Genomic DNA, 230,686 nt, shown 5'->3' on the forward strand with positions numbered 1-230,686 from the left:
TCGTTCGGCGAATTGAAGCGCTTGCCGCGATAGCGGTCGGCGAGCACGGTGATCGAACCGTCGTATTCGGTGCGCGTGACGCGGCGCGTCAGATGCTCGCAGCTGACGAGACGGCCCTGACGGTCGCGCGTATGGCCGTTGGCATTGTTCGACGACTGGCGAAAGGTCGACACCGTGCCGCTTGGTTCATCCCAGCGCAGGATGCGGTCGTTCGGAATGTCGCTCCACAGCAGATAGCGGCCGTCGCCGAACCAGACCGGGCCCTCGGACCAGCGCGCGCCCTGATACAGGCACTCGACGGACGCGGAAGCCAGGATCAACGGCTTGAAGCGCGGATCGAGCACGCGGATGGAGGGATCGGGATAGCGTCGGCTGTTGTCGGTCATGCTGGCGGTTCAAGGCTCGAGGTAGGGTTAGCTTGCGCGGAACTCATGCTCTAACGCGAGCAGCACCCGCGCGGCGTGCTCGATCTTCGCACGATGCTCGGGTGGCGTCGAACTGAGCAACGGCAAAATCGGCCCGACGTCGGCGATCCTGGAAACGTCACGGCGCTGTGGAGCACGGGAATCAGTGAGATCTCGTCGCGCAAGTTTTGAGGGGCAAGAAGCCTCGTAAAGACGTTGCGCCCCCTCGCGACCACCCTTTTGACCGCTCGCGGTTGGGCTGCGAATGTTGTCAAACAACCTGATGACAAGCACGGTCCGGCGAATCTTCGCGCGAGGTGCGGACGTTGCAAACTACGCCATGTCGCTTTTGTATGACAATATAGCTTATGGCAGTGGCGTTTATCTCGCAGCAGCCGTCCCACCTGCGGACATACAAGATGGGCAATCAGTGCGATTTTGACCGGAATTTTGGCAGCGACCGCTAATTGGAATGCTTCCAATAATGTTGCCAATGAATGGCATCAAAACGGCTACTACGAGAGAATTACCCACATAAAGGATCGGTGAATGTTAATTCGATCAAAGAAATCAGTTACAAAGAGCGGTTCATTCGCATTCTCACCAGAGCGCCGCGCCTGGCATTGTTTAGAATTCACTTCTCGCTTTGCGAAATAAATTTTGGTGATAGATTGTGCAGATAAAAACCACCGGACGGAATGCCGTACCGCAATTAACCGCAACGGGATGTTTGCGAGCCTGAGAGAGTGAAAATTGTCGCTACATTTTATCGAGCAGATGGCACCGCTACTGAACGCCGCCGACGAAACGGAATGGTTCGGTGCAATCGCGGGCCTCGCCGAGACGTGGGGCTTCGACAAGCTTTTGATCGCCATGCTGCCGCGTCCGACCATTCGCCTGGAAGACGCCTATGTGCGCAGCACGTACGCGTCCACGTGGCGCCGTACTTATGACGAGCAGGGACTGGTTCACATCGACCCGACCGTCGCGCATTGCGCGACACGCGCCACGCCGCTGATCTGGTCACCGGACATTTTCACGACCGCGGCGCAGCTTTCCATGTACGAGGAAGCCCGTTCGCACGGATTGCGTTCCGGCGTGACATTGCCGATTCACGGGCCGAACCAGGAAGCCGGCATGATGTGCTTCGTCAACGACAACAATCCCAACGATGAATTCTGGCGCCATATCAACGTGGCATTGCCGAATCTGGTGTTATTGCGCGACCTGGTAATCGACACGAGTCAGCGGCATTTGAATACGCACGCTCAGTCTTTAATGCCCAAACTGACGCCGCGCGAACGCGAATGCCTGAAATGGACCGCACGCGGCAAATCCACCTGGGAAATCTCCCACATCCTGAACTGTTCGGAAGCCGTGGTGAACTTCCACATGAAGAACATCAGAACGAAATTCGGTGTGAATTCGCGGCGTGCGGCGGCCGTGATCGCAGCGCAACTCGGGCTTATTGACCCGGGTTGAGCAAGGCGGCGGCGTCGCGGCTGTACAGCACGCGCTCGGCACGGCCCAGATCGGCGTCGGAAACGGTTTTGGTGAAATACAGACCCAGCAGGATCGAGACCGGCGCCGGGATTTCAGCACCCGATTCGAACCGGCTGCCGCGCGACTGCGTTACGCCGAAGCGGGCCCAGAAGCGGCGTTGGCTTTCTTTTTTCTTTTTGCGGTAAGCAATGATCAGAACCCGGTCCACCGCCGTGGACGGCTCCGCCGGGCGGGTTTGAAGGCCGGTTTGCGGTTGCCAATGATTTTCGAGGAGTTCCATTTTCGGTCCTGTCGGTTGAGTGCAGTGCTTGTCTCGAATTTTGCGTTACCCGATAAGCATGCACACCTATCCAGGTAGGTAGGTGGCAGAAACATTCAAAATGCATAAGTTTTCTTGCGTATTGGGTACCCCAACACGTTCAGGAGAACGTCATGCAAACAGCAATCCGGATTGGAATGCGTCAGGAATTCGACAACGCGGATATCAACGAGATGTACCGCCTGCGGGCGCGGGTGTTTCATGGGCGGCTCGGATGGGAAATCCCGACCATCGCGGGCATGGAGATCGACGGCTATGACGCGCTCGGTCCGCACTACATGCTGATCCAGGCCGACGACGGGCAAGTGCGCGGCTGTTGGCGCCTGATGCCGACCGAGGGGCCCAATATGCTGAAAGACACCTTCCCGCAGTTGCTGCATGGCGCGGCGGCGCCGGTAGGGCGGCACATCTGGGAATTGAGCCGGTTCGCGATCGAAACCATCGGCGAGGAGCAATCGTTCGGCTTTGCGGATTTGACCATGCAGGCCATCCACGAACTGGTGACGTTCGCCGACCAGATGGGCATCACGCGGTATGTCACGGTGACCACGACGCCGATCGAGCGGCTGCTGCGCAAGACCGGCATCGACGTCAGCCGGCTCGGGTCGCCATTGCAGATCGGCGTGGAACGAGCGGTGGCGCTTGATATCGCGGTTAGTCCGAAGACTCGTACCGCGCTGTTCGGACCGATGGCCGTTGCGGCGTAGCGCTCGCCTGGTTGCCCTTTAGTTGCTGCCTGCCTGCTGCCTGCCTGCTGCCTGCCTGCTGCCTGGCTGTTATCGCGCGGCCGGTTCGCCGCCGCGTAATGGCGGTTAGACGCCGCGCCAGGGCGCCATGGAATCGCATTGGGCAAGTAGCTTGGCAACTCGCCGCCGCCCTGGCGCGCGGCGAGAGCGGGCGGCAGATCAGGAACCGAACATGCGCTCGAGCGCGTTCTCGAGATGCGCCCGCATGGCGTGCGCAGCGCCTCGCGCATCTTTGCGGCGGATCGCGTCGAGCACAGCCCTATGCTCGTCCTGCACGAGCCGCTGCCGCGCCACCGTTTTCACCAGCGAAAGATTGCGCGACAGGTTCATGCTGAACAGGATCTGCTCCTCGATGAACGACATGACCGTGATGAAAAACGGGTTCTTCGACGCACGCGCCACCGCGAGGTGGAACATGAAGTCGTCTTTCGCGCCGATCCCTTGCGTCTCGACGATCCGTTCCAATTGGTCCCAAGCGTGCTGGATGGCGGCAATGTCGTCGGCGTCGGCTTTGAGCGCCGCATGCTCCGCGGCGCCCGCTTCTGTCACGATGCGAAACTCATAGCAGCGACGGATATCGGACAGCGTTTCGAGCGGGGCGAAGCGGCGCACGTCCGGGTCCGGCCGGCGCGCCACCGTCGTGCCCGAACCGTGCCGGGTCATGATGATGCCGTCGGCCCGCAAGCGCGCCAGGGCTTCGCGCACCGTCGGCCTGGACGTCGCAAAACGCTCGGCCAGCGCATGCTCGGTCGGCAAGCGCTCACCTTCCTTGTACTCGCCTTCGACAATGCGATTGAGAATGTCGCCGTAGATCTTGTCGGGTAAGCCCGTCGTTTTGCGCTCGTTCATCAGCGGACTGAAGCAACTTGTCTGAGTAGACTGTAATTGTAAGGCAAACCTTGCTCCGCCTTGGACGCGGATATGCGCTGCGAATGGGAGCAAAGTCCCGTCGACGCTTGCCCTCCGGCGCTTGCTGAACCAGCCGACGCAATCGAAAAATTTGATAAGAGTTTGACTTACATCCAGGTGGAGGGCATGTTCTTCGGCGATCATGAAGGCTTGCATCAGCAATGATCGTCATTGCGCCCAGCGTTTGAAAACAGCTGCGGCATCCGGATCCTTCAGACGCGGAGTCGAAATGTACACACGCATTCTTGTAGCGGTCGACGGCAGCAACACCTCCCGCCGTGCATTCGAAGCAGCGCTCGCGCTCGCCAAATCCAGCGGCGCGGTCCTGCAGCCGCTCTACGTGGTCGAGAACACACCCATGTATTTCGAAGCGCCCGGTTACGACCCGTCCGTCTTGCGCAATCGCCTTGTCGAGGAAGGCAAGGAACTCGGCGCCGAGTTCGCCAAGGCCATGACCGAGCAAGGCGTGAAAGGCGACCTGGTGGTAAGCGAGGCGTCCACGATCGACGACGTTTCCGTGGTCGTGCTCAAAGCCGCCGCCGACTTCAACGCCGACTTGCTGGTCATGGGCACGCACGGGCGACGCGGCTTTCAGCGCCTGATTCTCGGCAGCGTCGCCGAGCGCTGCGTGCGGCAGGCGAGCCTGCCCGTGCTGCTCATTCCGTCCGCGGCGGGCAAGTCCGGCGCCACGGATTGATTCGCGCCGCGCTGGTGCGCCATGCGATTGCCTCTCGTATCGACCGCGCGCGCTCAATCAGCAAAGCAATCTCCTTCTGCCAGGGTATGAGCCGGGCTTGCCTGCTCACCCTTCATCGCAGTCCATCAACAAATTCACGAACGCCGGTGTGACATTGCTCAACACGCCTGACTGCCCGAACGTGTCATTTTGACGCGAAGCGGGCGACGCGGCAGATGGGACAATCTGTCGGTACCCCACCACTGGCTGCAGAACATGCTCACTCCTATCGCTGTTACGCACTTCGCCGGCACTGCCGAACCCGCGGCCTCCGCCGCAAGTTCGTTGCCGGTGCGCGGCAGCCGTCGCGCGGCGCCATCAAGGGCAAGCGCGCGTTCCGCCGCTCGCTGTTCGAGTTGCGCCATGCGGCAGCTCTGCATGCCCCAAGGTTTGTCGCCCGACGAACTGATGAAACTCGAAACGCTCATCTGTTCCGCGCGCTCCGTTCAGCGCGGCGAAGCGCTGTATCGCAGCGGCGACCGCTTCGACAATATCTACGCCGTGCGCTCCGGTTCAATGAAAACCGTCATGGCGCACCGCGACGGCCGCGAACAGGTCACCGGTCTGCGGCTCGCGGGCGAAGCGCTCGGCCTCGACGGCATCAGCGACGACGTGCACGCCTGCAGCGCGCTCGCGCTCGAAGACAGCACGGTCTGCATCGTCCCGTACACTGCGCTCAAGTCGCTGTGCCGCGAAATCAGTTCGATGCAGGAACGCATGCACAAGCTGCTGGGCGAACAGATCGTCCGCGAAGCCGCGCAGATGATGGTGCTCGGTTCGCTCTCGGCGGACGAACGGGTCGCGGCATTCCTGCTCGACGTCTCCGAACGGAACGCGCGGCGAGGTTATTCGTCGGCGGAATTCAATCTGCGCATGACACGCGAGGACATGGGCAGCTACCTCGGCATGACGCTCGAAACCGTAAGCCGCACCCTGTCAAGATTTCAAAAGCGCGGCCTGATCGACACACAGGGCAAGCACATCCGGATCGTCGATCTGGATGGTCTGCAGCAAGTCTAGGCTTGCGGCGGGAGACGGCCCGCGCCGCCGCCGTCCCTCGCGCACTCCTTTTTTCACGCGCTTTCGTCTTGGCATGGCTCCTGCGAGCGGGTACAGTCTTTAGTCCGTCCCCCGCAAGGAGACCCGGCGAAATGAATCGCGACCCCGCCCCGCATCACCCGCTCGTGCAGCGGCTGATCGAAGCGCGTCAAGTGACTGACGCACTGTTTTCCATCGTGAAACCTGAGTTTCTGTATGAACGGCCGATCCGCGAGCGTCACCGGATTGTGTTTTATATCGGCCATCTGGAAGCTTTCGATCGTAATCTGTTCGATCAGCGCCTGTGCGATCTGCCGGCGTTCGATCCGCATCTCGACCAGCTTTTTGCCTTCGGCATCGATCCCGTCGACGGCGGCTTTCCGACCGATCAACCGAGTGACTGGCCGTCGCTCGACGTCGTTCGCGGCTACGGCTCGCGTGCGCGCGAGCAGATCGACCGTGAGCTCGACGCGCTGACACACGCCGCGCAACTCGACCGCACCGGTGCCCAGGCCGACGCCTCGGAGCAATTGTTGAACGTGGCGATCGAGCATCGGTTAATGCATGCTGAAACGCTGGCGTACATGCTCCATCAGTTACCGCTTGCGCAGAAGGTCACGGAATTGCGCGAGCCTGTCGTGACGCGTGGGGAACCACGGGACGCGTTGTCTTCGATGGTCAGCGTACCGGCCGGCACAACTGTACTCGGCATGCCACGCGACGGTGGACGGTTCGGTTGGGACAACGAGTTCGGCGAAATGCAGGCCGAGGTGCCCGCCTTTGAAATCGACCGCCATATGGTTACGAACGGCGCATTCCGCGAGTTCATCGAGGCAGGCGGCTATCGCGAACCGAAGTGGTGGTCGGAGAAGGATTGGGCGTGGAAAGAAGCCGAGCACATCGAGCATCCTGCGTGCTGGTCCCGGCACGATGCAGGCGGCGAGGCTAGCGCTTGGACATTTCGCACCATGTTCGATGAGGTGCCGCTGCCGCTCGACTGGCCCGCGTATGTGAGCCACGCCGAAGCCAGTGCGTACGCACGCTGGGCAGGCAAAGCATTGCCAACCGAAGCGCAATGGCAACGTGCGGCACAAGGCGCGCCGCACGCCGCGTCGGGAAATTTCGATTTTCGCAGCTGGGATCCGCAACCGGTAGACGAGTATCCGGACAACGTCAGCGCGTTCGGTGTGGAAGGACAATTCGGCAACGGCTGGGAGTGGACCTCGACGGTGTTCGATGCGTTGCCTGGCTTCGAAGCTTTTCCATTTTATCTGGGCTATTCGGCCAACTTTTTCGATGGCCAGCACTATGTGATCAAAGGCGGTTCGGCACGCACCGCGCAGTGCATGCTACGGCCGGCTTTCCGGAATTGGTTCCAGCCGCACTATCAGTATGTGTATGCGGGATTTCGGTGTGTGAGGTGATTGACAAATAAAGGGCGGTTTCAAGGGTGAAGCGCAACAGCGGGATTAATGTTTAGAGCTTTGAGGTTGACTTGCTGATGCGAGGGTCGCGGTGAAGACCTCGAATGGCGAATGGAAGTTGTGAGTTGCACGAGGCCGGCTATTCAGACTGTCGGCGATGGCGTCGAGTTCGTCTTGACTGTAGACCGAAAGGTCGGTGCCTTTGGGCAGATACTGTCACAGCAGCCCGTTGGTGTTTTCGCAAGTGCCGCGCTGCCAGGGACTGTGCGGGTCGCAAAAGTACACGTTCACGCCGGTTGCGGCCGTGAGCTCCTTGTTACGCGACATTTCTTTGCCCTGGTCATAAGTGAAGCTCTGCCGCAGTGGCGCGACAATCGAGTTGAGTTTGGCGGAGAACGCCGCCAGCGCTGAAGCTGCGGTGGCGTCTTCCATCTTTGCGAGCAGCACCAGGCGGCTGGTCCGTTCAACCAGAACGCCGACCGAGGACTGGTTGCCCGCGCCCTTGATGAAGTCGTCTTCCCAGTGTCTGGGCAGCAGTCGGTCCTCGATTTCGGGCGGGCCGCCCATGAATACTGACCATGTCGGGAATCTGTCCGCGTCGGTCTGTGCCGCGTGTGCGCGGCATGCGCGTGCTGTGACCATGGCGCAGGCAGGCAATGAGCTGACGGCGCAGTTCGCCGCGCGGCTGGGCGTAGATGGCCGTGTAGATGGTTTCGTGCGAAACCTGCTGGGTCGGGTCGGTTGGATACATACGTTTCAGTGTGCCCGATATCTGCTGGGGTGACCATTTCCACTCAAGCAGTGGTGAGAACGATACGCCAGCAGACGCTTTGCAGGCAAAGCTTTGTGGGGCGGCGTGAGGCGCTGAGCGCTTCAGCCGCTACCGATGCGTAGCCTGCTGGCGAGCCGTTTCGCGTCAGTTCACGGCTAACGGTGGCCGGCGAGCGCCCGAGTATCCGGGCCATGGCCCGGATACTCGAACCCTGCAGATGCAGGCTTGCAATGGTCAGGCACTCTTCAGGTTGTAGTTGCTGGTACTGCGTTCTTTCGTGCATCGCAACACCTGATACGAAACGGTGTTGCACTTCAGATTTGAGGCCGCCATGTGTATGAATCACACAGGTTATTTCACATGGGTGGCGCTACCGGATCACGTAGACTCGATACAGCTCTTCCAGGCTGCCCTCAATAGTGGCATCAGCGTCGCACCGGGAGCTATCTTCTCTGCGGATGGCGCCTTCCGACACCGTGTGCGTCTGAACTATGGATACCCGTGGTCGGCACGGCTCGATAAAGCGGTCGCGACACTAGGCGCCCTGTGCGCCGATGAATCGCGATGCGGCGCAAAGCTGGCCGGTCCGGTTCAGCACGCATGAGACGGGCGTTGATCTCAACCCGGCACGCCGATCCGTGAATCGTGAAGCTCATGCACGACTATACGCGCCTTGCCCGCGACCTTCGCACGATACATTGCGGCATCCGCCGCGCGTAACAAGGCTTCCCCGCTCAATGAAGCTGCCTGGCCGCGCAGCAGCATGCCAATACTGGCCGATAACTGGATGACCTCCGCCCCAATCGTTACGGGCTGGCTCAGTGTCAGCAGGATTGCACGTGCAATTCTCTCCAGTGCAGCACGATCGATTGCAGGGCCGGTCAGCAGCACCGTGAACTCATCCCCGGCATGCCGCGCGACCAGATCCCCGCCACGCACGCAACGGCTGATCCGGCGCGCGGTTTCAACCAGTACTTCGTCGCCGCACTGATGCCCGTATGTATCATTCACGGCCTTGAAGCCGTCCAGGTCGATAAACATGATGGCAGCCACACCGTCGCCACCTGCTGCGCACGCCTCATCCAGCCTCTCGAGGAACGAGCGTCTGTTAGGCAGGCCGGTCAGCGCGTCGTGGAACGCCTGATGCCGCAGGCGATCGAGCAACGCCGTTCGCTCGGTCACATCGTGCACCAGCAGGTAGTACCCATCGGCAGACTGATCGTGCACGCGACGCGGCACCAGCACACCACGCAGGACACGTCGACTCCCGTTAAGCGTCGCTCCAACCTCGTATTCGACCCTTTCGCCGTTGAGCACGCGCTGGACGTACGGCTCGATGGCAGCAAAAAAGTCAGCGTCGAGAACCTCACGGGTGAGCCGTCCCACGATCTCCTCCGGGTCCACCCCCAGCCACTCGCGATAGGTTGAGTTGGCGAACCGATAACGTCGCTCACCGTCGACGTAAGCGACCAGCACCGGCAGATTGTCAGCGATGGCGCGCAAATCTACCCGCGTGGCTCCCAATTGTCGCTCGGCGGTCGTCAGTTGCTCATGCGCCCTGCGCAGAACTTCCGAAGCCTCATGTGCTCCCCGATGCAGTTCAGCCTCCCGCGCATCGCGCGCGGCCTTTTCTCGTTGCTCCGCCTCGGTATCGTGAATGACAAACAGCCAGCCTCCGTCGCGCATCGACGTCGTCTGCTCCAGTGCCACTTGCACTCGCGCTGGCTTACTTTGCTTGTTGCGTAGCCGGAACGTTACATCGAGCGTCAGGACCTCGACTCCACGTCCACGCTCAAGTGCCTGTACAGCCTCTTGAAGGTTGGTCCGGTCGCTCGCATGCAGCAGATCGAGTATGTTCGTTTTCGTCAGCGGAGCGCGCGAGTGCGCGAAGAATTTCACGCAGGCATCATTCATGTGCCGCCACTCCCAGTCCCTTCCGATATGCGCGATAGCGACCGGTGTCCGATGGAACGTCTCGACGTACAGTGCGTGCTGCGCCTGAAGCCGGTCAATGGCCTGAAGCACCTGCAAACGATCGGAGCTGTCCAGCTTGCGCAGGCCAACTTCGTGCTCGATCATTTGCCCCAGGTCTACCAGCATCTGACGCTGTTGGCGTGAGAAGCGCCGCGGCATCGAGTGCATCACACATAGCATACCGATGGGTTTGCCGCACGGTAGACGCAGCGCAATGCCGGCGAAAAAACGGATCCCCCATTCGCTGGTTGCCAGTGACCCCTGCGCAAGCTCCGCATCAGACAACGTATCCCTGACAACGAACGGTTCCTCGCATTGGAGCGTCCGGCTATAGTACTTCGCCACTTGGGCTACGACGTCTCGATCGCAGTTGTTGGCGCCTATGACTTGTGGCTGGCCCAAACTGTCGAGACATATAACGGATAATGGTAAATTCAGCGCGCGTGCGGCAATCCGGGTCACGCGTTCAAAGTACTGATCGTAGTCGTTTTCTGGTGGCATGGTGGCGCTGGTTGGTTATCGTTGCTGCTGCTGCGAATCCATGATGCATTCGTCTTTCACGCTCCATGCTCCGTTCCGGACAGATTGTGTAACGCGCTTATCGACGTCTTCGCCGACGCAAACGCGCGAAGTTGATCGATTGCCATCGGCTTCCCATACCAGTATCCCTGCGCGAGGTCGATTCCCGAGCGCTGGACCACATCGTGTTCTGCAGCGCTCTCCACGCCTTCCACGACAACTTTCGCACCAAGTGAATGCACCAGCGCAGCGATTGACTTCAGAAAATGGATGCGCGCTTCGCCGCGCATGGCCAAAAATCTCCGGTCTACTTTCACGTGGTCGAACCGGAAGTCCGCGAGTAAGTCCAGATTGCTGAAACCGGTGCCGAAATCGTCGAGTGAGAGGCGTACATGGCGTTGCCTCAAATGGCCAAGCGCCCTGACAACGCGCGGCGTACGCTCGACGCAACTGCGCTCGGTGAGTTCCAGAACGAGACGCTCCATTATCGGACCGGCGGACTCACAGATGTCCTTGACAAAGCAGTCTTCCATCAGATGCCGGGCGCAGATATTTACCGATATATGCCAGTGCTGAGCAAACGGCAGTTGGGCCAGTGCGCTATTCGCCTCGCGCAGCACGAAACGGGTCAACGCGCAGAGCAGACGCGTGCCTTCAAGTTCTCCAATGAACTGCCCAGGGCCCCCAGCTCCGAACGTTGGATGGTCCCACCGGAGCAGGGCTTCCATGCCGACGCAATCTCGCGTGCGGATGTCCACAATGGGCTGATAGACAACATGGAACTCCCCGCGGCGAAGACCGATGCGCGCCGCACGCCGCAATCTTGTTTTTGGGCGAACCAGGTGACCGACGTACAGAGCCGCGAGGCAAGCCGGTAGAGCGACAAACAGCACCACGGCTTCTCGAGATGCGATCAGGCTGGCCCCGAGGAAGCCGGCCGCGCCCAACGCAGCGGCAACAATCACCCTCACTTCAAGATGCCCTTCGAATACAGGTCGCAGCCGGCGCATTCGTGCTCTGCAGCGTGGGAAAAATCGCATGGCGTTGCTTTCGCACCGTTATCTGTTTTGCGTACTATGACCTGACTGCGTTTGGAAAACGAGTAACAGCTACGTATCAAAACTTGCGTATCAGGATCATCGTCACACGCGGTGAGTCGCCCGGTCACGTTCGGTGAGTACGGCGTGACCTTCCGCTGGAAGGACTGCCGCGCAAAAGGACGCATCCGCTACGAGACTATGGCGCTCCAGACCGGCTACTTCATGCTCCGTTTCGCGCGCGCAACGAGACTGTCGGCTCGCCGGCAACGCGGCCCCAAAAAATGGATCAAGCGGCTGTGGATGCGCGAGTTTCCGACGTATTCGCCGCACTTACATCGCGACCGTACTGATCGTCGAAACGAACGATGTCGTCCTCGCCGAGGTAGCTGCCACACTGAACCTCGATCATCTCGAGTGGAACCCGTCCGACGTTTTCCAGCCGGTGTTTGACGCCCAACGGTACATAGGTCGATTCATTTTCCGCGAGCAGGAATGTCTCTTCACCACGAGTCACGCGCGCAGTACCGCTGACCACGATCCAATGCTCGGCACGGTGATGGTGAAGCTGCAGGGAGAGGGCTGCGCCCGGCCTGACCACAATACGCTTGACCTGGAAGCGCGGACCATGTTCGATCGATTCGTAATGGCCCCATGGCCGGTGAACCTTGCGGTGATGCTTCGCTTCACTGCTGCCGCGATCGTTAAGCTGCCGGACGACCGCCTTGACGTCCTGGGCATGATGCCTGTCCGCAACGAGCACCGCATCCGCCGTTTCCACGACAATCAGGTCCCTGGCACCGATGCAGGCCACGAGCCGACCTTCCGAGTGGACATAGGTGCCGAAAGAGTCTGTGAGCACTACATCACCCCGCGCGACATTGCCGGCTTCGTCCTGAGGCAAGGCGCTCCACACCGCATCCCAGGACCCCACATCTGACCAGCCCGCGTTCAGCGGCACGACCGCGGCGGTGAGACCGATTTCCTCGAGGCGCTCCATGACCGCATAGTCGATGGACTCCGACGGACAGGTCGCAAATTCATCCCGCCCTATCCGCATTGCCTTCAGATCGCCGTCCTCGCGCTGGAATGCGGCGGCGCACGCTTGTGCAATGTCGGGCCGCAACGCGTCGATTGCGCGCAACCACACCGATGCGCGCATCACGAAAATGCCGCTGTTCCACCAGTGCCGCTTACCTTCCACAAACGCGACCGCCACATCCTGATCGGGTTTTTCGACGAAGCGCTGAAGGGCGCGCGCGCCGCTTGCCGGTTCGGTGCTGATGGGATCGCCCAATTCAATATAACCGTAGCCGCATTCCGCACGGTCTGGCACGACGCCTAGCGTCACGATCTGGCCAGTCTGGGCAATTCGCGCGGCTGCACGGACAGCCTGTTCGAACGCGGGCACGTCTGCAATCGCATGATCGGCAGGCGTCACGACCAGCACCGGATCGTCACCGCCACAGCGGGCCGCAAGCGCGGCGAGCGTGAGCGCGGGCGCGGTGTTGCGACTAGCCGGTTCGACTATCATCTGCCAGTCTCGCGAACTCGCCTTCAACTCGTCGGCAGCAAGAAAGCGATGTTCCTCAGCGCAGATCAGCAGTCCCCGGTGGCCTGCATCGGTTGCCAGACAATCGAGCCGCGTTACTGACTGAGCCAGTAGTGAAACGTCGCCCAGCACCCCGATCATCTGCTTCGGGTGTCCCTCACGGGAGAGCGGCCATAGCCGCGTGCCGGAACCACCTGCCAGGACTACCGGGAGGATCTGCGGCGTGGGGCGGGGCGCTGCAGCGGGACCATCTTCCACTGACCGCTGTTGTGACTCGCCGAAACGTGGGAGCGTCATATCCATTATTGCTTCTCCAATACCGCACGGGGATTTGCAGACAAAGGGGCTTCCGCAAGTGGCCCGTTGTGCGGCGGCTTCATGGGCATCACTGTGCGCCTGCCTGAATTGCGTTCGTCAATCACTTTCTGATAAATCGCGCAGTATGCAGCCGCGGTGCGATGGGCGGTAAAGAGGTTTTCAAAGCGCAGTGCCGCGCGCCGACCCATGCGTTCGCACAGCAGCGAGTCTTCCCACAGTTCGTGCATCGCTTGCGCCAATTCACCGGGATTATCCGGAGCGACTACCAGTCCGGTTTCTCCGTCGGCGTTCACGAAGCTGGTGCCCGTGCCGATCTCGCACGTGATCATCGGCTTGCCCATCATCGCGGCTTCGAGCAGCGAGATGCCAAATGCTTCCGCGCGATCGGGTGAGGGCATGACTAACGCACGACTGAGCCGGATGAGGGCTACCTTGTCGACTTCAGACACGCGGCCAGCGAAATGAACATTGCTTGCGCCGCACTGGGCTACCAGCGCACGGATTTCATCTGTAAGAGGACCGTCGCCTACCAGCACGAGCGGATAACCGGTTTGCCGGATCGCTTCAATCAGGACTGGCAGTCCCTTGTAGTAGCGGAAGACGCCGACAAACAGGAAGAACGGGCCGCCGATGCGCTCGCTCCAGCTACGCATCAGCGCATCATCGGGCACGGGGTAGTAGGCCGAGGTGAGACCCAGTGGCACCACTTCGACTTTTTTCGGAAAGAGCTTCAGCACCTCACTGGTCGCCGCGTATTGCGGTGACGTCGCTACAATGCGATCAACGCCACCGAGGAAGCGATGCATGAGCGGCCGATACATGGCAAGCAGCCGCGGTTGCCGCCGAATGTCCGCGTGATAGGTAACCACCGTCGGTTTGCGCGCGTGCGCAGCGAGATACGCGATATCTGCCATCGGCCAGGGAAAATGCAGATGCAGGATATCCGCCTCTTCGCTCAGCTCACGAAAGCGCCGCACCGCGCGCCACGACAATTCGACCGACGCGACCTTGAAGCGGCTCCTGACGCGCTCGACTTCATGACCTGGCATGCTGAGAAAGCGCTCCCCTCCCCGCTGGGTTGTCAAGGTCAACACGGTGTTCCTGATTCCCAAGTCCGCGCCAGCGCGGCACAAATGGTAGATCGACTGCTCTGCCCCGCCAATCGTGTCCGGCAGATAGGTCCTGTAAAAGTGTAAAACGCGCATCAGTCTGCCTTTGAGGTGCCTGTCGGACGCCGGAATTTTTCGAGGCGGTTGCTGCTGTCTACAACAGCAGCCGCGTTTCCGTGCAGAGGCGGCTGCTCGGCGCCGGTGCATTCGCTTATCGCTTTGGCACGCAGTTGCAGTTCAGCCTCCCCTCTTGCAAGCTTCGTGAGCAAGGCCGCATTGCGGACGATCAGGCGCCGATAGTCACGCTCGATGACCTGTCCGTCGATAAGCGTGCGGATGGCTCGCGACACCGTTTCCCGGCTCACGTTGGCCATGATCGCTATGGCCTGCTGATTTGGCAGGTTCTCGATCGTCAGCAGGTCCCCGGCGCTCTTTCGCATCGACGATTCCAGCACCGAATACACCCTCGAATACGCACGGGTGAGGCCTAGCATCGACCGGTAATTAGAGGCCTGGCGGATGGTGCGGCACAACCGTTGCAATAACGCCTCGACAACTGCAGGATTCCGAAAAAAAAGTGCTTGGGCTTCGGCTTTTGGCAGAAACCCCACGACCGATTCGGCCGTCGCGATGATTGATGCGGACCGGGGACCGCCGTCGATAATGGACAGTTCGCCAAAGTAGTCGCCTGGCTCAACAAAGTTCAGCCCGACCTCCCTGCCGTCTTCCGACAGCGCGATGACCTGCAGGCGGCCAGACATCAGCATCAGCAGGGACGAACCCGCATCGCCCTTATGGACAACGAACTCCCTTTTGCTGAAGCGGCGATAGCGGATATGGCGGCTCGTCTCTTCAATGACTTCATCTGCCACGTTACGTAGCAGTTTCTGCTGTTTCAGTAGATCGATAGCCTTCGGCGGGCCCGTGTTAGTAGTTACATGTTCTGTCGACATCTCTCGAAATCTTTCCCCGGCTGTGACACGCAGAGAAGATAGGCGCACTTTGCACGGATATCTGTGACGACCGTCACATCATCCAGCCAAAAAATGTCTGATCATTGCGGCAACAATGGACCACATTGCCTCGCCGCTTTCGGGGAAAAAAAGTAGATGCAAAAATGCATGACGATGGGGCCAGTCGCCGCACTACGATTCGTTGTGGGCGCGACTTTCTTCTTGTACGGGGCTGCCAATGCACAGCCTGTGACGCTCGGCAACGCAGTTGTCGTGATTGGCAAGGCGTGTGCGCAGCACGCTCAGGCAGACTGTGTGCCTCTTTCCCGCGGCGCCGCCATCGCACAGGGTGATACGGTCGAGACCGGAGTCGACGGCTACGTGTACATAACAACGGTCGATCACGGCTTCATCAGTGTGCGGCCCGATTCGTCGCTAACGTTCGAGCGGTACGAATACGATCCTGCAGAACCCCAAAAGACAGTGATCAAACTGTCGCTGCATAAGGGCGTGGTGAGGGAAATATCCGGCACCGGCGCCCAGGCAGCCCGCGACCACTACCGCATGAATACGCCCGTTGCTGCACTGGGCGTTCGAGGCACCGATTTCACGGTGTTTACCGACGCCAACGTGACACGCGCCGACGTGCGCAGCGGTGGCATCGTGATGACCCCGCTGGGTGCCGGTTGCGCGGCTACGGGCACCGGTCCGTGCGAAGGGCCGACTGCGGCACAACTGTTCGCCGGCCAGCCCAACGCGGTGTTGCAGGTTTACCGTGGCAACGCCCACCCGGTTGTGGTCGACTCGGCACTCCCGAGCTTGATCCCTGAGCAGGCGGCCGCAGCACTGAAGAACGAGGAAAACAGCGCACGGGCGGCAATCATGCAGCCGGTCAACCCCGGTGTTGCGCCGGCAGAACTGAGTTTCCCGCTGACAGTGCCTGCCGCCCCATCGGGACCGGCAACCACACCGGCACCCCCGCTCGCGCCCCCTGGCCTGCCCCCGGCACAGCCGCCCGAATCACAACAAATCTTCTGGGGGCGCTTTGCGCCGCTCGCGGCGGCACCGAGCGATACGACATTGGCTGCGCTGCTCCAGCAAGGCAGCGACCAGTTGGGACTGCTCACCCCGTTCGCCATGACACGTACCCCGCAGACGGACATGGTGATGCCCACGTTCGGCACCTTTACATTTGAACTCCAGGCTTCTAGCGCCTACGTGATGAACACTGCAACCGGGACAGCTACGCAGGCGCAGATCAGCAAGCCGTTCCTGTCAGTCAACTTCGGCGCCAGTACCTTTCAGACGAGCCTTAGCCTCAGTGCGAACGGCACGAACTACGCCGTGTCGGCACAAGGTGGCGTCGGCCCCGACGGCAAGCTGCACAGTAACTATGGCTCGCAGGCCACCGTTCTGGGCGGACTCGCCGGCAAGAATGCGACGCAGGCCGGCTATCTGTTCCTGCAGTCTCTTGACGGTAAAAATACGGCGGTTGGAGCCACCCAGTGGTCCCGATAGCAGGCTTGGTTACGCTCGACCGCATCCGCCTCACAATATTCGGACTGGTTTCATTGACCGCGTGCCTGCTGGCGTGCGACATCTGGTTGCCTCAGCCTTACCGCCGGCTCGGATACGCGATCGACGACTGGCAGCAGGTGCAATTGCTGAGCGCCCGACCGGATTCGCGCATCGCGCTAGTCGACATCGACGAGCACTCGCTGGAAGTCATCGGCCCGTGGCCATGGCCGCGTGCTGTCATCGCACGGCTGGCAGAGAATCTGTTCGCGCAGTATCACGCGAGAGCCGTTGGCCTCGACGTGATGTTCCCTGAGGCCGGATCGCCCGAGGGCGATCACGCGCTACTTGCCGTCGCGCGCCGGTTTCCGCTCGTATTTGCCCAGGCATTCGCACTGTCCAGCAGCGCGAATGTGCCTCATGCGGGTCACCTGGGGGGCGCGCTCGCCGCGGGCACGGGCACGCCGCACGCGCCCGCGGCCGCAGGCTATGTAGGCAACTTCTTCGACACCGCCGACCTGTGTGTGGGACACGTTACGCCGCACGCCAGTCTGGACGGCGTTGTGCGGTCCATCGCCCCGCTCATCGAATATGCGAATGCGGCCTATCCCATGCTTGCGTGGCAACTGATGCATTGCCGTGCCGACGGCCGGTCGCCAGCATTGCCAATCCACAGCCTGCCCGTTGACTCGGACGGATTGATGCACGTGCAGTACAGACATTCAGTCCAGTCATTCGACGTGGTATCCGCTTACGATGTGCTCGCCGAGACGGCGCCCTCCGCGCTGCTCGCAAATCGTTACGTGCTGGTCGGCTCGTCGGCGCTGGGACTGACAGACCACGTCGCGTCCCCCATCGATCCCTGGTTGCCTGCGGTCGTCGTGCACGCGGAACTGCTCGGCGAAATGCTGGATCTCGAATCTGGCAAAGGGACCACGCTGTCATTTTCATGGCTTCCGATGGTGTGGACCGCCTGCTCGATCATTGCATTTTCCGTCATGTTCCGCACGCAACGCGCGAGCATCGCGCTGGTTGCCCTGGTCGCGGTGACATCGCTATGGCTTGTGCTGCTCGTTTCGACGCGCTGCGTGCCTGCAAGCCTCGCGGCACTGCCGCTGGTTCCGGCCACAGCATTCATGTTTGTTCAGGCGCCCATCGAATGGATCTTTTCGCAGGCGGCAATACGTTCGTTTGAACGTCGCTTCAGTCATTACCTGCCGCCGACAGTGCTGCGTGAAATTATCCGGCAGCGAGGGCTCGCCACGTTCAAGCCGGAGCGCCGGCAGATCTCAGTCCTCTTTGTCGACATTGAAGGGTTCACGCGCTTGGCCGAGCAAATGCCGCCTGAAGAGCTGGCGGCGATGACCGATGTCATCCTCAGCACGCTGACGGATTGTGTACTCAAGTCGCAAGGCACGCTGGACAAATACATGGGCGACGCGTTAATGGCGTTCTGGGGCGCGCCCCTTGCTCAACCGGACCATGCCGATCGTGCACTCGATTGCGCACTGGCGATGCTGCGCGGACTGGACGTGCTCAACCGCAGCGCACTGCCCATTCTGGAAGGCAGGACGATCCGCGTACGCATAGGGGTGAATAGCGGGTCCGCTGTGGTCGGCGAAATCGGCTCGACATTTCGCAAGTCCTATACCGCGATCGGCGATACGGTCAACGTAGCGTCGCGACTTCAGGAGTACGCCCGGACTCTGGAAACCAGTTTGCTGATCGGGCAGGAAACGGCACGGCAGGCCACACGTCATGGTCTGCGGGCATGTGTTCAGGCAACACTGCGCGGGCGCGATGCGGCTGAGCAACTCTATACGCTGAACGAAGGGAAGCCTCATGCAGTTTGTTAGGCAGCGTTGTGCTGCACTGCTGTCGGGCCGCGTAAGGAGCGCAATCTGCAGGCTGGCATTGAGCGCCATTCACCTGACTGCCCTGTTGATCCTTCCGATGTATGCGGTAGCACAAACGCCGCAGAATGCTTTTGAGCAGATCATCAACGACGACCTGCAGGCCCAGGCGCAGGCTGCGATCGGCGAGGGCGACCGAAAGCGCGCACTCGCGTTACTTACCGAACTCGCACAGCGCGATCCCCGCCAGGCAGGCGCCCTACTCGATATCGCCATTCTGTACTGTGAGTTGGGGGAACGAGACCAGTCCCTCCGGACGCTCGCCCGCCTCGAAGCACACTATGAGCTGCCGCCCGCGATCGGGAAACTCATCCTTTACTACAGGGCGAACACCTGCATATCGGTCGAATCGCGGCCGCAGCTCGCTGTGAGCGTGGGGGCCGGCGTGACGTCGAATGCGAACTTCGGCCCTTCCGATCCGATCGTGATCTTCGCACCTGGCGCTCCACTAAACTCCCTGACCCTGGCACCCGAAAACCTGCCGCGCCATGACGAGTACATCGAATCGGCCATTCAGGGCGAGTACCCGATTGCAGCTGTGCCCGGCCTCGAACTGATAGGCGGAATTTCCGACCGCCAATACCGCAGTCTGCACAACTTCGACCAGCGCGCGGTGACCATTGGCGTAACCGACAGAACGAGCTTCATGCATGGTGAGCTGGATAACCAGATCACGACGAACGTGCTGTGGCTCGGCACGCATATCTATCAGCGTGATCTGGCATGGCACGGAGGCTTCTGGCTGCCGCCGGCCACATGGCAGCCTTTGCTCATGCGTGGCGGACTCGACCTGACGGTCGTGGACTCCGCCTATCCTGGCAATTCGCTCTACGACGCCATGTACTTCGCCGTGCGTGCCGCCTTCCAGGCACACGTGGGCAAGCGTACATCGATGCAGTTCTTTTTCGGTCCTGCGTGGGACTGGCCACGTAACGGTCGCCCGGGTGGCATGCAACGCGGTTATTCAGCATGGCTTTCACTGGACTACGACATGGACCGCCATGGTCAGTTCGAAGCCATCCTGCAGCAACGGACATTGAACGACGCCACCGCCTACGACCCCGTGTTCTTCGGTAGTCTCAACCAGCAGCAGACAATCCGCGTAGCGGCGCTACGTTACACGTTCCCCGTGACGGCCGGCTGGTCCCTTTATGCGCTGATGTCCGCTCAGCGTGTTTCCAGTTCCATCTCACTGTTCGCGTATACCGTGTACAGCGGCTCGCTAGGTCTTTCCTGGAAGTACTGAGGACAATCGCTGCGTGAATCGCTAGAATAGCGGCAACCCTATCATCACTTCCGCCGTTACATCCTTTCCATGAAAAACTCGATCAGTGTTTCGCAAACGCCAGCAGCCGCCGAAGACCGGTCGGTCTGCCTGGAATGGCAAGGTTTGCTGCATCACTCGTACGACTCGGTCGACAGCCTGCTGCACGAGGTCACGCACGCAGCGCCGGCGCAGTCCGCAGTTCCCGCACCTACGGTGGAACTCACGGTAATCGGCCAGCCGGACGCGCTGCTGCCGCTCAGCCATTATCTGCTGTAAGAAGCAGTGCTCTAAGCCGAACGGGTGACGGCCGTCCCGACCGGCCCCGTTCTTAGTGCTTACCCGAGAAGCTGCGTGAGCGCCTGCGAGTAGGTGGCGGCAATCGCCGCCCAGTCGCCGTGCGTTTCAACGCGCCGTCGCGCGTTGTGCACCATGCGATCGCGTTCTGTCTGCGTCAGCTCCAGCATCGCATTGATGCCTTGTGCGAAAGCGTGCGGTTCCGCCAACACGTAATCCTGTCCCGCACGGTAACCCAACCCGCGAGCACCAAACACCGTACTTACTACGGGCAGCCCGACTGCCGCATATTCGAATAGCTTCAGATTGGTCCCGGATCCTGAAATGACCGGGTTCAAACCCAGGTCGCAAATCGCAAGCCAGGTGGCCTTCTCCACATCGCTCACGACACCCAGAAGGCCAACGTTCGCGGGTCGTTCCCATGCTCCCATGACGTGGCAGATGGAACCCAGCAGCAGAAAATGGACCGAAGGCAGCTGCGCGGCAGCCTCCACGACGAGGCGGGCGGCATCGATATTCGGCCCGTGAGCGCTGCCCATGAAGAGTGCGAGGGGGTGCGCCACGCGCAGCGCCGCGCGGCGGTCCTGTATATGTGCGGCCGCACGCAAAGGCGTCGCGGCAACATCGATCCCGTTGGGCACGACAATCAGCTTTGCGTCGTCTGCCACGCCGTATAGTTCAGCCATGCGTTCGCGGTCCTGGACCGAGCAGGCGGTGACGAGAGACGCCTCCCGCACGGCGCGGCGTTCGAGCGCCGACACCTGGTCAATCGCCCATCGGTGCGGGCCGTAAATATCTGCCTTGAGATCGGCCTCGACGTTGTGCGCCTCATATACGAAAGCCCGCGACGAAACTTTACGCAACGCCGGCACGGTATAGGGATGCGAGCACACAATCAAATCCGCACGCCGTACCAGTGCATCAATGGCGTCGAGCCACTGAGGCGCGGTGTCCGGATGCAGTGCCGCTGCCAGATCTTCAACCGAAGCACCCAGCGTGTGCTCCAGCTGCTGCTCGGCCTCGGCGAACGCCCGGGACTTTGGCACCAGTTCCTCGCTGAAATCAGGGGCAAGCTTGCGCACGCCGTGAAGATGTGAGGGTGCCAGGTTGACGAACTGCACCTGGAACTGGTCGGCAACACGCGAATAAAGCCCCTGCAGGCGGAGTTTCCCACCACTGATTACCGGCGCGATGGGAAAGGTATTCATGACGCCGAGAACGGGCTTTGCCTGGCGGGTCACGACGCTGGGTGCAGCCAGCCTCACGGCACCCGCTGCATTAAAGGCATCGGATGCTGTTGTGGTTTGCCGCCCGGCCGCGAGCAACGCGTCGCACAGGCTACCCCAGTCGAGGCGGGCCGCACGCGCATGGCCCACCAGACCCATATCGCGGGCCTTGGGCAAATCAGTGCAGATGCGTCGCATTGCGCCCGCCAGCGCGGCCACCTCTGGCTCGACGACCAGTCCCGAACGCTTATGCTCGATCAGTTCGAGCGGACCGCCGGAATCCGTCGTAGTCAGAACCGGTTTTGCCGACAGCATTGCTTCCAGCGTGATCAGGCCGTAGTCTTCGTCGCGTGGCACGAACGGCACGCAAACGGCCCGCGCGTACTCCTGCGCCAGCACGGTATCAGGAACGCGGCCGAGAAAGTGTATGCCGCTGTGTCCCGCCGCCACCTCACGCAGCCGCGCTTCATCGGGGCCGCTGCCAGCTATGCGGAATGGCACGTCGACTCCGCTCTGCCTATACGCGTTGATGAGGAGATCGATCCGCTTGGCCGGGTCGAGACGGCTTGCGCTGAAAAGAGTCTCCTGCGGTCCGGATTCAAGACCTTTGAGACCCGTGGGATGGTGATGAACCGCCACCTTTATACCGGGCGGGAAATAGCCCTCACGCGCCGCGACAACCCTGGAAATCGCGGCGTAGTGCACGATCTTGTCCGGCCGCATCGCAACTGCGTCGAGCAGACGGATAACGGCGCGTGTCACGGGCCCGGGAAAGGCCCAGCACGGTGCCTGCGGCGAGCGCTGCCAGGCGGCGTCGAGTGCATCGAGGAGATCCTTGAATTCGAGATCGGCTGCGCGGTAGTTCGCGAGCGCGCTCACGATCCGCGCCGGAATGCCGAGCGCGAGCAGGTCGCCCTCATCGAAGTGCGTGGGCATGCCCGGCGGGTAACAGTCGTAGAGTCCGCGCAGCGTATGCTGAAGATACACGACGTGATTACGGTGCCGGATTGCCCATGCCGGATACTTGGTGCTGATGACCAGATCGAAATGATCGAGGTCGAGCTGCGAAAAGTGGCGATAGCTGGCCAGCAGCTCGCCCATGTTGCGCTCGGGGCTCGGCACCTTGAGCAGGTCCGCCTGGATCCCCGGACGCGCGTTGAACGCCTCGAGCAGCCCCCACCACAGGTTCTCGGCGCCGCCGATCACAAACGGCACCGGGCTCGGTGCAACAATGGCAATTCTCATGTAAAACCGGTTAAAGAGGTTGGGTAAGCGCGTCGACCACGTGATGCCAAGAAATATCCGCTGCCTGGTAAGCTTCGCGGCCACGAAGCCCCGCTTCGGCGGCTTCGCGTGGATGCTCCGCGAGCCAGTCCAGGCGTCTGGCCAGTGCGTCGGCGTCTGGTTGTTCCACCCAGCCTGTTTCACCGTGGCGAACGAACTCGAGCGGCCCGCCCGAGTCGGTGCACGTGATGACAGGCTTTGAGGACAGCATCGCTTCCAGCGTGATGTATCCGTAGTCTTCGTCGAAAGCGGGAAACGCAACGGCCAGCGCGCGCGAGTAAAAGGCGCGCTTCTCCGCTTCGGTCACATGGCCGATCAGCGCTACGCGATCGCCGACACCATGCCGCTCGATCAGCGCGCGAAGCGCATCGCGCTGGCCGCCGTCGCCAGCAAGCACGATCTTCAGCGACGAGCGCATGCGCGTCGCCGCTTCGATCAGTAGCGACTGACGCTTGAGCGTTTCCAGACGACTGGGAAAGAACACGTAGGGCAAAGCGGCTTCGCGCCGGAATGACTCGGCGTGCGCCGGCGGATGATAGAGCGGCGTCGCGGTAATCCGGTTGAAATCGGACAGCCGTGCAGCGACGCGCCGGGAATTGGCGAACACGCGATTTGCACGTGAGAGTGCTGCATTGTCGAACGCGGTCACCTGTGCGCGCAGCCGGGTAAGTTCCGCAGAGGCCTTCGCTGCGTCGTACAGTTCGTAGACAGCGCGGTGCTGGTGCATCACCCAAATCCGGTGATCGGGATGAACGACTCCATAGCCGGGGAACTGCAAACTGATGACCTGATCGATCGTCACGCCGTTGGGGCGCACGAAATCAAGTGACGCAGCGTGTTCCATGGCGCGCACAATATCCTGTTCGGGCGAGAACCGAAACGGCAGGCGTAACAGCTCGACATCGTGCCCAGCCCGCTGTAACGCTCGCACCACACCCGCGATATGGTAGGAAGCGCCCCCGTGCATGAACGGCACAAGGTTGGCCGTCACGAGAATCTTCACGCTTCGCCCCCATCTGCCGCTCTCTTGCGTCCCAGTACCGCGAAGTCCTGCGGACCGCACAAATGCCCGTTGACGCGCTCGGTAAGGGGATCGTTGCCCGGCACCTTCGCCTCTTCCGGGTAAGGGCTGCTGCGAATGATGTCAATTTCCTCGAAGCGGTGATACTTGAGCAGGAACGAGATCGCGCTTGGCGTGATCGGATTGCGGTGCGTGAAGTCGTGATAGAAGGTGTGGCTGCCTACCAGTACGTTCTCCGGATTGGGTGTCTCGAACAGGACCGAGCCGCCCTCCACCAGCACACGATAGCTCTCCTGCACGAGCGCGAACAGATAGTCAAACGGCAGATGCTCGATGATATGAAAGCCGGTAACGGCGGCGACCGAGCCTGTGGGCAGGCTACGCAGGAAGGTAAGTGAGTCCGTGCACCGCACGTTCAGTCCCTGTGCGAGGCAGGCATCGACCATTACGCGGTTGACATCAATGCCAATCGCGTCGCGGCCGTTTTGCCTGACATAAACCAGCCATTCACCGCGACCACAGCCCACATCCACGATCTCGTGGGTCAGGCCATCTGCTCGCGGCACGCACGTCGCAAGCCAGTCTTTATAGATGGCAAGCTTTGCAAGCACACTTTCGCGGGTGCCACGATTGGCATCCTCGAACGCAAGGTAATAGGCGTCGATGGTTTCCGGCGACACTGCGGGCGTCGGAACGAGGTCCTCGCGCAACTCGACGAAGCGCTGCGATAACTGTTCGATCTGCCGGCCTTGTCGCAGCACGACCCCAACGGTGTTTTCAAAGCGGGCCCGCCATGCGGGCAGCGAGCGCCGCAGCACATAGCGTGCATAGAGGCCATCGGCAGTTCGCCCTGCACGCCGGGCCAGCCCTCCCAGGCCCACGCGTCGCAGCAACTGGTCTGCCGCCGCGGCAGCAATAAGGGCGCTTAACCTCGACACCGGCACTGCAACACGACGCCCCTCCGCAGACATGCGCAGCTTGGCCAGCACGACGAGCCGGCTAACTCCGCGCGCAATCTGCTCCATATAAGTGGCGCGACCCGTTGCATCAGCTTCACGCGCCAGCAGGAGCCGGTATGCACCGTCCACGAACTCCTCGTTGTCAGTAACGAGCAGGTGTTCAATGGCATTCCGCCCTGCAAGGTCGGCGGCACCTGGCACCGGCTCGAAGGCGGAGACCGGACGATCCGGGGCGAGCGTATTGCCCGTGTCATCAGGGGAGGCATGCGCGGCCGCCTCGGCCTTGACACGCGCAATCAGATCTTGGAGTACCGCGTTGGTCATAGTTCTTAAAACGTGGGTTCTACGAAGTTTCGTACCGGGGATTGCTCAAAACGGACTGGCACATAGCACAGTCCGGAAAAAGGAACGTTGCTGAAGCCGGCGATCTCGAACGCCGCAGCAGCATCCCACCAGTGCTGGCAATCATGAATATGGGTATCGTCGGAATGCAGTGCGACGGTCACCGTATATTTGCCAGGGGCGAAATTCAACGGCAGCGAGAAGCGGCAACTTACCCGGCCGTCGGCCGAAAAGTGTGCCGCCTCGCGAAGCAGGGCGGTGTTGGTGCCGAAGACGTCCTGACCAAAGCGGTCGCGAATGAGAATCCCGACGGATAGCTCGGCAGTCTGTTTTGACTCGCATTCGAGTGCGATAGTGATTTCTTCGCCGGACGCAAAGCGCGTTGCGGGGCCAAGCCGGTTTGACAGCACCACGTTGCGGATGCGCGTGCTCAACGCGCCGTACGACTCGGGCGTGGACTCATCCTTCTGCGGCGCGTCGTCATCGATCCCGGCAATCAGTCTGTAGTAGATCTGCGCGGCCTCGTCGGGCAACCCGTCGTACGCGATGGTGCCCTCCGAAAGCAGAATCGCCCGATCGCAGAGCAGCTTTACCGAATTGATGTCGTGAGACACGTATAGGATAGAGCCACCCTTATCGCGGAATTCGCGAATGCGCTTCAGGCATTTCTGCTGAAAGCGCGCATCGCCCACTGCCAGTGCCTCGTCGACAATAAAGCAGACGGGGTCCGCGTGAATGGCCACGGCAAACCCGAGCCGCATGACCATTCCGGACGAATAGGTCCGCAACGGCGCGTCAATGAAGCCGGCCAACTCGGAAAAAGCAACGATCGCGTCGAATCGTTCCTCGATCTCCGCGCTGGTCATCCCAATCAGTCTTGCGTTCACGGCAATGTTTTCGCGACCCGACAGACTGCCGTCGAAACCGGTGCCCAACTCCAGCAGGCCGGCGATGCGTCCACGGCGTTCGATCGTTCCAGCATCGGGCATCAGCACACCGCTCACCAGTTTGAGTAGCGTGGACTTGCCCGCACCGTTTTGTCCCAGCACGCCAATCGCCTCGCCCTGACCGAGCGAAAACGAAATGTCATCGAGGGCAACATGCACGCGATGCCGCGTCTTTCCGAAAAGGCCTTCTAGAAGGCGGTCAGCGGTCCGGTTGTAGATCTTGAAGCGCTTCGATAGCCGTTGGACCTCCAGCACCGGCGAACCTCTCTGCACACGACCTGTCACAGCGTATCCCTCAAATCCGATTGCAGCCGGTCCAGCAGCAGGCGGCTCGCGAGCAGACTGACGCACGCGGCCAGAGCGAGTCCGATTAGCTCCTTTGCTGGCGGATACTGATGCCACACGACGATGCCGTGCACGGCATCGATGGCCCAGAAGATCGGACTCAGGTGCATCGCCTTTGCGGCCCAAGCCGGCAGGATCGATGCGAGATAGACCACCGGTGTCAGCCAGAACCCGAACTGCAGGAGTATGTTAAGGACGTTCTTGATGTCAGGAATAAAAACGTCGAGAGTACCGAGGATGATGCCAACCCCGTACGCAAACGCGCTTAGCAACAGCGCGATGACGGGCAGTACCAGCCATTGCACACCGATTGGGTGACCGATAATTATCAGGAAGACGGCGAAAAAACCCATGGTAATGCCGTAGACAGCCCACTCGGCGAGCACGATATGAAGCGGCATGATCCATAGGTCGACGCTGATTTTACGGATCAGGTGCGCCTTTGAGCCGTAAACAGGCGTCAGCCGGTTCAGCAGGTTAGCGAAGAGATTCCATGTGAGAAGCCCGCCAATCAGATAAACCGTATACAGATAGGGATCCGCGTCCGCGCCAATCCGTGTGCGCATGAAGCGGGAAAACACAGTACTGAACAGCACGACAAACGTCAAAGGCTGGATCAGCAGCCACGCGGCACCGAGCGCGTTTTCGCGGTGCCGGTCAATGAGATCCTGGCGCGAGAGGAGCAGCACATGCGCAAGACTGGTTCTTAATGTATGCATGAACAGATTGAAGGTGGGCATACGCCTGTCCCGTCTGAAGCTCTCAGGCGACGATCTGGCGATAGACGGCAAGGGTTTCGTCGGCAGTACGCTGCCAACTGAAGCTGCGGGCACGAACGCTTCCGGCTGTGATCAGCCGTTCGCGCAGCGCGCTGTCGTCGATGAGAGCCTGCATGGCTTCAGTAAAGCCTTCGACATCGGCTGCGTCGCGCATGACCGCGGCATCGCCCGCCACTTCCTGCAAAGCGCGGGCCGTCGAACACAGCACCGGGACGCCGGATGCCATTGCTTCTAATACCGGCAGTCCAAAGCCCTCATAGACCGACGGATATACCATCGCAAGTGCGCCCGCAGTCAGGACCGGAATGTCATCGTCGGATACATAGCCCAGTCTGCGCACGGAACCCTCGCGCAGGCCATGCTCCAGCGCGAGGTGAAGTGAGTCGGTCAGCCACCCCTCCACACCAATGAGAGTCAGCGGGAAATTGCAACGCACCGCGACCGGCAGGCGCGCATGTGCTGCGAGCACGGTATGAAGGTTCTTGCGCGGCTCGAGCGTGCCCACTGCAGCGAAATAGTGGCCGTGCACGAGGCCGTACCGTGCCAGTACCTCAGAGGTCGCATCGGAAGAATGCGGCCGGAAGCGCGTCGAGACGCCGTTATAGACGACTCTGATCTTATCGCGCTGCACTGGAAAACAGGCCTGCAATTCATCGCGCACAAAATCCGATACCACGATGATCCTGTCGGACTGCTCGAGAGCGCGCGGAAAGTTGGCACGCAGAAGCGCGAGGCGATGTGCCGGATGGTACTCGGGATAGCGTACCCAGGATACGTCATGTGCAGTAATCACCGTGGGGCCGCGAAACCGGAACGGAATGAAGTTCGGATCGTGATAGACCTGCGGGACACGCTGCCGCCGTATTCCCGAATCAAAGCGGTACTGTTCGACATGCGGCATGAAACGGTAAATGCCGGGCACGAACCGGCGCGCAAAGCGCTTGGCACTCCCCGCCGCCGCCGTACGCAATGACCTTTCCCCTCCCCCCCCGGCGGAGGATGTGACGGCACCCTTCTCACGCGATGTAGACCAGTGCGTTCCATAGAAAAACCGCACCTGATGTCCCCGTTGCACAAATTCTCGGGCGAGATGTGACGCGTATTGCCCAATACCGGTTAGAGGCGTAAGCAACGCACGCCCTCCCATTGCGATATTGAGCTGCGCGTCGGAATTATGATTTGTGAGCATCGGCTGCCTGCAAAGAGGGGATTCTGGAAGCAGCGCAAGTATCGGGCTTGTTTTCCTGAATTGATGTGACAGCCGTCACATTTTTGCCGGGCTCGATGGATCAGAATGAGCGCCTTCGCAAGGGGCCGACGCTGCGGTGTCGAATAACCAACAGATCAAAATTGCAGACCAGTCGGGAGGTGTCGCGATCAGCTAGCGCGGCAACAGCAAATGACCAAGAAAGTCCGGGTACCGTCGAACGAAATCATTCAGGCGCTGCTGGGTTACCGTCGTGTGTTCCGCACGGTGGGGATCTTCAGCATGCTCATCAACGTGCTGATGCTCGTGCCGTCGCTCTACATGCTGCAGGTCTACGATCGTGTTCTGCCCAGCCGTAATGGCGTCACACTCGCGATGCTCACGCTGATGATGCTGGGCATGTATGCGTTCTCGAGCGTGCTTGAGTACGTACGCAGCTTCATCGTGATACGGGTGGGCGGCAAGCTCGACATGCATCTGAACAGTCGCGTGTACACGGCGGCGTTTGAGACGAACCTCAAGCAGCAGGGCGTCAATGCAGGTCAGTCGCTCAACGATTTGACCACGATCCGCCAGTTCGTGACGGGCAACGCACTGTTCGCGTTCTTTGACGCGCCGTGGTTTCCCATCTACCTGGCAGTCATTTTCCTGTTCAACGTCTGGCTCGGCGTGTTTTCGCTGGCGGGATCCGTCGTTCTCATCGCGCTCGCTATTGCCAACGAACGGGTCTCGCGTCGTCCACTGGCCGAAGCAACCGCGCTGTCGATCCGCTCGAGTTCGCTTGCGACCGCGAACCTGCGAAACGCCGAAGTCATCGAAGCCATGGGCATGCTGCCCAACCTGATGTCGCGCTGGTCGATACTGAACGCCGGCTTTCTGGCCCGGCAGGCGGAAGCCAGCGAGAAAGCCGCGATGGTCGGCAATGTCACCAAATTTTTCCGCCTGTCGCTGCAGTCGCTGATCCTGGGACTGGGCGCCCTGCTCGCGATTGAAGGCAAGGTGTCCCCGGGCATGATGATCGCCGGCTCGATCCTGATGGGCAAGGTTCTGGGCCCGCTGGAAATGGTGATCTCGGTCTGGCGTCAGTGGAGTGGCGCGAGAAGTGCATATGACCGCCTCGTCGATCTGCTCGAGACCAACCCGGTGCGCCGTATCGGCATGAGTCTGCCGCCCCCGACAGGTCGCCTGACGCTCGAGGCGGTGAGTGCCGCGGCACCGGGCTCGCGTCTGCCTGTGGTGCACGGCCTGTCGTTCAACATCGACGCGGGCGACATCGTGGGCGTTATCGGGCCGAGCGCCTCCGGCAAGTCCACACTCGCTCGGCTCATGGTGGGCGTATGGCCCGCCGCTGTCGGAACGGTGCGACTTGACGGAGCCGACATCTACCAGTGGGACAAGGATCAGTTGGGCCCGCATATCGGTTACCTGCCACAGGACATCGAACTGTTTGGCGGCTCAATCGCCGAAAACATTGCGCGCTTTGGCCAGATTGAATCTGACAAGGTCATCGAAGCGGCAAAGCTCGCGGGCGTTCACGAGATGATCCTGCGTTTGCCGCAGGGCTATGACACGCTAGTGGGTGACAGGGGAGCCGGCCTGTCCGGCGGCCAGAAACAGCGTATCGGACTGGCCCGCGCGTTATACGGCGACCCGTCTTTTATCGTACTCGATGAGCCGAACTCGAATCTCGACGAGACGGGCGAGGCAGCACTGAAGCAGGCGATCGAGCGCCTGCAGGCCGCGGGCAAGACCGTTGTCCTGATCACCCATCGCACGAGCATCATTGCGGCGACCACCAAGCTGCTGCTCCTGGTGGAGGGTCAGCTCAGGATGTACGGCCCGACTGCACACGTGCTGGCCGCGTTGCAGAACGCTCCGGCCCAGACGGCAACTGCACAACCTGCCGCCGCGGGCCCGACCCAGCCCGAACATCCCCAACCGTCCGCCGCTGACACGGCGGAGGCGACCGTCTGATCTGCAGGGTTTCCATGTTCAATTTTCAAAGCAGGAAGGCGGCGGTGCCCGCCGTCGAGGTGCTCGGCACTGCATTGCCGCCCGTGGTTGATGTCGACGAATCGCGATACGTGAAACTCGGCTGGACGGTCGTGCTGGTGGGCATCGTAGGTTCGCTGCTATGGGCGTCCTTCGCTCCCCTCAGCAAGGGAACTGCAGTTCAGGGTACGGTGGTCGTGACCGGCAATCGCAAGACAATCCAACATCCGACGGGTGGCATCATCCGCGAGATTCTCGTGCAGGACGGTGATGAAGTGAAGGCAGGCCAGGTGCTCGTCAGGATGAACGACGTTCAGACGAGGTCCCAGGCCGCCACCGTCCGTTCGCAATACCTGACAGAGCTCGCAATGAAGGCACGCCTCGTCGCGGAAGCGACTAACGCGAAAGAAATAGCGTTTCCGCCCGAGCTGATGGATCGTGTCGCAGCGCATGACGAAGAGGCCGAAGATGACGTCAGGCTGCAACAGCAACTGCTGATCACACGCCGGCTGGCACTGAAAGCGTCGGTCGGCGCGCTGGCGGAAAACATTGCGGGCTATCGCGCCCAGCTGGCAGGCCAGAGCGACTCCCAGGTACAGCAACTGGCAGAACGCAAGACGCTGCAGGACCAGCTGGCCGGCGTGCGGCAGCTCACGAGCGAGGGGTATGTGCCGCGCAGCAAGCTTCAGGACCTTGAACGTCAGGAGGCCGCCCTCAATAGCGACATCTCCAGACAGACTGGCACCACTGGACAGCTGGCAAGCCAGATGGCCGAAGCACGCCTGCACATCGCGCAGATGCAGGAAGACTACATGAAAGATGTCCGCACCCAACTTAGCGAGGTGCAGCGCGACACCGGGGCCCTGAAAAGCCGTCTCGCTGAAAGCGAGTTCCAACTCGCCAACACAGAGGTCCGCTCTCCGGTCGACGGAACGGTTGTGGGCGTAAACGTGTTCACCGACGGCGGCACGGTCGCAGCAGGCGCGAAGCTGATGGAGGTGGTGCCCAGCGGCGAGCCGCTCGAAGTGGAAGGCCAGTTGCAGGTCAACCTGATCGACAAGGTTCACAAGGGTCTGCCGGTCGACATGATGTTTACCGCCTTCAACCAGAACAGTACGCCGAAGATACCGGGCGTCCTCACCTTTGTATCGGCAGACCGTCTGGTGGATGACCATACGGGCGCACCGTACTACCGGGTTCGCGCCAAGGTGACGCCGCAGGGCATGAAACTGCTGCGGAATCTGAACGTGAGGCCCGGGATGCCGGTTGAGATGTTCGTCAATGCCGGCCAGCGCTCCATGCTCAGCTACCTGCTCAAGCCGCTCATCGATCGCTCGCACACCGCGTTGACGGAGGACTGACGTGCAACGTGTGCTTATAACCTTGAGGGGACGCAGGTCGATCTCCACCTGTTCACGCCGGCTTATCCGTACGGCGCCCCAACTGCATGCTATCGCGCTTGCAATATCGTTTAGTGCAGCGCTGATCGCACCGTGCGCGGCGCACGCACTCAGTCTGGCAGAGGTCTATGACGCTGCGCTAGGTCACGATCCGGTGTTCGCAGCAGCGGCAAAACAGAAAGAGGCCGATGATGCCAACGTGGCAATTGGCCGCTCATACCTGCTGCCGAACGTGTCGGCGAACTACGCCAAGTACCGCGATGTGACCGGTACGACGTATTTTGGACAGCCACAGGGCGACGTTTCAGTTCACCAGGTCTATGGAGCGTATTCCGAGGGTCTTTCACTGCGCCAATCCCTGATCAACTTTGAAGGCATAGCGCGTTACCGTTACGGCAAAGCAACAGCTCTCGCTGGCGATGCGACCTTCGACGACCGCAAGCAGGAACTGCTCGTGCGCGTGCTGGGCGCCTATACGGATACCGTCTTTGCTCAGGAGCAGCTATCACTCGCAACGGCCCAGAAAAAGGCGTTTGACGAACAGTTCGCCGGCAACCAGGCGATGTTCCGGAACGGCGAAGGCACGCGCACGGACATCCTGGAGACCAAGTCGAAGTCGGAACTCGCACAGGCAGACGTAGTCGACGCGCGCGACGCTGTCGACAATGCAGCGCATACACTCGAGGCAATGACGGGCCTGCCGGCTTCGCTCGACGTCGCCGGTCTTGACCGGCTGAATGATAACTATCGGCCGACGCTGCCCTCGCCCGTTGGCTTCGACGAATGGCGGGATATTGCTCTTGAGGACAACGCCCAGCTGATCGCCGGACGGCACTCTCTGGAGGCCGCGCAGCAGCAGGTGAAAATTGTGAAGGCGGGCTTTTATCCGCGCGTCGATCTGGTCGCCAGTATCGGCAAGAACCAGTCTAATACGGTGGAGACCATCGGCCAGCGCTATCTGACCAAGGCGATCGGCGTGGAGGTGACGATACCGCTGTATTCAGGCGGCCTTGTGCAGGCCTCGTCGCAACAGGCTCAGGCTAACTATGAGCGGGCGGAGCTCGAGTTGCAGGACAAAACCGACAAGGTGTTACTCGACTTACGCAAACAGTACAACGTGTGCGTCAGCAGCCTGACACGCATCAGTGCGCTCGAGAGTGCAGTGGAGTCCGCCACCGTGCAGATTACGGCGACGAAAAAAAGCGTGCAGGCCGGCATGCGCACGAATCTGGACGTACTGACAGCGACACAGCAGCTATATCAGGCCAAGCGGGATCTGGCGCGCGCGCGCTATCAGTACCTGCTGGCCGAGCTGCAACTCAAACGTGCGGCAGGGACGCTGACGCCACAGGATCTGTATGAAATCGCGCAGTGGTTCGTTCCATCTGCCCAGATGGCGAACGTTACAAGGTCGATGCCGCTCGTACACTGAACATCGACACCCTGCCCGCTCGGTTTTCCGCGGTTGGGCGGGATTCTGGCACCGCCTCGCCGGTGCGGCATGCCTCGACGGCACCGCATGACAGTCGCTGCTGAGTCGGCGCACTCAGCAGCGGCAGGTGTACTGAATCTGCGGCGATGTGGTCTCCCCGGCCGCCCATCGTTTCATCTGCTCAGACGGGGTCTTCTACCGACCCCAGTCCGATGCAAGCGCCCTCCTCCGCAACGAACCTTGCATTGCCGCATTAATGAGCGGACAACCGTTGCCATTTAACTTCAAATTGTGCCCGTCCGCACAATCTTCCGTCGACACCTGCTCTAAATTAGGGGACCTTTTGCGCATCAGCTAAGCGGTTGGTCAGCTTGCTGCTGCGCACACTCCTTGAAATAGACCTATGGCATCTCATTCGAACACCAAGGAAAGAGCGTCACGCAAGCGATGCGGTCCGCAATGCTGCATTGTCGGCTGGACCATTGAGCCGGCCTCAGTGCCGGGCCATGTGCATCTGTCGTTCTCCGTGGCTGGCCAGTCAGGTGACCGCGTCCGCTCATCAAGCACGCGACATTACCTGTTGCAATGCGAGCGGATAGTGGATCTCATCCGGGAACTCAACGGTACACTGGAACACTCCAACGCCAGTTGGGTGCTAGAGGAGCAGGCATCTGAAGCCGGATCACAGGTTCTGGCAGATCCGACGTCTGAGCCAGACGCTCGGGAGCAAGACTCATCCGGACTGCCTAGCCACTTTCTCCTCGGCGCCTATGGCCTCGTCGGTAACTAGTCGCGCAGGTGAATGTATTAAGCGGCCGCTCTTTGCGTTACGCAGCATTCATTGGCTTCCAGCTTTCCCCGTAAATCCCTTTGCGACGACCACATCGCGTTCCCGGAACGTCTTCTGGACGCATGTAAGTGGCGCGTTTTTCACGCTTTGCATAGCGGCTAAATTCGCCGCTGGTGAGAGCCTTTTCGATTACGTCGACAGCAAATTTTTCGATCTGTGATATCCGTCACAAGAAATAACGGGTCATTGAATTACCATGGACACTGAACGTGGGCTTTTTAGCTTTAGCCCGCGTTCACCCCGGTCGGTCAACCGGAAGGTCTCGGATTACCTCAATGGCGGCTGACCGTAGTGATGGTCGCCCGTCCGCACTCTCGGCAGGACGGAGGTTTTGCGCCCACGTACAACACGTGGGCTGCTTTTTCATTTCCGGCTCCATGAAATCGGTGCGCTGTCCGTCGGCGTAGAACCGCTTTACCATAAAGAATACTGCGCCGGATGCTCCCGACGTGCACATCTGAAGCGGAGTGCCGGCACCAACGCGCTTTTCTGTCTCTTAGCCTCCTCATTTCCCTAGGCTGCTGGTATCTGGAGCGAGGCGACGGATTGTTTCTCTTCATCGGCGACCGAAGCACTGTGAAGGCGCCCGCCGATCCGGGGTAATGCCCTGCCAACTCTATCTCTTCAGGCGTGCGACCCCTCTGGAAGTCTGCATTTCCTCGTCTGACTCGTTCGCTTATCTCTTTCATGCGCTGCGTCCGAAACTTTCATTAGCTATTTGCGAATTTGTGAGCCACATCACACATTGCCTGCGCCGGACATGGAAAATCCGCAATGCGTTGTCGGTGTCGTGGGCTAGGGACTTATTGCCAGTAATAGGCAAGTCGGCTCCTGCCACAGCATGGAATTGCCGACGCGTCACACGTGTGATTCAGATAAACCTTTATTGGGAATGTTCAAATGGCCGCATTGTCCTACGCCGAACAAGTACAACAAGCATATCTGGCCTATTACGGCCGCCCCGCTGACCCGGCAGGTCAGCAATACTGGGTTAACCAGCTGACCGCTGCGAACGGCAACCTGAATTCGATCATCAACGCATTCGGTAACTCGGCTGAGTCGACCGCTCTCTATGGCGGTTCGAGCACGGCTGCGCAAGTCAACGCGATCTATCAAACGCTGTTTGGTCGTCCTGCTGACGTGACCGGTCTGAACTACTACGTGAGCGGCATCGTCAACGGACAATTCACGCTCGCTTCGGTCGCTCTGAACATCTACAACGGCGCAACTGGTACGGACGCAGCAGAACTGACTGCAAAGCTGGGCTACGCTGACTCGTTCACCGCAGCGCTGACCCAGTCGGCTGCTGGTCAAGTCGCTTACTCGGGCAACGCAGCAGCGAACAACGCTCGCGCAGCGGTCGCATCGGTTGTCGACTCGACTTCGCAAGCTACGGCAACCGCAGCTCTGTCGACGACGGTCGCAAACATCGGTACGGGTGCGGTAGCACAGACGTTCACGCTCACTACGGGTGTGGATACGCTGACGGGCACGAGCGGCAACGATGTGTTCGTCGCTGACAACACTGCAGGTGCTGGCAAATACGTTTCGGGCGTCGCCGACAGCATCAATGGTGGCTCTGGCAACGACACGCTGAAGATTTACAGCGATGGCGCGGCTGCAGGCCAAGTGCTGCCGACACTGAATAGCGTCGAAAGCGTCTGGATTAACAACGCTGGCGCGAGCGTGGATGTGTCGAAGGTCGTTGGCGTGACGTCCTTGACCTTGGACGCCGCAGCAGCATCAATCACCGCTACTGTCGCTAATCAGAGCGTGACGCTGTCGAACGACACGACGAACGGCCGCACCTACACCATCGCGTCGACGACGGACACGGCGGAATCGGTGACGCTGAGCAAGGTCGCGAATGCCACGGCAAACACGCTGGACCTGAACGGTTCGAAGGTCGCAACGTTGAACCTGACGGCAACGGGCGCCGCTGACGCCATCACGCTGACCAACACTGGCGGTGCTCTGACGACCCTTAACATCTCGGGTGACCAGAAGCTGACGTTGACGGAAGGCCTTGCTGGTTTGAAGACCATCAACGCTTCGACGGATACCGCTGGTGTTTCGATTATTGACACTGCTACGGTAGCTTCGTCGTTTGCCTTCACGGGTGGCTCGGGCAATGATTCGTTGAGCATCACGACGGCAAGCCTGGATGCCCTGACGTCTGGTTCGCAGCTCAACGGCGGTGCTGGCACCGATACGCTGGTCATCAGCGATGCTGGCACACTGGCAACGGCCGACTACACCGCGCTGAACGCAGCGACTGGCTTTGAAGTCTTGGGTCTGGGCGGCTCTGGCGCAGCTGCTGTTGATGCTTCGAAAATCACGGCAACCTTCGCTAACCACTACGCAGTCTCGGATACCGGCGGCGTGACCATCAGCAACCTGGCCGATGGCGCCACCGTTGACATCACCGCTGCCGTCGGCGCTGATTCGTTCGGTGCGGCAGTTGGCGCACAAACGTTGAACCTGAATATCGGTACGACTACATTGGCAGGTTTCGCTAACATCGGTACGCAGACTGTGACCGGTTTCTCGACCGTCAACCTGTCGTCGAACGGCACGTCTGCTAACGGTGCATCCCTTACTCCGGTGACCTTTGCTAACAGCGACAACACCAAGTTTGTGGTGACGGGTGGCGACGACCTGTTCATGAAAGTGGCTGCTGCGACGGCAACGGGCGACAAGATTGACGCCTCGGCCTTCACGGGCGCGTTCACGCTGACGGCTGACTCCGGGAAGGGTGACGTAATCCTCACGGGTTCCGGCACGACGACCATCACCGAAACCAGCACGACGAAGGCAGATACCATCACGCTCCTGGCTGGTCACACGAAGGTCAATACGCTGGTCCTGTCCGCGCAGTATGCACAAACCGACGTGGTCAACAACTTCGTCCTCAACCAGGACGTCATCAAGGCGGGTACAGCTCTGACGGCCGGCACCGAGTTGGGCGCTGTCAAGGGCATGGTCGCTTCCGCTTCGTATGCAAATGCTGCTGCCTTTATCACAGCTGCAGAAGCACTGTCTAGCGGCGTTGCAGGTCATACGGTCGCGTGGTATGACGCCGCGAACAACAACACGTATGTGGCTGAATTCGGCGCTACCGCTGCTAACTCCGCTCATATCGTAGAACTGGTCGGCGTGCACGCGACTGCGGTTGGCACGGCAGCTGCAACCGGCACCGTTCTCGTCGCCTAACTGTCTTCCGGTATGTGCGCCGCCCACGCAAGTGAGCGGCCTCCGTGAAAACAGAGCGAACCCCGTCTCTCACAAGGAGGCGGGGTTTTTCGCTTTAATGAGAAGGTCCTTTTCCGAGTAATTCCATGTCCCTACCCGAATACATCACCCTCAACGGCACGAACTACACCACCGCCAAGCTGTCCGCAGAAGCCCACGCGCAGGTCCAGAACATCCAGGTCGTCGATGCCGAAATCGCCCGCCTGCAGCAGCAACTGGCCATTGCGCAGACGGCCCGCAATGCCTACAGCAACGCGCTGGTGACTGCCGTCAAGGGTGGTGCATCCGAGGTGCGAGCCCCCGAGAAAAAGCCACGTTCGCCACGCAAGCCCAAGGCGAAGGCCAAGTCCGAAAAAGGCGGGCCAGGCTGACGGACCTTCGAAGCGCTGCGGCACGAGGAGTGACAGGCCAACCTGGATAACCCAAGCAAAGTTCTCCCCAACAACCACTAGCGCCTCTAACCATTCCACCTCATGCACGATATGCACAGCATCAATCGGAGCCAGTCGCTTGACTACGAGGCACACATGCTAGCGCTATGGAAGACGAACTGGATCCTCATCGGCACCCTGAAAACCATTCAGGGGAGTCTATCCCTGGACGATCCGCAGCAGCGTGCCATCTTCGACCGCATTGAGGAGGCGCTCGGACGAATATGAATCAGACGCTACAGGCACCAGTCCACGGCATGCGGGAGAACGCATGATGCCGCCATTACTTATCCCCGTAGGGCGCTGGAAGGTTCACGCCGAATCAACGAGCGAACAGGCCTCCGTTCATCTTTCCGGCCGGGCGCTTTCAGGTTCTCTCATAAGCGACCTCAGACAGCACGAAGTTCAGCTGACGCCAGACCAGGCCCACGAGCTGATTTCCGGACTGAATCTGGCACTGCTGGAACTCGAGCTGCAGCGCACTGCCGATCTGGCCCGGCGTGCCGAGGGCGCCGAATAGCCGCCGTCATCGCTCCCGGACAAACATGTCAGACGCAACGAACCTCACGCCGGTGGCGGAAGACGCCCACGCTTCTTCGCACGTACCGGTCCACGACTGGCAGATTGACTCGACGAGCGCGCATATCGCAATGCGCCTGTCCGCAGAAGGGGTATCGGACGGTTCTATCGCCGCTGGCGAACACGGCTTCCGGCTGGCGCCGGAGCAGGCACGCCAGATGATGCGCGACCTGAGCGCAGCGGTGTTCGCTTCGGACGTAAAACGGCTCGCTGAGACTGGCAACGAAGGTGTCCATCAAGACCGGCCGCACCTTGGCACGCGAGTGCATGATCGACTCCAAAGCAAATCGACCGTATCCAGGGAGTAGTCAGTGAAGAAAACGACGCTACGGACGCTGATCAGAATACTCGGCGTTATTTCTCTACCGGAGCTTTTACTGAAAGGCGCGGAACTTCTTGGTTGGCCGATTTCCCCGATCCAGGGAGCGCCGCTGTTCTGGTCACTCGTCGGGTGCGCAATCTGGGCCTGGTCGGAACTCGATTGGAGACGCGAGGCGAGGATCGAAGACAGCCAGCGCAATTCTCAGTCGTAGCTTGATCAGGTTATGCCGCCATGTCACGACGCCGACTCGGGCAACGGCAACTGTGCTTGCATGTGTAGAAGTCTGGACTTGATTCGACAGCCGCTGTCAGTCGTCGGTCTCAGTTCGGCCATAATCGGTCACTCTAGTGTGTCTCGTGAAGCGTCGACAATCTTCAAAAAACACATCCAGTTTGAGAGGTTTTCGATGCGTTGAGCCTTCGTGCAAATTAAAGAATTGTGAAACTTGGCCGATAACTACGACGTTGACGCAAGATTTTCGTTTCGTTGGAAAATGGTTGCGTACGCACACATAACCACATAACAACTCATCGGCGAAGTCAAGAATGGATGATCGGCTTACAGCTACGCACTTTTCATGTCGATAGGGCGCTTGTTGCGCTTCCGCCCAGCGGAACTTGCCCTCGACGTAGGAACGGCAAACACGCGAATTCATATCTCCGGGGCCGGCCTGGTCCTGAGTCAAGCATCTGTGCTGTGTACTCATGGACGCGACTCGTTAAGAGCGGGCGGGCGTCCGACAGTGTCCGTGGGTGACGAAGCCAGGAGAATGCTCGGCAGGCTGCCGCAGAACATCGAAGCCATCACGCCAATCCGGGGCGGCGTCATCTCGAACTTCCCGGCAAGCGAGCAGATGATCCGGCAATTCGTGCGTCACGCCCGCAAAGGCCGACGGCTGACGAACGCGGCACGAATCACCGTCACCGTCCCGGGCGGCGCGACCCAGGTGGAGCGCCGCGCCTTTAAGGAAGCGGTGCACGGTGCCGGTGCGTCCCACGTTGCGTTGTTCGCGAGGCCGCTGGCCGCAGCCCTCGGCGCCGGACTCGCCATCTCCGAAGCGACGGGTTGCATGGTCGTCGACGTTGGCGCCGGCACGACTGAGATCGGCGTCATTGCGCTCGGCAGCGTCGTGCGCGGGGCATCCGCCCGCGTGGGAGGTGACACGCTTGACCAGGCCATCGTCAACTACGTTCGCCGCACGCACGGTTTGCTGATCGGCGAGCACACCGCGCAACGAGTCAAGCTGGAGATCGGCAGCGCACTTCCACCCAAGGACGATCTTTTTACGGGCGTGATCGGCCGCAGCCTGGCCGAAGGCGTCCCGCGCTCCATGACACTATCGAGCCAAGAGGTATATGAAGCGTTCATCGAGCCGCTCGATCAAATCGTGTCACTGCTAAGACGCGTTCTGGAGAGCACCCCGCCGGAGCTTGCAGCCGACATCGCCGATCGCGGGTTCATGCTGACCGGCGGGAGCGCCATGCTGAGAGGCCTCGATCAACGCCTGCGCGAGGAAACGGGACTGCCCGTGGCGGTCGCTGAACAACCGATGACGTGCGTTATTCGCGGCACCGGGCTCGCGATCGATACGCTCGATTCTCACTTCTTTGCGTAGCGGACGCACCAACACACATCGCCTCGAATTTTCTTTAGCGTATTTCTCTGAATCAATACACGGCCATGCGACACACACGAACCAAATCGCTCCGCTTCACCGCATTGACATTGGCGTTAACCGCAGTCCAGATGCTGTCCGGCGCCCATGCTAACGAGGCCGCAGCTGTTTCGGGCGCTTCCGATGCGACTGTACAGGTGCCGTTAGGGCAGTCAGTCGGCTCAGCTCCCGCAAATCTGTCCGCGACGGCCGCATCGGCTAGCGAGCAAACGGGCGGTGACATTTCGACACTCACCCAACTTGTCCAACAGGGACGAGTGACGCCGCTTCGCTCGACGGTGGCTGGCAACTACAGCGCGACGCTGTCATTTTTCGGTCGCGATCTAGCCTACTATGTCGCGATTTCGCAGCAAAATACTTACTGGCGGGTAATCACAACGCAGAACAAGAAACGGGCTGATGCAATATACGCCGACTTTGTGGCGCAGGCCGAACGCCTGGCCGCCGCGCAAGAGAGGAGCGCTGAGCTGGCAGCGCAGGAAGTAGCGACCCAGCGGTTGATCCAGCAGGCGCAAATCAAGGCACAACAGCTACAGGCGGACGCCCAGATCGCTCAGACGCAGCGAGACGAAATCGCCACACAGCAAGCGCAGGCCGCAGAGCAGGTCAAGAACCTGAAGGCCGAAGATCAGGACGCGCGCAAGAAGCTCTCGCAAATCAGGCGTCAGGTTGTTGGGCTGCAGATCGCGTCCAATTTGGGGCTCCCGCCGGAACATCCGGCACGATTGCACAAGACCAGAAAACACGCTCAACACACCAAAAGCGACACGTTGGCGACGGCGCAGTGAACCATGCGGATTCGAGGGTGCGTGAAGAGCCGCCTCATGGCGTCAGAACCCCGTGGCTGCTGCGCAGCAACCTGGCCTATTTGCGCGATGCACAGGCGGACGCGGAAACGGAATTCACCTGAAACAAAGAATGTCCGATCCCTTTGCGCACCGCGACGGATATGGTCACGACGCCTTCTTTGTCAACGACGCAAAGTCGAAACGCCAGCGCCTGATCGTGCGGTGTCGGTATGCTCGTGGCTGCTCCCGAAATACATGGAGCGTCACCCTGGCGAGCTGGATGCCATTCTGCCCATTGCATGAGGCGGCACGACGACCAGAAACGGGCCTTCGACATCTCCGCCCGGATTGTCGACAATCCGAAGTGTACGAGTTCATCGGCAAGCAAATGGACACTCTGCCGAGCACGTTGGCGATCTGAGGGAGCGCCTTGTATGATCCATCCTTGGCCCGATTACGCTGAGCTGTAGCGGATCCGTCGTTTTACCAGAAATGGGGAGCCTGTCCGCATTTTTGTGTGCGAGGCGGTTAGCGGAGTTACCCGCGTGCGTTGGTAAAACGCTCTCCAAACAGAATAGCGAACTGGTTCATGGCGGAGGACCAGTCGAATGCCGCCCGTACAGACTTCGCCAGCACGTTGCGCAATGCCAGCCACAATAGCTTGATGGCGGCCTCGTCGTTGGGGAAGTGGCCGCGGGTCTTGATGATCTTGCGTAGTTGCATGTTCAGGCTCTCAATGGCATTCGTGGTGTAGACGACACGGCGTATGTCGGGCGGAAACACGAAGAACGGTGTGACGTTCTCCCACGCCCGTCGCCACGACTGCACGATGGTCGGATACTTCGCGCCCCATGGCCCTTCGGCAAAGGCCTCCAGGGCCTGCTGCGCGGCCTGTTCGTTCGCGGCGGCATAGACCGGACGCAGCGCTGCGGCGACGCCTTTGCGGTCCTTGTAACTGGCGTATTCCAGGCTGTTGCGGATCAGGTGCACGATGCAGGTCTGCACGGCCGTGCGCGGGTACGCCGTGCCGATCGCCTCGGCCAGCCCCTTCAGGCCGTCGACCACCGCGATCAGGATGTCCTGGCAGCCCCGGGTCTTCAGTTCATTGAACACCTTCAGCCAGAACTTCGCACCTTCGGTCTGCTCGATCCACAGGCCGAGCACGTCGCGCTGGCCGTCGGCCTGAATGCCCAGCGCCAGATACACCGCCTTATTGCTCACCATACCGTCACCACGGATCTTCACGCGCAGCGCGTCGAAGAACACCACCGGGTACATCGGCTCAAGTGGACGGCTTTGCCAGGCAAGCGTTTCGGCCATCACCTCATCGGTGACCGAACTGATGAAGTCGGGCGAGACCTCGGTGCCATAGCTTTCGGCCAGAAACGCCTGGATCTCGCGCACGCTCATGCCGCGTGCGTACATGGCAATGATGCGTTCGTCGAAGCCCGTGAAACGGCGCTCGTGTTTGGGAATCAGGATCGGCTCGAAGCTGCCTTCACGGTCGCGCGGCAGATCGACCCGCACCGGGCCACGCTCGGTGATGACTGTCTTGCCGCTGGCGCCGTTGCGTTCATTGGTCTGCTCCGCAGGCTTGGGCTGGCCGGGCCGGTAGCCCAGATGCATGTTCATTTCGGCGCCCATCGCGCGCTCGATGAGCGCCTTGTTGAACGCCAGCATCAGGTCCTGAACCTCGGCGGGCGTCATCGGACCCTTCACCAGTTCATCCAGCAGCGCTTCAGGCAGTTCAGGCAGCGGCCCGCGGGCCGCTGCCTGAGACGCGACGGTGCGTTTCTTTTTCATCGGCATATCCATGACCTTGATCCCTCATGATATGCCCCGCCCACGAAATTACGGATAGGTCCGAAATGGGTGGGACTTTTTCATGTCAATGTCGATGTTCACAGATGTCGACAAAGCCCCCCATACCCGACTCACTCCTATAAAAACTATCCGCGTGACCTTAGCCTCACCCAACCTGCACCCAAAGTCCCGTTATTCGCCGCTGCTGCCGATCGACTGTCTCGCCGCGGCGATCCTCATAACGCTGGTATGGTCAGTCCTGTCGAACAAACCGTTCTCTGCCGATGGCGCATCGTTCTTCATTGAAATCCTGCGCTCACGCGATGTGAGCCATATCGCGTGGTCGCGACAGTTTTCGTACGACCTAGGCCAATGGCCGATAGTGCTTGCGCTTCACTGCGGCCTGGAGAATGCCACACTGCTGCGCTTCATTTTCGGCCTCGGCTATCTGTTGCCGTTCATATTCGCCTATCTGATTGTGCGCATGCAGGTAAAAAAAGGTGCGCCCGTCGCGCTGCTACCTGCCTTTCTGTTCGGCATGCTGTCAATTACACTTCCGAACGACTTTCTGTTGATCGGCGAAAGTCAGTTTCTGTTACCGCTCGCGTGGCCCATGCTCGCGTACTTGTTGCAGCCGGGCCGGTTTTCAGCGACCGCGTGGCTGCTGCCAGTCGCACTATCTGTGCTGCTCACGCGCATGTACGAAACCCAAGCGGTCACACTTGCGCTCTTCGGATTGATCCTGCTAACCCGTTCACGCGCGCACCTGACTGCTCTTGTTCGGCAGCAACGTTACGTGACACTCAGTCTGCTAGGCCTGTGTATTGCGCTATGGGCGCTTGGTGCTGCAATCGCTGCGTACTGGATCATTTATCCACGTGATCTGGCCAACCGGGGTGCCTTCCTGCATGGGATCCAGCACACGGGGCAGAACCCGGTACTCGGCGCGAGCATGCTCGCAGCGTTGTGCTTTGTTATCGGGCTGCGAAAACCCAAAGCACGTGCAGCGCTGGGTACGGTGCTGGTCGCGATCAGTTATCTATGCTGGCGCGAACGGTTCGATCTCTTTAATGCCCACATCAGCTTCGACTCGCGCGTGCTGACGCTGCTATGGTTGCCACCGCTCATTGCCCTCAGTGTATGGGGGGGCGAAGCGCGCAAAGTCACGTTCGGCGCAGCACTGTGGTTCGCTGTGGTGTCCATTGCACCATTAGCCGTCGATCTGGCCGGCACCGACGTGTGGCGCGATTATGCAGGCCAGGTCACGGACTGGGCAGCCAGACGCGACGACGGACTGGTACCGGCCAGCGTGCATCGGCTGGACCAGCACCCAGCCAGTTGGAACTGGACATTTCCGTCTTTGAGCATCGCGCTGGGTGCACCACACGTTGGTTCAGTGCTCGAAAATGCCCCCGACGTTGCATGGCAGCCGTTCAACCCAGCGACCGAATTGCCTCTTGCTGCGTTTGCTGGCTATCGCGGGACGCTGGCACGCCGATAGGTGCGTAATCTTTGTGCGGGGTTGATTCTCCAGTGACCAGTTTCTCGAATATCCTTGACCGGTTCATTGCTCGATGGATGACCGCTTACGGTCCGTTTAAATGGCCGTTCGGGGTGGGGTGCCGTCTTTCGCCACTTGCATGGTTGAGCAGCCTTCGCAGGATCTGACGGTGCCTGTCCGATGACGTCCCGACTTGTACATTGCATGACAGGCAACAAGCCGCCATAAAACGCCTTGTACCGCGGATCGGCCATAGTAACCGTGTGCTGATAAGGTGCCCAGTCGGTCGGCGGCGGACGGGACATCGCACGCCAGTGATCCATGCGACAAGTTGCTTCACGGCACGCTTCGGCTAGCGGTTATACAAACCGATCGCCTATCGATGCCGTTCGTCTATTAAGCGGCATGGGGAGCCATAGGCATTGCCGGCGCGTCCACGCGCGCCGGCCCTGATCAACCCCCGTTGTCGCCGCGATGGCCGGATCAAGGCCATCGCCGGGAAACCTCGACTATCGCTCAGGCAGTCGCAGGGCCATCGAGCCGTACGTCCAGCGCGTGCTCAACGGCGAAAGGGTCGAGTACGAGGTTGGAGCGACGCTTAACGGGAGTCGACGTGTCCTGCGTGGTGTGCTGGTGCCGCGTCGCGTGCACGATCAGTCTGCCGACGGGTACTACCTGCTGGTGCAGGATGTGACCGAACGAACGGCGTTGCTCGATCGCCTGCGGCATCAGGCGTTCCACGACGCGCTGACCGGCCTGCCTAACAGACGCTCGTTCCTCGAGAGGCTGGATGAGGCGTGCGCAGCAGGTGGCGACGGTGTGGCTGCCATCATGTTTATCGATCTGGACGGCTTCAAGGCCGTGAACGATACATACGGGCATCAGTGCGGCGACGAAGTACTGGTTGAAACCGCGCGCCGGATCAGCCGTTGCGTGCGTGGCGGGGATCTGGTCGCGCGGCATGCCGGGGATGAGTTCACGGTGCTGCTGACCGGCCCTGCAATCGATCGTGCTGCACTGGAGAGAATTGCACGTGCAATCCTGCTGACACTGAGCCAGCCCGTAACGATTGGGGCGGAGGTCATCCAGTTATCGGCCAGTATTGGCATGCTGCTGCGCGGCCAGGCAGCGTCATTGAGCGGGGAAGCCTTGTTACGCGCGGCGGATGCCGCAATGTATCGTGCGAAGGTCGCGGGCAAGGCGCGTATAGTCGTGCATGAGCTTCACGATTCACGGATCGGCGTGCCGGGTTGAGATCAACGCCCGTCTCATGCGTGCTGAACCGGACCGGCCAGCTTTGCGCCGCATCGCGATTCATCGGCGCACAGGGCGCCTAGTGTCGCGACCGCCTTATCGAGCCGTGCCGACCACGGGTATCCATAGTTCAGACGCACACGGTGTCGGAAGGCGCCATCCGCAGAGAAGATAGCTCCCGGTGCGACGCTGATGCCACTATTGAGGGCAGCCTGGAAGAGCTGTATCGAGTCTACGTGATCCGGTAGCGCCACCCATGTGAAATAGCCGCCGTCAGACCTTGTCGCCATCGTATTGGCCGGGAAATACCGGCTGATCGCGTCGAGCATCTGCGACTGCTGAAGGGCCAACTCGCGACGCAGTTTGTGCAGGAAACGTTCATAGCCGCCATGCTCCAGATAGTCGGCGATCGCGCGCTGCGCCGGCATGCTGGCCGATAGACTGGTCATCCATTTGGCACGTTCCAGCCCACCCGCGAACCTTCCGGCTGCCGCCCAGCCGATACGATATCCGGGCGCAAGGCATTTCGCGAACGATCCACAATGGATGACAAGACCTTTCCGGTCGAAGAATTTGGCCGGACGCACCGGGTCCGGGCCAAAGTGCAGCTCGTTGTAGACGTCATCCTCGATGAGCGGTATGTCGTGTCTGGCGAGCAGATCAACCAGCGCCTGCTTCCTGGAATCGTCCAGTGTCACCCCGGTCGGATTGTGGAACGAGGTCATGAACCAGCAGGCGCGAACCGGATGTTGCTGCAGCGCACGCGCGAGCGCATCCAGATCATGCCCCTCCACCGGGTCAACGGGAATCTCCACTACGTTAAGTCTCAGACGCTCGATAGCTTGCAGCGCCGCATAGAACGTCGGCTTTTCGATCACGATCACATCGCCTGGAGCGGCGAGCAACTGGGCGCTTAGCGTCAGGGCTTCGAGTGCACCGCTCGTAATGATGATCTCGTCGACTGGCACCGTCATCCCTGCAATCAGGTAACGCGACGAAATCTGCTGGCGCAATCCTTCGTACCCCGGCGGCAGTCCGTCAACCATGCTGGCCAGGTGCGTTGAGCGATTGACAGTCGCGCACGACTTTCCGACGCGCGCCATTGGAAACAGCGCAGGGCTCAGGAACGCTGAACCAAATGGGACAGTGTCGGGCTGCCTGATCGTCTTGAGGACCTCGAAGACGAGGTCGGCGATATTGACGGTCTTCGGGTCGGTACCCAGCGAGGTTTCGGCGCTTTGACTCGGTGATTCTCTGGAAATCGACGACACGAAATAGCCGGAACGCGGGCGCGCCTTGACCATGCCCCTATTTTCGAGCAGGTAGTAGGCGCGAAATACCGTCGCGGGGCTCACGCCCCATGCCTTGCACGCGGCGCGAACCGAAGGAATACGCGCGCCGGGTGGCAGATCACCGCGCTTGATGAGCTCGCTGAGTTGGTCGGCTAACCGCTCGTACCGTTTCAACTTGTGCTCCTCACAGAAAACACCACCGCGGACATCGGACCCGCCCCGCTAGCACATACACCCACAGTTAAAAGATAGCTACTTTTCGATCTGATACGGCCTTTCTTTCGCAATCTGCTTCTATTGCGGACGCACACACGCTGGCAAAGTGCGCGCAGACCGGTTCCACTTGCTTCGATGTTTCGCGTACGCGTAGCGGTCCGATCGACAACGGTTTTCAAGCCTAATTCTCTTAGCGATAAATCAATGGCATTGGGGTTCCCGGCATCAACTATCAGGCGCAGCGCCTTCATCGCGCTCCGTCGTGCCTCAAGACAAGGGTTGGCAGCCGTCCTGGTCATCTGCGCAGGCACCTCGCTCGCTCTTGCAGGTCCGGCCAGCACCGGTTCCAGTCGCATTCTTACGTTTGAAAACGACGTCTGGAAACAATTGACGGACTGGCTGGCTGGTCCACCAGCGCCCCCGGTTCGCTTCGGCTCAGCCTGCGCGTTCATTGCGCAGTTGCCCGTTGCTCCCGCAGCCCTTGCGGGACCGGACGCAGGCCCGATGCCCTTGCTGACTAACACTTGCGATTCCCTGGACGACATGCGTGCCGATGCCATCGGCACCGCTGCTGCAAGCACCAGATCGGCACCGAACGTTATGGCGCTGCTTAGAGACCTGCCGTGGCAAACCCGCGACCACGCTGCGGCAGTGCGAGGCGGCTTTCTGGCCTCTAACGCGGTGGCCGGTATCGCTTCGCGGGCCGACCGGTCGGAGCAGTCGCCGGAAGGACTAACGATGTCGCCCCCGGATTGCTCATCGGGTACGGGTTGTGAAACGCGAGCGATCTCGCCTTCGAGCAGCACCGACACACTCGACTCGGTGCAGCCTTTGGCGAGCCCTGCTACGCAGCATATTTCAGTATCGACCATATTGGACTTTGCATTGTGGCCGCTCCTGGTGGCCGTCCTGGTCGTTGTTGTCGGTTGGGCCCTCAAAAGGTGGTTTCGCCACGACAAGTCGCTGCTGCGTGCTGCGCGTGCAGGCCTGCGTCGCGGCGAGTTCCATGTTGAGTACCAACCCGTCGTTGGCGTGAGGCGCGCCAGGTGCGTCGGCGTCGAAGCGTTGTTGCGATGGGACAACCAGAAGTACGGCGCGTTGGGCCCGGCTCACTATATGGAGTTCATTGATAACAGTAGTTTGATCGGACCGATGACGCGATTCGTCCTGTCGCGTGCCGCTCAGGAGCTGCGGGAAATCGGCGCTCCGAAATCGCTCTACCTCGGCGTTACCGCTCCCGCTTCTTACCTGGTAAGTTCCGCCTTCATTGCAGACCTGGGCGACATTGGCTCCCTCGGTCTTCCACCGCTAATACTAAAGATCGGAGCAGGCAGCGCGAGGAAGTTCAAAAAACGTCTCATCCCTATGATGGCGCAGGCGCGTGATAAAGGAATACGTTTTGCCCTGTCGGCCGTGCGTCCCACTGACGTCGGACTTGAACTGCCGGCAGACATGACCTTTGAGATGGTGAAGATTGACAGGGACGTGCTGGGAATGGATCCCGATGAGCGCTCCAGACAGCTCAATGCGTTGACGAGCATGGGCCATGAGATCGGCGCCGTGGTCGTGGTCGAAGGCATTGAAAACTCGGCGCATCACAACGTCGCGCGGGCGAGCCGTGCCGAGTTTGGTCAAGGGTTCTTCTATAGCCGTGCACTCGGCGCCAGCCGGCTGAAGGTATTTCTGGAGGCCGCCAACGCTCCGTCCTCAAAGCCGGCGGGAGCCGCAACCGTGCTCGGCTGGCGGGTTCGAAATTTCTAAATGAGGCGTTCACCTGCAACCGGAGCAAGCTGGAACAGCTCTATTTAATTAGCGTGACATAATAATGAAGCGCTATCTCCAACTGGCGACGGAGTTCGAAAACCTGATTGCGAACGGTACGCTTGAACCCGGTGTGCGGCTCCCGTCGGTGCGCCAGGCGAGCACTTCGTACCGGGTGAGCCCTTCAACCGTTTTCCAGGCTTACTACACTCTCGAACGACGAGGCCTGATCGTCGCAAGACCTCGGTCGGGTTATTTCGTCGCAAGTCGGCCTGCGGCGATGAAATCTCAAGCGATTGTTTCAAAGCGCAGTATTGATAAGGCTGATGGCGACAGCCTGATTGTCCGCTTCATTAAGGCTCAACGTCGATGCGCGCATCCCGGCCTTGGCTCTTCGGAGCCAAGTGCCCAACTGTTCCCGCTTGGCCGGATCTCGCGCTCGTTAACTGCGGCAACCCAGAGGATGGCGAGTTCCCGGAATACCTTGTCGGCGGGAAAGGCGGAAGCAGATCTGCGTCGCCAGATCGCCCTGCGCTACGTTGTCACAGGTGTTACCGTTCCAATCGACGAGGTGGTTGTGACGAGTGGCGCGCTCGATGCACTGGTACTCTGTCTGCAGGTACTGACGCGGCCTGGCGACACCATCGCAATAGAACGGCCCGCTTTCCATGGTGTACAAGATGCGGTTCAGCGCCTGCATCTGAAGGCCGTGGAAATCCCTGTCGATCCACATTATGGACTCGACCTCGGCGTATTAGCGGAGGCGTTGCGGCAGTATCCGGTGCGGGCTTGCTGGTTTATGACGACGCTGCATCAGCCTACCGGCGCGACGCTCTCCGATGAACGGAAGGAGGCGCTCGTAAGGTTGCTGGCAAAACATGGCGTGCCGCTCATTGAGGACGACGTATTTCGCGAACTGCATTTTGGCTTGGCGCCAGCCTATCCGGCAAAGCGCTTCGATTCTAACGGTCTCGTGCTGCACTGCGGTTCGTTTTCGAAGAGCCTTGCGCCTGGACTGCGCCTCGGTTGGGTAGCGGCGGGAAGATACGCGGCGAGAGTTGAGCACGCGCGTTGGCTGACGATGGCCCCGGCATCCGTGCCCGCACAATGCGCAATTGCCGACTACCTCGAGCATGCGGACTACGACCGGCTTCTACGCAAACTGCGCCGCGAATTGGCGTCCCTTCAGAGCCGGATGGCGGACGCGGTCGTCAGGTACTTCCCCAAAGGGACATTAGTGGTCCGGCCGCCGGGCGGATTCTTTCTATGGGTGGAACTTCCAGAAGGAGTCGAGGCATTGCAGTTGTTCGAGATGGCGGAAGCGCACGAAATCGCGATAGCGCCCGGTGCAATCTTTTCATGCGGCCACGAATTTCGCCGTCACATCCGGCTTAACTATGGCCGTCCGTGGACCCCCGACGTTGAAAAGGAGATCCACACGTTGGGCATGCTGGCGAGGCGAGCAATGGCTGAGCAACGGACAGCACGGCATACCAAGCGCGAAGGAGCGGAATAAATAGCAGACGAGGAGCCATGATTGAAGGCGATGCCAGATGGAGCGGAGAGGATCCGAGGCCGCCTGTGACCTGCGTCTGGCGGCAGTCGGCCGAGGGACTGTGGAAACGGTTCTCCTGTCGCCGGAACCGGACTCCCCAGCGCGATCCATCGAGGTCGCCAGGCCGGACTCACGCTAACGTAGGCGGTGGGCCAGTGCACCCGCAGATTCATGTCATGCTCAACGGCGCACCAGACGGGGAGGCGGGGATGTCCGTTGAACCCAGATGCTGTTGAAAAAGCCGCTATACGGCGTGTGCGATCCGCTAGCGAAAAAATCGACCTCTCAGATCGGCCTACAAACCGCGCGCGAAGATCGGTCGAGGGTAAGAAGACCCCCGGAAACCGCGCGAGAAACACGGGCAGCGACTTTTCCAACAACATCTCCAGAAAGCTGCCATTGACGAGTCGCGGGTCGCAAGGTCCGCTCCGGGTGTACGCCGTGAAAAGGTGGCGCTTTCCAGTGGGTGTAAGCCCCGCCCGGCAACCGCTCCAGCCGCAAGCAACCGGAGCAGTCATGGAGGTAACGAAGTGGCTGAAGCCTTCGGGTATCAGTTCCGGCGCAGCGCGTCGTGATCCAACTCACGCGTGCCTTGCCCCATTACCCTTTATCACCTTGATCCGGTTTTCAATTCAGCCTGGTCTCAACCGTTTGCAATCCTGACGACATGCCGAAACCCCGTCATGGCCGATCACATCAAAACCTGCAACTAGTAGCTGGTCGTTTTCGGCGCCGGGTGGCAGCGAGCGAGGGGACCGTCGAGTCGCTGAGGCGGGTTGAATGAACGCCTCGTCGGCCGTTTAATCGCGGATCGGGCCTAGGAGCGGCGCTTAGGGACGACGGCATGGCCTGTCCGATGGCGGGCGCAGTCTACGCCTGCGGCGCAGGGCTGAAGCGAATGTTATGTGCTCGGAGAGCGTGGAAATTCGGCCATTGCTTGACACCGCATGAGTAGTTCGCTATTGTCTGACAACCTGATCAAACGAGATCCTGTTAATGCTTGAGCTTGAACGTCCCGATTCGCTTGTGCAGCGTGTGGTAAGCGCACTTCGCGCGGAAATTGATACTGGTCATTTTCCTGCCGAGTCGCGCCTGCCAACGGAGCAGCAACTGTCGGAACGGCTCAACGTGAGCCGCTCAGTCGTGCGCGAGGCAATCGCGCAGTTGAAGTCGGACGGCGTACTGGTTGCCCGGCGCGGCGCAGGGTCGTTCATTTCGCAGACGCCGTCGGGTACGGTTTTCCGGTTGCCGAGCGGCGGCAACCGGAAGCTGGATCTTGCGCAACTGTTCGAAATGCGTCTGTGGATCGAAACCCAGGCGGCGATGACCGCGGCGCGTCGACGTACCCCGGAAGATCTGAAGCGTATGAGCGATGCGATCCGCGAGATGGAAAAGAAACGCCTTGATTTCGACGCGGCTTCCGCGGCCGATGTCGCGTTTCACCGGGCCATCGCCGCAGCCACCAAGAACGAGTATTTCGTCGCGTTCCACGATTTCCTGCGCGGCCAACTGGTGGCGGTGCGTCGCGCACAATGGGCCAACACGGCGAGCCACGCGGGTGACTATGCGCGCCAGGAGCACGGCGAACTGTATGAGGCGATCGAGCGCGGCGACCATCGGGGCGCCGCCGAATCGGCTGAGCGGCATCTGCGTGCCGCAGCCAAACGCCAGAAAATCGAGTTACCCCCTAGCGATTGACGATAGCAGGCAAGCAGCGCGGACCTTCGCGGCCCTGCGCTCAAGCCCGCGAGACGATGCTCTTTTTTTGGCTAGTTAGTCAGACAACCTGATAAGCGGACGAGAAAGCGTTCAGCTAGCTGAATCCGCAAAGTAGAAGCGAACAAGAAAAACATGACATATGACTTTTGCATCATCGGTGGCGGCATTGTCGGTCTCGCGACGGCGATGGAGTTGCTGCAACGGGAGCCTACGGCTTCGCTGCTGCTGCTCGAGAAGGAGACCACGCTCGCAAAACACCAGACCGGGCACAACAGCGGCGTGATTCACGCGGGCATCTACTACCAGCCGGGCAGTCTGAAGGCGGAGTTGTGCAAGCGCGGCGCCGAGGCAACCAAGCAGTTTTGCACAGAGCATGCCATTGCGTTCGATGTGTGCGGCAAGCTGCTGGTCGCGTCGAATCCGCTCGAGTTGTCGCGCATGGAAGCGCTGTACGCGCGCTCGCAACAGAACGGTTTGCGCGTCGAGCGGCTCGACGCCGCCGAGTTGCAGCGCCATGAGCCGAACATCGTCGGTCTGGGTGCCCTGTTCCTCGATGCGACAGGGATTGTCGATTACCGTCAGGTATGCGAAGCGATGGCCCGCGTTATCAGGAAAGCAGGCGGCGAAATTCGCCTCGGCACGCAGGTCACGTCGATTGCCGAGTTGGGCGATTACGTCACCGTCGGCGGCTCGGCGGAACAGCAATGGCGGGCGAAGAAGCTGGTGGTCTGCGGCGGCCTGCAATCGGACCGGCTAGCCAGGCTCGCGGGCGTGAAAATCGATCACCAGATCGTGCCGTTTCGCGGAGAGTACTACCGCTTGCCGGCCTCGAAGAACGACGTGGTGCGTCATTTGATCTATCCGATTCCCGACCCGGACCTGCCGTTTCTCGGCGTGCATCTGACGCGAATGATCGACGGTAGCGTGACAGTCGGACCGAATGCGGTTCTCGGTTTCGGCCGCGAAAACTATCCGAAGCTTTCCGTGAATCTGCGCGACGTCGCCGAATACGCCGCTTTCCCCGGCTTCTGGAAAACCATCTGGCGCAACCTGGGCTCGGGCATGGGCGAGATGAAGAACTCGCTGTTCAAGCGCGGCTATCTCGAGCAGTGCCGCAAATACTGCCCGTCGCTGACCGTTGACGATCTGCTGCCTTACGAAGCCGGCATTCGCGCGCAAGCCGTGATGCGCGACGGCACGCTGGTACACGACTTCCTGTTCGCCGACACACCGCGCATGGTGCACGTGTGCAATGCGCCTTCGCCAGCCGCGACCTCCGCCATGCCGATCGGCTCGATGATCGCCGATCGCATTCTGAAGGCCGCGTAACTGACCCGCACCCATCGGCACGCTGTTTGGACAACACCTTTTCCGCCGACGAGGCCGTTCATCGCCTCGTTGGATTTTCTGTTGTGTGCGCCGCGCATCGGCGAAGCACAACGTCTCGCTACATTGAAAAAAGTGACTGGAGACCTCGCAGTGCATAAGTTCCTCGCAACCTCCTCGAAACCTCTCGCCGCACACGTGGCATTCGCATTCGCCGCGCTTGCCGTTGCGGGAGCGCCGGCAGCAGTTCACGCGCAAAGCAGCGTGACGCTATACGGCATCATTGACGAGGGCGTCAACTACACGAGCAACGTACAAACGAGCCCGGGGCATGGCCACAGCCTGTACAGCCTCTCGAGCGGCATTCTAAGCGGCAGCCGTTGGGGCCTGCGCGGCAATGAGGATCTGGGTGGCGGCATGAAGGCGATCTTCGTGCTCGAAAGCGGGTTCGACGTGAACAACGGCAAGATGGGCCAGGGTTCGCTGCTGTTTGGCCGCCAGGCGTATGTAGGGGTTTCGAGCCCGTACGGCACGGTCACGCTCGGCCGTCAGTACGATCCGGTGGTCGATTACATCCATCCGCTGATGCCGAGCGCGATGTTCTCAGGCAGCATCGGCGCGCATCCGGGCGACCTCGACAACCTCAACAATACCAATCGCGTGAACAACGCGGTCAAGTACCGTACGGCCAGCTATGGAGGCTTCACCGCGGAAGGCATGTATAGCTTCGGCGGCGTGCCGGGCAGCATGGCCGGCAACCAGATCTACTCGCTCGGCGCCGGTTACGCTGGCGGGCCGCTCACGGTCGGCGTCGGCTACCTGAATGCGCGGAATCCGAATGCGTCTTTCTTCGGCACGGCAGTCGGCGCGACGGCGGCCACCAACAACTTCGGCAGCTCGCCGGTGATCAACGGCTATGCGTCGGCGCAAAGCGAAGAGATCATCAGCGCCGGCGCCACCTACGTGATCGGCTCGGCGACCCTCGGCGGGATTTACTCCAACACGAAATTCAAGCATTTGAGCGGCGCGGTGTCGGCGCTCAATCCGGCGGGCGTCGGCGGCACTGCGAGCTTCAACAGCGCGGAAGTCAATCTCCAGTATCGGCTGACGCCGGCGCTCTCGTTCGGCGCAGCCTACAACTACACCGACGGCGGCGGCGCGAATCACGCGAAGTACCAACAAGGCTCGCTGAGTGCCGACTACATCGTCTCCAGGCGGACCGACTTCTATCTGATCGGCGTTTTGCAGCACGCGTCGGGCACTGATTCGACCGGGCGTGCAGCGCGCGCCTCGCTCAATGGCCTGACGCCTGCGTCGGGTAACCAGCAGGCGACGGTCCGTTTCGCGATTCGCCACAAGTTCTGACGCCCGGCCGGCCACCATTTCACCGAAACCAGGAGTAAATCTGTGACCTCAGCGACCGCAGTGACTATCCCGAGCCCGCTCACTGACGAGAACCGCGCCCGCTTGCGCAATGTCAGCACGGCGACCCTGACCACTGCGCTTTTCAAGCGCGGTCTTCACAACGTTTGCGTGCAAGGCGTGCTGCCGGTCAACCCGTCGGCCGCGCGCATGGTTGGCGAAGCGTATACGCTGCGCTACATTCCGGCCCGCGAGGATCTCGATCACATTGGCGTGTTCTCGGACCGCAGCCATCCGCAACGCCGCGGCGTCGAGGAGATTCCATCTGGTCACGTGATGGTGGTCGATTCGCGCAAGGACGCGCGCGCGGCCTCGGCTGGCGGCATTCTGATCACGCGGATGATGCTGCGCGGCGTGGCCGGCGTCGTCACCGACGGCGGCTTTCGCGATACGCCGGATTTGCAGAAGCTCGACTTTCCATGCTATCAAGCGCGGCCGTCGGCGCCGACCAACCTGATTCATCACCATGCGGTCGATCTGAACGTGCCGATCGCGTGTGGCGACGTGGCGGTGTATCCGGGTGACATCATCGTCGGCGATGCGGAAGCCGTCGTGGTGATTCCGGCGCATCTGGCCAACGAGATCGCTGAAGAAGCTGCCGCGATGACGGTATTCGAAGATTGGGTCGACGCACAGGTGCGCGCCGGCCGCTCGACCCTCGGACTGTACCCGCCGGACGAGGCGACGCGCGCCGACTTCGAGGCATGGAAAAAGAGCCCGTCTGCAAACGGGGCTGGACTATAAGCAAGGAAGCGGTTACCTGTGCCGCGCAATGATGCAATCGCGCGAGCGCCGGTGGCCGCTCTAACAAATGATTCCGTGCGGCGAGGCCGTACGAAACCACTCGCATCAGCATTTACAACGGACCGCGCATAAGCGGTCCGGCATGGAGACGACAGTGACCGATCGAAGCAGTGAAGACCAACTTTTTACGCACATAGCGTGGCGGCTCGTGCCGCTGCTGATTGCCATTTTCCTGGTCGCGTATATCGACCGCGCCAATATCGGCTTCGCCAAGCTGCAGATGCTCAGCAGCCTGAGGATGAGCGAGGCGTCGTACGGCTTTGCGTCGTCGCTGTTCTTCATCGGTTATCTGGTCTGCGAGGTGCCGAGCAATCTGCTGATGCATCGCTTTGGCGCGCGCCGCTGGATCTCGCGGATCATGTTGACGTGGGGCGTCGCGACGCTGTTGCTCGCGTGGACACCTTCTGCATTGGCCTTCCAGATCCTGCGCTTCTTGCTCGGCGCCGCGGAAGCCGGTCTTTATCCGGGGATCATCCTCTATCTCGGCATGTGGTTTCCTGAACGGCAGCGCACCGGCATCGTCGGCTTGCTGACACTCGGCAGCAGCATGGGCAACATGCTCGGCTCGCTAATCGGCGGTTTCTCACTGGAACTGCATGGCGTCGCGGGTCTTGCCGGCTGGCAGTGGGTGTTTCTGACCACCGGCACGCCTGCCTTACTGCTGACCTTCGTCACGCTGTACTGCCTGCCCGATGGCCCGAGCTCCGCCAACTTTCTGACGGCTCGCGAGAAAGATGTCGTCGAAAGCCGGCTGCGTGCGGATCCACCCGCGGCGCGCCTCGCCGGCGGCGACGGCTGGTCATTGGCCGCGCTTGTGACGGTGGCGCTCTTTAGCGTTGGCTACGGAACCATCTCCATCGCGATCTACGGCATCGCCTACTGGCTGCCGACCCTCGTCAAAGGCTTCGGCGTGACGAGCAGCGTCAACGGCATGCTCAACATGATTCCGTGGTTCATCACATCGCTGATGCTGCTGTGGTTGCCGCGCCGTCTGAAAACGCCGCGCCGCGTGCTGACCGCCGCGTTCTGCGCAGCACTGCTCGGCATTCTGTGCTTCGTCGCCAGCGTCGGGCCGTTCAGCAATGCGGTGCGTTTCGCCGCGCTCTCGCTCGGCGCGCCGTGTCTGTATCTGATGATCCCGTGTTTCTGGGCATTGCCGCCGCGCTTGCTGCCGGCCTCATTCATGAAGGGTGCAGGTGGCGCGGCGGCGCTCGCGGTGATCGCGGCGGGCTCGAGCGTCGGTGGTTTTCTTGCACAAAACATCATGCCTTGGGTCGGCAAGGTAACGGGCAGCACGTCCGCGCCGATGCTCGTGCCCGCCGTTAGCCTGCTGTTGCTCGGCACTGGCGCGCTGGTGGTCTGGGTGCGGCTTGGTCTTGCCGGCCGCGACGGGCCAGAAGCCATGTCCACCGCGCAATAACATTTAACGCTTAACTCAACGCAACGCGCCGGCCCATTTTTTTTCGATTTAATTCTTTCGTTTAGCAGGTCAGTCATGGCAGACACTATGCCCCGCGTCGGGGCGGCAATCGCACGGCAGCAAATCGAGGTCATCCTTGAAGCCTGGGGCATGTCGCCCGGGCAGGTCGCGGCTTCGGCCGATATCCTGATCGATTCCGATCTGAAGGGCATCGACTCGCACGGCATCTCGATGCTGATGTTCTATGACCAGTTGTATCGCGCCGGTCAGATCGACATGAAGGCGAGCCCGCGTATCGTACGCGAGACCGCGACCACCGCGCTGATCGACGGCAATGCGGCGATGGGACACCCCACGTCGCGTATGGCGATGGAACTGGCCATCGAGAAAGCGCTGGCGTGCGATATGGGCGCGGTCTCCGTGTTCAACTCGCAGCATTTCGGCGCGGCGGGCTACTACGCGGAAATGGCGGCCGAACGCGGACTGATCGCGATGGTGTCGTGCTCGACCCGGCTTGCAACGGTGGTGCCCACTTTCGGGGCCGAGCCGATGCTCGGCACCAATCCGTTCGCCTTTGCTACGCCGGCGGGCCGGCATCCGCCTGTGATTCTCGACATGTCGACCAGCGTGGTCGCGTCGAACAAGGTCAAGGTGTACGCGTTGCAGGGCAAGCCGTTGCCGCCGGGCTGGGCGCTCGACGCGAACGGCAACCCGCTGACCGATTCGGCCGAAGCCTACCGGCTGCTGTTCGAGCGCCTCGGTGGCGGCCTCGCGCCGTTAGGAGGCGACGGCAACACACTCGGCGGTCACAAGGGCTACGGGCTCGGTCTGTTCGCGCAGATTCTCGGCAGCACGCTGGGCGGCGGTTCGTTCTCGCCCGTGCGTAACCGCACGCAAAGGAGCGATGAGCCGGACAACATCGGCCATTTCTTCCTTGCGATGAATCCGGCGGCGTTCCGTCCGATCGAGGAATACCACGCCGATCTCGACTCGGTGATCACCGCGCTGCGCGAAAGCCAGCCCGCCGACCCGTCGCAGCCTGTATTGATCCCAGGGGACCCTGAGCGTCTCACGCGCGCCGCGCGCAGCGTGGAGGGCATTCCGATGCCCGATTCGTTGCGCGAGAAGATCCGCGAAGTCGCAAAGGCCGCGGGCGCGCCTTTCCTGCTGACTGTTTGAGTCTGAGCCCAGGGCACCGGCTGAGCCTCGCCACCTTGACTCTAGCGGCGCGCGCAACGCAACGCTCTGCGAGCGCTGCACACCACGCCATTTGCAACGAGCACAAAACCAGATGACAGCAACCATTCTCGGCCACAACTACATCGGCGGCCAGCGCAGCGCGCGTGGCGATATCTCGCTGCACAGTCTCTCGGCATGGACCAGCGAAACTTATCCGGTGGTTTTTTCGCAGGCGACCGACGCTGAAATCGACGCAGCCGTCGAGGCCGCGGCGGCGGCCTTCCCGCACTATCGGGCGCTGCCGTCGAGCGTTCGTGCGGATTTCCTTGAGGCAATTGCAGCGGAGATCGATGCTCTCGATGACGATTTCATTGCCGACGTGATGCGCGAAACCGCGTTGCCGAACGCGCGCATCGCCGGAGAACGGGCGCGCACCAGCAACCAGATGCGACTCTTCGCGAAGGTTTTGCGCCGGGGTGATTTCTACGGCGCGCGCATCGACCAGGCGTTGCCTGAGCGGCAACCATTGCCGCGTCCCGATCTGCGGCAATACCGGATTGGCGTCGGCCCGGTTGCGGTCTTCGGCGCGAGCAATTTTCCGTTGGCGTTCTCCGTTGCTGGCGGCGATACTGCCTCCGCACTGGCAGCCGGCTGCCCGGTCGTGGTCAAGGCGCACTCCGGCCATCTGGTGACGTCTGAGCGCATGGCGGATGCAATCGAGCGCGCGGTGCGACAGACCGGCATGCCGGCGGGGACCTTCAACATGATCTATGGCGAACGCGTTGGCGCGCGCCTCGTGCAGGCACCTGGCATTCAGGCAGTCGGCTTTACCGGTTCACTGAGCGGCGGGCGGGCGCTATGCGATCTTGCGGCAGCGCGTGAACAACCGATTCCGGTGTTCGCGGAGATGTCGAGCGTGAATCCGGTGTTTGTGCTGGAGGGCGCCTTGCGCGAGCGCGGTGCGGCGCTTGCCAATGAACTGGCGGCCTCGGTCGCGACGGGTTGCGGCCAACTGTGCACAAGTCCCGGCCTCGTGGTCGGCGTGCGTTCGCCGCAATTCAGCGCATTTATCGACAGCCTCGGCAAGGCGATCGAGCGGCAGGCGCCGCAGACCATGCTGAATCCGGGCATCTTCGCCAACTTCCGCGCGGGCCTCGAACGCACGTCGAATCACGCAGGCATTACCTTGCTCGCAGCCGCGCAAGGTGAAACCCAGCAAGCCGCCGCACAACTGTTTGTCGCCGATGCCGCGTTGCTGTTCGATCCGAGCCGGCCGCTCGAAGAAGAAATCTTCGGACCGGTTACGATCGTGGTCGAACTCGACAGTGCGGAACACCTGCTGCGTTTCGCGTCGACGATGCGCGGCCAGTTGACGGCCACACTGCTCGCGTCGCGCGGCGATCTGCAGTCGCATCGCAAGCTGATCGAACGGCTCGAGGAAAAGGCTGGCCGCCTGTTAGTGAATGCTTATCCGACTGGCGTCGAGGTGTCGGACGCGATCGTTCACGGCGGCCCATGGCCCGCGACCTCGGATGCGCGCGGCAGCTCGGTCGGCACGCTTGCGATCAACCGGTTCCTGCGGCCGGTGTGCTATCAGAACTATCCGGACGAGTTGCTGCCCGACGCGCTGAAGAATGCCAACCCGCTCAATCTGATGCGGCTCGTCGATGGAGAGATGACCCAGCGTTCTCTTGATTGTGCACCCGCTCGCTAAGGACGTTCGCGTCATGTCAAAACTGTCGATACGAGCGCGTCTAGGCGCCGCGATACTTTTCCTGTGTGTGCTGCTGACGGCGATCGGCGCGCTCGGCGTAGCGGGTATGGCGAGCAGCAACGACTCCAACCGCGAGACCAACACGAACCGGCTCGCCAGCACGCGGCTGATCGGCGACGCGGAACTCGCGATCAGCCGCGAGCGCACGACCGTCGACCGCATCGCTTTCGATCCGGCCGCCCCGACGGTCGAGAAAGACGTTGCCACTTACCGCATGCTCAGAGGGCAGGGTATGGATGCGTGGACGAAGTATCTGGCCTTGCCTGCCACATCAGACGAAAACCGTCTGGCCGCCGCGGTCAGTGCCAGGCGCAGCCAGGTGCAAAACCAACTGGACGCTTTTGCGGATTCGGTCAAGGGCATGGACGATGCGGCGGTCAAAGTCGCGTTGAAGAAAATCGCGCTGGCCAATACGGACTATGTCACGGTGAGCGCTGATCTCAAGCAGTTTCAACGCGATCAGGCAAAGGCACAGTACGATGACTCGGAAGCGAGGTTCCAGCGCTTTCGTGTAGTAACTATCGCCTCCGTCGTATTTGGGCTGCTCGCCGGTGTCTTCACCTTCGTGTCGCTGCGCCGCGCGATCGGCCGTCCGCTTGGTGAAGCGCTGGAACACTTCAACCGGATCGCGACGGGCGATCTGTCGCAGCGGATCGAAGCGCGTTCGCATGACGAAATGGGCATGCTCCTGCACGGTCTTTCGCAAATGCGCGACGGCCTCGTAAGCACGGTCACAACGGTGCGTCACGCAAGCGATGCGATCGTCACGGCGGCCCAGCAGATCGCCTCAGGCAATCTCCATCTGTCCGCACGTACTGAACAGCAGGCTACGTCGTTACAGGAAACCGCCGCTAGCATGGAAGAGCTGACCGGCACGGTGAGGCATAACGCCGAGAATGCACGTCAGGCGCAGGCTCTCGCTGCCAATGCGGCCAACACGGCGGATCACGGCAACACCGTGGTGGGCGAGGTGGTGACGACGATGAAAGAAATCGATCAGAGTTCGGGCCGTATCGGCGACATCATCGCGATTATCGATGCCATCGCGTTTCAGACCAATATTCTGGCGCTCAATGCAGCAGTCGAAGCTGCGCGCGCCGGAGGACAGGGACGCGGTTTCGCGGTGGTGGCGGCCGAGGTGCGCATGCTGGCGCAGCGCTCGTCGGCTGCCGCAAAAGAGATCAAGGAACTGATCGAGACGTCGAGCGAAAAAGTACAGGCGGGCGGCACGCTGGTCACCGAGGCAGGCGGCCGCATGCAGGCGATCCTCACCGGCGTGCGGCGCGTGGCGGACATTATGGACGAGATCTCGGCCGCTTCGTCGGAGCAAAGCACGGGAATCGAGCAGGTCGCCCGCGCCGTCGCGGAAATGGATCTGGTCACGCAGAACAACGCCGCGTTGGTCGAGGAGGCTGCAGCAGCGGCCCAGTCGCTCGAGGAACAGGCGCGAATGTTGAAAGAGACGGTGGCGGTGTTCAGGATTTAGGGTATTGTCAAATTGGCGCCGGGGTCGACGAATATAACGAGGCATGAAGAAAGCTTCCGTCTGCGTTTGGCCGTCGCCGAGGCGCCGATTTCGTTCAAGGGCTATCGATTTCCGCCGGATATCATCAGCTACGTGGTTTGGCTGTACTACCGATTCCCGCTCAGCCTGCGCATGGTTGAGGAGATGCTGGCCGCATAGGGAATCGAGCTTACGTACGAAACGGTGCGGTGCTGGGCAACGAAGTTCGGTCTGGTGATCGCGAAGCGTATCCGCTCGACAGCAGCGGGGCGCGGCGACAAGTGGCACCTGTATGAGGTGGTCGTGACGATCAACGGCAGGAAGCATTGGCCGTGGCGGGCCATCGATCAGCGAGGCGCAGTGCTCGATGTGCTGGTGCAGAGCCGCTGCGACAAGGTGGTGGCCAACCGGCTGATGCGCAAGCTGCTCAGGCGCCACGGCTGCCCACGCGTGATCGTAACGGACAAACTGCGCAGCTACGCGGCGGCGAGCACGAACTGGGCTTGAACGCCGAGCATCGGCAGCACATAGGACTGAACAACCGGGTGGAGAATTCGCACCAGCCCGCACGCGTGCGCGAGAAGGTGATGCGGCGCTTCAAGCCGGCGCGCCATCTGCAACGATTCACGTCGGTCCATGCTCAGGTGAGCAACCTGTTCATGCACTGCCGCTACAACGAGAACGCGCAACAGAAACGGCGGGCCCGCAAGCAGGCGTTCGAGGTGTGGGAAACCGTAACGGACAATCCGATGCTGGATCGCATTGCCGCATAAATTTGTTGTCCTTATGTTATACATCTTGCCTGCGCGCCCTTCAACAAGTTGACAATACCGTGCGAGTTGATGGGTTTCCTTGAAGTGTGGGCGTTCGATCGCGCACACGCAGACTAAGACCTCGGGCAGGGCATCCCCCTCGTTGCGCCGCCCAGCGCCAGCACAGACTTTGACTTTGCGGTCGCCGCCATTTTTTGCGGCGCGCCGCAGAAGAGACTTCATCGGCCGATGAATTGTAGGACCGAGTGTCGAGCCGAACGGCCGTTGCGATCCGGAAGCTGTCGGTGATTTGCGCGGGCCTGAACGGCGGTTGAGGGTCGGGTGCCGTCTTTCGCACTTGCATGGTTGAGCAGCCTTCGCAGGATCTGACGGTGCCTGTTCGATGACGTCCCGACTTGTACATTGCATGACAGGCAACAACCCGTCATAAAAGCCCTCGTGCCGCAGATCGGCCACAGTAACCGTGTCCTGATAAGGTGCCCAGTCGGTCGGCTGCGGACAGTCATACAGACCGGCTATGGAGGAACGGGTATCGGGCGGTTCGGACACGGCAGGCGAACACGGCTTCCTCATGACACCGGCGATAATCTGGCACGGGCCTCCATGTCACCAAGGTCTCCAGTCGCCCGCCCCCCAGCGCGGTGAATTCGGCGCAGAGAACAGTTCTATCGCGGTTCCATCAGCACAACTAATACTGTATGATCCTGCTCCGGCCGGTAAGGCCCTGAGCCTCGTCTCCCGCTCCAGTATCAGGCGGAAATAGCAAGCCCATGTGGCTCAGTGGTAGAGCACTCCCTTGGTAAGGGAGAGGTCGGCAGTTCGATCCTGTCCATGGGCCCCAACAATGAAGTTTTCGCCCCCTTAGCTCATTTGGTAGAGCACTTGACTTGTAATCATGAGGTGGTCTGTTCGAATCAGACAGGGGGCACCACATTTCAGGCGACGGGCCACGCGAGGTTTGCGCGGCCTTTCGCTATCCAGCAGTGCCGTATGGCTGTTGCATCGCTTCCCCGCGAGCCCGGGTCGATAGCCCCGGTTCCGAACCTAGTCTGTCCTGTCCCGACTGCAAACTGCAACTGACCGGCGACAAGCCAAGCGACCCCATTCGCTCGGTAAATTCCACTGCGCAGCTCAGAATGCAAGATGTCGAAAGAAGATGTAGACTCGCGTCCGCTTTTATGAAGACAAGATATGCACTCAAGTCCGTCGACATCGCTGCTACGAGAGCAATGGCTTTTTCAGAACGCCAGTGAAGACGTCCTCGCTCGCGTCCGGCGGTGTGCTCGTTATCGTAAGGTCAAGGCGCGCGACATCGTCGTACATCACGGCGACTCAGATTCGCCCCTTTTTCTCGTGATTTCGGGGCAATTGCACGCCTCAAGCGTATCGGAAGCCGGGCATGAGACCGGTTATAGTTATATAAAGGCTGGCGAGTCGTTCGGCGAAAGCGCGATCATTCTGGACACGCCCGTGCTCGCGTCAGTGACTGCCTTGACGAGCGGCGTCGTCGGCGTGATAAGCAGGGCGCAGGCACGCGAGCTGTTTTGCGACGCGAGCGTCGCAGTTGCTCTACTGTCAATTCTTTCTGGCAAGTTTCATCGAGCCGTCCGCGGTCAGTCGACGCTGTCGATGCCGCGCGCGTTTTCGCGCGTCTACGCCATCATAAACGCGGCCCTAGATGAATCTCCTGACGGCACGCAGCCGTTGATCGAGCTTCCGAACCAGACGGCCATAGCCACCTCTGCGAACGTCAGTCGCGAAACCGTTTCGCGTGCAATGAAATCGCTTATGCAGCGTGGAGCGGTTATTAAAGAAGGACAGCGGCTTCGGGTTCTCGACCGCAGCATATTCAGCGGGCTCGCCTTAGCCGACGAAACCTTGGACGACAGCGTTTCCTGACGACGGCAAATCTCACACGTTGGCGACACGGCGACAATCCGGTATGCGTCTCCATGTCGCCGAAGGTCGCGCGCTCGATAACCCCCCTGCTCTTTCAGCGCCCGCACATATGCTTGTAACGCCTTGAAAAAGAGCCGGGCGGCGACGCCCGACCTAAATGACGCGCGACTTTCCGAGAGCCACGTCGCGCACCTGAGAGAACTCAATTCTCGACGGATTCTGACCAGCTTTCAGTGACGGCGCTCACTATCGTGAACTAGTTCTCACGCCCACTTCGCTCGCGCGATGAACCCCAACATCACCCGCGGTGGTCACTCGTCACGCGCGCGTCGCTCTGCATCTTCCCGCGGACGAAGCTCGCCACGCCGAGCACGCCACCGATTGCAATCCACGCCTCGGGCGGGATGCTCGGCTGAGCAATGTTCGGTCACCAGCCGCGCAGTAGCGGGATGATGAAGTACGCTCCAATCCATGCGAGTCCGAAACAGAATCCGACGAACGGCCGCCATGCATAGGTCGGCCAGTGGTCCGCCTTCGCCTCGACCTGCATCGTCTGGTTGACCACCGCGGTATTGGCCTGATCGGCGACGAGTTCAGCCTTCTCGACATCGGCGGCGATCTGCGCGAACTGCGCCTGCTGGTCGAGCACCGCCTTCTGGAATTGCATCGGCAGGTTCGGATCAGCCTGGATCGCGGCGAGCATTCTTTCTCTACCTGAGCTATTACTGAAATGCGCGGAACTTCTTGGTTGGACAATTTACCCGATCCAGGGAGCGCCGCTGTTCTGGTCACTCGTCGGGTGCGCAATCTGGGCCTGGTCGGAACTCGATTGGAGACGCGAGGCGAGGAACGAAGAACGCCAGCGCAATTCTCAGTCGTAGCTTGATCAGGTTATGCCGCCATGTCACGACGCCGAGTCGGGCGTCGGCAACTGTTCTTGCATGACAGGCAACAATTCATCAGTCAACGCTTTGTACCGCGGATCGGCCACAGCAATCGTGTCCTTATAAGGTGTCCAGTCGGTCGAAATGCCAATTGGCCTGTGGCTGATACGGTTTTGTCGTATCGATCTGAGTCTATTTTTTATGATCTTTTACCGCGAGACTGCGAACCGCGCGGGCTTGTGCCGAGTCGATCGACCAGCCGTGGGCGCCGGAAACATCAGATGTGAAAACGAGAATGACACGTGTCCGGTGTCAAACTCCTGATATTCGGTAACTTTCGGCAGTTACCAAGAATGAAATGAAGAAAATAATAGAATTGAAGGCCAGTCTGGCACAACAGACGTTGTTCGCTACAACGGATGCAAAAACAATTGAGCTTCTTGCGAACGCTGCACGGGTAATGGACTTCAAAAGCGGTGCCTATGTGACGTTTCAAGGGGAGGTCGAATCACCGCTGTTGCTCGTTCTATTGGGGCAGCTAAGAGTGTCGAGTCTATCGGCGAAAGGCGACGAAGCACCCATCCGCACTGTCTCCGCGGGTGGATCCACGGGAGCGGTTCCAATCATTTCGAACCGACCAAGTAACGTCAATGTGATAGCCAATCGTGAGAGCACGGTAGCAATAATAGGCCGGACGCTCGCTCGCCAAATACTTAGCGAGCCTCGAGTGTCAGTCGCGCTGAACGGCCTTCTCGCGTCCGTGGTTGGACGCCTGGTCGATTGCCACGGCAGGCGTGAATTTCCGCGCGCCGCTGCGCGTGTTGCTGCGGTGATCGTTGACGAGCTGGATTTCCCTGCTGATTTGGATGCAGCGCCGGCTAAACCGCCAAGTCAGGCGACAATCGCTGCGATGGCGAAGGTGAGTCGAGAGACAGTTTCACGGGTGCTTTCGTCGCTGGAACTTCGAGGTCTCATTGCCAAGGAGGGTCGCCGTATCCGCATTCTCGACCCAGATGCATTGCGCGCGCTGGGCAATGGATAGGTTGGCTGTTTCAATTTTTTGATCAAGCCGCAGGTCAGCAGTGATCGTCGAAAATGGCCCATTTCGTTACCCGAAAGGTACTTGCTACTACGCGGGAAATGCCGGACATGACGAACGATATCGCGGAGCGCTGCTCCCGGAGTTTCCGCGACTGGACATTGGAGTTATGCGAGGCCGAAACACGTCCGCCATCTACACCTTGGGGCATGCCGTTTCGGTGGCGCTTCCGTCTCGTGCAGTGGACACACGGAGTTTGAAGCGCGCCAGACTGTGGCCGGCAGCGCGCCACCCGTTTCAGCCAGTCACCATCCCGCGCCCTGTGCGGCGCATTTCAGAGGGCAGCGGGCATTCGCGCAATGAGGAAACTCATTTCGTGCTCTGCGCCTCTCACGACGCATCCGGTTCAGAAACCGACGAGCAGGTCTTCGGTGACGGTTCGTCAATCCGCCGCTCTGCACCTTTGGCGACAATCTGGACCGCAACACCCGTCGCCGGAAACAAAACCTTCGTTCCGAATGAGGTGTTTGTCACTGCCGGTGTCCTCTAACGTCGTACCATTCGCTGTACCCGGTCCGTACACTTGCGGCGTACCGTTTCTGTGGTGCTCGGTTAGCAGTCGCACATAGGCCGACGATGGCAGCGAAAAAGGCCGGCGAGCGTCATGTATTCGGGCGCATTGCCGTGGTGTCGACCACGTCTTTCGCCGGTGGCGATTTTCCAGACACTGTCTGGAAAATCTGCTCTCCGGGACGCGCAAGCTAGAAAGCGCGCATGCTTGCCAGATTGGCTTTGCCCTCTTTCTGCTGGCGGCCGTTTTTGGCGGACGAATAGCGCGCTAGCGGCAGATGGTCCCCACGTTCCAACGATTCCGGTTTCAGCGAAGTCGATCGTCCGGTCCGATCGCTGAGAATCTGTGGAATCCCGCGCCACGCAGCTTCCTGCTCGTCGTGACGCTTGATTTCCAAGTTCAACGTGCAGCAGGATTTTTCGACGCCATGATCCGAGCATTCTCGTTCAAGGCGTGGGCTGACAACCCCAAGAGAAGCTTCCGCAACTCTGCAGTCTTCTTGTCCAAACCAGCCACTCGCGATCTTCTGCTCTATTTCCGCAAATGATTGCAGACTTTTGGTTTATTCAGCGTCTGATGCACCGGACCGCGAGCCCGATCTGATGTTCAACTTTTGGTTTATTTTTTGTCTGCTTATGCTTTATTTATCAGTGATCGACAAATAAAGCAGGGTCGATCGAAAAACTCAGTTTCTGCTTTATTGCGCAACGCCCCGTGTGAGCTAAATGCATTCGGACGGGCCACAGTACGTTGCCGATGACCCGACCTGTCCCTGCCTCGGCGCCCGCTCACGCGTCGTATGTACCGTCAACGCTTTTGGATCGTTTGATACGCCTTCCACGGCCTCTATTTATGCAAGGCATGCCGCACCGCGGTCACGTCATGGGCCGCGACGGGCTCGGCGGCATTCCCCCACGTATTACGGATGAAAGTCAGAACGTGCGCTAGTTCGCTATCGGTCAGTTTGTCCGCAAACGCTGGCATCTTGCGCGGTTCAGGGCCGCCGTCCGTGCTCGGACTGCCGCCACCCTCCACGAGCAGACGAACCAGCGAGGTCGTTTGTGGAGCGAGCACGGCCGGATTGCCCGCAAGGCGCGGATATTTTTGCGGCACGCCCGCGCCATTCGACTGATGGCAGCGCGCGCAATAGGTTGCGTAGATGCCGGCGCCGGGCCGCTCGACATCGCCCGTCTTCAGCGCCTGCGCGCTCAGTCGCGCGCCGCGTGAACTTGCATTGAAGTGTCCGCTCCGAGCGCGCGCTGGCAGGCTCTTCAGATAAGTGGCAATGGCCGCGAGGTCGGCATCGTCGAGATACTGCGTGCTGTCTTCCACCACTTGAACCATGCTGCCGAATGTCACCAGGCCGCCGCCATGGCCGTGCTTCAGGAAAGCGGCAATATCCTTCGCGGAGCTTCGGCCCAAGCCCGAACCGGGGTCGGCCGTGAGGTTCGGTGCGAACCAGTGATCGTTGGTTCCGCCCGTCAGATACAGCGGACTCGCCTCGGTGTAGCCGCGTTCCTCGTAAGCCGGCCCGCGTGGCGTGTGGCACGCGCCACAGTGACCCAACGATTGCACGAGATACGCACCGCGATTCCATTGCGCGTCGCGCCCTGCTTCCGGCTTGAAGCGCTCGTTCGGCAGAAACGCCCAGTCCCAGAACACGAGCGCCCAGCGCTGATTGAACGGGAACGGCAATCGGGTTGGCGGAGCGGGTGTGGCCACCGGCTGCACGCCATGCATGAAATACGCGTAGAGCGCGTGCATGTCGTCATCGTCGATCTTCGCGAACGATGGGTACGGCATCGCCGGATAGAGCCGCTTGCCGCCTCGCGCAACGCCGTCGCGCAACGCGCGTGCGAAGTCGTCATAGGTATAGAGACCGATACCTGCCTGCGGGTCCGGCGTGATGTTCGACGAATTGATCGTGCCGAACGGCGAGGCCATGCCGAGACCGCCGGCGAACGGCGTCGCCGGAGTCGGCGCGGCGCCGGGCCGCATGACGCGTGGCGCGGCCGTATGACAGCCTGCGCAGTCTGCGGCCTTCGCGAGATACGCACCGCGTGCGATCTGCGCGGCGTCGGCCGGCGTCGCATTGGCGGGTGCGGAGTCGGCTGTGTAGCCGCAAGCAAGCGCGCCGAGCGTCATGGCGAGCATCGCAACGGCAACGCGCGGGCCATGCCGAAACCATCGCCCGTGCGGCCCTTTGCGGCTTGGTGAAACAAACGGATTAGAAGCGCGCATCGTCACCACCACTTGCACGGCGACACAAGCGCCAATGCGATATCAGTTGCAATCAACGCGAACAGAAACAGCGCACTGCACATCACCGCGATACGTGTCAGAAAAGCGTCGAGTCCGCTTCGCCTCTGGCCTATGCCGCCCGGGGCGCCCTCCTTCGCCGCTTCGAGACGACGAACGTTTCGCCAGGCCGTCAGCGCGCCGAACGCGCCGGCCGCAAGACATAACGCGCTGATGACAACGAGCGCCGAACGCATCCACGGCAATGCCGGGGACGACAGCGGCTGATCGAGTGGATAGCAGCTTTGCGCGGCCAGCGTCTCGGCGATAACCATCTGCGCGAGCCATGCGCACGGCGCGACCAGCAGGCCGACCAGCACGCGCCGCATGGGCGGGGTCGGCACGGCAGATGGTCCGGCGCGCAACGTCGGTTTCATGTTCCCGGCCATGACAGATTCCGAAACAGATACGGCGTCAGATAGAGCGTGCTGAAGATGAACAACCACACGACATCCACGAAATGCCAGTACAGGCCGCCGATGGTCAGCGCCGCGCAGCGTTTTTCGTCGAAATAGCCCAGCGCGGTCCACAGCAGCAAGAACAGCAACACGATGATGCCGACCACGACGTGTGCCATATGGAACCCTGTGATCGTGAAATACAGCGAGCCATACAGATGCGTCGTCAGGCCGTATGGATGATCGTGCCATTCGAGCAGTTGAATGCCCACGAATACGATTCCGAGCAGGACGCCCACCGTCATCGAGGCCATGGCCCATCTCAAGCGCTTGCGCCTCACGCAGCGCTCGCACAACCAGACGAACACGCTGCTCGACAGCAGAATGATCGTGTTTGCAATGCCGAGACCGAGCTTCGGCAAGCCTTCTGGCGGCCATCGCTGCGTACTCTGCGAGGCCAGATAGAGATACGAAAAGATCAGATAGCCAAACAACGCGCCTTCAGTCGCAATCAACGTGAGGCAGCCCCACCAGCCGCCCGAGCGCTCGCCCGCACTGCCGATCGGCAAGGGTTCAGCCGGCTGGGCGGCGGTCTGACTCAAGTCCACGGCATCGCTCACGTTAGCCTCCCGCGTCTTGAACGCTGGCCGGTTCGCGCTGGATCAACACACGTTCCGGCCACAGCCACACGACAATCGACACCGCGCACCCCAGCAGCATCGCGCCGGCAAATGTCCATGCGCTCATCGCGAGTCCCGCGAATACCAGCGTCGCGAACACCGCAAGCCAGAACGGCGCGTATGAATCGCCCGGCATCTTCAGGATCACGTCGGGATTCGCTTCGAGCGCGGTCGTGCCGAGCGCCTCGCGGCCCTGCGCAAGCAGATAGCCTTCATGCAGTCGCGAGCGCGTGTGAAGCGTGACACCCGGCTCTTCGATGCGGCCTTCCCATAACGGATGACGGCTCGCCAGCGTCGGCACCACGGCGAAGTTGTAAGGCGGTGGCGGCGAACTCACCGACCATTCGAGCGTCGGCGCGTCCCACGGGTTGTCGCCGGCCGGCTTGCCGCGCTTCAGGCTCACGAGCAGATCGATCATGAAAATGAGCACGCCCGCGGCGAACAGAAACGACCCCAGCGACGTAACGAGATTCACGGTGTTCCAGCCCATATCGGCGGGATACGTATAGATACGCCTGGGCATACCGAGTAGACCTGCGATATGCATTGGGAAGAAAGCGATATTGAAGCCGGCGAACAACACCCAGAAGCCGAACTTGCCGAGCCGTTCGCTCATCATCCGGCCGGTGAATTTCGGAAACCAGAAATAGATGCCGCCGATCACGGGAAACACGTTGATGCCGAGCAGCACGTAATGCAAATGCGCGACCACGAAGTACGTGTCGGTGAGCTGCCAGTCGAACGGGACGGCAGCGGTCATCACGCCAGACACGCCGCCCACCACGAACAGAAACACGAAGCCCGCGAAAAACATAAACGGTACGCGAAACACCGGCCGCCCCGTCCAGATCGTCGCGATCCACGCAAAGGTAGCGACCGCACTTGGAATCGCAATCACCATGCTGGCAGCGCCGAAAAACGATAGCGCGAGCGCCGGAATTCCGGTTGCGAACATATGGTGAATCCACACGACGAAACCGATCACCATCGTCGCGACGGTCGATAGCGCGACGGGCCCGTAGCCGACCAGAGGACGCCGGCAAAACACCGGCAACGCATCGGAGACGATACCCATGGCCGGCAGCACGACCGCATAGACCCAGGGATGCGCGAAGATCCAGAACAGGTGTTGCCACAGCAGCGGACGTCCGCCATTCAGCACGTCGAAGAAGTGCGTGCCGATGCGCCGGTCGAGCCACAACAGAAAGAACGCCAGGCTCACCGACGGCACCGCCAACAGATTCCCGCCGGACGCCGTGAGCGTGCCCCACACCAGTACCGGCATGCGATCCAGCGACATGCCTGGCGCGCGCATGCGTAGCAACGTGACCACGAAGTTCATCGAGCCGACCGTTGTCGAGATGCCGAGCAGCACCATGCCGAGCGCGTAGACGTCGATGTTCGGTCCGGTGCTGTACTCGAGACCGGAGAGCGGCGCGTAGTTAAACCAGCCGGCATCCGGCGCCTGTCCGGTCGGAAAGCTCGCATACAAAAAAATGCCGGCAAACAGGAACACCCAGTACGAAAGCGCATTCAGGCGCGGAAACGCCATGTCGCGCGAACCGAGCACCAGCGGCCACAAATAGTTCGAGAAACCGGATAGCACCGGCAATGCGTACAGGAAGATCATCGTCACGCCGTGCATCGTAAAGAGCTGGTTGTATTGCTCGGGCGTGAGAACCGTCGCATTGGGCCGCGCCAGTTGAATGCGCATGATGAGCGCTTCGATGCCGCCCATCAGCAGGAAAATGAAAGCGGTGACCAGATAGCGCAGACCGATGGTTTTGTGATCGACCGTGGAGAGCCAGCCGCGCCATCCCGGCGGCGCTTCCCATATCTCGTGCAGACGTTTTTCTCCGGCACTGCCGGGCATGACGCGGCCGTACTGCGGCGTGCGCTCGAGCGGCAGCGCTTCGCACGCGGCCTGCCGTGTGGGTGCCATTAGAGCGGGCCTCGCGTTATCGGACATTAAAGGACGCTCCTCTGATTGCGGGCCAAGGGTTTAATGCAGTGTGGCCAGATAGGCCGACAGCGCCGCGGCTTCGCCCGCGTTGAGCGCGATGCTCGGCATCAACGACTCGGGTTTGATCGACTGCGCGTGTTGAATCCAGTCGAGCAGATGATCCGGCGTGTTAGTCAGCACACCCGCCGCGATCAGACGACGCGAGTTCAGATGCGTGAGATCGGGCGCTTGCCGACCGCCCGCGTCCGTGCCGCGAATCGTGTGGCAACCGGCGCAGCGCTCGGCGAATAGATGACGGCCCGCCGTGACGCTGCTGTCAGCCGCGGATACCGCCGTTTTTCCCTGCGCGTCGCGCCATGCGTTGAAATCCGCCGGACTCTGTGCGACGACTTCAAAAGCCATGTGCGCATGCTGTGCGCCGCAGAACTGCGAGCATTGCCCGCGATAAATGCCCGCTCGATCGGCCTGGATCCATTGCTCGTTCGTCTGACCGGGGATCGTCTGCGTTTTGCCTGCCAGTCGCGGCACCCAGAAAGCGTGCACGACGTCCGCGCTTTTCAACGCTATCTTTACAGGTTCGCCGACGGGAATGTGGATCTCGTTGGCCGTGCTGAAGTTGCGCGCAGGATTGGGATCGTCGGCGTAGTCGACCTTCCACCACCAGTCGTAAGCAGTCACGCTGATGGTCAACTGAGGATGCGTGGCAGGCGTTGCGACCGCCTGCAGTGTGATGAGGATATAGACCAGCATCGCCAGCAAGGCCACCGACGAAACGCCCGTGCCGATATAAATCCAGCGCATGCCGCCGGATTCGGCGTTAAGCGAATCGCTGGCGGCGGTGGGACGTTTGCGAGCGATCGCGGCGATCAGCAAGCCTGCAATGACCACTGTCACCGTCACTGAAACACCTGCCATGAGCCAGCCTAAATGCATGGTCGGCGCGGCGGCGGGTCCCGCGGTGTGGAGGAAATAGTTGAGTGGCGCGCTCGGACGGGCTTGAGCGCTCGTAGCCGACAGAGTCAAAGCAACGAAACGAATGCCGACAAAAACGCGTTGGGCAACAGCCGTCGTCAATCGCATGCATGTCTCCTCGTGGCCCCCGCCGACAGATCCGCAGTCGAACTACCGCGCGCAAAAACGCTGCGCTGGTGTAAGGACGCAGCAGCAAATATCGGGCCGCGCCGCGACGACGAGGTCTTCGATTGCCGATGCCAACTATCTCCAAGCCGATGTGAATGCGCCGTCTGCCATTTGCAAGGAACATGCGTCGCGGTCCAGGCGACGCGCACGAAAGCTCCCCTGCTTGCTTGCTCGCTCGCGCCAATCAGCCGATCGAAGCAACGCCTGCCCGGAGTAATTCCTATGACGGCTTCACCGGCTCAGATAATCGGCGCCCCGCCCGTCACCGCGATCGTTGCGCCCGAGATATAGCTGGCTTCATCGGAGGCGAGCATCACATAGGCGGCGGCCAGTTCGGCCGGCTGACCCGGACGTTTCATCGGCACCTGTTCGCCGAACTTCTGCACTTTCTCGGCCGGCATGGTCGACGGAATCAAAGGCGTCCAGATCGGACCCGGCGCGACACAGTTCGCCCGTATGCCCCGCTCCGCCAGCAATTGAGCCAGGCCGCCAGTGAAATTCTGAATCGCGCCCTTGGTAGTCGCGTAGGCGATCAACCCGGGATTCGGATGATCCGCGTTAATCGACGACGTATTCACGATCGAGGCGCCAGGCTTCATATACTTCAACGCCGCCCGCGTAATTCTGAACATCGCGCCGATGTTGGTATCGAAGGTCTTGTCCCATTCTTCGTCGCTAATATCTTCGAGCGATGGATAGCTCATCTGATAGGCCGCATTGTTGACCAGCACGTCGAGCCGCCCGAATGCCTCGACCGCCCGTTCGACGATCTCCTTGCAATGCGCCGGGTTGGTGATGTCACCGCGCAGCAGCAACGCCTTGCGGCCAGCCTCCTCCACCCAGCGCGCGGTTTCACGCGCATCGTCGTCTTCATTGAGGTAGCTGATCAACACGTCCGCGCCCTCGCGCGCGAACGCGATCGCGACGGCACGGCCAATGCCGCTGTCGCCACCGGTAATGATGGCCGCCTTGCCCGCAAGGCGGCCCGAACCCTTGTACGACTTCTCGCCGTGATCCGGTTGCGGCTTCATCGGCGCGGTTTGTCCGGGTGTCTGATCCTGCTGCTGATCGGGAAAAGGTGGCGTAGGACGATGCGTGTCGGTCATGACAGTCTCCAGAAGCAGTAATGACGTAAGCGGTGTGCCTTAGCAGGTCGCAGCTAGCTTGCTCACAGCAACGTTCGGGCCCGCGTGGGGCGCCGAGCCGAACCACCGTCAGACACGCGGCTATACGCACTCCGGACGCGATACGCCAGATGTGAATGCAGAGGCCTACGACCTACCGCAAGGAGAAATCGGCATTTTCATTTCGCGGTGCGGCGGCGCCCCCCGCTCACGGCACAGGAATTGCGCGAATGGAGACGCGGCCGTTGTGCCGATCCCGGCAACTGCTAAATGTTTGAGGAGACTCTTATGAAAGTCACAAAAGGTATTTTCATTTCCGCACTATTTGTAGCCATCTCAGGAAGCGCCTATGCACAAGGCGCGGGCGGAGGGGCAGCTGCGGGTCAAGGCGGAACTGGCATGAGTAAGCCCAATGCAAACAGTTCAACTGACACGGTTTCGGGCGCCACCGGGACAAACAGCATGGCGACTTCCGGAGCCACCTCGAACAAGAAGATGATGCATAAGAAGCCCAGCGCCGCCACGCCGGCGTCGGCTACAAACCCTGGTTCCGGCGGAAACTGATTAACGTACCGATTGACATCGCCCGTGGTCGGCTCGTTTGATTCGCGCTAGTTTGATGCCGCCGCGATTTGGACGTAAGAGGGGCTCAGTCGAGGAGCCCCATTTGCCAGAATTTACCTTTGCTTGTACCGCAGGAATTGTTTTGCCCGCGGTACGCGCCCGCAAATTCATCCAACTTCAAACACTCGTCGTTTTCCCATCTGCAGCATCCGTGAATACACTAAACCCCCTACGTTTGGTCGACACACAGACCGCCGCTATCACGCAGCTATTCGCGTTCTCGAGCAACGCGTTCGATGGCATCGAAAAGCTGACCGCATTGAATCTGCAGGTGATCAAAGCAACGCTCGCTGAAAACCAGGCGTTGATGGCCAAGGCGTTGTCCTCGAGACCTGAAGAACTGGTTGCGTTATCGGCAAGCCTCGCGAAACCCACGGCGGAGAAAATCGCGGCATATAACCGTCACGTCTACGAAATCATGTCAGGCGTTCAGACTGCGTTGTCTGCAACCGCGCCGTCCCAGCACCAGCGGTATCAGCGTGACGCACAGGAATTCGCCGAGAACATCGCGAAGAACGCTTCGCTCGGCACGAGCGTTGTAGAAGCGGAATAGATGCAGAGCGGGGAAGATAAAGGGGCGGCGCGTCGCGTCAATGCGTTCGCAGCCGCTGAAAATCTCGCTCTATTGCAGTATCGGCAATTGATAGCGCAGCGCCCGTTGCGCCATGGGCATCGTCCCAAAGCGTGGCTCGCATGCGCCGGTTATCGCGCATCCGGAGTTAGGCAGTAAGTGACCTGTCGCCGACCAGCCTGCTACCTGCCGCATCCAGCTTGCTCTGCAATTCCGCCTTACGCCTGGCCATTTTTTCACCCAGTGCGCGGAGATTGCAGCTAGTTTTGCGCAGCTCCGGAAAGAGTTCCTCCTCTTCTTCCTCGACATGATGGCCCACCATCTCGCTCATCACTTTAAAGGTCGCATCAAAGCCCTTGTCGCCAGCCTTCATGGTTTCAAATTTGGCGATCAAGGTCTTGACGAGGAAATGTTCGACATAGGCTTCCTCAACGTCTATCGCGTCGCTGTCAGGTAACGCTTCCTGTGCGGCCGGATAAAGCAGTTCCTCTTCGAGCATCGTGTGAATGGAAAGCTCTTCGCAGGCACGCTGCGCGAGCGCCGACTTTGCTTCAAGATCGTCGTCGGCCGCTTTCTCGAATGCCTTGAAGAGTTTTTCCACGGCGCGATGTTCGGCCTCGAGGAAAGCGAGTGCGTCGAGCGCGCCCGAGCCCGTTTCTGTTTTGTCCTGTTTCGTGGTTTCCATGTCGATCTCCTCGGCTATAGGGTTGACTGCAACGCGGCTGCTTGCAGCGGTTCAGCACGATCTTTCGCAACCCGCGTGCCTACTCAGCGTGGGACTTAACGCGACGTGGGAGGCGACACGAAGTTCAAGATTCGGTCAGGCGCCAGGCGACCGACGCGTGGCGCCTGAAACGCTTCGGCCGGCTCTCGCCCGATCAATTCATAAGATCAGGTTTTCGAGCCGACCTAATTCCGTAGGCTTCTCACAGACTGCCTCGAATCTCACTTTTATCATTTCCTGAAGACTTGAACGAATGCGCCCGCAACGACCATTCCCGCTCCCTGCTCGTTGAAACCACCAGCCAATCGATGACGACGCGCCTTCATCTTTTGATTATCGGCCGGGACATAAACCGTCGGCGACGATACCGGCAACGACCGCTCAGCGCTCATCCATCTGGCTCGCAAACGACCATAAATCGGGTAAGCGACGTCGGTCCGAACGTATTGCTGATCGCGACATCGGCGGCATCCCTGCCGCGTGCCATCAGGATGCGCCCCGTGCGCGGCGCATTGTTCCGCGGATCGAAGGTTTCCCAGCTGTTTCCCAGATACGCCTCAAACCAGGCGCAGAAGTCCATCGGTGGGTAGGGAGGCGGAAGACCCACATCGCTGATGTAGCCGGTGCAATAGCGCGCAGGAATGTTCATCGCACGGCACAGCGCGACCGCGAGATGCGCGTAGTCGCGGCAGACGCCGACACCATCCTGCCACGTTTGCCATGCTGTTTTGGTGGGCCGCGCGCAGTTGTAGTCGAAGCGGATATGGCTGTGCACGAAGTCGCAAATCGCCTGGACGCGAGCTCCGCCGAGCGGCGTGTGGCCGAACATTTGCCACGCAACCTCCGAAAGCAAATCAGTCTCACAGTAGCGGCTGCCGAGCAGAAACATCAAGCATTCGTCGGGTAACTCTTCAACTGCGTTCTGATAGTTGTTGGACCCGATTAGCTCGTGATGCGGCGGCACCTCGAATACGCCGCGCGCCGATAGCGTGAGCACCCCGGGCGGGGCGGTAAGACGTGTGCAAAGGTTGCCGAACGAGTCGTGATACTGCCGAAGCGAAACCCAGGGATGCGTAATGACGTGATCAGGAACGACCATGTCTGGAGCGCGGGAGCTGTGCGTATTCAGCATCAGAAGCATCGGCGTCGATTGCGCACACTCGTACACCAACTCATAACCCACGCGAAGTTTCATTCGATTACCTTTTTCGGCGGCACTGTGAACAAGGCGGTAACCATGGGGAAGAGCAACGCTCGTTCCCAGCGCACGGTCGATCCTGCGGGAGACTGTCCTCATACGCGCGGAAAAGCGCTCGGACACAACCAATTGGCGCTCCCTCGCCGGAGGAATACCGGCACGGCACGGCAACAAGTCCGGCACAAAAAGTGCGTCGAAGCAAAATGCTGCTGGCGTCGCAGCAGTAGAGACTCGATAACAGGCGAGGCGTATGGCGCGACTGGCGCAATCACCTGACTTAACGAACAGTACGAATGTGGCCGCCTGAATGGCATCCCGGCAACAATCGAAGATAAGCGTCAGCGAAGGTAAGCCAGTCGCGCGAGACAGCCGGGTTTTGCCAGCGGCGGCGCAAGGAGAACCATGTCTGCAGTGGGCGAACATGAACGAAGTGTGAATGCGCGCGACGAGTTGCCGGCGCATTCGTGGGCCACCCATGTCGGCCCCGGACTGGTTTCAACCGCCACAGACAACGACCCTAGCGGTGTGGTGACATATTCGCTAGCCGGGGCGCAATTCGGTTACGACATGCTGTGGATGTGTGCCCTGTCGTATCCATCGATGGTGGCGTTCCAGCTTGTCGCGGCACGAATCGCCGCGCAGACGGGTAAAGGGCTGACGCTGAACATGCGCGAGCATTATTCGCGGCTCCTGTTCTATCTCGCCGTGACGCGCTTTCTCGTTGCCAACATTCTCAATATCGCGGCTGACGTCGTCGCGATGGGGGTCGGCGCGCAACTCCTATGGCACGGTTCAGTACCGCTGTTCGCCGCGGTCTTCGGCATGCTGTCGATTGCGCTCCAGTGGTTTGTGCCCTACGCGCGCTATGCGCGGATTCTCAAGTGGCTCGCAGCGTGCCTGTTTGCATACGTCGGCGTTACGCTGACAAGCCATCCGTCATGGACAACGCTCGCTCTACACGCGGTCGTGCCGCGAATCACATGGAGCGTCGACTACTTCAAAATGCTGTTGGCGGTGCTGGGTACGACAATCAGCCCGTATCTGCTGTTCGCCCAAGCCGAACAGCAGATCGAAGAACACTCGCCTCAAGCGGCCGTCCCGGACCGCGCACGGGGCGACCTTCAGTTGAAGAAATTGCGCGGCGACACGCTCGTCAGAACGATCCTCTCGAACGCCATTGGCTTATTCATCATGGCAGCGGCCGCGTTGACACTTCACGTGAGCGGCCATGGTCTTGTCGACGTCCAGGATGCCGCGAGCGTACTGCGGCCACTAGCCGGTGGATATGCGACGCACGTGCTCGGGCTGGCGTTCATCGGTACGGGGCTGCTCGCGCTGCCACCCCTCGCCGGGTCCGCGGCCAACGCCGCGGTGAGTGCGCGGGACCGGCGCGCCGGCAGGCAACGCAACCGGCCGGTTGCGCGGGCGCTGCTTGTCGTGATGGCGCTTGGCGTCATGATTGGCGTGGCACTGACGCTCGTGCCGATCGAGCCTGTGCGGGTGCTTTACTGGAGCGCTGTGCTCAACGGCTCTACAGCTACGCCTGTCATGGTGATGCTTGTGCTGCTGAGCATGAAACGCTCGGCAGTGGGCGATCTCAGCGCGCATTGGACCTTGCGCGCGTTGTGCTGGCTTGCCACGGTATTTGCAGGCGCGGCACTGGTCGCTGAATTCGCATGCAAGTGGCTAGGCTGAGCGCGCCAATCGAATTCAGCCGAGCGAGGCAGGTGTCGTTTGATCGCATGCAGCCAAGGACAAGATCAGGCGTGACCGGCCGGCTATCGCCCGTCACCTGGAGCCGTCGAGATGGCCCAACAGGAAAAGGACCGACTAACCGCGGACATTCTTGCCGAGATACGCAGTGACCGCCTTCGTCAGCGCGATGCCGTGCAATTCCTCTGGCGATGCCAGATGCGCGGCGACAATCTCACGGTTATCAAGCCGCAACTCCGGCATGCGATCGAGGTGCAGTTCAAAGAAATGCACCTGGTCTTTTCGCCCATCCCAAACGCCGCAGGCACTGCCCGCGGCGACTAGTGTCCCAGACGACAGGCCAATTTCCTCTTCCATTTCGCGCCGCGCTGCCGCATCAGGAGCCTCACCGGGCCGCACGCTTCCGCCGGGAAAATTCCACTCGGCCCGGTACGACGATTTCACGAGCAACAGCGAGCGCCCGACGTAGATTGCTACTAGCGCGCCTTCGTGACGAGGCCGCCGAACGTGCCACCAGACGCGAGCGAGCTGGAATCCGAGGCGAAGCACCATGCGCCAGATAGAGTCGATAAGCGTAGCTGGTCGTGCTCGTTCAACGCTCGGCATGCATTCTCTCCTTTTGTTTTTCATATCAAGAGGGTGTCCCGGGGCGATGCGTGAGTGCGGCCTCAATGATTCGGCGTCCGTCACAGCACTGCCGGGAAACCGTAGTTTAGCCACCCGAGCACTCATCGTCGCGGTCCGTCGAGCTTGGACCGTGACCTCTGTCCAGACAGCGTAGCGGCGAATTGATTCAACGGAGCCTGCGTCATCAGGCCCGGCTGGCGTCGTCTTGCGAGAGGTGCACTGGCAGCCGCAAAGAAATTCTTCGACCACACGACGAAACCGATTGACATCCCAATATTCCCCCGTACAATGGGTTTTGTTGCAGCGCAGCAATTTACGTTTCCCCTCTTGGCGCGCGGTTTTGTTTTTATTCAGAGCCCCTCGCACTCTTGCCGCCTTACCTTTACGGAGCAGTGATGAGCACGCTTATTCCCCAACAATTGGTTGCCGCCCAACAGTCCAGCCTCGAGGCGCTTTTCGGCCTGACGAACAAAGCATTTGCAGGTTTCGAGCAGCTGGTCGCGTTGAATTTGCAAGTTGGCAAAGCGGTCCTCGCCGAAAACCAGGAAATCGTCACCAAAGCACTTTCAGCGGGCAACCCGGGCGCACTGTTCGCGCTGCAAGCAAGCCTCTCCCAGCCTGTGGCGGAAAAGGTGGTGGCATACGGCCGCCAGGTTCATGAAATCGTGTCCGGCGTTCAGAGCGAAATCTCCGCCGCAGCGACCGCGCAAGGCCAGCAGTTCCAACGGGACGCGCAAGGTTTCGCGGAAAGCCTTCAGAAGAACACGCCGGCAGGAAGCGAATCCGCGATTGCCGCGTGGAACTCGGTTCTCTCGGCAGCGAATGCAACGTATGAATCGGCTAACAAGGCCGCCAAGCAGTTCGTGACGAGCGTGTCCGCCGTTCACTAAGACCCTGCGTCTTTCCAGACTTTTTGTGTCTACCAATGCGAACTTCGGTTCGCATTTCTTTTTCCTGAACCGGATGTATCGAGAAGCGACTAACGCTGCGTAGGGTTGCTTCAGAACAGCACCACGAGACAGCGCACTTCAGCCAAGGACGAAATGACCGGACACTCTGCGATGGACGATCGATTTGATCGACGAGAACTGCTGCTTCACCTGGGCGACATTCTCGCCGCGTTGAACTGTTTAAACGACGCGAACGAACCGGGCGCCGCAGTGGCCCATCTCGTGCAGAAACATGCTTCACTGCAGGACTTCGCGTTCCTCAAAGCCTTGGCACCGACAATGACGGTGGCCGAATTCAGCACACACGTCGGCCGCTCATTTTTCTTATGGCCGAGTGAGTTGCTCGCGGCGGAACTCAACCGTGACGCTCTGGCATCGGCCGTTCAGCGGAACCTGTTCGACGGAAATCCCGAGGGCTGGAATGCGTATGCCGGCTACCTCCGGAAGAAAGTAAATTGGTTCGGCACCGGACTGTCGAATCATAGTAAAGACGCTCCGGCTGAACCATTGCGCGATGTCCCTAATGAGGTGGGTCCGGTCGACGCACCGGCTAAGGTCGTGCCGGCCGCGGAAGTCAATGCGCGCGATGAGAAAAGAGGCTGGCCTTGGCCCGGACCACGGTCGACGTCCTGACGCGTGCCGCTGCTGGCCCATACCTCGAGATCAAGATTCCCGAGCACTCAAACTCGGAGCGCAAAGCGTTTTCCGCCGGCTCCTGAAGCCGGCGGACGCTTCGCCTATCCAAACACCTGTCATACCAGAACGCGCGCGAACCTCAATGGATGAAAAGCGGAGCCGGCCAGCCCGCCCAGCGGTGCCGGTCCCTTTTCCGACGCGAGCAGACAGGACCGTCTGCTGCCGACTCGCGCGCCGCCGGCTGGTTTTAGCTGCCCCCGAAAAAAACGTTGCATTGCGGGTCCACCCTGCACGACCTGGCATGTCTCGCGCCGCTTTGCATACGGGTATCCGGCGTGCCGCCGTAGGCCTCCATCCCCCTACTGGGCGAAGAATCAGCCTGAGTTGCGGCGCTTTGCTGGGGGGCGGGTTGTGCAGCATCGGGCATGCTTTGCGCATACGCCAACCCCGCCACAATAAACAATCCGAAAGCAGAAGCACCCATCGATCGTAATTTCATGTCGGCTCCTTAAGCTAGATTGAGTTCCATCCATGTGATTGGTTATTCGCGTGTCGCGCGGTTCAAATCTATACAGGATGTACGGATGCGAAGCCGTCTTCGAATCCGTGGGCCAATCGCCCGAGGCCAAAGTTTCAGGCAATTGGGAAGAAGCGAAGCGCAGTGCGCCAAGCGAAGGTCTGTGGACGCGGGATGGCGTGCGAACAGGCAATGTCGATGGATTTCATGGACCCACCGACACGCAATAGTCGCCCCTGCAAATACGTTATAGGGCGCAGAAAGTCGAAACGAAAGCGAATGTTTTTTGACCCGATACCTCCACACAACACGGCAGCGATTTTCGTGGCGCGTCGAGATCGGAGCTGTCATCAAGGGTCGCGAAAGTTTTTGCACTCTGCCTGCAACAGTGTTTTCAGAAATCGCACATCGACACCGACTTTCGTCGACACGATACTTCCCACATCCGAATTGTGTGGTGACGGGACGTGTCGGCAAGGCAAGACAACACGAGCCCGCTACAAGGCTGGAACTTCGAAGGGGAACGACATGGACGAGCAGAAACGCCTCAGCATGATCGCTTATCTGCGCCGCAAGATGACCACCGTGGGCATCAAGGTGGGCGACCTCAAGGCGGCAATCGCCGAAGACAGGGCGCGTCAAAAGTCGGCGCGATATCGCAGTGCTTTCGGCGACACCTGGGACGGCAAGGGCGACATGCCGCAGTGGCTTAAGCAAGCCACGAGCGCTGGGCAATCACTGGCGCACTTTGCGATCGACAAACCGTCGACATCGGCTAGCCGTCAACGGCCTGTCATCGACTGGAGTCGTGACCCGTTCGCGGGCACACGCCTCGCGACAGTTCGGGCGTCCTGATCTGACAGGGTGCGTCGCTCCGGGCGTTCAATGCGAACGCCCGTGGCCTCCGCCACCGCCATAGTAGTGGCCGCCGCCCATACCGTGCCCTGGATATCCGCCGCCACCCCAGCCGCCATGACCGCCCCAACCGCCCGGATATCCGTGCCCCCAGTAGCCGTGGTGACCCCAGTAGCCGTATCGGCCGCCTCCATAACAGCAGCCGCCCCAATAGCCGAAACTCAGTGACACTGAGGGGCCCCACCACGCGGGCGAGCCGTAATAGGGATACGCAACCGGGTAATACGCGGGCGCGACGTAGACGGGCACGGCTGGGGCGATATAGGTGTTCGTGGCCACCGTCGCATCTGACGCAACCGCACCATCTGCCGCTGTGCCGGCCGTCGAGAAAGGATATTGCTGCCCGGCGACCGTCGGCACACCGCCATAGGGAACGTAGCCGTACGGCACGTAGTAGTAGCAACCGGACAAAGCGGCGGACGAGACCACCAACGCAACGACGCGGCCCGTGCGCGATGTTGCGTCGAGCGTTTTCATGACGTGCTCCACAGTCTGACACGGCGCGGCATGGCGCGCCTCTAATACAGTCAGCTTACTCCAACGGCGACCTCGCAGCGGCACGTCGATGTGGCTTGAAAACGGCGTTCATCGTGCGCCGGGTCGAACACGGCCCAGGCCAACAGAGGGACCTGCATGCTGAACAGAGTTGAGATTTCCCCGGCTGCCCGACATAGCGGCTCGGCTTACACGCACCGGCATTTTGTCGTACAAATTGCTTCCAGCGGCAATCGAATTCTCGTCATCGAGCCTTCACATATTGACGGGACAATCGCGCCACTGAGAGAGCGCGGGGTGTCGCTACCCCAAAAAATCAAATGCAAATTCTGCCGAACACACCGGCCACCAGAATCAGCTTTCATCGCGGGTATGGTCTCCGCGCAAGTACGACGCCGACTGGCGATGGTCTGCATTCCGCCGACCTCGTTATCGAACAGCCAGGACGGCCGCCGCAAGCTTTCGCCTCGTTGGACCTGTTCTACGACCATGAACAGGCAATCCATTACGCCACTGTCTGGGGCCGCATTTGGGTCGACTCAAAGACCTGACACCAACCTGCTCCACTCAGGAACGCCGCTTGCGCGCCACTGGATTACCTTTTTCGAAGGAGGTAAATCATGGGCTCAATCAACCCGCAAGGTGACACCGGCCGCGGAGCGGAAATAGTCGGTGGTGGTATCGGCGAAGGGCCGGGACCGGACATCATGGCCGCGGCAACGCTCGACGGGAACAAGGTCATGTCCTCTGACGGCGAACACGTCGGGAAAATTTCGGACATCATGCTGGACGTCAGGAACGGACGTATCGCCTACGCGGTACTTTCCGAGGGCGGCTTTCTCGGAATGGGTTCCACCCTGCACGCCATTCCATGGAGTGCGTTGACGCTCGACACGGACCAGAAGTGCTTCTTCGTCGACATTACCGCACAGCGTCTGAAAGACGATCCGGGTTTCGACAAAGATCACTGGCCGACCATGGCAGACGCGAAGTGGGGAGAGTCGACTTACAGCTACTACAATCGCCAGCCGTACTGGGCAGCGACCCATGACGTGGTGGAAAGCGACCCTGCCATCAGACCGAGCGAACACTGAATAACACCAACAGGTAAGCCGTGCCAGGCGGACGGCTAGTCTGTCGCTCCAGCGCTTGCGCCCACCGCGCCTCATTGCGGTGGGCGCAAGCGCACCGAACAATCCATAAGCCGTATTCGAATGGAGCGGGCCCGACAGGTATTCGAGGCAGCGAACGTCAGACCGGATTCAAGGCAGGCCGCTCATCCAGCACGGCGGCAACATTGTCCAGCGCCGTGAAACCCATCTGATCCCGAGTCTCCATCGTGGCGCTCGCCATGTGAGGCGTCAGGAACACATTGTCGAGTCCGGCGAACCGCTTATCGACCGTGGGCTCATTCCGGTACACGTCCAGCCCTGCGCCGAATAGATGTCCCGAAGTCAGCGCTTCGTAGAGCGCGTCTTCGTCCACCAGTGCACCACGCGCCGCGTTGACAAAAACCGCGCCGGTCGGCAGGAGCCCAAATTCCTTTTTCGTCATCAACGGGGCGCCCCCGCCCGGCACGTGTAGCGTCAGCACGTTGCAGTGCGGCAGCATGTCGTCGAGACTGCTGTAGAACGTCGCGCCATTTTCCAGCGACGCAGCCGCACGGTTGATGTCCGTATAGATCACGCGCATGCCGAACCCCTGTGCACGCTTCGCGACCGCGCGTCCGATACGCCCGAATCCGACAATGCCGAGCGTCTTGCCATTCACGCGCATACCCAGCATCTCGGTCATCCCGAATGATTTGCCCCAGCCGTTGCGCATGATCCGTTCATATTCGGACGCGCGTCGGCAGGCCGCCAACACGAGCAGCAGGGAAAAATCGGCCGTGCATTCGGTCAACGCATCGGGTGCGTTCGTGACGACGATTCCCCTCTCGCGGGCGGCCACCACGTCCATGTGATCGAAACCGGCGCTGGCGTTGGCAATGATCTTCACGGTCGAAGGCAGCGCGGCAATGTGCTCTGCCTGCAAACCGGACTTCTTCCCGATCAATACGGCCGGCATTTCGTGCTTTTTGCAAAAGTCGACGACAGACCACGCGTCCATATCGGACTCGGTCACGAAGGCATGGAATTCGGTCTTCGCGCGATTCGCCACGGCTGTGGGCACCTTTCGCGCAATCAACAGCCTGGTGCGGTTATTTTCCGACATGATGTTTCCTTGGGGTAGGCAGACGTCGAGAGACTACGAAACCGCGAGCGGGACCGTCAATGTTGATTCGATGAATCAACTATCGAAAACGATTCACCCGTTTATTCGTTCGCAGCGCACCCTGCACGTTGCGATTCGTTTTCTTCCCAGCCCGAACCCGCGCGCTGCCGGCAACACGCGCATCAGGAAAACCCTGGTGCGCGCCCCATCGGCAAGGCGCCCAGATGTTGATTCAATGAATCAAGATTGCTCGACGGATAGTGCGAATGCAACTCTGCTTCCCGTGTTCAACCGAACTGTCGAGAGGAAGTGAAATGCCTGCATCGAAGAAATTTGCCGCTGTGACCGGCGCCGGCTCCGGCATCGGCCGCGCCGCCGCCGTGGCGCTCGCCAATGCGGGATTCGCCGTCGCGCTGATCGGGCGCAGAGCCGAGCCGCTGCTGGAAACGAAGGAAACCATCGGCATGGGCGGTGGAGAAGCGCATGTATTTCAAGCCGACGTTGCCGACGCGGCATCGGTCGAGCACGCGTTTTCGCGCATAGCCGAGGCATTCGGACGGCTCGACGTGCTCTTCAACAACGCAGGCCGCAACGCGGGAGCCGTGCCGCTCGAAGACTACGACGCCGATTTCTGGAACGATGTCGTGGCCACCAATCTGACCGGCGTCTTTCTGTGCGCTCGGGCCGCTTATCGCTTGATGAAAGCGCAGTCTCCTCAAGGCGGACGAATCATCAACAACGGATCGATCTCCGCTCACTCGCCGAGGCCGCATACCATCGCCTATACGGCGACAAAACACGCCGTCACCGGAATCACCCGCTCGATCGCGCTGGACGGACGTGCGTTCAACATCGCCTGCGGCCAGATCGATATCGGTAACGCGGCCACATCGCTCACGGAACGCATGAACCGCGGCGTACTGCAAGCGGACGGACGCATGGCGCCTGAAGCAAGAATGGATGTGACGCACGTCGCGAACGCCGTCGTGCATATGGCCAGTCTTCCGCTCGAAGCCAATGTTCTCAACATGACGATCATGGCGAGCGCGATGCCGTTCGTCGGCCGCGGATAAACCGCCCTCACGCCACTATAAAAAGAACAACCGGCCAATGCACTGGAGACAGCTATGAAAGTCGTAGACGAACAAACATTGTCGGCGCGAAACCCGGCTTACGCGGATACCACGAAGCGCTCCAGAGTGCGATACGTCGTGCTCTCGATGCTGCTCGCGGCAACCATCCTCAACTACGTGGACAGGTCGGCGCTCGGCATCGTCGCGCCGGGCCTCGCGAAAGGCCTGGCGCTGGACAAGATGCAGATGGGCGAGCTGTTTGCCGCATTCGGCCTCGCCTACTCTATCGGGCTGGTGCCCGGCGGCATACTGACCGACATTCTCGGCTCGCGTGTTGCTTATGCGCTGTCCCTCGTCGGCTGGTCGTTCGCCACGCTAACGCAAGGTCTCGCGAGCGGCTATCACATGCTGCTCGGCTCGCGGCTCGCCATCGGCGCGCTGGAAGCGCCGGCTTTCCCTTCCAACGCGCGCGCCGTGACGTTGTGGTTTCCCGCCCGCGAGCGCGGCTTCGCGACCAGCGTCTATGTCATGGGGCAATACATCGGCACGCCGTTGTTCACCGGCTTGTTGCTGTGGATTTCCGCAGCGTATGGGTGGCGCATGGTCTTCTACGTCACGGGCGGCGTCGGCATTCTGTTCAGTCTTGTCTGGTACCGGGTCTATCGCGACCCGCATCAGCACGCCGGTGTGAATGCCGCCGAACTTCAATACATCAGCGACGGCTCGACGGCCGCGCGCAAGCCGCGCGAGAAGTTCGATTGGCGTATGGCGCTCAAGCTGCTCGGTTACCGGCAGATTCTCGCCATCTGCATGGGCAAGTTCTGCAACAACACGTTGCTTGTCTTCTTCACCACGTGGTTCATGACCTATCTGATCGAAGCGCGGCATATGTCGATGATCAAGGTCGGCATTTTCCAGGCACTCCCCTTTATCGGCGCGACGGCCGGCATTCTCCTTGCGGGGTCCCTCTCGGATTTTTTCATTCGACGCGGAGTATCGATTTCCACGGCACGCAAGACGCCGCTCATTATCGGCACGCTGCTGGGAGCATCGATCATGCTCGTCAATTTTGTCGAGTCGAACGAGGCGGTGATCGCCATCCTGACTATCGCGTTCTTCGCGCAGGGTGTCGGGTCGATGTCGTGGGCCGCCGTTTCCGAAATCGCGCCGCGCCAATACGTGGGGCTCACGAGCAGCATCACCAGCCTCGCGGCCAATATTGCGGGCGTGACGACACCGCTCATGATCGGCTATATCACTCACCACACCGGCCATTTCTACTGGGCTCTCAACCTGATGGGCGCGATATGCCTGCTCGGCGCGTTCTCGTACTCCGTGCTGCTGGGGAAACTCTCCCGCATCGAACTATGATGCCTCTGACCATCGGTGAAATCGTATGATTGAATTCAAGTGGGATCATCTGCAACTGTGCTCGGCCGACGCCGAAGCCACCGCCGCATGGTTTGCGCGCTGTCTGAACGCCGAGATCGTGCGTCGTCCGGGGCGGGTGGATTTGCGCATCGGCAGCATCAACCTTTTCATCACGGCGTTGGCGAGCGCGCAAACCGGCCGCGCCGATGGCGAGCGGAAACAGGGCATCGATCATTTCGGTGTGGTCGTGGACGATCTCGATGCCGCGTTCGAGCATCTGACGCGCTGCGACGCGGAAATCGTCGAGCCGATCAAGCAGGTTCGCCCCGGCGTGAGAGCCTGCTTCGTGCGATCGCCAGGGGACATTCTGGTCGAGATCCTTGAGCGGCGACCCGCCGAGATGACTTTTACCTGAAAAGCCGTCAATATTGACGCTCGACCGGTTGCGCTCGAAGGTACGGCGCGATCCGCCTGGCAACGGCTCTGCTGCCCGTTCCGCTGCATCACCTTGCTTGCCATCCCATGCGAAACTGGATCACGCTGACTGAAGCGGCTCGACAACTCGGCGTGCAAGCGCAAACTATCTATGCGTACGTCAGTCGAGGCAACATCGCGGTCATGCCGGATCCGAATGACCCGCGCAAGAGCCTTTATCGTGCGGAAGACGTGGCCGGTCTGTGCCGCAAAAAACAGGTTGGACGCAAGCGCGAGGCGCTCGCCGCCGGAACCATATTCGGCACCGAGCCGTGCATTTACAGCGGCATCACCACCTTCTCGAAAGGGCGGGCGTATTACCGCGGACGGGATAGCATCCGGCTTTCGGACACGGCGACGCTCGAAGACGTGGCGGCCATACTCTGGAACGCGCGCGGGCCCGTCTCCTTCGAACCCGGTGACCTGCCGCTACAGGGCGGCGAGCGCGGCCGGCAATGCGCGTTCACGTCGCTGGCGGCGCTCGCGGCCTGCGGTCATTCCACCCTCGGACGCACCGACAGTGCACTGCATGTCGAGGCAGGCCGGCTCGTGGCGCTGATCGCGCAGGCGTTTGGCGCGCGCCGCGATGCGAATGCACAACCCACGCATGAACGGCTCGCGCTGGGTTGGGGCCAGGACCGTGCAGGCGCCGAACTCATCCGCCGCGCCATGGTCCTCGTGGCCGACCACGAGACGACGAGTTCGGCGTTCGCCGCCAGAATTACCGCCTCCACCGGCGCATCCTTGCCGGGATGCCTGCTCACGGGGCTCGCGACGCTCTCAGGCCCGCTGCATGGCGATGCGTCAGGCCGCGTGAGAGCCGTGTTCGACGACGTCGGGAGACTCGGCGCGGAGCATGTCGTGGTGCATCATTTGCAGTCGGCCACGCCCATTCCAGGATTCGGGCATCACCTCTACCCGGACGGCGATGCGCGGGCGGCCGCATTGCTCGAGGTGCTCGATCCGCCTAGAGAACTCACGTCGTTCATCAACAAGGTGGTTGAACTGACCGGCCTCAGGCCGAACATCGACATTGCGCTTGCCGCACTGGCGGCACAGTTGGCGTTGCCGCGCGACGCGTCGTTCGCGCTATTCGCAACGGCGCGGAGCGTGGGCTTGCTGGCGCATTGCATCGAGCAACTCCGGGTCGGCAAGGTCATTCGGCCACGGGGCCGCTACACAGGCCGCGCATTGGAAGACGTCAGCCCCGCGCTGCCCGCTGAAGGCGGCGAGAAGGCGCTCGACCCAGCTACGCTCGACAAGAATCGGGTATTCAAGGTGGTCGAGCGCTGAGAAGCGCGTCCGCCCGGTCTCGGCTAAAACACAAAACTTTCGATCGACTGTCGATTTCGCGCGCGTTCGTTCGTCGTGGTATTGAAGGCACCGGACATCTTCCACATAATCCGGGGCCCAACTTTAGACAGGAGAATCCCAATGCGCGTCATGGTCATGGTCAAGGCGACCGCCGAATCCGAAGCCGGTGAAATGCCCAGCACGGAACTTATCGAGGCGATGGGCCGATATAACGAGGAACTGGTCAAGGCCGGCATCATGCTCGGCGGCGACGGACTGAAGCCGAGCTCGAAAGGCGCGCGCGTCAGATTCTCCGGCCAGGACCGAACCGTCGTCGACGGTCCGTTTGCCGAAACCAAGGAATTGATCGCGGGCTATTGGATCTGGCAAGTGCAATCAATGGACGAAGCGATTGAATGGGTGCGCCGCTGCCCGAACCCGATGGCAAGCGACTCTGAAATCGAAATTCGTCCGTTCTTCGAAGCTGCGGATTTTGGCGAGGCGTTCACGCCCGAGCTTCAGGAAAACGAAGAGCGGCTTCGGCAGCAGATTGAATCGAGGCAAAGTAAAGAGTAAAAAAACGCCACACGCGCGATCGTTACCGCCTTTCGTCACACGCCTTCGACGAGAACCGCGCGGTAACGCGCGCCCTTGAACCGGTGCTGAGCGACTTCCTGATACGCCGGGCTGTCGTACCACGCACGCGCGGCTTCTGTTGACGGAAACTGCACGATCACCACACCCTCAGGCGCGTCGCCCTCAAGAACCTGCTAGGGCCTCAAATGACTTTCCGCGGCGGCGCACCTGGGCATCAGATTTGCTGCACCATCATCTGGCGTGCGCGACGCGTGTTGCGACGCACGCTACCCGAATGCCCGATACCCGGCGAATCGTTCGCCAATGGGTCCAAATCCCGCTTCAGCCCGCCGCCCGGCCGCGCCCATTGTCGCCGGATCGTGGCCTCTCTCGCCATGAGGAGAACGCATGATGCAACAGACCGCCTCCAAGACCCCGCAACAGAGCGCCGATCCCGACGCCGCCCGAACCAGCCGCCAGCCTTCCGCGAACGCGACGATGCCTGTCGAGTTGACCGTCAACGGCAATCTCTACACGCTGTCGCTCGATCCGCGCACCACGCTGCTGGATGCGCTGCGCGAGCACTTGCACCTCACCGGCACCAAAAAGGGTTGCGACCACGGCCAATGCGGCGCCTGCACCGTGCACGTGAACGGACGGCGTGTGAACGCATGCCTGTCGCTCGCCGGCACGCACGCCGGCGACGAAATCACCACCATCGAAGGCATCGGTCAGCCCGAAGCACTGCACCCGATGCAGGCCGCGTTTGTAGAATGCGACGGCTATCAATGCGGCTACTGCACGTCGGGCCAGATCATGTCCGCGGTCGCGCTGCTCGATGAAGCAGTCGGGCCCGCCGACGCGGAAGTGCGCGAAGCGATGAGCGGCAATCTGTGCCGCTGCGGCGCCTATCAGAATATCGTCGCGGCGATCCAGCGCGTGCGCGGCCAGTCCTGAGGAGCGCCATCATGGAAATCTTCCAGTTGTCGCGCGCCAACGGCGTGCGTGACGCGATCGCGGCGGGCGCAACTTCGGCAACGGCCCAGCAAGGCGCACAAGTACGCTTTCTGGCGGGCGGCACGACCTTGCTCGACCTCATGAAGCTGAACGTGGAGCGGCCGACGCGGGTTATCGACATCAGCCGGCTGCCGCTAGACACTATCGAAGCGCTGCCCGACGGCGGCGTGAAGATCGGCGCGACGGCGCGCAACGCCGACCTCGCATTGCATCCGCTGATCCGTACGCCGTACGCCGTGCTGTCGCAGGCGCTGCTCGCCGGAGCCTCAGCCCAATTGCGAAACATGGCGACGACCGGCGGCAATCTGCTGCAACGCACGCGCTGCGTCTACTTTCGCGATACTGCGATGCCATGCAACAAGCGCGAGCAGGGCTCGGGCTGTCCGGCCATCCAGGGATTCAATCGCACGCTGGCGATTCTCGGCGCCAGCGACGCCTGCATCGCAGCCAACCCGTCGGATATGAACGTCGCCTTGACCGCGCTCGACGCCACCATTCACATCGAAGGGACGAACGGCGCGCGCAGCATCGCGATCGACGACTTCTTCGTGTTGCCGGGCGCAACGCCACAGCGTGAGAACGTGCTCGACGCAGGCGACCTCATCACGCACGTGACACTACCGCCTCTTCCCGCGGGTGCCCGTTCCGTTTATCTGAAACTGCGCGATCGCGCGTCGTACGAGTTCGCGCTGGCGTCGGCCGCCGTGGTCTTGACGCTCGACGGCGGACGCATCGGGCATGTGCGCGTCGCGCTCGGCGGTGTCGGCACGCGGCCTTGGCACGCGCTCGAAGCGGAAGCCGTGCTGCGCGGCGCAACGCCCGACGCCGCAACCTTCCGCAAGGCCGCGGATGCCGCACTTGCAAATGCGAAGCCGCAAAGCCAGAACGGCTTCAAAGTCGAACTCGCGCGCCGCTGCATCGTCCATGCACTGACGCAGGCTACGGCCGCGACGCCCTGAACCGTCCATCGAAAGGAACGCACCATGTCCACCATGCCCGACTCCGTGCTGTCCGTGATCGGACAGCCCCAAGCGCGCGTCGACGGACCGCTGAAGGTCAGCGGCGGCGCTATCTATACCTCCGACGTGGATCTGCCCGATCTGCTGATAGCCGTGCCCGTGTGCAGCACGATCGCCAGCGGCCGGCTCGTGTCGCTCGATATCGCTGAGGCCGAGGCGATGCCCGGCGTGCACGCGGTGCTGCATCGAGACAATATCGGCCGCTTCTACCGGATCTCCGGCAACTCGATGGAGACCGGCTATGTCGACGAAGCGCGGCCGCCCTTCGAGGACGACATCATCCGCTATTACGGCCAGTACATCGCTGTCGTGATCGCCGATACCTTCGAAGCGGCGAGCGCGGCATCGGCGGCGATCGCCGCCCGCTACGAAGTCACGCCGCACGACGTGCGCGACGAACTCCAGGCCGACGACAAGCCCAAGGTTGAGAGCGAGCGCGGCGACCCGGACGGTGCGTTCGACGCTGCGCCGGCGACGCTCGACGCAACCTACGTAACGCCGACGGAAACGCACAACCCGATCGAACTGCACGCGTCGATCGCGGACTGGGATGGAGAGAACTACACGTTTTACGAGACCACACAGGCCATCACGGTTCACCTGGGCACGCTCTCGCAGATGCTCGGCGTGCCGAAGGAAAAGATCCGCGTGATCTCCCGCTATCTTGGATCAGGCTTTGGCGGCAAGCTCTGGATGTGGCCGCACACACTGCTCGCGGCGGCGGCGACGCGTCAGATGGGCCGTCCGGTGAAGCTGGTCGTGAGCCGCAAGATGATGTTTCAGAACGTCGGCCATCGCCCCGTCACGCAACAGCGTGTGCGGATGTCCGCCGACCGCGACGGCAAACTCACGTCATTGCAGCACGACTATGTCAACCACACCGCGATCGCCGACGAGTACCAGGAAAGCTGTGGCGAAGTCACGCCGCTCATCTACAGCACGCCGAATCTGCGTGTGACCTCGGGCCTTGCGCGCCGCAACGTCGGCTCGCCGACGTCGATGCGCGGCCCGGGTGCCGTGCCCGGCCTGTACGCAATCGAATCGGCGATGAACGAACTGGCGCATGTGCTGAACCTCGACCCCGTCGAGTTGAGGCTGCGCAATGAACCGCGCGTGGACGAGAGCACGGGTTTGCCCTTCTCTTCAAGGCATCTGGTCGAATGTTTGCGCACCGGCGCCGAGCGCTTCGGATGGTCGCAGCGGACGCCGGGTGTCGGCTCGATGCAGCGCGACGGTCTGACCTTGGGCTGGGGTGTCGGCGCGTGTGTCTGGCCAGGCTTGCGCTTCTCCGCTGCGGCGGACGTCGATCTGCGAGCGGACGGCAGCGCCCGGGTCGTATGCGGCACGCAGGACATCGGTACCGGCACGTACACGGTGCTCGCACAACTGGTCGCCGAAGAAACCGGCATTCCGCTCGCGCGCATCGAGGTCGGTCTCGGCGATTCCGTGTTGCCGCTGGGACCGATTTCGGGTGGCAGTGCGGCGACGGCATCGGTGATTCCCGCCGTGCTCGATGCGGTGCGCGCGGCCAGCAAGATTTTGCTGTCGCGTGCGGCGACCGTCGACGGTTCGCCGTTCAAAGGCGCACGTGAGGACGAACTCGCGTTCAGCGCGGGACACGTGCATCGCAAGGGCGAAGCGCCGCAGCGCGGCGTGCCGTTCGGCCAGATTCTCGAAGCAGCGAAGATGCGCGCCGCGTCGGGCAGCGGCAGCGCCAAGGGCGGCTTCGACGATCCGCTGAAGAAACGCTTCTCCATCTATTCGTACGGCGCACACTTCGTCGAAGTCACGTGGCAACCGGAGATCGCGCGGTTGCGCGTGAGCCGCGTCGTCACGGTGATCGATGGAGGACGCATCGTCAACCCGCGCGCCGCGCGCAACCAGATCGAAGGCGCAGTCGTGATGGGCGTCGGCATGGCGCTGTTCGAGCACACCACGTACGACAAACAGACGGGCGCACCGATCAATAGCAACCTGGCCGATTACGTCGTTGCGACGAACGCGGACACGCCCGAACTCGACGTGACCTTTCTCGATCATCCGGATACCGTGTTCAACGAACTCGGCGCCCGCGGGATTGCGGAGATCGGGCTTGCGGGCATCGCGGCGGCGATCACCGACGCAACCTGTCATGCGACCGGCGTGCGCGTGCGCAAGCTGCCGATCATGATCGAAGATCTGCTGGCGGCGGAAATGACTTGAGGACCGATGTTCATTGGAAGTCGTGGCCGGGAAAGCTATGCTATTAGCTTGTCTTGCGATGATCGAAGACGAACCAGGCATCGCACGCCGATAGTCGAAGAGAATGGTTCCGCCCTCGCGCGTGCCGGAGAACGCCATGACTCCTTTGCTGCAAACCCTGAGGGCCGCCGCGCTGGTGGCCCTCGCACTATGTCTCGCTGTGCCAAAGACTTTTGCTCAGGCGGCGCCTGGCGTGGCGGGTTCATGGTCTCTGGTCTCGTTGACCGTCTCGAGAAGTGGCAGCGAAGTCGAAGTGCTCGGTCCGCATCCGTACGGGCAACTCATCTTCGGCAGCGACGGCCGCTATGTTCTGCTTGGCGTTCGCGGGGACTTGCCGAAGTTCGCATCGGGTAACCGCTTGTCGGGTACCTCCGAAGAGAACGAGCGCATCGTCCAGGGCAACTTCGCGCACTTTGGCACCTATACCGTCGATCCGGCCGGACAGGTGATCGTTTTCCACATTCAGAAAAGTACCTTTCCGAACTGGGACGGCGATGTGCAACGGCGCCCATTCACCCTCGATGGGGACCGGCTGACCTACGTCACGCCCGGGAGTTTCGGATATGGTGCATCGAAAGTCGTGTGGCAACGAATGAAGTAAGCAGCAGCACAACTTGCGGTGCATAACCTCCATCGCCAGCGCCCAGTCCCGAATGCGGCGCACGTCGATTCGTCGATCAGGAACCACAAGGCGAATCTAAAGACCTTTCTTGTAAGCGAATTGTCGTCCATCATATTTAAGCCAGAACGATCATGCACCGTCCTCGAAGTGTGATGGACACGGTGGCGGCTTAACACGTCCCTCCGCCGCGGCCTCCGCTTAAAACAATAGTTATGCCTGGCGATATCAGGGATTTCCATGCTCGACGATTCGCCCCTACTCGGACAAGGCTCGATGACAGCGCACCAACGCTGGACCATCCTGGTCGCCAGCACGGGGGGAGCGCTCGAAGTGTTCGATTTCGTCATCTTCGGATTCTTTGCGAGAAGCATCGGCAGCGAGTTCTTTCCGACAGTAACCGGCGTACCGGTGGAGACGTTGTCGTTCACGGTGCTGGCCATCGGCTATCTCTCCCGACCGGTCGGCGGCATCCTCCTCGGGCGATTCGGCGACACGCACGGGCGGCGCCTCGTCTTCGTCTCGTCGGCAATGATCGCCTCCGTTTCGACGCTTCTCATCGGAATACTTCCTTCATACGCGGCATGGGGCGCGGCCGCCCCGGCGCTCCTTCTCGTGCTGCGGCTCATACAGGGCCTCTGCGTCGGCGGTGAATTGCCGGGCGCGGTCGTCTACGCGGTCGAAACCGCGCGCGGCAGGCCGGGGCTTTTGTGCGGCATCGTGTTCGTCGCGGTCAATCTTGCGTTGCTTCTGGCGACGAGCATGAATCTTGCCATGCAATGGGTGCTCACACCTGGGCAAGTCAACGCGTTCGGATGGCGGATCGGCTTCCTGCTGGGTGGAATGGTCGGGCTGTTGAGCTTTGCTTTGCGGCGTACGCTTGCGGAGACCGACGAGTATGCGCAGGCCATCGGCGCCCGCCATCGCGAGCCTCTTGCTGTCCTGCTTCGCAACCATTTCGCTCCCCTGATGACAGGCGCTGCCGCATCGCTGCTGGCAGGCGCGTCGGGCGGCATCTTTATCGGCTTCGCGCCGGGTCATCTGCAAAAGCTTCAATACGACACGCAACAGATCGCGAGTGCCCAGACGTGCTATCTGATCGCCGTAGCTGCCTGCATTCTCGTGACGGCGCACGCTGGCGACCTGTTGCCGCGTCGCTACGTGTTCAGGTTGGGAACCGTCCTGTCCGCGCTTTTCGCGCCCTTCTTCTTCATCGCGGCCGCCCGGCACTATGCGAGCCTGCCCGCGCTGTTCCTGATGGCCGGCGTCGTCAGTTCGATCGCCAACGGAACCTTCGCGTGCGCGATTGCAGAAATGTTTCCCGTCGACGTCCGCTTCAGCGGCGTTGCGACGGCCATGAATCTCGGTCTGTCCGCGTCGCTGGGACTGACGCCGCTCGCGGCAAATTTCCTCGTTTCCGGTCTGCACTGGATGCCCGCACCCGCGCTCGTCATGGTGTTGTGCTCGGCGATTGCATTCGCGGCTTCATTCGGAATGAAGCGCGAGCGGCGGCGCCCCGACATAGTCGCTGTGAGCAGGAACTCGCGATGGCAGGAGCGCAGATGAACACGCCAGAATCCATCCGGATTGCCGATGTCGAGTTGAACATTCAGCGCTACGAATTGCGCCGCGCGGGTGAGAAGGTCAGCCTCGAGCGTCTGCCGATGGAACTGCTGATCCTGATGGCATCCCGCAACGGGCAACTCGTCACGCGCGCGGATATTGTAAGAGCACTGTGGGGCGCGAATGCGTATCGGGAAACGGACAACTGCATCAATACGGCAATCCGGAAAATCCGCGTGGCGCTGCACGACGACCCGGTCAATCCGCAGCACATCATCACGGTGAAGGGCAAAGGCTATCGACTGAATAACGTGCGGCCGATGCCGGAGGAGCCGGTACCCGCTCCACAGGAAGCCGCGCGAATACTGGTTCTGCCGTTCGAAAACCAGACCGGCGATTCCGGCCAGAACAGCTTCTGCGATGCACTGGCTGACGAAACTTCCGCCAGCATCGGCATGCTCGATCCAGAGCGCATCCTCGTCATTTCGAGGACGACTGCCGCCCACTGCAGACGGGTCAGCATGAGCATTGCGGAGATCGCGCGCGAGTTGTCGATCGACTATGTCCTGGAAGGCGCACTCAAGCGCGACGGCGTGAGGATCCGCATTCTGGCGCAATTGATCCGCTGCTTCGATCAGGTGCAGATCTGGAGCCGCGCGTATGAACCGATGTCGCGTGGCGCGCTGGAAATCCAGAAAGAGGTGGGAGCGGCGCTCGCCCGGGAGGTGTCACCCGCGCTCGCGGCACAGCGGCGGCACATGCTGACGAGACGTTTGCCGGTCGATCCGGCGGCACACGATGCGTATCTGCGCGGCCGTTACTACTGGACGCGCCGCGTGCACTTCGATGCGGGGTTTGCCGCGCATCACGCGCTGAGCGACGAGGACTTCGTGCGCGCGCGCGGCTACTTCGAGCGCGCGATAGAACGGGACCCGACTTACGCGCTCGGATATGTGGGGATGTCGAACGTTTTAGGTGCCACGGCAACGCATGGAGTCTGTGCGCCGTCGGAGGGCCATCCGCTAGCGCGGCAGGCGGCGTTGCAAGCACTGGAACTGGACGCCAGTCTTCCTGAAGCCCACCAGGCGCTAGCGGGCGTGCACTATTTCTATGACTGGGACTGGCGGCGTGCCGAAGAAGAGTTCCTCGAAGCGTTGCGGCTGAACCCAAGCCACGCTGAAACGTGCCGCCTATATGCACGCCTGCTGCTGGTGCTTGGGCGAGAAGCGGAAGGCAGAGCACAGTTCGAGCGAGCCGAAAAGGTCGACCCGCTAGGGTTCGAAGGATCGCGCGTATTCGGACTCGTACAGGCAGGCAAATACGACGAAGTGATTCGCGAGTGCCTGCACGCCGGGCGTGGCAATCGCTCCCCGCTCGTCTATCAACTGCTGGCGACCGCGTATGAAGAGCAGGGTCAATACGAGGAGGCAGTCGACGCGACCATCGACGCGCTAACACGGTGCGGCGAATTCGCTCGCGCAGAGACTATTCGCACGATCTGGGAGGCCGGCGGCTATCAAAAAGTCCTTCAATGGTATTTGCAGGATTTGACGGCGAGGCGTCAAAGGCGCTATACGTCGCCGTTTCTGTTTGCGGAAATTTACGCACGGCTCGACCAGCCGGACGAGATGTTTCATTGGCTCGACCTGGCGCTTGCGGAGCATTCGCCGCGCCTGTGCGAGCTTCGTACCAACGCATGGTTTCATCGCTATCGGTCGATGGGGCGATTCCGCAACGTCGAAAAGCGTATCGGCTACTGATCCCGGAGCCCGGCCCCGTCAAGCCGGACGGTCCCGCTCCGAATCGGAGCGTGCCACCGTTACGCGCGACGAGTGTATTCACAGGCACTCACCGTGCGTAACGCGCGGTCGCGCAAAGCTGTTGCGCTGCAGTCAATGGTGGCGGAACGGATTGGCCGCCACACGGCTTTGCTCCGGGGATTGCAGGGTGTTGAGGTCCGGATAGGACTGCCGCGCCGGATTCATTGCCATTCCCGTCTCACCCCTCGACGCGTCGCTGACGCCGCCGACATCCTGAGCAGACGGCGCGGTTCCCGATGGTACGGGTTTGTCTTGCGCCCACGCTTGTCCCACGAACATGCCGATCGCGCAGAGCGCCACGATTCGAAGCGTTTTCATGTCAATTTCTCCTTCCCAAAAGTGCGAGAACGGTCAGTGCATGACCGGCCGTAAGGCGATCCCGGACGGTCCCCGCGAAGATGCGGCGTCGCGTTGCTATCGCTTTGTCAATCCTGCGATCAGATCGTCTTTTGCACCATCGACTGAGTCTAAAGAAATTGTTAACGCGGACCCGATTGCGGATCGGCGGAACGTTGTCGCGCAGCCTGCTCGTTCAAGGCGAGCGTGAATCGGGCCGAATCCCAATCCTCGTCGAGTGCGCGATGCATGAGTTCCTGCTGGCTTTCCGGCGCCAACCCGCCGACCGGCGGGTCGCGGTCGAGGTCGGTGGGGAACGGATATCCCTCTGCGCAGGATGCGATTGCCGCGGTAATTTCCGTGTCGGTTATGCGCCCCGAAGCGCGGCGCTCGCGCAGTACCGGATACAACGCTTCGCACATTCGCGTGCGGTCAAGCACTTCCATCGCCCGGCCATAAGCCGATGAGACCTGCAAGAGGTTCGCCATGCGCTGTACGTCCGTGGTGCGATTTTCGCCGGCCGCATGGAATAACGCGGGACTGAAGAACACGGCATCGCCCTTGGAGAGGGGCAACTGGACGAAATGGTCCTCGAAATACTCGCGAAACTCGGCCCGGCGCCACGCCAGATATCCCTCGTCATAGCGCTGCGAATACGGCAGGAGCTTCGTCGGGCCGCTCTCGACCGGCATGTCGCTATGCGCCACCGCGCCCTGCAAGGTGAGGAAGGGAGACATCCGATGGACGTGCGCGGGATAGCGTTCGGCCTTTTCAGCCGTCTGGAAACCGAGGTGGTAATCGCGATGCGCTTGCTGAGCAGCGCCGCCCGGTCGAACTACGTTGACCTGGGACGTCATCTGGTAGCACGGTCCGAGCCACGCTTGCGACACAATCATCAGCATTGGATTTGAAAAGTATTGCGCGAATACTTCGGGCGCTCGCAGGCAGAGCTTCTCCTGGGCGTTCCAGATCCGGTCATTCGCGCCTGCCTTTGCGAAATGGTCTGCCGCACTGGAGCCTTGCTCGCGCTCACTCTGAATAATGGATTCGAAGACGGCCGTGGCATCGTCGACCGGTCCGGTATCGACAAATGCGCGCCGCAGCACCAGCACCCCCGCGCCATCGTGAAGGACGCGAGCCCATTCCGCCTGCAACTGCGCTCTGTGCGATGCATCGCGTGTCACGCCATCGAGTTGTGGACAGTCGTAAATGGGAATCCGCTGCATGACTTCCGACGCATAGTGGGTCGGGCCGGGGTCATCGCCCTCCAACAGCGCGACAAATTCATCTAAAGCGCAATCGCGCTCGCGGTACCAACTCTGCTCGCGCTTTTCGATGCGATCCTGGCTGTGGCCCATGTCTCTCTCTCCTCTGTACGTCAAGGATAGCGCCACGTCGATGCACTCGCCAGGTGCATGACGGATCGACGCATGAGCCGACCGCTGTCATTGCGCGGGCGCGGTCTGCCCCATCTGCTCGCCAAACTGCAACGCAGCAAGCTGAGCATAGAGCGGCGAGCTCAGGAGGAGTTCAGCGTGACGACCCTGCGCGACGATCCGCCCTTGTTCCAGCACGACAATGCGGTCGGCCTGCTGGACGGTCGCGAGGCGGTGTGCGATGACCAGCGTGGTGCGGTTCTGCGCGGCATTGTCCAGCGCCTTTTGCACCAGCCGTTCGCTGGCGGCATCGAGCGCACTGGTCGCTTCGTCCAGCAGCAGGATGGGCGGATTCTTCAGGATCGCGCGAGCGATCGCGATGCGCTGACGCTGCCCGCCGGACAGCCGCACACCGCGCTCGCCGAGAAAGGTGTCGTAGCCCTGCGGGAGTTCTTCGATAAAGCCGGCCGCGGCCGCCATGTCGGCGGCCCGTTGCACTTGCGCGAGCGTGGCTCCCGGCGCGCCATAGCGGATATTGTCGAGCACGCTCCCAGAAAAAATCACCGATTCCTGCAGCACCACGCCGATCTCCTTGCGCAATTCGACGAGCGGCACGTCACGCGTGGGGACGCCGTTGATCAGAATGCGACCGGCTTGCGGATCGTAAAAGCGCAGCAGCAACTGGAACAGCGTGGTCTTGCCCGCGCCGGACGGACCGACCAGTGCCACGTGTTCACCGGGGCGGACCTCGAGCGAGAGTGCGGAAAGCGCCGCAATGCCGGGGCGCGATGGATACGAGAAGCTGACATCCTCGAAGCGGATGCCCTCGCCTCGCGCCGGCAGCGCGACCGTCGTCTCGGCCTCGACCACCGGCGAGCGCGCCGCCAGCAATTGCAGTAAACGTTCGGTGGCGCCGGCAGCGCGCTGCAAATCGCCCCATACTTCGGCAACGGCGCCCACGGCGCCGGCAGTGAACACTGCGTAGAGAATGAACTGGGACAATTGGCCCGCCGTCATGCGCCCGGCCAGCACCGCCTGCGCCCCGAGCCACAGCACGAATACGATGGCGGTGAACACCAGCACGATCACCACGGCGGTCAACCAGGCGCGCGCGCGAATGCGTGTGAGCGCGGTCTCGAAGGCCGCCTCCACCGCGCCCGCAAAGCGCCGCGTTTCAAAAGGCTCCTGCGTGTACGACTGCACGGTCGGCATGGCATTGAGCACCTCGCCCGCCAGCGCGCTCGTGTTCGCGATCTTGTCCTGGCTTGCGCGCGAGAGCCGTCGCACGCGGCGGCCGAAGATCACGATAGGCGCGACCACCACGACCAGCGTCGCGAGGATGTAGCCGCACAGCACCGGGCTCGTCACCGCCAGCATCGCCACGCCGCCGGTCAGCAGGAAGAAGTTGCGCAATCCCAGCGACAGGCTCGTGCCCACCACGGTCTGGATGAGGGTAGTGTCCGCAGTGAGCCGCGACAGCACCTCGCCGGTCTGCGTGGTTTCGAAGAATTGCGGGCTCATGCTCAGCACGTGATCGTAGACCGCGCGCCGCAAGTCGGCCGTGACCCGCTCGCCGAGCCATGACACGAGGTAGAAGCGCAGCGCCGTGGCGCCGGCCAGTACCAGCGATACGACAAATAGCGCGAGGAAATAGCGGTCGATGTGCCCCCGGTCACCCGCGGCAAAGCCACGGTCGATCAGGTATTTGAACGCCACCGGCAAGACCAGCGTGGCGCCCGCCGAGCTCACCAGCGCGAGGAACGCGAGCGCCCAGCGGCCGGCATAGGGGCGCAGAAAGGGAAACAACGCAAAGAGCGGGCCGATACGGGATGACGGCGACGACGTCTTCGAAACACTGGCGGCAGCGGACTGAGTCCGTGCAACCTCATCGGTTGGCTGAATCACGCGACATCCGCCAGCATCGACCGACGACAACCCGCTGCGGCGCACCGGCAAGCGTATTGGGCTCGAACGTCCTCGTCCGCGGGATCGTCGGTCGTGAGCAGGTATTCGATAAACAGTTCCTCGCCCGCCTCGATCGGCCGGATCGTGTGAATGAAGATGCGGCCATCATCCTCAATGGTCTCGCAGTTCGGCGCGCAGGCGTGGTTCAGCCATCGCGCACTATTGCCTCCGCGGCTTCCGTCGATCACGCGCCCGTCCGACAGGCCAAAAAGAAACGTGTGCCCAGCGACACCTTCGCGCCGATGCCGGCGCACCGCTTCCCGCCAGCTCGTCAATTCGCCCCGGTATTCAAGCACGCACTCACCCGCCGCGAGCGGCCGCATCGCGAACACACCCTTTCCGTGGACTGACGACCGCCGTACGATCACGCGCCGCATACTGGTTCCTTGATTGATTGACACACCAGTGTATACGAGTGCAATTTCGCGCTTGCATGATTTTGTGCCGGCTTTCGGCACACATGGCCGTCATGTCGAACGACAGTCGCCACATGGAGATCGATATCGTTCCTGCACGGCTCGGAACCATCGCCGTACCCTTCCACGTCCTTTATCCCCGCAATCGCTACCTCAGCCGGCGCGTGAGGATTTTCAGAGCCTGTCTCGTCGGGATGTTCGGTGAACTGGGCCAACGGGATTGACCCAAATGGCCGCACGCGGTGATAGATGAACATCTCAATAGATCATCCATTCCTTAAGGAAACCTGACGTAATAGCCTTATTTCGCGCATCCTTTTTCCCATCGCAGCAATTGCTAATGGGTTATGGAATCGAAAGCGTCGCTTCATCCAGACGACTCAATTCCACTGCACATTCTTTCCCGGATTACCAAATATTCCGCAGCAACCTAAAGGACGGGAAATGAAGACGATCAGAATCTGGAAGCGAACGCAAATCGCCGTCGGCCTGGGCGCTGTCCTGCTTGCCGCGCTGTATCCGGCAGGCGCGACGGCGGCCGATGAGCACGATCATCGTGATCATCACCATGAGTCAGTGAAGCATGTGCTGCTGATCAGCTTCGACGGTTTGCACGAACAGGATGTTGCACGCTGCGTCGGATCGAATGCATGCCCGAATCTTGCGTTGCTGGCGAAGGCGGGGACGACCTACACCAACGCGCACACGCCTGGCCTTTCGGATTCGTTCCCGGGGCTCGCTGCGCTCGTCACCGGTGGCTCACCCAAATCCGCGGGCCTGTTCTACGACGTATCCTATGACCGCACGCTATACGCGCCGTCCGATAGCAATTGCACCGGCAAGCAAGGCTGGAATGTCGTATTCGACGAGACTACTGGCATCGACGGCGAGAACGGCGGCGCACTGACGCATCTCGACGGTGGCGGCGCGTTCAATCCGCAGGCCATTCCGCACGCTTTGCTCAATGGCGTCTGTACGCCCGTCTATCCGCACAACTATGTGAAGACCAACACGATCTTCGAAGTGGTCAAACGCAACGTGAAAGGCGCTCGCACTGCCTGGGCGGACAAACATGCGTGGGGCTACGACTGGCTCAATGGACCTTCCGGCACAGGCGTCGACGATCTTTCCCGCACGGAGATCAATTCGATCGATCCCGCCACCAACACGAACTACACCGACGTCTACACGCACACGGAACAGTTCGACAATTTCCATGTGCAGTCGCTGATCGATGAAATTGACGGCAAGGATTCGACTGGCCGATCCGGCGCCGATGTGCCCACCCTGTTTGGGACCAACTTCCAGACTTTGAGCGTCGCCCAGAAGGCAACGGTCGCGAATGGAGGCGGCTATCTGGATGCGAGTTTCACGCCGGGTCCGCAGGTAACCAACGCGATTGCCTATCTGGACAACGCCTTGGGTCGCATCGTGGCCGAACTGAAGCAGCGCGACCTGTATTCGTCGACGGCGATCATCGTCACGGCGAAGCACGGGCAATCCCCGACCGACCATTCAAAGCTGGTGAAGAACGGCGACACACTCTCGAAACTGCTTGAAGCAAACAACTATCTGGATCCGAACGGCAACTTCGGGCAGAACAGCACGAAGAGCGGCAACCTCAATGACGGAACCGGGCTCGCCGGCACAGGGTTCGTGCAGACCGACGACGTCGGCCTGATCTGGTTGCGCGATCAACGCCAACTGCCGGCTGTCGTGAAGACCTTGAAGGACAACCTGAGCTGCAACGCACCCGGCATTTGTGCGGACGGCCCGCAAGCGTACATTCTGTATGGCCCGCAACTGGCCGGCCGGTTCGGCGATCCGCAACGCGGACGCACGCCTGACATCGTCGTTCAGCCGAACCCCGGGGTCATCTATACGTCGAGCGCGACCAAGGACGAAGAGCACGGCGGCAACGCTCCCGACGACAGCCATCTCGGTCTCGTGGTCTACGTGCCTCACGCCCGTCACGCGGGACAGGTGAGCGACGAGCGCGTACTGACCACCCAGGTTGCGCCGACGATCCTGCAGTTGCTCGATCTGGAGCCTGAACTGCTGCACTCGGTCGCTATTGAGGGAACGCGTGCGCTGCCGGAGTTCGATCGCGAGCGGTTCTAGGCGAATGGCGGCACTCTGCCGCTAGTGGGCCACGGCAAATAAGCGAAGCGTCGCGATTCTTTTGGACCTTCAACGCTTCCATGTCGTGTCGTCGGTGGCCTGTGGCCGGCCTGGAGAGTTCCAGGCCGGCCACTCAGTCGCACGCGGTCGTGCTAGAGTCGGGCTCTTTTTCGCTATCGCGTAGCCCTTATGCCGCCACGCCTTGAATCTGAACCCGCCGCTCCGGCAGATCATCAACAAGGCATGGAAAGCGCCGCCGCGACGCAGAGTCTCGACATGCGGATTCCAGCTATCGTGCCCGCGCGAACCGCTCTGGTGGTCATGCATTATCAGACGGACATCATGCGGTTATTTCCATCGGTCGCACCTTCGCTGCTCGCCAACACGCGCAAGCTGTGCGACGCCGCGCGGGCCAAAAGTGTCAGCGTCTATTTCGCCAAAATCCACTTCAGTCCCGGCTATCCGGAAGTCAGTCCGTTGAACAGAAACGGGCAGGGAATCAAGCAACTGGGTCTCTTCGTCGACGACGAGATCGCGCCGGAACTCGGCCAGCTGGCCAGTGAACCGCTCATCATCGCGCATCGTGCCAGCGTGTTCTTCGGTACCGACCTGCAGGCGCGGCTTTCCACGCAGGGGATCGATACGCTAATCATGGTTGGGATAGCGTCGACCGGCGTGGTGCTGTCGTCGGTTGCGTACGCGAGTGACGCGGACTTCCGCTTATTGACGGTCAAGGATTGCTGTTACGACCCGGATCAGGTCGTGCACGATCATCTGTTTTCAACGGCCTTCGATTCGCGCACGACAGTATTGTCGCTCGCCGATGCCTTGTTGTTGCTCGCCTAGCGTGACTGACGTTTTTTCGGCTTTCCACGCTAGTCAGCCGCTCCGCTATGCGCTATTCAGATCGATCTTTGGCGTTCAAGAAAACAGCGGTAAAGACTGCATTGCCATTTGGCGCGGGCGCGGGCGCCGCGAGGCCGTGGGTCGGCCGCTACATACGGAAGCTTGCTCGCTGGCGGAGCCGAGGCGCCTGTTGAGATCCGACAGTGCTTTGCAGACAGACGTGTGATCGGGCATGCCGGCCAATGCCACCTCGAGCCGGTTCAGCAGTTCCGGCAGACTCGATTCTCCAGTCATCTTTCCTGCGAACTTCCGCTTCCGCATAAGACCGCTCCTGATTCGACAGACACTGCGCGCACAGCATCTCATGCTACCAGGTCGACAGGGACGCGTCCAGGCGGGTTCCCTTCGACGTTCATGAGTGAGCGCATCCTTCGCGCTCGAGCCATGCGCGGAACAGCACGACCAGTTCATCCGCCGACTTCGCATCCGGAACGTAAGTGCAATAGCTTCGCGACGGCAAGCGAGGACCGGCGAACGGCGCGACGAGCCGGCCGGCCGCGAGGTCGTCGGCGATCAGAGCGGTCGGTCCCATCGCGACGCCGATCCCGTCGATGGCCGCTTGCAATGTCAGAAAGAAGTGGTCGAAGGTCAGCGCTGCGGCTGGCCTGAGTGCTGGGATCTCCGCGCTCGCCAGCCAGTCCGGCCAAACCCGCGGAAGACTCGACGTATGCAGCAACGTGTGCTGCCGCATATCGTCCGGCGTTCGGAGCGGCAGGCGCTGCAAGAGCGCCGGGCTACAAACAGGCACTCGCTCCTCGGACAGGAAAGGCCGCATCGAATAGCCATAGAACGTGTCCGGGCCGCCCCGGATGATCACGTCGTATGTCTCCTTCAGACTCTCCAACGACTCGTTCGATGTGTGCACACTGACGTCCACGTCGGGATGCGCGGCGCGGAAGATCGTCAGTCTTGGCACCAGCCAGCGCAAGGTGAAGGTCGCGGGCGCATTCACGGACAGTGTCCGGGAGAGCGTTTCAGGGAATCCGTATCGGGCCGTGGCCTGCGAGAGCCCCTCGAACAAAGGACCGATTTCCGCCAGATAAGCCTTCGCTGCCGGCGTCAATGCGACGCGCCGGTTGTGCCGTTCGAACAACGATGCACCAAGCCACTCTTCGAGCGCGCGCACATGCTGGCTCACTGCACCGTGTGTCACGTGCAGTTCGGCGGCGGCTTCCTTGAAGCTGCCGAGACGGCCGGCGGCCTCGAAGGCGCGCAAGGCATTGAGCGGCGGCAGTGTTCGCTTCATTCGCAACAGTTTATCTAACGCGAACCGCCAATTTAACTGGTTTGTGACGGCGCTACAAGATAGATAAGCTTCTTATTGCGCCGCTAACTCTGGCTCGCCCACACTCTTTTCCTGTCCTGAACCCGCATGCTCAGTTACACCGGCGGTCTCGTCCTCATTGCCGCTTTGCTTCACGCGAGCTGGAACGCGATGCTGCACGGCAACCGCGACCGCTTCCTCTCCATGACGTGGATGAGTATCGCCATCGCCGCGGTCGCCACCCTCGTGATCGTATTCACGCCTCGGCCCGCCGACGCGGCCTGGCCGTACGTCGCCGCGTCGGGGCTCGTGCATATCGTGTACAACGTCTGCCTCGTGCGAGCCTATCGTCGCGGCGATCTGGCGCAGGCCTATCCGATCGCCCGCGGCTCGTCGCCGCTGCTCGTCACACTCGGCGCGGCGCTCTTCGCGCATGAGGCGATCGGCCCCTTGCACGCGCTCGGGGTCGCGCTGATCTCGGGCGGCATCATCGCACTCGCGCTGCAGGGCGGGCGCGTGTCGCGCGCGGGTGTATTGGCCGCGCTGGCGACGGGTGCGTCGATCGCGCTCTATACCGTGATCGACGGCATCGGCGTGCGCTTATCCGGCGGCGAACCGCTCGCTTATACCGCCTGGATGTTCATGTTCTACTGGCTGATGCCGGTACTGTTCGTCGCGATGCGCGGGCACGAGGCTCTGTGGACACCCGTGAGAACGGAGCCCGTCGCCGTCGGGTTGTCGCTTGCTGGCGGCCTGGTGTCGATCGCGGCGTATGGCATCGTGATCTGGGCGATGCAGTCAGGCGCGATGGGTGCGGTGTCCGCGTTGCGAGAGACCAGCGTGGTGTTCGCGGTGCTGATCGGGCGCGTGATTTTGCGGGAAGCGGTAAGCGCCAGGCGCTGGCTCGCGTGCCTGATCGTCGCGGCAGGGGCGGTCTGTTTAGGGCTTTGATCAGACAGGATCGCGCCCCGCCCAAATCGAAGCACGCGCTCCTTTTCTTCGGAGTACAAGCAACTTCGCTGCCACGACGGCGGATTCGCCCTACAGTCCGCTAACTACAAAAGTCTTTTTTGTTCTACGCTATAGATGCGGTTCGCGGCGCGTCTCGATGTCTGTCCCGTATCACGGCTATCCGGGGAAGCCACAGACTCCGCTGCACGCCGTAGACGCTATTCCGGCGCGGTACGGTGCAACCGGCCGGAAGTAATCTCGAGACAGTCCTATCGCCATTCAATACTCCGGCAGCCCGGCGGACCTCGCTTCGACCGTGGCACTCGAACCCTGCACCCGACCTATGGAGACTAATGATGTCGATTCGATTAGGAGAAGACGCTCCCGATTTCACAGCGGAAACCACCGAAGGGACGATCCATTTTCACGAATGGATCGGCGACCATTGGGCAGTCCTGTTTTCGCATCCTAAGGATTTCACACCCGTTTGCACCACGGAACTCGGATACCTCGCAGGCCTCAAGCCGGAATTCGATAAGCGCAACACGAAAATTATCGGGCTGAGCGTCGATCCGGTCAGCGACCATACGGAGTGGGTCAAGGACATCGCCGAGACACAGGGCCACGCAATCAATTACCCGCTGATCGGCGACTCCGACCTGAAAGTCGCGAAGCTCTACGACATGATTCATCCCGAAGCGAGCGGCGGCGGCCCGCGCACCGCCGTCGACAACGCGACCGTACGCTCGGTGTTTCTTATCGGCCCGGACAAGAAGGTCAAGGCCATGCTCGTCTATCCGATGAGCGCGGGCCGCAATTTCGACGAAGTATTGCGCCTGCTCGATGCGCTGCAACTCAACGCGAAACACACGGTGGCGACACCGGTCAACTGGAAGCCGGGTGAAGACGTCATCATTCCAACATCTGTTTCCAACGACGCCGCGAAGCAAAAATATCCGCAGGGTTTCAAAACCGTGAAGCCTTATCTGCGGTACGTCGAGCAACCGAAGTAACACGCGCGGATTGAAGCGACGCGCGCCGGACAGTGCAAAGCGTCCGGCGCGCGAGGTGAGTCCGGGTACATTCATGCGCCCGGACCTTCGAGCGGGGCAGCGCCCAACCGGACTGCCGGTGGGATAATCGGCGACACCGCATGGGCCGCCATCTCAAGCGCTCGCGGGAGCGCGCCGCGGAGCGAAAACGTGTTGATCTTCCGGCAGCTATTCGATCAGCAATCGTCTACCTACACCTATCTTCTTGCCGATAGCACGACGCGAGAGGCGGTGCTGGTCGATCCGGTGTTCGAACAGGTGCGCAGGGATGCCGCGCTGATCGAAGAACTCGGCTTGCATCTGCTTTATACGATCGACACCCACGTCCACGCCGATCACGTGAGCGGTGCGTGGATGCTGAATCGCCGCATAGGCAGCCGCATTGCGATTTCGGCGGCGAGCGGCGCCGAAGGCGCGGACCGCTATCTGAGCCACGGCGACAAAGTCGAGTTCGGCTCACGATACCTGATGGTACGCGCGACACCGGGCCATACCGATGGATGCATCACGCTCGTACTCGACAACGAAACCATGGCGTTCACCGGCGATTGCCTGTTGATCCGAGGCACGGGCCGCACGGATTTCCAGCGCGGCGACGCGCACACCCTGTTTCGCGCGGTGCATGCGCAGATTTTCACGCTGCCCGCCGCGTGCCTGCTCTACCCGGCTCACGACTATCGCGGTTTGACGGTCACGAGCGTGGGCGAAGAGCGGCGCTTCAATCCACGCCTCGGCGGCGAACTGTGCGAAGACGATTTCACCGGATACATGACGAACCTGCACCTGCCGCATCCGAAGCAAATCGACGTAGCGGTGCCCGCGAACCTGAAATGCGGCCTCGCGGCGAGCGTCCCCACGCAGATGAGCGAGCCCGATTGGGCGCCGCTGACCTGCAGCTTTGCCGGCATCTGGGAAATTAGCGCTCAGTGGCTGGAGGAAAATCTGCCTGCGGTCGAAATAGTCGATGTGCGGGAACCTGAAGAGTTCAACGGACCGTTGGGACGCATTCCGGCAGCCAGGCTCATTTCATTGGGTGAGCTCGCCGGGCGGACCGCGGAACTGACGAAGGATCGCCCGATCGTGACGGTGTGCCGGGCCGGTGGACGCTCGGCACAAGCCACGGTCATGCTGCGCCAGGCCGGATTCGAGCGGGTGGCCAACCTTCCCGGCGGCATGCTGCGCTGGCGCGCGGAAGGCCGTGTAGTTGAGAACGGCAGCGTATAGCGGTGTAGTCGATGCAGGCCTTCAATGCCGGCGACGCGCCAAGTTATCGAACCAGGGGCGAACGCCGTTTCACCTCTTCCACGCCGCCCCCTCCGGAAAGTGATATTCGTCGAGCGACGCCGCATGCATCTCGATGCTGTAACCCGGACGCTGCGGCGGCATATAACGGCCATTGCGGATCACGACCGGGTCGACGAAATGCTCATGCAGATGATCCACGTATTCGAGCACCCGGTTTTCCAGCGAGGCCGACACGCAGATATAGTCGAACAGCGAAATATGCTGGACGTACTCGCACAATCCCACACCACCCGCATGCGGGCACACCGGCACGCCGGATTTCGCGGCCATCAGCAGAACGACGATGACCTCGTTCAAACCACCCAGCCGACAGCTATCGACCTGACAGAAGTCGATGGCCTGCGCCTGTAGCAACTGTTTGAACATCACCCGGTTATGACAGTGCTCGCCGGTTGCGACGCCGATCGGCCGAAGCCGTTGACGGATGGCCGCGTGGCCGAGAATGTCGTCGGGACTCGTGGGCTCTTCGATCCACCACGGATCGAATTCCGCCAGGCGCCGCATGTTCGCTACCGCTTCGTCGACATCCCACACCTGGTTGGCGTCCATCATCAGCTTCCGGCCTTCGCCAATTTCTTCGCGAAGAATGCGCGCGCGCCGCATGTCCTCGTCGAGATTGCCGCCCACCTTCTGCTTGAAGTGCGTCCAGCCCTGCGCGACGCCTTCGCGCGCGAGCCGGCGGATCTTGTCGTCGTCGTAGCCGAGCCAGCCCGCCGATGTCGTATAGGCGGGATAGCCTTGCACGAGCATTTCCTTTTCGCGTTCGCCCCGCGTCTTCGCATGGCGATGCAGCATCGCAATGGCTTCCTCCGGCGTGATCGCATCGGTCACATAGCGGAAATCGAGGCAACGCACGAGTTCTTCGGGGCTCATGTCGACAAGCAACTTCCACACAGGCTTGCCCTCCGCCTTGGCCCACAGATCCCAGGCCGCGTTGACGACAGCCGCCGTGGCCAGATGAATCGCGCCCTTGTCCGGGCCGATCCAGCGCAACTGACTATCCGACGTCAGCGCGCGCCAGAAAGCGCCCATGTTCGCGGCGATATCCTCAAGCCTTTTACCGACGATCAACGGAGCCAGCGCCTCGACCGCGGCGACGCAAATCTCGTTGCCGCGTCCGATCGTGAAGGTGAGGCCGTGGCCGGTGAGCGCGTCGGGCGAATCGGTTTCGAGCGTGACATAGGCGGCCGAGTAATCCGGCGCGGCGTTCATCGCATCGGAGCCGTCCAGCGAACGCGAGGTGGGAAACCGAATGTCACGGACGGACAGCCTGGTGATCGTGGGCATCTGAACACACTCCTCTGCGACAGCCATCGACTTCGGTCTAATAGCAAAGAGGGCCGTGGCATCGAAGAGATGCCGCGACTCTTCCCTCTCGCCGCATCACGCGACGGCGATCAATCGTAGAGCACGGCTGCGATCTTCGGATCGGTCATATTCGTCTTGTCGTACCAGTAGAAGCCTGTGTCGACTTTCTTCGGCAACTTCTCGCCCTTCAGCGCCTTCACCGCGGAGTCGACCACGCACTTGCCGATGCCGACCGGGTTCTGCGTGATGGCGCCGGCCATCAAGCCCGAATTGATGTCGTCCTTCTGCTCCTTGCCCGAGTCGTAGCCGATCAGCACCAGCTTCTTGCCCGATTCCTTGACGCCGATCGCGGCACCTTCCGCCGAGCCTTCATTCGCGCCGAAAATGCCCTTGAGATTGGGGTTGGCCTGGATCATCGTCTTGGCAATTTCCGCCGACTTCAAATGGTCGCCGCCGCCATATTGGACCGAGACGATCTTGATGTTCGGGTGCTTCGATTTCATTTCATTGAGGAAGCCGTCGCGGCGATCGATACCGGTGCGGCTCGTCTGGTCGTGCACGATCACGCCGACTTCGCCGGCATTGCCGATCGCCTCGGCCATCTTGTCGGCAGCGAGGGCGGCCGCCGCGAGGTTATCCGTTGCACACGTTGTCAGCGGAATATCGCTGTCCACGCCGGAGTCGAAAGCGATCACGGGTATCTTGCCGGCCTGGGCGCGCTTCAATAGCGGAATGGCCGCCTTGCTATCGAGCGCGGCGATGCCGAGTGCCTGCGGCTTCTTGGCGAGCGCGGCCGAGAGCATGTCGATCTGTTTGTCGACCATGGCTTCGGTTTCCGGCCCCTCGAACGTGATCCTGACGTTGTGCTCCTTGGCCGATTGTTCGGCGCCGGATTTGACGGCCTGCCAGAACTGATGCTGGAACCCTTTCGAAATAAGCGGGATATAGGTGTCCGCGTATGTCACGCTCGTCCCGCCAATGAGAGCGCCAACGCCGACCACGACACCGATTAGTTTTCTTTTCAACATGGTGTTTCTCCTCCTAAGATGGGCTATCAACTTCAGCCGTTGGGGAGCTTATGGCGCTCCATTCCTTATCCGGTCCCGTGCCGCGTCAGCTTTTCTTGCGCCGCAAAATATCGCCATAGACGGCGAGAATGATGATGAGACCGGTCACCACGATCTGCCATTCCTGCGCGACCGACATGATGCGCAGACCGTTGGTCAGCACACTCATGATGAACGCGCCGATGATCGTGCCGAGAATCGTGCCCGCGCCGCCGCTCAGCGACGTCCCGCCGATCACCACGGCCGCGATCGCTTCCAGTTCGTAACCCTGGCCTAGCGCCGGCTGCGCCGAATTCAGGCGCGAGGCGATCAATAGTCCGGCAATGCCGCAAATCGCTCCGCTCAGGCCGTAAATGGCGATCTTCCACCTGTCGACATTCACGCCGGACAAACGCACGGCTTCTTCATTGCTGCCGAGCGCAAAGGTATACCGGCCAAGCGCCGTGCGATTGAGCGTGATCGAACTCAGCACCGCGAGGAAAAATAGAATCAGGACCGCGTTCGGCACGGGCAGGCTCGGCAACAGGTCGCCGATCAGCGAATCCTGCGAGATCATGTAGAAGTTTTCGGTGTCGGTAAAATAGATCGGCTTGTCGGCCGAGACAACCAGCGACAGCCCTTTCAGCAGCATCATCATGCCGAGCGTGGCGATGAACGGCGGTATTTTCATTTTCGCCGTGAGCGTGCCCGAAACGGTCCCACAGATCGCCCCGGTGCCGATCGCGGCCAGCACGCCGGTCCACATCGGCAGATGCCAGTAGGTCAGGAACACGCCGCAAATGACCGCGGTGAAGGTCATCAGCGTGCCCACGGACAAGTCGATGCCTCCGGTAATGATGACGAACGTGCAGGCAATCGCCAGCACGCCGTTCACCGCCGTTGCCTGCAGAATCCCGAGCATGTTGTCCATCTGCATGAACGCGGGAGACGCGAAGCTGAAAAACACCAGCAGCAGAATCAGGCTCCCGAAGGCGAGCAGCTTTTGCAAAGCGGTCGGCGTGAAAACGCGGGCTCTCAGGCCCGAAAACGTCTTTTTATTACCCAGCGCCGATGCATCCGATGGCAATGTCATGAAAGACCTCTCGAGGCTCACGCCGCGTTTAGGGGTTCGCGCTGCGTCGCCAGTTGCATGATGCGCTCCTGGGTCGCCCCAGCCGCTGAAAGTTCACCGGTAATGCGGCCCTCGCACATCACGACGATGCGGTCGCTCATGCGCAGGATCTCCGGCAGTTCCGACGAAATCATTATGATTGCCTTGCCCTGGTCGGCGAGCGCGCGCAGCAGCTTGTAGATTTCGCTTTTGGCGCCGACGTCGATGCCACGCGTCGGCTCGTCGAAGAAGAGCACGTCGCAGTCGCGCTCGAGCCATTTGGCAATGACGATTTTCTGTTGATTGCCGCCCGACAGCAGCCGCACTTCCTGCGTCGCGGAAGGCGTGCGAATGCCGAGCAGATTGATGAAATGGGCAGCGGTCTTGCGTATCTGCGCGCGGCGCAGGAAAAAATTCAGCGACAGAAATTTGCGCAAGTTGGACATCACGATGTTCGATTCGACACTCATGCCGGTAGCGAGGCCGAAACGCTTGCGGTCTTCCGAGAGATAGCCGATGCCGCGCGCCACTGCATCGCTCGGATTCCTGATCGATGCCTTCACGCCTTTCACGACGATCTCGCCCGACTCGATCGGATCGGCGCCGAACACCGCGCGGGCGACTTCGGTGCGGCCGGCGCCCATCAAGCCCGCGAAACCCAGTATCTCGCCCTTGCGCAGCGCGAAACTCACGTCTCTCACCAGCGGGCCGGCATTCAGCCTGGTGACTTCGAGGGCGACCTCGCCTTCGTTGGGGACGTGCTGGGAAGGCGCGGCGTCGGTCAAGGTTCGCCCGACCATCATGCCGATGATCGCTTGCACGGTGGTGTCTTTCGCCGCGACCGTGGCCACATATTCCCCGTCGCGCAACACGGTGACGCGGTCGGCAATCTGCTTCAGCTCATCCATCTTGTGCGAGATATAGATGATTCCGACGCCCCGGTTCTTCAGCTCGCGAATGATGCGGAACAGCTCGGCGATTTCGGCGTCGTTGAGCGCCGAAGTCGGTTCGTCCATGATCAGCACGCGCGAATCGAACGACAAGGCCTTGGCGATTTCGACCATCTGCTGCCTCGCGACAGTGAGCGTGCCGACCACCGCGCGCGGGTCGAGAGTCACGTGCATGCGGGCGAGTATGTCGTGAGCTTGTGCGTTGAGCTTGTCTTCGTCGAGGAACAGGCCGAGGCGTCCACGCGGCTCACGGCCGATGAACATGTTCTGCGCGACGCTCAGATGGTTCATCAGCTGGAGTTCCTGATGAATGATGCCGACGCCCACGGCCTGCGCCTCGCGCGGGCTCTGGAAATCGACCGGCTGGCCGTCATAGAGAATTTCACCGGTGTCCCGTGTGTACACGCCGGCGAGAATTTTCATCAACGTCGACTTGCCGGCGCCGTTCTCACCCATTAGCGCATGGACTTCGCCGGCCATGAGTTCGAACTGGACTTCGTGAAGCGCCCTCACGCCAGGAAAGCGCTTGTTGAGCCGTTTGACGGAAATGAGCGGGGTCATGATGCGGACCGAACGACAAATCCGCGAGCGCCGCCAGCCTCATTGCGAGGAGCGGATTGAAACAGCATGGAACGCCGCCGGGCCGGGCGCCGCCGGGTATCGGACTGCAAAGACGGGCGGTGCAAGGCGCGGTTGAAATCGCAACGAGAAGCCAGACGCATTGCTGGGCCCTCAAATCGATGTGCGACGATTTTACGACGCTGGACGCCGCCGGCTCAAGCTTAGGCATTCCCTAATATCACGAGGCCAACGCGCCGCACGCCTGCTTCCCACTATTTGATTTGCCGCTTATTTCAGGCCGATTCGTCGGCCTTTGCTATCAGAACAGTTGGGCGCCGAGTTCGCGCAGGCTGTTCCATTTCACGGTGCTGACAAACGTGCGGCCCGTGGTGTCGAGCGATTCGATCATCGCGCGTTGGCCGCGCGCTTCGGCCACGACGCGTACGATGCGCGCCTGATAGCGCAGCAGCGCGCCAATCGGCGGGCACAGCGCTTCCCGGCGAATCCGCGAGCGTTTCTTTTCCATACCCAATCTATCCAGATGTCCAGCGAGTTGCAGGGCCGCCGACTAGCCACGGCGTCTCTGCGCGTGATGCTACCAGGTCGGCCGGCAATGGTCCAGGCCGTCTGGCGACGCACGGCCTGGCTCGTGGTGTAGCGCCCGCCAGCCGCGAAGCATACGTTAGCCGGAAGCCGCGCTAATTCACCACTAATTCAAGCCCGATACGATCATCGCCATGGTAACGAAGGAGACGACCCATGGCCGACTTCCTTGAATGGCTCATAGATATCTCGATGGCGAGCGCGAGTGCCGCGGCCACCGGTTCGATCTTTCTGCTGCTGGTCGGCGTGGCCGGCGAGACACACCGGCATGTCGTCAAACATCGCGATGCCGGCCGGATCTTACCGCTGTAACTCTATCTTGCCCGACTGGAACAACATGGCCCGCGGCGTGATGTGCTCGCTCGTCTTTGACTTTTCCGCATCAGCCGGTCACTATATCTTTTCATTGTAAAAATACTGCCCGCGACCAGTAACCATGAAAGAAGCAACGTCACGCCGCAAGACGTCGACCTCACCTAAAGCCGCAGCCCCCGCTAAAACCTCAGCCGACCACGCGTCACGCGAGAAACCCTATCACCACGGCGCGCTGCCCCATGCGCTGCTTGAAGCGGCGGAGAACGTGCTACGGCGCGACGGCATTCGCGGCTTGACGTTGCGCGCCATTGCGCGTGAAACCGGCGTATCGCATACGGCGCCCCAGCATCATTTCGGCGACACCGCCGGTGTGTTTAGCGAACTCGCCGCCAGCGGACACCGGCGGCTCGCCGCGACGATGGCGGAGCAGGCAGACGGTATCGAAGCGGGCCAGGCGCGGCGCAAAGCCATCGCCCGCGGCTACGTGAGCTTTGCGCTCGCCAATCCAGATTTGCTGCACCTCATGTCGCGCAGCGAAATGCTCGACGCGGCGCGCCCGGCCCTCGTGCAGGCGCGGCTAGCGTCCGCGCGCGCCCTGGCCGGCGTAGTCAGCGCGCCCACCGACCGCGCCGGGGAAGATAGATCCTCGTCAGGCCGAATCACTGCGGCTCAGGCCATTGCCATGACCGCGGCGTGGGCGTACGTTCACGGGCTGGCTTTGCTTCTCATCGACGGACGCCTGAATGCGCTGGCCGCATCCGCCGACGGTATACGCAGCGCCGAAGATCTGGTGGAAGCCGCGATCGAGCATGTCCAGATCGTTCCCGCCGACCCCGCAGGCAAAGGCCGAAAATGAGCGGGCGGCCTCACGTCGCGATGCCGGAGCGCCCACCCTGGCGTTAATGCGATGATGGCGCGCACGCTCTCGCGTTTTGGTCACTCGTTCCTCTTGTCGCCCACAGACATGCTCAAATCGCTCCGCAACCAGCTCGTTATCGCAATTGGCGCCGTGGTGAGCCTGTTCGCCATTCTGCAGGGCGTCAGTTCCTACCAGTTCTGCGTGGCCGGCATGAGCGCGGTGCTCGACCTGCGCATGGAACAGGTCGCATCGCGTTTGCGAATCGGCTTCGGCGAAGGGATTCCGAAGGTGCCGGCGCGCGGATCGCAAGACGCGCGCGATATTTTCATCGTCATCTGGAAAGATGGCGAGACGCAGCCGGTGCGAACCACCGAGCCATCGCTGCTCCTGCCGCGCGATGCGGCCGCGGGCTTCACGTCGCCGGTAGTGAATGGCGAACGGTGGCGGATCTATACGGCTCGCGGCGGCGCTCAGACCGTGCAGGTCGCGCAACGCCTCTCAGTACGTCATGAGATCGAGGAGACCGCCGCGACGAAGACGCTCTGGCCGATCGTCGTGTTCATTCCGCTCGTGTGGGCCGCTGTTATCCTCGTCGTGAATCATTCGTTGCGGGAACTGAACCGGCTTGGCAACGAAGTCCGCGTTATCGATGTGAACCATCTGCAGGCGCTGCCGCTCGCCCGTGTACCCACCGAATTGCTGCCCTTCATCCGCTCGATCAATCTGATGATAGAGCGGCTTGCCCGCTCTATCGAGAGTGAACGCAAATTCATTTCCGACGCCGCGCACGAGTTGCGCACGCCGCTCACGGCGCTGCAATTGCAGGCCGATAATCTGCAACGCGACATTGTGCCCAGCAATCAGGAACGGTTTCGCGCGCTCCAGGGCGGCATCACCCGAAGCAGCAATCTGATTTCGCAGTTGCTGCGGCTCGCGCGCGCGGACGCGCCGCCGGTCGGTCAATCGCTGACACGGTCCATGGTCAGCGTCGATGTCGCGGCCGCCGTCGTCAACGCTATTTCAGACGTGCTGCCGATTGCCATGCAGCGTGGCATCGATATCGGCGCGAACGAAATGGCCAGCGCCAACGTGCGCGCAATCGAACTCGACATCGGCACGGTGATCAAGAACCTCGTCAGCAATGCGGTTCGCTATACGCCCGACGGCGGCACGATCGATTTGTCGACCCGCGTGCACGACGGCATGGTCTCTGTCGAAGTGAAGGACACCGGCTTGGGTATCGACGAAACCCTGCTGCCTCGCGTGTTCGACCGGTTCTTTCGCGCCAATACGGACATTGAAGGCAGTGGGCTGGGGCTATCGATTGTGAAAGCGATTGTCACGCGGTACGGCGGGACGGTAACGCTGCGCAATCGCGATGACGGGCAGTCCGGCATCGTTGCGACGGTCAGTTTGCCGATCGAGCCGGATGGTGCCGGTTGACGCGTTTCATATCTGGTTTTAGTGACGCAAGTAAATCGACTTCAGGCCTACGTCATAGCCGGGATGCAACAATTCGGCGGGAGCTGTACTCGCATGCGTGCCGTTGCTGCCGAGAGCCGCAGCCGTATGCGCCGACATCTGCGGCGAATCGATACCGATCACTTCATAGGCCACCGTTTCGACCTGCATTTCGTCGATCGGCGCGGCGGGCTGTGCGAACGCCGCAGTCGGCAAAGCGATCATGCCGGCGATCAGTGTGTTACGCAAAAACTTGTTCATGGTCCTTCTCCTTCGAAATTCCCGCTTCATTCTGGGTATGGAATACAGCTCGCGTTATCGCGAAGTTGTTGGCCGGTTATTCGCGACTCCGTTCCCAATTGAACGGCGGTTCTTTACGAAGTACCCCGGCCAGCCACGAATACATATTGCACGCCCAGAATTAGCGCTGAATGAGGGAGTTCGAATTACCCGCCTTGCCCTTCGGCCAGCCCTGTCCGCACTGCGTCGTGCTGCGCCGGGCGTGCGGCGCCGAGGGCTTGCACGCGCCTGCGCCGCTCCAGCCATTGCGCGCATTCCCCGACGATGCCGCGTTTGAACAGCAACACGCAGGCGACGAACATCACGCCGGTCAACACGCTGACCGACTCGCCCAACCCTTGAAACCAGGCAATTTGCGTCACGTCGGCCAGCCAGCCGCCAAACGCAGCCAACCTGGATTCCAGCACGACGACGATCACCGCCCCAACCACCGGACCCAGCCGCGTTCCAAGGCCACCGATCAACGTCATCAGAATGACCGTGCCGGATAGCGACCAATGCACATCCGAGAGTGTCGCGAAACCCAGCACCAGCGTCTTCATCGCACCGGCAAGCCCCGCTATTGCCGCTGATAGTACGAACGCGAGTAGCTTGAAACGATCCACGTCGTAACCCAGCGAAATAGTCCGCGCTTCGTTCTCGCGCAGCGCCGTGAGGATTCTTCCAAACGGAGAATGAATGACGCGGCCAAGAAACAGAAAGACGACCGCCGTGGTCGACAGAATCACGAAATACAGCGTTAGATCGTTATCGAGCGGAAGCACACCGAACAGACGCCCGCGCGGCACGCCTTGCAAACCGTCTTCACCACCCGTGAACGGCGCCTGAACGCAGAAAAAGAACAGCATCTGCGCAAAGGCCAGCGTCACCATTGCAAAATAGATTCCTTTGCGGCGAATCGCGAAAAGCCCGAATATCAACCCGAGCGCCGCGCCCACACCGGTACCGAGAAGCAACGCCACCTCCGGAGGCCAGCCGTGGTCCCGCATGGCGCTGCCCGCGATAAAAGCGGCCCCGCCAAAAAACGCCGCGTGCCCGAATGACAGCAAGCCGACATAACCGAGCAGCAAATCCAGCGAGCACGCGAACAGTGCGAAACACATCAGCTTCATCAAAAACACCGGATAGGCGCCCAGCCACGGAGCGACGGCCAAACCGCCCAACACCACAACCCCTACAATCCAATTTCGCATGATGTGCCTCACTTCGAATTGCCAAACAGACCGCTTGGGCGCACGAGCAGCACGAGCGCCATGATCACGAATACAACCGTCGCGGACCCTTCCGGATAGAACATCTTGGTCAGCCCTTCAATCAGGCCAAGGCACAGACTGGTAATGACCGATCCCGCGATCGACCCCATGCCGCCGATCACAACAATCGCAAACACGGTGATGATCACGCTCTGGCCCATCAGCGGCGACACCTGCATGACGGGTGCTGCGAGCACGCCGGCCAGCGCGGCGAGTGCCACGCCGCCGCTGTATGTCAACGTAACCATGGCAGGCACGTTGACGCCGAATGCCGCGACTAGCTTGGGGTTCTCTGTCGCCGCCCGGAGCAGCGCACCGAGGTTCGTACGCTCGACCGTCCACCAGACTCCGGCGCACACGAGCAACGACGCCACCACCACCCATCCTCGATACGCGGGCAGCACCATGAAACCCAACTGCATGCGTTGCATCAACCCTTCGGGCGCGGAATAAGACATGCCCGATGCGCCATAAAAGGACCGGCACAGTCCTTCTATGATCAGCGTCAGGCCCAATGTGAGCAGCAGTCCGTAAAGATGATCGAGCTTGTAGATCCGGCGCAGCATGGTCCGCTCGACGAGCGCCCCTAACGCGCCCGCCACGAACGGCGCGGCGATCAGCATTGGCCAATAGCCGAGACCCAGATAGTTCGTGCCTATCCATGCGAAAAGCGCCCCGAGCATGAAGAACGCGCCGTGCGTGAAGTTGATGACGTTCAGCAGCCCAAAAATGAGGGACAAGCCCAAACTCAAGACAGCATAGAAGCAGCCGTTCATGAGACCGAGGACCAGTTGGCTGGAGAACGCCGCAAGCGGAATACCAAAGAGTTCCACGATGATGTTCCTGTTCAAACGTTGAGCAGTTCCTGAAGCACACCCGTCTTTTCGGGAAGAAGGGCTGCGTCGAATGTTTCGACGATCTGCCCGTGCTCCATCACGTAAAAGCGGTCGGCGAGAGGCGCCGCAAACCGGAAGTTCTGCTCGACCAGCAGCACCGTGAAGCCGCGCGACTTGAGAAGCGTGATGACGCGCGCCAGCGTCTGCACGATTACGGGCGCCAGTCCCTCCGATATTTCGTCGAGTAGCAACAGGTTGGCGCCTGTGCGCAGAATCCGCGCAATGGCCAGCATTTGCTGCTCGCCGCCCGACAGGCGCGTGCCCTGACTCGCTCTGCGTTCCGCGAGGTTTGGAAAAATCTCGTAGATTTCTTCAAGCGACATGCCAGTCGCGTTCGACACCGGCAACCGCGGCGGCAGCAGCAGGTTTTCTTCGCACGACAAACCGGCGAAAATACCGCGCTCTTCCGGGCAGTAACCGACTCCCAATCGCGCGACGCCTTGCGGTGGCATCCCGATCGTTTCCCTGCCGTTCACGCAGATCGACCCGCGACGCGCGTCGGTCAAACCCATGACGGACTTGAGCGTCGTGCTGCGGCCGGAACCATTGCGTCCCAGCAACGTGACTACCTCGCCGCGTGCCGCGCGAATTTCGACGCCGTGCAGAATGTGCGATTCCCCGTACCACGCATGCAGTCCCTTGATATTCAGAACGTCGGCACGCGCTGGCTGACTGTCCGCCGACGACTGGCTCTCCAGGCGTTCAGTGTTCAAGCGATCCATTTTCGGTCCCCATGTAGGCTTCCCGCACGCGAGGGTCGGCGGCGACGACTTCGTAGGCGCCTTCCGCGAGAATCTCCCCACGCTGGAGCACAGTGATCGCGTCCGAGATGCTGGCAATGATTTTCATGTTGTGCTCCACCATCAAAATCGTTCGGCCCGCCGAGACCTTTTTGATGAGTGCCGTGACCCGGTCCACGTCTTCGTGTCCCATGCCTTGTGTCGGTTCGTCGAGCAACATCAGCACCGGATCCATCGCGAGCGTCGTGGCAATTTCGAGCGCTCGCTTGTGGCCGTATGAAAGTTCGGCGGCTTTAACGTCGGCGAATGCGGCCAGGCCCACTTCATCGAGCAATTCAAGCGCGCGCTTCCTGAGTCGGCCCAGCACCGCGCTACTCATCCAGAAACGGAACGACACGCCGAGCGCGCGTTGCAAACCAACACACACGTTCTCAACCGGACTCAGATGCGGAAACACTGCGGAGATCTGAAACGATCGAATCACGCCGCGTCGTGCGATCGAGGCCGGCGCCGCGCTCGTGATCTCCTTACCGTCGAAGAAAATCTGCCCGGACGTCGGCGTCAGAAACTTGGTCAACAGGTTGAAGCAAGTCGTCTTGCCCGCGCCGTTCGGCCCGATCAGTGCGTGGATCGTGCCGCGCCGGACACACAAATCGACGGCGTTGACAGCCGTAAAGCCGTTGAACGACTTGGTGAGGCTGCTGGTTTCAAGAATCAGGTCGGTGTGTGCCATACCCGCTCTCCTTGTCCATTGGACGCGTGCGTTGTAAAAAAAGAGGGTTTCAGCCGACCACGGGGAGCGTCTCGATTGCATAGCTATGCGTCAATGAGCGCCGCAGGATCGGATCTTCCAGTTCGATGTCGAAGCGCTCGGCCGGCCTGATGCCGCCGAACGCGGCGAGCGTGCCGCAGAGCATCGCCGTGCCATCCACGAAGCGGCCGTCCCGGCGGGCAAACTCGTCGAGCAGATCCTGTGGTGCGCGCATGGCTGTCACCTTGCCCTGCTGATAGAGCACACGCTCGCCGTCGATCGTCGCGTAGGAGCGCAGCACCAGATCGTCCCAATGGCCGGCGACTTCGCTCAAGCGCCAGAGCTTGCGTGAACACGGCTTGCCGCACATCTGCTTCGATACCGTGATGCCGTAGGTCTCCACTTCGCGATCGGTGTGGTCGGACGCGATACCGACGAACGTTTCGCCCGCGTCTTTCAACAGGACGAACTCCACCTCGCCGCTGCTCTGCGTGCCGGTCGCCTGGATCTTCAGTGTCGGTTCGAGGCGTTCGGCCGCGACGCGGTAAAAGACGGGCGTATAAGCCGGGCGCTTGACTCCCAACTCTTCCAGCTCACGAATGTGGTTTTCCATGGCGACGGTATCGCGACCGGTCCAGCCGGCGATAACCAATGTGTCGATCGAAATGGTTCGCTCGAACGAACCGTGACTGTCTTCGACCTCAAACGAAATTGCTTTCATCACAGACTCCTTGTAGGCGTGTGCCCGTTCGATGCTTCGGCACACGCAATTCGATTCAGTTGGCTTTCGCGGTGACGAGCGTGCAGCGGCTCGCGCTGAGCGGCGCGAACGCTTCCTGCGCCGGAATGACCTGTTTGATCGTGTAGTAGTCCCACGGCTTCCTGGACTGTTGCGGGCTCTTGACCTCGGCCAGATACATGTCGTGAACCATCAGGCCGTCGGCGCGAATCGTGCCGTTCTTCGCGAAGAAATCGTCGACCGGGGTCCTCTTCATTTGCGCAATGACGGTATCGGCCGCATCGGTTCCACTCGCCTGGACGGCTTTCAGGTAATGGAGCGTCGACGAATAGACGCCCGCCTGGACCAGCGTCGGCATGCGCCCGGTTCTCGCGAAGAAGCGTTGCGACCAGGCGCGGCTTGCGTCGTCGCGGTCCCAGTAGAAAGGCGTGGTCAGCATCATTCCCTGCGCCGCCCGCAGGCCAAGACTGTTGATGTCGCTGATAAACAACTGCAGGCCCGCGATCTTTTGCTTGCCTTGCCCGATCACACCGAATTCGCGGGCCGTCTTGATCGCGTTCACGGTGTCGCTGCCCGCGTTGGCGAGGCCGATCACTTTTGCTTTCGATGCCTGAGCCTGCAACAGATAAGACGACAGATCCGACGAGTTGATCGGATGCTTTGCCTTGCCCACCACTTTGCCGCCAGATGCGGTCAGCGCGGCAGTCGCATCCTTTTCCAGCGACGCGCCGAGCGCATAGTCGACGGTCAGAAAGAACCATGTGTTGTCGCCGCTGCGCGCCATCGACTTCACGAGACTCGTGGTGAATGCATACGTGTCGTACGAGTATTGAATCGTGTACGGCGAGCAGTCTTCATTGCTGAGACGCGTGGTCCCGGCGCCGCTCGCAATGGCGATCCGATGCTTTTCCTTCGCCACGTTCGACACCGCCAGCGCGACAGATGACGGCAACAAGTCCTCGACCGTATCCACGTGCTGGTTATCGAACCAGTCTCGCGCGACAGTGGCGGCCACATCGGTCTTGTTCTGATGATCGGCGCTGATCACTTTGATGGGGACGCCATTGACCTTTCCGCCGAAATCCTCCGCCGCCATCTGCGCAGCAACCACCGAACCCTTTCCGCCGATGTCGGAGAAGATGGAAGACATATCGGTGAGCACACCGATTTTCACTACCCCACCATTGGTCATGGCCGGTTCGGCGGCATGCGATAGAGCGGCGCATAGCATGGCCGCGGCTGGCACGGCAGTAAGCGCGAGACGTTTGAACATGGACTTCTCCTTGATATGGATAGCGAGCGTGGTGCCGGACGGCTGACCCCGTGCGCGTTGTCAGCCGGTTTGACGCAGAATTGCCTCGACACCTGCGCCGACCGCAAGCAGGCGTCGGTCGCTCATATGCCGCCCCATCAACATCACGCCGACGGGCGCGCGGCCCACCTCGTGACAGGGAATCGACAAGGCGCACAGATCTAGCATGTTGGCGATTGACGGATTGCGCAGCAGCAGCCGGTTTGCGGACGTGTAGACACGCTCGTCGGCGAGATCCGCGATGCGCGGCGCGATAGTGGGCACCGTTGGACACACCACGGCGTCGAACGGCTGCAATTCGACGTCAGCCTGCTTGCACAGCAGCGAACGGCGCGTTTTGGTGCGGAGATATTCGGCTGTGCTTTGCTGGCTGCCGAAACGGATGCGGGACAGAACCCGCGGGTCATACTGATTCGCCTGGCTGCAGATCATGTTGACGTGCCACGCCCACGCCTCCGCTGCCACAAGACCGCCGTGCTGCGTCAACTCGGCGAGTGCGTTCCAGCTGTCGAATTCCACTTCTCGCAGAATCGCGCCGGCTGCGGTCAGTCTGGAGAGCGTGTGCTCAAAGGCGCTGGCCACGTGTGTGTCCATGTCGTCGAGTACCAGCTTCGTCGGCACGGCGAGCCGCAAGCCACGCACCGAGGCAAGCGGCGTCGGCGCGTCCGCGTCACCTGCCATGACCGAATCGATCAATGCACAACACGCGACGCTCGGCGCCAGCGACCCGACCGAATCGTAACTGGAAGACAACGGCACCGCGCCATCCAGCGAGATACGCGAAGCGGTGGGTTTGAAACCGGTCACGCCACACAAGGCCGCGGGAATCCGGCACGAGCCGCCGGTGTCCGAGCCGATTGCGGCCGCCGCCATGCCGTGCGCCACTGACACTGCCGCTCCGGACGAAGACCCGCCTGGAATGCGCGCCGCCTCGCGATCAAACGGATTCGCCGGCGTGCCGTAGTGCGGATTGATGCCCAGACCCGAGTACGCGAACTCCGTCATGTTGGTACGGCCCACGAATACGGCGCCGGCCGTCCGCAACCGGCCAATCGCGACGGCATCGCGCACGGCTGCCTGCTCGGGCAGAATGCGCGACCCCGCCCGGGTGATCTCGCCTTGCACGTCGAACAAGTCCTTGACCGAGATCGGGATTCCCGCGAGCGGGCCTGCAATGCCGTGTCGACGCAGCGCATCGCTAGTCATCGCCTGCGTGACCGCTGCGGGACTGATGCCATGCGGGAAGACCCTCCGGCCCTCATCCGCATCGGCCTCGATGTTCTCGACGCACGAGGCGAGCAGGGCCTGTGCGTCGAGATGGCTATTGCCGAGCCGAATAAGCAGGGCGTCGATGGCGGGCAACATGATCAGGCCGGATCGAAGTAGTGAATCTCGAGCAGCACGCAGCCCTTTTCCGACTTGAACGGACCGTGGTAGGCGCCGGGCGGACGCACCGCATAGGTGTAGCCCTTGAACGGTGTGCCACCCTGACCGGCTTCATCGTTGCCGACCGTAAGATCGCCTTCCACCAGAAACACTTCTTCCCAGTAGTCGTGCACGAACGGTTTCTTCGTAAAGAGTCCGGCAGGCAAGCGCAGCAAACGCGTGCGGCTGCCTTTCTTGTTGTCCGTATCCAGCGAACCGGAAAGAATCAGTTCCTGCGCGCCAGACGCGGGATCGTAGCCTTCAGGCAATTGCCAGCCCCGCTGCATTTCCAGCGTGCGGAACTCGTCATGAAGTTTGTTGATTGCCATGCTGCTCTCCTGTGTGAGTTGGAATCGATGCAATGTGAAATCAGGCGGCCTGTAGCGTCGCGAGTTCGGCGCCGAGCGAATAGGTCGACAACAGATCGTCGACAAGGCCCGTCGCGCGCGGCCAGTCGTACGTGCGGAATGCGTGGCCCTTCGTCACGAACGACGCCCCCGCATAGAACAATTCGTATTGGTTGTGACGCGAGGCAAACTCGGAACCGACGGCGTCCCACGCGAGCTTGAAGAATTTGACGCGTTCCTCGGGGCTGCAGACCGGCGATTTCTGAGTTTTCTCGATGATGCGCAGGAGGTCCGGATTTTCGAAGTCGCGAATGCTCGACGGCAACATGATCATTCCGCCGCCCGCGAGTTCGCGCAGCGTATTGAGCACCTTCGAATACAGTTGCTGCGTCACCACCTGCGAGCCGTAAAGCATGTTGCGGTCGGGCACGAAATAGCCCTTCTCCACCTGGCCTTTCGCTTCCATCCCGTAGACCCACGCCTCCACCATCGACGCTTCAGAAGCGAGTTGGCCCAACGTTTCGCGGACTTGCGGGAAGCTGTTAGTCCCATTGATTTCCGTGATTTTCAGCGCCACACCGACCAGAAAGCGCAACTTGACCATCAGGCGTACCTGGCATTGGTAGTTCTGATAGCTGTGCGCGGGTGTCGCGTGGAATTGCTTCGCGCACATCGCCACGTCGCCGGCCACGAAGATGCGCTCCCACGGCACCTTGACGTCGTCGAAGTACAGCACTGCGTCGTTTTCGTCGTATCGGCTCGACAGAGGGTTGTCGAAAACCGAGGGCGAGTTCTCTTCGTACGATTTGCGCGACATCACCTTCATACCCTTGGCGTTCATGGGTATGGCGAACGACAACGCATACATCTCGTCGCCTGGGCGCAGCGGCTGGATGCAACTGCAGAAAACCTCGTTTGCCATGATGCCGCTGGTGGCGAGCATCTTCGCGCCGCGCACGGTGACGCCTTCCGCGTCCTGATCGACGATGCCGACCGCCAGATACTTGTCTTCCTGCTCGTGCGCCGCCTTGGCCTGATTGGCCTGCGGATTGACGATCACATAGGTGAGAAAGAGATCGTTGTCGCGTGCGTATTTGTAGTAATCCCGCAAGGCGCCGGCACGCGCCGGATCGTACTGCTCGAACACGTCGATGCCCATATACATGCCCGAGATACACGATGCGACGTGATCGGGTGAACGGCCCATGAAGCCATAGTGGAGTTCCGTCCACGCTTCGAGCGCGGAGCGACGCTCGACCAGTTCGTCGTACGAAGTCGGCAGTTGCCAGATCTTACTGATGCGACGCCCGGTATCCGGCGACGCGAAGGTCATCTTTTCAACGTTCTCCGGGCGAGCCTGGAAATCGTACAGATTCGCGTAGCTGCGAATGGAATTGCGAAACGCGGGATGTGCCGTCACATCGCCGACGGCCTGGCCGTTGATGTAGACCTGCCGACCGTCGCGCAGCGACGCAATATGTTGAGTGCCGTTCTTGATCATGATGTTCTCCAGAAATTGGGGCGGCTATGCGCTCAGGCGCAAGGCTGGTGCGCACCGTTGAGCGTGTGGTATCGGCCACCGAAGAAGACGAGCGGCCGACCTTCCGACCGGGTTTGATATTTCCTGACGCGTCCGACGAAGATGACGTGGTCTCCCCCGTCGTACTGCGCATAGGGTTCGCATTCGAAAGTGGCCAGCGAGTCGGGCAGCAGAACCGCCTCAGCGCGTTTTTCCGAAACGCCCGGCATGCCTCGCCATTTGTCGCTGTTCGCCTTCGCGAATCGATTCGACAGATCCTGCTGGGCTTCTTCGAGCACGTTCACCGCGTAGGTTCCGACCGCACTCAGGTCGGGCAAGCTCAGGTTTCGCCGGTCGACGGAAAACAGAATCAAGGGCGGATCGAGCGAAACGGAATTGAACGACGCCACGGTGATACCGATGGGCGGCGCATTGTTTCTAGGCGCCGTGATCACGGCCACCCCAGTCGCGAACATCGACAATGCCGTTCGAAACTGGCGTTGCGTGTCCACCTTGTCATCGGACGTCATGGTGCTTTCACTCATCTCGGCCTCCTTCCAGTGCACCGCCGACCGGGCGATACTAGAATTCATCATACAAAGCGTTGTTTATTAGCTTTGTTGCTTAGCTTTTATTACATGCTGTTTAATAAAGCTAATCAAGCTATCGTAAACCCCGATTTGAAGATGGCATGGAAACGACGACCCTACTCGCTGGATGGATGTTGGTCAGGAGTCGCTCGACTCCGCGCTACACTCCGTTCGCTGCATCTGCCGGCATTCACCCGATACGAATCGACCGGGCCTTATGGAATAGAAACAATGCAAACCAAGCAGTCATCCCGCCCGATTTACATGGACTACAGCGCAACGACTCCGGTCGATCCGAGAGTCGTCGCAGCCATGCTTCCGTTCCTGAACGAGAGCTTCGGCAACCCTGCATCGCGCAGCCACAGTTACGGGTGGGAAGCGGACGACGCAGTAGAAACGGCTCGCACACAGGTTGCCGAGTTGCTCGGGGCCGACGCGCGAGAGATCGTCTGGACCTCCGGCGCGACCGAAGGCAACAATCTGGCGATCAAAGGCGCGGCCAACTTCTACAAGGGAAAGGGCCGGCACATCGTCACGGTGAAAACCGAGCACAAAGCGGTACTGGACACGTGCCGCGAGTTGGAGCGACAGGGCTTCGAAGTGACCTATCTGGACGTTCAGCAGGATGGTCTGCTGGATCTGGGCGCGCTAGAAAATGCAATACGACCCGACACGGTTCTCGTGTCCGTCATGATGGTCAACAATGAAACCGGCGTCGTGCAGCCCATTGCCGACATCGGCGCCATGTGCCGCGCGAAAGGCATCGTGTTTCATTGCGATGCTGTGCAGGCCGCGGGGAAGATTGCCATCGATGTGAACGCGCTGAACGTGGACCTTCTGACCGTGACGGCTCATAAGGTGTACGGCCCGAAAGGCGTGGGTGCCCTGTATGTGCGCCGCAAGCCGCGCATTCGGATCGAAGCACAGATGCATGGCGGCGGACATGAACGGGGAATGCGCTCCGGAACGCTACCTGCCCATCAGATTGTCGGCATGGGTGAAGCATTTCGAATCGCAAAGGAAGAGATGGTGTCCGAGAGCCGCCGCGTCGAGGCTTTACGCAACCGGCTGCTGGCAGGTTTGACAGAGATGAAAGAGGTCTACGTCAACGGCGACATGACGCACCGTATTGCGCACAACCTGAATGTCAGCTTCAATTTCGTGGAAGGCGAATCCTTGATCATGGGCATAAAGGGAGTCGCGGTCTCGTCGGGATCAGCCTGTACGTCGGCTTCGCTGGAGCCGTCGTATGTCTTGCGGGCGCTCGGCCGCAGCGACGAGCTGGCGCACAGTTCGATCCGCTTCACGCTGGGACGGTTCACCACGGAGGAAGAAATCGACCAGGTGATTCTGCAGGTTCAGAACACCGTGACGAAGCTGCGCGCGCTGAGTCCGCTCTGGGACATGCATCTCGAAGGGATCGATCTGAGCACGATTCAATGGGCCGCCCACTGAGCGGGCTGCGCGAAAGGTCACGGCGCCGATTCGCTCTTTCGTGGCAGGTAGCGGTGCGCGAATCGTCAGCGTTTTTCCTGTCGCGCGATCAGGTGAGAAAGATCGAGCGTGGCGCGATCGCCATTGGCGACCAGCCGATCCACCACCGAACACAGCACCTTGAACTCGGTTTTGGTCACGCCTTCGAACAGCACGTCATTGATATGCTGCTGTTTCGTGGCAAGCTCTTTCAGCAACCTGGAACCCGCTGCGGTGACAGTCAGCCGCATCTTCCGTTTGTCTTCGGGATGAGACCGTTTGTCGATCAAGCCCAGTTTCTTGAGTTTGCCGGTTTCGATGGTAATGAACGCTCCGCTCAAATGCAGGTGGTCGGCCAACTGGTTAACCGTGACGACATCGTCGTGCGAGAGCTGGGCAATGGCGATCAGCAACGAATACTGAATTCCCGTGAGGCCGATCAGCGTGCCGAACCCATCCCGAACCGACAGTAAGCGCGCCGCAAACGGCAGCAATCCGTTGACCAGATGCCGAAACTCCGCGTCCGAGCCGTCGACCAGACAGGCCGGGTTTGTTACTGTCAGAACAACCTCCTCATGATTCTTTGCCATAACATCTTCACTCCTGGGTGCCGTACGCGCTTTTACCTTTGAAAGGTAATTATACTTCAAAGGTTAGAACGCCCCGCCGCAGCCGCCCCTCTCGCTCCCGTTCTGAGGCTCATACATGAACACCGCCATTCCAACTTCGTCCGTTCGGTCACTTCTTGAATGCTACCTTCGTGCGAAGGACCTGAATCGCCCGGAGTTGATATCCGAATGCTTCTCGCCCGACGCTGAATTGACCTTTTCAATTGCAACGCGCGACATCGATTTTCCCCGTCGCGTAAACGGCGCGCCCGCGATCGCCACGACGCTGGTGGCCGACTTCGGCGAACGCTTCGACAGGTGCCGAACCTACTACGTGTGCACAAAGCCACAGGTGGATGAAGGTCGAGCCTGTTCGATGCCGTGGCTTGTTGTCATGCGGCAGAAGGAGACCGGGTCGCTTCGGATCGGGAAAGGAATGTACCGGTGGCGCTTCGGTAGCGAAACGGGCGGCAAGGATCTGGTCGTCCAACTGCATATTCACATTGAACGAATGGATGCCGTGCCCGACCCGCATGCGGAGAAGTTGAGCGCACTGCAAGGCGCCTTGCTTTATCCGTGGCTTCCGCCTATTGAGCTACAAGACAGGCTGGCGCACTTTATCACCATGCATTCGGACGCTGCATTTGCCCTGCCGTTCGGGCAACCCGCCGCCTTCGATTAAGTATGTCCTTCTGTCCGGCGACAGGTTGTACCCGGACTAGAAATGCACGAGGCCGCTTTGGGAGAGGCCGTACGGATTCGCGGCCGCGTATTCGAGAGCGCGGCTTGCAGTGTCGATCCCGACAGTGAGTAAGGTTTCCCAACGCTGAATATCAGCCGGCGTCATGTCCGGGTGAGAGCAAACCGGCGACGCGTCGCCGTCGACCCCGCACATGGTGTCCGCACGAACGGCCAGATTATCGCTGATCATCTGCGGCACAACCCGCTGAAGATGCTCGAAGCGCAATCGAGTTGGAGAATTCTCGTCCATGCGCTCGCCCGCACTGAGCGCGCGATCGAGGAAATGGTTAGTGTGCAATAACCAGCCGTCTTCGCGCGGTACGACCACACCTGTACCGGCTGGACTCAGTTGGCAAATTGCTGCTCGCTGGAAAGACTATTCCGAACGGTGCGAGCCACCTGGACGTCAAGCTCTCCACCGCGGAGTCATATGCAAGACGAGCGTTCGCAAAGCTGGGCATTCGCACGAAGCGCGATCTGTTTGACTGGGCGCTAGCCGAAGATTGATGCTATAGCCACTTGGGTACATCGACACGTGAAAGCTGTGGAGCTTGTCAATTAAAGCACTCGCGTCCGCATCCACGGATATTGAATGCCGATGCGCCACGGGCAGAAATTTCTTGTCGACCATATGGTCATCGGACTCAAGTTGGTCTCGGGAAACTGAGAGGGAGAGACGGTCGACGGTCAGGTGAGCGCACTTGCGTGCGCGCACATTGGCCGCCGGGTAATGCACTTCATTGGTGATTGCCGCGTTCACCTCGACACACGGTCACCCGATCCATTACTTCGGCAACAACCCCTTCGCCTGATCGAGCACCTTGTCGAAAGCCTTACTGAACCCGCCTGCCTGACCGTCGCTCTTGTTTTGCGCCGGAGCCTGCGAAGCGGCGACGCAGGCCGCACGCATTTCCGGATGCTCTGTCCAGCATGTGGTAGCCAACTGCTTGGCGTGGTTGATATCTCCGTGTTCGCGATACCACGAGACCACGCTCGGCCAGGTTACCGACGTCCTGCCGAAGTACTCGAACTGTTGCAGCAAAAACGCTTCGCCTTGCTTCGGGTCTTTCTGCCCTATGCGATTGGCAAGATTAGTCTGTACCGCCCATGAGCGGTCACGCGAATTGAGATTGCGCCGCAGCACCAGCGTCTGCGTATCAGACGGCGCAGACCGTGATAACGTCATCAGGTTCGACAGGAGAAACACGGGGTAGGCATGGTCCGCTGTGGGACCGGATGCGACCGTTGTCGCTACCTGCAGCGCCTGCGAGTAGTTACCTGCTGCCTGCAGATCCTGCATCTCGGAGATGGCTTTATAGTGAGCCAGAATTAGCGCGGTCGAGCCGCGCTTTCGAGCGGCGTTCCACGGCTCGATGCGCGGCTCGGGCCGCTTGTCTCCGAGCATCGGGCGCACGAGTTCGGTCAGGTTATCTTCGCGAGCGGCCGGATCGCCGTGATCGTCGTGCAGCGTTTCGAGTTGGGCCGAGATCTGGTCGTCGATCACCGCGCGCGCGTCGAAGAGATTTTCCGCAACGCTCGCCTGCGCCCCCGCACGCGCGGAAGTGTACTGCGAGACCGCGTCACGCAACTCGCCGATGCTGCTGAGCTGGTTCACCGTTTGTGCTGCGCCACCGCCGACAACCGGCGCGACCGGCTGGGCGCGGGCCTGCGCCGCAGCCTGTTGACCCGCCTTCTCCCGCCCTGCCTGCAGCTGCTTTTCATGCAGCTTCTGACGTCGTATTTTGGCATCCTGATCGTATGCTATGACGCGCTCGAAGAAAGCCTTGAAACCGTCGACATACGAGTAGCCGCAACGCAAGCTGATCGTCGCGCCGAACCGATCCGCCTGCTCCTCCACGCTGCGTTGCCAGGCGGGAAATAGCACCCGCGTGCCGAGCGTCTGCACTACCGCGATATTGTCCACGCCGCTCCATGAACTGGACGTCGGTGATTTGTTCGTCACCGTCCAGGCGAGCGACACAATGGCAAGCGACGTATCGCCGGCCGTGCGCGCGTCGAAGATCGCGTGATGATTGAGGTAGATATGGCCGAACTCATGAGAGAGGATCGCAAATATCTCATCTTCCGATTCGGCCGATTGCAGCCAGCCCACGGACACAAAAATGTTCCCGCCAGGACTCGAGTTTGCGTTGAGTCCATTCTCCGAGATGATATGCACTGAGCCCGGATAGTTTGGCGTACCCGCGGTTTTCTTGATCGTGGCGAGCAGGCCGTTCAGGTACGCTTCCATTTCGGGCATCGGCACGAGGCCCCAGCCGTCGGCGCGCGCGTTCATCAGATCTAGCCTGATGTCGGGCCAATCGCGAGCGGGTGGCGGCGGAAGAGATCCGACGGTGTCGAGCGTCGGTCCTTTCGCGGAACCGCCGCCAATGCCCAGGTTCGACAAGCCGCCCGGCATTTTGACGTCCGCGCACGCTCCAAGCAGAAGGCTTGCGCATGCACCACAAAAGTATCGGCGTCCGGTGCGCATGATCAGTTACCACACCGGTTGGCGGCAGCGCCCAGCGTGCCGGCGGCCTGGACGCCAGCAGATTGGCTACAGCGGGCCTGCACGTTGCGAACGATCTTCACAGCCATGCCGTCTGCCCAATATGTCGTCTGGCCGATCTTCACGGGATAGAAGCCCTTTTGGGACGCGCCCGCTATGGGAAGCGGTAGTGATTTGGCGTCTGCGTCCACCGAACTGCTCTTGGTGTCTGGTGCACTGTAAAGCTTCACCGCTGCGCCAGGTTTCAGCGCATCGACATAAGTCGGTGTTTGAGCAAAAACGTAGCCACCTGCCGTCGCAGCGAACGCTACGGCCGCCGTTGCAGCCAGCAAGGCGCGCCTGACCCGCTGCCGGGCATCTCGAACTTTTTGCATGATCACTTCTCCTTGCTGTCGGTGATCCAGTTGAACAGATGTTCGCTCCACTCGAGCGATTCGACTGCAATAGCGCAGGCGAGGATATGCGCCACGACGAGAAATGGAATATGCATCCAGGCGCCGAACAGGATCATCGCCACGCCGAATGACACGAGCACAGCCAGGCTGATCACAAGCAATGCGATATTGAAACCGGCCGTGATCGACTTCGCGATCCACCAGTGCGGATGGAATCGCTTTCTCCAATGCGTGCGCTCGTGATGAAACTCCGCAAATACCTTCCTGACTTTCTTCTTGATGCTCACAATGACGAAGAACCCGATGAAACCGGCGCCGCCAAGCGTGAGAATCTTGCCCCACCGGCTGAGGGGCATTTTGAGTTTGAGTTCCCAGGCTTCGAGCTTTTCCAGATCGTTGGGATAGCTCAAGAGATTGTCGAGCGCGGCGGCATGCAGAAACACGCCAGGAATACGGTCCTGAAGAGGGGAGAGCACGAGGTCATTGGAATAGGCGAACGACGTGCCAATCATCACGAAGCGGCCCCGGAACGCGTCGTTGAGTTCAGCGTCGCTGAGTTCCAGATCGTTCGGTGTCGCAACGTTCGGTCCGTCACCCATATGCTTTGGTAACTGGCTCGCGTGAATAGTCCGATAGTGCACGCAGAGCGGCCGGCTCAATGGACGTAAGAACGCACGTGCCTCCGCCCGCCACAAGAGTTTGATCTGACTCTCGTTCGAAGTGCAGTACATGTCCTCGTCGCCGTCCCTGGAATCCACTCGCGGCCAAATCCCGTGACGCTCTTCCCGCTCCCCGTCCATGGACTCGTGCCAATGCAAGCCGTATGCCGCCGTGTCGAGCGGCCATGTGACCGACATGAATGCAGCCTCGGTGCACGGCACATCAAGTGTTCCGTGGTACAACTCCTTGAAAATCGAGAAGGCGGCGCTCCGTGGACAGTCGCCTTCCGAAGTGCCGGGTTGCTCCGGCACACTGTGCGCGGTTTGCTCGGGGCTCGGTTTTTTTTTTGCCAGGCCGTTCGTCCTTGGGATATACGAGTGGATAAGTCCATGCCAGCCGGTCGACCGAATGGGCAGAGAACTCAATGCCAACACGTTTTAGTTTCTTCAAGTCGTCATCGCTGTCGAGATCCGGGTTGGTGACGAGCGTGTTTTCGATCGTTCGCCGAGCAGCCAGAAACACCGGTACATTATTCTGCGATGTCAGGCGCATGAGCGCGTTTTTGAAGTGGTCGAAGTCGGACTCGTCCAATGTCCCGATCGGACCAGTATCAACGGTTTCATCGCGACATTCGGGTTCCTCTGGATCCTTGAGTTCCTTGGCTTTTTTGCGTTTCGCGGCATCCTGCCCCTTGGACTGGGAAAGAATCACGTCGATGAACACACCCTTCGGCGGAAACCTGTTGAGATATTGCAGAAGCCAGCTGTAAAAAGAATAATGAGCCGGCCAGCCTTCTTTGCAAGCACGGAGAACCTCGGCATCGATTACGAGTACCGTGATGCTCTTGCTGTACCAATCGACCCGGTTGTTATCGACCACCTTCGCTCGTGCGCGGTCAAACAGATAGCCTGAGAACGGCGCCGCATAGCGCGCCATCGTCTGCGCACCCATTTCCTCGCCAAACCGTGTGGGCAGCAGAAAAGCAAGCACAATACCCAGCACTACCGATAGAGCAGCCCGGCCGAACAAATGCCGAAGGCCGCCGTCTTCGTGCTTCGCATCTTTATGCCCCTGTTCTTCTTTCTGCTTCGCCATTGTCCGGCCTGAAATGTCAGAGGAACGAAACAACAGAAAGGAGTCTAGAAAATCCTCTATCTTTACGTTAGCTTAATTTTCGTCGGGTAAACGCGAGGCGAAGCGTCCGGGGCGTGAACACCTTACGTATGAATAAAGTCGTTCGCGGACCGCAACCTTGATTTTTTCGTCTGGATGACTAAGATTCTGCCACTGCTTTTGTCCCGCGCTGGCAGGGTCAGCGCCGGCACATCGGCCGATAGTTAGTCATTCGCCGCCATAAGTCTCCTGCGCACCAACCCTGCTCGCAAACGATGTTCGGAGCAGGCACAACTGGCGGATAAAGACTATTCAATGGCCACGCGTTTTCACCAGATCGGCAATTGAGCTCGGCGCACTTTCTTTTGCGACCGGCGTGGCATCAAGCGAGCGCTGAAGAGAAAAATGGAATGAGCGGCGTCTCCCTGCTGGGCGAGCATGCGCTGAGTGGTTGGACGACCAGCCGGAAACTATGGCACGCCCCTCGGAAGAACTCGTCCATCAAATCCGAACGGGGAGCGTGTGCCTCTGCAACGTTCCCGGCTCAGGACGCTTACCCATCACCTTACGGCAACGCAATCGGCACAGGCCTTGTCAGCAGATCCACATAAAGACCAAAAAACCGGTTGTTATCAAACTGCGTGACATAAGTGATCTTCTGCGGCGAAGCTCCTGCCGCCGGCTGGTCCGGATATACCTTCACATGCCCCTGATCTTCACCGCTCGTCGTATCGATATCCAGATACGCACTCTTTGTTTGCGTAGCGTAAGCAGGATCAAGGAAATACGCGATCGTCAACGTATCGAACAGATCGGCATTACTAGCGAACGCCCCAGCATTGGCAATCCCATACGCCTTCGTCACCGCGGTCTGCTTGCTCGGATTATTGACGATCTGGTCATACACGCTTTGCGTCAGCGGCACGGTGTTCGTTACATCGAGGGGAATCACGGCTTGTGGAATCGACGTCTGCAATACCGTGCGCACAGCCAACGGATCGAACCACCAGTTGAGTTCTCCCACGGCATTCGCATTGCCCGGCACCGCCATCGCGCCACCCATGTAGACGATCCGCTTGATCTGCGGCACGATCTCCGGCGCCTTCATGATCGCCGTGGCAAGGTTAGTGGGTGGCCCCACCTCGAGAATAGTGACCTGGTTCGGATAGCGCTTGATGGTCTGAATCATGAAATCCGCCGCGCCCTGCGCCTGCAGTTTCGTCGATGCCGCGAACCCGTCCGGCGGCGCAACGAGTTGAGACTGCTGAGTTGGCTCGGGCCGGCTCCACGCGCCAAAGTAGCCGTTCGGATTGGCGGCCTGCTGCGCGCGAATACTCGCTACGTCGTATTGCAACGGATAACGGGCGCCGCCGTACACCCCCACGACGTTCTGCACGCCCATCCGTTCCACTGCCTTGAGCGCATCGGACTCTTCCTGCAGCAACCAGTCGTTGCCGGTAACGACGGTGAGTCCAAGCAGATTGACCTTGCCCTGCCCCATCAACTGCGTGGTCATGGCGAAAAGCTGGCCGTCGTCGCCCATCGTGTTGAAGTCTGAATCGATGATGACCTTCGGCGCATTGGCGAGAGGATCAGTGGTCGATATGCTGCCTCCGCACGCGGCCAGCCCTAGCGACATCATCAGCATGCCTACGTATTGTGATTTCATGTTTCGTCCATTGGAGAGCGTGATTAACAAGGGAACACCATCGTGAGATGGTGCCCATAAATCAACGTCGAGCCACCAAAAGTGGCAATCCGGAGCGCCTCATGTCACAACCGGCATCCGTGTCAGGCTGCGCTGTCGACCTCCGCGCGTGTCGGTATCGAAGGCTGCGCACCCGCTCGCGTCACGGAAATGGACGCCGCGCGTTGTGCGAGGCTGATCGCGCTTTCCAGCGGCTGCCGTGAGGCGAGTTGCGCGGCAAAGACGCCGATAAAAGTGTCGCCGGCCGCCGTCGTATCGACCGCTTGCACCTGAGGCGCGGGGAAATGCATGCCCTCGCCGCCTTCCACCAGCAGATACGCTCCCTGCGCGCCGAGCGTGACGATCACATTGCGCGCCCCGCCCTGTTGCAACTCCGTCGCCGCGCGTCGCGCGCCGCTTTGCGATTCGACCGGCAGGCCGGCCAGAATGGCGGCCTCGACCTCGTTGGGCACGAGGTAATCGACTAGCGGCAACCATTCCGCCGGCAACGGCCCCGTCGCCGGCGCCGGGTTCAGCACGGTGATCTTGCCGAGCCGACGAGCGAGCGCGAGCGTTGCGTGAACAGAATCCCACGGCGTTTCCAGTTGGCACACCACGACATCGCAAGCCTTGATGGCAGCTTCATGGCGAGCCACGCTTTCCGGCGTGAGTTCGCCGTTGCTGCCGGCGACCACGACAATCGTGTTCTGTCCGTCGTCGGATACTGTCACCATGGCGACACCGGTCGGCTGGCCCGGGTGGACCTCCACGCCGCTGCAGTCGATCCCTTCCGCTTCCAGATCCTTGACGCGTTGCGCGCCGTTCGCGTCTTTGCCGACGCATCCGACCATGGCCACCTGTGCGCCGATGCGCGCGGCCGCAACGGCCTGGTTACCGCCCTTGCCGCCGGCGACCTGCGAGAACTCATGTCCGCCAATCGTCTCGCCGGGGCGCGGCAAATGCGGTGCGCGCGCGACGAGATCCGTATTGATGCTGCCCACTACCAGCACCCGGCCTTGCTTCGTTTCTTTTGACACTTTAATTTTCTCCTGTCGACCAGAGTTAGCGCTTTAGCGCTTCCTCCGGTCCCATGCAAAACTGCTGACCATCCACGGGATGTTCACCATTACCCGGCGCGACGACGCCGGCTTCGATAAGTATCCAGCACGACAGCCACGACAATCACAGCTCCCGTGATGATGCGCTTGGTCGGCTCGGTCGCGCCGATCTGCGCAAGGCCGGCAGCCAGCACCGAAATGATCAACACGCCGAAGAATGTGCTCGTCACCGAACCGCGCCCGCCCATCAGACTCGTTCCGCCGATCACCACCGCCGCGATCACCTGCAATTCAATACCCTGCCCGGCATTCGGATCCGCGGCCTCGAGCCGCGAAATCTGGAATAGCGAAGCCAGGCCGGCGAGCAGTCCCATCATCGCGAACACCGCGATCTTGTAAGGCCGCGGATTGACGCCCGCGAGCCGCACCGCTTCCTCGTTCGTGCCGATGCCGACCAGATAGCGTCCGAAGACGGTACGCGTCAACACGAACTGCGCGGCGACCATCACCACAATGGCGATGATGAAAGCCGGCGAGATGCCGAACGCCACCGGGTTGGAGAGGAAATCGAAGGCATCGCCGATATAAGCCGTACGCGAGTTAGTCAACTGATACGCGAGACCACGCGCGGCTTCCAGCACGCCGAGCGACACGATGAACGACGGAATCCGCCACGCCACGGTGATCGCGCCGGTCACGCAACCGGTCAGCGTCGCGCCCGCCATACCGAGCAAGGCCGCGGGCAGCGCCGGCCAATGCCACTGCAAGGCCGCGACGCTCGTGAGCGCCGCGCCGAGCGCCAGCACCGAGCCGACCGACAGATCGATGCCGGCAATGATCAGCACGAACGTCATGCCGATCGACATCACGACGAGATCGGGAATCTGGTTGGCGATCGTGCTGAACGTGTCGTAGGTCAGAAAGTGCGAACTCAGCAGCGAGAACAGCACGATCATCCCGAGAAGCGCGCCGAGCAATCCAAGGTAGTTCGACACTCCGAGTCGCGTGCCAAGTGGCTTTGCGTTTTTGGGTGGTTCGTTCTGCAGCGTAGGCAGGCTGGTTTCCACGGTCATGCTCAATACTCCACTAATTTACTTTCGTCGGGCGCCTTCGCGTCGGGTTCGATCGGCTCGTGCAACATGTCATCGCGCGTGGCGTAGCCCGCGAATGCCGCCGCCAGCAGCGCGTCCTGAGTCCAGTTGCCGCGCTCGAACAGGCCGGTCATGCGTCCCGCCGACATCACCGCGATCCGGTCGCAAATCGCCATCAATTCGCGCAGGTCGCTCGATACCACCACCAGCGCCCGGCCTTCACGAGCCAGCGCGCCCATCAATGCATAGATATCGAATTTCGCGCCGACGTCGATGCCGCGCGTCGGCTCATCGAACAGCAGCACCGTGCAATCGCGCGCAAGCCACCGGCCGATCACCACCTTCTGCTGATTGCCGCCCGACAACTCGGACACAGGCTGCGACGGCCCGGAACTGCGAATGCGCATCGCGTCGATCTGCTGGTGCGCCAAAGCCGCTTCGCGACGGCCGTCCACCACGCCCTTGCTCGACACCGAACGCAAGTGGCCCAGCGAAATGTTGGCGGCAATCGGTTGGGTCAACAACAGACCCTCGCCTTTGCGATCTTCCGTGATCAGCGCGATGCCGTGTTTCACGGCGTCAGACGGCGAAGCGATCGCCACAGGCTCAAGCGCGCCGCCTTCGCGACCGATCGACACCGTGCCCGCGTCCGCGCGGTCCGCGCCATAGATGAGCCGCATCAACTCCGTGCGCCCGGCGCCGATCAGTCCGCTGATGCCAAAAATCTCGCCAGCCTTGACCTCGAAGGACACGTCGCGCACCACCGGCTCGCGCGTCATGCCGTTGACCTTGAAGGCCACCTCGCCGATGCGCCGCTCGCCGAGATCGATCCTGTCGCCGATATCGCGGCCGACCATCAGGGTCACGAGACGGTCGGTGGTGAGATTGGCCATCTCGTCGACATGCACGAGCCGGCCGTCGCGCAACACGGCAGCGCGTCTCGCGATACGCTTCAGTTCTTCCAACCGGTGCGAGATGTACACCAGCGCGACGCCGCGCGCCTTCAACCGCTCGACTTGCTCGAACAGCAGATCGACTTCGCGGGCGGTCAGCATCGCGGTGGGTTCGTCGAGAATCAGCACGCGGCAATCGCCGATCAGATTGCGCGCGATCTCGACCATCTGTTGATGCCCGATGCCGAGCGTGCCGACCAGCGTGTCGGGGTCGATCGCATCGAGGCCGACTTGCGCCATGGCATGCCGTGCATCCTCGCGCAGCTTGGCGCGGTCGATCCAGCCGAACATGCCGCGCCGCGGCAGACGGTTCAGAAAAAGGTTCTCGGCCACTGAGAGCGTGGGCAGCAGGTTCAGTTCCTGCATGACCATGCGCACGCCGAGCGCCTCGGCGTCCTTGCGGCTGGCCGGCGTATAGGCCGCGCCGCCCAGGGTCATCGAACCCGCGGTCGGTGTGACGAGGCCGCCGATGATCTTGGATAAGGTGCTCTTGCCCGCGCCGTTTTCGCCGGTCAGCGCCAGCACTTCGCCCGCGTGCAATTCGAGCGAAACATCGGCGAGCACGGGCTCGGCGTAGGTCTTGCCGATGCCGTGCACGCGCAGCACGGGGGCGGCGTCAGCAAGGGATGAAATTGGAGTGGACATCAGATTGATTCAGGCTGGACAGAAATCAGACGGCGTGGCCCCTTGACGGAGCGGGCCACACCTTGCACCTGTCTTACTTGGTGACCAGATCGACCGGCGTTTCGACGACGCCGGACAATTCAGACTGCTTCTTGTGTTCGGAAAGCGCCTTCAAAGCCGTGTCGATACCGAACACTGCCTGCTTGGCGGCGTATTGATTGGCGGTGGCGAGCACGCGGCCGTCCTTGAGCATCGGCTTGATCGCGTTAATGTCGTCGTAACCGACGATCTGCACCTTGCCTGTCTTGCCGGCCGCGCGCACGGCCGACACGGCGCCGATTGCCATGTTGTCGTTGCCGCACAGCAAGGCCTTGACGTCCGGATTCGCGTTGAGGATCTGGCTCGCGACGGCGTTGCCCTTGTCGATTTCCCACTCGCCCGATTGCAGCGCGACGACCTTCATGCCGCCCGATTGCATGGCCTGCTTGAAGCCGGCCGTACGTTGCTGCGCGTTGGTTGTGGTCGTGACACCTTCGATAATGCCGACGTTGTCGCCCGCCTTCAGGTGCTTGGCCAGGTAGTCGCCGACCTTCTGTGCGCCCTTCGCGTTATCCGGCCCGACGAACGGGATGTTCAGGTCTTTCGACTTGAGCACGTCGTTGTCCAGCTTGTTGTCGATATTGACCACGATGATGCCGGCATCGACCGCTTTCTTCAGGACCGGCACCAGCGCCTTGGAGTCAGCCGGCGCGATCACCAGCGCATCGACCTTCGAAACGATCATCTGTTCGACGATGCGGATCTGGTTCGCGGTGTCAGTCTCGTCCTTGATGCCGTTGGTGACGAGATCGAACTTCGCCGGATTCTGCTTCTGATAATCCTTGGCGCCTGTTTCCATGGTCAGGAAGAACTCGTTGGCGAGCGACTTCATCACCAGCGCGACTTTCGGTTTATGGGCGGCCTGGGCGAAGGCTGCCGGCATCGGCAAAATCGACACAGCGAGGAAAGCTGCGCCGGCTGCGATGGCGCGACGGCGCGCCGGTAGAAAATGGCGAATCATTGATGTCTCCGTATCGCTCGTTCGGTCTACTGAGAGCCGTTGAGTCGTGTGATAGGTAGGAACGCCGCACTTGCCGCCACTGGCTGACCCATCAGGGTCGTCCCGTATGCTGGGCAAGTGTGGCCAGCTCCAATGCTATCCTCGCGAACTGCGTTATGCTATGTCAAATTTCAAAACTGATCGTTTCAAAAATGGAACACGTGGATTGGGACGACTTGCGCATTCTGGTGGCGATCGCCCGTGAAGGCACCATGCGCTCGGCCGCCGCGGCGTGCGACCTGAGCGCGCCGACCCTGTCGCGCCGCCTGACCGAGCTTGAGCGGCGGCTGGGCGAACCGTTGATCGACCGCGTGCCGTCGGGCTGTACCGTGACGGCATTCGGCGCCAAGGTGCTGGCTTGGGCGGAGCAGATGGAGGACCTGGCGCACCAGATCGAACGCGCCGCAGACGTGAACGGCGGCGCGCCCGCGCATGGCACCGTGCGGATCAACGCCGTCGAATGGCCGTCGTACATTCTGCTGAAGCTGCTCGGCTCGTTTCAGGACCGGCTGCCCGGACTCGCGATCGAAGTCCTGACTTCGCGGCGTCCTTATAGCCTTGCGCGGCGCGAGGCGGACATCGCTTTGTGGTCCGAGTGCCCCGAAGAGGGTGATCTCTATGTTCGCCGGATCGGCAGGATCCGCTTCGGGCTGTTCGGCTCGCGCGACTACTATCTGCGCCACAAGGCCGCGATCGTGAAGAAGGAGTGGGAGAAGCTGTCGTTCGTCGGCTACGACGACCGTCAGCCCGATCACCCGGCGACGCAATGGCTGAAGGCGCTGCCCGGCGCTCCGGCGCCGTCGCTGCGCAGCAGCTACGGCATGGGTGTGTTCGACGGTGTGCTGGGGGGCTCAGGACTCGGCATACTCGCCCAGCTAGCCGGCGACACGACGAGCGATCTCGTCTGCGTGGAGAAGCACATCAAGGCGCTCGATCAGGACGTGTGGATGGTGCTGCATCCGGCGCTGCGCGACAGTGAGCGCATCCGGACCGTGGCGAACCTGATTGCCGAGATTTTCCGCTGACGCCGCCTGACGAACGAACGCTAACGTATCGGCCGGTTACGGCTAACCTGCGCGAAACTGAGCGCGATCGTGCCTCATGGTACTGCGACGCCGGCTGCTGCAACAGGAATCGGGGAAGTCACGGAGTTGCCTCACCGTTGCGTGTCGAAAGGCGCGCTCCGGAGCGGCGAGCGGAGAAGCCCATCCGAACCTACGTATGTCGCACACAGCAACAACGATTTCGCGGATGATGGAACCCGCCGCAACCAGCATCCATCGCATGCACAACGTCCAGCACGCCGGCGATCCGCGCCCGGCGGACACCGAAACCGACTTCCCGGTCGTGGACCTCGAGGTCGCATAACCAGCACGGGCAGCTCAGGCTCGTCCGTTTTCAGGAGATACGCCATGTCCCGCACCGTCGCCGAGAAGCGCGCCGCGTTCAGAGCCTTGCATACGTCCGGTTGTTTCGTGCTGCCCAATCCGTGGGATGCCGGCAGCGCGCGCTATCTGCATTCGCTCGGCTTCCAGGCGCTGGCCACGACCAGTTCCGGCTTTGCCTGGTCCACCGGACACGCCGACAACAGCTTGCCGCGCGACGCGATCCTCGCGCATCTGCGTAAGATCGTCGAAGCGACCGACCTGCCCGTCAACGCGGACTTCGAGAACGGCTTCGGCAGCACGCCGAACGAGGTCGCGGAAAGTGTCAGGCTCGCCATCGAAACCGGCGTGGCCGGGCTGTCGATCGAAGACGCCACGGGCGACGCCGCCGCGCCGCTTTTCTCCATTGAAGTCGCCGTCGAACGGATCAGCGCCGCGCGCCGCACCATCGACGAAAACGGCGGCGATACGCTGCTAGTCGGCCGCGCGGAAAACTTCTTCGCCGGGTCGCCCGATCTCAACGACGCGATTGCGCGACTCAAGGCCTATTCGGAGGCCGGCGCCGACTGTCTGTACGCGCCGGGCATTCAGACGCGCGAACAGATCGAGGCGGTGGTCGCCGCCGTGGCGCCGAAGCCCGTCAATCTGCTGATCGGTTCTACATCGCAGTTCACGCTGCAGGACGTGGCCGCGCTCGGCGTGCGGCGCATCAGCGTCGGCGGAGCGCTGGCTCGCGCGGCGTGGGGCGGTTTCATGCAAGCCGCGCAGTCGCTCGCTCAAGGCCGCTTCGACGGCTTCGCCGGCGCGGCGCCGGGCTCGCAACTCAACGAACTGTTTGAGAACCGCAGGTGAGTTGAGGTGTCGTGAGGTGGCGAAAAGGGCATGCGGGCGATCGACAACGCCGCAGTGCGCATCGAGCTGCGACGCCGTCATCGTTCGCTGACGAACGTACGCAGTTCGCGTAGCCATGAGAGACTGATGTCTAGCGTGCGTTGAGTCTGCCGACGCCCGCAGCTCGGGCATGTCAGCTATGGAACTTCGTCCTTTCAGAGTGCTTGCCGCACTCCTCGTCTCAAGCGTCGGCTTCTGCCCGGCGGCATCGCACGCCTACGCGCTCGACGCACAATTCGACTGCCAGGCGCGTCCTCACGCGTTCATTACGGAACTCATCGACGACAAGTACATCGAGTCTAATCCCATGCGGGTCGACAAGAACTCCGTCAACGCGTTTCGTCCCGTGCACGGCAGCGACATGACCGCGTTTGGCTTTCGCGTGTACGCCGTGCTCGGCTATGAGCCGGACGACGGGATGTTCAAGAAAGGCCGCGGCCAGGCGCTCGCGGGCCCGTTATACGGCGTCGTGTTGTCCGCGCCGAGCGAGTCGGTCGAAACGCGCGTGCGCGCGGCCGGAAGCACCGCCAAGGTGCACTCGGTCATTCCATTGCTGCTGACCGCGGTAATTTGCACCAATTGACTGTAGACAGGCGGCCGAGCGCTGTGGTGCTATGCTTTTCGCTCCTCATCGCCCACGCCGCCAAGGTCTTCACGCCGATGCCTTCGTCCGTCCGCAACTCGCTCATCTGGGTCTTCGACGCGTTCGAGCGCGATCCGACTTACATCAGCAAGCGGATGTTTGGCAGCGACGCCGCTTATATCGATGGGCTTTTGTGCCTGATTGCCGCGGATCGCGACAAGCCGTGGAATGGCCTGCTGGTGTGCACGTCGCACGAGCGTCACGCCGCGCTCATTGATGAGATGCCGACTTTGCGGCCGCATCCGGTGCTCGGCAAATGGCTCTACATAACGCAGGACGATCCTGCATTCGAAACCGTCGCTGAACAATTGACGGCGCTGGTGCTCGCCCGCGATTCACGTATAGGCGTCGAGCCGAAGCCGCGTGCACGCGGCAAGAAATCCAAGCTGCCGAAAGCGTAGCGCGTCGCATCGTTCGATTGAACGGCTCACACGCGCGGCCGCGACGGCGAGATTCTTGTTCTGGTCGAGCGCCCGTTGGATCAGGCCATCGAGCACTGGATCATGGAACTGGCTCCGCCATTGCACGGCGCCCTGATCGACCACTTCAGTGGCAGAATCAGCGGCACCGCAGCATGTGTTCGGGAGACTTCGTCATGGGCAACGAAACGCACGTCGAACATCAGACCGGCGCAACCAGCGGATCGGACACCGCACCGGACATTCCCGGCCAGATCGTGCTGGTCTTTCAGGGCGGCGGCGCCCTCGGCGCTTACCAGGCGGGCGTGTACCAAGCCCTTCATGACGGCAAAGTCGAGCCTCACTGGGTTATCGGCACTTCGATCGGCGCGATAAACGGCGCGATCATCGCCGGCAATCTGCCTGAGAATCGCATGGCGCGCTTAACTCAGTTCTGGAACGGCGTGGCACGTCAGGGCATCGGAGCGGCGGACTGGCTGCCGGGACTCGCGAACTGGCTGCGTGATTTCACCACGGTCACTCAAGGCGTGCCTTCGTTTTTCACGCCACGGCTGCAGTCGTGGGCGGGCCTTCAGACACGCGTTCGCTCCGATCAGGCCGCGTTCTATTCGACCGGGCCGCTGCGCGAAACCCTGGCTTCGCTAGTCGATTTCGACTACCTGAACCAGAAGAGGACGCGGCTGACCGTCGGCACGGTCAATGTCCGCAGTGGACGCATGCGCTACTTCACGAATCGCGATGCGCTGCTGGACGTCGAACACGTGATGGCTTCTGCCGCTTTTCCGCCCGGCTTCCCGGCGGTGCAACTGGAAGGCGAATCGTACTGGGACGGCGGCATCTATTCGAATACGCCGCTCGAAGCCGTGCTCGACGACCGGCCGCGGCGCGACTCGGTGATTTTTTCGGTGCAGTTGTGGCCTTCGAGCGGTCCGGAACCCGAGTCGATCTTGCAGGTCATGAGCCGGCAACGCGACATTCAGTATTCGAGCCGCGCGGAGAGTCATCTCGATCGGCAGAAGCAGATTCACCGCTTGCGTCACGTGATCCGCGAGCTCGGCCAGCATCTGCCCGAAGAGACACGGAATGATCCGGAGGTGCGCGATCTGCTCGGCTGGGGCTGCGGTACGACGATGCGCGTGCTGGAACTCGACGCACCGGCATTCGATAACGACGACCTGAACAGGGACATCGATTTCTCTTCGGCCGGCATCGAACGGCGCTGGCTCGCGGGTTACGAAGACACGCTCCGCATGCTGAAGCGCGCGCCATGGCGGGAAGCACTGGATCCGATGGAAGGCCTCTCGGTCTTTCGCATGGCATCGGCGGAAAGCCGGCAATAAATCGCGTCAGCGCCGCAAGCAGCGACTCGCGACCTCGGGCGCGGCGTAGGCCGTGCGCGCCTGCTCACTCACCGCAAATCCTATTTGTACCTGGCACGCAAGACTGTTTGTCCATGGCGGGTATTCGAGATCGGCGCCGATGCGCCTAGATTTCATACCTATCGGAGCCACTGGCCCGATCAGCATTTGATCCCAAGTTACTTATCCGGAGATTCAGCCATGAGCACATCACAAAAAGTCGTTGTCGTCACGGGCGCATCGCAAGGCATCGGCGCCGAACTGGTCAACGCGTTTCGCAAGCTCGACTACCGCGTGGTCGCAACCGCGCGTTCGGTCAAGCCCTCGGAAGATCCGAACGTCCTGACCGTGGCAGGCGATATCGGCGACCCGGCCACCGCGCAGCGCGTGATCCGTGAAGCCATCGCCCGTTTTGGCCGCATCGACACACTCGTCAATAACGCCGGCATCTTCGTTGCCAAGCCCTTCACCAGCTATACGGCCGAAGACTACGCAAAGGTCACCGCGGTGAACCTCAACGGCTTCTTCTTCATCACGCAGCTTGCCATCGCCGAGATGGAAAAGAACGGCAGCGGCCACGTTGTCAGCATTTCGACGAGTCTCGTCGACCACGCCATCGACGGCGTGCCGTCGGTGCTGGCCTCGCTGACCAAAGGCGGCCTGAACGCGGCCACCAGGTCCCTCGCCATCGAATACGCGAAGAAGGGCATCCGCGCGAACGCCGTCTCGCCGGGCATCATCAAATCGCCGATGCATGCGGAAGAAACTCATGCGGCGCTCGGCGCACTGCATCCTGTCGGACATATGGGCGAAATGAGCGATATCGTGAACGCTGTCCTGTTCCTGGACTCGGCGCCGTTCGTGACCGGCGAAATCCTGCACGTCGACGGCGGCCAGAGCGCAGGCCACTGATCGCCAGGGCGCCGCCAACCGGCGCCCTCCGCGTCAACCGAGGATTACGGAGAACGCCATGCCTATCGTCACAATTCAGGTGACCCGCGAAGGTTCCAGACCCGGCAACGATGCCGTCACGGCCGACGAAAAAGCCAGGCTGATCGCAGGCGTCAGTCAGGTGCTGCTGGACGTGCTGAACAAGCCGCTCGCGGCGACCTTCGTGGTCATCGAGGAAGTGGACACCGAGAACTGGGGCTGGGGCGGCTTGCCGGTCGAGGCCTATCGCAAGCAGCTCGCCCAGAAGCCAGGTTGAGCGTCGGAACGGGGTCGCTCAACCCGTTGAGCCATCTGGTTTTCAGTTCGCGAACTGCCGCAGTTGCTCGATGCTCTGCTTCAGTTCGCGCTCCAGTTGGGCCATCAGTTCCGCTGCTGGCAACGACCTTGCCAACGCCGCGGCCTGGCCTGCCCAGTGCGCGCCGTAGCCAAACTCCCCTTGCGCCTTCGCTGCCGCATTCAACGCCTTGCCGGCATCGTAGGCGATCGGATAGGCGGGCGGACTGGGTGAACGCGCGTCGGCGCCGAGCGCCGTGTAGCTGTTCGCCATGCTTCTCGCCAGCCGCCCGGAGATCGCCGCCGTGAAAGTCGTACGGCGAGCCGCCTCGCCGAGCAATGCGCGACGATAACCCTCGTCGATCGACGTTTCCGGACACGCCACGAAGGCCGTGCCAAGCTGCGCGGCCTGAGCGCCGAGCGCGAGCGCCGCCGCAATGCCGGCGCCGTCCATGATGCCGCCGGCGGCGATCACCGGCAGCCGGCATTCCCTGACCAGCAAACGCGTCAGGGCGAACGTGCCCAAGCGGTCGTCGAATGCATCCGGGTCGAAGACACCGCGGTGCCCGCCGGCCTCGACACCTTGCGCCACGATCGCATCCACACCCGCCGCTCCAACCTGCGCCGCCTCTTCCAGATTGGTCGCACTGGCGAGCAGCGTGATGCCCGCCTGCTTCAACTCGGCGATGACATCGGCGGGCGGCAAGCCGAAGTGAAAACTGACGATCGCCGGCTTCTCCTCCAGAAAAACCGCCAGCATGGCGGGGTCCGCAAGGAAGCTCGTGTAGATCTCCGACAGCTTCGCCGGTGGCGTTGCTCCATACTTGTCGAAATGCGGCGCAAGCCAGCGCAACCATTGCTGCTCGAGCGCCGCGTCCGCTTGCGCAGGCTGATGGCAGAACACGTTGATGTTGAACGGCTTGCCCGTCAGTGCGCGCGTCTCCCTGATCACCTTGCGCGCGCCGTCGGCGTTCATCGCTCCGACGCCTAACGAGCCCAGGCCGCCTGCGTTGCAAACTGCCGCGGCCAGTGCGGGCGTGCTGACACCCGCCATCGGCGCCTGAACGATCGGCTTGTCGATGCCCAGCAAGGGCAGCAAGGCACGCTTGCCTGTCTGATTGGTCATGTCGCTTCCTCATGGAGTCTCACTACAATATAGTCCTGATATTCCGTACGAACCCCTGTTCCGCGCCGAACGCGGCCGAGCCGCTGCGTTCGCATTGCGGCCGTTCCATGCGGCGTTCCGCCTCGCACCAGACCGCGCCATCAGGCACTTCGCCGAGAGACCATGCAGCGTCAATTTGAAGATGTCCTTCTGGGCAGTATCGAACTGTTCTGCCTGGCGGCCGAACTGGAGAGTTTCACCGAGGCCGCGAACGCCGCGAGCGTCACGCCGGCCGCCGTCAGCCGTACGGTCGCGCGTCTGGAGGAGCGCCTCGGCGTGCGACTGTTCGTGCGGACCACCCGGCAGATCCGGCTCACCGATGCAGGACGACGGTACTTCGAACAATGTCGTCTGGCGCTGGCCCAGCTCGCCGAAGCCGAGCGTGAAGCGACCGGACAGCAAACCGCGCCGACCGGCGTGCTGCGCATCAGCATGCCGACGCCGTATGGACACTACCGCGTGCTGCCCTTGCTGGCCGAGTTTCGCCGACGCTATCCGGGCGTCACCGTCGAAACGCATCTCAGCAATCGCAACATCGACTTCGGCGAGGAAGGCTTCGACCTGGCCATTCGCGGCGCGGCGCCCGGAGACTCCGGGCTGATTGCGCGCACGATCGAGGACGCCGAACTGGTGGTCGTCGCCTCGCCGGCCTATCTGCGTGGCGCCGCCAAACTGAAAACGCCGGACGACCTGGTCCATCACGACTGCGTCCAGTACGCGTTGCCGAGCACCGGCCGCAATCTACCGTGGCTGTTCAAATATGAAAACGAGGTTGTCGAGACGATGACGAGCGGCGGATACACGTCGTCGGGCGACGTGCTTGCCGGGGCCACGCTCGCGCGTCACGGGGCCGGTATTTTTCAAACCTATCGGTTTATCGTCGAGAAAGATCTCGCGGCGGGAACGCTCAAGGAACTGCTCATTCCCTATGGCGGCTGTTCGCGGCCGTTCGTGCTGCTTTATCCGCATGCACGGCATCTGTCGTCGCGCGTGCGCAGTTTCGTCGACTTCCTGATGGAAAAGCTGGGATCGTAGGCGCACGGATCATCGCGCGACGCTCCCCTCGACAACCCGTCACACGCGCAGCGGAAAGATGAACTTCGCCGCCAGCAGGCCGACCACTCCGCCGAGCAGCGTCTCCCACGCGCGCGCGCCAAGAAACGAAATGGAGTGCACGCCGCCAATCGCCAGTGTCACGATCAAGGTGAAGGCGAACGCCCCGCAAGCGACGTCATAGCGCTCGGGCAACGCCATCGCGTAGACGATCATGGCGGCCGCGACAGCGGCCCAGGCGAGCAGCGGCACATGCTCGACGAGCGGCAGGCAGGCCAGCCCCAGCGGAACGCCGACCAGGGTGCCGATGATCCGTCGGCGCACCCGCTGCGCCGTGCCACTCGCCGAACCCGCCACCACGTAGGTGCTTGCCGTGATGGCCCAGGCGGACTCCTTGAGTCCGATCGTCTCGTTCAAAAGGACCACGGCCAGCGCGCCGCTCGCCGCCTGCAGGCCCATGATGAGTTCGGCCGACACTTTCCACCGATCCGGCACGTTGACGGCCGAAAGCACCGTCATGGCCGGACGTTCCGCCGGACCGCTGAGCAGACGCGGGACAATGGACGCGAGCATGGCGATCAGCCCCGCCACCACGACGGCCGGCATGTCGACCGGCATCAGATGGACGTTGTAGGCCAGCAATTGGCCGATGAATATTTGCGAGCCCATTCCCGCGCCCAGAATGCCGAAGCGTTTGAGGTAGCCGACGAGAAACGCGCCCGTGACGAGCGTCAGCTCGGGGCCGGCCGCGCCGATGGTCTGCAGGAGTGGAGCGAACGCGATGAACATGGCCGCGCCGAGCACGGCGGCGGCGCACAGGAAGGCCAGGTCGCGGCTGGACTCGGGCCGGGAAACGCGCGCCTCCGAGACGCTGGCCCACAGCGCGAAGTTGCCGGCCAGCGAACCGACCAGCGTCGCACCGGGCAAACCGTGGGTGACGTCCTGCAACGTTCCGAGCGCCGCGGCGATTCCGTACGCGGTGACGAGCCGCAGTCCCTTGATCCGGCGATGGGTGCCGGGATCGAGCTGATCCAGCCATGTCGTCGCGAGGCTGAGGACGCCGCGCCGACGCTCGCCCGCGGGTTCGCCTCGAACGCCATCGCTCGCCGCGCGGCTTTGCGCATCGGCGCCGACTCGCTTGTCGTCCTCCGGGATCATCTTTCGCTTTACGGCGTGGTGCGCGTGGGATTTGAGCTACCTCGTAGTCTAGTCGATCGGAACGCCCGGACCGCTCGGAAATCGTTGTCAGCGGCTGTGCCGCCAGCCAAGTCAGTCAAGCGCACGCCTAGGCCGGCAGCCGCCCGTCGTCTCGGACAATAAAAATCGCATGCGATTTAATCTTATGCGCTTGACAAGGCGAAACTTCTCGTCCACTATTCGACGCATGCGATTACATCGCATGCGATTTAAAGCAACTTCACAGCTCTGTCCTTCAAGGAATTCATCATGACCAAGATCGAAAATGTCCTGCTCACCGGCAAAACCCACACCACGTTCAGCGGCCGCGGCGGTCGCGTCAACCTCAATCTGTCGGCCGCCAAAGGCGCCGGTGCGGACATCGCGTTTCCGGCTGTAGAGGCGCATCCGACTGCGGAACAGCTGTTCGCAGGCGCCTGGTCGGCCTGTTACATCTCCGCGATCGGCCTCGTAGCGCAAGCGAAGAAAGTGACGCTGCCGTCCGATCTGTCCGTGGAAATCGAGGTCGATCTGGGCATGACCGGCGACGCGTATTTGCTCCAGGCCCGCTTCAACGTCAGCGTGCCGGGCGTGGCGCGCGAAGTTGCCGAGGCCATCGCGCATGAAGCCCACGAAATCTGCCCGTATTCGAAAGCCACGCGCGGAAACATCGACGTTGTCGTCAACGTAGCCTGAGATTCCCTCACTGAACCGGCATCTCTGGGCGCGATCCGGCAAGGCTAGCGCCCCTCATCGAACATTTTTTAAGCGGAGTTTCACCGTGAAAACCAAACTCGTTGCTGCACTGCTCCTCGCACTTTCTGCCTCCACCGCCGCGCCCGCGTTCGCCAGCGGCTACGGTCCGGCTCCGTTCTACCGGCCTTCGGTCGGCGCCCCGGCGTCGCAACGCGGCCAGAGCGCGCAAACCGTCGCCGCGACCAACGACGATGCAGCTGGCTCGCAAGCGGCATATGGCGGTGTCGCCTCTGGTCAGTCGGAATCCGGCAGCCGTGCCGTGGTCGCTCCTCACGACAATCTTTACGCACGCCATTGAGGCGCGCTGCCGGCCGCGCCAACGTCCCGGCCGGCTACGCATGCCTATGGCGGCATGATGGGCTTTGCCTGCCGGCCGGCTAGCCAGGCCGATCTCTGGCATGCTTGCGGAATCGCATCCGATAGACGGCGAGCCAACCACTGACGAAAGGATTGGACTGAAATGACGACGCAAACCGAAACCGCCATCCTGGCCGGCGGCTGCTTCTGGGGCATGCAGGATCTACTGCGCCGCTACCCCGGCGTGCTGTCCACGCGCGTGGGATACACGGGCGGCGACGTGCCCAACGCCACTTACCGCAACCACGGCACACACGCAGAAGCGCTCGAGATCGTGTTCGACCCGAGCCAGATCAGCTATCGCAAGATCCTCGAGTTTTTCTTCCAGATTCACGATCCGACGACGAAGAACCGCCAGGGCAACGACGTCGGCATGAGCTACCGCTCGGCCATTTTCTATCTCGACGATGAGCAGAAGCGGGTGGCTGAGAACACCATCGCCGATGTCGAGGCGTCCGATCTCTGGCCCGGCAAGGTGGTCACCGAAGTCGCTCCGGCCGGCCCGTTCTGGGAGGCCGAGCCGGAACATCAGGACTATCTGGAGCGCATTCCCAACGGCTACACGTGCCACTTCGTTCGCCCGAACTGGAAGCTGCCCGAGCGCGGCTGAAGCCTGAAATCAGCGCTAAACGGTCGAGCATTTTTGTGGCGCAGAAAACAAGAAGCCCGCGGACATCGTCCGCGGGCTTTTCCGTTTGGCAACGCGCCTCATGACGGGCGCATGGATCGCACGATCCGCCGCTCATTCCCCGTTCTGAACCGCTTTGACGAGATTGTTGCGCAGCGTCACGATCGCCTTCTGGACTTTCGAGAACTCATCCGGCGCGAGGCCGGTTGCCTCGACGAGGTCCATGTTCAGACCTTTTTCGCGCAAGCGCCGGCCACTTTTCGTGAGACCTACCCGCACCTGACGCTCGTCTTCGGGGTCCCGCTGTCTTTCCACGTAGCCTGCCGCCTCCAGCTTCTTCAGGATCGGAGTGAGCGTGTTGGACTCGAGGAACAGCTTCTCGCCCAGACTGCTGACAGTCTGGTTGTCCTCCTCCCACAGCGCAATGATCGTGATGTATTGCGTGTACGTCAGCCCAAGCTCTTCGAGAATCGGCTTGTATGCCTTGCCGAATGCCAGGTTTGCGGAATAGACCGCAAAGCACAGGAAGTCGGAGAGCTTCACATCCGCGGAAGCGGGTTGGTCGGTGGATTTCATCTGCGTCCTCGTTGGGTAGAGGCTCACGCCTCGCTAGCGACATTATACATCGCATGCGATTATATCGCAGTCGCTCAAATCGTCGGACATGGCGTCGAACATGGCGGAGGAGCACTGACGATCGGCTTCAGCGGCTGCTTCGGCGCGAGTAAGCTACCAGCGCGGACCATCATGACCCTGAAATCGGCCGCTGCGGGCACCTGAAGGTCCACGCAAGATTTCCATAGGAGAACGTCTTGAAGCGGATCGTGGTGATCGGCGCAGGTTTCGCCGGACTGTGGAGTGCGGTGGGCGCGGCGCGCAAACTCGACGAACTGCGCGTGCCCGCCGCTCAGGTGGAAGTCGTCGTCATCAATGGCACGCCGTATCACAGTATCCGGGTGCGGAACTACGAACAAAATCTGGACGAGACGCGCGTGCCGCTCGCCGATGTTCTCGGGCCGATCGGTGTGCGGCTCGTCGAAGGCTCGGTATCCAGCATCGATTCGGCCAACGGCCGCATCACCGTTCAGACCCAAGGGCTGGCGCAGACGCTTGACTACGACCGGCTGGTCATCGCGGCGGGCAGCCAACTCGTCCACCCTGATATTCCCGGTTTGACCGAGCATGCGTTCGACGTCGATACGTTCTCAGGCGCAACGAAACTCGCGGCGCACTTGCGCGGCTTGCCGTCGCTCGCGAATGCGGCGAGTCCGTTTACGGCCGTGGTGGTCGGGGCCGGCTTGACGGGCATCGAACTGGCGGCCGAACTGCCGGCGCGCTTGCGCGGCATCGCGGGCGACGCGCATCGAGACGCCGTGCATGTCGTGCTGGCCGATCGCTCGGCTAAGATCGGCCAGGCGATGGGCGGCGCACAGCCTGTCATCGAGCGTGCCATGGACGCTCTCGGCGTCGAGATGCTTGCCGGCGTATCCCTGCAGTCGGTGGACGCCGACGGCGTCGAGCTCACGAATGGCAGGCGCATCGATGCGGCCACGGTGGTCTGGTGCGGCGGCATGCGCGCGAACGCGTTGACCGCGCAAATCCCCGTGACACTCGATCCTTTTGGACGCCTTCCGGTAGATGCCTTCATGCGCGTGGAAAACGTCCCGCATGTATTCGCTGCCGGCGACTGCGCACGTGTGTTGATCGACGGCGCACGGCCATCGGTCATGTCATGCCAGCATAGCCGGCCGATGGGGCGCTACGCCGGTCACAACGTCGTCTGCGATCTGCTCGGTGGCGAGATGCTGCCGCTTCATATCGACTGGTACACGACCATTCTCGATCTCGGTCCGTGGGGCGCCGTGTACACGGAGGGCTGGGACCGGCATCTCGTGTCCGAAGGCGACGCCGCCAAAGCGACCAAACAGACCATCAATTGCATACGCATCTATCCGCCGCGCACGGGCGTTCGAGACGACATCCTGCAAGCCGCCGCGCCTGTTGTGCAGACACCGCCGCCAACCGTCACGGCTCGCTGAATCTGCGGAGTTGGTGTGCAACGCGGACGAAGGTGACCGGTGCGGCAGGGACACGTGACCGCAAAACTAACGGCTTAATGTTCAGGCGGCGCCGGTGGCTTGAGTTGCGCTTCGATGGCCGCCTTATCTATCACCGACCAGACCTGCTCGATCTTTCCATTGCGGAATTGATAGAACACGTTCTCCGTGAAGGAAACGCGTTTCCCGTTGACGGCGAGGCCGAGAAACGTGCCCTTCGGCGTACAGGCGAAGCCGAGCCGGCTGGCGATATAAGGCGGATCGGCAATCAACAACTGGATGTTGAAATAAAGGTCGGGAATTTCGCGGAAGTCTCTCTCCAGCATCTCGCGATAGCCGGATAAGCCGATGCGCTGACCGTTGTAGTGCGCGTTGTCGTCGACGTATTGCCCGAGGTTCGGCCAGTCCTGTTTGTTCAGGCAGCCAATGTAGTCCCGATAGAGTTTGTAGAGGTCAGGCGTATCCACGGCAATGGCTCCGTCCTTGTACAAGGTCCGTGCTGCAAGGCAGGCAGAATTTAAATTCTACCGCCGTGGATAAAACGGCGCGGAAACCGCAGCGGTGGCACGGCGTCAGGCTGCCGCGCCGACTCGCGCCCGCTGCGTATCGACCGCCTCCAGCACCGCGTGCACGACCCGTTCGACGCTCGGCCAGTTCCGCGCATGTTCGCCCGCGACATACTGCTCAGGCGACACACTGCGATACGGCGGCGGGTAGCCCCAGATAGCATCGTGCCTGTCGGGTTTGGTGATGCTTCCGCCGATCACGGCGACGGTCGGACGGAGAAACGCGGCCGCGACGTGCATCAGCATCGTCGAGTTCGTCAGCACGACGTTGGCCTCTTCGGCGAGAGCGAACATGACGCGCATCGACACCTCGCCTGCGAGCGAGCGGACCGGCACGCCCAAACCCGCTGAGGCGATCGCCTCGGCGGCGCGCGCCTGATCCGCTTTGCTGCCGACGATCACGATATCGCACGCGTCGCCGGCTTGTTCCAATGTCTGCGCGATCCGCGCGAGCGCGGCGCCGACCTGGCGCGCGTCCCATGCTTTGGTCGGCACGCCGGCCCCAACGCCGACGATCAACCGCACCGTGCGACGCCCCGGCACGTTGCCCGCATTCCAGATTTGCGCGGCGGTGGCGCGCTCGTCGTCGGTGAGGAACAATTGCGGGCGCGCTTGCGGCAGCGCCGTTGCGCCGAGCAGCTCGCCCTGCGCGAGCGCGGCGCGGCCGCATTGCCGGGCGGCGAATTCAATAAACGCCTGGCACCCGCTCCAGCCGCCGCGATAGCCGCGCACGCCGATGCGATACCGCACGCCTGCGCGCATCATCAACAGCGCGCCCATGTAGCTGCCGAGCACGTCGATACCCACATCGATGCCGCCGCGCGCGCGCAGTGCGGCGACCTGCGGGGACTTCCACAGAAAACGCAGCACATTGCCGTGCGAGCGGTCCTCGACCAGCTTGTTGTTCCACGGCGCGTCGATCTCCACGATCTCGTCGACGAAGGGATTGTTTTCGAGTATCGGACGCCCCCAACTACCTACGCCGGCGATCAGACGCGTCGTCGGAAAGCGCGCGCGCAGCGTCTCGAAGAGCGGCGTGGTGGTGAGCAGTTCGCCGAAATCGTTCGGGCGCAGCACGAGAATCTCGCGCGGCGTGTCGCGAGCCGGATCGAACCGCGGCGGGTGGAAGCGGCCCATCAACCAGACCGGCGCTTCGATCAGCAGACTTTTCCAACCCATTGCTTCTCCAATGCGGCAGGCGGTGGCCGCCCTCGCCGCGTCTCGGTTCGCGCCGGGCGCAGGTGCGCCACGGGCGCCGCCCGGGATATCACGCCGATTGTGCATCGTTGCCGCACTGCGCTCTGTGGCCGGGCGTACAGAGCCGTGGACTGTGTGAATCCTGATCGTGGGGCACGAATGACGCTTCACACCGGCACCCGGGCACGTCACGTGCTTCCGCATTTGGGGCTACGAAGACGACCGCTAAACAGACAACAAGGAGCCGAAAATGAAAGCAAAAACACTGATATGTGCGACCGCTCTCGCCGCGATCTGCGCCTCGCAAGGCGCCTATGCGCAGATTGCCGGACTGCAACCGCTAGGCGGCACGGTCGAGCAAACCAATGCGCTGCTGAAGGGCTGGAGCGTGCGGCGCGCGCTGGTCGACGAGCCGGTCTACAACGATCTGAACGACAAGATCGGCAGCATCTACGACGTGATCATTTCGCCGGACCGCAAGGCGACGTATGCGGTCGTGTCGGTGGGCGGCTTCCTCGGCATGGGCAAGCACTATGTGGCGATCCCGGTGGATCACTTCGAGATCCGCGACGGCAACCTGTTCCTCGCCGGCGCGACGAAGGATGCGTTGAAGTCGGTGCCTGAGTTCGAATACAACAAGCTCGAAAAAGCCACCAAGCCGCGCAAGGTCAAGGCGGAATAATCGACGTGACATGCGCCGATGCGAGCGTGAAACCGCTCACGTTCGCGGCAGCTTTGCTGCGGCTCGCACGGACGGCTCGCGCGGCTACTGATTCGCGGCGGTGACAAGCTGCAGCGGCGTCTCGATCACACTCGACAATTCGCTCTGCTTTCTTTGTTCGGTCACCGCCTTCAACGCCACATCGACGCCGAACACGGCTTGCCTGGCGGCGAACTGATTGACTGTGGCGAGCACGCGGCCGTCGGCGATCAACGGCTTGATCGCATCGATATCGTTGTAGCCGGTCACGTACACACCGCCGGTTCGGCCCGCGTCGCGAACCGCGTCGACCGCGCCCATGGCCATGTTGTCGTTGCCGCACAGCAGGCCGCGAATCTGCGGATGATCGCCGAGCATTTTCGAAGCGGCGTCGCGGCCCTTCCCATATTCCCAGTCGCCGGCCTGAACCGCGACGATGTTGATCCCCGCGGCATTCATTGCATCCCGGCAACCGTCCGTGCGTTGCTGTGCATTGCGATCGGCTGAACTGCCTTCGATAATGCCCACCTGATCGCCCGTCGTGAGCCGCTCCGCCAGATAGTTGCCCACCTGCTGCGCGCCCTTGCGATTGTTCGGACCGACAAACGGCACGGAAATGCCGGCCGCGCCCTGAAACGCCTCGTCGAGCGGATTGTCGATCGAAACCACGATGATGCCCGCCTTGATCGCGCGCGCGACGACCGCCGTCAGCGCCTTCGAATCGGTCGGAGCAAGGACGATGGCGCTCATCTTCGCCTTGATCATGTCTTCGACCATGCGGATCTGCCCAGTCGTTTCGCTTTCCGTTGCCGTGCCGCGCACCGTCAAATCGAATTGCGAGGCGTAATGCTGCTGGTAGTTCTGCGCGGCGGTCGCCATCGCCACCGTGAACGGGTCGCCCAGCGACTTCAGCACGAGCGCGATCTTCAGCTTGCTGCCCGGCGTAACCGCTGCATCGGCCGCGCCGCCGATACCGGCCGCGGCCAGCGCGCCGGCAAACACCACGCGGCGACGCATCCCCCAGGAGGACATCCGTCGGGGCGTCTTCTCCATCATCGAATCTCTCCTTCTGGGCCGCGCTGACGAATCGAAGTGTTGCAGTCGGACGAAATGCGGCTATGGCGCTGCCCGCCGTTCATCGATCGCTCATCAGCGCGAGCAAACGCGCGGTGATTTCATCGAACAACGGCCGGCTGTCGGTCGCCTCGCTCAAGCAATTGTCCTTCAACTCCACGAGCAGCGCCCGACTGTTCGCCGACGCCACCGGCCAGTCGCATCGTTCGAGCAACTCTTCGAGCAGACAACCGTAGGCTCTGACTTCGAGGCGCTGAAGCGCGAGGCCGATGCTCCTATCGCCCAACGCATAGAACGACGCCGCGCCGAAATCTCCCAGCAACGCACGCCCCTGTCCGCCGTACAGGATATTGTGCGCGTACAGATCGCCATGCATGATGCCTTGCTCATGCAAATGACGCGCCGCCGACGCGATACCGTACGCAATGCCCAACGCTGAAGCCATATCGAAGCGCGTGTCGGCGCCATAAATATCGCGCGTGCAGGATTCGAGACTCGGCGGACCGGCGAGATTCGTGAATCGCGGATCGATCAGTTCCATCACGAGGCCGTGCGTGCCGGCGGGATGATCCTTCACTTTCCCCGCTACCGGAATCAGGTTTGCATGATCGCCCGCGCGAATGCAGGCTGCCATTTCGCAGTCGGGTAGACCGTCGCTAGTCACCGCGCCCTTGAACAGTTTCACCGCGACAGAGCGGGACGCGCCGTGCCGGCCCGCAAGCGCCGCGCGATAGATGACGCCGGAGGCGCCCTCGCCCAACGGCGCCTCGAGTTTCAAATCATGCCACGCAATCGCGGCGCTCGGCGTGTCGATCAGCGCTGCCGCTTCGAGCGCCTCGCTGAACGGATTACCGGCGTATGCCAGCCAGGATAATCGTGGCAGACGCATCAACCAGTCAGGCAGTCCGTCGAGTTGATTCGCGGCGAGCCGCAACAATTCGAGCTGCGAGCAGGCGGCCAATTCCTCGGGAAGCGCTCGCAGACGATTGCCCGCCAGCATCAGCTTTTGCAGTTGCGCACAGCGGCCGAGCTCGGCTGGCAACGTTTCGATCTGATTGTCCGTGAGGATCAACCAGCGCAATTGCGGTGGCAGCGCTTTGCCGGATACCTGCCGGATGCGGTTGGCCTTGAAGCCGACCATGCTCAATTGCGAACACTGTCCCAGCACTTCGGGCAATTCGGTGAACGGGTTGTCGGAGCCGAAGAGAATGCGCAGCTTGCGCAGACGTGGCAGATCGTCGGGCAGCGAGGTGAGCGCGTTGCCCGACAGGTCGAGAACTTCCAGCGTGTCGGCGAGGTCGAAAATCTCGCGCGGAAATTCGGTCAGGCCGCAAGCCAGTTTCAGCCGGCGCGTGCCCGCGAGCTGGCCGGCCCGCAGTTGATCAAGTGTCGTCGTCACAGTCGTGGAAGAGGGGTCCGGTTGCCGGTGCGCTTCGTATCGAAGGTATCAATTCTACTGAGTCGCGAGCGTCGCGCGAAAATGCTTGAAAAGGGTTGTACAGTGATGCATCGTCCCGTCCAGAGCAATCAGCCGCCGGCCGACACCGGTCGCGAGGAATTGGACAGCAAGATCCGGAGCGCAATCAGAGAGAGCGAGGCTCACACTGTCGGATATTCGGCGCGCCTCGCGCGCGTATTCGCAGACTCGCATCGCGCCTCTGTGCCTCCAACCAGTCAGGAACAAGCAAAGTGACATACGCCTACAAGTTGATGGACTCGCCCGTCGGCCAGTTGAAACTCGTTGCAAACGGCGAGCGCCTCGCCGCCATTCTGTGGGAGCACGACAAGCCGAACCGCGTACGTCTTGGTGAGCTGATCGAAGCAAATGACCGGCCCGTGCTGATCGAGACCGAACGGCAACTGAACGAGTACTTCGCCGGCACGCGCCATGAATTCGACCTTCCGCTGACGTTCCAGGGAACGGACTTTCAGAAGCAGGTGTGGGCCGCGTTGTTGACCATACCGTTCGGCCAGACGCGCAGCTACTCGGAAATCGCGACGCAGATCGGCAACGTCAACGCGGTGCGGGCGGTCGGCGCGGCGAACGGCAGAAATCCTATTTCCATCGTGGCGCCGTGCCATCGGGTGATCGGCGCGTCAGGTGATTTGACCGGGTTTGCGGGCGGCTTGGCGAACAAGATGCTGCTGCTGTCGCTCGAGGCTGGACAGACTTCGTTCGAAGCGGAAGCGGACGGGCAAACGGACATGTTCGCGCTCGAAGAAAGGGTGACGGTCAAGACTCAGGTCACATCCGAAGCTCAGACGAAACCCGCGCGTCACGCGCCGAGCCGCGGCACGCAAGCGTCACTGTTCGGAAATTGACTGTGTGCATGGTCCGCGATGGCAGCGGACTCGCTGCGTCGCGTTGAACGCTGCGTGATAGATCGTCTTACGGCCCGCATAAAGCATCTATCCTTAAGAAGCCCATTGGGCGTCAACAGGAGGATGACATGCGCATGCTTCTCAACATACGAATCCCGCACGAACCGTTCAATGCCATGGTGCGTGACGGCACTGTCGGGCAAGTGATCGGGAAAATACTGGAAGAAATAAAACCGGAGGCCGTCTACTTCACCGAGCAGAGCGGAGCGCGCGGAGCAGTCGTCGTGGTGGATGTCGACAACGCGTCGGCGATTCCCGCGCTCGCGGAGCCGTGGTTTCTGAAATTCAACGCCGACTGCGAAATGCGCATTGCGATGTTGCCGGAAGACCTGATGAAAGCGGGACTGGAGACTCTCGGCTCGAAGTGGAAATAACGCTTGCCATCGGCGGTTCGCGACGTAGAACGCCGATGGCTGCACAAACATCAACTTGCAGCACCTCGCTGTGATCAGCCCAGTTCGAACGAAGTCACGCCGAACACGCGTTCAATAGATAGGGCCGGTTGTTCCCGCGTGTACATCCGCGCGGTTTCGAATACGCTCGTCATGCCATGCCGCTCGGCCAACGCAATCGCATCGACGTTGATCTCGGGCACATCGAAGAAAAACACTTCGCCGGCAATGCTCGACGTCAGCGCAGCGAACAGACGGGCGGCTATCTCGTCGTTATCGGCGAAGAGCGGGCCGATCTTGTAGCCCGTCAAACAACGACGCAGCACGCCGTAGCCCACCACCTGCCCGTCGTGCATCGCAACTCTCGCCATCGCGCCAGGCTGCGCAAACCAGGCAGCGAGAAAGGGCTCGCGCGCGGCAGGAAAGCATTGCCGATCGTAGTCGTTCAGCGATTCGAAGGGCAACGCCGAAGCATGCAGCAAGTCCACGTAAGACTCGCCTTGCGCGATGTCCTGCGCGACGCCCTGGAAGCGGATGTTGCGATAGGCCAGCTGAAATCCGGACTTCCTGTAATTCGCCTGTTGAGCGAGCACGCCGTCCAGACCGACATTGCGGTTTCGCAAATAGTCCATACCGTGCTGCCAGACGCGCATGCCGAAGCCTCGACCGCGAAAGGCCGGCTTCACGATATAGAGACCGATAAAGCCGAAGTCCTCGCCGTACGCGACAGCGGATAGACACGCCGCCGGTTCGCCGCGCCATTCGCCGATGAAAAACCCGTCCGGGTCGGCCGCACGAAAACACTCGGCATCGTGCAAGCCGGGGTTCCATCCTTCCTGCGCGGCCCATTCGACCGCCAACGCGACGTCCCCGGCCGACATCGTGCGCACGACGAAATCGCCTGATTCGCCTACGATCGTTTCGCCCATTGCTCCTCCAGCATCGACGCCGCGGCCGTGGCCGCGACCTGGCAACCGAGAACGATGTGCGCCTCGGCCGTGTCCTCGATGAAATCGTGGCTCACGCCGCCGATGCTCGGCACGAACATCATGCAAGCCGGCATGCAGCGGGCGATGACCTGCGCGTCGTGCGCGGCGCCGCTCGGCATGCGGATCCACTGGCCGGGCGCCACCGCTTCGGCGGCGCGGGCGAGATGATCCGCGAGCGCCGCGTGCATGGTTACGGGTTGCATCGGTTCGTCGATGGTCGCCAGCTCGACGCTCACCGAGCCGCGTGCGTTGAGGTCCCGTACCAGTTGGGCGAGCCTGTCTTCCATCGCCTGCAAACGCGCGGCGTTCGCGTCGCGGAATTGCAGGTACATCTGCGCTGCGCCAGGCACGACGCTCAGCGAGCCGGGGTCGAGGTCGATGCGGCCCACCGTCCAGACGGTATCGGCATCCGCGAGCTGCGCGAACGCTTCGTTCATCTGCGGGATAAAGGCGACCAGCGCCGCGCCGGCGTCGCGCCGGATCGCCATGGGCGTCGTGCCGGCATGATTGCGCTGCCCCGTGAAGCGCAGCCGCAATTCGCGCAACCCCACGATCGTGGTGACGACCCCGATGGATTTGCCGGCCGCTTCCAGCCGGCCACCCTGCTCGATATGCGGTTCGAGATAAGCGACCTGCCGCCCCGGCTCGAAGCGCGCACGCGGCCGCCCGGCCAGACCTGCGGCGGCGAGCACGTCTTTGAGGCGCTGGCCTTGCCGATTCGTGGCGTCGCGAATCGTCTCGTCGACGTTGTCGCCCACAAAGCTGCGGCTGCCGAGCAGGCCGGAAAACGTGCCTTCTTCATCGATCCACGATGCGACGTCCACCGCGAGGTGACGCGTCGCCTCGTTCTCCGCGAGCGCGCGCGCAATCTCCAGGCCGTAGATCACACCCATCGCGCCGTCGAGCCAGCCGCCGGTCGGCTGCGTGTCCGTATGCGAGCCGATCACGAGCGCGGGCCCGCTTTGGCGCGAGCGTCCGAACACGGTCCCCACGCCGTCGATCACGGCCTCGAGTCCGGCCTCCGTCATGCGCCCGGCCAGCCATTCGCGCGACGCCAGATCCACCGGCGAAAGCGCCAGCCGAACGACGCCTGGGCCGGTGGCGCCGAAGCTGCGCAGTTGCTTGAGATCGCTCAGCAAGCGGTCCGGATCGATCCTCACCACGTTCTCGTCTTCTTCGAATATCGGTTCATGTTGCCCTGCTGTATCGACAGATTACATGGCCTAAGCGTTTCCTAAGGTTGGCCCGTTACCATCCTTCGACATCGACGCGCCGGAGTGGCGCCGACGTCCATCGAGAAACACACCCTATGCAGACACTTGAAGCGTTCAACCAGGCGCTTTTCCTCATGATCGACGCGACGCTATCGACACCGGCCTGGTGCATCGACCTCGCGCGTTCGATCGCAGACTACCTCATCTATCTCGTGCCGCTCTGCCTGATCGCAATGTGGCTCTCCGGCGACGAGCGTCAGCGCGAAACCGCTCTGCGCGCGTGCTGCGTGACGCTCCTCGCGCTCGGCATCAATCAGCTCATCGGCCTGGCGTGGCCGCATCCGCGGCCGTTCGTGCTGGGCATCGGCCATACGTTTCTCGACCACGCACCGGACCCCTCGTTCCCCAGCGATCACGGGACGATTTTCGCGAGCATCGCGCTGACCTTGCTTCTCGGCGGCGTGAAACGGTACGGCTCGCTCATCGTTCTCTCCGGGCTCGCGGTTGCCTGGGCGCGCATCTTTGTCGGCGTTCACTTTCCGCTCGACATGGCGGGCGCGGTTGTCGTCGCGGGCGTGGCTTTTGTCCTGGTCGCGCCACCGTGGCGGCTCGCCGGCCCGAGCATGACGCGCGGACTCATCGCGCTGTATCGCAAATTGCTGGCGTGGCCAATCGAACGCGGCTGGCTGTCGCTTTAGACATGATTCGACACGCAAGCGCGAGTTCACGCACGTCGTGGCAACCCGCCGTCCTATCGCGCCAGCGCCCCGAAAATCGCTCGGCGAGATGTCGTAAGCGCGGCGAAAACGCGCGGGTGGCGTGCGCTCAAAAGTTGGCGAAGAACGCCCGCGCCGCCACCATGCAGAACGACGCCACCAGTTCGCCGTGATACGCCCGCAGCACCGCTGACGCGCCGCCGTCGGCCGCACCTCGCGCCACGGCCTGACTCGCGACCTCTGCCTTCGCGCCCGCGAATCCCTGCTTGACGCGCACATACGGATCGTTGGGCCCGGCGACAGGAGAGTCCACATCCAGCACGGACGTGAGCCCTGCGGGCACATTGGCGTTCTGCCAATACGCCTGCTCGATGCGCGCATTGAAAAAGAACACCGTGGGATCCGACGCGCCGCCACACATCAAAACAGGCGCACGCGGCAGCCAGTTGCGCAAGTCGTTGCGCTTGAATGCCTGGCGCAACGGATGCTGCGGATTTGCTGCCGGTTTCATCGCAAGGCTCGGGTTGGGAAACGCGCCATCGGGATTGGCGGCGGCATCCTCCAGCAATGTCAGGCGATAGGCGTTGCGTACGAGGTTGGCATCGCCGAAGCCCGCGGCAAAGAGCGGTTTCAGGACCGGCGGCGTCAAAGGCGGCGAACCCGGTGGCGTGACCGATGCGTACTGCGGCGCGGGCGGCAGGCTGCTGAAGAGATGCGCGGACGGCAGCTTGCCCGTGCTGAACAGCGTGTTGAGCGGCTGCAAGCTCGGGAGCAGCGTTTTGATACCCGGCGCGTAAGCCGCTTCGTAGAAGTCGCCGGGCTGGCGGTAGATATTCCCGTAAGCATGCTGATAACCCGTCACGATCAGCGTCGAGAAGAGCGTCGCGCCCAGGTTGACTTCGCCTTCGATGAGCGCGTCGGCGGTGGCGGCGAGCGCGTACGGCCCCGAGCCCGGCGCGGACGCCGTCACCTTGACGCCGGCCGCCTGCAGCGCCCGGTGCGTTGCCATTGCAACGAAGCCGCCTTGCGAATAGCCGGTGACAAACAACTTGCCGTTTTCGCGCGTGCCTGCTTCGGGTTGCATGTCGGCTAGCGCCGCGCGCGCCGCTCGCAGCGAGTCGATCACATCGGCGGATTGCTGGTCCGCGTTGAGATACGGGTGGTACGGGAGATCGGAGCCGGCATAGCCCGCATAGTTGGTCGCCACCACGATATAGCCTTGCGCCGCATACAAGGCGGCCACGCTGATGCCCTCTCCGGCACCGTCGCCGTTGCCGGGATCCGTTCGCGTGATATCGGCGAGGTTGTAGTTGCGATACGCGGTGGTGCCGTGCGCATAGAGCATGAGCGGCAGCGGTCCGCTGCATGCCGCCGAACTTCCTGACGGGATCATCAACGCGCCGCTCGCCTGAGTGGGCTCGCCCGCGCCGCCGATGGTCCGGTAGCGAAAGCTCACGATCTCGACGCCGCACGCGGGCGCGCCGGCTATCCGCGCAAGCTGCCGGCCGCCCGCGCTCGACGCCAGTAAATTCGCAAACTCCGCGGCGCTCAGCTTCAACGTGACGCGATGATCGAGAAGCTGGCCGCGGGAACTGCACGCTTCGCCGCAGCGGGAATCGGCGGGCGCGCCGGCGCACGCGGCCAACGCGCAACATGCCAGCAACCCGAGGGCCGCGTTTCGGATAGCTACCCACATGTGAGGCTCCGTCTTGTTGGTATGGCGACGAGTGGCGGCCTTGCAGAGTGACAGGAGTATAGGTAAACCGGCGGCCTCAGCCCGATTCGCCACTGGCGTGCGCCAACAACTCGTCGGCCCTCGACAGAAACAGCTTCAGCACCGGCGATGTATTCGACCTGCTATAGCCGATCACGAGATCGACGGTCGGCGTCTCACCTTCCAATGGCCGGCTGACCACCGACCACGGCAGCAGGTTGGTCGCATACTCGGGCATCAACGCGAGCCCGCGCGTGGAGGCGACCAGCGACATCGCCATGGCCAGGTTGTCGACGCCGTGCTCGGGCGCGACCGCGATGCCGTTTTCGTGCAGATAGCGCTGGATCACATCGTGCAGCACGCGCGCCTTGTTCGACGCCATGATGAAAGTTTCGCCGGCGAAGTCCTCGGACCGTATCGCACTGCGCTCGGTGAGTCGATGATCGCTCGGCATGAGCACGATGAGCTTCTCGCTACTGACCACCCGATAGTCCAGATCGAAGCCCGGTTCCGCACGCAGAAACGCAAGGTCGAGCTTGCCGCGCGCAAGCGCGTCGGCGAGGTCGGGCGAATAGTGGCTCGACACCGTGACCTCGATATTCGGCAGCTCGTCGCGCAACACCTGCATGGCGCGCGGCAGCCACGTCATTTCCTGGCCGGTCAGAAAGCCCAGCGCGAAAACCTGCCTGGAGGGCCGCGCGGCACGGCGCGCGGCTTCGGTGGCGGCGTCGACTTGCGACAGCGCGAGCCGCGCGTGGTCGAGGAACGCTTTGCCGGCCGCGGTCAACTCGACGCCGCGCGCGCTGCGGCTGAACAACTCCGCGCCGACTTCGTCTTCCAGATCGCGGATCTGGCGGCTCAGCGACGGCTGCGAGGTGTGCAGACGGCGCTCCGCCGCCACCGTCAGGCTGCCCGTTTCGGCGACGGCCACGAAGTACCGCAGATGTCGAAGCTCCATAAATCCTCTTAGAGTATTCACGCGAACGGCATGCCTGACAGGCATGCCCGTCAGCCTACAAAGTCTTTTTCCTTTGCACAAGCCCCCACTACATTACCTCTCACGCAGCGCGGCGCGGGACCGCTTGACCGACACCACGGCTTTCGACGCGCACCCGCACTCCATGCCTTTCATCTATATCGACGAGGAACCGGAAATGAACCAGATTGCTGCTTCGAACGACGCCACCACGACCCGCCATACCCATCAGACCGCGCCGACCCGTTATGTCGACGCGAACGGCATCCGCTTCGCGTATCGCCGTTTCGGCAAGTCGGGCGGCGTGCCACTGGTGTTCAACATCCATTTCATCGGGACGATGGACCACTGGGACCCGGCCGTGACCGATGGCCTCGCGCAGGATCGCGAAATCATTCTGTTCAACAACGCCGGCATTTCGAGCACGTCCGGCGAGGTGCCGGAGTCGATCGAAGAGATGGCCGCCAACGCCGCCGCGTTCATCAAGGCGCTCGGCCTCGAGCAGGTCGACGTGCTGGGCTTTTCCATGGGCGGCCTGATCGCGCAGACGCTGGCGATTGCCGAACCGGCGCTGGTGCGCCGCGTGATCCTGATCGGCACCGGCCCGCGCAGCGGCGAGGCGATGCAATCGCTGACGCCCGAGGCTCAGGAAATTTTCAGCGCAGCGTATGCGCGACCGGATGATCTGTGGCTGCGTGTGCACTTTGCGCCTTCCGATGCGAGTCAGACCGCCGGCCGCCGCTTCCTGCAGCGCTTCCGCCAGCGTAGCGAAGGACGCGACCCCGAGGCCAATGAGAAGGTCGCGCCGGCCCAGCTCGCGGCGCTCGCCAAATGGGGCGCGCCGCGTGAGAACCCCTTCGACTATCTGAAAGCCCTCAGGCAGCCGACGCTCGTCGTCAACGGCGACCACGACGTGATCATCTATTCGATCAACTCGTGGATTCTTCAGCAGAACCTGCCGAACGCGCAGTTGATCATCTATCCCGATGCCAACCACGGTTCGCTGTACCAGTATCCGGAGCGTTTTGTGGCCCACGTCGCGCAGTTCCTCGCCGACAGCGGGTCCGCGGTCTGAGCCTCACCACCTTGATTGCCTCGCGCTCGAATCAACTCGAAGGAGTTTCACCATGAACGACCTCACAGGAAAAACCGCGCTCGTCACGGGCGCCTCACGCGGCATCGGCCGCGCCAGTGCCCTCGCGCTCGCCAGGGCCGGCGCCCAGGTGCTGGTTCACTACAGCAGCGGCGAGAAAGAGGCGGATGCCGTGGTCGCGGAAATTCGCGCGGCCGGCGGCAATGCGCAGAAAGTCGCCGCTAATCTGCGCGCGGCGGATGGCCCGCATACGCTCGCCAGACAGGTTCGCGCCGTGATCGGTCATCGGCTGGATATTCTGGTGGCCAACGCCGGGATTTCAAAGGGAGCCAGCATCGAGGACACGACCGTCGAGGACTTCGACGATCTGTTCGCCGTGAACGTGCGCGCGCCTTACTTCCTCGTGCAGCAGTTGCTGTCGGTGATGTGCAAGGGCAGCAGCGTGGTGCTGCTGTCGTCGCTCGCGGCGCGCGCCGCGGTCGGCACGTTGTCGGCCTACGCCGCTACCAAAGGCGCGGTCGACACGCTCGTCAAGCATTTCGCCGCCGCGCTCGGTGAACGTGGCATTCGCGTGAATGCAGTCGCGCCGGGTGTGGTTGAAACCGATATGTCGAACTTCACGAGGACCGACACGGGACGCGCGGCGACGCTGGGTATGCAGGCGCTCAAGCGGGTGGCGCAACCGGATGACATCGGCGGCGCCGTGGCTTTTCTCGCCTCGGATGCCGCCCGGTGGGTCACAGGCGAAACCTTGCATGTCGACGGCGGTTCGAAGCTCTGAATCCGTGCACGCGATTCGATTCGTAATCGCGCCGCCGGGAAGACTTTCCGGCATGCCGCCCATGCGCGGCGGCATGCCGTGAGCTTCGCCGGCGCGATCCGGTGCGCGTCTCAAGCGGCAAGCGAGCCGCTTACTTCCACAACGTGCGGCCGAAAAACGTCAGCGTGCGGTCCCAGGCCAGTTGCGACCACACCGGATCGAACTGCGTCCTCGGAATACGGCCCGGGCCGACCGCCGTTTCGTTCGCGAACGCATGGTGTGCGAGATAGCGGTGAAACTCGACGTCGACATTCGCGTCCTTCAGTTTGGTTTCCAGCGCGTCGACCGTTTCAGGCACGAAGAAGTCGTCTTGCAGCGCCCAGTGACCGATCAGCGGCGCCTTGATTTTCGCGGCGTCGATATATTCCAGCGGCGGGTAGCCATACCAGACCACGCCGGCCGACACTTCGGGGACATTGCACAGTGCGAGCAGCGTCAGCGCGCCGCCCATGCAAAAACCCGTCACGCCGACATTCGTCGCATGCTGCTTCAGATACTGGACGGCGCCGCGCACATCCTGCGTGGCGGCGTCGCCGAAATCGAGGCCGTCGAGCAGATGGTGGGCTTCTTCCTCTTCCACCGTCGTTTTACCTCGGAAGAGATCGGGCACCAGCGCCAGATAGCCGGCCTGCGCGAGCCGGTCAGCCACGCCGCGAATCTGTTCGTTGACGCCCCACCACTCCTGAATCACCACGATGGCGGGCGCACCCTCCAGCTTCTGCGGCTTGGCGAGATAGCCCTGGATCTGCTGGCCGTCGGGCCGGCTAAAGGTGATCATCGAACCTGCTGTCTGTGTCATCAGTCGCTCCTCGAAGTAGACGAAAGCGCTAGCATAGTCCCAGCGTGGCAGGTTCTGCTCGCCCGCTGCCGCGACCGGCCGGCCGGTGCGAACAGCGCGCCGCGCAGCGAAGGATTTGCTGGCCGGCACCAGCTTGACGTGATCGAGTTGCAACGCCATGAAAAGCCGCGCCGCGTCGTCAATGGAATCCACGGCCATCAAAAATCCGCAGCGGCGAGTCGCGCTTCAAGTCTGGAAATAGCGCGGCCGGTCGAGGTCGGCGATCAAGCCCGGCTGCTTCGGTTCCCAGTCCAGCAGCTTGCGCGTCTGTTCGCTCGAAGTCGGAGCATCCAACCCGGCAAACAGCGCGAACCAGCCGAAATGGTCGGCTGCCTCATCGGCAGTTCGCGCGACGACCGGCACGTTCAGGCGCCGGCCGATCACTGTGGCGATCTCCTTGAGTGGCACGCCTTCCTCGGTAACAGCGTGATACCGGCTGCCGGCGCCGCCACGTTCGAGCGCGAGCCGGTAGACGCGGGCGGCGTCGAGCCGGTGCACCGCCGGCCAGCGGTTGAGACCTTCGCCGATGTAGGCTGAGACGCCTTTTTCACGCGCCAGGCCGATGAGATGAGGAACGAAAGCATGGTCGCCGTCGCCATGCACCGACGGCGGCAGACGAACCACCGACGCGCGCACGCCACGCGCCGCCAGCAACGCAGCCGTTGCCTCCGACACGCGAGGATAGGCATCGGAGCGCGGCAATGGCGCATCGTCCTCGGTTGCGAGGCGGCCCGACGCCAGCAACGCGACCCCGGACGTCACGAGCAGCGGACGCTCCGAGCCGACGAGCACGGAGCCGAGCGCTTCGATCGCGCGCCGGTCCAGTTCGCAGTTCTCCGCGAATCGGGAGAAGTCGTGATTGAAGGCCGTATGAATCACGCCGTCGGCAGCCGCCGCTCCGGCTTTGAGACTATCAAGGTCCTCGAGCGAACCGCGTTGGACCTCCGCGCCCGCCCTGGCCAGAGACTCGGCTGCGGCATCCGAGCGTACAAGGCCGAGCACCGAATGTCCGGCGGCAATGAGTTCGGCAACCACGGCGGAGCCGACGAATCCAGTCGCTCCGGTAACAAAGACGCGCATCGTAAGACCCTCCGGTTGAAAACGAAGGTCGACTATCGGCGCGTTTCCTTCACAGATGAAGTAGTGACGTTTTAGGGGTATACGCACTAACAGGATCAGCCATTCAGATGTCAGGCAAGCATCTTGCTGAACTTACGCACGATAAAACGAACATCTTCAATGTCCGGAGCGCGGGATGCATCAGTTGAATCGCTTTGCCTTATTCATGCTGCTGCCGCTCGCCGCGTGCGCGGCGGGGCCGTCGAGTCCCACCGATACCGGCTTTGGCCCGTCGCCGGTATTGCCGGCGCCAGAATCGTCGCTGATGACCACGGTCAATATCGCGCCCGTTCAGCCAGCGGCCTCCGACTTCCTCCCGACCGCGCCAAACGGGTTTGTGGTGACGAAATTCGCCCGCGACCTGGCTCACCCGCGCTGGCTTTACACGTTGCCGAACGGCGACGTGCTCGTAGCGGAAAGCAATGCACCCGAGCAGCACGACGAAGGCAGCGGCATATTCGGCTGGGTCAGAAAACAGGTGATGAAACGCGCGGGAGCGGGCACGCCGAGCCCCGACCGTATTGTGCTATTGCGCGATACCACCGGCAGCGGCGTCGCCGATCAGCAGACGGTGTTCCTCAGTGGCCTGCACTCGCCGTTCGGCATGGCGCTGATCGGCAATCAACTCTATGTCGCCGATACGGACGCCATTCTGCGATTCGACTACACGCCCGGCGCGACGCAGATCGCAACACCTGGCGTGAAGGTGGCTGATCTGCCGGCTGGGCCGATCAATCATCACTGGACCAAAAACATTTTGGCCGACCGTTCGGGCAAGCATCTCTACGTGACGGTGGGATCGAACAGCAACGCGGGAGAAAACGGCGTTGACGCTGAAGCCGACCGCGCACGGATTCTCGAATTCGATGTGGCGTCGGGCCAGATGCGGCCCTTCGCGACAGGGCTGCGCAATCCCAATGGACTGTCCTGGCAGCCTGACAGTGGCGCGCTGTGGACAGCAGTCAACGAGCGCGACGACCTGGGCAACAACCTCGTGCCCGATTACATGACTACCGTGAAAGACGGCGCGTTTTACGGCTTCCCCTACAGCTATTACGGCCAGCATATCGACACGCGCGTCAAACCTCAGCGCCCCGACCTGGTCGCCACGGCCATCGCACCGGACTATGCGCTCGGCAACCATACCGCATCGCTCGGACTGGTTTTTTACGGCCGGACGCTGTTTCCCGCGCATTATCGCGGCGGTGCTTTCGTCGGTCAGCATGGCTCGTGGAATCGCAAGCCGTATAGCGGCTACAAGGTGGTGTTCATCCCATTCGTCAAAGGCCAACCCGCAGGCGCTCCCGAAGATTTCCTGAGCGGATTTCTGACCGCCAACGGTCACGCCGTGGGTCGGCCAGTCGGTGTCGCGGTGGATGCGCGCGGGGCGCTGCTGGTGGCGGACGACGTCGGCAATGCGGTCTGGCGTGTGACACCGCGAATCGATAGCGGCGCGGCAGTCGGCACGCCGCCGGCGCAATAGCAGCGAATCCGCAAACCGCTTATCGGCGGCACAACGGCGATCACTCCGGTCCCGCGAGTTAGAACCGCTCCAGCACGCCAAGCTGCACACCCTTGACCGGCGCGCCGGGATACGCGACCGGCAGCCCGGTCACGTTGACGCCGCGCAGAGTGAAGCTGGCCCTGTCGTGATTCGCCAGATAGGCCCCGCTGAAATAGAACAGCAAACTCCGTGAAAAGTTGTATTCGAACGCCACGCTGAACTGGTCGGCGCTCGCACCGGCGCCGGTATAGTCGCGCACATGCGCATAGCCGAGCGATGCGCGAGCAATCGGAGAAAAACTGTATTGCGCCGAGAGCGAGCCACCCGCGCCGTGATAGAGCGGCGTGCCGCCATCGCCGTTAAAGAACGCGAGCCACACACGCACCTTGTCGATCGCGTAGGTCGCGCCGCCGAGATTCGCCCGCAGCGAGCCGGCGCCGTGTGTCTGTTGTCGCGCGTATAGCAGCCTGAAGTTGTCGAGTTGATAGGCAGCGGTCACATAGTAGCCGTCGATGCCGTTGCCGTCGTTCTCAGACGGATCGCGCGTGGCCGTCATCACCGTCGCGCTGAAGCCGCCGACGACCGGCGACTGGTACTCGATCGCGTTGCTTGCGTAGGGCGTGATCTTCGACAGGTTGTTCAGTCCGGACGCGATCGTGCCGGCGCCGAACGCATCGAGGCCGCCTTTGAAGGGGATGTAGATAGGCGAATATTGCCGGCCGAAGCGCACCTCGCCCCAGGCATTGCGCGCGCCGATCCACGCCTGACGATTGAATAGAACACCCGGAGTCTGAAGCGTGCCGTCGACCGAGCTAAAGCCGTTTTCCAGCGTGAAGATGATATCGGTGCCGTTGCCGAGCGGCTCGCTGCCCCGCAAGCCGACCCGCGAACCGCGATACGCACCCGAGTCCAGACGCGGAGTCCAGCCGGACCCTGGGTCGGTTATTTCGAGGCTGGTGTCCAGCACGCCGTACAGCGTGACGGAGCCCGTGCCTCCGTTGGAGGCCGCCACGCTTTGCAAGCAAAATAACAGCGCCGCGCCAGCCACGCCTGCGCGCCAGCCCACGTAACGGCTCCAGGCGGCCACCCGCGCCACCGGATCCCACGTTCGTCGCGGCTTGTCGAGTTGAGTTTTCGCGGCACCGACCAGATGCAGTCCTCCATGGGCACGTCGAACATATGTTCCGGAATGAGGACGCTCACCGCCGCATCACGAGTGGAATGTGAAGAGGCGTTGAACGGTCCAGCAGCGAACATAACAGACCTGAGCCGGATTGCAATTTTCAGCGCAGCAATTCAGAGCGCTCAGGTACGCTCGGGACCGTATAACGTTCAAACGATGGCTGCAACTCCGCGCGCTTCTTTCGCTGCCGGCCTATGCACTCGCAACGGCGTGGCTCCCTCACCGGGACCTTGCTGCTGCAAGTTGAACTGGCTGATCGACACCTGCAGCAGCCTCGCCTGCTCGGTCAACGTCTGCGCCACCGCCGCGGCCTGCTCGACCAGCGCCGCGTTTTGCTGCGTCACGCTATCCATCTGCGTGACGGCGTCGCCGACCTGATCGATACCGGCGCTTTGCTCGGCGGCGGCCGCCGCAATATCGCGCATGACGCCCGACACTTTGGCAATGGCGTCGCGCGCGGAGTGAATCGTCGCGCCGGTTTGCCCGACGAACTCGGCGCCGGTCCCGACCTTGTCCACCGCCCGGCTGATCAGCGTGCGAATTTCCTTCGCTGCCGCTGCGCTGCGCTGCGCGAGCGTGCGCACCTCGCCGGCCACGACCGCGAAACCACGCCCCGCGTCGCCGGCCCGGGCCGCTTCGACCGCCGCGTTCAGCGCGAGAATATTGGTCTGAAACGCGATGCCTTCGATGACCGAGATGATCTCCACCATCTTGTGCGATTCTGTCGATATCTCCTGCATCGTCGATACCGCTCGCGCCGCCATCTCGCCGCCGCGATTGACGATCTGCTCCGCGCCGGCGGTCAGCTGGCTCGCTGTCTGCGCGTTCTCCGCCGTTTGCCGGACCATGGCCGTCATTTGCTCCATGCTCGCCGCGGTTTCCTCGAGCGATGCCGCCTGATTCTCCGTGCGCGCCGACAGATCGGTGTTGCCGCCGGCAATCTCGCGCGCGCCCGTCGCCACTTTGTCGGCCGCGCCCTTGATCTGTTCGATCGTGTGGGCGAGCGCGTCGCGCATAAGGTGCATGGTGTGCAGCAGGCTCGACTCGTCGCCGTGACGGAGGTTGATGGGAATGGCGAGGTTGCCCTGAGTGATTTCGCCGGCCACTTGCGCAACGTAGACCGGATCGCCGCCGATCGTGCGCCGGATGCTGCGATTGGTCAGCGAGACAAGCGCGGACAGCAGCAGCGCCACGACCGCAAAGATTGCGCCGACGAAATACAGCGATTCCTTGAACGCGGCGTCGATGTCATCCACGTAAGCGCCCGTGGCGATGATCCAGTCCCACGGCGCGTAACGCACCACGTAGCCGATCTTGCCGACAGCAGCCGAGGGCGGGTCTTGCGGATGCGGGAAAACATAATCGACGAAGCCGCCGTTCGGCTTCTGCGCGACGGCGGCGAACGTCACGTAGTGGTGACGGCCGTCGGCATCCGCGGTACCGGCGAGATCCTTGCCGTTCAACGCAGGCTTCATAGCATGCATGACCATGCGCGGCGTCGAATCGATGACGAGAAAATAGCCGTCCTCGCCGTAGCGTATGCCGCGCAGCCGTTCGAGCGCCTGCCGGCGGGCGTCCGCTTCGCCAAGCGCGCCGCTCTTCGCCAGCGCCGCATATTCCGTCACGATACTGAGTCCGACATGCGCGACGTTCACGAGATCGTTTTTACGCTCCTCGATGCGCGTCTGCCGCGACAGCCACGCCGCCGACACCGACACGGCGAGAAGTGCCACGAGGCTGACGGCCAGCGGCAGCCAGAGCTTTTGTGTGAAACTGAATCGGACCATGCACGCGCCCCACGTCGGTATCGAATGATCGAGCCGGGCCGCGTCATGGCAACAGGTGCCGATATGGCATCGGCGCGCCGTTGCGTGTTTGCGACCACCCGATTCATTTATCGGCAAGCGCGCGCATCTTTTGTGTAGAGACAAACCCTTTACGGGGAGCGAGTGAGCCTGAGCTATCGCAATGCCTTCGGCTCGCGGTTGCCTCAGTGCTTCTCATACTCGTCATGCCGGCGCCACCACACACCCGTTTCGTTACGTCCTTTGGGCGCGCGGTCGAGCCACTGATACATGCCCCAGAGTGCGTCCACGCCGCGTCCGTAAGTGGAATACGTGTGGTACACGGCGCCGTCTTCGAGCACGAACGCGCTCATGCCGGGCCGGTCGAGCGAATACGTGGGCGCGTCGGTTCCGCAGGCAGTCGCGAACTCGACCACGGGCGCCGGCGCGGGTGTCGCATCCATCGCATGGCCGCCGCGCTGGTAATTGTATTCGACGCTTCCCTCGCGCTGCTGCTGCTCGGTGAACGAGACGTTGCTGTCGAAGTTGAAGTCGCTGCCCGCCGACGACGCCCACGGAAATGTCCATCCCATGCGCCGCCTGTACGCCTGCAGCTTCGCGAGCGGCGCCCGCGATACCGCCGTCATGGCGACGTCGTGATTCGCCAGATGCACCACGGAACCATTGAACCCGTCCGCGACCGCCGAACACGACGGACAGCCCGCGGCGTAGTCGGGGCCGAACATGAAGTGGTAGACGAGCAACTGCGAGCGTCCCCGGAAGAGATCGGCCAGCGAGGCGCTGCCTTCATCGGTCTCGAACCGGTATGGCTTGTCGATCCGGACCCAGGGCAGCGCTTGCCGCTGCCGGGCCAGTTCGTCGCTCTGCCGCGTGAGCGCCTTTTCCGCCTCGAGCAATTCGAGCCGCGCGGCCAGCCATTCTTCCCGTGTGCCGATGCTGTGTTTCGTCGTCATGCTTGCCTCCTTGCTTCGCTATGCGAAGTGCTGTGGGTGGGTCGTGCTAGATTAGCCCCGGGCTTCGAACGATGGGAGTGACAAGTGTGGCGTGATTCACCTCGACCATGGACTCGCTAGTCACGGCGGCGGCGCGCGCGCTCGCCGCGGGTGATCCGCTCGGCGCGCTGAATCGCGTCGCCTTGCGCGACGACGCGCCCGCGCTCGCGCTGCGCGGCATCGCCATGGCGCAGCTCGGCGATCTGGTGCGGGCGAAGGCGCTCTTGCGCAGCGCCGCGCGTGCCTTCGGTGCGCGAGAGCCGGTGGCCCGCGCGCGCTGTGTCGTCGCCGAGGCCGAGATCGCATTCGCCTCGCGTGATCTGAACTGGCCCACGAAGGCACTGGAATCTGCGCGCGCCACGCTCGAAGCGCACGGCGACCGGCTCAACGGCGCGCATGCGCGCTATCTCGCGGTGCGGCGCCTGCTGCTGATCGGGCGTCTCGACGAGGCCGAACGCGCGCTCGCCGGACTCGATCCCACGCCGTTCCCGCCCGCTTTGAGAACCGCACACGAACTGGTGGTGGCCGGTGTCGCGCTGCGCCGCCTTCAGACCAAAGCGGCACGCGCCGCACTGGAGCGAGCCCGGCGAGCGGCGGGTCTCGCGGGTATCCCTGCTCTGACGGCGGAGGTCGACCACGCCGCGCTCGTTCTGAACGCACCCGCGGCGCGACTGTTCGCGCGCGGCGACGAACGTCCGTTGCTGCTCGACGAGGTGGAAGCGCTGCTGGCATCGAAAACATTGATCGTGGACGCGTGCCGTCACGTGGTGCGCGACGCGGGAACGGTGATCTCGCTCGCCAGCCGACCGGTGTTGTTCGTGCTCGCCCGCGCACTGGCCGAAGCGTGGCCCGCGGACGTATCGCGCGACGTGCTGGTTGCGCGAGCCTTCAGGGCCAAGGCCGCCGACGAATCGCATCGCGCGCGCCTGCGGGTCGAACTTGGGCGGCTGCGTTCGGTGCTTCGCACAGTAGCCGGCGTGAGCGCGACGCGGTGCGGGTTCGCGCTGGTGCCGCGACACGCGCAAGAGGTGGTCGTGCTGGCGCGGCCTGTCGAAGATAAATATGCACCCGTGCTGGCCTTGCTCGCGGACGGAGAATCGTGGTCGAGTTCGGCCCTCGCGCTTGCGCTCGGCGCGAGCCAGCGCACCGTGCAGCGGAGCCTCGATACGCTCGCGGCGCAAGACAAGGTGCAGTCGCTGGGCCGGGGTCGCGCGCGTCGCTGGATGACGCCGCCCATGCCTGGATTCACGACGACCTTGTTACTCCCCGCCCCGTTGCCGATTGATTAGGATGGCAACACGAAAACCACGAGGGACAAGTCATGAAACGATCAGCCGCCGAAATCATCACCGAGTATGGACCTTTCGAAGGCATAGAACGCGTGCATGGCGTGACGTACGACGGCCAGCACGTCTGGTTCGCAACGGGCGACGCGTTGAACGCGCTCGACCCGGAGAGCGGCAAGCAGGTCCGCTCGATCGATGTCGCTGCGCATGCGGGTACGGCCTTCGACGGCGAGCATCTGTTCCAGATCGCCGAGGACCGTATCCAGAAGATCGATCCCAAGACCGGCCGCGTGCTCGCCACGATTCCCGCGCCGGGCGGCGGTACGGACTCGGGACTCGCATGGGCCGAAGGCACGCTGTGGGTCGGACAGTATCGGGAGCGCAAGATCCATCAAGTCGATCCGCAGACGGGGACGATTCTGCGCACCATCGAATCCAATCGCTTCGTGACCGGCGTTACGTGGGTCGACGGTGAACTATGGCATGGCACGTGGGAGGGCGACGAAAGCGAATTGCGACGCATCGATCCGCGCAGCGGCGAAGTTCAGGAGCGGCTGGACATGCCGTCCGGCGTCAGCGTGTCGGGACTCGAATCCGATGGCGGCGATCGGTTCTTTTGCGGCGGCGGAAGCAGCGGCAAGGTGCGGGCGGTGCGGCGACCTAAGTGAGATTGTGAGGTGGCGCCGATTGCAAAAAGCAAGCCGCAATCGGCACCTGCATCAGTCTATTTGCGCTCGCGTCCCGGCAAGTCCTGCAGCAGATCCATGAACGCCCGCACCTTCGCGCTCAGCAAGCGCCGCGAGTGGTAGAGCGCCCAGATCTCGACCGCCGGTCCATCCGCCACACCCCAACAAACGAGCCGTCCCGCTGTCACGTCCTGCTCGACCAGCAATTTGGGCAACATCGCTGCGCCCACCCCATCGAGCACCGCGTCGCGCACCATCAGCAGCGATGAGAGCCGCAGCACCGGCGTCGGCGCGAGCGATCTCAGACCGCTTTCCGTGCGCACGCTCCACGTCGCATTCGCCGAAGCCGCAGCCAGCACGACCGCGGGTACCGCCAACGCGGCGGCTTCGCCGGCGGCCCATGGAGGTATCGACATCGTGGGTGCAGCGACCAGGAGCAGTTCGTCGCCGAGAATACGCCGGCCCACGAGCTGCTGGTCAGGCGCGGGATTGATGCGGATAACCATGTCGTAGCCGTCCTCCACCGGATCCACAACGCGGTCTTCCGCAACCAGTTCGAGTTCGACCTGCGGATAGGCCAACGCAAAACGCGTCGCGATCCGCACCAGCACCACGTGCGCGAACACGACCGGCGCGCTGATCCGCAATCGTCCGCGCGGCACCGGCGCGCGCGACGCCACCGCCTCGCCTGCCTCCTGAATCTCCGCCATCAAACCCCGCGTGCGCTCGTGCAGCACGAGACCTTCTTCGGTCAGCCGCAACGTGCGCGAGCCCCGCTCGATCAGCCGCACGCCAAGCGCTTCTTCCAGTTCCGCCACGCGCCGCGAGAGCGTGGCCTTCGGGCGGTCCAGCGCCCGGCCGGCCGGGCCGAAGCCGCCGTGCAGCGCAACCGCATTGAAATCCGCCAACGACGTCAAATCCATGACCGTTCCAAATATGAGACGAGGTGTCTGGATTTTTGCACTTTCGCTATGAAAACGGAACATCTATTGTGTGGCTACGGGCTGACTTCCAGCCCAGCCAACCCAAGGAGAAAGTCATGGCAATCCTCGTAACCGGTAGTACAGGCGTCGTCGGCAAGCAGGTTCTCGAACATCTTCTGGCGAGCGGCGGCACGCAAATTCGCGCGCTGACTCGCACGCCGGAAAAAGCGCAATTCCCGGACGGCGTCACCGCGGTCCAAGGCGACCTGTCCGACCTGGACGGCTTGCGTCGTGCGATGAACGGCGTCAGCACGCTGTTCCTGCTCGCGCCCAATGCCCCGGATGAACTGACACAGGCGCTGCAGACCCTGAGCGTGGCGCGCGAAGCCGGCGTGAAGGGCGTGGTGTATCTGTCGGTGTTCAAGGGCGCCGAGTATGTCGACGTGCCGCACTTCACCAGCAAACACACGGTGGAGCGCATGATCGAGCACTGCGATCTGCCAGCCACCGTGTTGCGTCCCGCGTATTTCATCCAGAACGACGTGCGCCAGAAAGAGCCGTTGCTGACGCATGGTGTGTACGGCATGCCGATCGGCGCCAAGGGTATTTCGATGGTCGATGTGCGTGATATCGGCGAGGCCGCCGCACGCGAGTTGCTGCGCCGCGAGCGGGCTGCAAGCCGTCTGCCGCGCGAGACGTATGAACTGGTCGGGCCTGACGCGATCACGTCGGAAAGCGTGGCGTCGATCTGGGCCGAAGCGCTGGGACGCACCGTGCGCTACGGCGGCGACGATCTCGACGTGCTTGAACAGCGTCTGAAGGCAGCCGCGCCGGGTTGGCTCGTGTACGACATGCGTTTGATGATGAGCCGCTATCAGCAGGACGGTGCGGTCGCATCGCAAGCGCAAATCGATCATCTCGCGATGCTGCTTGGACGGCAGCCGCGGTCTTATCGGGACTTCGCGGTGGAGATGGCGGCGGCCTGGGCGAAGAGCTAACGACTTACCGTAGCGACGCGCGGCCATCCACAATCGATTGATGCACGCGGCAAGCCGAATGCTGGTACACGATATAGGGCAAAAAACGGCCATGCTTCATGGCCGACAAAACACTCCATCTCCGTACCATGCTATTGCGTTTGCCGCGCGCCGCGTACTCGATTTTGTTCATGAAGGTTCGGGTTCGACGGGCGTGGCCTGCCTGAAAACCGGGTGTCGCTTCGTGGGAAGAAAAGGGCCCGTCGAAGTAAAACTTCGAGAAAAGATCCTCCTATGGAGCATCGTTGGAGTACAGCCCTTTAAACTTGATGCCCCCGATAAAAAAACCGAAGCCGGCGCTGCTTTGCAGCCCTCCGTTATCGCCGGCCATTACCAGCAGCGCCGGTGCGCTTCGAATCGCTACCCCGATAAAGTCCGGTTTGACGATTCCCATAAGTAGAAGATCACGATTGATGCCCAGCATCATCAGTGAGCCGGTGGCGCCGAACAGATAGCCAGCTGCACCTTCAAGATAGACCGTCCCACCTTCAAGGCTCTTAGGGTCGCCCAAGTCGTTTCCCTTGAATGTCTCGGTCAGGAACAGCGCACCTACACTATCAAAACCGGCGGTTGATCCTGAACCGCCCAAATCATCTTTCTTGATGATAATTTTCGGGAGCGCAAGCTTCGGTAGGTGAAGTAACGAGGTGATTTCACGCGAGAAAGTCGGCCCAAACCCGGTGTAGAGATATTGGCAAGAATGGCCGGAAGTGTCATCAAGTACGAACATCCCGCTTTCTGCATTAAAGGAACCGTAGCCAACCCCCGCGCCAGCACTTGTATTGAATTTCCATTTGCTTTTTCTCAGGATCTTCAATGGGCTCTCCAATTGTCGAAAGGCTCTCCGCGCAAACCTGTAACGAAAAAAACTGCTGAGAGCACTACAACGAATAGCGGCCATCGCCACAGATCGACAATACTGTCAATCACGGCCGACCCGTCCGGATCATCGGCGCTATATCGGACAAGGACACTCTCCCCAACCTCGAAGGACTGCGTTGTACCAGTTGGCCGCTCGTAACGCCGCCCATCCTTTGCAATGAATGCTATTTGCGGATGGTGCCCACCAGCATTCAGGCGAATTACCTCACCGGTTGTCACGACGGACGAAAGACGAAACTCAATGGTTGAGTACACATATACGGCAGCGCCGGTTGCCAGGCAAAGCCCTATCGCGAGTGCGAAATAGTTACGCGAACGTTTCATCTTTCCAGGTTTTTCCTTAATATCGAAACTCACGGTCACGGTGCCAGCGCTTACACCAAGACTGCTTTGCAGCTTGTACTCCTGCTTCACTCGCGAGAAAGACAGGCTCACGTGTTCGTGATAGTTGTTATCGAATACGATCGGCTCGACAGACGTAATAACAACGTCGCCCATCTTGATTACAAGGAAGTCAAGCGGCACGCCTCCAGACTTTCGTACCGTAAGGACGACCTCTGGAATGTGTCTGCCCGTCAAGCAATAGCGCATGAGATTGGGACTTGCCCGGTCGATCTGGTGGACGAACTGGAGATCGTTAATAGTTGCCTTGCCGGCGCCTCCGCCCGAGCCAGACATCATTGAGGACTGTTGCGCCATTTTCCAGCGCCAACTGCTTACTTCGATTTGCCCGGCATACACCGCGTCTTGTGACTCGCCGGCAATACCGTTTATCTTGATGAAAATATCCGCCACGTAAAGTCCTTTTATTATTAGCGATGCCCGAACATACCGAACTGCATCGCGGCCAGAAACCCAAGCGGGTCGGAATTTCGCTTAACGCCGCGTCATCATCAGTGAGGCCAGGAAAACGTCGCTATCGGACGTGTCCGAAAAATCGAGGCTAATTGAGCGTGCGCCAGTGGGTCGAACGTAGATGATGTGCGACATACTTCATGCTCTGAAACCGACCGCGGACGGCATGTCGGCGAGACGAAGTTAACGCGGTCGAGCGCGTCCCTCGGGACCAGCAATTAGATTGATTGCAAAATTTTTTAAATTCACGAACAAAAAACATCCCTCAAGTTCTGGATTTCTCTGCCGTTTACACGGCATGCGCCGTGTGCCACATCATTCACGCTGCATAAACAACTCTAAATTTTGAGCCAGCACAAACCACACTCCCTTCAATCCGTAATGAAAAAGTACATCGCACTCTTTGCCATTGCCGGCACGCTATTGACGTCGGGCTGCGCGACTGTTTCCCCCATGTCGCCGACCACATCGACGAGTTCGGTCGACACCACGAAAAACTCGTACGCGTTAATGACGGTGACGCTCAAGAACGCCTATCACACAAGTTATCAGCCGAGTCCTATCGTCGTGAATATGGAGCGCGGCGCGGCCGACTCGCGCGAAGACCGTTTGAATTTCAAGTTCGACGATCAGGCCACCACGACGAGCGACACGGGTAATCACTATTTCATTCGTCTTCCGCTGGCGCCGGGCAAATATGTGATGCGCGGCATTACCGGTCAAAGCGGCATATTCCCGTTCCACGGCATGTTCTTTACGCCGCTTCACGAAGTGGTCGACATCAAACCGAATTCGATCGTGTATCTCGGCCATATCGACGCCACGATCGTCGAACGTAAAGAGGGCGAATTGCGCGCGGGACCGGTTATTCCGCTGGTCGATCAGGCGGTTGCCGGTTTCAGCGGCGGGACGTGGGATATCAGCGTGAGCGATCAGTTCGACAACGACGTGACCGCGTTCAAAAAAGACTTCCCGGCATTGACCAATGCGTCGATCGATCGTGAAGTGCTGCCCGCCTGGGATAAACAGAAAGCCACCGACTGGTGGAATAAGCACTGATTTCAAGCTGTCGATCCGAACGGCGCGCGCAGCGCAACCCGCTTGCCTGCGCCCGCTTCCAAACAAGCCGATAATCGCATGACCGACAGGATGGAGACGCCACGGTCATGCCCAATCTCGATGAAAACACGATCACCGAAGCCGTTCTGGCGCGTCACGCGCACGCTGGCGACGAGCGGCTGAAAACCATCGTCACGAGCCTCGTACAGCATCTGCATGCGTTCGCACGCGAGGTGAATCTTACCGAGAGCGAATGGGAACAAGGCATTCGTTTCCTCACCGACGTCGGCCATATCACCGACGACAAGCGCCAGGAATTCATTCTGCTCTCGGACACGCTCGGCTTGTCGATGCTCGTCACGGCGATGGCGAACCGCAAGCCGCCGGGCTGCACGGAAGCCACGGTATTCGGGCCGTTTTTCGTCGAAGGCGCGCCCGTCTATCAAAACGGCGACGACGTGTCCAACGGCGCGCGCGGCGAACCGTGCTTCGTGTCGGGAACCGTCAAGGGCGCGGGCGGCGAAGCGGTGGCCAATGCACGCATCGAAGTCTGGCAAGCCGACGCGGACGGTTTCTATGACGTGCAACACGCCGGCGACGACACGCATCGCGCCAGAGGCGTGCTCCATAGTCTCGCCGACGGGCGCTATCACTTCCGTTCGATCGTCGCCGAGCCTTATCCGATTCCACACGACGGACCAGTCGGGCGTATGCTCGCGGCGCTCGGCCGGCATCCGTGGCGTCCGGCGCATCTGCATTTCATGATCACGGCGCCAGGCTATGAGCGCCTCGTGACCCACGTGTTCCGCGAAGGCGATCAGTACCTCGATTCGGACGCGGTATTCGGCGTTCGCTCGTCGCTCGTCGCACAGTGGCAGCGCCACGAGGCAGGCACGGCGCCGGACGGTACGTCCATGACTGCGTCGTTCAGCACGCTTGAATTCGATTTTGTGCTGAACCGATCCGTGTGACGCGGGTCACTCTCTTATCGCAGCAGCCATCCCTTACCGAGCTTTACTCCTATGGAAAAACGAGCACTCATCATCGGCGCAAGCGGCATTGTCGGCGGCAATCTTGCGGACCAGCTGCTTTCGAACGGCTGGCACGTCGCCGGACTTTCGCGCGGGCGCACGCCGGTGTCGCCGGCGATCGAATCGATAACGGCGGATCTGCAATCGGCCGAGTCCGTCAGCGAAGCACTCGCGGGCAAAGCATTCAGTCATGTGTTCCTCACAGCGTGGTCGCGGCAGGCGACTGAAAAAGACAACATTCGCGTGAACGGTGCGATGGTGCGCCACGTCATGGACGCCGTGGGTCCATCGGGCACGCTCGAACATGCCGCGCTCGTGACAGGACTGAAGCATTACCTCGGCCCGTTCGAAGCGTATGCGACCGGTGCCGTGCCCATCACGCCGTTTCGCGAGGAACAGGGGCGCCAGCCGGTCGACAACTTTTACTACGAGCAGGAAGACCGTCTATTCGACGCCGCGCAGCGCTACGATTTCAGTTGGAGCGTGCATCGTCCGCATACGATCATCGGCTTCGCGCTCGGCAACGCAATGAACATGGGCGTGACGCTCGCCGTCTACGCGACCTTGTGCAAGCAGACCGGTCAGCCGTTCATCTTCCCCGGCTCCGAGGCGCAATGGAACAGCCTCACCGACATGACCGACGCGCGCCTGCTCGCGCGTCACCTGGAGTGGGCCGCCACGTCCGCGAAGGCGCGCAATGAAGACTTCAACGTGGTCAACGGCGACGTGTTCCGCTGGAAATGGATGTGGTCGCAAATCGCCGGCTACTTCGGGATCGAAGCCGTACCGTTCGATGGCGAAACACGTCCGCTCGAAAGCCGCATGCAGGACGCCGGCAAGGCATGGGCCGATATCGCCGCGCGCTTCGATCTGAAGGAGGCCGATATCGGCAAGCTCGCCTCGTGGTGGCACACCGACGCGGACCTCGGCCGGCCGATGGAAGTGCTCACGGATATGACAAAGAGCCGGCAGGCAGGCTTCCTCGATTACCAGAGCACGCCCGACTCGTTCTTCGCGCTGTTCGAGCGGTTGAAGGCCGAGCGCATCATTCCCAGCGATACGCGCACGCGGCTAGCGGCCTCGATTGAACAGAGGTGACGCATGGCTCGCGGCGGCGAGTTCCGAGGCCGCCGCGAGCAGTGTCGAGCCGAGGCTGGCCATGCGTTTTTCGTCGAGCCGCACGAGCGGCCCGGCAATGCTGATCACGCCCATCGCGGGATAGCCGCGCCGCTGCACGGGGGCGGCCATTGCCGTCATGCCGGGGGCGAACACCTCGTTGATCGTCGCGTAGCCTTTTTCACGCGCGGCGTGCACGAACTTCAGCAGGCCGCTGATCGTCGTCGGCGCGTTGGGACCGTATTGCTTCGGTTGTCCGAAACCTTGCCGCGAGACGAGTTCGAGCGCGCGTTCGTCGGTCATCGTCATCATCCATGCATGGCCCGTGGCGCTGCACGAAAGGATCGTGTCCATGCCCATGTCCGGGTCGTAGCGCAAGCCCTTTAATGCGCCTTGCGCCTTCGCGACCCACGTCAGCCGGTCGCCGTCCACGATTGCCAGCCGCACCAGTTCGCCGGATGTCTCGGCGAGCCGGTCGAGCATCGTCTGTGCGATGTCGACGATGCCGGACGTCGCGAGAAACCCGAGCCCTAAACCGACGAGCTTGGTAGTGAGCACGTAATCGCCATGCTCGCGCAACTGCCGCACATAACCGCATTGCTTCAGATCGACGAGCAGCCGATGGCACGCGCTGCGCGGAATATCGAGTTCGTCCGCGATCATGGCGAGCGGCGTGCCCTCCATTTGCGCGGCGAGAAATTCGAGTACCGCGAGGGTGCGTTCCGTAACGCCTGGCATGCCGGTCTCCATCTTTTATGAGGTTTTCGCGCTGCCAGTTTTGCACATTATGAGATGAAATTCCACCCTGGAACGGCATCCCACCTAGGGGTGCTAACCTTGGTTTCAAGGCGGCGCGAAGCACACAGCGAGTGAGCGCCCCGAGTTCATCGATCAGACAAGAGAGCGGGAAACGGTCAGCAGCACTCATTGCTTGCGACCTGCACCCCGTGCGGCGACGGTTAAGGAGACAACATGATTCAGGACACACAACAAGGCACGCATGCTGCGATGCGCACGCGAGCGGTGACGGCGGCGGCCGTCGGCACCGCGCTCGAGTGGTTCGACTTCACGCTTTACGGCGCATTGGCCGCCACGGTTTTACCCAAGCTGTTTTTCCCGTCGATGGATTCGACCTCCGCCCTGCTCGCCTCGCTCGCGACCTTCGGCGTGGGACTGGCGGCGCGGCCGCTCGGCGCGATCATCTGCGGCCATCTGGGCGACAAGCTCGGGCGACGCAACCTCATGCTCGGCACCGTCACGGTGATGGGCCTCGCCTCGATGCTGATGGGCCTGCTGCCGACCTACGCGAGCATCGGCGTCTGGGCGCCGGTCCTGCTGGTGCTGTTGCGCATTCTGCAAGGCTTCGCGCTGGGCGGCGAGTCGACCGGCGCGCAATTGATGGCGATCGAACACGCCAGCGCCGACCGGCGCGGCAAGTACTCCGGGCTGCTAGGTCTGTGCTCGCCGCTCAGTCAGATCATGGCCAACGGCGTGCTGCTTTTGCTGTCATCGACGATGTCGGCGCAGGCATTCGACTCGTACGGCTGGCGCATTCCCTTCATACTGAGCTTCATCCTGGTGGTGGTCGGCGTGTATATCCGCTTGCGAGTCAGCGAGACGCCCGCCTTCGTCGCGCTGCGTAAAACGGAGGTCGCACACGTGGGCAGCCCGCTGCGCGACGCATTGCGCCTGCACTGGAGAACCGTGCTGCGCTGGATGCTGTTCTTCTGCGGACCTGCGGCGATCTTCTACCTGATCGTGGTGTTCTCGCTCAGCTACATCACGAAGACGCTCGCCATTCCCAAACAAACTGGCTTTCTGCTGCTGATGGGCGCGAATGTCTGCGCGATCGTCGGCGCGCTTGCCGGCGGCATGCTGAGCGACAAGATCGGCCGCAAGAAGGCGCTTGCGATCGGTTCAATCGCAACCTTGCTGATGCTCTTCGTGTACTTCCAGATTCTCGACACCAAAAGCTTTGTGCCGATGCTCGCGGCGATGGGCTTCTTCCTCGGCTTCACGCAGTTTCAAAGCGGCATTCAGCCGGTCGCGTTCGCCGAAGCGTTTCCGACCAATGTGCGCTACTCCGGCTCCGCGCTCGCTTATACCGGTGCGAATCTGGTGGCGGGCGGTCCGATGCCGGTGCTGGCCGTGTGGCTCTTCTCCGTGTGCAACGGCTCGCCGTGGGGCGTCGTCGCCGTGTGCGTGGTCTTCAACGTGATTTCGCTCGTGATGATCCTGACGGCGCGCGAAACCCTCGGCATCGATATGAACCGCACCGACTCGACGGCGGCCGTCACGGGCGAAGCGGACTTCGCGACGGCGAGTGTGAGCAACAGCCACCGCACGTAATACGCGCGGCGCTGCGGCGTCGCGCTGAATCACCAAAAATTTGCAAACAGGCGATCGAACAATGACTGAACTCGTATATGTACTGAATGGCTCGAACCTCAACATGCTCGGCAAGCGTGAGCCGCATCTGTATGGGACGACTACTCTGGCGCAAATCCAGCAGCAGGTCGAGACGCTCGCGGTCCGGCTGGAGCTTCAATGCGAGTTCCGCCAGACCAACAGCGAGGCCACCATGGTCGACTGGCTGCAGGAAGCATTCGAGCGCGATGCCGCGGTGATCATCAACCCCGCGGGCTTTTCGTTCGCGTCGGTGCCGGTGTTCGACGCGGTCAAGCTGATCGAGCGACCGTTGATCGAACTGCACATCACCAACATCCACAAGCGCGACGAAACCTATCGCCATTCGCTGATTTCGCGCGCGGCCACCGGCGTGATTTGCGGACTCGGCGCGAACGGCTATCTCGTCGCGCTGCAAGCAATGGCGATGGCGCTCGGGAAAAGTCCGAGCTTCGCCTGACGCTGAGACTGCATCATGCGTGGGGCCGCCCGGCCCGCGCGCGACTCAAGTGCCGCTTGCCGCCTCACCCACTCGCCATGCCGTGCCGCCCGCGCACGGCATTTTTCTGCCTGACGTCCCGGCGAATAGTTTTGATTAAGGGGAAACCCGTATAATCCGTTGCAAGAGGTCAGACAACTAGAGGACACCGTCGTCAAGACCCTGACCCGCGCCGGCCGCGCAGCGTCCGCCTTGAAACGCCTTGCCCTCAGATCCGTGAATCCGACTGCCACTGCCCTGCCGTTCCGCAACGCCCTGTTCGCCATGCTCGGCATCGGCCTCGTCAACATGCTGGTCGCACTCGATCAGACGGTCGTCAGCACCGCGCTGCCTTCAATCGTCGCCGAGCTGCATGGCTTCGAGTACTACGCGTGGATCGCCAGTGCGTATCTGCTGGCGTCGGTGGTCACCGTGCCGGTGTTCGGGCGGCTCGGCGACTACTTCGGCCGCAAGCGTTTCGTGATCGCCGCGGTGATCACGTTCACGGTGGCGTCGGTGCTCTGCGGTGTCGCGAACGACATGCTCTTTCTCGTGATCGCACGCGGCTTGCAAGGCGTCGGCGGCGGGATGATGGTGGGCACCGCGTTCGCCTCGATTCCCGATCTGTTTCCCGATCCGCGCGCGCGAGTGCGCTGGCAAGTGGTGATGGCCGCCGCGTACGGCATCGGCACCGCGGCGGGACCGTCGCTCGGCGGCTGGATGAGCGAACACTGGGGCTGGCGCTCGACCTTTCTGATCAATCTGCCGGTCGGTGCGGCGGCGCTGTATTTCATCTGGGCGCATCTGCCGGCCTTCCGGCGTCCGCATGAAGGCGAAGTCAAAATCGACTGGCTCGGTGCGGCGCTCGTCGCGGCGGTGCTCGGCGGCCTGCAGGCTTTTATCGAAGCCGTGCCGAAGAACGGCCTGACCGCCGGCAATCTCACGCTGGCTGCTTGCGTGATCGTGGGCGCAATCGCGCTACTGATCTGCGAAAAGCGCGCCACCCACCCGATCATTCCGCTCGACCTGTTCAACGACCCGCAACTCGTCACGCTCTTTACGCTCGGCATGCTGTCCGGCTTCGTGATGTTCTCGCTGATTTTCTTCGCGCCGCTGCTGCTGCAAGGCGGCTTCGGATTGTCGCCGCAACAGGCCGGCCTGCTGGCGACGCCCATCGCCGCCTGTATCGCGCTCGGCAGTCTGCTGAATACGCGCATCGTGATTCACATGAAGAAGCCAACGCAAATTTTGTCGATCGGTTTTGCGCTGCTGCTGTTCGCCGCCATCGCGCTGGCGTTTGCGAATCCGGACACACCGCACGTGTGGATCGAATTGCCGATGGCCGCGGTCGGCATCGGCCTCGGCTTCATCCTCAACAATCTGAATGTGTTCGCCCAGGAAATTGCCGGACGCGAGCGCTTCGGCATCACGACCGCGCTGCTGCAATCCACGCGCATGGTGGGCGGGATGCTCGGCACGAGCATTGTCGCGACGGTGGTGCAGCACCATTACCGCGACGTGGTCACGCGCACGATGAGCGTGATCGGCGAACCGGCCGCGTCGCAATGGCGGCCTCGCTTTGTCGATCTGCGCATTCTCATCGACGAAGCGTCGCGTCTGAAGCTGATCGCGGATATGAAGCCATCAGGGCTCAATACGCTCGCGTTGATCGACACGGCGCGCGATGCGCTGGTGCAGTCGATTCACATCGGCGTGTGGCTGACGGCGGTCGCTGCGCTGGCGGCCGCGTTGCTGGTGCAGCGGATCTCTCACGTGGTGTTTCGCAAGAGTTGAAGGCGGCGACGGGTCTCGGCGCAGGCCGCGTAGAGACCCTATCGGTCGCCGTCGTTGCGTGGGAATCCCAGCGGTCGGTCGAACCGTTGAGACAAACGCCGCGCGAAGATCGCGGCGTTGGATTGGCGCAAATCCAGCGTCCGCTTACTGCGCGCCGAGCTTTTTGATCAGCACATCGAGTTGCACGATTTCTTCTTCTGTCAAATCGGTCAGCGGTGCGCGTATCGGGCCGGCGTCGTGGCCTACCAGTTTCGCGCCCGCCTTCACAATGCTCACCGCGTAACCCGCGCGACGATTCCGGATTGCCAGATACGGCAAAAAGAACTCATCGAGCAGCCTGCCTTGCGTTGCATGATCGTTGGCAGCGACCGCGCGGTAAAACTCCATCGCCGTCTTCGGAATGAAGTTGAACACCGCCGATGAATACACCGGCACACCCAGCGCCTTATACGCCGCCGCATAAACTTCCGCGGTCGGCAGGCCGCCGAGATAGGAGAAACGGTCGCCTAGGCGCCGGCGAATCGTCACCATCGCTTCGATTTCACCCACGCCATCCTTGAAGCCGATCAGGTTCGGACAGCGGTCCGCGAGACGTTCGAGCATGTCCGCGTTCAGCTTCGAATTCGCCCGGTTGTAGACGATCACGCCGATGTTCGGCACGGCCTTGCACACCTGCTCGACGTGTGCCGCGATGCCTTCCTGTGAGGCTTCGGTCAGATAATGCGGCATCAGCAACACGCCGCTTGCGCCAAGACGTTCGGCTTCCTGAGCGTAGTCGATCGCGACGCGCGTCGGGCCGCCCGCGCCCGCGAGAATCGGCACCTTGCCCCGGCAGGTGTCGGTCGCCGTGCGGATCACGTTCGTGTAGTCGGTTTTCGTCAGCGAAAAGAATTCGCCCGTGCCGCCCGCGGCGAACAACGCAGTCGCGCCGTAGGGCGCGAGCCATTCGAGGCGCGCAGCATAGGTGTCGGCGCGAAACTCGCCGTGGGCGTCGAAGTCGGTCACGGGAAAGGACAGCAGCCCTTCGGAAACGATGGTTTTGAGTTCTTGAGGTGAAGTCATGGCGTGTATGGCGCGTATAGCGTTTAGGGCGTCAGGCGTGGTGGGCGCGCGCGGTGATTCGCGCCGCCGCCCGGATCATGATTGGATTAGCGCACCAGGCACGGACGCTTGTTATCGAACTTCCAGTTCGGAATCAGGTATTGCATGGCCACGCCGTCGTCGCGCGCGCCCAGGCCGTGCTGCTGATAAAGCGCGTGCGCCTTCTCGATCTCGTCCATGTCGAGTTCGATACCGAGCCCCGCGGCCTGCGGCACCTTGACCTTGCCGCCGACAATCCGCAGCGGCTCTCGCGTCAGACGCTGGCCGTCCTGCCAGATCCAGTGCGTGTCGATCGCGGTGATCTTGCCGGGCGCGGCGGCCGCCACGTGCGTGAACATCGCGAGCGAAATGTCGAAGTGATTATTCGAGTGCGAACCCCACGTGAGGCCCCAGTCGTTGCACATCTGCGCGACGCGCACCGAGCCCTGCATGGTCCAGAAATGCGGATCGGCCAGCGGAATATCCACGGAGTGCAACTGGATCGCGTGACCCATCTGGCGCCAGTCGGTCGCGATCATGTTGGTCGCCGTCGGCAAGCCGGTCGCGCGGCGGAATTCGGCCATCACTTCGCGGCCTGAATAACCGTTTTCCGCGCCGCACGGATCTTCCGCGTAGGCGAGCACGTCGTGCTGATCGCGGCACAGGCGCACCGCTTCGGCGAGCGACCAGGCGCCGTTCGGGTCCAGCGTGACGCGGGCTTTCGGGAAACGTTCGGCGAGCGCGGTGACGGCTTCGATCTCGGCGTCGCCCGACAGCACGCCGCCTTTGAGCTTGAAGTCGTTGAAGCCATAGCGCGCTTGCGCGGCTTCAGCCAGACGCACCACCGCCTCGGGCGTCATGGCTTCTTCGGTACGCACGCGCTCCCAGTCGTCGCGGCCTTCGGCGCCGCTCGCATATTCCAGATCGGTTTTCCTGCGGTCGCCGATATAGAACAGATAGCCGAGCATTTCCACTTCGTCGCGTTGCTGGCCTTCGCCGAGCAATGCGGCAACGGGCACGCCGAGATGCTGACCGAGCAGATCGAGCAGCGCGGCTTCGAGCGCGGTCACCGCGTGAATGGTGGTGCGCAGATCGAAGGTCTGCAAACCGCGGCCGCCGGCGTCGCGGTCGGCGAATTGCGTGCGCGCCTTGTTCAGGACCGCTTGCAGATTGCCGATCGACTGACCGACAACGAGCGGACGCGCGTCGTCGATAGTCTTGCGGATACTCTCGCCGCCCGGCACTTCACCGACACCGGTGTGCCCCGCGCTGTCGCGCAGAATGACGATATTGCGCGTGAAGAACGGGCCGTGCGCGCCGCTCAGATTGAGCAACATGCTGTCGCGCCCGGCAACGGGCACGACACGCAGTTCAGTGACGACCGGAGTAGCGTTCGATTCGGAAGGTTTCGTGGACATGAGGTTGGACCCGATGAGTTAGTGAGCCGGGCGGCGGAAATCGAGGCGCTTTGCGAGCGCGCTCGATAGCGGCACCGGACGGAAACTGGCAATGACGTGACGCATACTGGGCGGCTCTGTCAATCAGTGTAGTCAGTGAGTTTTATGCTGGAGCGATTCCGGCAGCGCGGCGTGATTCACGCGCCGGTTGCGCGCGAGGAAACCGGCCGCCGCCGCGATCAACGAAGCCACCGCGAGGCCGTACAGGCCGCCGGTAATCGAACCGGTATGCTGCTGCAGATAACCGAACGCCGCCGGCGCGAAGAACCCGCCGAGATTGCCCACCGAATTGATCAGCGCGATCACCGCCGCGGCCACGCGTGCGTCCAGATAACCCTGCGGGATCGGCCAGAACAGCGAAGCCGCCGCCTTGAAGCCGATCGCCGAGAAACAGATCGCCACAAAGGACAGCACCGGATCACCTGAAGTCGAAGCGAACAGCCCACACGCTGCGATGACGAGCGCCACGGCGAGCCACGCTTGCTGGAAGCGCCATTTCGCCGACAACAACGCGAAACAGTACATCGCGAACATGGCGATAAGCCACGGAATCGCGTTGAGCATGCCGACTTCGAAGTCGGACAGGCCGCCTATTTTGCGGATGATCGTGGGCAGCCAGAAGGTGGCCGCGTAGATGGTCAATTGAATCGCGAAATAGAGGAAGCAGAACAGCAGAATCTGCGGATCCTTGAGCAGCTTCAAGGCCGGCAGATGCGCGCCGCCATGCGCCTCGCGTTCGGCCTGCTCCGCCGCGATCGAAGTTTGCAACACATGCTGCTCTTCGGCCGTGAGCCACGAGGCATCGCGAATACGCGACTTCAGCAGCGTCCAGCTCACCGCGCACAACACGATCGAAAAACCGCCTTCGACGAGAAACATCCATTGCCAGCCGTGCAAACCGAAGCCGCGAATGGACAGCAGGCTGCCGGTGATGGGACCGGACAACACCGACGCAAGCGCGGAGCCGCTGAGAAAAACCGCTACCGCCTTGCCGCGTTCCTTCTGCGGCAGCCACTGCGTGAAGTAAAAGACCACGCCGGGAAAGAAGCCGGCTTCGGCAACGCCGAGCAGAAAGCGCAACACATAGAACGAGGTGTCGTTCCAGACGAACGCCATCGCCGCCGCGACCAGCCCCCATGTGCCCATGATGCGGGTGAGCCACGCGCGCGCGCCGTACTTCTGCATCAACACGTTCGACGGCACCTCGAACAGCGCATAGCCGATAAAGAACAGACCGCTGCCGAGGCCGTAAGCCGCAGCACCGATACCAAGATCGGTCTGCATGTGCGAATTGACGAAGCCGATGTTCACGCGGTCGATGTAGTTCGCGATGAACATGATCAGAAACAGCGGCAGCACGTGCCGCTTGACCTTGGAGACCGCTGATTCGAGCGGATCGGCGGCGGTGGTGAGAGCAGACGTCAAGATTGTCTCCAGTTTCGGCCGCTCAGGCGGCCTGATCGAGCGCAACACGGCGCGTTCAGGAGCGCGGATTCACGCTCCAAACGCGTGATACGTTGTCTGACGACAGTCTACCGTGTTTGCTTCGCGCTTTCCAATGCCGTGTTTACCCTGCAATCAGGCCGTTTCAGCCCTTCCAAAGCGGAGTGTGGTGTCGAACAGAAAGGGAAATGACAATAAATAGGACGTCCGACCTCATCGAAGATTAGCGCGCGGTCCGGCACGGACTCTGCAGTCGAACCTCGTCCACGCAAACCATCGGCAACGCGAGAATCAAATCGTTCTCGTCCGGACAAACGCTATGATGGCTATACCGAGCGTCACACGTCGCGACTCGCACGCGCAACGTGCGCATTTCCAGCCGAACAATCAACCAGCCACAGAAATGAGCAGCCTAACTGAGAAGGTGGTGGCCACCCTTTCCGATGAAATCCGCCGCGGCGCCCTGAGGCCGGGCGACCGCATTCCCACCGAAGTCGCGATGATGAAGCAGCTTTCGGTGAGCCGTTCCGTGGTGCGTGAGGCGATTTCGCGCCTGCAGGCGGCCAAGGTGGTCGAAACGCGTCACGGCATCGGCACCTTCGTGCTGGAGCCGGCCACGGAAAAAACCATGCAGTTGCCCGCCGCCGATCTCTCCAGCATGCTCGACGTGATGGCGATCATCGAATTCCGCATCGATGTCGAGGCCGCCTCCGCCGCACTCGCCGCGGCACGCCGCACCGATCAGCATCTCAAGCAGATGCGCGCCGCGCTGGAGCGTTTCGAGTCCGAACTCGAGCGCGGCAGCACAGATACGCTCGCGCACGACATCGAGTTTCATTTGCAGATCGCACGCGCGAGCGGCAATCGCTATTTCTTCGACGTGCTCAGCCAGCTTGGCCGCGCGGTGAGTCCTCGCACGCGTCTGGGCTCAGCGGAAATCGCGGAACTCGACCATATCGAGCATTTGCGCAACGTGCTCAGCGAGCATCAGATGATCTATCGCGCGATAGAACGGCAAGACCCGGACGATGCGCGCGCCGCCATGCGCATGCACCTGAGCAATAGCCGCGAACGGCTGCGCCGCGCGCACGAGTTGAGCCAGGCGAGCGGCTGATTCGCCTTTAAGCCGGCGGTTCCCCCGCCGCCTTTCATCCCCACAAAAAATACAATCGTACTGGTTTAAATACCAACCGGACGGCGAGGTGCGAGCCGACACGAATTGCGAGCAACTCGCCACGTTCATCGTGTCGTCGACGCAAAGCGCGTTTCTGCTCGCCAAAGCGCAGCGCGATCCGGCGCCGGTCGTCAATCTGAAAGAAGTGCTGTTTTCCAGCGTTTTGCAGCGGGCCTGACAAGGAGCTTCCCATGACGCAGCCCGATCAGCCAGGTCGTCCGGCCGCAGCCACGGCGCGCGTACCCGCGCAGACCGTGAACGGCGAGAGCGGCGCCTCGCCCGGCGCGATGGATCGCTTCGGCTCGCTCAACGTGTTCGTGCGCGCCGCCGAAACTCGCAGCTTCACTGAAGCGGGGCGCCAGTTGGGCATTTCGTCGTCGGCGGTGGGGAAGGCGATCTCGCGGCTCGAAGGACGCCTCGGCGTGCGCCTCTTTCACCGCAGCACGCGCAGCATCGCGTTGACGCCCGAAGGCGCGACCTTTCTGACGCGCTGTCAGCGCATCATCGGAGAAATCGAAGCGGCCGAGAACGAACTGGCGCTCGCCAATGCCGCGCCGCGCGGACTGCTGCGCGTCAGCATGCCGATGGTGAGCACGTTGATGATGCCGGTGATCGCGGCTTTCATGAAGACGTACCCGGACATCGTGCTCGATATCGACTTCTCGGACCGCATGGTCGATGTGATCGAAGAAGGTTTCGATGTCGTGACCCGCACCGGCGACGCGATCGACTCCACACTCGTCACGCGCACGATGGGCACGTACCGGCATGTGATCGTCGGATCGCCCGCCTACTTCGCGCAGCGCGGCATACCCAGCGAGCCCGAGCAACTGCGCGAGCACGCGTGCCTGCAACATCGTTTCCCCACTACCAACAAGCTGCGGCGCTGGCCGTTGATGCGCGACGGCGAGTTGCTGAACATCGACCTTCCGACCACAGCCATCGCCACCGCCGTCGAACCTTTGACGATGCTTGCCGAACAGGACCTGGGGCTCGCCTGCGTGCCGGACTTCACGATACGCGCGCAGCTCGCGGGAGGCACGCTGGTTGCCGTGCTGCAAACGTACACGGATACGCCGACTGCGTTTCGCGCGCTGTGGCCTTCCGGGCGTCAGATCTCGCCTAAAGCGCGAGTCTTCGTCGATTATCTGAGCGAGCATCTGTTTCCGGTTTCCGCGGCGGCGGCGGGAGCGCGTGGCGCTGGCCGCGCTTGAATGTGAAGCCTGCGGGCGCCCGGGCGCTATCAACGCGTACCGCACCCGCGAAAAAGCCGGCATATTCAGCAATATACTGAGCACACCGGCTTCCACGAGACATCCTGCTTCGCGCCTTCAGCGAGCTTATGCGCTCACGGCCTCTTCCTCATAAAACGGATAGTCCGTATAGCCCACTTCCGTGCCGCCGAAAAACGTCGGGCGGTCATATGCATTGAGCGGCAGATTAAGGCGCAGCCGTTCCGGCAGATCCGGGTTGGCGATAAAGTCGCGGCCGAATGCGACGAGATCGGCGTCGCCGTCGACGAGGATCGCTTCCGCCGAATCGCGCTTGAAACCACCCGCGGCGATGATCGTCCCCGCATAGTGCTTGCGGATCGTCTGCGCGGCGACCGGATCCGGATTGCGGCTTTCATCTTCGACATTGCCGGCGATGCGCGGCTCGATCAGATGCAAATACGCGAGATCGAGCTTGGCCAGTTCGGCCGCGACATAACTGAAGAGGCCGACCGGATCGCTGTCCGACATGTCGCCCCACGAACCGCTCGGCCCGAGACGCACGGCAACCTTGTTGCTGCCCCACACGGAAATCACGGCACGGGTCGCTTCCATCAAAAGGCGCGCGCGATTTTCGAACGAACCACCGTAGAAATCCGCGCGCTTGTTGCTGCCGTCCTGCAGGAACTGGTCGAACAGATAGCCGTTCGCCGCGTGCAATTCGACGCCGTCGAAGCCCGCCTTCACGCCACGTTCAGTCGCTGTGCGGAAACTCTCCACAATGCCGGCGATCTCGTCGATCTCCAGGGCGCGGTTCGGCGTGTTGGGAATCCAGCCGGCCGTGGTGTAAGCGACGCCGCCATGCAGCACTTCCGACGGTCCCACCGGACGCCGTCCTTGCGGCTGCAACTCAGCGTTCGACTGACGTCCCGCATGATAGAGCTGCAGGAAGATCCTGCCGCCCTTCGCGTGCACCGCGTCGGTGACTTCGCGCCAGCCGGCGATCTGGCTGTCGTCGTAAAGGCCGGGCGCGCCGAGGTAGCCGTTGCCTTCAACGGCGGCAATGGTCGCTTCGCCGATCAGCAATGCGCCTGCGGAAGTGCGTTGCGCGTAATACTCGGCCATCAGGCGGCCGGGGCGCGCGCCGTCTTCGGCACGCATGCGGGTCAGCGGTGCGAGCACCACGCGGTGCGCGAATTCATAAGGTCCTACTTTGACCGACGTAAAGAGTTTGCTCATGGTGTTTTCTCTCTCGATGTGATCCGGTGAATGATTGCCGCCGAGCGTCGCGAGCGCTGTCTGGCGTTGATTGACAATCTATAGGCGCGGGTCATCGAGAAAAACGGGCCGCGGCTCCGAAGACTTGGGAGCCTGCAGTCCGCAATGCGCCGAAACCCTTGCGCCTGCTGGACTGCACAGCAGTCACCGATTGTTTCGATTGCGCGGCAACTGTGTTTCAACAGCGCACCGGTTACTTGTCGAGCACGTCCTTGAGGCTCGCGTGACGTGTGCTGAACGTCATGATCACGAGCAGGCTCAGCACCGCGAGCAAGCCGCCGAAGTGCATCGTCGAGGCGACGCTGAGGTGATGGACCACCGCGCCGCTCGCCAGCGCGCCGAGCGCGATCGGAGTCTGCACGGTGCTCACGAACATCGACGAACCCGCCTCAGGGCGTTCCGGCGGCGTCCATTGCATCCAGATGCTGAGGCTCAGCGGGATCGCACCGTACGCGATGCCCCATCTATCCGACGCGCCGGCATCTCACGCCGAAGGTGCGGCTTTTTATCGATGAGTTGATCGAAGCGTGGCGGCCAGTGCCGCCCTGGGAAGAAGCGGACGCCTGAGGCAGCCGCAAACGTATCAGCGCACTACGAGGCAGGCGCCTCGACATCGAGATCCATCAACGCCGAACTTAGCGACTTGCCGTGCGCATCGAGCGCGAGCGAACGCGTGACACCGCCGCCTAGCGCATTGCCGAGCACGAAGTTAAACGCTGCAATTGTGGGCAGTTCATGGCGCACCACGTCGCCCTGCACGACATCGCGCAGATGCGCCTTCACGCGTTCTGGCGTCAGTACCGCGCGTAGATGTTCGTAATGCTTCGCGTCGTAACAGATCACCGAGATGTTCAACGTATTGCCTTTGTCGCCGGTGCGCGAATGAGCCAGTTCACGTAATTTCATCTCACGCCTCCACCATCGAGAATGCCGGCGTCACATGCTCGCGCGACAGCAAAACCGATTGCACCGCGACGACTTCGCGCGCCGACTTCGTGACGCCGCCTCCGCCTGCCGGACCGTTGGTGTAAAGCGTCTCCACCTCGTTACCGAGCTGCACGGCCTGAGCGAGCGAGGTGGTGCGTCCCGCCACTCGCGCTCGTACCTCGTACGGCTCGGCGTAACCGACTGCTGCGGTTTCGCCATGCAATGTGTTCACGCCGATCAGATCGAAGCGCAATTCACGCGTCTCCACGCCGGTCAACACGAGCCGTTCCCGCACGATATCGAGTGCGAGCCGCGCGCGCGCCAACGCGCCCGGACCGCCATAGGAAATTTGCCCTTCGCCGATATAGCCATCGAAATAAGCGACCGACACCTTCAACGTATCCGTGCGCGGCGTGCCTCGCCCGCCGCTCACGCGAACGCGATCCGGCGCTTCCTGCGCGACGCGAACCTGTGAGAAATCCGCGACCACGTCCGGTTGCAGATAGCGCTGCGGATCGTGAATCTCGTACAGCAGTTGTTCCTTGCACGTCGCTTCAGTGACGCGTCCGCCGGCTTGCGCGAGCTTGGTGATAACCACGGCGCCGTCCTGCCCGACTTCGGCAATCGGAAAGCCGAGTCTCGCGAGGTCAGGAACATCCTTGAAGCCCGGGTCCGCGAAATAGCCGCCGGTGATTTGCCCCGCGCATTCGAGCAGATGGCCGATCACCGTCGCCTGGCCGAGCGTCTGCCAGTCATCCATGCGCCAGCCGAATTCGTGAATCAGCGGCGCGACGAACAGCGAAGGATCGGCCACGCGTCCGGTCAACACGATCTGCGCACCGGCCGCGAGCGCATCGACGATCGCGCTCGCGCCGAGATACGCGTTCGCGGACACAAGCCGCTCCTTGTAGTCCGCGACACGTTCTCCGGATTCCACGAAACTTAAATCGCCCTGACGTACCACGTCGAGCACGTCGTCACCGGTGACGGCGGCAATCTTCACGTCGCCGAGACCGAGCGAGCGCGCGATTTCCGCGGTCTTGCGCGCCGCCGCGAGCGGGTTCGCGGCACCCATGTTCGAAATGATCCGCACGCCATTGCGCAACGCGGCCGGCAACACCGCCTTCATGCGCGTTTCGAGCAACGGGTCGTAGCCGAGTTCGGGGTGTTTGCTGCGCGCCTGTTGCGCGATCGCGATCGTCCGCTCCGCGAGGCACTCGAAGACGAGGTAATCGAGCGCGCCGTATTCCGCCAGTTCGACCGCCGGTTCGATGCGATCGCCGGAATAACCCGCGCCCGCGCCGATACGTACGGCCCGTTGAAATTGAGTGGCTGTCATGCTGGTCACATCCATTCGTTCAGTGATGCTCACAGTGGGAATATCCCCAGCACGACGCAGGCAATCGTCATGACGATCGACGCGCCGAACAGCAGGGGGAACGTGAATTTCTGATGGTCGGCGAGATCGATGCCGCACAGGCCGACCACGAGAAACGTGGCCGGTGTCAGCGGGCTAACCGGAAAGCCGGTGGTCATCTGGCCGAGCAAGGCGGCCTGGCCGACGTGCACCGCGGGCACGCCGAGCTGCCCGGCCACTTCCGCGATCACAGGCAGCACGCCGAAGTAGAACGAATCAGGGTCGAACAACATGCTGAGCGGCATCGACAGCAAGCCGAGCGCGACGGGAATATGACCGGCCATCGCGGGCGGCACGAAACCGACCGCCGCCTGCGCCATCGCCTTCAGCATGCCGCTGCCTTGCATCACGCCGGTGAACACGCCGGCCGCCAGCAGAATGCCCGCCATCATCAAGGCCGCGCGGGCATGCGCGTCGATCCGTTTGCGCTGCATGTCCACGTTGGGATAGTTGACCATTAGCGCGACGCACAGGCCGACCATGAACATGATCGCCGGCGGAATCTTCTCGCCCATCACGACCATCGTGCCGAGCACGACCAGCGTCAGCACGATGTTGAACCAGAAAAGCTTCGGCCGGCGCAGCGCCTGTTCTTCGGACGTCAGTTCCCGTTTGGGCATGGGCACCGACCCGCTCGCGGCCGTCAGACCGAGCCGCTTTTCCTCTCGCCGGCCGAGCCAGAACGCCATGCCGAACACGAACACGAGGCCGATCGCCTGCACGGGAATCAGCGGATTGAACAGCGCCGAGATCGGCAGATGCAGCGAGGCGGAAGCGCGAATCATCGGCCCTGTCCACGGCAGAAAGTTGATGCCGGCCGCCATTGAAACCGCTGCGGCCAGCACGCGCCGGTCCATCTTCAGGCGATCGTAGAGCGGCAGCATGGCGGGAATCGTGACCAGAAAGCAGACGGCGCCGGAGCCGTCCAGATGGATCAGCAGCGCGAGCAGCGTAGTGCCCATCACGATACGCGTGGGCCGCGTGCCGACGGCGCGCAGAATGCGGTCGATGATCGGATCGAGCGTGCCCGCGTCAGTGATGGTGCCGAAGTACAGAATCGCGAACACGAACATGCCGACGACCGGCGCGAGATTCTTGAGCCCGTCGATCACGAACTTGCTGGTCTGAAACCCGAAGCCGCCGATAAGCGACGCCGCAATCGGCACGATGATGAGCGCCACCAGCGGCGACATGCGTTTCGACAGAATCGCGCCGAGCAGCACGACGATGGTTGCGAGCCCCAGTAATGGCAGCATATGCTTGTCTCCAAAGATTGTTTTTTACTGCGATCCAGCGTAAGTTCGAAGCGGCTATAAATCAATTGAAATGATTTGATCGCAGCAATTACAAACCATCATGGATCTGAATCTTCGGGACATCCGCGCGTTTATCGCCGTCGCGCAAACGGGCAGCTTCACGCGCGCGGCGACGCGGCTGCATCTGTCGCAACCGGCGCTGACGGTACAGATTCGCCGGCTCGAAGAAACGGTCGGCATGCGCCTGTTCGACCGCAATAGCCGCAATGTCGCGCTCACACCGACCGGCCGTGAACTGCTGCCGCTGCTACAGAAGTCGCTGCATGACATGGAGCATGTGTTGATCGACGCGCGCGCGCTGGGCGTTGGCGCAAGCGGCACGGTACGGATCGCCTGTTTGCCGACGTTCGCGGCCAGCGTCCTGCCCGAACTCGTGCAGGACATCAAGAAGGCCGTGCCGCGCGTGAGCTTTCATGTGCGCGACGTGGTCGCCAGCATGGTCAACACGTTGGTGCGCAATGAAGAGGTCGACATCGGGCTGACCGGCGGCCAGCTCGACGATGCCGCTTTCGAGGTGCTGCATGCGGGCATCGACCGGCTGGTTGCGGTGTTCCCGAAACGGCATGCGCTTGCCCGGCGGCGGCGCATCACGTTGGCCGATCTCGCCGCCGCGCCGCTCGTGTTGACCGCGCAAGGCACGAGTGTGCGGGCGGTGGTCGATAGCGCTTTCGCGAACGCCCGCTGCACGCCGGAGATCGCGTGCGAGCCGACCTACATGATGAGCGCGGTGGCGATGGTGCGCGCCGGCCTCGGCGTAACGATCCTGCCGGAGTCGGCCCGCGAAGTCAGGGCGGAGCCCGAGTTGATCGTGCGCGCGGTCGACGACCCCGCATTCACTCGCCCTATCGCGCTCATCAAAAAGCGCGGCCGGACATTGCCGCCCGTCACGGAGACCTTCGTTTCGATGCTGATCGAGAAGCTCGGCGAGAAATGAACAGCAGCCGAATGCGCGTTAGCTTTCATTTTCAAACAGAGCCGCATTATCGCCGTTAATCGTCTGATTTAATTTAACACTCCCGCGCTAATATCGGCTTCGCGCGAGTTCGGGGGATTAAAGACCGCTCGCGCGTGTTTCCAAAACTCCAAAAACTTTGAAAACGAAAACCGATAATGAGTCAATTTCGAATACTCGCGGCGGCCGCGGCTTCGTTCGCTCTGACAGCGCTGACCGCTCCGGCGTATGCGGCACTGGGCGGCGCACCGACCTATCCGGTCACGGCCAGCAGCACGAGCGCAGGGGCGGCCGGCCAGAATAGCGCGGCAGTGGCGCGCTTCGCCGCCAGTGGCAATGCGGCCTCGGCGGCTTACACCGTGAGCCAGACCACGCTGCCCTCGGGCACCGTCGTAAGCGAGTACATCAGCGCGGGCAATACGGTGTTTGCCTTGAGTTGGGAAGGCCCGACCATGCCGCCGCTCAAGACGCTGCTCGCCGCTTACTTCCCGTCGTATGTCCAGGCGCTCACCGACGCCCACGCCACGCAAGGCGGCGGCTACGGACCCGCCGCCGTGCATCAGTCGGCGCTGGTCGTCGAGACCGGCGGCCATATGGGCGCTTTCGTGGGACGCGCCTATTTACCGCAAGCGCTGCCGCAAGGCGTGAGCGCTGACGATATCAAATAACTCATTAAAATCATTAGAGAGAGAACAATAGTGCGCAAAATCGCAAGGATTATTGCCGCGGCGCTCGGGCTCGGATTGGCGTTAGGTCTTGCCGGCTGCGGCGGGGGTGGCGGCGGCTCCAGCAGCAACTCGACGGCTAATGCACCGGCTGCCGCCAGTGCGCCGACGGGGCCCGGCGGCACGACGTCCAACCCTTCGACCGGCGACTCGAGCTCCAACGCGCTCGCCGTCGATGCGTCTGCCGTGCCCACACCCGTCGGTCCCGGCAACACGATGTCGGTGACGGTAAGCGGAACGGGCATTCACAACCAGCCGATGGTCAGCGTCAAGCTCTGCGCCCCCGGCTCCAACGCGAGCACGAGTTGCACGACGATTCCCAATGTGATCGTCGATACGGCTTCGTTCGGGCTGCGTGTGGTGCGCTCCGCAATCCCGACCTCCACCTTCAACGCGCTCACCGCCGAAACGGATCAGTCGAGCGGCCTGCCGCTTGCTGAATGCGCATTGTTCGGCAGCGGTTATGCATGGGGTTCGGTGCACCTCGCGGACATCGGGCTGTCGAGCGAAGTTGCCGCTTCGGTGCCGATCCAGGTGATCGGCGATTCGGCGTTGACCATTGCCGCACCGAGCGAATGCCAGGTCGGCCGGCCGCTCGCCGCCGCGTCCGATCTCGGCGCGAACGGCATTCTCGGCATTGGCGTCAGCCCGGTGGACTGCGGTTCACAATGTGCGCTGACGGTGCTCTCGCAGTTCTATTACACCAATGCCGGCAACGCGGTCTCGGTGCCGGTCTCCAAGCAGATCAGCAACCCGGTCGCACGGTTCGCGCAAGATAACAACGGTGTGATTCTGGAAATGGCGCAGGTGTTGGATAGCGGCAGCGCGACCGCTCAAGGCACGCTCGTGTTCGGCATCGATACGCAGGCCAATAACGTGCTGAACGGCACGGGCGCGCCGATTCTCCGAACGGATCTGAATGGCGACTTCACGTCCTCTTATGGCGGCACCACGTTCACGCAGACGTTCTTCGATTCGGGCTCGACGGTGATGTTCTTTCCGGACACGACGATCGCTCGCGACACGTCGTCCGGGTACTACATCCCGGCTGCGACCGTGGGTCGTACTTCGACGCTGGCAGGGACCAATCCGGCGACCGTGACGCTCGGCTTCAATATCGCGAACGCCGCGACGCTGACTTCATCGGGGAATAACGCGTTCAATAATCTCGGGATCTACATGACCCGGCAGTTCGACTTCGGTCTGCCGTTCTTTTATGGCCGTCATGTGTATTACGGCATTTCCGGCCGCGCATCGACAGGTGGTGGCACGGGGCCGTACGTCGCTTACGTGTCAAGTTGAGCGCCGGTCTTCCCGCCTGTGAATGACGCTCGATCCGTCATGGCGTGGCAATTGCACGGCATGAGATCGCAGAAGGCGGGCCCACACCGCCCGAATGCAAAAACGCGTAGGTCTGTTGATCTTCTGGTAGCAACGCTGGCAACCTAGCGAATCACAACGCAGCATGTTGCAAGAACCGGAGTAGCGCTCCAAAAGCGCCAACTCCGGTCGACACAGCGGAGACAACGGCAATGGACCCCTCCACCCACCCTCACGACGACGACCTCGAACGCTTCGAAGCCCACGGCGCGGCGCCGCTGCCGGTCCCGAGCGACGAAGGCTACGTCGAGCACGAAGGCGCGCGAATCTGGTACGCATCGTATGGCGTCGGCGCGCCGGTGATCCTGCTTCACGGCGGTCTCGGACACAGCGGCAATTGGGGCTATCAGGTTCCGGCGCTGCTCGACGCGGGGCATCGCGTGGTGGTCGTCGACAGCCGCGGCCACGGCCGCAGCACCCGCGACGCGCGGCCCTACCGCTACGAACTGATGGCGTCCGACGTGCTGGCCGTCATGGACACGCTGCAACTTGAACGCGCCGCGCTGGTGGGCTGGAGCGACGGCGCCTGCATCGCGATGGTGGTGGGTGCCACCGCCCCTGAGCGCGTAGCGGGCGTGTTCTTCTTCGGCTGCAATATGGACCCGAGCGGCACCAAGCCATTTGTACCCACGCCCGCGATCGAGCGCTGCTTCAACCGCCATGCCCAAGACTACGCGCAGCTATCGGCGACACCGCGCGAGTTCGAAGCGTTTGTAGGCGCGGTCAGCGCGATGATGAAAACCGAGCCCAACTATTCCGCCGACGATCTGGCAAAGATTCGCGTGCCGGTCGCGATCGTGCAGAGCGAGCACGACGAGTTCATCAGGCCGGAACACGCCGACTATCTCGCGCGCAGCATTCCGGGCGCGGAGTTGATCCTGCTGCCCGGCGTGAGCCATTTCGCGCCGCTGCAAAGGCCCGCGCAATTCAATCGCGTGGTGCTGGATTTCCTGCGCCGGATTGCACGTTGAACAGGATGGCGGCGCTCGCCGCGTCTCCTGGCTTCGGCGCTTCGACGTAAGCGTCGCTCCAAACCCTCAATATTTCACGATACGGAACGATCACGCGCTTCGTAAAAAATCGTGGTGCGTGGCACAAATTCGGCATTTCGCAATGTCGCCCCACGTTGCATATCGTGAAACCGAAGCGATAAACCATTATTTATAAACAATAATTTTTGATGGAACGAAGTGTCTAACAGCCACTTGCGCCGCTGCGTGCTGACGTAGACTCTTTTACAAGAGCCGGCGCTTCAGTAGTCGGGCGGAGTGGGAAGAGACGAAACAATGTCTGAAGAATCCCAACCTCTGGAACGAAGCCGCCACGGCACCGCGGTTTTTAAATGGTACTTGGGAGACTAAAAATGAAAGGCTTTCGCTTCGGTTCGAATCAGGGTGCTTTCTATATTTTGCCGGGCCAGGACGGTTGGGAGGCGACCTACGGCAATGAAACGCTCGGTGAATTTGCCAGCCCGCAACAGGCAGCGGACGACCTCGCGCGCGGCTTGATCTGCCCGCATCTCTCCGAAGCCGACGACACGTCGACGCTCGAGATTCCCGAGAAACTCAGCGATTGGGAAATCGTTCACGTGTGATGGCCGGCATGGCCATTGTCCACGTCGGCGTAGAAACGACGATGGCGCTCGAAAGCGCCATCGTCATGTTTACCGCTTGTTTCTGTGCAGCCTACGGCCTCAGTGCCTTAAGCAATCGCATCCACGATCTTGTTGAGCGTGGCGCTCGGACGCATGGCCTTGCTCGTCAGTTCGACATTCGGACGATAGTAACCGCCGATATCCACCGGCTTGCCTTGTGCCGCAGCCAGTTCTTCGACGATCTTCGCCTCGTTCTCAGCCAATGCCTTCGCCACGCCGGCGAACTGCGCCTGCAGCGCCGCGTCTTCGGTTTGCGCGGCCAGTGCTTCCGCCCAGTACAGCGCGAGGTAGAAGTGGCTGCCACGATTGTCGATACCGCCAACCTTGCGCGCCGGCGACTTGTCGTTGTCGAGGAACTTGCCGGTTGCCTGATCCAGCGTCTTGGCCAGCACCTGCGCCTTGGGGTTGTGATACGCGCTGCTCAGATGTTCGAGCGACGCGGCCAACGCCAGGAATTCACCCAGCGAGTCCCAACGCAGGAAACCTTCTTCAACCAGTTGCTGAACGTGCTTCGGCGCCGAACCGCCCGCGCCGGTTTCGAACATGCCGCCACCGGCCATCAGCGGGACGATGGACAGCATCTTCGCGCTCGTGCCCAGTTCCATGATCGGGAACAGGTCGGTCAGGTAGTCGCGCAGCACGTTGCCGGTGACCGAAATCGTGTCCTTGCCGGCGCGGATGCGTTCGATCGAGAACCTGGTCGCCTCGACCGGCGTCATGACGCGAATGTCCAGACCGGTGGTGTCGTGGTTCTTCAGGTATTGCTCGACCTTCTTGATGATCTGAGCGTCGTGCGCGCGAGCCGCGTCCAGCCAGAACACGGCCGGCGTGTTGGTGGCGCGGGCGCGGTTGACCGCGAGCTTGACCCAGTCCTGAACCGGCGCGTCCTTGGTCTGGCACATGCGCCAGATGTCGCCTGCTTCCACCTGGTGTTCGATCAGCACCGTACCGGCCGCGTCCGTCACGCGAACCACGCCGTTTGCCGGGATCTGGAAGGTTTTGTCGTGTGAGCCGTATTCTTCAGCCGCTTGCGCCATCAGGCCGACGTTGGGCACCGTGCCCATCGTGACCGGATCGAAGGCGCCGTGCTTCTTGCAGTCTTCGATCACCGCCTGATACACGTCGGCGTAGCAGCGGTCCGGAATCACGGCCTTGGCGTCGTGCAGCGCGCCGTCCGCACCCCACATCTTGCCCGACTCGCGGATCATGGCCGGCATGGACGCGTCGACGATCACGTCGCTCGGCACGTGCAGGCTGGTGATGCCCTTGTCCGAATTGACCATGGCCAGTTGCGGACGCTGTTCGTATTGCGCCTTGATGTCGGCTTCGATCGCGGCAACCGTTTCAGCCGGCAGGTCTTTCAGGCGCGCGTACAGATCGCCGATACCGTTGTTCGGGTTGAAGCCGGCTTGCGCCAGCGCGTCGGCGTGCTTGCTCAGCACGTCTTTGTAGAACACCGACACCACGTGACCGAAGATGATCGGATCCGACACCTTCATCATGGTGGCCTTCAGGTGCACCGAGAACAGCACGCCCTTCGCCTTCGCGTCCGCGATTTCCGCTTCGATGAAGCTGCGCAGCGCGTTCTTCGACAGCACCGAAGCGTCGATGATCTCGCCCGCTTGCACGGCCGTCTTTTCCTTCAGCACCGTCTTCGAGCCGTCCGCTGCCGTCAGTTCGATCTTCACCGAACCGGCTGCGCCGATCAGCGCCGACTTTTCGCTGCCGTAGAAATCGCCGCCGCTCATGTGCGCGACGTGCGACTTCGAGTCCGCGCTCCATGCGCCCATCTTGTGCGGATGCTTGCGTGCGTAGTTCTTGACCGACAGCGGCGCGCGGCGGTCCGAATTGCCTTCGCGCAGCACCGGGTTGACGGCGCTGCCCTTGATCTTGTCGTAGCGCGCCTTGACGTCTTTTTCGGCGTCGGTATTCGCGACGTCCGGATACGCCGGGAGCTTGTAACCCTGATCGCGCAGTTCGCTGATCGCGGCCTTCAGTTGCGGCACCGACGCGCTGATGTTCGGCAGCTTGATGACGTTCGCTTCCGGACGCGTGCTGAGTCCACCCAGTTCCGCCAGATCGTCGGGACCCTTCTGTTCCGCGCTCAGGTAATCGGGGAATGCAGCGATGATCCGGCCGGCAAGCGAAATATCGCGCGTTTCGACGATCACGTCGGACGAGCGCGTGAACGCCTTCACGATCGGCAGCAGCGAGTAAGTCGCCAGAGCAGGCGCTTCGTCGGTCAGGGTGTAGATGATCTTCGGCGGTGTGGACATGTTCGGTGCTTTGCTAGGTGAAGTGTTAGACAGAGCGTTCGGCGGTGCCGACCAGCACGTTGCGGCAAAACAACATTGCGGCGCGACGCACGGCACTACTTTCTACGGCCAAGCCGTGAGTATATGCGTGTTTTCCTCTACTCGCTGCTAAACAAACATATCCCGGAAACGCCACCAAGAGGGTCGAGCCCCGCCAGACAAGGCTTTGGGCCGATTTAGCATCGTCTTATGACAGATGTCTTATAGATGACTCAGAACTCGCAACAAATATATTGTTAATGCGAATCAGCTGCATTACCATTTAAACGCACTTGTGTTCTTACATTTCGATTACTCCAACCACTCGCTGTCGCTGAGGCCGTTTCGCACTTTTCCAGGTGCGTGACAGGCGTCACTCTGTCCAATTCGAACAACATGCAGATATTCTTTGTCGCCGGCAAACCGGCGTTTGTGCGCGGCCAACGCCGCACTCCCTCGCTGCTGAGCGCGGGGCTTCTGGCCAGCGTCGGTTTGACGCTTTCCACGCTATCGACTTCGGGCTGGGCGCAGGTCGCGGCCAGCGACGCCGGCGCGACGCTGCCGGCCGTGAGCGTCTCGGCGTCGAAAGACAGTACCGTGGCGCAGGCCGACACGGTCAGCGCGGGCGCGCTGGGTTCGCGCAAGCAGGTGGACACGCCGTTCTCGACCCACGTCGTGACGAGCGACGAAGCGCAGGACCTGTTCGCGACGACCGCCAATGATCTGTACAAGTACGATCCGGCGGTCTCGGTGACCAGCGAGAACGCAATCAGCGAAAACTCCATGTTCACCGTGCGCGGCATGCCGATCGACACGCTGAACAGCGTCAAGGTGGACGGCCAGAGTTTCCCTTCGTGGGATACCGACCTCTCGCTCGAACCGTTCGAGCAGGTCGAATTGCTCAAGGGCCTGTCGGGCTTCATGTACGGCTTCGGCTCGCCGGGCGGCATCGTGAACTACGTGTTGAAGCGCCCCACCGACACGCCGTACCGCAGCGTCTCGGTCGGCTACAAGTCGGCCGGCGTGTTCAGCGAGGCGGTGGATCTGGGCGGCCGCTTCGGCAATGACGACCGTTTCGGCTATCGCCTGAACCTCGCCAACGAAAACGGCAACACCGCCGAAGACCACGGCCACGTGCGCCGCCAGGTCGCGTCGCTCGCATTCGACTTCCGCATCACGCCCGATCTGACGTGGAGCGCCGACGCGTTCTACCAGAAGCGCAGAACCAACGGCACGCTGTTCGGCCTGATGTTCGGCGCCGACGCCGGCGGCATTCCCGACGCGAGCAAAGTCACCCACGCGCTCACGCAACCGCAGAACTACTATGAGACCGAAATGGCCTCGTTCGGCACGGGCCTGGATTACCGCATCTCCGAAAACTGGCATGCGAGCATCAAGTATCGCTTCGCCAAGGAGAACCGCACGAATTCGGATAGCTTGCTGTTCGTCACCGACCCTGCAGGCAACTACTCGAACACGCTCTACGCGGCCATGACGCGCTACTTCTATCAGAACGTCGACGGCATGGTGCAAGGCCATTTCAACACGGGCAGCATCAAGCATGACGTGGTGGTGGGCGCGGGCTTCCTGACGCAAACCAGTGAGTACAGCAACAGCACGGGTTGGAACGACGGCTACTTCCTCGGCAACGGCAATCTGTACGCCAGCACGTTGCTGACCAACGACGAAGTCAGCATCGGCTCGAACCTGTACCGTCAGCAGCGCACCACGCAAGCCGCCGTGTACGCGAGCGATACCGTGCAACTCACGTCGCGTCTGTCGGCGCTGGTCGGCGTGCGCTACACGCAATATCAGCAGCACGTGTACGACCCGAGCGGCGCGGTGTCGTCGCAATACCAGGCGGACCCGGTCACGCCGACCTTCGCGCTGATGTTCAAGACCGATCCGTACTCCACGCTGTATGCGAGCTACGTGGAGTCGCTGGAACAGGGCGGCGCGGCGTCGAACACCAACCTCAACTACCCGGACACCTTCGGCCCGCTGCGCAGCAAGCAGTACGAAGTCGGCTTCAAGACCGATCACGCCAAGTGGGGCGCCAACCTCGCGCTGTTCCGCGTCGATCAGGGTTACAACTACACGAACGTCGACAATATCTTCGTGCAGGACGGCACCAAACGCTATCAAGGCCTCGACGCGAGCGGCTGGCTTGCGGTCACGAGCGAATGGCGCGTGCTGGGCGGCGTGATGTGGCTCGATACGAAGGCCATGGACGTGAACGACCCGACCGTGGAAGGCAAGCGCATCTACGGCGCGCCGCGCTTCACCGTGACGGGCCGCATCGAATACAACCCGTCGTATCTGCGTCCGCTGACGCTGGCGTTCGGTGGCAAGTACGTCGGCAACCAGGCCGTCGATGCGCAGAACACTCAGTTCGTGCCGGCATACACCACGTTCGATCTGAGCGGCCGCTATGAGACGAAGATCGCCGGCAAGGACGTGACGTTCCGCGCGGGCATCAACAACCTGTTCAACCGCCGTTACTGGACGACGGCGTGGGGCTACTACGTGGCGCCGTCGCCGACGCGCACTGCCGTAGCCAGCGCAACGCTGCAGTTCTAAGCATCGCGTGAACGAGGGGCGCCCCTGGCGGGCGCCCCGATCATGGCGGGAATCTCCGCAACCAGCGCATCGATCGCACAGCGCGTTTTCAGCGGCAGATAGCGGCTCTTGGGCCACACCAGGTGAATCTCCTGAGCAGGCCGGAAACAATTCTCCATCACCGTCACCAGCTCGCCTGTTTTCTCATAACGGGCCAATAGCCAACTCGGCAGCCATGCGAGGCCGAAACCGGCGAGAGCGGCATCGACAATCCCCTTCATGTCGTCGAAACCGAGTTGCGGCTGAACCTGCGCGCGGCGGATTTGCCCGTTCACATCGACCACGTCCCAAGGCTGCGCCGATCCTGCTCGCAAGTAGGCGATCACCGCATGGCCGCGTAATTCCTCCACGTTGCGCGGCGTGCCATGACGCGCGAGATAAGCCGGCGCGGCGCCGATACTCGCGTGCTGCATACCGAGCTTGCGCGCGGCGAGGCTCACGCTGTCGGCGAGCGGGCCCACCCGCACCACGAGATCGAAACCCTCTTCGATCACGTCGACGAAGCGGTCGGTAATCGAAATGTCGATCTTCAATTGTGGATGCTTGCGCGCAAGCCCGAGCAGCACGGGCGCCACGCAGTAGTGACCGAAAGCCTGCGGCACGCTCACGCGCAAGCGGCCTTGCGGCTCGCGTCGGCCGGAGTCGAGATCGGCTTCGGCGGCTTCGAGTTCGGCCAGCGCGCGCACGCAGCGGTCGTAGTAAGCCTGGCCGTCTTCGGTGAGGCTCTGGCTGCGCGTCGTGCGATTGAGCAGGCGCACGCCGAGGCGCTTCTCCAGCCGCACGATCACTTTGCCGACCGCCGAGCGCGTCAGGTTCATCCGCTCCGCCGCAAGCGCAAAACTGCCCGTTTCCACCACGCGCACGAACGTCGTCACACCGTCGAGGATGTCGCTCATCTGTTCGTCCTATTGGTTCCCATGGAGACGCATTTCCGGGATTTTTATGCGTCAATCGGGACCTGAATTCCCCCTATATTACACAGTCCATGGTGGGCGAGCCCATCGACTAACGAGGTGAATATCCATGTCACAAGACCCGATCGCGCCGCCACGGCGTGCAGAACGGCCCAGCGCGAACGTAGCAGTTCGACGTCAACCGATCTCGCGCGAAGCACATCGTGCACGAAGCGTTGCGAGCGACGAGACCCCGCAACGCGTCGCTTTCCTCTCGCTCCGCAAAAACACTTTGGCGTTGGGCGCGGTATGCCTTGCGTCGCTGATGTTCGGCCTCGAAATCTCCAGCGTGCCGGTGATCCTGCCGACGCTCGAACGCGTGCTGCACGGCGACTTCAAAGACATGCAGTGGATCATGAACGCCTACACGCTCGCGGTGACCACCGTACTGATGGCGACCGGCACGCTGGCGGACCGCTTCGGCCGCCGACGCATCTTCGTGATCGGCATCGCGTTGTTCGGCATCACCTCGTTGATCTGCGGACTCGCGCAGAGCGTGCCGACGCTGATCGTCGCGCGCCTGCTGCAAGGCGCGAGCGGCGGCGCCATGCTGATCTGCCAGGTGGCCGTGCTATCGCATCAGTTCAACGAAGGCCCCGAACGCGCTCGCGCATTCAGCGCGTGGGGCATCATCTTCGGTATCGGACTCGGCTTTGGGCCGATCATCGGCGGGGCCATCGTGGCGTTGTCGAGTTGGCAATGGGTCTTCTGGGTGCACGCGCTACTCGCTGTCGTGACCTTGACGCTCGTTTTCAGCGGCGTGCAGGAATCGCGTGACCCGCATGCGCATACGCTCGACGTTGCCGGCATCGTCACGTTGTCGCTGGCGGTGTTCGGGCTGGTGTATTTCATCACGCAGGTTCCGGCGCTTGGCCTCAGCAATCCGCGTGCGCTCTTCATCATCGCGGCGACGCTGGTCGCTTTCGTGGCGTTTCTGTTTGCCGAGAAACTCAATGCGCGGCCCATGTTCGACTTTTCCGTATTCAGGATTCCGCAGTTTTCCGGCGCACTGATGGGCTCGGCGGGCATGAATTTCAGCTTCTGGCCGTTCATGATCTATCTGCCGATCTACTTCCAGATCGGCCTCGGCTATGACAGCGTGAGCGCAGGACTCGCGTTGCTCGCCTATACGCTGCCGACGCTGCTGTTTCCGCCGCTTGGCGAACGTCTCGCACTGCGTTACGGCTCGGGCATCGCCATACCTGTCGGACTGTTTACGATCGGCCTCGGCTTCATGCTGATGCGTTACGGCAGCGGCGCCGCGCATGCCGACGCTTGGACCCTGTTGCCGGGTTGCATGATCGCGGGCGCGGGCCTCGCTCTCACCAATACGCCCGTCACCAATACGACGACCGCGGCGGTTCCCGCGGAACGCGCCGGCATGGCGTCGGGCATCGATATGAGTGCGCGAATGATTACGCTCGCAATCAACATCGCGTTGATGGGTGCGATCCTGGTCGGCGGGATTCTCTTTAACCTGAAGACGCGATTGCCGACGACGCTCGACACCGCGCCGCTCGGCAGACTCGCGGAGAAGATTGCGGCGGGCGATGTCGAAGCGGTCAGAACGGGGATGCCCGCGTTGGCGCAAATCGACCCGTCGGGCAGCGTCGTGCATGCCGCGTTGATGCAGGGCTTCGGCTGGGTGATGGTCTACGGCGGAGTCGGCGTGTGGGTGCTTGCCGCGCTCAGTTTCGTGATTTCGGGCAGCGCGTCGAGAAGACTAAAAAGCGAGAAGCCCGTGCCGGCGAAGCAGCAGCCACAACCAGCCCGATGCGACGCGTGTTAGTTAGCGCTTCGTCGACTGCGCCATGCGTAAGCAAATAAGTTTGGAGCGACGCTTACACGCCGCCTCACCGCTCATGCCTCCACTTGCACCTTCTGGCCCGCCATCATCGCCAGCCCTTCATTCAAAGCCGGGAAAAGACTGCGGTTGAAATTGTTCCAGCGCAGTTCGAGGATCGTATCGTCCTTATCGATTTCGGTATTCAGCACGTCGTGAATCACCTCGCCCGAATCGATACCGTTGTCGACATAGTGAAACGATGCGCCGGTCAGATAGAGCGGTTCGACCGCCACGGTCTCCATCGTCTTCCAGTTGACCACCTTCTGGCCGCGCGCGCCGTAGAGCGCATCGAGCGTCGCATAGGCGCCGCGCCGCTCGTACGGCGATTCGGCGCGCGTCACGCCCGGATGAATGTTTACGATCTTGCGATGGAACGGCGCGCCCGGCCGAACCAGTTCGTCGAGAATGATTAACAACCCGTCGAGCACGACGATATCGGCCTTCAACTCCACCAGCGTATCGAGCAGATGCTTTTCGAAAGCGCTCTTGCCTGCCGGTCGTCCCGGCGCATCGAGCGGCTCACGCCGGTACGTCGATGGAATGGCGAGCAGCAGATCGTTGACCGGCTTGCCCTGCACACGCAGATTCGGCGGATAGAACCAGCGCCTGCCCGGTTCGTAAGCGAAGCCGTATTCCTTCAGTTTCTCGCGATCCACGCTGGACCCGGCGTCATCGTCGTAAATGACTTTTTCGAGCGAGTACTGATCGCCTAGTTCGGTGTCGTTGAGCGCCTCGACGAGGGACTCCAGCACCGACTTCATGTAGCGCGTGCCGCTCTTGTACGCGACGTCTTGCCCTGCCTTGTCGGCGGCTGCGTTTCTCAGCGACCAGATATAAACGAGTTTTTTCTTCGGCATAGTGGTTTCCTATGTGTCAGTCGTGGCACGCCAGGACCGGGTTTTTCTACGGCTGAAGCGGCCGTCTTTTATTAAAGCGCGAAGGCCATGCGGCCCACGTTCGTCGCGTTTTCTTGTGCTTGTTGTGTCCGGCCGTCCGACCGGTCTTGCGACGCGTGGTGTGCAAGCGATGCGGCGATTTCGTCGGAGCGCAGCGCGAGCACCGACAGTAGCGTGTCGGACAGCCCGTGACTGTCTTCACAGCAGCCCTGCAGATAAACGCGCGGTTTGAAACTCGCCGGCGTGGCGAGCCGATAATCGCGTTCGACGTTGCCTTGCGCAAGCGCATCGCCGAGATGCGGCGCGAGGCCATCCAGCAGCTCGAAATGCGTGTCGCGCCGATAGCCCGTCGCGAGCACCAGCGCGTCGAACTGCTCGGCGCGCGCGTGGCCGCTCAGACGATCACGCAATGTGAGTTCGATCTGGCCGCCCGCCGTGCGCACCGCCGTTTCGATGCCGGTGTTCGCGAGCAGCCGGTGCCGCGGATCGGCGGACACGTTCTGCAGATAAAGCATTTCGTAGATCTGCTCGATCAGCGGACGGTCGACCACCGCGTAGTTGGTATCGCGAAAGCGCTCGATCAGCGAACGGCGGCCGTCGCGTGGCTGCGCGTAGACGATATCGGTAAAGGCCGGGCTGAAAATCTCGTTGACGAACGGGCTGTCGTCGGCGGGTTTTAGCGCGCTCGAGCGGATGATGAGGCTCGCATCGACGTGCGGAAAGCGGCGCGTCAGGTCGACGAACACCTCGGCCGCGCTCTGTCCCGCGCCGATCACCGCCACGCGTTTTCGCGCGCCGTCCGCGGGTCCGACCGCGCGGTCGATGGACGTCAGGTACTGCGACGAATGCACGATGTTGTGCGTACCGAGCGCGGCAAAGGCTTCCGGCACCTGCGGACCGCCGCCGATGCCGACCGACAGCGCCCGCGTCACGCGCTGCCACTCGCGGCCTTCGCTGTCGCGCGAGAAAACCCGCAGCGCTTCGACGTCGTTCGTGTTGGCCGCACTCCTGACCGCTTCGATGCCGGTCACGGTCTGGCCGTAGTTCACGCGATCGTCGAACGACGCCGCGACCCAGCTCAGGTAATCGTGGAACTCCACACGCGTCGGATAGAAGTTCTTCAGATTGACGAAATCCGCCAGACGTCCACGCTCGAACAGATAATTGATGAACGTGAAGCGGCTTTTCGGATCGCGCATTGTCACAAGATCCTTGAGGAAGGAGATCTGCATCCGGCAATCGTCGAGCAGCATGCCGCGATGCCAGCCGAATCCCGGCTGACGCTCGATGAAACAATGCGCGAGATCCGGCACGCCGGCCTCTTCGGCTAGGCGCACGGCAAGCGCGAGATTCGACGGTCCGAAGCCGATTCCGATCAGATCAAATACGGTGTCTCTGTGCATGTCGCAGGTCCTTATCGGTGGAAGCCGGCGCGCCGCATGCGCGGGCCGGTGAAAAATCTTTCGTGATTGATGCGGTTTTTATCGACTGCGGCTTTTGCCGGCTTTCTTGCCGGCCTCATGCATCGTCCCGTAACTCGACGACGCTCGATCCCTGCGCAACGAGCCGCGCCCCAAGCTGGGCAAAGGTCGGCGCGGCGAACACATCGGCGATTTCCAACGCATGGCCGGCGGCCCGCGCGGCATCGACGAAGCGAACCACAACGAACGAACTCGCGCCCGCTTCGAACAGGTCGTCGTGATGCGCGGGCGTGTTGCCTTCGAAGAGATCGCGCCAGACGCGTTCGAGCGCCTGCGCACGTTGCGATGCTTCGTCGTAAGAGGTCGCGCGCGCCTGCGTACCGGCCGCAACGCTGGCGGACTCCAGTGCAAAGCGCGCGGCTGAAGCGCCCAGTTGCTCATGCGGCGCATCGACGAACTGCTGCACCACGTCCAGATAGTCGGCGGTCAGTATCTCGACGAAGCGGCCGTCCACCAGCTCGTTCGCGTACGAGAAGGCGCCAGTCACGCGCCCGTCGGCGTGCTCGACCACATCCAGTTCGAGTTCGAACACCACGCGGTGCCGCACGTCGTTGAAATCGTCGAGCGTAAGACCGGCCCAGTCGCGTTCAGCTGTTCCCGCCGGGCGCAGGTAGTTGAACATCACTGAGAACAAAGGATTGGCCGCTTCAGTACGAGGAGCGCGCAACGCCGCGACCACGTCGGCGAACGGCGTGTCAGCGTGCGCATAAGCGGCGAGCGCGGCGTCGCGGACTTCGGCGAGCAGCGTCGTGGGTGTGTCGGTTTTCGCGAGCCGCGTGCGTACGACAACCGCATTGATGAAGAGTCCGAGCGCGCGGCGCGCGGCCTCGCCGGTCAGTTCGCGCATGGAGGCGAGAACGCCGACCGGTTGATCGGTGGCGCCCGTCGCGCGATAGAAGGCCACGTTCAGCGCTGCATGCAGCAGCATGGGCAAGGTGGCGTGGACTTCGAGCGCCATCGAGCGGGCGCGGCGCACGAGCGCGGGGCTGAATTCGAACGCGAGACGGCCGCAACTCCAGGTGGGCGACACAGCACGGCCCGACGACGGCGACGGCAGCACGTGCGACGGCGCGTCGGCCAATGCATCGCGCCAGAACGACAAGCGCGCTCGCGGCGCGGCGACCGGCAAGACCAGCTCTCGATTCTCAGCCGTTCCCAACACCGAAGCTCTCGGCGACGCGCCGCGCACGATCGCGACATACGTGGCGCGCACGTCGTCGAGCCATAGATCGATCGACTGACCGTCCGACACGATGTGATGCACCACCAGCGACAACACATGATCGCGCTCCGCGAGACGCAATAGGCGCGCACGCCAGAGCGGCGCATTGTCGAGCAGATGAAATGGCGTGAGCGCGTCTTCGTCGGTCAACTCAGCAGCGGCGCTCTCGCTGGCCGCGAGCGACCGATCGACAGATAGATCGACAACGCGCAGATCGAACGGCGCGGGCTCGGCAACGCGCTGAGCCGGCAACTGCCCATCGCGTTCAACCAGCCGCACACGCAACGCCGGATGTCGCGCGGCCGCTTGAGCAAACGCTTCGCGCAACGCATCGACATCGAGCGCGCCACGCAAACGCAGCGCAACAGGAATGTTGTACGCCGCGCTCTCCGGTTGCGAGCGCCACAGGAACCACAAGCTCAATTGCGCGGAAGAAAGCGGCAGAATGCCTTTCGCGTCCGCTATCGGTGGTGAATTCGAAGCGCCACTCGAAGCGTCATTGCCCGCATCGGCCAGCGCTTCGCTGCGTGCCGAAGCCAGCACCCGTTGCGCGTATTGCGCAAGCGTCGGTGCTTCGAAGAGCGTACGCACCGGCACATCACGCGCGAGCCGCTCGGCCACGCGCGTCGCCACACGGACCGCGGCCAGCGAATGCCCGCCGAGTTCGAAGAAATGATCGGCGCGGCCGACGCGCTCCACGCCCAGCACTTCGCGGAAAATCTGCGCAAGCGCGCTTTCGAGTCCCGCCGCAGGCGCCTGATAGACCCGCGCGACCCGCTGCGGCTCCGGCAATGCCGCGCGGTCCACCTTGCTGTTGGCATTGCGCGGCAACGCGTCGAGCACGACGATATGCGCAGGCACCATGTAATCCGGCAACGTGTGACGCAGATGCGCGTCGAGCTCCGCCGCATCCGCGCGCGTGCTGCGCTCACGCGCCTCGGCGCTCAATTCCACATACGCCACCAGCGCGGCTTGCGCGCCCTTGCCATGCACGATCGCCACGGCTTCACGCACATCGTCGTGCGCGGCGAGTTGCGCTTCGATCTCACCGAGTTCGATCCGCAAGCCGCGCAGTTTCACTTGATGATCGACGCGGCCGATAAAGTCGAACACGCCGTCCGCGCGCCGCTTGACGAGGTCGCCCGTACGATAGAGCCGTGCGCCCGGTGGACCGAACGGATCCGGCACGAAGCGCTCGGCCGTGAGCGCCGGCCGATCGAGATAGCCGCGCGCGACACCCACGCCCTCGCCGCCCAGATACAACTCGCCGATCACGCCGACCGGCAGCGGATTCAAGCGTCCATCGAGCACGTGCGCGGAGCGCGCGCCGACCAGCGTGCCGATCGGCAAATAGGCGCTGTCCGCGAGCTTCGCGGTGTGGTCGGTTGGGTAGAACATCCACAGCATCGGCGTGATGACGGTTTCGGTCGGCCCGTATCCGTTGACGATGCGCGCATTCGGAAACGCCCGGCGCATCAGCGAGAACGCCTCGCGCGAGGTGGCTTCACCGCCCACCGTTAGCGAACGCAAGCTGGGCGGCGCACCGTGCGCGAGCGCCCATTCGGCGAGTTGGGTTGCGCAACCGGGCGGCACGTAGGTCATGGTCACGCCTTCGCGCACCATCATCCGGCAGGTTTGCGCGGGCGGCCACAAAGTGTCCGCCGTAATCGCCACGGCCGCGCCGGACATGTATTGCGAGAACCAGCCTTCATGCGCACCGTCAAAATTGACCGACTGGAACAGCAGGAACACGTCACGTTCGCCCGCGCCGTAGCGCTCCGCGATCGCCGCGCAATGCAGAGCGAACGAACCGTGATCTACCACCACGCCCTTCGGCTTGCCTGTCGAGCCGGACGTATAAATCACATACGCCGCCTGATGCGGCGACACGCGCGGCAACTCGACGTCCGCTGCCGAGGGCTCGTCAGCATGCGGTTCCTCATCGATCAGCCACAATCGCAAACGGTCCGACGCCGGCAACGCAGCGAGACTCCCGCGTTCCGTGATGACGTGCGTGATCTGCGCATCGTCGAGAATCTGTGCAAGACGCTCACGCGGATGGCTCGGGTCGAGCGGAACGAACGCTCCGCCCGACTTCAGCGCCGCGATCAGACCGACTAGCAGATCCACCGAGCGGCTCAGCGCAACGCCGACCCGCATCTCCGCACTCACGCCTGCCGCGACGAGGCGTTGCGCCAAACGCGCGGCTCGCGCATCCACTTCGCCGCGTGTAAGCGAGCGGTTCGTATCCGCGACGCCACGTGCATCCGGCCGCGCTCTGGCGTGGTCGGCCACGCGCTGATGCACCGGTCTGAATGCTGTTTCAGAAGGGATGGCGGTGCTATTCCATGCGTCGAGTTGCACGCGCTCCGCTTCCGGTAGCCATTGCAAGTCGCCAATCGCAGTGGCCGATGCCGCCGTCGCGTTCGACAGCAACTCGATGAATCGCGCGGCGAGGCGCTCTATGGCATCGGCGTCGAACAGATCGAGCGCGTAGATGAAGTACGCATCGATCGAACCGTCGTTCCGTTCCTCGAAACTCAGCGTCAAATCGAACTTGGCGAACGGCGCACCGGAAGGCAACTCCGTCATGCGCACTTCCGCGAGCGACGGCAAACGGCGCGGCGCGCCATATGCGGCCATCACCTGAAACAGCGGATGATGACTCGCACTGCGCACCACGCCGAGCGCTTCGACCACCTGTTCGAACGGCACGTCCTGATGCGATTGGGCGTCGATCAGGGTTTGCTGTGTTGCACCGACCAACGCGGCGAACGGCTGCGTCGCGGGAACCGGCGTGGCAAGCGTAAGCGTGTTCACGAAGAAGCCGACGAGACCGGCCACTTCGCCGCGCTCGCGATTGGCCGCGGGCACGCCGATCTGAATCTGCGTTTCGCCCGACGAGCGCGCGAGCAACGCACCCAATGCCGCCAGCAGTACGGCGAACGGCGTCGCGCGCTGCGCATTGGCCAGCGTCTTCACTTGCTGCACGAGCGCGACATCGAGGACGAAGCGATGCCGCGCGCCACGCGCGCTGCGCTGCGCCGGACGCGGCGCGGCGCCCGGCAACATCAGCACGTCACGGTTCGCATCCAGCCGCTCGCGCCAGAACGACAACTGGCGGTCGCGTTCGCCCGCGTCGAGCCAGCGGCGCTGCCACAACGCGAAGTCGGCGTACTGGATCGGCAACGGCGCGAGCGACACCGCCTCGCTCTTCGCATACGAGCGATAGAACGATGCCAGCTCCGCCAGTATCACATCCGAAGACCAGCCGTCGGAGACGATGTGATGTGTCGTCAACGCGAGCCAATGCGTATTCGCATCGAGACGGATCAGATGCGCGCGCATCAGCGGGCCGAGCGATAGATCGAAGGACTTCGCTTCATCGGTCCGTGCGATGTCGGCGGCACGCGCCTCGCGCTGATCCGCGGGCCACGCGCTCACATCGCTCGCGTGCCATGGGCAGCGCGAGGGCGCGTGCACTGTCTGCAACACGCCGTCGCCGCTTTCGGCGAAAGTCGTACGCAGCGCTTCGTGGCGCGCGATCAACGCGTCGCACGAAAGACGCAGCGCGTTGGCGTCGAGCGCGCCGTCGAGTCGCAGCCGTTCGGTGATGTGATACGCGGCCGGTTCGTCGATCATCCGCGCATGCAGCCACAGACGCGTTTGCGCGAACGAAGCCGGCACGCTTGCGGTGCGCTCGGCGCGCGGCGGAATCGGCAGCACGCGAAAGTCGATGCCGGCAGCGTCGAGCTTCGTGAGAAAGGCCTTGCGCTGCGCATCCGGCAACAGCGCGAAGCGTGACGCGAGGGACAGCAGATCCGGTTTGGCAGTGGTCATGCTAAATGGTCTCGGTACGGGCCGACGGGTTGGCTCATTGCAGTTCGAATTCGTCGAGGAGCGCATCGATCGCGCTCGCGGTATCGCCTGTGCCGTGCGCGTCGCGCTCGGCGAGCGCGCGGTCGATCGCGGCGGCGCAGCGCTGCAACGTGCGCTCGTCGAACAGGGTGCGTAGCGGCAGGATCAACGTCCAGTGCAGATTCGCCTGCGCGTTGGCTTGCGTCGCGAGCAGCGAGTGGCCGCCCAGCGCGAAGAAGTCATCGTCGCGGCCGATCGTGTCAACGCGCAGCACGCGCTTCCAGATCTCGGCGAGTTCACGTTCCGTCTCCGTGGCGGCCACGCAGACGGCGCTTTCTGAGGCGACCCCACGCACAGGAGCCGGCAATGCGTGACGGTCGCACTTGCCGTTCGGCGTGACCGGCAGCGCATCCATCGCGATCAGATACGAAGGCACCATGTACGACGGCAGTTGCGCGCGCAAATCGTCGAGCAGCGCCTGCGTATCGAGTGCGTTGTCCGCGCCGCACGCCACGTAGCCGATCAGTTGCTCGTCACGCATGATCACCACCGCGTCGTGCACACCCGGCGCCGCCCGCAACAGCGCTTCGATTTCGCCGGGCTCGATCCGCTGGCCGCGCAATTTCACCTGCGTATCCATGCGGCCGAGATAGTCGAGCGCGCCATCCGCGCGGCGACGCGCCAGGTCGCCGGTTCGATAGAGCCGCGCGCCGTGCGAGAACGGATCGGGCACGAAGCGCTCCGCCGTCAACGCAGCGCGGCCGAGGTAGCCGCGCGCCAGTCCCACGCCGCCCAGGTGCAGTTCGCCGATCGCGCCTTGCGGCAGCGGTTGCAACGCCGCGTCCAGCACGTGCAATTGCAGGTTGGCAATCGGGTGGCCGATCGGCACGCACGCCGCGTCCGCATCGCGCGCCTCGCACGTCCAATGCGAAACGTCGATGGCGGCTTCCGTCGGGCCATAGAGGTTATAGAGCCGCGCGTGCGGCAATTGTTTGGCGACGCGCGACACCAGTTCCGGCGCGAGCGCTTCGCCGCTGGCGACGATTCGCTCGATGCTCGCGCAGCACGCCGCCGCGTGAAAGTCTTCCAGATGAGCGACGAAGGCCGCGAGCATCGACGGCACGAAATGCAGCGTCGTAACGCGATGTGTTTCGATCGCCGCGACGAGGCGCGCCGGATCGCGATGGTCGCCGGGCGCCGCGATGGCGAGCTTCGCGCCGATGGCAAGCGGCCACACGAACTCCCATACCGACACGTCGAAACCGAACGGCGTCTTGTGCAACACGACGTCGTTTGCGTCGAGGCGATACGCGTCCTGCATCCACGCAATGCGGTTCGCCAAAGCGCGATGCGTATTGCCCGCGCCCTTGGGCTTGCCTGTGGAACCGGACGTGTAGATCAGGTAGGCAAGTTGATCGGGCGCGACTGACACGGGAGCGCTGAGCGTGAAGTCGGCGCCGCGCAGTGCGTCGACGGTGAGGATCTTCACGCCGTTGTCGCCAACCGCTGCCATGACACAGTCCAACAGATGCGGCTGCGTCAGCACGACAGCGGGTTTCGCGTCGTCGAGCAGATAGGCGATGCGGTCCGCCGGATAGTCGGGATCGACTGGTAGATAAGCGGCGCCCGCTTTGAGCACGCCGATCAGCGCCACGACCATCTCGAACGAACGCTCGACGCACAGCGCCACCGCCGTGTCCGCACGCACGCCGGCTTCGACGAGCGAGGCGGCGACGCGATCGGCGCTCGCATCGAGTTCGCCGTAGGTCATCTGCTGCGTGCGCCCTTGCGCGTCGACATATTCAAGCGCCATCGCGTCGGGTAACGCCAATGCCTTCTGTTCGAACTGGCGATGCAGCGCCTGCTGCTGTGTGTCCGGCCACACTTGCGCGGTCGAGTTGAAACGCGCCAGCACGGCCAGATCGTCGGCGGTGGAAATCGAAATCGTGCCGAGCGGTGCATCCGGATTGGCGATCAAGCCCGCGAGGCACGCGGCAAATGCGCGATGCAACGCGGCGACACGCGTTTCGTCGAGTTGCGCGGCGTCGTAACCGTAGTCGATCGTGAGCGTCGCGCCCGCTTCGATCACCAGCGTGAGCGCGAAGTCGGTTGCTTCGATATTGCGCAATTCACGCAGTTTGAGCGCGCGCTCGTCGCGTCCTTGCCATGCTTCATCCACGGGATAGTTTTCGAACACGACCAGTGTGTCGAACAGCGCGCCGCCACCCTGTCCCGCCCATTGCTGGATTTCATAGAGCGGCGTATGCGCATGCTCCGCGGCCGCGGCGTTGTCGCGCTGCAAATCGTGCAGCCACGCCGATGCCCGGCGTTGCGGCAACGGTGCGGTAATCACCGGCAGCGTGTTGATGAAAAGCCCCAGCACGGTATCGACGTCCGGCAACGCATCTGGACGACCGGCGACGGTCGCGCCGAACGCGACGGCCGTGTGATGCGTCATCCGTTGCAGCGCGAGTGCCCACGCGCCTTGCACCATCGTGTTGACGGTGACCTTCAGACGGCGCGCGGTGTCGGTGAGGCGCGCCGCAGTCGCAGCGTCGATCGTTTCCCGCCGCGTGAGATGCTGCGGTTCGCCGCCGCTCGCGGACTCGCGCCCGGCAACCCGCGTCGGTTCGTCGAGCAATGCGAGACGTTGCAGCCAGAATGCGCGCTCGCTGTCGGCGTCGCGTGCGGCCAGCCACGCGATGAAGTCGCGATAGCGCGTTTTCGCGGGCGCCGCGAACGGTTGCGGACGCGGCGGTTCGATATAGTCGCGCAGCACGTCGGCGAAGAAACGCGCCGTGCTCCAGCCGTCGAGCAGCAAATGGTGACGTGTCCAGACGAGACGCCAGGCGTCGTCCGTCATGCGGATCAGCGCGACGCGCATCAGCGGCGGCGACGTCAGATCGAAACCGCGCGCGCGATCGGCGCTGAGCCAGCTTTCGAATGCATCGTCCGCGTGCGCACCGCGCTCGCGCCAATCGAGAATCTCCACCGGCATACGCGCCTGCCGATGCACGATCTGCATCGGCGTCGCTTCGTCCGGCGTGAAGCTGGTGCGCAGAATGTCGTGGCGCAGCACGGCGGCTTCGAATGCAGTGCGCAGACGCACCACGTCCGGCTCGATCAAGGTCGCGACCAGTTGGTTCACATAGGTGGATTGCTCGGGCGCGAACAGCGAGTGGAACAGAATGCCGTGCTGCATCGGCGAAAGCGGATAGATATCGTCGACGCTGCGCAAGTCGAGCGGCACGCGTTCCAACGCGGCCTGCGTCAAGCCGCCCGCGCGTGCGAGCGGATAGTCGCCGGGCGTCGCGCCACCGCCGCGTTGCGCGAGACGCGCCGCGCATGCCGCCGTCAATGCCGCGAGCGCGCTTTCAAAGCGCTGCGCGATGGCCTCCACGGTAGCGCGCTCGAATTGCGTCGCTCCGTAGACCCAATGGATTTTGAGCGTGCGCGTGGCGTCGCCGTCGATATAGGCGTGAATCGCCAACGCGTTGCCGATCGGTCCCGCCGGATCGCGTTCGCAGCCCGCGCCGCCGAAACGCGGCACGAGCGCCGCTTCGCGCGGCGCGTCGAACTGGCCGAGATAGTTGAAGGTCACATGCGGACGCGGCACGGCGGCAAGCGTCGCGCGCGTGGCCGGGCCGCCGTAGTGGCGCAGCACGCCGAAACCGAGACCTTTGTTCGGCACCGCGCGCAGCGTGTCCTTGATCGCGCCGAGCGTGGCCGCCGGCGTGCTTTCAAGCGTGAACTGCACCGGATAGTGACTCGTGAGCCAGCCAGGACTGCGGCTCACATCGACATCGTCGAACAAAGCCTCGCGGCCGTGGCCTTCGAGTTCGATACGGCACACGGGCATGTCGAGCGACTGCGCCAAGGCCGCGATCAGCAACTCGATCATCTGCGTGCGATATGCGGCATTCGCTTCCGTCAATGCGGCGCGCGTCAGATCGGCGTTGATGGTCTGGATCACGGATTGTGCGTCGGCGTTGGTCGCCCTCGCTTGCGGACGGTCGAGCGGCAGATCGTCGTAGGGCGCGGCGAGCACGGTCCAATACGGCAGTTCGGCGGCAAACGGCGAGTGAGTCATGTCGAGCGCTGCACGTGCGAGCCGCGTCGCCCATTCCTGCGCCCCTGTTCCCGTCGACGCGAGACGCACACTGCGACGCTCGCAAGCGGCGCGATAGGCGGCATCCAGGTCGTCGAGCAACACACGCCACGTCACGCCGTCCACAATGATGTGGTGGATCGCAAGATAGAGCTTAGTCGTGCCGTCTGGCAGCAGCGCGGCCAGCGCGCAGACGAGCGGACCATGCGTCAGATCGAGCGTGCTCTGCAAGGCGTCGAATTGGGCTAGCGCGTCGGCTTCGTCGCATGCGGAACTCGCGGCAAGCGGCAGTGTTTCGAATGCGCGCTCGGCGAGTTCGAGACGCCATTCGCCTTGCGTGCCCACAGGTGTGAAACGCTGACGGAAAATTTCATGATGCGTCAGCAGCGTTTCGAACGCGCGCGCGAAAGCGTCGAAGTCGAACGGTGCTTGCGTGTCGAGTTCGATGGATTGATTCCAGTGACCACGCCGCGGAATATCCAGCGCGAAGAAACGCAGTTGCGCGGGCGTGAGCGTAGCGGAGAGCTCGCCTTTGGCGGGTGCAGCCTGTGACTTCGACACACCCGGCGCAGCCTGCGCGGTGATATCGACTGTCGTTGCGACACGTGCGACTTGCGCTAACGTTGGCGCATCGAACAGTTGTTTCGGTGTGAAGCGCACACCGCGCTTGCGCGAACGGGCGATCACCTGCAACACAAGAATTGAATCGCCGCCCAACTCGAAGAAGTTGTCGTCACGGCCCACGCGTTCGGCTTTGAGTACATCCTTCCACACTGCGGCGAGCGCTTCTTCCGTTGCGTTTTGCGGCGCATCGCCCGCGGCCGCCGAAGGCGCCGCCGCAGCCGCCAGGGCCCGCAACGCCGCACGATCCACCTTGCCGTTCGCGGTCACCGGCAGCGCGGCGACATGCTGCAACACGGCCGGCACCATGTAGTCCGGCAAGCGCGCGCTCAACGCCGCGCGCAATGCGGCTTCGTCGAAACGGGCACCACTCGTCAAGGCGACGAATGATGCCAGACGCAAACGCCCCTCATGCTCCACGGCAAGCGTTTCAGCTTGAGCGATGCCGTCGAGCGCGCGTAGTGCCGCACTGACTTCGCCAGGCTCGACGCGGTAGCCGCGAATCTTGACCTGATCGTCGAGGCGGCCCAGAAAATCCAGCCGGCGATCGGCGCGCAACCTCACGCGATCACCCGTTCGATAAAGACGCTCGCCCGGCGCGAACGGATTCGGCACGAAACGCTCAGCGGTCGCCGCGGCGCGATTCAGATAACCGCGCGCCAAACCCGGTCCGCCGAGATACAACTCGCCGATCGCGCCAGGCGGTACGCTCGCGCTCTGACCGTCGAACACGCAAGCGTAAGCGTTCGGCAGCGGCAGACCGAGCGGCACCGCTTGTGCGTTGCGCGCGCCCAGCGCACGCAACGCGGCTTGCGCGGGCGCGGATGTGTCGCACGTCAACGCGCCTACCGTCGCTTCGGTCGGTCCATAGTGATTGATTACGCGGCAGGCCGGCTTCAGTGCCGCGATCCGCTCGACCAGCGACCACGGCAGCGTTTCGCCGCCCGTCACCAGTGCATGCGCGGGCAGCACGTCGGCCGGATGCTGCGCGTCGAGCAGCGCATGCAGGTGGCTCGGCACGATCTTCAGAATGCCGACATGGCGCGTGCGCATTTCGTGGGCGAATCGATCGGGATCGAATGCGCATTGCGCGGGCAATAGATGCAGCGTGCGGCCCGAACAAAGCGCGCCGAATAGCGTCGTGTGGCCGAGGTCGGCGGCGACGGTGGAGACCATTGCCATGGATGCGTCGGCGGCGAATGCGAGTTCATCGAGCATGCCTTCGACGTAGTCGGCCAGTGCGCCATGCGAGATGACGACACCTTTCGGCGTGCCGGTCGAGCCGGAGGTGAAAATCAGGTAGGCGGCCTGGTTCGCTAGCGGTGACGTGTGCGCGATCGTGTCGTCCGCACTTGCTGACGAAGAAGCTTGTGTGAGCGTATCGAAGTCGAGCGCGTTCGCTGCGCCCACTGGCATCTCAGCTTGCGTTTTAGCCGCTGTGAGAATCCATTGCGCGCCGCATGCCTCGACGGAAGCAGCCAGACGCTCATGCGGCGCGGCAGGATCGAGCGGCACGACGTAAGCACCGGACTTCATCACACCGATCAGCGCAACCGCAAAGCGCACCGACCGCTCGATACAGACGGCCACCGGCTGCTCCACGCCGACCCCACGTTGCCGCAAAGCAGATGCGATACGGTCAGACGCAGCATCGACTTCGGCGTACGTGAGTTGCGTCTCGGCATCCGCGAGCGCGACGCGATCCGGCGTTTCACGTGCATGCCGCACGAACAACGCAATCACGTTGTCAGCGGCCGGCTGGAATTCACGGCCACGCCGCGCGGCGCGATAGTCGGCGCCATCGGCGCAATCCAGTTCGGCAATCGCGCGCCGCGGATCACGCACGGCATCGGCGACGAGCGCGGCATAGCTGTGCAGCCACGCGCGGGCGGTCGCTTCCTCGATACCGTCGAGCGCATAGGCGACGACCAGTTCGATGCCGCGCGGATCGTCGGTGAAATCGAGTGCGTAGTCGAAGCGGGCAGCGAGATCCAGACCCGGCGACATGCGCACGGAAGCGCCCGGCAATTCAGCCGACAGTTCCAGATCGAACTGCTGCGCGAACTTCACCGTGAGCCACGCGTCGCCGCGCCGCACCGGCGGCTTGGCGGCGTCGAGCACCTGATCGAACGGCACATCCTGATGCGCGAATGCGTCGAATGCGGAACGGCGCACGCTGTCGAGCAGCGCGGCGAATGATCGATCCGGCGCGACACGCGCGCGCAGTGCAAGCGTGTTGAGGAAAAGACCGACCAACGGCGCGGTCTCCGCGCGTTGCCGATGCGCGATCGGCGCGGCCACGACTATGTCGGTCGTGCCGGTCAACCGGTAAAGCCAGGCGTCGAAGGCGGCGAGCAGCACAGTGAACGGCGATGCCTGCGCGCGTCGCGCCGTTTCGCGCACGGCCTCGGAAAGCGCGACGGGCAAACGCAGCGCGACACGGCCGCCGCGATAGTCGTGTTCCGGCGAGCGTGGGCGGTCGAGCGGCAAGGCTAGCGCTTCGGGTGCATCGCACAATGCGTCGCGCCAGTATGCTAGTTGCCGTTCGCCTTCGCCGGCTGCAAGCCAGTCGCGTTGCCATTGCGCGTAGTCGGCATATTGGACAGGCAACGCGGGCAATTGCGGCTCGCTTCCCGTTGCGAACGCCGCGTAGGCGGATCGCAGTTCGTCGAAAGCGCAGCGTGAACTCCATCCGTCGCTGATCGAATGATGCGTGGTCAGCAGGAACCGCTGCGTGTTGTCGGTGAGCGTGACGAGCGCGGCCCGCACGAGTGGACCTTCAGACAGATCGAAAGTCGTGCCGACTTGCTGTTCGGTCAACGCCACCAATCGCGACGTGCGTTCGGCCTCGCCGCAAACGCGCAAATCGATTTGCGCGACCGGCACCGGCAAGCGTGCATGAATGCGCTGCATGACGATACCGTCGTCGGACTCGACCAGCGTGGTTCGCCACGCCTCATGACGCGCGATCAGACAATCGAGCGAGCGCTGCAGCGTGCCGATCTCCAGCGCGCCCTGCACGTCCCATTGCACGGCGACGTGATATGCCGCGCCGGCGTCCTCCGTTTGCGCGAGCACCCAGAACCGCTGCTGCGCGAACGAGGCGGCACGGTCGACGAACGGCGCGGCGCTGGTCTGCACCACGGCGATGGCATGCGAACCCACCGACGTTTCGGTCTCGCTGTGGTCTATCAAACACGCCAGCGCTTCGAGCGGTTGATCGTCGAACAACGCGTCGAGCCGCAGATTCACGCGCCATTGGATACGGATCGCCGCCTGCAACTGCATCGCCGCGAGCGAATCGCCGCCACGTGCGAAGAAGCGGTCGCCGCAGCCGACCGGCGCCGGGTCGCTCAGCAAGGTTTGCCAAAGCGCGGCGAGGCGCGCTTCCGTGGCGGTTCGAGGCGCCACATGATTCACATCGACAACCGCCGGCATCGTGGCAATGAAGTCGCGCAATGCCGCGCGATCGAGCTTGCCGTTCAATGTGTACGGCAGGCGCTCGAAGCGCACCCAACGATGCGGCATCCACGCCTGCGGCAGATGCGCGGCGAGATGCGCTTGCAGCGCGGCATCGTCGAGTTCGTCTTGCAGCATGACGCAGGCGATCAGTTGCGTTCGGCCGCCAGCCGTCTCGGCGAGCACACCCGCATCGGCCACTGCCGGATGCGTCAGCAGACAAGCCGCAATCTCGCCCGGTTCGACGCGCACGCCGCGCACCTGAACCTGATCGTCGATGCGGCCGAGATAGTCGAACGAGCCGTCCGCGCGTTCACGCGCGAGGTCGCCGGTGCGGTAGATCCGCGCGCCCGGTTCGCCACTCGGGTCCGGCAGAAAACGTTCAGCGGTGAGTGCCGCGCGACCGTGGTAGCCACGCGCGAGACACACGCCGCCCAGCAACAACTCACCGCTTTCACCCCGTTGCGCCGCGCCGTCGATGCGCGCCACGCGTCGCCCGATCGGCCAACCGATCGGCAGCGACGCAAAGCCATTGCCATCTTCGAGTGCCGGTGTCATGCCGGGATCGACGGGCCAGAGCATCGGTGAAATCACCGCTTCGGTCGGCCCGTAGCCGTTGACCAGACGCACCGCTGGGAACACGCGACGTATCTCGTCGAAACTGTCTTGCGACATTGCCTCTCCGCCGAACAGCAGCGTGCGCAGCGAAGGCGGTACGCCGAGGCGTTCGCAAACGTTCGCGAACTCGCGCACATAAGCGGGCGGCAGCGTCGTATTGGTGATGCCTTCGCGCAGCATGAACGCATGCGTGGTTTCCGGCGCGAACGGCGGCGGATCGCTGATCACCACGCTGCCGCCGACGGCTAGCGGTACTAACCATGCTTCGATTGACACGTCGAAATTGA

Annotated in this window: 195 protein-coding genes, 2 tRNA genes and 7 pseudogenes (2 of these 204 cut by a window edge); 106 read left to right on the plus strand and 98 right to left on the minus strand. The window is 61.9% G+C overall.

Annotation, left to right across the window (positions count from 1 at the left end):
• A protein-coding gene (locus B0G82_RS23765) for an SMP-30/gluconolactonase/LRE family protein (protein WP_121309251.1) crosses the window boundary here: on the minus strand, positions 1–386 show its beginning. 556 nt of this gene lie to the left of the window's left edge; 386 of the gene's 942 nt are visible here — the first part of the coding sequence; it begins with the start codon at positions 384–386; its stop codon lies off the left edge, out of view.
• 27 nt (positions 387–413) lie between these two features.
• Positions 414–595 (minus strand): annotated as a pseudogene (locus tag B0G82_RS40590) (dihydrodipicolinate synthase family protein); the annotation flags it as partial.
• 586 nt (positions 596–1,181) lie between these two features.
• Here B0G82_RS40590 and B0G82_RS23775 point away from each other — a divergent pair.
• Positions 1,182–1,886: a LuxR family transcriptional regulator gene (locus B0G82_RS23775; protein ID WP_121309252.1), complete on the plus strand. Its 705-nt coding sequence runs from the start codon at positions 1,182–1,184 to the stop codon at positions 1,884–1,886.
• Here the strand turns inward: B0G82_RS23775 and B0G82_RS23780 are convergent.
• Positions 1,870–2,187 (minus strand): hypothetical protein, encoded by a 318-nt coding sequence (locus B0G82_RS23780; RefSeq protein WP_106276804.1) that lies wholly within the window; start codon positions 2,185–2,187, stop codon positions 1,870–1,872. The two genes, B0G82_RS23775 and B0G82_RS23780, sit on opposite strands and share 17 nt — an antisense overlap.
• Before the next feature lie 152 nt (positions 2,188–2,339).
• Between B0G82_RS23780 and B0G82_RS23785 the strand changes: the two genes are divergently transcribed.
• A complete protein-coding gene (locus B0G82_RS23785) occupies positions 2,340–2,933 on the plus strand; it encodes an acyl-homoserine-lactone synthase (RefSeq protein WP_116145997.1) in 594 nt (197 codons plus the stop codon).
• 198 nt (positions 2,934–3,131) lie between these two features.
• Here B0G82_RS23785 and B0G82_RS23790 read toward each other — a convergent pair whose 3' ends face one another.
• On the minus strand, positions 3,132–3,821 hold the full coding sequence (locus B0G82_RS23790; protein WP_116145998.1) for a FadR/GntR family transcriptional regulator: 690 nt from the start codon (positions 3,819–3,821) through the stop codon (positions 3,132–3,134).
• 289 nt (positions 3,822–4,110) lie between these two features.
• Between B0G82_RS23790 and B0G82_RS23795 the strand changes: the two genes are divergently transcribed.
• The 3 genes from B0G82_RS23795 to B0G82_RS23810 all read left to right on the plus strand — a co-directional run bounded on the left by B0G82_RS23795 (position 4,111) and on the right by B0G82_RS23810 (position 7,079).
• Entirely contained in the window at positions 4,111–4,578 is a 468-nt protein-coding gene (locus B0G82_RS23795) for a universal stress protein (RefSeq protein WP_121309253.1), read from the plus strand.
• Positions 4,579–4,980: 402 nt separating this feature from the next.
• On the plus strand, positions 4,981–5,637 hold the full coding sequence (locus tag B0G82_RS23805) for a helix-turn-helix domain-containing protein (RefSeq protein WP_116123142.1): 657 nt from the start codon (positions 4,981–4,983) through the stop codon (positions 5,635–5,637).
• A 131-nt stretch (positions 5,638–5,768) separates the two neighbouring features.
• A complete protein-coding gene (locus tag B0G82_RS23810; RefSeq protein WP_121309255.1) occupies positions 5,769–7,079 on the plus strand; it encodes an SUMF1/EgtB/PvdO family nonheme iron enzyme in 1,311 nt (436 codons plus the stop codon).
• Positions 7,080–7,124: 45 nt separating this feature from the next.
• Here B0G82_RS23810 and B0G82_RS23815 read toward each other — a convergent pair.
• The 6 genes and pseudogenes from B0G82_RS23815 to B0G82_RS23850 all read right to left on the minus strand — a co-directional run bounded on the left by B0G82_RS23815 (position 7,125) and on the right by B0G82_RS23850 (position 15,313).
• Positions 7,125–8,134 (minus strand): annotated as a pseudogene (locus B0G82_RS23815) (IS30 family transposase).
• A gap of 335 nt (positions 8,135–8,469) precedes the next feature.
• A complete protein-coding gene (locus tag B0G82_RS23825) occupies positions 8,470–10,326 on the minus strand; it encodes a diguanylate cyclase (protein WP_116146008.1) in 1,857 nt (618 codons plus the stop codon).
• Positions 10,327–10,382: 56 nt separating this feature from the next.
• Entirely contained in the window at positions 10,383–11,354 is a 972-nt protein-coding gene (locus B0G82_RS23830) for an EAL domain-containing protein (protein ID WP_121309256.1), read from the minus strand.
• 316 nt (positions 11,355–11,670) lie between these two features.
• A complete protein-coding gene (locus tag B0G82_RS23840; RefSeq protein WP_121309257.1) occupies positions 11,671–13,236 on the minus strand; it encodes a mannose-1-phosphate guanylyltransferase/mannose-6-phosphate isomerase in 1,566 nt (521 codons plus the stop codon).
• On the minus strand, positions 13,236–14,456 hold the full coding sequence (locus B0G82_RS23845; RefSeq protein ID WP_121309258.1) for a glycosyltransferase: 1,221 nt from the start codon (positions 14,454–14,456) through the stop codon (positions 13,236–13,238). The genes B0G82_RS23840 and B0G82_RS23845 overlap by 1 nt, the downstream gene beginning before the upstream one ends.
• Positions 14,456–15,313, minus strand: coding sequence for a Crp/Fnr family transcriptional regulator (locus tag B0G82_RS23850; RefSeq protein WP_241974810.1), 858 nt, complete (start codon positions 15,311–15,313; stop codon positions 14,456–14,458). Before B0G82_RS23850 ends, B0G82_RS23845 begins: the two co-directional genes overlap by 1 nt.
• 156 nt (positions 15,314–15,469) lie before the next feature.
• Here B0G82_RS23850 and B0G82_RS23855 point away from each other — a divergent pair, with 156 nt between their 5' ends.
• The 4 genes from B0G82_RS23855 (at position 15,470) to B0G82_RS23870 (ending at position 20,284) form a co-directional block, all read left to right on the plus strand.
• On the plus strand, positions 15,470–16,831 hold the full coding sequence (locus B0G82_RS23855) for a FecR family protein (protein WP_241974812.1): 1,362 nt from the start codon (positions 15,470–15,472) through the stop codon (positions 16,829–16,831).
• Complete coding sequence (locus B0G82_RS23860) at positions 16,819–18,684, plus strand: adenylate/guanylate cyclase domain-containing protein (RefSeq protein WP_121309259.1); 1,866 nt, start codon at positions 16,819–16,821, stop codon at positions 18,682–18,684. Before B0G82_RS23855 ends, B0G82_RS23860 begins: the two co-directional genes overlap by 13 nt.
• Before the next feature lie 58 nt (positions 18,685–18,742).
• A complete protein-coding gene (locus B0G82_RS23865; RefSeq protein WP_241974813.1) occupies positions 18,743–19,987 on the plus strand; it encodes a tetratricopeptide repeat protein in 1,245 nt (414 codons plus the stop codon).
• Positions 19,988–20,056: 69 nt separating this feature from the next.
• Positions 20,057–20,284, plus strand: a complete 228-nt coding sequence (locus B0G82_RS23870; protein WP_116146017.1) for a hypothetical protein — start codon at positions 20,057–20,059, stop codon at positions 20,282–20,284.
• Positions 20,285–20,343: 59 nt separating this feature from the next.
• Here the strand turns inward: B0G82_RS23870 and B0G82_RS23875 are convergent, their stop codons facing one another.
• Genes B0G82_RS23875 through B0G82_RS23900 form a run of 6 tightly spaced genes read right to left on the minus strand, consistent with a single transcriptional unit; the run spans position 20,344 to position 28,394 of the window.
• Entirely contained in the window at positions 20,344–22,773 is a 2,430-nt protein-coding gene (locus B0G82_RS23875; protein WP_121309261.1) for a glycosyltransferase family 4 protein, read from the minus strand.
• Positions 22,774–22,783: 10 nt separating this feature from the next.
• Positions 22,784–23,803, minus strand: coding sequence for a glycosyltransferase family 4 protein (locus B0G82_RS23880; RefSeq protein WP_241974814.1), 1,020 nt, complete (start codon positions 23,801–23,803; stop codon positions 22,784–22,786).
• Between the two features lie 8 nt (positions 23,804–23,811).
• The gene (locus B0G82_RS23885) at positions 23,812–25,116 is read right to left on the minus strand and encodes a methyltransferase domain-containing protein (protein ID WP_116146022.1); all 1,305 of its coding nucleotides are present in this window, start codon (positions 25,114–25,116) and stop codon (positions 23,812–23,814) included.
• Positions 25,117–25,121: 5 nt separating this feature from the next.
• Positions 25,122–26,336 carry an ABC transporter ATP-binding protein gene (locus B0G82_RS23890; protein WP_241974815.1) on the minus strand — a complete coding sequence of 405 codons (1,215 nt, stop codon included), beginning with the start codon at positions 26,334–26,336 and terminating at the stop codon, positions 25,122–25,124.
• Positions 26,337–26,362: 26 nt separating this feature from the next.
• Positions 26,363–27,166: an ABC transporter permease gene (locus B0G82_RS23895; RefSeq protein WP_241974816.1), complete on the minus strand. Its 804-nt coding sequence runs from the start codon at positions 27,164–27,166 to the stop codon at positions 26,363–26,365.
• Positions 27,167–27,188: 22 nt separating this feature from the next.
• Positions 27,189–28,394, minus strand: coding sequence for a glycosyltransferase family 1 protein (locus tag B0G82_RS23900; protein WP_116146025.1), 1,206 nt, complete (start codon positions 28,392–28,394; stop codon positions 27,189–27,191).
• A gap of 210 nt (positions 28,395–28,604) precedes the next feature.
• Between B0G82_RS23900 and B0G82_RS23905 the strand changes: the two genes are divergently transcribed.
• The 11 genes from B0G82_RS23905 to B0G82_RS23950 all read left to right on the plus strand — a co-directional run bounded on the left by B0G82_RS23905 (position 28,605) and on the right by B0G82_RS23950 (position 41,133).
• Entirely contained in the window at positions 28,605–30,386 is a 1,782-nt protein-coding gene (locus B0G82_RS23905) for a type I secretion system permease/ATPase (RefSeq protein WP_121309263.1), read from the plus strand.
• Positions 30,387–30,400: 14 nt separating this feature from the next.
• Entirely contained in the window at positions 30,401–31,765 is a 1,365-nt protein-coding gene (locus B0G82_RS23910) for an HlyD family type I secretion periplasmic adaptor subunit (RefSeq protein WP_121309264.1), read from the plus strand.
• 1 nt (position 31,766) lies between these two features.
• The gene (locus tag B0G82_RS23915) at positions 31,767–33,236 is read left to right on the plus strand and encodes a TolC family outer membrane protein (RefSeq protein WP_199730164.1); all 1,470 of its coding nucleotides are present in this window, start codon (positions 31,767–31,769) and stop codon (positions 33,234–33,236) included.
• 1,750 nt (positions 33,237–34,986) lie between these two features.
• Positions 34,987–37,299: a DUF4214 domain-containing protein gene (locus B0G82_RS23925; RefSeq protein WP_121309266.1), complete on the plus strand. Its 2,313-nt coding sequence runs from the start codon at positions 34,987–34,989 to the stop codon at positions 37,297–37,299.
• Between the two features lie 125 nt (positions 37,300–37,424).
• Positions 37,425–37,709 (plus strand): DUF6447 family protein, encoded by a 285-nt coding sequence (locus B0G82_RS23930; protein ID WP_121309267.1) that lies wholly within the window; start codon positions 37,425–37,427, stop codon positions 37,707–37,709.
• Positions 37,710–37,865: 156 nt separating this feature from the next.
• Positions 37,866–37,997, plus strand: a complete 132-nt coding sequence (locus B0G82_RS41110) for a hypothetical protein (RefSeq protein ID WP_277872794.1) — start codon at positions 37,866–37,868, stop codon at positions 37,995–37,997.
• A gap of 43 nt (positions 37,998–38,040) precedes the next feature.
• The gene (locus B0G82_RS23935) at positions 38,041–38,289 is read left to right on the plus strand and encodes a hypothetical protein (RefSeq protein ID WP_116146036.1); all 249 of its coding nucleotides are present in this window, start codon (positions 38,041–38,043) and stop codon (positions 38,287–38,289) included.
• A 25-nt stretch (positions 38,290–38,314) separates the two neighbouring features.
• The gene (locus B0G82_RS23940; protein ID WP_116146037.1) at positions 38,315–38,656 is read left to right on the plus strand and encodes a hypothetical protein; all 342 of its coding nucleotides are present in this window, start codon (positions 38,315–38,317) and stop codon (positions 38,654–38,656) included.
• A gap of 3 nt (positions 38,657–38,659) precedes the next feature.
• The gene (locus B0G82_RS39495) at positions 38,660–38,881 is read left to right on the plus strand and encodes a hypothetical protein (protein ID WP_147439566.1); all 222 of its coding nucleotides are present in this window, start codon (positions 38,660–38,662) and stop codon (positions 38,879–38,881) included.
• Between the two features lie 366 nt (positions 38,882–39,247).
• Positions 39,248–40,285 carry a rod shape-determining protein gene (locus tag B0G82_RS23945; RefSeq protein WP_199730165.1) on the plus strand — a complete coding sequence of 346 codons (1,038 nt, stop codon included), beginning with the start codon at positions 39,248–39,250 and terminating at the stop codon, positions 40,283–40,285.
• A 131-nt stretch (positions 40,286–40,416) separates the two neighbouring features.
• Positions 40,417–41,133: a DUF2968 domain-containing protein gene (locus B0G82_RS23950; protein WP_158608189.1), complete on the plus strand. Its 717-nt coding sequence runs from the start codon at positions 40,417–40,419 to the stop codon at positions 41,131–41,133.
• Between the two features lie 537 nt (positions 41,134–41,670).
• Here the strand turns inward: B0G82_RS23950 and B0G82_RS23955 are convergent.
• Positions 41,671–42,936 carry an IS256 family transposase gene (locus tag B0G82_RS23955; RefSeq protein WP_121310804.1) on the minus strand — a complete coding sequence of 422 codons (1,266 nt, stop codon included), beginning with the start codon at positions 42,934–42,936 and terminating at the stop codon, positions 41,671–41,673.
• 82 nt (positions 42,937–43,018) lie between these two features.
• Here B0G82_RS23955 and B0G82_RS23960 point away from each other — a divergent pair, with 82 nt between their 5' ends.
• The gene (locus B0G82_RS23960; protein ID WP_147308716.1) at positions 43,019–44,437 is read left to right on the plus strand and encodes a hypothetical protein; all 1,419 of its coding nucleotides are present in this window, start codon (positions 43,019–43,021) and stop codon (positions 44,435–44,437) included.
• A gap of 474 nt (positions 44,438–44,911) precedes the next feature.
• A complete protein-coding gene (locus tag B0G82_RS23965; RefSeq protein WP_277872795.1) occupies positions 44,912–45,691 on the plus strand; it encodes a sensor domain-containing diguanylate cyclase in 780 nt (259 codons plus the stop codon).
• Positions 45,692–45,705: 14 nt separating this feature from the next.
• Here B0G82_RS23965 and B0G82_RS23970 read toward each other — a convergent pair whose 3' ends face one another.
• Positions 45,706–47,157, minus strand: a complete 1,452-nt coding sequence (locus B0G82_RS23970; protein WP_121309269.1) for a PLP-dependent aminotransferase family protein — start codon at positions 47,155–47,157, stop codon at positions 45,706–45,708.
• Positions 47,158–47,403: 246 nt separating this feature from the next.
• Between B0G82_RS23970 and B0G82_RS23975 the strand changes: the two genes are divergently transcribed.
• From B0G82_RS23975 to B0G82_RS24040, 14 genes and pseudogenes are all read left to right on the plus strand, one after another.
• The gene (locus tag B0G82_RS23975; protein ID WP_121309270.1) at positions 47,404–48,960 is read left to right on the plus strand and encodes an EAL domain-containing protein; all 1,557 of its coding nucleotides are present in this window, start codon (positions 47,404–47,406) and stop codon (positions 48,958–48,960) included.
• Positions 48,961–49,024: 64 nt separating this feature from the next.
• Entirely contained in the window at positions 49,025–50,476 is a 1,452-nt protein-coding gene (locus B0G82_RS23980; RefSeq protein ID WP_121309271.1) for a PLP-dependent aminotransferase family protein, read from the plus strand.
• Positions 50,477–51,511: 1,035 nt separating this feature from the next.
• Positions 51,512–52,213, plus strand: a complete 702-nt coding sequence (locus B0G82_RS23985) for a FadR/GntR family transcriptional regulator (RefSeq protein WP_116146048.1) — start codon at positions 51,512–51,514, stop codon at positions 52,211–52,213.
• A 153-nt stretch (positions 52,214–52,366) separates the two neighbouring features.
• The gene (lhgO, locus tag B0G82_RS23990) at positions 52,367–53,563 is read left to right on the plus strand and encodes an L-2-hydroxyglutarate oxidase (RefSeq protein WP_116146050.1); all 1,197 of its coding nucleotides are present in this window, start codon (positions 52,367–52,369) and stop codon (positions 53,561–53,563) included.
• Between the two features lie 150 nt (positions 53,564–53,713).
• On the plus strand, positions 53,714–54,925 hold the full coding sequence (locus tag B0G82_RS23995) for a porin (RefSeq protein WP_121309272.1): 1,212 nt from the start codon (positions 53,714–53,716) through the stop codon (positions 54,923–54,925).
• Positions 54,926–54,967: 42 nt separating this feature from the next.
• On the plus strand, positions 54,968–55,726 hold the full coding sequence (locus tag B0G82_RS24000; RefSeq protein ID WP_116146051.1) for a ribonuclease activity regulator RraA: 759 nt from the start codon (positions 54,968–54,970) through the stop codon (positions 55,724–55,726).
• 154 nt (positions 55,727–55,880) lie between these two features.
• The gene (locus B0G82_RS24005; RefSeq protein WP_241974818.1) at positions 55,881–57,206 is read left to right on the plus strand and encodes an MFS transporter; all 1,326 of its coding nucleotides are present in this window, start codon (positions 55,881–55,883) and stop codon (positions 57,204–57,206) included.
• Positions 57,207–57,281: 75 nt separating this feature from the next.
• A complete protein-coding gene (locus B0G82_RS24010) occupies positions 57,282–58,385 on the plus strand; it encodes an Ldh family oxidoreductase (RefSeq protein WP_116146054.1) in 1,104 nt (367 codons plus the stop codon).
• 112 nt (positions 58,386–58,497) lie between these two features.
• Positions 58,498–60,099, plus strand: a complete 1,602-nt coding sequence (locus tag B0G82_RS24015; protein ID WP_116146056.1) for an aldehyde dehydrogenase (NADP(+)) — start codon at positions 58,498–58,500, stop codon at positions 60,097–60,099.
• Positions 60,100–60,112: 13 nt separating this feature from the next.
• Positions 60,113–61,645, plus strand: coding sequence for a methyl-accepting chemotaxis protein (locus B0G82_RS41115; protein ID WP_116148962.1), 1,533 nt, complete (start codon positions 60,113–60,115; stop codon positions 61,643–61,645).
• Positions 61,646–61,711: 66 nt separating this feature from the next.
• A pseudogene (locus B0G82_RS24025) lies at positions 61,712–62,436 on the plus strand (IS6 family transposase).
• A gap of 766 nt (positions 62,437–63,202) precedes the next feature.
• Positions 63,203–63,277 (plus strand) — tRNA-Thr (locus tag B0G82_RS24030).
• A gap of 14 nt (positions 63,278–63,291) precedes the next feature.
• Positions 63,292–63,367, plus strand: a tRNA-Thr gene (locus B0G82_RS24035).
• Positions 63,368–63,627: 260 nt separating this feature from the next.
• Positions 63,628–64,335 (plus strand): Crp/Fnr family transcriptional regulator, encoded by a 708-nt coding sequence (locus B0G82_RS24040; RefSeq protein WP_116146057.1) that lies wholly within the window; start codon positions 63,628–63,630, stop codon positions 64,333–64,335.
• Between the two features lie 427 nt (positions 64,336–64,762).
• On the opposite strand, the gene B0G82_RS24045 is transcribed toward B0G82_RS24040, so the two are convergent.
• On the minus strand, positions 64,763–65,038 hold the full coding sequence (locus tag B0G82_RS24045) for a hypothetical protein (protein ID WP_121309273.1): 276 nt from the start codon (positions 65,036–65,038) through the stop codon (positions 64,763–64,765).
• A gap of 539 nt (positions 65,039–65,577) precedes the next feature.
• Between B0G82_RS24045 and B0G82_RS24050 the strand changes: the two genes are divergently transcribed.
• Together B0G82_RS24050 and B0G82_RS40310 are read left to right on the plus strand one after the other, a co-directional pair.
• On the plus strand, positions 65,578–66,261 hold the full coding sequence (locus B0G82_RS24050) for a Crp/Fnr family transcriptional regulator (RefSeq protein WP_121309274.1): 684 nt from the start codon (positions 65,578–65,580) through the stop codon (positions 66,259–66,261).
• Between the two features lie 253 nt (positions 66,262–66,514).
• Positions 66,515–66,808 carry a hypothetical protein gene (locus B0G82_RS40310; RefSeq protein WP_206751623.1) on the plus strand — a complete coding sequence of 98 codons (294 nt, stop codon included), beginning with the start codon at positions 66,515–66,517 and terminating at the stop codon, positions 66,806–66,808.
• 867 nt (positions 66,809–67,675) lie between these two features.
• Here the strand turns inward: B0G82_RS40310 and B0G82_RS24060 are convergent.
• The 6 genes from B0G82_RS24060 to B0G82_RS24085 form a co-directional block, all read right to left on the minus strand.
• The gene (locus tag B0G82_RS24060; protein ID WP_121309275.1) at positions 67,676–68,974 is read right to left on the minus strand and encodes a cytochrome c; all 1,299 of its coding nucleotides are present in this window, start codon (positions 68,972–68,974) and stop codon (positions 67,676–67,678) included.
• Positions 68,975–69,072: 98 nt separating this feature from the next.
• Entirely contained in the window at positions 69,073–69,516 is a 444-nt protein-coding gene (locus tag B0G82_RS24065) for a hypothetical protein (protein ID WP_121309276.1), read from the minus strand.
• On the minus strand, positions 69,501–70,145 hold the full coding sequence (locus tag B0G82_RS24070) for a cytochrome c oxidase subunit 3 (protein WP_116146066.1): 645 nt from the start codon (positions 70,143–70,145) through the stop codon (positions 69,501–69,503). Before B0G82_RS24070 ends, B0G82_RS24065 begins: the two co-directional genes overlap by 16 nt.
• Before the next feature lies 1 nt (position 70,146).
• The gene (ctaD, locus tag B0G82_RS24075) at positions 70,147–72,147 is read right to left on the minus strand and encodes a cytochrome c oxidase subunit I (RefSeq protein ID WP_241974819.1); all 2,001 of its coding nucleotides are present in this window, start codon (positions 72,145–72,147) and stop codon (positions 70,147–70,149) included.
• 60 nt (positions 72,148–72,207) lie between these two features.
• The gene (gene coxB / locus B0G82_RS24080; protein WP_121309278.1) at positions 72,208–73,248 is read right to left on the minus strand and encodes a cytochrome c oxidase subunit II; all 1,041 of its coding nucleotides are present in this window, start codon (positions 73,246–73,248) and stop codon (positions 72,208–72,210) included.
• Between the two features lie 299 nt (positions 73,249–73,547).
• Positions 73,548–74,414 carry an SDR family oxidoreductase gene (locus B0G82_RS24085; protein ID WP_116146070.1) on the minus strand — a complete coding sequence of 289 codons (867 nt, stop codon included), beginning with the start codon at positions 74,412–74,414 and terminating at the stop codon, positions 73,548–73,550.
• Between the two features lie 306 nt (positions 74,415–74,720).
• Between B0G82_RS24085 and B0G82_RS24090 the strand changes: the two genes are divergently transcribed.
• Positions 74,721–74,996: a hypothetical protein gene (locus B0G82_RS24090; protein ID WP_121310810.1), complete on the plus strand. Its 276-nt coding sequence runs from the start codon at positions 74,721–74,723 to the stop codon at positions 74,994–74,996.
• A gap of 103 nt (positions 74,997–75,099) precedes the next feature.
• A complete protein-coding gene (locus tag B0G82_RS24095; RefSeq protein WP_158608190.1) occupies positions 75,100–75,609 on the plus strand; it encodes a phasin family protein in 510 nt (169 codons plus the stop codon).
• Between the two features lie 166 nt (positions 75,610–75,775).
• On the opposite strand, the gene B0G82_RS24100 is transcribed toward B0G82_RS24095, so the two are convergent.
• Both B0G82_RS24100 and B0G82_RS24105 read right to left on the minus strand, forming a co-directional pair.
• Entirely contained in the window at positions 75,776–76,312 is a 537-nt protein-coding gene (locus tag B0G82_RS24100) for a hemerythrin domain-containing protein (RefSeq protein ID WP_121309280.1), read from the minus strand.
• Between the two features lie 427 nt (positions 76,313–76,739).
• Positions 76,740–77,546 carry a transglutaminase family protein gene (locus tag B0G82_RS24105; protein WP_121309281.1) on the minus strand — a complete coding sequence of 269 codons (807 nt, stop codon included), beginning with the start codon at positions 77,544–77,546 and terminating at the stop codon, positions 76,740–76,742.
• Positions 77,547–77,951: 405 nt separating this feature from the next.
• Between B0G82_RS24105 and B0G82_RS24110 the strand changes: the two genes are divergently transcribed.
• On the plus strand, positions 77,952–79,244 hold the full coding sequence (locus B0G82_RS24110; RefSeq protein WP_121309282.1) for a divalent metal cation transporter: 1,293 nt from the start codon (positions 77,952–77,954) through the stop codon (positions 79,242–79,244).
• Positions 79,245–79,379: 135 nt separating this feature from the next.
• Here the strand turns inward: B0G82_RS24110 and B0G82_RS24115 are convergent, their stop codons facing one another.
• Positions 79,380–79,868 carry an NUDIX hydrolase gene (locus B0G82_RS24115; RefSeq protein ID WP_121309283.1) on the minus strand — a complete coding sequence of 163 codons (489 nt, stop codon included), beginning with the start codon at positions 79,866–79,868 and terminating at the stop codon, positions 79,380–79,382.
• A gap of 416 nt (positions 79,869–80,284) precedes the next feature.
• Here B0G82_RS24115 and phaP point away from each other — a divergent pair, with 416 nt between their 5' ends.
• The 3 genes from phaP to B0G82_RS24135 all read left to right on the plus strand — a co-directional run bounded on the left by phaP (position 80,285) and on the right by B0G82_RS24135 (position 82,847).
• Positions 80,285–80,779: a TIGR01841 family phasin gene (phaP, locus tag B0G82_RS24120; RefSeq protein WP_121309284.1), complete on the plus strand. Its 495-nt coding sequence runs from the start codon at positions 80,285–80,287 to the stop codon at positions 80,777–80,779.
• Positions 80,780–80,950: 171 nt separating this feature from the next.
• Positions 80,951–81,472 carry a hypothetical protein gene (locus B0G82_RS24125; protein WP_116148968.1) on the plus strand — a complete coding sequence of 174 codons (522 nt, stop codon included), beginning with the start codon at positions 80,951–80,953 and terminating at the stop codon, positions 81,470–81,472.
• A gap of 1,048 nt (positions 81,473–82,520) precedes the next feature.
• The gene (locus tag B0G82_RS24135) at positions 82,521–82,847 is read left to right on the plus strand and encodes an H-NS family nucleoid-associated regulatory protein (RefSeq protein ID WP_116146083.1); all 327 of its coding nucleotides are present in this window, start codon (positions 82,521–82,523) and stop codon (positions 82,845–82,847) included.
• Between the two features lie 27 nt (positions 82,848–82,874).
• Here the strand turns inward: B0G82_RS24135 and B0G82_RS24140 are convergent, their stop codons facing one another.
• A complete protein-coding gene (locus B0G82_RS24140; RefSeq protein ID WP_116146084.1) occupies positions 82,875–83,384 on the minus strand; it encodes a hypothetical protein in 510 nt (169 codons plus the stop codon).
• A gap of 62 nt (positions 83,385–83,446) precedes the next feature.
• Between B0G82_RS24140 and B0G82_RS40610 the strand changes: the two are divergent.
• Together B0G82_RS40610 and B0G82_RS24155 are read left to right on the plus strand one after the other, a co-directional pair.
• Positions 83,447–83,557 (plus strand): annotated as a pseudogene (locus B0G82_RS40610) (haloacid dehalogenase type II); the annotation flags it as partial.
• A gap of 465 nt (positions 83,558–84,022) precedes the next feature.
• The gene (locus B0G82_RS24155; RefSeq protein ID WP_116146086.1) at positions 84,023–84,496 is read left to right on the plus strand and encodes a PRC-barrel domain-containing protein; all 474 of its coding nucleotides are present in this window, start codon (positions 84,023–84,025) and stop codon (positions 84,494–84,496) included.
• 157 nt (positions 84,497–84,653) lie between these two features.
• On the opposite strand, the gene B0G82_RS24160 is transcribed toward B0G82_RS24155, so the two are convergent.
• On the minus strand, positions 84,654–85,616 hold the full coding sequence (locus tag B0G82_RS24160; RefSeq protein WP_121309285.1) for a D-glycerate dehydrogenase: 963 nt from the start codon (positions 85,614–85,616) through the stop codon (positions 84,654–84,656).
• Between the two features lie 314 nt (positions 85,617–85,930).
• Here B0G82_RS24160 and B0G82_RS24165 point away from each other — a divergent pair, with 314 nt between their 5' ends.
• The 5 genes from B0G82_RS24165 to B0G82_RS24185 all read left to right on the plus strand — a co-directional run bounded on the left by B0G82_RS24165 (position 85,931) and on the right by B0G82_RS24185 (position 90,403).
• Positions 85,931–86,689 carry an SDR family oxidoreductase gene (locus B0G82_RS24165; protein WP_121309286.1) on the plus strand — a complete coding sequence of 253 codons (759 nt, stop codon included), beginning with the start codon at positions 85,931–85,933 and terminating at the stop codon, positions 86,687–86,689.
• Positions 86,690–86,743: 54 nt separating this feature from the next.
• On the plus strand, positions 86,744–88,060 hold the full coding sequence (locus tag B0G82_RS24170; RefSeq protein ID WP_121309287.1) for an MFS transporter: 1,317 nt from the start codon (positions 86,744–86,746) through the stop codon (positions 88,058–88,060).
• 25 nt (positions 88,061–88,085) lie between these two features.
• Entirely contained in the window at positions 88,086–88,475 is a 390-nt protein-coding gene (locus tag B0G82_RS24175) for a VOC family protein (protein ID WP_121309288.1), read from the plus strand.
• A gap of 107 nt (positions 88,476–88,582) precedes the next feature.
• On the plus strand, positions 88,583–89,827 hold the full coding sequence (locus B0G82_RS24180; protein ID WP_121309289.1) for a citrate synthase: 1,245 nt from the start codon (positions 88,583–88,585) through the stop codon (positions 89,825–89,827).
• Between the two features lie 141 nt (positions 89,828–89,968).
• Positions 89,969–90,403 (plus strand): YciI family protein, encoded by a 435-nt coding sequence (locus B0G82_RS24185; RefSeq protein ID WP_116146096.1) that lies wholly within the window; start codon positions 89,969–89,971, stop codon positions 90,401–90,403.
• A gap of 35 nt (positions 90,404–90,438) precedes the next feature.
• On the opposite strand, the pseudogene B0G82_RS24190 reads toward B0G82_RS24185, so the two are convergent.
• Positions 90,439–90,597: pseudogene (locus tag B0G82_RS24190) on the minus strand (DUF1330 domain-containing protein); the annotation flags it as partial.
• A 214-nt stretch (positions 90,598–90,811) separates the two neighbouring features.
• On the opposite strand from B0G82_RS24190, the gene B0G82_RS24195 reads away from it, so the two are divergent.
• The 6 genes from B0G82_RS24195 to B0G82_RS24220 all read left to right on the plus strand — a co-directional run bounded on the left by B0G82_RS24195 (position 90,812) and on the right by B0G82_RS24220 (position 98,622).
• The gene (locus B0G82_RS24195) at positions 90,812–91,360 is read left to right on the plus strand and encodes a (2Fe-2S)-binding protein (protein WP_181916842.1); all 549 of its coding nucleotides are present in this window, start codon (positions 90,812–90,814) and stop codon (positions 91,358–91,360) included.
• A gap of 11 nt (positions 91,361–91,371) precedes the next feature.
• Positions 91,372–92,379 carry a xanthine dehydrogenase family protein subunit M gene (locus B0G82_RS24200; RefSeq protein WP_121309290.1) on the plus strand — a complete coding sequence of 336 codons (1,008 nt, stop codon included), beginning with the start codon at positions 91,372–91,374 and terminating at the stop codon, positions 92,377–92,379.
• 24 nt (positions 92,380–92,403) lie between these two features.
• The gene (locus B0G82_RS24205) at positions 92,404–94,641 is read left to right on the plus strand and encodes a xanthine dehydrogenase family protein molybdopterin-binding subunit (protein WP_121309291.1); all 2,238 of its coding nucleotides are present in this window, start codon (positions 92,404–92,406) and stop codon (positions 94,639–94,641) included.
• Positions 94,642–94,777: 136 nt separating this feature from the next.
• The gene (locus B0G82_RS24210; protein ID WP_241974820.1) at positions 94,778–95,281 is read left to right on the plus strand and encodes a lipocalin-like domain-containing protein; all 504 of its coding nucleotides are present in this window, start codon (positions 94,778–94,780) and stop codon (positions 95,279–95,281) included.
• 294 nt (positions 95,282–95,575) lie between these two features.
• Complete coding sequence (locus B0G82_RS24215; protein ID WP_241974821.1) at positions 95,576–96,865, plus strand: MFS transporter; 1,290 nt, start codon at positions 95,576–95,578, stop codon at positions 96,863–96,865.
• Positions 96,862–98,622 carry a winged helix-turn-helix domain-containing protein gene (locus B0G82_RS24220; protein WP_116148972.1) on the plus strand — a complete coding sequence of 587 codons (1,761 nt, stop codon included), beginning with the start codon at positions 96,862–96,864 and terminating at the stop codon, positions 98,620–98,622. Before B0G82_RS24215 ends, B0G82_RS24220 begins: the two co-directional genes overlap by 4 nt.
• 132 nt (positions 98,623–98,754) lie before the next feature.
• Here B0G82_RS24220 and B0G82_RS24225 read toward each other — a convergent pair whose 3' ends face one another.
• The 4 genes from B0G82_RS24225 to B0G82_RS24240 all read right to left on the minus strand — a co-directional run bounded on the left by B0G82_RS24225 (position 98,755) and on the right by B0G82_RS24240 (position 102,736).
• The gene (locus tag B0G82_RS24225; protein ID WP_116146105.1) at positions 98,755–99,000 is read right to left on the minus strand and encodes a hypothetical protein; all 246 of its coding nucleotides are present in this window, start codon (positions 98,998–99,000) and stop codon (positions 98,755–98,757) included.
• 161 nt (positions 99,001–99,161) lie between these two features.
• The gene (locus tag B0G82_RS24230; protein WP_121309294.1) at positions 99,162–100,376 is read right to left on the minus strand and encodes a phytanoyl-CoA dioxygenase family protein; all 1,215 of its coding nucleotides are present in this window, start codon (positions 100,374–100,376) and stop codon (positions 99,162–99,164) included.
• An 87-nt stretch (positions 100,377–100,463) separates the two neighbouring features.
• A complete protein-coding gene (locus B0G82_RS24235; RefSeq protein ID WP_121310811.1) occupies positions 100,464–102,218 on the minus strand; it encodes an ABC transporter transmembrane domain-containing protein in 1,755 nt (584 codons plus the stop codon).
• A gap of 77 nt (positions 102,219–102,295) precedes the next feature.
• Positions 102,296–102,736 (minus strand): SET domain-containing protein-lysine N-methyltransferase, encoded by a 441-nt coding sequence (locus B0G82_RS24240; RefSeq protein ID WP_116146110.1) that lies wholly within the window; start codon positions 102,734–102,736, stop codon positions 102,296–102,298.
• 483 nt (positions 102,737–103,219) lie between these two features.
• Between B0G82_RS24240 and B0G82_RS24250 the strand changes: the two genes are divergently transcribed.
• Together B0G82_RS24250 and B0G82_RS24255 are read left to right on the plus strand one after the other, a co-directional pair.
• Complete coding sequence (locus tag B0G82_RS24250) at positions 103,220–104,896, plus strand: alkaline phosphatase family protein (protein WP_121309296.1); 1,677 nt, start codon at positions 103,220–103,222, stop codon at positions 104,894–104,896.
• Positions 104,897–105,139: 243 nt separating this feature from the next.
• Positions 105,140–105,742: an isochorismatase family cysteine hydrolase gene (locus tag B0G82_RS24255; RefSeq protein WP_121309297.1), complete on the plus strand. Its 603-nt coding sequence runs from the start codon at positions 105,140–105,142 to the stop codon at positions 105,740–105,742.
• 412 nt (positions 105,743–106,154) lie between these two features.
• Here B0G82_RS24255 and gcvA read toward each other — a convergent pair whose 3' ends face one another.
• A complete protein-coding gene (gcvA, locus tag B0G82_RS24260; protein ID WP_121309298.1) occupies positions 106,155–107,048 on the minus strand; it encodes a transcriptional regulator GcvA in 894 nt (297 codons plus the stop codon).
• A gap of 126 nt (positions 107,049–107,174) precedes the next feature.
• Between gcvA and B0G82_RS24265 the strand changes: the two genes are divergently transcribed.
• The 3 genes from B0G82_RS24265 (at position 107,175) to B0G82_RS24275 (ending at position 110,293) form a co-directional block, all read left to right on the plus strand.
• Complete coding sequence (locus tag B0G82_RS24265; RefSeq protein WP_121309299.1) at positions 107,175–108,017, plus strand: DMT family transporter; 843 nt, start codon at positions 107,175–107,177, stop codon at positions 108,015–108,017.
• A gap of 356 nt (positions 108,018–108,373) precedes the next feature.
• Positions 108,374–109,030 (plus strand): peroxiredoxin, encoded by a 657-nt coding sequence (locus tag B0G82_RS24270; protein WP_106279132.1) that lies wholly within the window; start codon positions 108,374–108,376, stop codon positions 109,028–109,030.
• Between the two features lie 192 nt (positions 109,031–109,222).
• Positions 109,223–110,293, plus strand: coding sequence for an MBL fold metallo-hydrolase (locus tag B0G82_RS24275; protein WP_116146120.1), 1,071 nt, complete (start codon positions 109,223–109,225; stop codon positions 110,291–110,293).
• Between the two features lie 69 nt (positions 110,294–110,362).
• On the opposite strand, the gene B0G82_RS24280 is transcribed toward B0G82_RS24275, so the two are convergent.
• The 5 genes from B0G82_RS24280 to B0G82_RS24300 all read right to left on the minus strand — a co-directional run bounded on the left by B0G82_RS24280 (position 110,363) and on the right by B0G82_RS24300 (position 115,876).
• Positions 110,363–111,661 (minus strand): L-fuconate dehydratase, encoded by a 1,299-nt coding sequence (locus tag B0G82_RS24280; protein WP_121309300.1) that lies wholly within the window; start codon positions 111,659–111,661, stop codon positions 110,363–110,365.
• 110 nt (positions 111,662–111,771) lie between these two features.
• On the minus strand, positions 111,772–112,710 hold the full coding sequence (locus B0G82_RS24285; RefSeq protein WP_106300398.1) for an ABC transporter substrate-binding protein: 939 nt from the start codon (positions 112,708–112,710) through the stop codon (positions 111,772–111,774).
• A gap of 85 nt (positions 112,711–112,795) precedes the next feature.
• Positions 112,796–113,821, minus strand: coding sequence for an ABC transporter permease (locus B0G82_RS24290; protein ID WP_106278503.1), 1,026 nt, complete (start codon positions 113,819–113,821; stop codon positions 112,796–112,798).
• Between the two features lie 17 nt (positions 113,822–113,838).
• Entirely contained in the window at positions 113,839–115,350 is a 1,512-nt protein-coding gene (locus B0G82_RS24295) for a sugar ABC transporter ATP-binding protein (RefSeq protein ID WP_116146127.1), read from the minus strand.
• A gap of 319 nt (positions 115,351–115,669) precedes the next feature.
• Positions 115,670–115,876 (minus strand): hypothetical protein, encoded by a 207-nt coding sequence (locus tag B0G82_RS24300; protein ID WP_106278507.1) that lies wholly within the window; start codon positions 115,874–115,876, stop codon positions 115,670–115,672.
• Between the two features lie 233 nt (positions 115,877–116,109).
• Here B0G82_RS24300 and B0G82_RS39820 point away from each other — a divergent pair, with 233 nt between their 5' ends.
• The 3 genes from B0G82_RS39820 (at position 116,110) to B0G82_RS24310 (ending at position 118,570) form a co-directional block, all read left to right on the plus strand.
• Positions 116,110–116,265, plus strand: coding sequence for a hypothetical protein (locus B0G82_RS39820; protein WP_158608191.1), 156 nt, complete (start codon positions 116,110–116,112; stop codon positions 116,263–116,265).
• Positions 116,266–116,389: 124 nt separating this feature from the next.
• The gene (locus B0G82_RS24305) at positions 116,390–117,124 is read left to right on the plus strand and encodes a TetR/AcrR family transcriptional regulator (protein ID WP_121309301.1); all 735 of its coding nucleotides are present in this window, start codon (positions 116,390–116,392) and stop codon (positions 117,122–117,124) included.
• Between the two features lie 108 nt (positions 117,125–117,232).
• A complete protein-coding gene (locus tag B0G82_RS24310) occupies positions 117,233–118,570 on the plus strand; it encodes a HAMP domain-containing sensor histidine kinase (RefSeq protein ID WP_121310813.1) in 1,338 nt (445 codons plus the stop codon).
• Between the two features lie 18 nt (positions 118,571–118,588).
• Here B0G82_RS24310 and B0G82_RS24315 read toward each other — a convergent pair whose 3' ends face one another.
• The 11 genes from B0G82_RS24315 to B0G82_RS24365 all read right to left on the minus strand — a co-directional run bounded on the left by B0G82_RS24315 (position 118,589) and on the right by B0G82_RS24365 (position 128,415).
• Positions 118,589–118,849 carry a hypothetical protein gene (locus B0G82_RS24315; RefSeq protein ID WP_121309302.1) on the minus strand — a complete coding sequence of 87 codons (261 nt, stop codon included), beginning with the start codon at positions 118,847–118,849 and terminating at the stop codon, positions 118,589–118,591.
• A gap of 185 nt (positions 118,850–119,034) precedes the next feature.
• Positions 119,035–120,081: a branched-chain amino acid ABC transporter permease gene (locus tag B0G82_RS24320; RefSeq protein ID WP_121309303.1), complete on the minus strand. Its 1,047-nt coding sequence runs from the start codon at positions 120,079–120,081 to the stop codon at positions 119,035–119,037.
• An 8-nt stretch (positions 120,082–120,089) separates the two neighbouring features.
• Entirely contained in the window at positions 120,090–120,974 is an 885-nt protein-coding gene (locus B0G82_RS24325) for a branched-chain amino acid ABC transporter permease (protein WP_121310814.1), read from the minus strand.
• A gap of 14 nt (positions 120,975–120,988) precedes the next feature.
• Positions 120,989–121,759: an ABC transporter ATP-binding protein gene (locus B0G82_RS24330; RefSeq protein WP_121309304.1), complete on the minus strand. Its 771-nt coding sequence runs from the start codon at positions 121,757–121,759 to the stop codon at positions 120,989–120,991.
• Positions 121,740–122,510, minus strand: a complete 771-nt coding sequence (locus tag B0G82_RS24335) for an ABC transporter ATP-binding protein (protein WP_116146136.1) — start codon at positions 122,508–122,510, stop codon at positions 121,740–121,742. Before B0G82_RS24335 ends, B0G82_RS24330 begins: the two co-directional genes overlap by 20 nt.
• A gap of 49 nt (positions 122,511–122,559) precedes the next feature.
• Positions 122,560–123,249, minus strand: a complete 690-nt coding sequence (locus B0G82_RS24340; protein ID WP_116146137.1) for a DUF2848 domain-containing protein — start codon at positions 123,247–123,249, stop codon at positions 122,560–122,562.
• Positions 123,250–123,304: 55 nt separating this feature from the next.
• The gene (locus B0G82_RS24345; RefSeq protein ID WP_121309305.1) at positions 123,305–124,540 is read right to left on the minus strand and encodes an ABC transporter substrate-binding protein; all 1,236 of its coding nucleotides are present in this window, start codon (positions 124,538–124,540) and stop codon (positions 123,305–123,307) included.
• 60 nt (positions 124,541–124,600) lie between these two features.
• The gene (locus tag B0G82_RS24350) at positions 124,601–125,944 is read right to left on the minus strand and encodes an amidase (RefSeq protein ID WP_121309306.1); all 1,344 of its coding nucleotides are present in this window, start codon (positions 125,942–125,944) and stop codon (positions 124,601–124,603) included.
• Between the two features lie 2 nt (positions 125,945–125,946).
• On the minus strand, positions 125,947–126,333 hold the full coding sequence (locus B0G82_RS24355) for a cupin (RefSeq protein WP_121309307.1): 387 nt from the start codon (positions 126,331–126,333) through the stop codon (positions 125,947–125,949).
• Positions 126,334–126,373: 40 nt separating this feature from the next.
• Positions 126,374–127,852, minus strand: coding sequence for a 4-hydroxyphenylacetate 3-hydroxylase N-terminal domain-containing protein (locus tag B0G82_RS24360; protein WP_121309308.1), 1,479 nt, complete (start codon positions 127,850–127,852; stop codon positions 126,374–126,376).
• A 32-nt stretch (positions 127,853–127,884) separates the two neighbouring features.
• Positions 127,885–128,415: a flavin reductase family protein gene (locus B0G82_RS24365; protein ID WP_121309309.1), complete on the minus strand. Its 531-nt coding sequence runs from the start codon at positions 128,413–128,415 to the stop codon at positions 127,885–127,887.
• Positions 128,416–128,691: 276 nt separating this feature from the next.
• On the opposite strand from B0G82_RS24365, the gene B0G82_RS24370 reads away from it, so the two are divergent.
• Positions 128,692–129,915 carry an IscS subfamily cysteine desulfurase gene (locus B0G82_RS24370; RefSeq protein WP_116146147.1) on the plus strand — a complete coding sequence of 408 codons (1,224 nt, stop codon included), beginning with the start codon at positions 128,692–128,694 and terminating at the stop codon, positions 129,913–129,915.
• A 65-nt stretch (positions 129,916–129,980) separates the two neighbouring features.
• Here B0G82_RS24370 and B0G82_RS24375 read toward each other — a convergent pair whose 3' ends face one another.
• Positions 129,981–130,523: a MarR family winged helix-turn-helix transcriptional regulator gene (locus B0G82_RS24375; RefSeq protein ID WP_116146149.1), complete on the minus strand. Its 543-nt coding sequence runs from the start codon at positions 130,521–130,523 to the stop codon at positions 129,981–129,983.
• A gap of 115 nt (positions 130,524–130,638) precedes the next feature.
• Here B0G82_RS24375 and B0G82_RS24380 point away from each other — a divergent pair, with 115 nt between their 5' ends.
• Positions 130,639–131,223 (plus strand): nuclear transport factor 2 family protein, encoded by a 585-nt coding sequence (locus B0G82_RS24380; RefSeq protein WP_121309310.1) that lies wholly within the window; start codon positions 130,639–130,641, stop codon positions 131,221–131,223.
• A gap of 36 nt (positions 131,224–131,259) precedes the next feature.
• On the opposite strand, the gene B0G82_RS24385 is transcribed toward B0G82_RS24380, so the two are convergent.
• Positions 131,260–131,532 (minus strand): hypothetical protein, encoded by a 273-nt coding sequence (locus B0G82_RS24385; protein ID WP_147439571.1) that lies wholly within the window; start codon positions 131,530–131,532, stop codon positions 131,260–131,262.
• A 104-nt stretch (positions 131,533–131,636) separates the two neighbouring features.
• Here B0G82_RS24385 and B0G82_RS40615 point away from each other — a divergent pair.
• A pseudogene (locus B0G82_RS40615) lies at positions 131,637–131,789 on the plus strand (LuxR family transcriptional regulator); the annotation flags it as partial.
• A gap of 277 nt (positions 131,790–132,066) precedes the next feature.
• On the opposite strand, the gene B0G82_RS24395 reads toward B0G82_RS40615, so the two are convergent.
• The 9 genes from B0G82_RS24395 to B0G82_RS24435 all read right to left on the minus strand — a co-directional run bounded on the left by B0G82_RS24395 (position 132,067) and on the right by B0G82_RS24435 (position 142,432).
• Positions 132,067–133,701 (minus strand): M48 family metallopeptidase, encoded by a 1,635-nt coding sequence (locus B0G82_RS24395; RefSeq protein ID WP_241974822.1) that lies wholly within the window; start codon positions 133,699–133,701, stop codon positions 132,067–132,069.
• Positions 133,702–133,775: 74 nt separating this feature from the next.
• Positions 133,776–134,165, minus strand: a complete 390-nt coding sequence (locus tag B0G82_RS24400; protein WP_121309313.1) for a hypothetical protein — start codon at positions 134,163–134,165, stop codon at positions 133,776–133,778.
• Between the two features lie 2 nt (positions 134,166–134,167).
• The gene (locus tag B0G82_RS24405; protein ID WP_206751624.1) at positions 134,168–135,157 is read right to left on the minus strand and encodes a CHASE2 domain-containing protein; all 990 of its coding nucleotides are present in this window, start codon (positions 135,155–135,157) and stop codon (positions 134,168–134,170) included.
• Positions 135,069–135,941 (minus strand): CHASE2 domain-containing protein, encoded by an 873-nt coding sequence (locus B0G82_RS24410; protein ID WP_121309315.1) that lies wholly within the window; start codon positions 135,939–135,941, stop codon positions 135,069–135,071. Before B0G82_RS24410 ends, B0G82_RS24405 begins: the two co-directional genes overlap by 89 nt.
• A gap of 583 nt (positions 135,942–136,524) precedes the next feature.
• Positions 136,525–137,628 carry a nucleoside hydrolase gene (locus B0G82_RS24415; protein WP_121309316.1) on the minus strand — a complete coding sequence of 368 codons (1,104 nt, stop codon included), beginning with the start codon at positions 137,626–137,628 and terminating at the stop codon, positions 136,525–136,527.
• 122 nt (positions 137,629–137,750) lie between these two features.
• A complete protein-coding gene (gene rbsK / locus B0G82_RS24420) occupies positions 137,751–138,683 on the minus strand; it encodes a ribokinase (RefSeq protein ID WP_121309317.1) in 933 nt (310 codons plus the stop codon).
• A gap of 89 nt (positions 138,684–138,772) precedes the next feature.
• On the minus strand, positions 138,773–139,777 hold the full coding sequence (locus tag B0G82_RS24425; protein WP_116146161.1) for an ABC transporter permease: 1,005 nt from the start codon (positions 139,775–139,777) through the stop codon (positions 138,773–138,775).
• Positions 139,778–139,779: 2 nt separating this feature from the next.
• Positions 139,780–141,393, minus strand: coding sequence for a sugar ABC transporter ATP-binding protein (locus tag B0G82_RS24430; RefSeq protein WP_121309318.1), 1,614 nt, complete (start codon positions 141,391–141,393; stop codon positions 139,780–139,782).
• Positions 141,394–141,466: 73 nt separating this feature from the next.
• The gene (locus B0G82_RS24435) at positions 141,467–142,432 is read right to left on the minus strand and encodes a sugar ABC transporter substrate-binding protein (RefSeq protein WP_116146164.1); all 966 of its coding nucleotides are present in this window, start codon (positions 142,430–142,432) and stop codon (positions 141,467–141,469) included.
• Between the two features lie 191 nt (positions 142,433–142,623).
• On the opposite strand from B0G82_RS24435, the gene B0G82_RS24440 reads away from it, so the two are divergent.
• From B0G82_RS24440 to B0G82_RS24475, 7 genes are all read left to right on the plus strand, one after another.
• A complete protein-coding gene (locus tag B0G82_RS24440; protein ID WP_116148978.1) occupies positions 142,624–143,496 on the plus strand; it encodes a LysR family transcriptional regulator in 873 nt (290 codons plus the stop codon).
• A 387-nt stretch (positions 143,497–143,883) separates the two neighbouring features.
• Positions 143,884–144,708 (plus strand): isocitrate lyase/phosphoenolpyruvate mutase family protein, encoded by an 825-nt coding sequence (locus B0G82_RS24445; protein WP_121309319.1) that lies wholly within the window; start codon positions 143,884–143,886, stop codon positions 144,706–144,708.
• A gap of 178 nt (positions 144,709–144,886) precedes the next feature.
• Positions 144,887–145,330, plus strand: a complete 444-nt coding sequence (locus tag B0G82_RS24450; protein WP_116146168.1) for a hypothetical protein — start codon at positions 144,887–144,889, stop codon at positions 145,328–145,330.
• 77 nt (positions 145,331–145,407) lie between these two features.
• Positions 145,408–145,791 (plus strand): hypothetical protein, encoded by a 384-nt coding sequence (locus B0G82_RS24455; protein ID WP_116148981.1) that lies wholly within the window; start codon positions 145,408–145,410, stop codon positions 145,789–145,791.
• Between the two features lie 194 nt (positions 145,792–145,985).
• Positions 145,986–147,149, plus strand: a complete 1,164-nt coding sequence (locus B0G82_RS24465; protein WP_121309321.1) for a patatin-like phospholipase family protein — start codon at positions 145,986–145,988, stop codon at positions 147,147–147,149.
• A gap of 219 nt (positions 147,150–147,368) precedes the next feature.
• On the plus strand, positions 147,369–148,079 hold the full coding sequence (locus B0G82_RS24470) for an SDR family oxidoreductase (protein WP_121309322.1): 711 nt from the start codon (positions 147,369–147,371) through the stop codon (positions 148,077–148,079).
• Between the two features lie 58 nt (positions 148,080–148,137).
• Complete coding sequence (locus tag B0G82_RS24475; protein ID WP_116146171.1) at positions 148,138–148,374, plus strand: 4-oxalocrotonate tautomerase family protein; 237 nt, start codon at positions 148,138–148,140, stop codon at positions 148,372–148,374.
• 42 nt (positions 148,375–148,416) lie between these two features.
• Here B0G82_RS24475 and B0G82_RS24480 read toward each other — a convergent pair whose 3' ends face one another.
• Positions 148,417–149,517 (minus strand): nitronate monooxygenase, encoded by a 1,101-nt coding sequence (locus B0G82_RS24480; RefSeq protein ID WP_121309323.1) that lies wholly within the window; start codon positions 149,515–149,517, stop codon positions 148,417–148,419.
• 162 nt (positions 149,518–149,679) lie between these two features.
• Here B0G82_RS24480 and B0G82_RS24485 point away from each other — a divergent pair, with 162 nt between their 5' ends.
• Positions 149,680–150,591 (plus strand): LysR family transcriptional regulator, encoded by a 912-nt coding sequence (locus tag B0G82_RS24485; RefSeq protein ID WP_106278538.1) that lies wholly within the window; start codon positions 149,680–149,682, stop codon positions 150,589–150,591.
• Between the two features lie 39 nt (positions 150,592–150,630).
• Here the strand turns inward: B0G82_RS24485 and B0G82_RS24490 are convergent, their stop codons facing one another.
• Positions 150,631–151,767: an FUSC family protein gene (locus B0G82_RS24490; protein ID WP_121309324.1), complete on the minus strand. Its 1,137-nt coding sequence runs from the start codon at positions 151,765–151,767 to the stop codon at positions 150,631–150,633.
• 288 nt (positions 151,768–152,055) lie between these two features.
• Here B0G82_RS24490 and B0G82_RS24495 point away from each other — a divergent pair, with 288 nt between their 5' ends.
• From B0G82_RS24495 to msrA, 3 genes are all read left to right on the plus strand, one after another.
• Positions 152,056–152,481 carry an Ohr family peroxiredoxin gene (locus tag B0G82_RS24495; protein WP_121309325.1) on the plus strand — a complete coding sequence of 142 codons (426 nt, stop codon included), beginning with the start codon at positions 152,056–152,058 and terminating at the stop codon, positions 152,479–152,481.
• An 85-nt stretch (positions 152,482–152,566) separates the two neighbouring features.
• Positions 152,567–152,839, plus strand: a complete 273-nt coding sequence (locus B0G82_RS24500) for a hypothetical protein (RefSeq protein WP_116146180.1) — start codon at positions 152,567–152,569, stop codon at positions 152,837–152,839.
• A 162-nt stretch (positions 152,840–153,001) separates the two neighbouring features.
• Positions 153,002–153,508 carry a peptide-methionine (S)-S-oxide reductase MsrA gene (gene msrA / locus B0G82_RS24505; RefSeq protein ID WP_116123047.1) on the plus strand — a complete coding sequence of 169 codons (507 nt, stop codon included), beginning with the start codon at positions 153,002–153,004 and terminating at the stop codon, positions 153,506–153,508.
• A gap of 132 nt (positions 153,509–153,640) precedes the next feature.
• Here the strand turns inward: msrA and B0G82_RS24510 are convergent, their stop codons facing one another.
• Positions 153,641–154,102, minus strand: coding sequence for a MarR family transcriptional regulator (locus B0G82_RS24510; RefSeq protein ID WP_121309326.1), 462 nt, complete (start codon positions 154,100–154,102; stop codon positions 153,641–153,643).
• 236 nt (positions 154,103–154,338) lie between these two features.
• Here B0G82_RS24510 and B0G82_RS24515 point away from each other — a divergent pair, with 236 nt between their 5' ends.
• Complete coding sequence (locus tag B0G82_RS24515) at positions 154,339–155,565, plus strand: FAD-dependent oxidoreductase (protein ID WP_121309327.1); 1,227 nt, start codon at positions 154,339–154,341, stop codon at positions 155,563–155,565.
• A gap of 74 nt (positions 155,566–155,639) precedes the next feature.
• On the opposite strand, the gene B0G82_RS24520 is transcribed toward B0G82_RS24515, so the two are convergent.
• Together B0G82_RS24520 and B0G82_RS24525 are read right to left on the minus strand one after the other, a co-directional pair.
• Entirely contained in the window at positions 155,640–156,050 is a 411-nt protein-coding gene (locus tag B0G82_RS24520; protein ID WP_121309328.1) for an ester cyclase, read from the minus strand.
• A 105-nt stretch (positions 156,051–156,155) separates the two neighbouring features.
• On the minus strand, positions 156,156–157,328 hold the full coding sequence (locus B0G82_RS24525; RefSeq protein WP_121309329.1) for a glycosyltransferase family 9 protein: 1,173 nt from the start codon (positions 157,326–157,328) through the stop codon (positions 156,156–156,158).
• Between the two features lie 268 nt (positions 157,329–157,596).
• Here B0G82_RS24525 and B0G82_RS24530 point away from each other — a divergent pair, with 268 nt between their 5' ends.
• Positions 157,597–158,028 (plus strand): PRC-barrel domain-containing protein, encoded by a 432-nt coding sequence (locus tag B0G82_RS24530; protein ID WP_012426033.1) that lies wholly within the window; start codon positions 157,597–157,599, stop codon positions 158,026–158,028.
• 84 nt (positions 158,029–158,112) lie between these two features.
• Here the strand turns inward: B0G82_RS24530 and B0G82_RS24535 are convergent, their stop codons facing one another.
• Complete coding sequence (locus B0G82_RS24535) at positions 158,113–159,102, minus strand: substrate-binding domain-containing protein (protein ID WP_121309330.1); 990 nt, start codon at positions 159,100–159,102, stop codon at positions 158,113–158,115.
• 79 nt (positions 159,103–159,181) lie between these two features.
• Positions 159,182–160,519 (minus strand): leucine-rich repeat-containing protein kinase family protein, encoded by a 1,338-nt coding sequence (locus B0G82_RS24540; protein ID WP_121309331.1) that lies wholly within the window; start codon positions 160,517–160,519, stop codon positions 159,182–159,184.
• 290 nt (positions 160,520–160,809) lie between these two features.
• Here B0G82_RS24540 and B0G82_RS24550 point away from each other — a divergent pair, with 290 nt between their 5' ends.
• The gene (locus B0G82_RS24550; RefSeq protein ID WP_121309333.1) at positions 160,810–161,442 is read left to right on the plus strand and encodes a methylated-DNA--[protein]-cysteine S-methyltransferase; all 633 of its coding nucleotides are present in this window, start codon (positions 160,810–160,812) and stop codon (positions 161,440–161,442) included.
• Between the two features lie 128 nt (positions 161,443–161,570).
• Positions 161,571–161,876: a panthothenate synthetase gene (locus B0G82_RS24555; RefSeq protein ID WP_121309334.1), complete on the plus strand. Its 306-nt coding sequence runs from the start codon at positions 161,571–161,573 to the stop codon at positions 161,874–161,876.
• Positions 161,877–161,950: 74 nt separating this feature from the next.
• On the opposite strand, the gene B0G82_RS24560 is transcribed toward B0G82_RS24555, so the two are convergent.
• Together B0G82_RS24560 and B0G82_RS24565 are read right to left on the minus strand one after the other, a co-directional pair.
• Positions 161,951–162,823, minus strand: a complete 873-nt coding sequence (locus tag B0G82_RS24560; RefSeq protein WP_121309335.1) for a GNAT family N-acetyltransferase — start codon at positions 162,821–162,823, stop codon at positions 161,951–161,953.
• Positions 162,805–164,046: a Zn-dependent hydrolase gene (locus B0G82_RS24565; protein ID WP_121309336.1), complete on the minus strand. Its 1,242-nt coding sequence runs from the start codon at positions 164,044–164,046 to the stop codon at positions 162,805–162,807. The genes B0G82_RS24560 and B0G82_RS24565 overlap by 19 nt, the downstream gene beginning before the upstream one ends.
• Positions 164,047–164,192: 146 nt before the next feature.
• Between B0G82_RS24565 and B0G82_RS24570 the strand changes: the two genes are divergently transcribed.
• Entirely contained in the window at positions 164,193–164,795 is a 603-nt protein-coding gene (locus tag B0G82_RS24570) for a phosphatase PAP2 family protein (protein ID WP_116123034.1), read from the plus strand.
• Positions 164,796–164,922: 127 nt separating this feature from the next.
• Here B0G82_RS24570 and B0G82_RS24575 read toward each other — a convergent pair whose 3' ends face one another.
• Positions 164,923–166,509: an alpha/beta hydrolase gene (locus tag B0G82_RS24575; RefSeq protein WP_121309337.1), complete on the minus strand. Its 1,587-nt coding sequence runs from the start codon at positions 166,507–166,509 to the stop codon at positions 164,923–164,925.
• Positions 166,510–166,585: 76 nt separating this feature from the next.
• Positions 166,586–167,485, minus strand: a complete 900-nt coding sequence (locus B0G82_RS24580) for a LysR substrate-binding domain-containing protein (RefSeq protein ID WP_121309338.1) — start codon at positions 167,483–167,485, stop codon at positions 166,586–166,588.
• A gap of 196 nt (positions 167,486–167,681) precedes the next feature.
• On the opposite strand from B0G82_RS24580, the gene B0G82_RS24585 reads away from it, so the two are divergent.
• Together B0G82_RS24585 and B0G82_RS24590 are read left to right on the plus strand one after the other, a co-directional pair.
• Entirely contained in the window at positions 167,682–168,578 is an 897-nt protein-coding gene (locus tag B0G82_RS24585) for an alpha/beta hydrolase (RefSeq protein WP_121310816.1), read from the plus strand.
• Between the two features lie 52 nt (positions 168,579–168,630).
• On the plus strand, positions 168,631–169,377 hold the full coding sequence (locus tag B0G82_RS24590) for an SDR family oxidoreductase (protein ID WP_121309339.1): 747 nt from the start codon (positions 168,631–168,633) through the stop codon (positions 169,375–169,377).
• 130 nt (positions 169,378–169,507) lie between these two features.
• On the opposite strand, the gene B0G82_RS24595 is transcribed toward B0G82_RS24590, so the two are convergent.
• Both B0G82_RS24595 and B0G82_RS24600 read right to left on the minus strand, forming a co-directional pair.
• Positions 169,508–170,215, minus strand: coding sequence for a dienelactone hydrolase family protein (locus B0G82_RS24595; RefSeq protein ID WP_121310818.1), 708 nt, complete (start codon positions 170,213–170,215; stop codon positions 169,508–169,510).
• 225 nt (positions 170,216–170,440) lie between these two features.
• The gene (locus B0G82_RS24600) at positions 170,441–171,334 is read right to left on the minus strand and encodes an SDR family oxidoreductase (RefSeq protein WP_121309340.1); all 894 of its coding nucleotides are present in this window, start codon (positions 171,332–171,334) and stop codon (positions 170,441–170,443) included.
• Positions 171,335–171,509: 175 nt separating this feature from the next.
• On the opposite strand from B0G82_RS24600, the gene B0G82_RS24605 reads away from it, so the two are divergent.
• The gene (locus B0G82_RS24605) at positions 171,510–172,856 is read left to right on the plus strand and encodes a sorbosone dehydrogenase family protein (RefSeq protein WP_121309341.1); all 1,347 of its coding nucleotides are present in this window, start codon (positions 171,510–171,512) and stop codon (positions 172,854–172,856) included.
• 58 nt (positions 172,857–172,914) lie between these two features.
• Here the strand turns inward: B0G82_RS24605 and B0G82_RS24610 are convergent, their stop codons facing one another.
• The 3 genes from B0G82_RS24610 to B0G82_RS24620 all read right to left on the minus strand — a co-directional run bounded on the left by B0G82_RS24610 (position 172,915) and on the right by B0G82_RS24620 (position 176,818).
• Positions 172,915–173,943 carry a porin gene (locus tag B0G82_RS24610; RefSeq protein ID WP_241974823.1) on the minus strand — a complete coding sequence of 343 codons (1,029 nt, stop codon included), beginning with the start codon at positions 173,941–173,943 and terminating at the stop codon, positions 172,915–172,917.
• 266 nt (positions 173,944–174,209) lie between these two features.
• Positions 174,210–175,847, minus strand: coding sequence for a methyl-accepting chemotaxis protein (locus B0G82_RS24615; protein WP_121309343.1), 1,638 nt, complete (start codon positions 175,845–175,847; stop codon positions 174,210–174,212).
• 203 nt (positions 175,848–176,050) lie between these two features.
• A complete protein-coding gene (locus B0G82_RS24620; protein ID WP_106278583.1) occupies positions 176,051–176,818 on the minus strand; it encodes a DUF899 domain-containing protein in 768 nt (255 codons plus the stop codon).
• Between the two features lie 107 nt (positions 176,819–176,925).
• On the opposite strand from B0G82_RS24620, the gene B0G82_RS24625 reads away from it, so the two are divergent.
• Entirely contained in the window at positions 176,926–178,146 is a 1,221-nt protein-coding gene (locus tag B0G82_RS24625) for a helix-turn-helix domain-containing protein (RefSeq protein WP_121309344.1), read from the plus strand.
• Between the two features lie 32 nt (positions 178,147–178,178).
• Entirely contained in the window at positions 178,179–178,811 is a 633-nt protein-coding gene (locus B0G82_RS24630) for a PQQ-binding-like beta-propeller repeat protein (RefSeq protein ID WP_121309345.1), read from the plus strand.
• 56 nt (positions 178,812–178,867) lie between these two features.
• On the opposite strand, the gene B0G82_RS24635 is transcribed toward B0G82_RS24630, so the two are convergent.
• Entirely contained in the window at positions 178,868–179,752 is an 885-nt protein-coding gene (locus B0G82_RS24635) for a LysR substrate-binding domain-containing protein (RefSeq protein ID WP_121309346.1), read from the minus strand.
• Between the two features lie 116 nt (positions 179,753–179,868).
• Here B0G82_RS24635 and B0G82_RS24640 point away from each other — a divergent pair, with 116 nt between their 5' ends.
• A complete protein-coding gene (locus tag B0G82_RS24640; RefSeq protein WP_121309347.1) occupies positions 179,869–180,750 on the plus strand; it encodes an NmrA/HSCARG family protein in 882 nt (293 codons plus the stop codon).
• 271 nt (positions 180,751–181,021) lie between these two features.
• On the opposite strand, the gene B0G82_RS24645 is transcribed toward B0G82_RS24640, so the two are convergent.
• The 3 genes and pseudogenes from B0G82_RS24645 to B0G82_RS40620 all read right to left on the minus strand — a co-directional run.
• Positions 181,022–181,606 carry a hypothetical protein gene (locus B0G82_RS24645; protein WP_121309348.1) on the minus strand — a complete coding sequence of 195 codons (585 nt, stop codon included), beginning with the start codon at positions 181,604–181,606 and terminating at the stop codon, positions 181,022–181,024.
• On the minus strand, positions 181,603–181,995 hold the full coding sequence (locus tag B0G82_RS41245) for a DUF3592 domain-containing protein (protein ID WP_347237581.1): 393 nt from the start codon (positions 181,993–181,995) through the stop codon (positions 181,603–181,605). The genes B0G82_RS24645 and B0G82_RS41245 overlap by 4 nt, the downstream gene beginning before the upstream one ends.
• 12 nt (positions 181,996–182,007) lie before the next feature.
• Positions 182,008–182,466 (minus strand): annotated as a pseudogene (locus B0G82_RS40620) (type VI secretion system tube protein Hcp); the annotation flags it as partial.
• Positions 182,467–182,907: 441 nt separating this feature from the next.
• On the opposite strand from B0G82_RS40620, the gene B0G82_RS24655 reads away from it, so the two are divergent.
• The 3 genes from B0G82_RS24655 to B0G82_RS24665 all read left to right on the plus strand — a co-directional run bounded on the left by B0G82_RS24655 (position 182,908) and on the right by B0G82_RS24665 (position 185,714).
• Positions 182,908–183,585 carry a hypothetical protein gene (locus B0G82_RS24655; protein ID WP_121309350.1) on the plus strand — a complete coding sequence of 226 codons (678 nt, stop codon included), beginning with the start codon at positions 182,908–182,910 and terminating at the stop codon, positions 183,583–183,585.
• Positions 183,586–183,692: 107 nt separating this feature from the next.
• Complete coding sequence (locus tag B0G82_RS24660) at positions 183,693–184,556, plus strand: intradiol ring-cleavage dioxygenase (protein WP_121309351.1); 864 nt, start codon at positions 183,693–183,695, stop codon at positions 184,554–184,556.
• A 51-nt stretch (positions 184,557–184,607) separates the two neighbouring features.
• Positions 184,608–185,714, plus strand: coding sequence for an SDR family oxidoreductase (locus tag B0G82_RS24665; protein ID WP_121309352.1), 1,107 nt, complete (start codon positions 184,608–184,610; stop codon positions 185,712–185,714).
• Here the strand turns inward: B0G82_RS24665 and B0G82_RS24670 are convergent.
• The gene (locus B0G82_RS24670) at positions 185,688–186,470 is read right to left on the minus strand and encodes an IclR family transcriptional regulator (protein ID WP_116123017.1); all 783 of its coding nucleotides are present in this window, start codon (positions 186,468–186,470) and stop codon (positions 185,688–185,690) included. The two genes, B0G82_RS24665 and B0G82_RS24670, sit on opposite strands and share 27 nt — an antisense overlap.
• A gap of 234 nt (positions 186,471–186,704) precedes the next feature.
• Here B0G82_RS24670 and B0G82_RS24675 point away from each other — a divergent pair, with 234 nt between their 5' ends.
• The 3 genes from B0G82_RS24675 (at position 186,705) to B0G82_RS24685 (ending at position 190,410) form a co-directional block, all read left to right on the plus strand.
• Complete coding sequence (locus B0G82_RS24675; RefSeq protein WP_121309353.1) at positions 186,705–188,081, plus strand: MFS transporter; 1,377 nt, start codon at positions 186,705–186,707, stop codon at positions 188,079–188,081.
• Positions 188,082–188,142: 61 nt separating this feature from the next.
• Positions 188,143–188,598, plus strand: a complete 456-nt coding sequence (locus B0G82_RS24680; RefSeq protein ID WP_121309354.1) for a type II 3-dehydroquinate dehydratase — start codon at positions 188,143–188,145, stop codon at positions 188,596–188,598.
• A 303-nt stretch (positions 188,599–188,901) separates the two neighbouring features.
• Positions 188,902–190,410, plus strand: coding sequence for an MFS transporter (locus tag B0G82_RS24685; protein ID WP_121310819.1), 1,509 nt, complete (start codon positions 188,902–188,904; stop codon positions 190,408–190,410).
• 144 nt (positions 190,411–190,554) lie between these two features.
• Here the strand turns inward: B0G82_RS24685 and kdgD are convergent, their stop codons facing one another.
• From kdgD to B0G82_RS24700, 3 genes are all read right to left on the minus strand, one after another.
• On the minus strand, positions 190,555–191,472 hold the full coding sequence (gene kdgD, locus B0G82_RS24690) for a 5-dehydro-4-deoxyglucarate dehydratase (protein ID WP_121309355.1): 918 nt from the start codon (positions 191,470–191,472) through the stop codon (positions 190,555–190,557).
• Positions 191,473–191,558: 86 nt separating this feature from the next.
• Positions 191,559–192,908: a glucarate dehydratase gene (gene gudD / locus B0G82_RS24695; RefSeq protein WP_121309356.1), complete on the minus strand. Its 1,350-nt coding sequence runs from the start codon at positions 192,906–192,908 to the stop codon at positions 191,559–191,561.
• 132 nt (positions 192,909–193,040) lie between these two features.
• On the minus strand, positions 193,041–194,372 hold the full coding sequence (locus B0G82_RS24700) for an MFS transporter (RefSeq protein WP_121309357.1): 1,332 nt from the start codon (positions 194,370–194,372) through the stop codon (positions 193,041–193,043).
• Between the two features lie 421 nt (positions 194,373–194,793).
• On the opposite strand from B0G82_RS24700, the gene B0G82_RS24705 reads away from it, so the two are divergent.
• From B0G82_RS24705 to B0G82_RS24715, 3 genes are all read left to right on the plus strand, one after another.
• A complete protein-coding gene (locus B0G82_RS24705) occupies positions 194,794–195,504 on the plus strand; it encodes a FadR/GntR family transcriptional regulator (protein ID WP_116123910.1) in 711 nt (236 codons plus the stop codon).
• An 88-nt stretch (positions 195,505–195,592) separates the two neighbouring features.
• Positions 195,593–195,742 carry a hypothetical protein gene (locus tag B0G82_RS24710; protein WP_199730166.1) on the plus strand — a complete coding sequence of 50 codons (150 nt, stop codon included), beginning with the start codon at positions 195,593–195,595 and terminating at the stop codon, positions 195,740–195,742.
• A 13-nt stretch (positions 195,743–195,755) separates the two neighbouring features.
• Positions 195,756–196,778: a LysR family transcriptional regulator gene (locus B0G82_RS24715; RefSeq protein WP_347237561.1), complete on the plus strand. Its 1,023-nt coding sequence runs from the start codon at positions 195,756–195,758 to the stop codon at positions 196,776–196,778.
• 126 nt (positions 196,779–196,904) lie between these two features.
• Here the strand turns inward: B0G82_RS24715 and B0G82_RS24720 are convergent, their stop codons facing one another.
• The 5 genes from B0G82_RS24720 to B0G82_RS24745 all read right to left on the minus strand — a co-directional run bounded on the left by B0G82_RS24720 (position 196,905) and on the right by B0G82_RS24745 (position 201,653).
• On the minus strand, positions 196,905–198,014 hold the full coding sequence (locus B0G82_RS24720) for an alkene reductase (RefSeq protein ID WP_121309358.1): 1,110 nt from the start codon (positions 198,012–198,014) through the stop codon (positions 196,905–196,907).
• A 232-nt stretch (positions 198,015–198,246) separates the two neighbouring features.
• On the minus strand, positions 198,247–198,471 hold the full coding sequence (locus B0G82_RS24725; RefSeq protein ID WP_199730167.1) for a hypothetical protein: 225 nt from the start codon (positions 198,469–198,471) through the stop codon (positions 198,247–198,249).
• 173 nt (positions 198,472–198,644) lie between these two features.
• A complete protein-coding gene (locus B0G82_RS24735) occupies positions 198,645–198,959 on the minus strand; it encodes a hypothetical protein (protein WP_116123012.1) in 315 nt (104 codons plus the stop codon).
• Between the two features lies 1 nt (position 198,960).
• Positions 198,961–200,319, minus strand: a complete 1,359-nt coding sequence (locus B0G82_RS24740; protein WP_121310823.1) for an acyclic terpene utilization AtuA family protein — start codon at positions 200,317–200,319, stop codon at positions 198,961–198,963.
• 29 nt (positions 200,320–200,348) lie between these two features.
• On the minus strand, positions 200,349–201,653 hold the full coding sequence (locus B0G82_RS24745) for a citrate:proton symporter (RefSeq protein ID WP_121309359.1): 1,305 nt from the start codon (positions 201,651–201,653) through the stop codon (positions 200,349–200,351).
• Between the two features lie 100 nt (positions 201,654–201,753).
• On the opposite strand from B0G82_RS24745, the gene B0G82_RS24750 reads away from it, so the two are divergent.
• The 5 genes from B0G82_RS24750 to B0G82_RS24770 all read left to right on the plus strand — a co-directional run bounded on the left by B0G82_RS24750 (position 201,754) and on the right by B0G82_RS24770 (position 206,364).
• On the plus strand, positions 201,754–202,647 hold the full coding sequence (locus B0G82_RS24750; RefSeq protein WP_121309360.1) for a LysR family transcriptional regulator: 894 nt from the start codon (positions 201,754–201,756) through the stop codon (positions 202,645–202,647).
• A gap of 176 nt (positions 202,648–202,823) precedes the next feature.
• Entirely contained in the window at positions 202,824–203,333 is a 510-nt protein-coding gene (locus tag B0G82_RS24755) for a DUF2844 domain-containing protein (protein ID WP_199730168.1), read from the plus strand.
• 30 nt (positions 203,334–203,363) lie between these two features.
• Positions 203,364–204,692, plus strand: coding sequence for a DUF3443 domain-containing protein (locus B0G82_RS24760; RefSeq protein ID WP_121309361.1), 1,329 nt, complete (start codon positions 203,364–203,366; stop codon positions 204,690–204,692).
• Positions 204,693–204,922: 230 nt separating this feature from the next.
• On the plus strand, positions 204,923–205,741 hold the full coding sequence (locus B0G82_RS24765; protein WP_121309362.1) for an alpha/beta hydrolase: 819 nt from the start codon (positions 204,923–204,925) through the stop codon (positions 205,739–205,741).
• Positions 205,742–206,133: 392 nt separating this feature from the next.
• Entirely contained in the window at positions 206,134–206,364 is a 231-nt protein-coding gene (locus tag B0G82_RS24770) for a hypothetical protein (RefSeq protein ID WP_106278622.1), read from the plus strand.
• Between the two features lie 107 nt (positions 206,365–206,471).
• On the opposite strand, the gene B0G82_RS24775 is transcribed toward B0G82_RS24770, so the two are convergent.
• Complete coding sequence (locus tag B0G82_RS24775; RefSeq protein WP_116123004.1) at positions 206,472–208,700, minus strand: NADP-dependent isocitrate dehydrogenase; 2,229 nt, start codon at positions 208,698–208,700, stop codon at positions 206,472–206,474.
• Between the two features lie 414 nt (positions 208,701–209,114).
• Here B0G82_RS24775 and B0G82_RS24780 point away from each other — a divergent pair, with 414 nt between their 5' ends.
• Entirely contained in the window at positions 209,115–211,298 is a 2,184-nt protein-coding gene (locus B0G82_RS24780) for a TonB-dependent siderophore receptor (RefSeq protein ID WP_121309363.1), read from the plus strand.
• Here the strand turns inward: B0G82_RS24780 and B0G82_RS24785 are convergent.
• Positions 211,295–212,233 carry a LysR family transcriptional regulator gene (locus B0G82_RS24785; protein WP_121309364.1) on the minus strand — a complete coding sequence of 313 codons (939 nt, stop codon included), beginning with the start codon at positions 212,231–212,233 and terminating at the stop codon, positions 211,295–211,297. The two genes, B0G82_RS24780 and B0G82_RS24785, sit on opposite strands and share 4 nt — an antisense overlap.
• A gap of 127 nt (positions 212,234–212,360) precedes the next feature.
• Between B0G82_RS24785 and B0G82_RS24790 the strand changes: the two genes are divergently transcribed.
• Positions 212,361–214,079 carry an MFS transporter gene (locus B0G82_RS24790; RefSeq protein WP_121309365.1) on the plus strand — a complete coding sequence of 573 codons (1,719 nt, stop codon included), beginning with the start codon at positions 212,361–212,363 and terminating at the stop codon, positions 214,077–214,079.
• Between the two features lie 71 nt (positions 214,080–214,150).
• On the opposite strand, the gene B0G82_RS24795 is transcribed toward B0G82_RS24790, so the two are convergent.
• The 4 genes from B0G82_RS24795 to B0G82_RS24810 all read right to left on the minus strand — a co-directional run.
• Positions 214,151–214,993, minus strand: coding sequence for a formyltransferase family protein (locus B0G82_RS24795; protein WP_121309366.1), 843 nt, complete (start codon positions 214,991–214,993; stop codon positions 214,151–214,153).
• A gap of 71 nt (positions 214,994–215,064) precedes the next feature.
• Complete coding sequence (locus B0G82_RS24800; protein ID WP_121309367.1) at positions 215,065–216,435, minus strand: lysine N(6)-hydroxylase/L-ornithine N(5)-oxygenase family protein; 1,371 nt, start codon at positions 216,433–216,435, stop codon at positions 215,065–215,067.
• 115 nt (positions 216,436–216,550) lie between these two features.
• Positions 216,551–221,575, minus strand: a complete 5,025-nt coding sequence (locus B0G82_RS24805) for a non-ribosomal peptide synthetase (RefSeq protein ID WP_121309368.1) — start codon at positions 221,573–221,575, stop codon at positions 216,551–216,553.
• A gap of 34 nt (positions 221,576–221,609) precedes the next feature.
• Positions 221,610–230,686: the 3' portion of a non-ribosomal peptide synthetase gene (locus B0G82_RS24810; RefSeq protein ID WP_121310827.1), read on the minus strand. The gene runs 613 nt beyond the window's last position; 9,077 of the gene's 9,690 nt are visible here — the last part of the coding sequence; its start codon lies off the right edge, out of view — the gene reads right to left on this strand; its stop codon occupies positions 221,610–221,612.

The sequence above is a fragment of the Paraburkholderia sp. BL17N1 genome, assembly GCF_003634175.1.
Classification (GTDB): domain Bacteria; phylum Pseudomonadota; class Gammaproteobacteria; order Burkholderiales; family Burkholderiaceae; genus Paraburkholderia.

Coding starts and splice junctions, on each gene's coding strand:
- B0G82_RS23775 (WP_121309252.1), top strand. CDS start 1,182: ATGGCACCGCTACTGAACGCCGCCGACGAAACGGAATGGTTCGGTGCA.
- B0G82_RS23780 (WP_106276804.1), bottom strand. CDS start 2,187: ATGGAACTCCTCGAAAATCATTGGCAACCGCAAACCGGCCTTCAAACC.
- B0G82_RS23785 (WP_116145997.1), top strand. CDS start 2,340: ATGCAAACAGCAATCCGGATTGGAATGCGTCAGGAATTCGACAACGCG.
- B0G82_RS23790 (WP_116145998.1), bottom strand. CDS start 3,821: ATGAACGAGCGCAAAACGACGGGCTTACCCGACAAGATCTACGGCGAC.
- B0G82_RS23795 (WP_121309253.1), top strand. CDS start 4,111: ATGTACACACGCATTCTTGTAGCGGTCGACGGCAGCAACACCTCCCGC.
- B0G82_RS23805 (WP_116123142.1), top strand. CDS start 4,981: ATGCGGCAGCTCTGCATGCCCCAAGGTTTGTCGCCCGACGAACTGATG.
- B0G82_RS23810 (WP_121309255.1), top strand. CDS start 5,769: ATGAATCGCGACCCCGCCCCGCATCACCCGCTCGTGCAGCGGCTGATC.
- B0G82_RS23825 (WP_116146008.1), bottom strand. CDS start 10,326: ATGCCACCAGAAAACGACTACGATCAGTACTTTGAACGCGTGACCCGG.
- B0G82_RS23830 (WP_121309256.1), bottom strand. CDS start 11,354: ATGCGCCGGCTGCGACCTGTATTCGAAGGGCATCTTGAAGTGAGGGTG.
- B0G82_RS23840 (WP_121309257.1), bottom strand. CDS start 13,236: ATGGATATGACGCTCCCACGTTTCGGCGAGTCACAACAGCGGTCAGTG.
- B0G82_RS23845 (WP_121309258.1), bottom strand. CDS start 14,456: ATGCGCGTTTTACACTTTTACAGGACCTATCTGCCGGACACGATTGGC.
- B0G82_RS23850 (WP_241974810.1), bottom strand. CDS start 15,313: ATGTCGACAGAACATGTAACTACTAACACGGGCCCGCCGAAGGCTATC.
- B0G82_RS23855 (WP_241974812.1), top strand. CDS start 15,470: ATGCAAAAATGCATGACGATGGGGCCAGTCGCCGCACTACGATTCGTT.
- B0G82_RS23870 (WP_116146017.1), top strand. CDS start 20,057: ATGAAAAACTCGATCAGTGTTTCGCAAACGCCAGCAGCCGCCGAAGAC.
- B0G82_RS23875 (WP_121309261.1), bottom strand. CDS start 22,773: ATGAGAATTGCCATTGTTGCACCGAGCCCGGTGCCGTTTGTGATCGGC.
- B0G82_RS23885 (WP_116146022.1), bottom strand. CDS start 25,116: ATGACCAACGCGGTACTCCAAGATCTGATTGCGCGTGTCAAGGCCGAG.
- B0G82_RS23895 (WP_241974816.1), bottom strand. CDS start 27,166: ATGCCCACCTTCAATCTGTTCATGCATACATTAAGAACCAGTCTTGCG.
- B0G82_RS23900 (WP_116146025.1), bottom strand. CDS start 28,394: ATGCTCACAAATCATAATTCCGACGCGCAGCTCAATATCGCAATGGGA.
- B0G82_RS23905 (WP_121309263.1), top strand. CDS start 28,605: ATGACCAAGAAAGTCCGGGTACCGTCGAACGAAATCATTCAGGCGCTG.
- B0G82_RS23910 (WP_121309264.1), top strand. CDS start 30,401: ATGTTCAATTTTCAAAGCAGGAAGGCGGCGGTGCCCGCCGTCGAGGTG.
- B0G82_RS23925 (WP_121309266.1), top strand. CDS start 34,987: ATGGCCGCATTGTCCTACGCCGAACAAGTACAACAAGCATATCTGGCC.
- B0G82_RS23930 (WP_121309267.1), top strand. CDS start 37,425: ATGTCCCTACCCGAATACATCACCCTCAACGGCACGAACTACACCACC.
- B0G82_RS41110 (WP_277872794.1), top strand. CDS start 37,866: ATGCTAGCGCTATGGAAGACGAACTGGATCCTCATCGGCACCCTGAAA.
- B0G82_RS23935 (WP_116146036.1), top strand. CDS start 38,041: ATGATGCCGCCATTACTTATCCCCGTAGGGCGCTGGAAGGTTCACGCC.
- B0G82_RS23940 (WP_116146037.1), top strand. CDS start 38,315: ATGTCAGACGCAACGAACCTCACGCCGGTGGCGGAAGACGCCCACGCT.
- B0G82_RS23945 (WP_199730165.1), top strand. CDS start 39,248: ATGTCGATAGGGCGCTTGTTGCGCTTCCGCCCAGCGGAACTTGCCCTC.
- B0G82_RS23950 (WP_158608189.1), top strand. CDS start 40,417: ATGCTGTCCGGCGCCCATGCTAACGAGGCCGCAGCTGTTTCGGGCGCT.
- B0G82_RS23955 (WP_121310804.1), bottom strand. CDS start 42,936: ATGAAAAAGAAACGCACCGTCGCGTCTCAGGCAGCGGCCCGCGGGCCG.
- B0G82_RS23960 (WP_147308716.1), top strand. CDS start 43,019: ATGTCAATGTCGATGTTCACAGATGTCGACAAAGCCCCCCATACCCGA.
- B0G82_RS23965 (WP_277872795.1), top strand. CDS start 44,912: ATGGCCGGATCAAGGCCATCGCCGGGAAACCTCGACTATCGCTCAGGC.
- B0G82_RS23975 (WP_121309270.1), top strand. CDS start 47,404: ATGGCATTGGGGTTCCCGGCATCAACTATCAGGCGCAGCGCCTTCATC.
- B0G82_RS23980 (WP_121309271.1), top strand. CDS start 49,025: ATGAAGCGCTATCTCCAACTGGCGACGGAGTTCGAAAACCTGATTGCG.
- B0G82_RS23985 (WP_116146048.1), top strand. CDS start 51,512: ATGCTTGAGCTTGAACGTCCCGATTCGCTTGTGCAGCGTGTGGTAAGC.
- lhgO (WP_116146050.1), top strand. CDS start 52,367: ATGACATATGACTTTTGCATCATCGGTGGCGGCATTGTCGGTCTCGCG.
- B0G82_RS24010 (WP_116146054.1), top strand. CDS start 57,282: ATGGCAGACACTATGCCCCGCGTCGGGGCGGCAATCGCACGGCAGCAA.
- B0G82_RS24015 (WP_116146056.1), top strand. CDS start 58,498: ATGACAGCAACCATTCTCGGCCACAACTACATCGGCGGCCAGCGCAGC.
- B0G82_RS41115 (WP_116148962.1), top strand. CDS start 60,113: ATGTCAAAACTGTCGATACGAGCGCGTCTAGGCGCCGCGATACTTTTC.
- B0G82_RS24040 (WP_116146057.1), top strand. CDS start 63,628: ATGCACTCAAGTCCGTCGACATCGCTGCTACGAGAGCAATGGCTTTTT.
- B0G82_RS24045 (WP_121309273.1), bottom strand. CDS start 65,038: ATGCTCGCCGCGATCCAGGCTGATCCGAACCTGCCGATGCAATTCCAG.
- B0G82_RS24050 (WP_121309274.1), top strand. CDS start 65,578: ATGAAGAAAATAATAGAATTGAAGGCCAGTCTGGCACAACAGACGTTG.
- B0G82_RS24060 (WP_121309275.1), bottom strand. CDS start 68,974: ATGACGCTCGGCGCGCTTGCTTGCGGCTACACAGCCGACTCCGCACCC.
- B0G82_RS24065 (WP_121309276.1), bottom strand. CDS start 69,516: ATGGCCGGGAACATGAAACCGACGTTGCGCGCCGGACCATCTGCCGTG.
- ctaD (WP_241974819.1), bottom strand. CDS start 72,147: ATGGCACCCACACGGCAGGCCGCGTGCGAAGCGCTGCCGCTCGAGCGC.
- coxB (WP_121309278.1), bottom strand. CDS start 73,248: ATGCGATTGACGACGGCTGTTGCCCAACGCGTTTTTGTCGGCATTCGT.
- B0G82_RS24085 (WP_116146070.1), bottom strand. CDS start 74,414: ATGACCGACACGCATCGTCCTACGCCACCTTTTCCCGATCAGCAGCAG.
- B0G82_RS24090 (WP_121310810.1), top strand. CDS start 74,721: ATGAAAGTCACAAAAGGTATTTTCATTTCCGCACTATTTGTAGCCATC.
- B0G82_RS24100 (WP_121309280.1), bottom strand. CDS start 76,312: ATGGAAACCACGAAACAGGACAAAACAGAAACGGGCTCGGGCGCGCTC.
- B0G82_RS24105 (WP_121309281.1), bottom strand. CDS start 77,546: ATGAAACTTCGCGTGGGTTATGAGTTGGTGTACGAGTGTGCGCAATCG.
- B0G82_RS24110 (WP_121309282.1), top strand. CDS start 77,952: ATGTCTGCAGTGGGCGAACATGAACGAAGTGTGAATGCGCGCGACGAG.
- B0G82_RS24115 (WP_121309283.1), bottom strand. CDS start 79,868: ATGCCGAGCGTTGAACGAGCACGACCAGCTACGCTTATCGACTCTATC.
- phaP (WP_121309284.1), top strand. CDS start 80,285: ATGAGCACGCTTATTCCCCAACAATTGGTTGCCGCCCAACAGTCCAGC.
- B0G82_RS24125 (WP_116148968.1), top strand. CDS start 80,951: ATGGACGATCGATTTGATCGACGAGAACTGCTGCTTCACCTGGGCGAC.
- B0G82_RS24135 (WP_116146083.1), top strand. CDS start 82,521: ATGGACGAGCAGAAACGCCTCAGCATGATCGCTTATCTGCGCCGCAAG.
- B0G82_RS24140 (WP_116146084.1), bottom strand. CDS start 83,384: ATGAAAACGCTCGACGCAACATCGCGCACGGGCCGCGTCGTTGCGTTG.
- B0G82_RS24155 (WP_116146086.1), top strand. CDS start 84,023: ATGGGCTCAATCAACCCGCAAGGTGACACCGGCCGCGGAGCGGAAATA.
- B0G82_RS24160 (WP_121309285.1), bottom strand. CDS start 85,616: ATGTCGGAAAATAACCGCACCAGGCTGTTGATTGCGCGAAAGGTGCCC.
- B0G82_RS24165 (WP_121309286.1), top strand. CDS start 85,931: ATGCCTGCATCGAAGAAATTTGCCGCTGTGACCGGCGCCGGCTCCGGC.
- B0G82_RS24170 (WP_121309287.1), top strand. CDS start 86,744: ATGAAAGTCGTAGACGAACAAACATTGTCGGCGCGAAACCCGGCTTAC.
- B0G82_RS24175 (WP_121309288.1), top strand. CDS start 88,086: ATGATTGAATTCAAGTGGGATCATCTGCAACTGTGCTCGGCCGACGCC.
- B0G82_RS24180 (WP_121309289.1), top strand. CDS start 88,583: ATGCGAAACTGGATCACGCTGACTGAAGCGGCTCGACAACTCGGCGTG.
- B0G82_RS24185 (WP_116146096.1), top strand. CDS start 89,969: ATGCGCGTCATGGTCATGGTCAAGGCGACCGCCGAATCCGAAGCCGGT.
- B0G82_RS24195 (WP_181916842.1), top strand. CDS start 90,812: ATGATGCAACAGACCGCCTCCAAGACCCCGCAACAGAGCGCCGATCCC.
- B0G82_RS24200 (WP_121309290.1), top strand. CDS start 91,372: ATGGAAATCTTCCAGTTGTCGCGCGCCAACGGCGTGCGTGACGCGATC.
- B0G82_RS24205 (WP_121309291.1), top strand. CDS start 92,404: ATGTCCACCATGCCCGACTCCGTGCTGTCCGTGATCGGACAGCCCCAA.
- B0G82_RS24210 (WP_241974820.1), top strand. CDS start 94,778: ATGACTCCTTTGCTGCAAACCCTGAGGGCCGCCGCGCTGGTGGCCCTC.
- B0G82_RS24215 (WP_241974821.1), top strand. CDS start 95,576: ATGACAGCGCACCAACGCTGGACCATCCTGGTCGCCAGCACGGGGGGA.
- B0G82_RS24220 (WP_116148972.1), top strand. CDS start 96,862: ATGAACACGCCAGAATCCATCCGGATTGCCGATGTCGAGTTGAACATT.
- B0G82_RS24225 (WP_116146105.1), bottom strand. CDS start 99,000: ATGAAAACGCTTCGAATCGTGGCGCTCTGCGCGATCGGCATGTTCGTG.
- B0G82_RS24230 (WP_121309294.1), bottom strand. CDS start 100,376: ATGGGCCACAGCCAGGATCGCATCGAAAAGCGCGAGCAGAGTTGGTAC.
- B0G82_RS24240 (WP_116146110.1), bottom strand. CDS start 102,736: ATGCGGCGCGTGATCGTACGGCGGTCGTCAGTCCACGGAAAGGGTGTG.
- B0G82_RS24250 (WP_121309296.1), top strand. CDS start 103,220: ATGAAGACGATCAGAATCTGGAAGCGAACGCAAATCGCCGTCGGCCTG.
- B0G82_RS24255 (WP_121309297.1), top strand. CDS start 105,140: ATGGAAAGCGCCGCCGCGACGCAGAGTCTCGACATGCGGATTCCAGCT.
- gcvA (WP_121309298.1), bottom strand. CDS start 107,048: ATGAAGCGAACACTGCCGCCGCTCAATGCCTTGCGCGCCTTCGAGGCC.
- B0G82_RS24265 (WP_121309299.1), top strand. CDS start 107,175: ATGCTCAGTTACACCGGCGGTCTCGTCCTCATTGCCGCTTTGCTTCAC.
- B0G82_RS24270 (WP_106279132.1), top strand. CDS start 108,374: ATGTCGATTCGATTAGGAGAAGACGCTCCCGATTTCACAGCGGAAACC.
- B0G82_RS24280 (WP_121309300.1), bottom strand. CDS start 111,661: ATGCCCACGATCACCAGGCTGTCCGTCCGTGACATTCGGTTTCCCACC.
- B0G82_RS24285 (WP_106300398.1), bottom strand. CDS start 112,710: ATGTTGAAAAGAAAACTAATCGGTGTCGTGGTCGGCGTTGGCGCTCTC.
- B0G82_RS24290 (WP_106278503.1), bottom strand. CDS start 113,821: ATGACATTGCCATCGGATGCATCGGCGCTGGGTAATAAAAAGACGTTT.
- B0G82_RS24295 (WP_116146127.1), bottom strand. CDS start 115,350: ATGACCCCGCTCATTTCCGTCAAACGGCTCAACAAGCGCTTTCCTGGC.
- B0G82_RS24300 (WP_106278507.1), bottom strand. CDS start 115,876: ATGGAAAAGAAACGCTCGCGGATTCGCCGGGAAGCGCTGTGCCCGCCG.
- B0G82_RS39820 (WP_158608191.1), top strand. CDS start 116,110: ATGGCCGACTTCCTTGAATGGCTCATAGATATCTCGATGGCGAGCGCG.
- B0G82_RS24305 (WP_121309301.1), top strand. CDS start 116,390: ATGAAAGAAGCAACGTCACGCCGCAAGACGTCGACCTCACCTAAAGCC.
- B0G82_RS24310 (WP_121310813.1), top strand. CDS start 117,233: ATGCTCAAATCGCTCCGCAACCAGCTCGTTATCGCAATTGGCGCCGTG.
- B0G82_RS24315 (WP_121309302.1), bottom strand. CDS start 118,849: ATGAACAAGTTTTTGCGTAACACACTGATCGCCGGCATGATCGCTTTG.
- B0G82_RS24320 (WP_121309303.1), bottom strand. CDS start 120,081: ATGCGAAATTGGATTGTAGGGGTTGTGGTGTTGGGCGGTTTGGCCGTC.
- B0G82_RS24330 (WP_121309304.1), bottom strand. CDS start 121,759: ATGGATCGCTTGAACACTGAACGCCTGGAGAGCCAGTCGTCGGCGGAC.
- B0G82_RS24335 (WP_116146136.1), bottom strand. CDS start 122,510: ATGGCACACACCGACCTGATTCTTGAAACCAGCAGCCTCACCAAGTCG.
- B0G82_RS24340 (WP_116146137.1), bottom strand. CDS start 123,249: ATGAAAGCAATTTCGTTTGAGGTCGAAGACAGTCACGGTTCGTTCGAG.
- B0G82_RS24345 (WP_121309305.1), bottom strand. CDS start 124,540: ATGTTCAAACGTCTCGCGCTTACTGCCGTGCCAGCCGCGGCCATGCTA.
- B0G82_RS24350 (WP_121309306.1), bottom strand. CDS start 125,944: ATGTTGCCCGCCATCGACGCCCTGCTTATTCGGCTCGGCAATAGCCAT.
- B0G82_RS24355 (WP_121309307.1), bottom strand. CDS start 126,333: ATGGCAATCAACAAACTTCATGACGAGTTCCGCACGCTGGAAATGCAG.
- B0G82_RS24360 (WP_121309308.1), bottom strand. CDS start 127,852: ATGATCAAGAACGGCACTCAACATATTGCGTCGCTGCGCGACGGTCGG.
- B0G82_RS24365 (WP_121309309.1), bottom strand. CDS start 128,415: ATGAGTGAAAGCACCATGACGTCCGATGACAAGGTGGACACGCAACGC.
- B0G82_RS24370 (WP_116146147.1), top strand. CDS start 128,692: ATGCAAACCAAGCAGTCATCCCGCCCGATTTACATGGACTACAGCGCA.
- B0G82_RS24375 (WP_116146149.1), bottom strand. CDS start 130,523: ATGGCAAAGAATCATGAGGAGGTTGTTCTGACAGTAACAAACCCGGCC.
- B0G82_RS24380 (WP_121309310.1), top strand. CDS start 130,639: ATGAACACCGCCATTCCAACTTCGTCCGTTCGGTCACTTCTTGAATGC.
- B0G82_RS24385 (WP_147439571.1), bottom strand. CDS start 131,532: ATGGACGAGAATTCTCCAACTCGATTGCGCTTCGAGCATCTTCAGCGG.
- B0G82_RS24395 (WP_241974822.1), bottom strand. CDS start 133,701: ATGCCGGGCGGCTTGTCGAACCTGGGCATTGGCGGCGGTTCCGCGAAA.
- B0G82_RS24400 (WP_121309313.1), bottom strand. CDS start 134,165: ATGCAAAAAGTTCGAGATGCCCGGCAGCGGGTCAGGCGCGCCTTGCTG.
- B0G82_RS24410 (WP_121309315.1), bottom strand. CDS start 135,941: ATGGCGAAGCAGAAAGAAGAACAGGGGCATAAAGATGCGAAGCACGAA.
- B0G82_RS24415 (WP_121309316.1), bottom strand. CDS start 137,628: ATGAAATCACAATACGTAGGCATGCTGATGATGTCGCTAGGGCTGGCC.
- B0G82_RS24425 (WP_116146161.1), bottom strand. CDS start 139,777: ATGACCGTGGAAACCAGCCTGCCTACGCTGCAGAACGAACCACCCAAA.
- B0G82_RS24430 (WP_121309318.1), bottom strand. CDS start 141,393: ATGTCCACTCCAATTTCATCCCTTGCTGACGCCGCCCCCGTGCTGCGC.
- B0G82_RS24435 (WP_116146164.1), bottom strand. CDS start 142,432: ATGATTCGCCATTTTCTACCGGCGCGCCGTCGCGCCATCGCAGCCGGC.
- B0G82_RS24440 (WP_116148978.1), top strand. CDS start 142,624: ATGGAACACGTGGATTGGGACGACTTGCGCATTCTGGTGGCGATCGCC.
- B0G82_RS24445 (WP_121309319.1), top strand. CDS start 143,884: ATGTCCCGCACCGTCGCCGAGAAGCGCGCCGCGTTCAGAGCCTTGCAT.
- B0G82_RS24450 (WP_116146168.1), top strand. CDS start 144,887: ATGGAACTTCGTCCTTTCAGAGTGCTTGCCGCACTCCTCGTCTCAAGC.
- B0G82_RS24455 (WP_116148981.1), top strand. CDS start 145,408: ATGCCTTCGTCCGTCCGCAACTCGCTCATCTGGGTCTTCGACGCGTTC.
- B0G82_RS24465 (WP_121309321.1), top strand. CDS start 145,986: ATGGGCAACGAAACGCACGTCGAACATCAGACCGGCGCAACCAGCGGA.
- B0G82_RS24470 (WP_121309322.1), top strand. CDS start 147,369: ATGAGCACATCACAAAAAGTCGTTGTCGTCACGGGCGCATCGCAAGGC.
- B0G82_RS24475 (WP_116146171.1), top strand. CDS start 148,138: ATGCCTATCGTCACAATTCAGGTGACCCGCGAAGGTTCCAGACCCGGC.
- B0G82_RS24480 (WP_121309323.1), bottom strand. CDS start 149,517: ATGACCAATCAGACAGGCAAGCGTGCCTTGCTGCCCTTGCTGGGCATC.
- B0G82_RS24485 (WP_106278538.1), top strand. CDS start 149,680: ATGCAGCGTCAATTTGAAGATGTCCTTCTGGGCAGTATCGAACTGTTC.
- B0G82_RS24490 (WP_121309324.1), bottom strand. CDS start 151,767: ATGATCCCGGAGGACGACAAGCGAGTCGGCGCCGATGCGCAAAGCCGC.
- B0G82_RS24495 (WP_121309325.1), top strand. CDS start 152,056: ATGACCAAGATCGAAAATGTCCTGCTCACCGGCAAAACCCACACCACG.
- msrA (WP_116123047.1), top strand. CDS start 153,002: ATGACGACGCAAACCGAAACCGCCATCCTGGCCGGCGGCTGCTTCTGG.
- B0G82_RS24510 (WP_121309326.1), bottom strand. CDS start 154,102: ATGAAATCCACCGACCAACCCGCTTCCGCGGATGTGAAGCTCTCCGAC.
- B0G82_RS24525 (WP_121309329.1), bottom strand. CDS start 157,328: ATGGGTTGGAAAAGTCTGCTGATCGAAGCGCCGGTCTGGTTGATGGGC.
- B0G82_RS24530 (WP_012426033.1), top strand. CDS start 157,597: ATGAAAGCAAAAACACTGATATGTGCGACCGCTCTCGCCGCGATCTGC.
- B0G82_RS24535 (WP_121309330.1), bottom strand. CDS start 159,102: ATGATGGAGAAGACGCCCCGACGGATGTCCTCCTGGGGGATGCGTCGC.
- B0G82_RS24555 (WP_121309334.1), top strand. CDS start 161,571: ATGCGCATGCTTCTCAACATACGAATCCCGCACGAACCGTTCAATGCC.
- B0G82_RS24560 (WP_121309335.1), bottom strand. CDS start 162,823: ATGGGCGAAACGATCGTAGGCGAATCAGGCGATTTCGTCGTGCGCACG.
- B0G82_RS24570 (WP_116123034.1), top strand. CDS start 164,193: ATGCAGACACTTGAAGCGTTCAACCAGGCGCTTTTCCTCATGATCGAC.
- B0G82_RS24575 (WP_121309337.1), bottom strand. CDS start 166,509: ATGTGGGTAGCTATCCGAAACGCGGCCCTCGGGTTGCTGGCATGTTGC.
- B0G82_RS24580 (WP_121309338.1), bottom strand. CDS start 167,485: ATGGAGCTTCGACATCTGCGGTACTTCGTGGCCGTCGCCGAAACGGGC.
- B0G82_RS24585 (WP_121310816.1), top strand. CDS start 167,682: ATGAACCAGATTGCTGCTTCGAACGACGCCACCACGACCCGCCATACC.
- B0G82_RS24590 (WP_121309339.1), top strand. CDS start 168,631: ATGAACGACCTCACAGGAAAAACCGCGCTCGTCACGGGCGCCTCACGC.
- B0G82_RS24595 (WP_121310818.1), bottom strand. CDS start 170,215: ATGACACAGACAGCAGGTTCGATGATCACCTTTAGCCGGCCCGACGGC.
- B0G82_RS24600 (WP_121309340.1), bottom strand. CDS start 171,334: ATGCGCGTCTTTGTTACCGGAGCGACTGGATTCGTCGGCTCCGCCGTG.
- B0G82_RS24605 (WP_121309341.1), top strand. CDS start 171,510: ATGCATCAGTTGAATCGCTTTGCCTTATTCATGCTGCTGCCGCTCGCC.
- B0G82_RS24615 (WP_121309343.1), bottom strand. CDS start 175,847: ATGGTCCGATTCAGTTTCACACAAAAGCTCTGGCTGCCGCTGGCCGTC.
- B0G82_RS24620 (WP_106278583.1), bottom strand. CDS start 176,818: ATGACGACGAAACACAGCATCGGCACACGGGAAGAATGGCTGGCCGCG.
- B0G82_RS24625 (WP_121309344.1), top strand. CDS start 176,926: ATGGACTCGCTAGTCACGGCGGCGGCGCGCGCGCTCGCCGCGGGTGAT.
- B0G82_RS24630 (WP_121309345.1), top strand. CDS start 178,179: ATGAAACGATCAGCCGCCGAAATCATCACCGAGTATGGACCTTTCGAA.
- B0G82_RS24635 (WP_121309346.1), bottom strand. CDS start 179,752: ATGGATTTGACGTCGTTGGCGGATTTCAATGCGGTTGCGCTGCACGGC.
- B0G82_RS24640 (WP_121309347.1), top strand. CDS start 179,869: ATGGCAATCCTCGTAACCGGTAGTACAGGCGTCGTCGGCAAGCAGGTT.
- B0G82_RS41245 (WP_347237581.1), bottom strand. CDS start 181,995: ATGAAACGTTCGCGTAACTATTTCGCACTCGCGATAGGGCTTTGCCTG.
- B0G82_RS24655 (WP_121309350.1), top strand. CDS start 182,908: ATGAAAAAGTACATCGCACTCTTTGCCATTGCCGGCACGCTATTGACG.
- B0G82_RS24660 (WP_121309351.1), top strand. CDS start 183,693: ATGCCCAATCTCGATGAAAACACGATCACCGAAGCCGTTCTGGCGCGT.
- B0G82_RS24665 (WP_121309352.1), top strand. CDS start 184,608: ATGGAAAAACGAGCACTCATCATCGGCGCAAGCGGCATTGTCGGCGGC.
- B0G82_RS24670 (WP_116123017.1), bottom strand. CDS start 186,470: ATGCCAGGCGTTACGGAACGCACCCTCGCGGTACTCGAATTTCTCGCC.
- B0G82_RS24675 (WP_121309353.1), top strand. CDS start 186,705: ATGATTCAGGACACACAACAAGGCACGCATGCTGCGATGCGCACGCGA.
- B0G82_RS24680 (WP_121309354.1), top strand. CDS start 188,143: ATGACTGAACTCGTATATGTACTGAATGGCTCGAACCTCAACATGCTC.
- B0G82_RS24685 (WP_121310819.1), top strand. CDS start 188,902: ATGCTCGGCATCGGCCTCGTCAACATGCTGGTCGCACTCGATCAGACG.
- kdgD (WP_121309355.1), bottom strand. CDS start 191,472: ATGACTTCACCTCAAGAACTCAAAACCATCGTTTCCGAAGGGCTGCTG.
- gudD (WP_121309356.1), bottom strand. CDS start 192,908: ATGTCCACGAAACCTTCCGAATCGAACGCTACTCCGGTCGTCACTGAA.
- B0G82_RS24705 (WP_116123910.1), top strand. CDS start 194,794: ATGAGCAGCCTAACTGAGAAGGTGGTGGCCACCCTTTCCGATGAAATC.
- B0G82_RS24715 (WP_347237561.1), top strand. CDS start 195,756: ATGACGCAGCCCGATCAGCCAGGTCGTCCGGCCGCAGCCACGGCGCGC.
- B0G82_RS24720 (WP_121309358.1), bottom strand. CDS start 198,014: ATGAGCAAACTCTTTACGTCGGTCAAAGTAGGACCTTATGAATTCGCG.
- B0G82_RS24725 (WP_199730167.1), bottom strand. CDS start 198,471: ATGCAATGGACGCCGCCGGAACGCCCTGAGGCGGGTTCGTCGATGTTC.
- B0G82_RS24735 (WP_116123012.1), bottom strand. CDS start 198,959: ATGAAATTACGTGAACTGGCTCATTCGCGCACCGGCGACAAAGGCAAT.
- B0G82_RS24740 (WP_121310823.1), bottom strand. CDS start 200,319: ATGACAGCCACTCAATTTCAACGGGCCGTACGTATCGGCGCGGGCGCG.
- B0G82_RS24745 (WP_121309359.1), bottom strand. CDS start 201,653: ATGCTGCCATTACTGGGGCTCGCAACCATCGTCGTGCTGCTCGGCGCG.
- B0G82_RS24750 (WP_121309360.1), top strand. CDS start 201,754: ATGGATCTGAATCTTCGGGACATCCGCGCGTTTATCGCCGTCGCGCAA.
- B0G82_RS24755 (WP_199730168.1), top strand. CDS start 202,824: ATGAGTCAATTTCGAATACTCGCGGCGGCCGCGGCTTCGTTCGCTCTG.
- B0G82_RS24765 (WP_121309362.1), top strand. CDS start 204,923: ATGGACCCCTCCACCCACCCTCACGACGACGACCTCGAACGCTTCGAA.
- B0G82_RS24770 (WP_106278622.1), top strand. CDS start 206,134: ATGAAAGGCTTTCGCTTCGGTTCGAATCAGGGTGCTTTCTATATTTTG.
- B0G82_RS24775 (WP_116123004.1), bottom strand. CDS start 208,700: ATGTCCACACCGCCGAAGATCATCTACACCCTGACCGACGAAGCGCCT.
- B0G82_RS24780 (WP_121309363.1), top strand. CDS start 209,115: ATGCAGATATTCTTTGTCGCCGGCAAACCGGCGTTTGTGCGCGGCCAA.
- B0G82_RS24785 (WP_121309364.1), bottom strand. CDS start 212,233: ATGAGCGACATCCTCGACGGTGTGACGACGTTCGTGCGCGTGGTGGAA.
- B0G82_RS24790 (WP_121309365.1), top strand. CDS start 212,361: ATGTCACAAGACCCGATCGCGCCGCCACGGCGTGCAGAACGGCCCAGC.
- B0G82_RS24795 (WP_121309366.1), bottom strand. CDS start 214,993: ATGCCGAAGAAAAAACTCGTTTATATCTGGTCGCTGAGAAACGCAGCC.
- B0G82_RS24800 (WP_121309367.1), bottom strand. CDS start 216,435: ATGCACAGAGACACCGTATTTGATCTGATCGGAATCGGCTTCGGACCG.
- B0G82_RS24805 (WP_121309368.1), bottom strand. CDS start 221,575: ATGACCACTGCCAAACCGGATCTGCTGTCCCTCGCGTCACGCTTCGCG.